The organism is Janthinobacterium sp. NFX145, from assembly GCF_049810325.1.
Classification (GTDB): Bacteria; Pseudomonadota; Gammaproteobacteria; order Burkholderiales; family Burkholderiaceae_D; genus Janthinobacterium; species Janthinobacterium rivuli.
On the sequence record NZ_CP187360.1, the window covers coordinates 3,187,927 to 3,418,612 of the forward strand.

At 63.7% G+C, this 230,686-nt stretch carries 190 protein-coding genes, 3 tRNA genes and 2 pseudogenes (2 of these 195 running past the window's edge); 74 read left to right on the top strand and 121 right to left on the bottom strand.

Going from position 1 to position 230,686, the window contains the following annotated elements; translation table 11 throughout:
* Together ACPJXG_RS14335 and ACPJXG_RS14340 are read right to left on the bottom strand one after the other, a co-directional pair.
* Positions 1-726 carry the 5' portion of a pyridoxal-dependent decarboxylase, exosortase A system-associated gene (locus ACPJXG_RS14335; protein ID WP_425254676.1) on the bottom strand. It extends 534 nt beyond the left edge of the window, so 726 of the gene's 1,260 nt are visible here — the first part of the coding sequence; it begins with the start codon at positions 724-726; its stop codon lies off the left edge, out of view.
* A complete protein-coding gene (locus tag ACPJXG_RS14340; protein WP_425254677.1) occupies positions 723-2,321 on the bottom strand; it encodes an acyl-CoA ligase (AMP-forming), exosortase A system-associated in 1,599 nt (532 codons plus the stop codon). Before ACPJXG_RS14340 ends, ACPJXG_RS14335 begins: the two co-directional genes overlap by 4 nt.
* Before the next feature lie 144 nt (positions 2,322-2,465).
* Between ACPJXG_RS14340 and ACPJXG_RS14345 the strand changes: the two genes are divergently transcribed.
* From ACPJXG_RS14345 to ACPJXG_RS14370, 6 genes are read left to right on the top strand one after another with little or no spacing between them, the layout of a single operon-like run.
* Positions 2,466-3,278, top strand: coding sequence for an N-acetyltransferase family protein (locus tag ACPJXG_RS14345; RefSeq protein ID WP_425254678.1), 813 nt, complete (start codon positions 2,466-2,468; stop codon positions 3,276-3,278).
* A complete protein-coding gene (locus ACPJXG_RS14350; protein ID WP_425254679.1) occupies positions 3,257-3,502 on the top strand; it encodes an acyl carrier protein in 246 nt (81 codons plus the stop codon). Before ACPJXG_RS14345 ends, ACPJXG_RS14350 begins: the two co-directional genes overlap by 22 nt.
* Positions 3,499-4,365, top strand: a complete 867-nt coding sequence (locus ACPJXG_RS14355; RefSeq protein WP_425254680.1) for a hydrolase 2, exosortase A system-associated — start codon at positions 3,499-3,501, stop codon at positions 4,363-4,365. The genes ACPJXG_RS14350 and ACPJXG_RS14355 overlap by 4 nt, the downstream gene beginning before the upstream one ends.
* Positions 4,362-5,249, top strand: a complete 888-nt coding sequence (locus tag ACPJXG_RS14360) for a hydrolase 1, exosortase A system-associated (protein ID WP_425254681.1) — start codon at positions 4,362-4,364, stop codon at positions 5,247-5,249. The genes ACPJXG_RS14355 and ACPJXG_RS14360 overlap by 4 nt, the downstream gene beginning before the upstream one ends.
* Positions 5,243-6,514, top strand: coding sequence for a glycosyltransferase (locus tag ACPJXG_RS14365; RefSeq protein WP_425254682.1), 1,272 nt, complete (start codon positions 5,243-5,245; stop codon positions 6,512-6,514). Before ACPJXG_RS14360 ends, ACPJXG_RS14365 begins: the two co-directional genes overlap by 7 nt.
* Positions 6,511-7,203, top strand: coding sequence for an ABC transporter permease (locus tag ACPJXG_RS14370; RefSeq protein ID WP_425254683.1), 693 nt, complete (start codon positions 6,511-6,513; stop codon positions 7,201-7,203). The genes ACPJXG_RS14365 and ACPJXG_RS14370 overlap by 4 nt, the downstream gene beginning before the upstream one ends.
* Here ACPJXG_RS14370 and ACPJXG_RS14375 read toward each other — a convergent pair.
* The 8 genes from ACPJXG_RS14375 to ACPJXG_RS14410 all read right to left on the bottom strand — a co-directional run bounded on the left by ACPJXG_RS14375 (position 7,190) and on the right by ACPJXG_RS14410 (position 18,306).
* On the bottom strand, positions 7,190-7,927 hold the full coding sequence (locus ACPJXG_RS14375) for a hypothetical protein (RefSeq protein WP_425254684.1): 738 nt from the start codon (positions 7,925-7,927) through the stop codon (positions 7,190-7,192). The genes ACPJXG_RS14370 and ACPJXG_RS14375 overlap by 14 nt on opposite strands.
* Before the next feature lie 9 nt (positions 7,928-7,936).
* Entirely contained in the window at positions 7,937-8,374 is a 438-nt protein-coding gene (locus ACPJXG_RS14380) for a DUF6678 family protein (RefSeq protein ID WP_425254685.1), read from the bottom strand.
* Positions 8,374-9,603 (bottom strand): formate-dependent phosphoribosylglycinamide formyltransferase, encoded by a 1,230-nt coding sequence (gene purT / locus ACPJXG_RS14385; RefSeq protein WP_425254686.1) that lies wholly within the window; start codon positions 9,601-9,603, stop codon positions 8,374-8,376. Before purT ends, ACPJXG_RS14380 begins: the two co-directional genes overlap by 1 nt.
* Positions 9,604-9,703: 100 nt before the next feature.
* On the bottom strand, positions 9,704-10,201 hold the full coding sequence (locus ACPJXG_RS14390; protein WP_099401867.1) for a VOC family protein: 498 nt from the start codon (positions 10,199-10,201) through the stop codon (positions 9,704-9,706).
* A 92-nt stretch (positions 10,202-10,293) separates the two neighbouring features.
* Positions 10,294-11,655, bottom strand: a complete 1,362-nt coding sequence (locus ACPJXG_RS14395; RefSeq protein WP_425254687.1) for a TolC family protein — start codon at positions 11,653-11,655, stop codon at positions 10,294-10,296.
* A complete protein-coding gene (locus tag ACPJXG_RS14400) occupies positions 11,645-12,988 on the bottom strand; it encodes an HlyD family type I secretion periplasmic adaptor subunit (protein WP_425254688.1) in 1,344 nt (447 codons plus the stop codon). Before ACPJXG_RS14400 ends, ACPJXG_RS14395 begins: the two co-directional genes overlap by 11 nt.
* Positions 12,985-15,171 carry a type I secretion system permease/ATPase gene (locus ACPJXG_RS14405; RefSeq protein WP_425254689.1) on the bottom strand — a complete coding sequence of 729 codons (2,187 nt, stop codon included), beginning with the start codon at positions 15,169-15,171 and terminating at the stop codon, positions 12,985-12,987. The genes ACPJXG_RS14400 and ACPJXG_RS14405 overlap by 4 nt, the downstream gene beginning before the upstream one ends.
* Before the next feature lie 90 nt (positions 15,172-15,261).
* Positions 15,262-18,306: a calcium-binding protein gene (locus ACPJXG_RS14410; RefSeq protein ID WP_425254690.1), complete on the bottom strand. Its 3,045-nt coding sequence runs from the start codon at positions 18,304-18,306 to the stop codon at positions 15,262-15,264.
* A 320-nt stretch (positions 18,307-18,626) separates the two neighbouring features.
* Between ACPJXG_RS14410 and ACPJXG_RS14415 the strand changes: the two genes are divergently transcribed.
* Positions 18,627-19,769: a serine hydrolase domain-containing protein gene (locus ACPJXG_RS14415; RefSeq protein WP_425254691.1), complete on the top strand. Its 1,143-nt coding sequence runs from the start codon at positions 18,627-18,629 to the stop codon at positions 19,767-19,769.
* Positions 19,770-19,886: 117 nt separating this feature from the next.
* On the opposite strand, the gene ACPJXG_RS14420 is transcribed toward ACPJXG_RS14415, so the two are convergent.
* A complete protein-coding gene (locus ACPJXG_RS14420; RefSeq protein ID WP_425254692.1) occupies positions 19,887-20,780 on the bottom strand; it encodes a LysR substrate-binding domain-containing protein in 894 nt (297 codons plus the stop codon).
* Between the two features lie 109 nt (positions 20,781-20,889).
* On the opposite strand from ACPJXG_RS14420, the gene ACPJXG_RS14425 reads away from it, so the two are divergent.
* Positions 20,890-22,389, top strand: coding sequence for an MFS transporter (locus ACPJXG_RS14425; protein ID WP_425254693.1), 1,500 nt, complete (start codon positions 20,890-20,892; stop codon positions 22,387-22,389).
* Positions 22,390-22,489: 100 nt separating this feature from the next.
* Here the strand turns inward: ACPJXG_RS14425 and ACPJXG_RS14430 are convergent, their stop codons facing one another.
* The 3 genes from ACPJXG_RS14430 to ACPJXG_RS14440 all read right to left on the bottom strand — a co-directional run bounded on the left by ACPJXG_RS14430 (position 22,490) and on the right by ACPJXG_RS14440 (position 25,391).
* Positions 22,490-23,026 (bottom strand): hypothetical protein, encoded by a 537-nt coding sequence (locus tag ACPJXG_RS14430; protein WP_425254694.1) that lies wholly within the window; start codon positions 23,024-23,026, stop codon positions 22,490-22,492.
* A gap of 82 nt (positions 23,027-23,108) precedes the next feature.
* Positions 23,109-24,689 carry a methyl-accepting chemotaxis protein gene (locus ACPJXG_RS14435; RefSeq protein WP_035818665.1) on the bottom strand — a complete coding sequence of 527 codons (1,581 nt, stop codon included), beginning with the start codon at positions 24,687-24,689 and terminating at the stop codon, positions 23,109-23,111.
* Between the two features lie 267 nt (positions 24,690-24,956).
* Positions 24,957-25,391, bottom strand: coding sequence for a hotdog fold thioesterase (locus ACPJXG_RS14440; RefSeq protein ID WP_035818662.1), 435 nt, complete (start codon positions 25,389-25,391; stop codon positions 24,957-24,959).
* A gap of 144 nt (positions 25,392-25,535) precedes the next feature.
* On the opposite strand from ACPJXG_RS14440, the gene lpxO reads away from it, so the two are divergent.
* The 6 genes and pseudogenes from lpxO to fdx all read left to right on the top strand — a co-directional run bounded on the left by lpxO (position 25,536) and on the right by fdx (position 29,070).
* Positions 25,536-26,435 carry a lipid A hydroxylase LpxO gene (gene lpxO / locus ACPJXG_RS14445; RefSeq protein ID WP_035818659.1) on the top strand — a complete coding sequence of 300 codons (900 nt, stop codon included), beginning with the start codon at positions 25,536-25,538 and terminating at the stop codon, positions 26,433-26,435.
* Positions 26,436-26,516: 81 nt separating this feature from the next.
* On the top strand, positions 26,517-26,930 hold the full coding sequence (locus ACPJXG_RS14450) for a DUF6331 family protein (protein WP_051958501.1): 414 nt from the start codon (positions 26,517-26,519) through the stop codon (positions 26,928-26,930).
* 43 nt (positions 26,931-26,973) lie between these two features.
* Entirely contained in the window at positions 26,974-27,606 is a 633-nt protein-coding gene (locus ACPJXG_RS14455; RefSeq protein WP_035818657.1) for a carbonic anhydrase, read from the top strand.
* A 47-nt stretch (positions 27,607-27,653) separates the two neighbouring features.
* Positions 27,654-27,821: pseudogene (locus ACPJXG_RS14460) on the top strand (transposase); the annotation flags it as partial.
* Between the two features lie 151 nt (positions 27,822-27,972).
* Complete coding sequence (locus ACPJXG_RS14465) at positions 27,973-28,476, top strand: hypothetical protein (protein ID WP_425251460.1); 504 nt, start codon at positions 27,973-27,975, stop codon at positions 28,474-28,476.
* Positions 28,477-28,737: 261 nt separating this feature from the next.
* The gene (gene fdx / locus ACPJXG_RS14470; RefSeq protein WP_099401856.1) at positions 28,738-29,070 is read left to right on the top strand and encodes an ISC system 2Fe-2S type ferredoxin; all 333 of its coding nucleotides are present in this window, start codon (positions 28,738-28,740) and stop codon (positions 29,068-29,070) included.
* 31 nt (positions 29,071-29,101) lie between these two features.
* On the opposite strand, the gene ACPJXG_RS14475 is transcribed toward fdx, so the two are convergent.
* The 8 genes from ACPJXG_RS14475 to ACPJXG_RS14510 form a co-directional block, all read right to left on the bottom strand.
* Positions 29,102-31,147, bottom strand: a complete 2,046-nt coding sequence (locus ACPJXG_RS14475) for a M13 family metallopeptidase (protein ID WP_425251461.1) — start codon at positions 31,145-31,147, stop codon at positions 29,102-29,104.
* Between the two features lie 118 nt (positions 31,148-31,265).
* The gene (locus ACPJXG_RS14480) at positions 31,266-32,036 is read right to left on the bottom strand and encodes a hypothetical protein (RefSeq protein WP_425251462.1); all 771 of its coding nucleotides are present in this window, start codon (positions 32,034-32,036) and stop codon (positions 31,266-31,268) included.
* A gap of 108 nt (positions 32,037-32,144) precedes the next feature.
* The gene (locus ACPJXG_RS14485; protein WP_035818645.1) at positions 32,145-32,714 is read right to left on the bottom strand and encodes a DUF1439 domain-containing protein; all 570 of its coding nucleotides are present in this window, start codon (positions 32,712-32,714) and stop codon (positions 32,145-32,147) included.
* A 206-nt stretch (positions 32,715-32,920) separates the two neighbouring features.
* Positions 32,921-33,832 (bottom strand): hypothetical protein, encoded by a 912-nt coding sequence (locus ACPJXG_RS14490; RefSeq protein WP_425251463.1) that lies wholly within the window; start codon positions 33,830-33,832, stop codon positions 32,921-32,923.
* A 36-nt stretch (positions 33,833-33,868) separates the two neighbouring features.
* A complete protein-coding gene (locus ACPJXG_RS14495) occupies positions 33,869-34,312 on the bottom strand; it encodes a hemerythrin domain-containing protein (RefSeq protein ID WP_402718165.1) in 444 nt (147 codons plus the stop codon).
* 90 nt (positions 34,313-34,402) lie between these two features.
* The gene (gene prsR, locus ACPJXG_RS14500) at positions 34,403-35,773 is read right to left on the bottom strand and encodes a PEP-CTERM-box response regulator transcription factor (RefSeq protein ID WP_425251464.1); all 1,371 of its coding nucleotides are present in this window, start codon (positions 35,771-35,773) and stop codon (positions 34,403-34,405) included.
* Between the two features lie 14 nt (positions 35,774-35,787).
* The gene (gene prsK / locus ACPJXG_RS14505) at positions 35,788-37,887 is read right to left on the bottom strand and encodes an XrtA/PEP-CTERM system histidine kinase PrsK (protein WP_425251465.1); all 2,100 of its coding nucleotides are present in this window, start codon (positions 37,885-37,887) and stop codon (positions 35,788-35,790) included.
* Complete coding sequence (locus tag ACPJXG_RS14510) at positions 37,887-39,275, bottom strand: TIGR03013 family XrtA/PEP-CTERM system glycosyltransferase (RefSeq protein ID WP_425251466.1); 1,389 nt, start codon at positions 39,273-39,275, stop codon at positions 37,887-37,889. Before ACPJXG_RS14510 ends, prsK begins: the two co-directional genes overlap by 1 nt.
* A 205-nt stretch (positions 39,276-39,480) precedes the next feature.
* Between ACPJXG_RS14510 and nadB the strand changes: the two genes are divergently transcribed.
* The 3 genes from nadB (at position 39,481) to ACPJXG_RS14525 (ending at position 42,474) form a co-directional block, all read left to right on the top strand.
* The gene (gene nadB / locus ACPJXG_RS14515; RefSeq protein ID WP_034787348.1) at positions 39,481-41,094 is read left to right on the top strand and encodes an L-aspartate oxidase; all 1,614 of its coding nucleotides are present in this window, start codon (positions 39,481-39,483) and stop codon (positions 41,092-41,094) included.
* A gap of 26 nt (positions 41,095-41,120) precedes the next feature.
* Positions 41,121-41,675, top strand: coding sequence for a hypothetical protein (locus ACPJXG_RS14520; RefSeq protein ID WP_425251467.1), 555 nt, complete (start codon positions 41,121-41,123; stop codon positions 41,673-41,675).
* A 349-nt stretch (positions 41,676-42,024) separates the two neighbouring features.
* Positions 42,025-42,474 carry a hypothetical protein gene (locus ACPJXG_RS14525; protein ID WP_425251468.1) on the top strand — a complete coding sequence of 150 codons (450 nt, stop codon included), beginning with the start codon at positions 42,025-42,027 and terminating at the stop codon, positions 42,472-42,474.
* Between the two features lie 102 nt (positions 42,475-42,576).
* On the opposite strand, the gene ACPJXG_RS14530 is transcribed toward ACPJXG_RS14525, so the two are convergent.
* The 5 genes from ACPJXG_RS14530 to ACPJXG_RS14550 are packed head-to-tail and all read right to left on the bottom strand — an operon-like array spanning position 42,577 to position 49,075.
* The gene (locus ACPJXG_RS14530; RefSeq protein WP_425251469.1) at positions 42,577-43,938 is read right to left on the bottom strand and encodes a toxin-antitoxin system YwqK family antitoxin; all 1,362 of its coding nucleotides are present in this window, start codon (positions 43,936-43,938) and stop codon (positions 42,577-42,579) included.
* Entirely contained in the window at positions 43,923-45,269 is a 1,347-nt protein-coding gene (locus ACPJXG_RS14535) for a toxin-antitoxin system YwqK family antitoxin (protein WP_425251470.1), read from the bottom strand. The genes ACPJXG_RS14530 and ACPJXG_RS14535 overlap by 16 nt, the downstream gene beginning before the upstream one ends.
* Before the next feature lie 9 nt (positions 45,270-45,278).
* A complete protein-coding gene (locus ACPJXG_RS14540) occupies positions 45,279-47,633 on the bottom strand; it encodes a hypothetical protein (protein WP_425251471.1) in 2,355 nt (784 codons plus the stop codon).
* The gene (locus tag ACPJXG_RS14545; RefSeq protein ID WP_425251472.1) at positions 47,630-48,388 is read right to left on the bottom strand and encodes a PP2C family serine/threonine-protein phosphatase; all 759 of its coding nucleotides are present in this window, start codon (positions 48,386-48,388) and stop codon (positions 47,630-47,632) included. Before ACPJXG_RS14545 ends, ACPJXG_RS14540 begins: the two co-directional genes overlap by 4 nt.
* Positions 48,389-48,391: 3 nt before the next feature.
* Positions 48,392-49,075 (bottom strand): vWA domain-containing protein, encoded by a 684-nt coding sequence (locus ACPJXG_RS14550; protein ID WP_035818608.1) that lies wholly within the window; start codon positions 49,073-49,075, stop codon positions 48,392-48,394.
* Between the two features lie 210 nt (positions 49,076-49,285).
* Here ACPJXG_RS14550 and ACPJXG_RS14555 point away from each other — a divergent pair, with 210 nt between their 5' ends.
* Positions 49,286-49,744 (top strand): RDD family protein, encoded by a 459-nt coding sequence (locus tag ACPJXG_RS14555; protein WP_425251473.1) that lies wholly within the window; start codon positions 49,286-49,288, stop codon positions 49,742-49,744.
* 9 nt (positions 49,745-49,753) lie between these two features.
* Positions 49,754-50,236 carry a hypothetical protein gene (locus tag ACPJXG_RS14560; RefSeq protein ID WP_425251474.1) on the top strand — a complete coding sequence of 161 codons (483 nt, stop codon included), beginning with the start codon at positions 49,754-49,756 and terminating at the stop codon, positions 50,234-50,236.
* A 5-nt stretch (positions 50,237-50,241) separates the two neighbouring features.
* On the opposite strand, the gene ACPJXG_RS14565 is transcribed toward ACPJXG_RS14560, so the two are convergent.
* From ACPJXG_RS14565 to ACPJXG_RS14575, 3 genes are all read right to left on the bottom strand, one after another.
* Positions 50,242-50,739 (bottom strand): DUF3304 domain-containing protein, encoded by a 498-nt coding sequence (locus ACPJXG_RS14565; RefSeq protein ID WP_425251475.1) that lies wholly within the window; start codon positions 50,737-50,739, stop codon positions 50,242-50,244.
* 52 nt (positions 50,740-50,791) lie between these two features.
* Positions 50,792-51,274 carry a DUF3304 domain-containing protein gene (locus ACPJXG_RS14570; RefSeq protein WP_425251476.1) on the bottom strand — a complete coding sequence of 161 codons (483 nt, stop codon included), beginning with the start codon at positions 51,272-51,274 and terminating at the stop codon, positions 50,792-50,794.
* Between the two features lie 90 nt (positions 51,275-51,364).
* Positions 51,365-51,835, bottom strand: a complete 471-nt coding sequence (locus ACPJXG_RS14575) for a hypothetical protein (RefSeq protein ID WP_425251477.1) — start codon at positions 51,833-51,835, stop codon at positions 51,365-51,367.
* A gap of 292 nt (positions 51,836-52,127) precedes the next feature.
* Here ACPJXG_RS14575 and ACPJXG_RS14580 point away from each other — a divergent pair, with 292 nt between their 5' ends.
* The 4 genes from ACPJXG_RS14580 to ACPJXG_RS14595 all read left to right on the top strand — a co-directional run bounded on the left by ACPJXG_RS14580 (position 52,128) and on the right by ACPJXG_RS14595 (position 54,305).
* Positions 52,128-52,862: a helix-turn-helix transcriptional regulator gene (locus ACPJXG_RS14580; RefSeq protein ID WP_425251478.1), complete on the top strand. Its 735-nt coding sequence runs from the start codon at positions 52,128-52,130 to the stop codon at positions 52,860-52,862.
* A 185-nt stretch (positions 52,863-53,047) separates the two neighbouring features.
* Positions 53,048-53,497 carry a hypothetical protein gene (locus ACPJXG_RS14585; RefSeq protein WP_425251479.1) on the top strand — a complete coding sequence of 150 codons (450 nt, stop codon included), beginning with the start codon at positions 53,048-53,050 and terminating at the stop codon, positions 53,495-53,497.
* Between the two features lie 34 nt (positions 53,498-53,531).
* A complete protein-coding gene (locus ACPJXG_RS14590; RefSeq protein WP_425251480.1) occupies positions 53,532-53,741 on the top strand; it encodes a hypothetical protein in 210 nt (69 codons plus the stop codon).
* Positions 53,742-53,777: 36 nt separating this feature from the next.
* Complete coding sequence (locus ACPJXG_RS14595) at positions 53,778-54,305, top strand: hypothetical protein (protein WP_425251481.1); 528 nt, start codon at positions 53,778-53,780, stop codon at positions 54,303-54,305.
* A 32-nt stretch (positions 54,306-54,337) separates the two neighbouring features.
* Here the strand turns inward: ACPJXG_RS14595 and ACPJXG_RS14600 are convergent, their stop codons facing one another.
* Positions 54,338-54,793, bottom strand: coding sequence for a tellurite resistance TerB family protein (locus ACPJXG_RS14600; protein WP_099664126.1), 456 nt, complete (start codon positions 54,791-54,793; stop codon positions 54,338-54,340).
* A 290-nt stretch (positions 54,794-55,083) separates the two neighbouring features.
* Between ACPJXG_RS14600 and ACPJXG_RS14605 the strand changes: the two are divergent.
* The 5 genes and pseudogenes from ACPJXG_RS14605 to ACPJXG_RS14625 all read left to right on the top strand — a co-directional run.
* A pseudogene (locus ACPJXG_RS14605) lies at positions 55,084-55,251 on the top strand (lipid II flippase family protein); the annotation flags it as partial.
* 294 nt (positions 55,252-55,545) lie between these two features.
* Positions 55,546-56,358 (top strand): pentapeptide repeat-containing protein, encoded by an 813-nt coding sequence (locus ACPJXG_RS14610; RefSeq protein ID WP_425251482.1) that lies wholly within the window; start codon positions 55,546-55,548, stop codon positions 56,356-56,358.
* The gene (locus ACPJXG_RS14615) at positions 56,348-57,040 is read left to right on the top strand and encodes a nucleotidyltransferase family protein (protein ID WP_425251483.1); all 693 of its coding nucleotides are present in this window, start codon (positions 56,348-56,350) and stop codon (positions 57,038-57,040) included. Before ACPJXG_RS14610 ends, ACPJXG_RS14615 begins: the two co-directional genes overlap by 11 nt.
* The gene (locus ACPJXG_RS14620) at positions 57,007-57,324 is read left to right on the top strand and encodes a hypothetical protein (RefSeq protein WP_425251484.1); all 318 of its coding nucleotides are present in this window, start codon (positions 57,007-57,009) and stop codon (positions 57,322-57,324) included. The genes ACPJXG_RS14615 and ACPJXG_RS14620 overlap by 34 nt, the downstream gene beginning before the upstream one ends.
* Positions 57,311-57,874 (top strand): phospholipase D-like domain-containing protein, encoded by a 564-nt coding sequence (locus tag ACPJXG_RS14625; protein ID WP_425251485.1) that lies wholly within the window; start codon positions 57,311-57,313, stop codon positions 57,872-57,874. The genes ACPJXG_RS14620 and ACPJXG_RS14625 overlap by 14 nt, the downstream gene beginning before the upstream one ends.
* 134 nt (positions 57,875-58,008) lie before the next feature.
* Here the strand turns inward: ACPJXG_RS14625 and purL are convergent, their stop codons facing one another.
* Both purL and ACPJXG_RS14635 read right to left on the bottom strand, forming a co-directional pair.
* Complete coding sequence (purL, locus tag ACPJXG_RS14630) at positions 58,009-62,046, bottom strand: phosphoribosylformylglycinamidine synthase (RefSeq protein ID WP_425251486.1); 4,038 nt, start codon at positions 62,044-62,046, stop codon at positions 58,009-58,011.
* 215 nt (positions 62,047-62,261) lie between these two features.
* On the bottom strand, positions 62,262-63,326 hold the full coding sequence (locus ACPJXG_RS14635) for a GGDEF domain-containing protein (RefSeq protein WP_402718148.1): 1,065 nt from the start codon (positions 63,324-63,326) through the stop codon (positions 62,262-62,264).
* A gap of 350 nt (positions 63,327-63,676) precedes the next feature.
* On the opposite strand from ACPJXG_RS14635, the gene ACPJXG_RS14640 reads away from it, so the two are divergent.
* Positions 63,677-65,302 (top strand): response regulator, encoded by a 1,626-nt coding sequence (locus ACPJXG_RS14640; RefSeq protein ID WP_402718147.1) that lies wholly within the window; start codon positions 63,677-63,679, stop codon positions 65,300-65,302.
* Positions 65,303-65,651: 349 nt separating this feature from the next.
* Here ACPJXG_RS14640 and ACPJXG_RS14645 read toward each other — a convergent pair whose 3' ends face one another.
* The 21 genes from ACPJXG_RS14645 to ACPJXG_RS14745 form a co-directional block, all read right to left on the bottom strand.
* Positions 65,652-66,746, bottom strand: a complete 1,095-nt coding sequence (locus ACPJXG_RS14645) for a S41 family peptidase (protein ID WP_425251487.1) — start codon at positions 66,744-66,746, stop codon at positions 65,652-65,654.
* Between the two features lie 69 nt (positions 66,747-66,815).
* Entirely contained in the window at positions 66,816-67,565 is a 750-nt protein-coding gene (locus ACPJXG_RS14650) for a LytR/AlgR family response regulator transcription factor (protein WP_035818583.1), read from the bottom strand.
* Positions 67,562-68,596, bottom strand: a complete 1,035-nt coding sequence (locus ACPJXG_RS14655; protein ID WP_235211660.1) for a sensor histidine kinase — start codon at positions 68,594-68,596, stop codon at positions 67,562-67,564. The genes ACPJXG_RS14650 and ACPJXG_RS14655 overlap by 4 nt, the downstream gene beginning before the upstream one ends.
* A gap of 290 nt (positions 68,597-68,886) precedes the next feature.
* Positions 68,887-69,624: an SDR family NAD(P)-dependent oxidoreductase gene (locus ACPJXG_RS14660; protein WP_225241181.1), complete on the bottom strand. Its 738-nt coding sequence runs from the start codon at positions 69,622-69,624 to the stop codon at positions 68,887-68,889.
* 9 nt (positions 69,625-69,633) lie between these two features.
* Complete coding sequence (locus ACPJXG_RS14665; RefSeq protein ID WP_099403549.1) at positions 69,634-70,383, bottom strand: aspartyl/asparaginyl beta-hydroxylase domain-containing protein; 750 nt, start codon at positions 70,381-70,383, stop codon at positions 69,634-69,636.
* A complete protein-coding gene (locus ACPJXG_RS14670) occupies positions 70,380-71,639 on the bottom strand; it encodes a beta-ketoacyl-[acyl-carrier-protein] synthase family protein (protein WP_425251488.1) in 1,260 nt (419 codons plus the stop codon). Before ACPJXG_RS14670 ends, ACPJXG_RS14665 begins: the two co-directional genes overlap by 4 nt.
* Positions 71,636-72,865, bottom strand: coding sequence for a beta-ketoacyl-[acyl-carrier-protein] synthase family protein (locus tag ACPJXG_RS14675; RefSeq protein WP_035818577.1), 1,230 nt, complete (start codon positions 72,863-72,865; stop codon positions 71,636-71,638). The genes ACPJXG_RS14670 and ACPJXG_RS14675 overlap by 4 nt, the downstream gene beginning before the upstream one ends.
* Positions 72,858-73,130 carry a phosphopantetheine-binding protein gene (locus tag ACPJXG_RS14680; RefSeq protein WP_035818574.1) on the bottom strand — a complete coding sequence of 91 codons (273 nt, stop codon included), beginning with the start codon at positions 73,128-73,130 and terminating at the stop codon, positions 72,858-72,860. Before ACPJXG_RS14680 ends, ACPJXG_RS14675 begins: the two co-directional genes overlap by 8 nt.
* A 30-nt stretch (positions 73,131-73,160) precedes the next feature.
* Complete coding sequence (locus ACPJXG_RS14685; RefSeq protein ID WP_425251489.1) at positions 73,161-74,513, bottom strand: hypothetical protein; 1,353 nt, start codon at positions 74,511-74,513, stop codon at positions 73,161-73,163.
* 32 nt (positions 74,514-74,545) lie between these two features.
* Positions 74,546-78,337, bottom strand: coding sequence for a hypothetical protein (locus tag ACPJXG_RS14690; RefSeq protein WP_425251490.1), 3,792 nt, complete (start codon positions 78,335-78,337; stop codon positions 74,546-74,548).
* A complete protein-coding gene (locus ACPJXG_RS14695) occupies positions 78,334-79,272 on the bottom strand; it encodes a hypothetical protein (RefSeq protein WP_425251491.1) in 939 nt (312 codons plus the stop codon). The genes ACPJXG_RS14690 and ACPJXG_RS14695 overlap by 4 nt, the downstream gene beginning before the upstream one ends.
* Positions 79,273-79,286: 14 nt before the next feature.
* A complete protein-coding gene (locus tag ACPJXG_RS14700; protein ID WP_278315775.1) occupies positions 79,287-80,768 on the bottom strand; it encodes a hypothetical protein in 1,482 nt (493 codons plus the stop codon).
* A gap of 10 nt (positions 80,769-80,778) precedes the next feature.
* Positions 80,779-90,195, bottom strand: a complete 9,417-nt coding sequence (locus ACPJXG_RS14705; protein ID WP_425251492.1) for a DUF6603 domain-containing protein — start codon at positions 90,193-90,195, stop codon at positions 80,779-80,781.
* A gap of 73 nt (positions 90,196-90,268) precedes the next feature.
* Positions 90,269-91,189: a hypothetical protein gene (locus tag ACPJXG_RS14710; RefSeq protein ID WP_425251493.1), complete on the bottom strand. Its 921-nt coding sequence runs from the start codon at positions 91,187-91,189 to the stop codon at positions 90,269-90,271.
* Positions 91,190-91,192: 3 nt separating this feature from the next.
* Entirely contained in the window at positions 91,193-92,704 is a 1,512-nt protein-coding gene (locus ACPJXG_RS14715; RefSeq protein ID WP_425251494.1) for a lipase family protein, read from the bottom strand.
* On the bottom strand, positions 92,701-93,453 hold the full coding sequence (locus ACPJXG_RS14720; protein WP_425251495.1) for a hypothetical protein: 753 nt from the start codon (positions 93,451-93,453) through the stop codon (positions 92,701-92,703). Before ACPJXG_RS14720 ends, ACPJXG_RS14715 begins: the two co-directional genes overlap by 4 nt.
* Positions 93,454-93,520: 67 nt before the next feature.
* Complete coding sequence (locus ACPJXG_RS14725) at positions 93,521-94,837, bottom strand: hypothetical protein (protein ID WP_425251496.1); 1,317 nt, start codon at positions 94,835-94,837, stop codon at positions 93,521-93,523.
* Positions 94,838-94,994: 157 nt separating this feature from the next.
* Positions 94,995-95,684, bottom strand: a complete 690-nt coding sequence (locus tag ACPJXG_RS14730) for a hypothetical protein (RefSeq protein WP_425251497.1) — start codon at positions 95,682-95,684, stop codon at positions 94,995-94,997.
* Between the two features lie 257 nt (positions 95,685-95,941).
* A complete protein-coding gene (locus tag ACPJXG_RS14735; protein WP_425251498.1) occupies positions 95,942-96,592 on the bottom strand; it encodes a TetR/AcrR family transcriptional regulator in 651 nt (216 codons plus the stop codon).
* A gap of 11 nt (positions 96,593-96,603) precedes the next feature.
* Entirely contained in the window at positions 96,604-98,964 is a 2,361-nt protein-coding gene (locus ACPJXG_RS14740) for a membrane-bound PQQ-dependent dehydrogenase, glucose/quinate/shikimate family (RefSeq protein WP_425251499.1), read from the bottom strand.
* Between the two features lie 480 nt (positions 98,965-99,444).
* Positions 99,445-100,491 (bottom strand): NAD(P)-dependent alcohol dehydrogenase, encoded by a 1,047-nt coding sequence (locus ACPJXG_RS14745; protein ID WP_092716513.1) that lies wholly within the window; start codon positions 100,489-100,491, stop codon positions 99,445-99,447.
* A 178-nt stretch (positions 100,492-100,669) separates the two neighbouring features.
* Here ACPJXG_RS14745 and ACPJXG_RS14750 point away from each other — a divergent pair, with 178 nt between their 5' ends.
* Complete coding sequence (locus ACPJXG_RS14750) at positions 100,670-101,608, top strand: AraC family transcriptional regulator N-terminal domain-containing protein (protein WP_425251500.1); 939 nt, start codon at positions 100,670-100,672, stop codon at positions 101,606-101,608.
* Here ACPJXG_RS14750 and ACPJXG_RS14755 read toward each other — a convergent pair.
* Complete coding sequence (locus ACPJXG_RS14755) at positions 101,590-105,174, bottom strand: hydantoinase B/oxoprolinase family protein (RefSeq protein WP_425251501.1); 3,585 nt, start codon at positions 105,172-105,174, stop codon at positions 101,590-101,592. The two genes, ACPJXG_RS14750 and ACPJXG_RS14755, sit on opposite strands and share 19 nt — an antisense overlap.
* A gap of 132 nt (positions 105,175-105,306) precedes the next feature.
* Here ACPJXG_RS14755 and ACPJXG_RS14760 point away from each other — a divergent pair, with 132 nt between their 5' ends.
* Positions 105,307-106,851 carry an NAD(P)H-hydrate dehydratase gene (locus ACPJXG_RS14760; protein WP_425251502.1) on the top strand — a complete coding sequence of 515 codons (1,545 nt, stop codon included), beginning with the start codon at positions 105,307-105,309 and terminating at the stop codon, positions 106,849-106,851.
* 119 nt (positions 106,852-106,970) lie between these two features.
* On the opposite strand, the gene ACPJXG_RS14765 is transcribed toward ACPJXG_RS14760, so the two are convergent.
* The gene (locus ACPJXG_RS14765) at positions 106,971-107,723 is read right to left on the bottom strand and encodes an ABC transporter ATP-binding protein (RefSeq protein ID WP_051958473.1); all 753 of its coding nucleotides are present in this window, start codon (positions 107,721-107,723) and stop codon (positions 106,971-106,973) included.
* Between ACPJXG_RS14765 and ACPJXG_RS14770 the strand changes: the two genes are divergently transcribed.
* A complete protein-coding gene (locus ACPJXG_RS14770) occupies positions 107,722-108,411 on the top strand; it encodes an arylesterase (protein WP_425251503.1) in 690 nt (229 codons plus the stop codon). The genes ACPJXG_RS14765 and ACPJXG_RS14770 overlap by 2 nt on opposite strands.
* A gap of 166 nt (positions 108,412-108,577) precedes the next feature.
* Here the strand turns inward: ACPJXG_RS14770 and ACPJXG_RS14775 are convergent, their stop codons facing one another.
* From ACPJXG_RS14775 to ACPJXG_RS14825, 11 genes are all read right to left on the bottom strand, one after another.
* Entirely contained in the window at positions 108,578-110,503 is a 1,926-nt protein-coding gene (locus ACPJXG_RS14775) for a SurA N-terminal domain-containing protein (RefSeq protein ID WP_425251504.1), read from the bottom strand.
* 410 nt (positions 110,504-110,913) lie between these two features.
* Positions 110,914-110,990, bottom strand: a tRNA-Asp gene (locus tag ACPJXG_RS14780).
* Positions 110,991-111,007: 17 nt separating this feature from the next.
* Positions 111,008-111,084, bottom strand: a tRNA-Asp gene (locus ACPJXG_RS14785).
* 125 nt (positions 111,085-111,209) lie between these two features.
* Entirely contained in the window at positions 111,210-111,482 is a 273-nt protein-coding gene (locus tag ACPJXG_RS14790) for an HU family DNA-binding protein (protein WP_010398442.1), read from the bottom strand.
* Positions 111,483-111,686: 204 nt separating this feature from the next.
* Positions 111,687-114,098: an endopeptidase La gene (gene lon / locus ACPJXG_RS14795; RefSeq protein WP_034751007.1), complete on the bottom strand. Its 2,412-nt coding sequence runs from the start codon at positions 114,096-114,098 to the stop codon at positions 111,687-111,689.
* 276 nt (positions 114,099-114,374) lie between these two features.
* The gene (gene clpX, locus ACPJXG_RS14800; RefSeq protein ID WP_010398446.1) at positions 114,375-115,643 is read right to left on the bottom strand and encodes an ATP-dependent Clp protease ATP-binding subunit ClpX; all 1,269 of its coding nucleotides are present in this window, start codon (positions 115,641-115,643) and stop codon (positions 114,375-114,377) included.
* 200 nt (positions 115,644-115,843) lie between these two features.
* A complete protein-coding gene (gene clpP, locus ACPJXG_RS14805; RefSeq protein ID WP_374106380.1) occupies positions 115,844-116,461 on the bottom strand; it encodes an ATP-dependent Clp endopeptidase proteolytic subunit ClpP in 618 nt (205 codons plus the stop codon).
* An 85-nt stretch (positions 116,462-116,546) separates the two neighbouring features.
* Positions 116,547-117,887, bottom strand: a complete 1,341-nt coding sequence (tig, locus tag ACPJXG_RS14810; RefSeq protein WP_176390426.1) for a trigger factor — start codon at positions 117,885-117,887, stop codon at positions 116,547-116,549.
* 725 nt (positions 117,888-118,612) lie between these two features.
* Positions 118,613-118,695 (bottom strand) — tRNA-Leu (locus ACPJXG_RS14815).
* Between the two features lie 185 nt (positions 118,696-118,880).
* The gene (locus ACPJXG_RS14820) at positions 118,881-121,979 is read right to left on the bottom strand and encodes an efflux RND transporter permease subunit (protein ID WP_425251505.1); all 3,099 of its coding nucleotides are present in this window, start codon (positions 121,977-121,979) and stop codon (positions 118,881-118,883) included.
* A complete protein-coding gene (locus tag ACPJXG_RS14825; RefSeq protein WP_176390407.1) occupies positions 121,976-123,127 on the bottom strand; it encodes an efflux RND transporter periplasmic adaptor subunit in 1,152 nt (383 codons plus the stop codon). Before ACPJXG_RS14825 ends, ACPJXG_RS14820 begins: the two co-directional genes overlap by 4 nt.
* 289 nt (positions 123,128-123,416) lie before the next feature.
* Between ACPJXG_RS14825 and hpnC the strand changes: the two genes are divergently transcribed.
* From hpnC to ACPJXG_RS14855, 6 genes are all read left to right on the top strand, one after another.
* On the top strand, positions 123,417-124,298 hold the full coding sequence (hpnC, locus tag ACPJXG_RS14830; RefSeq protein ID WP_425251506.1) for a squalene synthase HpnC: 882 nt from the start codon (positions 123,417-123,419) through the stop codon (positions 124,296-124,298).
* 46 nt (positions 124,299-124,344) lie between these two features.
* Positions 124,345-125,178 carry a presqualene diphosphate synthase HpnD gene (gene hpnD / locus ACPJXG_RS14835; protein ID WP_425254752.1) on the top strand — a complete coding sequence of 278 codons (834 nt, stop codon included), beginning with the start codon at positions 124,345-124,347 and terminating at the stop codon, positions 125,176-125,178.
* Positions 125,179-125,185: 7 nt separating this feature from the next.
* Complete coding sequence (gene hpnE, locus ACPJXG_RS14840) at positions 125,186-126,544, top strand: hydroxysqualene dehydroxylase HpnE (RefSeq protein ID WP_425251507.1); 1,359 nt, start codon at positions 125,186-125,188, stop codon at positions 126,542-126,544.
* 124 nt (positions 126,545-126,668) lie between these two features.
* Positions 126,669-126,824 carry a hypothetical protein gene (locus ACPJXG_RS14845; protein ID WP_158300243.1) on the top strand — a complete coding sequence of 52 codons (156 nt, stop codon included), beginning with the start codon at positions 126,669-126,671 and terminating at the stop codon, positions 126,822-126,824.
* Positions 126,825-126,852: 28 nt separating this feature from the next.
* Positions 126,853-127,650 (top strand): DUF1700 domain-containing protein, encoded by a 798-nt coding sequence (locus tag ACPJXG_RS14850; protein ID WP_425251508.1) that lies wholly within the window; start codon positions 126,853-126,855, stop codon positions 127,648-127,650.
* A 10-nt stretch (positions 127,651-127,660) separates the two neighbouring features.
* Complete coding sequence (locus tag ACPJXG_RS14855; RefSeq protein ID WP_035818532.1) at positions 127,661-128,467, top strand: head GIN domain-containing protein; 807 nt, start codon at positions 127,661-127,663, stop codon at positions 128,465-128,467.
* Here the strand turns inward: ACPJXG_RS14855 and ACPJXG_RS14860 are convergent.
* A complete protein-coding gene (locus ACPJXG_RS14860) occupies positions 128,464-129,717 on the bottom strand; it encodes a TIGR03862 family flavoprotein (RefSeq protein WP_425251509.1) in 1,254 nt (417 codons plus the stop codon). The genes ACPJXG_RS14855 and ACPJXG_RS14860 overlap by 4 nt on opposite strands.
* 155 nt (positions 129,718-129,872) lie before the next feature.
* Here ACPJXG_RS14860 and ACPJXG_RS14865 point away from each other — a divergent pair, with 155 nt between their 5' ends.
* The gene (locus ACPJXG_RS14865; protein ID WP_035818526.1) at positions 129,873-130,106 is read left to right on the top strand and encodes a hypothetical protein; all 234 of its coding nucleotides are present in this window, start codon (positions 129,873-129,875) and stop codon (positions 130,104-130,106) included.
* A 46-nt stretch (positions 130,107-130,152) separates the two neighbouring features.
* Here the strand turns inward: ACPJXG_RS14865 and moaD are convergent, their stop codons facing one another.
* Genes moaD through thrC form a run of 3 tightly spaced genes read right to left on the bottom strand, consistent with a single transcriptional unit; the run spans position 130,153 to position 133,137 of the window.
* Entirely contained in the window at positions 130,153-130,419 is a 267-nt protein-coding gene (gene moaD / locus ACPJXG_RS14870; protein ID WP_176390414.1) for a molybdopterin converting factor subunit 1, read from the bottom strand.
* Between the two features lie 10 nt (positions 130,420-130,429).
* Positions 130,430-131,656: a gephyrin-like molybdotransferase Glp gene (gene glp / locus ACPJXG_RS14875; protein ID WP_425251510.1), complete on the bottom strand. Its 1,227-nt coding sequence runs from the start codon at positions 131,654-131,656 to the stop codon at positions 130,430-130,432.
* Positions 131,656-133,137, bottom strand: coding sequence for a threonine synthase (gene thrC, locus ACPJXG_RS14880; protein WP_425251511.1), 1,482 nt, complete (start codon positions 133,135-133,137; stop codon positions 131,656-131,658). The genes glp and thrC overlap by 1 nt, the downstream gene beginning before the upstream one ends.
* 237 nt (positions 133,138-133,374) lie before the next feature.
* Between thrC and ACPJXG_RS14885 the strand changes: the two genes are divergently transcribed.
* Both ACPJXG_RS14885 and ACPJXG_RS14890 read left to right on the top strand, forming a co-directional pair.
* Positions 133,375-134,841, top strand: a complete 1,467-nt coding sequence (locus ACPJXG_RS14885; RefSeq protein ID WP_425251512.1) for a hypothetical protein — start codon at positions 133,375-133,377, stop codon at positions 134,839-134,841.
* Between the two features lie 94 nt (positions 134,842-134,935).
* The gene (locus ACPJXG_RS14890; protein WP_035818518.1) at positions 134,936-135,676 is read left to right on the top strand and encodes an AAA family ATPase; all 741 of its coding nucleotides are present in this window, start codon (positions 134,936-134,938) and stop codon (positions 135,674-135,676) included.
* 117 nt (positions 135,677-135,793) lie between these two features.
* Here the strand turns inward: ACPJXG_RS14890 and ACPJXG_RS14895 are convergent, their stop codons facing one another.
* The 3 genes from ACPJXG_RS14895 to kbl are packed head-to-tail and all read right to left on the bottom strand — an operon-like array spanning position 135,794 to position 139,465.
* The gene (locus ACPJXG_RS14895; protein ID WP_099403521.1) at positions 135,794-137,206 is read right to left on the bottom strand and encodes an L-serine ammonia-lyase; all 1,413 of its coding nucleotides are present in this window, start codon (positions 137,204-137,206) and stop codon (positions 135,794-135,796) included.
* Positions 137,207-137,252: 46 nt separating this feature from the next.
* Positions 137,253-138,218, bottom strand: a complete 966-nt coding sequence (locus tag ACPJXG_RS14900) for an NAD-dependent epimerase/dehydratase family protein (RefSeq protein ID WP_099403520.1) — start codon at positions 138,216-138,218, stop codon at positions 137,253-137,255.
* A 20-nt stretch (positions 138,219-138,238) separates the two neighbouring features.
* Positions 138,239-139,465, bottom strand: a complete 1,227-nt coding sequence (kbl, locus tag ACPJXG_RS14905) for a glycine C-acetyltransferase (RefSeq protein WP_035818512.1) — start codon at positions 139,463-139,465, stop codon at positions 138,239-138,241.
* A 218-nt stretch (positions 139,466-139,683) separates the two neighbouring features.
* Here kbl and ACPJXG_RS14910 point away from each other — a divergent pair, with 218 nt between their 5' ends.
* The 6 genes from ACPJXG_RS14910 to ACPJXG_RS14935 all read left to right on the top strand — a co-directional run bounded on the left by ACPJXG_RS14910 (position 139,684) and on the right by ACPJXG_RS14935 (position 145,461).
* Positions 139,684-140,259, top strand: coding sequence for a helix-turn-helix domain-containing protein (locus tag ACPJXG_RS14910; protein WP_034751403.1), 576 nt, complete (start codon positions 139,684-139,686; stop codon positions 140,257-140,259).
* 91 nt (positions 140,260-140,350) lie between these two features.
* Positions 140,351-141,277 carry an STM4015 family protein gene (locus tag ACPJXG_RS14915; RefSeq protein WP_425251513.1) on the top strand — a complete coding sequence of 309 codons (927 nt, stop codon included), beginning with the start codon at positions 140,351-140,353 and terminating at the stop codon, positions 141,275-141,277.
* A gap of 6 nt (positions 141,278-141,283) precedes the next feature.
* Entirely contained in the window at positions 141,284-142,369 is a 1,086-nt protein-coding gene (locus tag ACPJXG_RS14920; RefSeq protein ID WP_425251514.1) for an STM4014 family protein, read from the top strand.
* A complete protein-coding gene (locus tag ACPJXG_RS14925) occupies positions 142,362-143,204 on the top strand; it encodes an STM4013/SEN3800 family hydrolase (RefSeq protein WP_425251515.1) in 843 nt (280 codons plus the stop codon). Before ACPJXG_RS14920 ends, ACPJXG_RS14925 begins: the two co-directional genes overlap by 8 nt.
* Positions 143,201-144,580 carry an STM4012 family radical SAM protein gene (locus tag ACPJXG_RS14930; protein WP_425251516.1) on the top strand — a complete coding sequence of 460 codons (1,380 nt, stop codon included), beginning with the start codon at positions 143,201-143,203 and terminating at the stop codon, positions 144,578-144,580. The genes ACPJXG_RS14925 and ACPJXG_RS14930 overlap by 4 nt, the downstream gene beginning before the upstream one ends.
* Positions 144,574-145,461, top strand: a complete 888-nt coding sequence (locus ACPJXG_RS14935) for an STM4011 family radical SAM protein (RefSeq protein WP_425251517.1) — start codon at positions 144,574-144,576, stop codon at positions 145,459-145,461. The genes ACPJXG_RS14930 and ACPJXG_RS14935 overlap by 7 nt, the downstream gene beginning before the upstream one ends.
* Positions 145,462-145,551: 90 nt before the next feature.
* Here the strand turns inward: ACPJXG_RS14935 and ACPJXG_RS14940 are convergent, their stop codons facing one another.
* The gene (locus ACPJXG_RS14940) at positions 145,552-147,747 is read right to left on the bottom strand and encodes a prolyl oligopeptidase family serine peptidase (RefSeq protein ID WP_425251518.1); all 2,196 of its coding nucleotides are present in this window, start codon (positions 147,745-147,747) and stop codon (positions 145,552-145,554) included.
* An 11-nt stretch (positions 147,748-147,758) separates the two neighbouring features.
* Positions 147,759-147,965 (bottom strand): hypothetical protein, encoded by a 207-nt coding sequence (locus ACPJXG_RS14945; RefSeq protein ID WP_425251519.1) that lies wholly within the window; start codon positions 147,963-147,965, stop codon positions 147,759-147,761.
* A 190-nt stretch (positions 147,966-148,155) separates the two neighbouring features.
* Between ACPJXG_RS14945 and ACPJXG_RS14950 the strand changes: the two genes are divergently transcribed.
* A complete protein-coding gene (locus tag ACPJXG_RS14950) occupies positions 148,156-149,943 on the top strand; it encodes a GGDEF domain-containing protein (RefSeq protein WP_425254753.1) in 1,788 nt (595 codons plus the stop codon).
* A 30-nt stretch (positions 149,944-149,973) separates the two neighbouring features.
* Here the strand turns inward: ACPJXG_RS14950 and ACPJXG_RS14955 are convergent, their stop codons facing one another.
* From ACPJXG_RS14955 to ACPJXG_RS14975, 5 genes are all read right to left on the bottom strand, one after another.
* Entirely contained in the window at positions 149,974-150,402 is a 429-nt protein-coding gene (locus ACPJXG_RS14955) for a DUF6386 family protein (RefSeq protein WP_425251520.1), read from the bottom strand.
* On the bottom strand, positions 150,399-150,875 hold the full coding sequence (locus ACPJXG_RS14960) for a DUF4262 domain-containing protein (RefSeq protein ID WP_425251521.1): 477 nt from the start codon (positions 150,873-150,875) through the stop codon (positions 150,399-150,401). The genes ACPJXG_RS14955 and ACPJXG_RS14960 overlap by 4 nt, the downstream gene beginning before the upstream one ends.
* Before the next feature lie 97 nt (positions 150,876-150,972).
* A complete protein-coding gene (locus ACPJXG_RS14965; protein WP_425251522.1) occupies positions 150,973-152,361 on the bottom strand; it encodes a tetratricopeptide repeat protein in 1,389 nt (462 codons plus the stop codon).
* Between the two features lie 176 nt (positions 152,362-152,537).
* Positions 152,538-153,167, bottom strand: coding sequence for a 3'-5' exonuclease (locus tag ACPJXG_RS14970; RefSeq protein ID WP_170846245.1), 630 nt, complete (start codon positions 153,165-153,167; stop codon positions 152,538-152,540).
* Between the two features lie 38 nt (positions 153,168-153,205).
* Complete coding sequence (locus ACPJXG_RS14975; RefSeq protein WP_035818497.1) at positions 153,206-154,456, bottom strand: Hsp70 family protein; 1,251 nt, start codon at positions 154,454-154,456, stop codon at positions 153,206-153,208.
* 179 nt (positions 154,457-154,635) lie between these two features.
* Between ACPJXG_RS14975 and ACPJXG_RS14980 the strand changes: the two genes are divergently transcribed.
* Both ACPJXG_RS14980 and ACPJXG_RS14985 read left to right on the top strand, forming a co-directional pair.
* Entirely contained in the window at positions 154,636-156,696 is a 2,061-nt protein-coding gene (locus ACPJXG_RS14980; RefSeq protein WP_425251523.1) for an Ig-like domain-containing protein, read from the top strand.
* 167 nt (positions 156,697-156,863) lie between these two features.
* Positions 156,864-157,961, top strand: coding sequence for a LacI family DNA-binding transcriptional regulator (locus ACPJXG_RS14985; RefSeq protein WP_176390687.1), 1,098 nt, complete (start codon positions 156,864-156,866; stop codon positions 157,959-157,961).
* Between the two features lie 183 nt (positions 157,962-158,144).
* On the opposite strand, the gene ACPJXG_RS14990 is transcribed toward ACPJXG_RS14985, so the two are convergent.
* Positions 158,145-158,648, bottom strand: coding sequence for a YidB family protein (locus tag ACPJXG_RS14990; RefSeq protein ID WP_425251525.1), 504 nt, complete (start codon positions 158,646-158,648; stop codon positions 158,145-158,147).
* A 175-nt stretch (positions 158,649-158,823) separates the two neighbouring features.
* On the opposite strand from ACPJXG_RS14990, the gene ACPJXG_RS14995 reads away from it, so the two are divergent.
* The 3 genes from ACPJXG_RS14995 (at position 158,824) to ACPJXG_RS15005 (ending at position 160,400) form a co-directional block, all read left to right on the top strand.
* On the top strand, positions 158,824-159,036 hold the full coding sequence (locus ACPJXG_RS14995; protein WP_034751103.1) for a hypothetical protein: 213 nt from the start codon (positions 158,824-158,826) through the stop codon (positions 159,034-159,036).
* A 109-nt stretch (positions 159,037-159,145) separates the two neighbouring features.
* Positions 159,146-159,853 carry a hypothetical protein gene (locus ACPJXG_RS15000; protein ID WP_425251526.1) on the top strand — a complete coding sequence of 236 codons (708 nt, stop codon included), beginning with the start codon at positions 159,146-159,148 and terminating at the stop codon, positions 159,851-159,853.
* Between the two features lie 73 nt (positions 159,854-159,926).
* Positions 159,927-160,400, top strand: a complete 474-nt coding sequence (locus ACPJXG_RS15005) for a DUF6328 family protein (RefSeq protein WP_425251527.1) — start codon at positions 159,927-159,929, stop codon at positions 160,398-160,400.
* 9 nt (positions 160,401-160,409) lie between these two features.
* On the opposite strand, the gene ACPJXG_RS15010 is transcribed toward ACPJXG_RS15005, so the two are convergent.
* Both ACPJXG_RS15010 and ACPJXG_RS15015 read right to left on the bottom strand, forming a co-directional pair.
* Entirely contained in the window at positions 160,410-160,868 is a 459-nt protein-coding gene (locus ACPJXG_RS15010; RefSeq protein WP_425251528.1) for a DUF421 domain-containing protein, read from the bottom strand.
* Positions 160,869-160,910: 42 nt separating this feature from the next.
* Positions 160,911-161,822: a LysR family transcriptional regulator gene (locus ACPJXG_RS15015; RefSeq protein ID WP_425251529.1), complete on the bottom strand. Its 912-nt coding sequence runs from the start codon at positions 161,820-161,822 to the stop codon at positions 160,911-160,913.
* Positions 161,823-161,924: 102 nt separating this feature from the next.
* On the opposite strand from ACPJXG_RS15015, the gene ACPJXG_RS15020 reads away from it, so the two are divergent.
* The 3 genes from ACPJXG_RS15020 to ACPJXG_RS15030 all read left to right on the top strand — a co-directional run bounded on the left by ACPJXG_RS15020 (position 161,925) and on the right by ACPJXG_RS15030 (position 164,889).
* Positions 161,925-162,941: an aldo/keto reductase gene (locus tag ACPJXG_RS15020; RefSeq protein WP_425251530.1), complete on the top strand. Its 1,017-nt coding sequence runs from the start codon at positions 161,925-161,927 to the stop codon at positions 162,939-162,941.
* Positions 162,942-162,960: 19 nt separating this feature from the next.
* The gene (locus ACPJXG_RS15025) at positions 162,961-163,377 is read left to right on the top strand and encodes an SRPBCC family protein (RefSeq protein WP_425251531.1); all 417 of its coding nucleotides are present in this window, start codon (positions 162,961-162,963) and stop codon (positions 163,375-163,377) included.
* 294 nt (positions 163,378-163,671) lie between these two features.
* Complete coding sequence (locus ACPJXG_RS15030; protein ID WP_035818476.1) at positions 163,672-164,889, top strand: MFS transporter; 1,218 nt, start codon at positions 163,672-163,674, stop codon at positions 164,887-164,889.
* 43 nt (positions 164,890-164,932) lie between these two features.
* Here ACPJXG_RS15030 and ACPJXG_RS15035 read toward each other — a convergent pair whose 3' ends face one another.
* The 5 genes from ACPJXG_RS15035 to ACPJXG_RS15055 all read right to left on the bottom strand — a co-directional run bounded on the left by ACPJXG_RS15035 (position 164,933) and on the right by ACPJXG_RS15055 (position 169,483).
* Complete coding sequence (locus tag ACPJXG_RS15035) at positions 164,933-165,337, bottom strand: hypothetical protein (RefSeq protein ID WP_425251532.1); 405 nt, start codon at positions 165,335-165,337, stop codon at positions 164,933-164,935.
* 63 nt (positions 165,338-165,400) lie between these two features.
* The gene (locus ACPJXG_RS15040) at positions 165,401-165,919 is read right to left on the bottom strand and encodes a hypothetical protein (RefSeq protein WP_425251533.1); all 519 of its coding nucleotides are present in this window, start codon (positions 165,917-165,919) and stop codon (positions 165,401-165,403) included.
* A gap of 311 nt (positions 165,920-166,230) precedes the next feature.
* Positions 166,231-166,629 (bottom strand): hypothetical protein, encoded by a 399-nt coding sequence (locus ACPJXG_RS15045; protein WP_099403501.1) that lies wholly within the window; start codon positions 166,627-166,629, stop codon positions 166,231-166,233.
* Positions 166,630-167,105: 476 nt separating this feature from the next.
* Positions 167,106-168,641 (bottom strand): ATP-binding protein, encoded by a 1,536-nt coding sequence (locus ACPJXG_RS15050; RefSeq protein WP_425251534.1) that lies wholly within the window; start codon positions 168,639-168,641, stop codon positions 167,106-167,108.
* 11 nt (positions 168,642-168,652) lie between these two features.
* Entirely contained in the window at positions 168,653-169,483 is an 831-nt protein-coding gene (locus ACPJXG_RS15055) for an alpha/beta fold hydrolase (RefSeq protein ID WP_425251535.1), read from the bottom strand.
* Between the two features lie 233 nt (positions 169,484-169,716).
* Between ACPJXG_RS15055 and ACPJXG_RS15060 the strand changes: the two genes are divergently transcribed.
* Positions 169,717-170,964 (top strand): PepSY-associated TM helix domain-containing protein, encoded by a 1,248-nt coding sequence (locus ACPJXG_RS15060; protein WP_425251536.1) that lies wholly within the window; start codon positions 169,717-169,719, stop codon positions 170,962-170,964.
* Positions 170,965-171,274: 310 nt separating this feature from the next.
* Complete coding sequence (locus tag ACPJXG_RS15065) at positions 171,275-173,578, top strand: TonB-dependent receptor (protein WP_425251537.1); 2,304 nt, start codon at positions 171,275-171,277, stop codon at positions 173,576-173,578.
* On the opposite strand, the gene mdcH is transcribed toward ACPJXG_RS15065, so the two are convergent.
* From mdcH to mdcA, 9 genes are read right to left on the bottom strand one after another with little or no spacing between them, the layout of a single operon-like run.
* Positions 173,575-174,513 carry a malonate decarboxylase subunit epsilon gene (gene mdcH, locus ACPJXG_RS15070; RefSeq protein ID WP_425251538.1) on the bottom strand — a complete coding sequence of 313 codons (939 nt, stop codon included), beginning with the start codon at positions 174,511-174,513 and terminating at the stop codon, positions 173,575-173,577. The two genes, ACPJXG_RS15065 and mdcH, sit on opposite strands and share 4 nt — an antisense overlap.
* Positions 174,510-175,118: a malonate decarboxylase holo-ACP synthase gene (locus ACPJXG_RS15075; protein WP_425251539.1), complete on the bottom strand. Its 609-nt coding sequence runs from the start codon at positions 175,116-175,118 to the stop codon at positions 174,510-174,512. Before ACPJXG_RS15075 ends, mdcH begins: the two co-directional genes overlap by 4 nt.
* Complete coding sequence (gene madM, locus ACPJXG_RS15080) at positions 175,118-175,882, bottom strand: malonate transporter subunit MadM (RefSeq protein ID WP_035818466.1); 765 nt, start codon at positions 175,880-175,882, stop codon at positions 175,118-175,120. Before madM ends, ACPJXG_RS15075 begins: the two co-directional genes overlap by 1 nt.
* On the bottom strand, positions 175,875-176,276 hold the full coding sequence (gene madL / locus ACPJXG_RS15085; protein WP_425251540.1) for a malonate transporter subunit MadL: 402 nt from the start codon (positions 176,274-176,276) through the stop codon (positions 175,875-175,877). Before madL ends, madM begins: the two co-directional genes overlap by 8 nt.
* Before the next feature lie 55 nt (positions 176,277-176,331).
* Complete coding sequence (gene mdcE, locus ACPJXG_RS15090) at positions 176,332-177,144, bottom strand: biotin-independent malonate decarboxylase subunit gamma (protein ID WP_425251541.1); 813 nt, start codon at positions 177,142-177,144, stop codon at positions 176,332-176,334.
* Positions 177,141-177,995, bottom strand: a complete 855-nt coding sequence (locus ACPJXG_RS15095) for a biotin-independent malonate decarboxylase subunit beta (RefSeq protein WP_425251542.1) — start codon at positions 177,993-177,995, stop codon at positions 177,141-177,143. The genes mdcE and ACPJXG_RS15095 overlap by 4 nt, the downstream gene beginning before the upstream one ends.
* Positions 177,992-178,300, bottom strand: a complete 309-nt coding sequence (locus ACPJXG_RS15100; protein ID WP_176390669.1) for a malonate decarboxylase subunit delta — start codon at positions 178,298-178,300, stop codon at positions 177,992-177,994. Before ACPJXG_RS15100 ends, ACPJXG_RS15095 begins: the two co-directional genes overlap by 4 nt.
* Positions 178,287-179,171: a triphosphoribosyl-dephospho-CoA synthase gene (locus ACPJXG_RS15105; protein WP_425251543.1), complete on the bottom strand. Its 885-nt coding sequence runs from the start codon at positions 179,169-179,171 to the stop codon at positions 178,287-178,289. Before ACPJXG_RS15105 ends, ACPJXG_RS15100 begins: the two co-directional genes overlap by 14 nt.
* Positions 179,171-180,844, bottom strand: a complete 1,674-nt coding sequence (gene mdcA / locus ACPJXG_RS15110; protein ID WP_035818452.1) for a malonate decarboxylase subunit alpha — start codon at positions 180,842-180,844, stop codon at positions 179,171-179,173. The genes ACPJXG_RS15105 and mdcA overlap by 1 nt, the downstream gene beginning before the upstream one ends.
* Before the next feature lie 119 nt (positions 180,845-180,963).
* Here mdcA and ACPJXG_RS15115 point away from each other — a divergent pair, with 119 nt between their 5' ends.
* The gene (locus ACPJXG_RS15115) at positions 180,964-181,887 is read left to right on the top strand and encodes a LysR family transcriptional regulator (RefSeq protein WP_035818450.1); all 924 of its coding nucleotides are present in this window, start codon (positions 180,964-180,966) and stop codon (positions 181,885-181,887) included.
* 40 nt (positions 181,888-181,927) lie between these two features.
* Here ACPJXG_RS15115 and ACPJXG_RS15120 read toward each other — a convergent pair whose 3' ends face one another.
* The 4 genes from ACPJXG_RS15120 to ACPJXG_RS15135 all read right to left on the bottom strand — a co-directional run bounded on the left by ACPJXG_RS15120 (position 181,928) and on the right by ACPJXG_RS15135 (position 187,244).
* Entirely contained in the window at positions 181,928-182,287 is a 360-nt protein-coding gene (locus ACPJXG_RS15120; RefSeq protein WP_035818448.1) for a hypothetical protein, read from the bottom strand.
* 98 nt (positions 182,288-182,385) lie between these two features.
* Entirely contained in the window at positions 182,386-184,215 is a 1,830-nt protein-coding gene (locus tag ACPJXG_RS15125; RefSeq protein WP_425251544.1) for a glycoside hydrolase family 15 protein, read from the bottom strand.
* A 3-nt stretch (positions 184,216-184,218) separates the two neighbouring features.
* Positions 184,219-184,980 carry a trehalose-phosphatase gene (gene otsB / locus ACPJXG_RS15130; protein WP_425251545.1) on the bottom strand — a complete coding sequence of 254 codons (762 nt, stop codon included), beginning with the start codon at positions 184,978-184,980 and terminating at the stop codon, positions 184,219-184,221.
* Positions 184,980-187,244: an alpha,alpha-trehalose-phosphate synthase (UDP-forming) gene (locus ACPJXG_RS15135; RefSeq protein ID WP_425251546.1), complete on the bottom strand. Its 2,265-nt coding sequence runs from the start codon at positions 187,242-187,244 to the stop codon at positions 184,980-184,982. Before ACPJXG_RS15135 ends, otsB begins: the two co-directional genes overlap by 1 nt.
* Positions 187,245-187,504: 260 nt before the next feature.
* Here ACPJXG_RS15135 and ACPJXG_RS15140 point away from each other — a divergent pair, with 260 nt between their 5' ends.
* The 4 genes from ACPJXG_RS15140 (at position 187,505) to ACPJXG_RS15155 (ending at position 191,540) form a co-directional block, all read left to right on the top strand.
* The gene (locus ACPJXG_RS15140) at positions 187,505-188,620 is read left to right on the top strand and encodes a mechanosensitive ion channel family protein (RefSeq protein WP_425251547.1); all 1,116 of its coding nucleotides are present in this window, start codon (positions 187,505-187,507) and stop codon (positions 188,618-188,620) included.
* A 49-nt stretch (positions 188,621-188,669) separates the two neighbouring features.
* Positions 188,670-189,965, top strand: a complete 1,296-nt coding sequence (locus tag ACPJXG_RS15145) for a cation:proton antiporter (protein ID WP_425251548.1) — start codon at positions 188,670-188,672, stop codon at positions 189,963-189,965.
* Between the two features lie 122 nt (positions 189,966-190,087).
* Positions 190,088-191,269 (top strand): serine hydrolase domain-containing protein, encoded by a 1,182-nt coding sequence (locus ACPJXG_RS15150; RefSeq protein ID WP_425251549.1) that lies wholly within the window; start codon positions 190,088-190,090, stop codon positions 191,267-191,269.
* Between the two features lie 91 nt (positions 191,270-191,360).
* Positions 191,361-191,540, top strand: coding sequence for a hypothetical protein (locus tag ACPJXG_RS15155; RefSeq protein WP_176390636.1), 180 nt, complete (start codon positions 191,361-191,363; stop codon positions 191,538-191,540).
* Here the strand turns inward: ACPJXG_RS15155 and ACPJXG_RS15160 are convergent.
* The gene (locus tag ACPJXG_RS15160) at positions 191,537-191,920 is read right to left on the bottom strand and encodes a YkvA family protein (RefSeq protein ID WP_051958457.1); all 384 of its coding nucleotides are present in this window, start codon (positions 191,918-191,920) and stop codon (positions 191,537-191,539) included. The genes ACPJXG_RS15155 and ACPJXG_RS15160 overlap by 4 nt on opposite strands.
* A 94-nt stretch (positions 191,921-192,014) precedes the next feature.
* On the opposite strand from ACPJXG_RS15160, the gene ACPJXG_RS15165 reads away from it, so the two are divergent.
* Positions 192,015-193,112: a DNA topoisomerase IB gene (locus tag ACPJXG_RS15165; protein ID WP_402718083.1), complete on the top strand. Its 1,098-nt coding sequence runs from the start codon at positions 192,015-192,017 to the stop codon at positions 193,110-193,112.
* On the opposite strand, the gene ACPJXG_RS15170 is transcribed toward ACPJXG_RS15165, so the two are convergent.
* On the bottom strand, positions 193,066-193,332 hold the full coding sequence (locus tag ACPJXG_RS15170; protein WP_176390634.1) for a hypothetical protein: 267 nt from the start codon (positions 193,330-193,332) through the stop codon (positions 193,066-193,068). The two genes, ACPJXG_RS15165 and ACPJXG_RS15170, sit on opposite strands and share 47 nt — an antisense overlap.
* A 228-nt stretch (positions 193,333-193,560) precedes the next feature.
* Here ACPJXG_RS15170 and ACPJXG_RS15175 point away from each other — a divergent pair, with 228 nt between their 5' ends.
* Entirely contained in the window at positions 193,561-196,941 is a 3,381-nt protein-coding gene (locus tag ACPJXG_RS15175) for a hypothetical protein (RefSeq protein WP_425251550.1), read from the top strand.
* 6 nt (positions 196,942-196,947) lie between these two features.
* On the opposite strand, the gene ACPJXG_RS15180 is transcribed toward ACPJXG_RS15175, so the two are convergent.
* From ACPJXG_RS15180 to ACPJXG_RS15210, 7 genes are all read right to left on the bottom strand, one after another.
* Positions 196,948-197,763, bottom strand: a complete 816-nt coding sequence (locus ACPJXG_RS15180) for a ferritin-like domain-containing protein (RefSeq protein ID WP_425251551.1) — start codon at positions 197,761-197,763, stop codon at positions 196,948-196,950.
* Between the two features lie 43 nt (positions 197,764-197,806).
* On the bottom strand, positions 197,807-198,730 hold the full coding sequence (gene dsdC / locus ACPJXG_RS15185; protein ID WP_425251552.1) for a DNA-binding transcriptional regulator DsdC: 924 nt from the start codon (positions 198,728-198,730) through the stop codon (positions 197,807-197,809).
* Positions 198,730-200,061 carry a D-serine ammonia-lyase gene (locus tag ACPJXG_RS15190; RefSeq protein WP_425251553.1) on the bottom strand — a complete coding sequence of 444 codons (1,332 nt, stop codon included), beginning with the start codon at positions 200,059-200,061 and terminating at the stop codon, positions 198,730-198,732. The genes dsdC and ACPJXG_RS15190 overlap by 1 nt, the downstream gene beginning before the upstream one ends.
* 122 nt (positions 200,062-200,183) lie before the next feature.
* A complete protein-coding gene (locus tag ACPJXG_RS15195) occupies positions 200,184-200,573 on the bottom strand; it encodes a hypothetical protein (RefSeq protein WP_425251554.1) in 390 nt (129 codons plus the stop codon).
* Between the two features lie 267 nt (positions 200,574-200,840).
* Entirely contained in the window at positions 200,841-202,919 is a 2,079-nt protein-coding gene (locus ACPJXG_RS15200; protein ID WP_425251555.1) for a TonB-dependent receptor, read from the bottom strand.
* Positions 202,920-203,012: 93 nt separating this feature from the next.
* A complete protein-coding gene (locus tag ACPJXG_RS15205; RefSeq protein WP_425251556.1) occupies positions 203,013-203,408 on the bottom strand; it encodes a DUF2946 domain-containing protein in 396 nt (131 codons plus the stop codon).
* 55 nt (positions 203,409-203,463) lie between these two features.
* Positions 203,464-205,608, bottom strand: a complete 2,145-nt coding sequence (locus tag ACPJXG_RS15210) for a TonB-dependent siderophore receptor (RefSeq protein WP_425251557.1) — start codon at positions 205,606-205,608, stop codon at positions 203,464-203,466.
* Between the two features lie 244 nt (positions 205,609-205,852).
* On the opposite strand from ACPJXG_RS15210, the gene ACPJXG_RS15215 reads away from it, so the two are divergent.
* Positions 205,853-209,314 carry a DUF748 domain-containing protein gene (locus ACPJXG_RS15215; protein ID WP_425251558.1) on the top strand — a complete coding sequence of 1,154 codons (3,462 nt, stop codon included), beginning with the start codon at positions 205,853-205,855 and terminating at the stop codon, positions 209,312-209,314.
* A gap of 84 nt (positions 209,315-209,398) precedes the next feature.
* Here ACPJXG_RS15215 and ACPJXG_RS15220 read toward each other — a convergent pair whose 3' ends face one another.
* A complete protein-coding gene (locus ACPJXG_RS15220) occupies positions 209,399-211,840 on the bottom strand; it encodes a membrane-bound PQQ-dependent dehydrogenase, glucose/quinate/shikimate family (protein ID WP_425251559.1) in 2,442 nt (813 codons plus the stop codon).
* A 311-nt stretch (positions 211,841-212,151) separates the two neighbouring features.
* Between ACPJXG_RS15220 and ACPJXG_RS15225 the strand changes: the two genes are divergently transcribed.
* From ACPJXG_RS15225 to ACPJXG_RS15260, 8 genes are all read left to right on the top strand, one after another.
* Positions 212,152-213,831 carry a methyl-accepting chemotaxis protein gene (locus tag ACPJXG_RS15225; protein ID WP_425251560.1) on the top strand — a complete coding sequence of 560 codons (1,680 nt, stop codon included), beginning with the start codon at positions 212,152-212,154 and terminating at the stop codon, positions 213,829-213,831.
* Positions 213,832-213,880: 49 nt separating this feature from the next.
* Positions 213,881-214,519 carry a hypothetical protein gene (locus ACPJXG_RS15230; RefSeq protein ID WP_425251561.1) on the top strand — a complete coding sequence of 213 codons (639 nt, stop codon included), beginning with the start codon at positions 213,881-213,883 and terminating at the stop codon, positions 214,517-214,519.
* Between the two features lie 128 nt (positions 214,520-214,647).
* Positions 214,648-215,274: a response regulator gene (locus ACPJXG_RS15235; protein WP_035818414.1), complete on the top strand. Its 627-nt coding sequence runs from the start codon at positions 214,648-214,650 to the stop codon at positions 215,272-215,274.
* Between the two features lie 35 nt (positions 215,275-215,309).
* On the top strand, positions 215,310-215,672 hold the full coding sequence (locus ACPJXG_RS15240) for an Hpt domain-containing protein (protein WP_425251562.1): 363 nt from the start codon (positions 215,310-215,312) through the stop codon (positions 215,670-215,672).
* Positions 215,669-216,169: a response regulator gene (locus ACPJXG_RS15245; protein ID WP_425251563.1), complete on the top strand. Its 501-nt coding sequence runs from the start codon at positions 215,669-215,671 to the stop codon at positions 216,167-216,169. Before ACPJXG_RS15240 ends, ACPJXG_RS15245 begins: the two co-directional genes overlap by 4 nt.
* 109 nt (positions 216,170-216,278) lie before the next feature.
* Positions 216,279-217,961 (top strand): sensor histidine kinase, encoded by a 1,683-nt coding sequence (locus ACPJXG_RS15250; protein ID WP_425251564.1) that lies wholly within the window; start codon positions 216,279-216,281, stop codon positions 217,959-217,961.
* A gap of 47 nt (positions 217,962-218,008) precedes the next feature.
* Complete coding sequence (locus ACPJXG_RS15255; protein ID WP_425251565.1) at positions 218,009-221,458, top strand: response regulator; 3,450 nt, start codon at positions 218,009-218,011, stop codon at positions 221,456-221,458.
* A gap of 30 nt (positions 221,459-221,488) precedes the next feature.
* Entirely contained in the window at positions 221,489-221,614 is a 126-nt protein-coding gene (locus ACPJXG_RS15260; protein ID WP_278315704.1) for a hypothetical protein, read from the top strand.
* Between the two features lie 7 nt (positions 221,615-221,621).
* Here ACPJXG_RS15260 and ACPJXG_RS15265 read toward each other — a convergent pair whose 3' ends face one another.
* From ACPJXG_RS15265 to ACPJXG_RS15305, 9 genes are all read right to left on the bottom strand, one after another.
* Positions 221,622-222,833, bottom strand: a complete 1,212-nt coding sequence (locus tag ACPJXG_RS15265; protein ID WP_425251566.1) for an NnrS family protein — start codon at positions 222,831-222,833, stop codon at positions 221,622-221,624.
* 128 nt (positions 222,834-222,961) lie between these two features.
* The gene (locus ACPJXG_RS15270) at positions 222,962-223,624 is read right to left on the bottom strand and encodes a response regulator (RefSeq protein ID WP_034781594.1); all 663 of its coding nucleotides are present in this window, start codon (positions 223,622-223,624) and stop codon (positions 222,962-222,964) included.
* Positions 223,625-223,647: 23 nt separating this feature from the next.
* Entirely contained in the window at positions 223,648-225,549 is a 1,902-nt protein-coding gene (locus tag ACPJXG_RS15275; protein WP_176390334.1) for a type IV pili methyl-accepting chemotaxis transducer N-terminal domain-containing protein, read from the bottom strand.
* 26 nt (positions 225,550-225,575) lie between these two features.
* Positions 225,576-226,562, bottom strand: a complete 987-nt coding sequence (gene moaA, locus ACPJXG_RS15280) for a GTP 3',8-cyclase MoaA (RefSeq protein WP_425251567.1) — start codon at positions 226,560-226,562, stop codon at positions 225,576-225,578.
* Between the two features lie 102 nt (positions 226,563-226,664).
* Positions 226,665-227,411: a peptidylprolyl isomerase gene (locus tag ACPJXG_RS15285; protein WP_425251568.1), complete on the bottom strand. Its 747-nt coding sequence runs from the start codon at positions 227,409-227,411 to the stop codon at positions 226,665-226,667.
* 15 nt (positions 227,412-227,426) lie between these two features.
* The gene (narI, locus tag ACPJXG_RS15290) at positions 227,427-228,113 is read right to left on the bottom strand and encodes a respiratory nitrate reductase subunit gamma (RefSeq protein WP_035818397.1); all 687 of its coding nucleotides are present in this window, start codon (positions 228,111-228,113) and stop codon (positions 227,427-227,429) included.
* A gap of 34 nt (positions 228,114-228,147) precedes the next feature.
* Positions 228,148-228,816: a nitrate reductase molybdenum cofactor assembly chaperone gene (gene narJ, locus ACPJXG_RS15295; RefSeq protein ID WP_235211653.1), complete on the bottom strand. Its 669-nt coding sequence runs from the start codon at positions 228,814-228,816 to the stop codon at positions 228,148-228,150.
* Positions 228,817-228,825: 9 nt separating this feature from the next.
* Positions 228,826-230,376: a nitrate reductase subunit beta gene (narH, locus tag ACPJXG_RS15300; RefSeq protein WP_034751243.1), complete on the bottom strand. Its 1,551-nt coding sequence runs from the start codon at positions 230,374-230,376 to the stop codon at positions 228,826-228,828.
* Between the two features lies 1 nt (position 230,377).
* A protein-coding gene (locus tag ACPJXG_RS15305) for a nitrate reductase subunit alpha (protein WP_425251569.1) crosses the window boundary here: on the bottom strand, positions 230,378-230,686 show its 3' end. The gene runs 3,390 nt beyond the window's last position; 309 of the gene's 3,699 nt are visible here — the last part of the coding sequence; its start codon lies off the right edge, out of view; it ends in the stop codon at positions 230,378-230,380.

The window sequence follows — 230,686 nt, forward strand, 5'->3', positions numbered from 1 at the left end:
GCTATCGGCCAGTTGCAGGGCCAGTTGCACGCTCAGCGCCTGCGCTTCGGCCAGGGCTGTCGCCGACAGGCTTTGCGAACCCGCATACAGATGAAAGCCGTGAAAATCCAGGCCCAGCTGGCCGATGCGGCCCAGCAGCGCCGGCACGAGGGCCACATCGACGCCGAACGGCTGCGCGCCGCCGCCCATGCGCATGCCCGTGCGGCGCAAGGCGAAATCAGGATTCACGCGCACGGCCACCCTGGCCGCCACGCCCAGCCGTTCACTGGCCAGCGCCACCTTTTCCAGTTGGGCGCCGGACTCCACGTTGATCAAGACGCCAGCGGCCACGGCCCGCGCCAGCTCCCCATCGCGCTTGCCCGGCCCCGCAAAACTGATGCGCTGCGGCGCCATCGGCGTATCGAGCGCGGTGGCAAGTTCGCCGCCCGAGGCCACGTCGATGCCATCGACCAGGCCCGCCAGCCACTGCACCACGGCCGGCATGGGGTTGGCCTTCATGGCGTAATGCAGGTGCACGCCGGCCGGCAAGGCGGCGCGCAGTTCGGCCACGCGGCGCGTGATGTGCGCGCGTTCATAGGCGTAGAACGGCGTGCTGCCCACCCTCTGGGCCAGCTGGCGCAGGGCCACGCCGCCGATCTGCAGCATGTCACCATCCACGGCAAACTGCTGGCCCAAGTGCGAGTGCGTGGGCAATTCCGTATTGTTCGAGCGGATCAAGTCCTTCATGCCGCACCTCCTGTTTGGACCGCATACGCGCGCGCCAGTTCCCTGGCCAGCAAGGGGCGATCGATCTTGCCGTTCGGATTACGCGGCAGCACGCCATCGCGGATCTCCACCCACAGCGGCACCATATAGCTGGGCAGGCGGGCGCGGCAGGCGGCCAGCACGCTGTCGCGCTGCAATTCCACGCCGGGTGCGGGCGTGACGAGCAAGGCGATGGCCTGGCCCAGCACGGCGTGGGGCAAGCCCAGCGCGGCGGCCTCGCCCACCAGTCCGCTCGCATACGCGACTTCCTCGATCTCGGCCGGGCTGACCCGGTAGCCCGACGTCTTGATCATGTCATCGCTGCGGCCCACGAAATACAGATAGCCGTCCGCATCGCGGCGCACCGTGTCGCCCGACCAGACGGCCAGCTCCGGCAGCACCAGGCCGCTGGCCTGCGGCGGCAGCGGCTTGAAACGCTCGGCCGTGCGCGCCGCGTCGTTCCAGTAGCCCAGCGCCACCAGCGCGCCGCGGTGCACCAGTTCGCCTGGCTCGTCGGCGTCGCACACGCTGCCGTCCGGACGCAGCACCAGCACTTCCGCATTCGGAATTGCTTGCCCGATGGAATCGGGGCGCCGCTCCAGCTGTTCCGGCGCCAAATAGGTCGAGCGGAACGCTTCCGTCAGGCCATACATCAGGTAGACCTGCGTGCGCGGCAGCGACTGGCGCAGCCGGTCGAGCGTGGATCGCTGCATCACGCCGCCCGAATTGGTGATGTAGCGCAGGGGCGTGGACAGGGGCCAGCTCAGCTGCGACAGCTGCACCCACAGCGGCGGCACGGCGGCCAGGCCCGTGATGGCTTCCTGCTCGACGGCTTCGACGATATCGCGCAGCAGCAGATAATTCATCAGCACGGCGCAGGCGCCGCTGGCAAACGCCGTCGTCAGCTGGCTCAAGCCATAATCAAAACTGAGCGGCAGGACGCACAAAATGCGGTCTTCCGGCGTGTTGCGCAGATAGCCCGACACGCTGAGCGCGCCCGCCAGCATGTTGCGGTGCGACAGCACCACGCCTTTCGGCCGCCCCGTGCTGCCCGAGGTATATAAAATGGCGGCCATGTCGATGTCGATGGCCCCGTGCGGCTGGGCCGAGGGCACGCCAGCGACAGGCACGGCGTTCCACGGCAGCAGCCGTATCTTGCCCAGACTCGATTGCGCCTCGCCTTCGCCAGTCAGCAGCACCGTGCGCAAGTCCGGGCAGGCGGCCAGCGCCGGGCCCAGCTGCGCCAGGCGTTCGCGCGAAGTGACGAGGATGTCCACGTTGCAGTCGGCCAGGATATACGCCACCTGCTCCGGCTTGAGCAGCGGATTGACGGGCACGAACACGCCGCCGGCGGCCGCCGCGCCAAACATGGCGCTGACGTTTTCCGGGCGTTTTTCCAGGTAAACGGCCACGCGCGCGCCGCGCTGCAAGCCCAGGGTCAGCAAGGTAGCGGCCGCCTCGCGCACGGACTGCGCCAGCGCGGCATAGCTCAACTCCGCACCCTGCCACGACAGGGCCGGCGCATGGGGGCTGCGCTGCGCCGTTTCGAAGATCAGATCGTGTATCAGTGTCGCCATCGTGTCATCCCCAGGTTGCCATGATTGCCATGCATTCCCCTATGATTCAGACAAACGGCCACAGCGGTCTTGATTTTGATCAATTAACAGTTTCAGCAACACAGCTTGAGCCGGCGCAAGACCGCCGCTGGCCGCTGCGCTCTAATGGACAGCGTTGGCTGCATAGCCGCCCCATCCGTTACCGCCATGGCCCTGTCCTCGCAATTTCCCCTGCTGCAACGGCTGGCTGCCAGCGTCGCCCTGCTGGGCTGGCGCGACAGCGCCTGGCTGGCCCTGGCGCGGCTGCTGGCGATGGTGCCCGGCGGGCGCTGCGCGCTGTACCGTTATCAATTTGTGGCGCAGGCCGTGGCGCCCGGTTCGCTGTGCCGCGGGCGCGGCCAGTCGGTCAGCGTCACGCCCTGCCTGGCCGAAGCGGACTTGCCGCCCGGTCCCGAGCGCCGGGCCGGCGCGCTGCGCGAACGCTACCGGCAAGGCGCGCAATGCCTGGTGGCGCGCAGTTCGCAAGAAGCTGGCAAGGACAGCATGGCCGGCTGGATCTGGCTGCTGCGCCACGGCTGCCAGGAAGACGAGGTGCGCGCCCGCTACGCGCTGGCCTCACACCAGTCGTCGTGGGACCTGGACGTGTGGGTGCATCCCGAGCAGCGCGGCGGCCTGGTCTTCGCGCGCCTGTGGGAAGAAGCCAACGCCGTGCTGTACGCGCAGGGCGTGCGCTGGACATGCAGCCGCATCTCGCGCTTCAACCGCGCCTCGCTGGGCGCCCATGCGCGCCTGGGCACGCATGCGCTGGGCACCGCCACCTTCATGCGCTGCGGGCGCTGGCAATGGATGGCCGCCAGCCTGCCGCCGTATCTGCACCTGTCGCGCCGCCCCGACGATATCCCCTGCCTGGCCTTCGATACGTCGTCCCTGCCGCACTACCCTTCCCTGGAGCTGACATGCCGCATCTTGAAGCAGTAAAGCACATCCTCGACACCACGCTGGGCTTGAACGGGCGCCTGCTGGAATCGCACACGCCGCTGCTGGGCAGCGTGCCGGAACTCGACTCGATGGCCGTGATCGGCGTGATCGCCGCGCTGGAAGACCATTTCGGCATCATCGTCGACGACGACGACATCCACGCGCGCCACTTTGCCACCGTCGGCACCCTGCACGATTTCGTGTTTGCAAAGCTGCGACCATGAACCGCGCCGCCCTCGACGCGCTGCCGCTGCTGCCCTTCTTCCTGCCCGCCAGCGGCGGCCAGCGCTACTGCCTGCTGCATCTGCCGCCGCCGGGCCAGGCCGCGCGCGGCGGCATTATCTACGTCCATCCCTTCGCCGAAGAACTCAATAAGAGCCGCCACGTGGCCGCCGCGCAGGCGCGCGCCTTTGCCGCCTCCGGTTACAGCGTGCTGCAGATCGACCTGTTTGGCTGCGGCGACAGCAGCGGCGATTTTAACGAAGCGCGCTGGGACATCTGGCACAACGACCTGCACCTGGCTTGCGCCTGGCTGGCACAGAGGGTCGACGGCCCCTTGACCTTGTGGGGCCTGCGCCTGGGCGCCCTGCTGGCCCTCGATTTCGCCAGCCGCGCGCCGCTGCCGCTGGCGCGTTTGCTGCTGTGGCAACCGGAACTCGATGGACGGCGCAGCATCGACCGTTTCCTGCGCCTGCGCCTGGCGACCGGCATGCTGGCCGGCGGCACGCAGGAAGCGCCCGGCCAGGCGCGCGCCACGCTGGCGAAAGGCGAGCCTGTGGAAGTGGCTGGCTACCTGCTGGCGCCCGAACTGGCGCACGCCATCGACGGCGTCAGCGCCTCCGCGCTGCAGCCGGCCGTTCCTGAGCTGCCCGTCTACTGGCTCGATTACCAGGCGACGGAACAGACTTGCGCGCCTGTGCCGCCACTGGCGCGGCAATGGCGCGAACAGGGCGCCGCCGTGCATGTGGCCAGCTTCGGCGACGGCCCGTTCTGGCAAAGCGGCGAACTGCTCGCGTGTCCACAACTGCTGGACGCCACGCGCGTGCTGTGCCGCGACTGGCTCGACGAGGAAAGGACGCCGTCATGAAGCGCGACAGCGGTCAGCAGCAGCTGGCAGGGCACGCCGTGCGCGAACTGGCCCTGCGCTTTCGCAGCACATGTGACGACGACGAGGCGCAGGCGCGCCTGGCCGGCATCCTCAGCCTGCCCGAAGTGCCGGGCCCGCGCGGCGTCTTGATCGTCACGGGCGGGCCGCAGTACCGAATCGGCAGCCACCGCCAGTTCGTCTTGCAGGCCCGCGCCCTGGCCGCGCAAGGCTGGCCCGTGCTGCGTTTCGACTTGCGCGGCATGGGCGACAGCGAGGGCAGCGCGCGCGACTACCGCGCCGCCGGTCCCGACATCGCCGGCGCGCTGGCGCAACTCTTCGACGCCGTGCCGTCCTTGCGCGAAGTGGCGCTGTGGGGCTTGTGCGATGGCGCCACGGCCGCCGCCTGCCATGCGCCGCGCGACGCGCGCGTCACAGCCCTGATCCTGCTCAACCCGTGGGTGCGCAGCAGCGCCGGCCTGGCGCGCGCCACTTTGCGCCATTATTATCTGCCACGCTTGCTGCAAGGCGGTTTCTGGCGCAAGCTGGCCAGCGGCGGATTGCAACTGGGCGCCAGCCTGGCCTCGCTGCGGCAGGTGGCGGCCGCCACGCAAGCACCGACAACGCAGGCAGACGACGCGCCCGCGCCGGCCCTGCTGCGGGCGCTGACGCAATTCCAGGGCAAGGTGCTGCTGATCCTCAGCGGCGACGACCTGGGCGCCCGCGAGTGGCAAGCCCTGCTCGATGGCGATGCGGCCTGGCGCGGCGTCGCCGCCCGCGCGCAGTGGACGCAGGCGCAGATCGACGGCGCCAACCACACGTTTGCCAGCGCCGCCTGGCGCGGCGAAGTGGAACAGCGGTGCGCGCGGTGGCTGCGGTCATGGTAAAAACCTCGCCAAAACGCGTGCTGATGGTCGCCTACCATTTCCCGCCGTTCGCTGGCGGCAGCGGCATCCTGCGCACCCTGGGCTTTGCGCGCCATTTGCCCGACTGCGGCTGGCAGCCGCTGGTGCTCAGTCCCGGCGCCACCGCGTATCCGCATCAGGGCGATTCCCAGCTGGCGCAGACAGTTGCGCAAGCCACCGTGCGGCGCACCCTGGCGCTGGATGCGGCGCGCCATTTGTCCATCGGCGGGCGCTATCCGCGCTGCCTGGCGCTGCCCGACCGCTGGAGTTCCTGGTGGCTGAGCGCCGTGCCGGCCGGCCTGCGCATGATCCGGCAGTACCGCCCCGACGCCATCTGGTCGACGTATCCGATCGCCACGGCGCACCTGATCGCGATGACCTTGCAAAAACTCAGCGGCCTGCCGTGGATCGCCGACCAGCGCGACCCCATGCTCGACGACAGCGACCCGCTGGCGCCGTATCCGCCCGAGCCGCGCCTGCACCGCATGCATGCGTGGATAGAACAGCGCATCGCGGCGCGCAGCGCGGCCATCGTCTGCACCACGCCGGGCGCCGTCGCGGCGCACCAGCGGCGCCTGGCACAACTGCCGCGCGAACGATTCCAGCTGATAGAGAACGGTTACGATGAAGACGGCTATGCAGACAGCCCTGAACGCACGGGCCACCGCGGCCGTTTTCTGCTGCTGCACAGCGGCGTAATCTATCCGTCCGAGCGCGATCCGCAAGCGCTGTTCGAAGCCCTGGCCCGGCTGCGCCATGACGGCGTGCTCCACGCCCGCAATTTCCAGCTGGTGCTGCGCGCCACGGGCCACGATGCGTGGCTGGCGGGCCTGCTGGCAAAATATGCCATCGAAGACCTGGTCAGCCTGGCACCCTTGCAGCCGCACGGCGCGGCGCTGCGCGAAATGCTGGCCGCCGACGGCTTGCTGCTGCTGCAGGCGGCCAACTGCAACGGGCAGATTCCGGCCAAGCTGTATGAATACCTGCGCTGTCGCCGCCCCATCCTCGCGCTGACCGACCTGGCGGGCGACAGCGCGGCCAAGCTGCGCCACTGCGGCATCGACACCATCGGCCAGCTGGCGTCCAGCGGCGACTGCGCGCGTGCGCTGCTGCGCTTCCTGGAACTGGCGCGCCAGGGGCGCGCGCCCCTGGCCAGCCCCACGGCCATCGCCCTGCAATCGCGGCAAGCCCGCAGCAACGCCCTGGCCGATTTGCTGGACCAGGTCAGTCACAGGAGTCCACCATGAAGCATTGCTTGTTTGCCTGCGCCCTCGCCGCCTGCTGCGCCAGCGCCGGTGCCGCCGATTGTCCACCCTACGTCAAGCACACGCCGGGCGGCGACTACACGAGCGCGGAAGACCGTTCCGGCTTGACCGTGGTCGAGAAATTCCATTTTTCGCGCGCCGTGGAAACGCTCACGCAAGGCATGACGGGCAGCCTGGGCGCCGACATCAGCTACACGCTCGAACACTTCCCCAACCACCACCGGGCGCTGGCGTCGATGGCCAAGCTGGGACTGCGTCTGAAAAGCGCGCAGCCGCCCGGCGCCCGCTACACGGTCAGCTGCTACTTCGAACGGGCGATCGCCTTCGCGCCCCACGACGTGACGGCGCGCATGGTGTATGGCAGCTATTTGCTGTCCACGGGCCAGGATGCGATGGCACTGGAACAGCTGGACGCAGCCAGCCGCCTGGCGCCCGAGCAGGCCACCATCCAGTACAACCTGGGCCTGATGTATGTGAAAAAGAAGGAATACGACAAGGCCAGCGCGCACGCGCAAAAAGCCTATGCGCTGGGTTTTCCTCTGCCAGGGCTGAAGAACAAGCTGAAGGCGGCGGGCAAGTGGAAAGAACCGCCACCCGCCGTCATCGAAGCAAAGGAAGCGCCAAAAACGGAAGAACCGGCCGTGGCGCCGGTCGAACCTAGCGGCGAATGACGGCAGGCCGCCGGGCCACGCTCAAGTGGCCCGTTGGTGACGCGGCAAGCGCGGCGGCCAGGTCTCGCCGCGACTGCGCCTTGTCTTCCGCTTCGCTGATGTACGCCAGTTCGGCCGGCTGCAGCACGGTAAGAGCCAGCAGCATCACTTCGCCATACGGCGTGTCGAACGATGGGGGAATGGTGCTTGCGCCCTGGGCCAGCAGCACGCCCACCTGTTCGTTTTCGTCTTCCAGCCCGTTTGGTGCATCGTGCAAGTCGAGCGCCATCGACACGCTGCCGTGGCGCTGCACCAGCAAATCGATGGAGCCGTGATCGGCCACGTTCTGGCTGACCTGGTAAACGAGGTCGAAGAGCCACGATGCCTGCACGGGATTGCCGTCAAGGGCGGACAGCGGCGCCTCGATGCACACTTCCAGCAAATGGCCGCGCGGCACGAACACGTCGTCGTCATCCTCGAACGGATCGCTCAAGCCATCGCTGGCGATGAGGATGGCATCAGGCCGGCGGATCACCCGCCACGCCTGGCGCAACGAGGGCCAGCGCTGGCCTCCCATGAAGGCGGGATTGACCAGCGGCGCCAGCACGTCGGCGTCCATGGCGCCCAGGGTGGCATAGAAGGCGTCGCGCGCGGCGCAGGCCGTGGCCAGCATGTGCGCGCCCGCTTCCTTGCCGACGACGGCGTCGTCCGGTTGCGGCACCTGGGGAATAAGGTTTTCAGGCATACGATTACTCTAGTCGGTGGGTGGAAAATCGTGATACGAACGGGGCAGATAAGCCCAGATGCGCGCCACCCGGCCCCGCACTTCAAAATCAAAGCCGATGCGTTCCAGTTCGGGCACGATCCACACGCCGTGATCGATGATTTTCTTCGGCAGCAGCATGGCCACGTGCTCTTCCGAGTACAGGCTGATATCGAACCATTCCACGCCCAGGAACGGGAACGGCGGATGGTAATCCCATTCCGTATCCCAGCGCGAGACATAGCCGGAGACGGAGCCGTAGCGGTATGACGGCGCCCAGTCCGTGCGTCCGCGCATGAAGGCCAGCAGCTCGTTCCACTTGCAGTCGTTGGCGGCGCCGGCCAGGTTGCGCCGCGCGATGTGGCCGCGCAGCTTGCGCTTGATGTCCTCGCCGCCGGCGTCGGCCTGCGGCAGGCTGGCCTCTGCCATCAGCGCGCCACCGGCTTGACCTTGGACGCGGCCAGCACGGCGCGCGCGCGTGCCGTGTCGATATCGTCGGCCGTGGCCAGCGCCACGCCCATGCGGCGGCGGGCGAACGATTCCGGCTTGCCGAACAGGCGCAAGTCCGCGCCCGGCACGCTCAAGGCGTCGGCCACGCCTTCGAAGGCGATGCCTTTCGCTTCCAGCTGGCCGTAGATGACGGCCGAGGCGCCGGGTGAACGCAGGGCCACGTTGACGGGCAAACCCAGGATGGCTTTCGCGTGCAGCTCGAATTCGCTCTGCACCTGGCTGGCCATGGTGACCATGCCCGTGTCGTGCGGACGGGGGCTCACTTCCGAGAACCACACCATGTCGTCCTTGACGAACAGCTCCACGCCGAACAGGCCCAGGCCGCCCAAGTTGTCCGTCACCTTGCGGGCGATGTCGCGCGAACGCTCCAGAGCCAGCGGCGCCATGCGGGCCGGCTGCCACGATTCCACGTAGTCGCCATGCACTTGCAAGTGGCCGATCGGTTCGCAGAACTGCGTCTCGATCTGGCCCGAGGCGCCCACGGCACGCACCGTCAGCAAGGTGATTTCGTAGTCGAAGTCGATGAAGCCTTCGACGATGACTCGGCCCGTATCGACCCGGCTGCCGCTGGCCGCATACGCCCACGCCGCGTCCACGTCAGCGGCGCTATCCAATTTGGACTGGCCCTTGCCCGACGACGACATCACGGGTTTCACCACGCACGGGAAGCCGATCTCCTCGCAAGCGGCCTGCAAGTCCTGCAGGCTGCTGGCGAAGCGGTATGGCGACGTCGCCACGCCCAGGGTTTCCGCAGCCAGGGTGCGGATGCCTTCGCGGTTCATCGTCAGCACGGCCGCGCGCGCGTTCGGGATGCACGTGATTTGCCCGGCCGCCTCCAGCGCCGCCAGGGTGTCGGTGGCGATGGCTTCGATTTCCGGCACGATCAGATCGGGCTTTTCCAGGGCTATCAGGGCGGCCAGCGCCACGCCGTCGCTCATGTCGATCACGTGCGAACGGTGCGCCACCGGGTGGCCCGGCGCGTTCGGATAGCGGTCGACGGCGATCACTTCCACGCCCAGGCGCTGCAGCGAGATGATCACTTCCTTGCCCAGCTCACCGGAACCGAGCAGCATGACCTTGATGGCGGTGGAAGACAGGGGCGTGCCGAAGGTGCGGGGCGCGATGGTGCTGCTGGTGCTAGTGGTCATGGCAGGATCTGTAAGCGGATGGAAAGATGGCTGGGACTATAGCAAATGCCGGCCATCTTGGACAGGGCGCGCCGCTGGCGTGCGGCGACCGCCCGCCCCGCTACCCCGCGTACGCCCGCTTGATCTCGTCAATGTTGATTTTTTTCATGCCCATCATGGCTTTCATCACGCGCTGGGCCTTGACGGGATCGGGGTCGGTCAGCAGCTTGATCATGAGCGTGGGCACGATTTGCCAGGACACGCCGAACTTGTCCTTGAGCCAGCTGCATTGCTGCGCTTCCGGCGGCCCGCCTTCGGACAGTAGGTTCCAATAGTGATCGACCTCGTCCTGGGTGTCGCAATTGACCTGGAACGAGATCGCCTCGGAAAACTGGAACAGGGGACCGCCGTTCAGCCCCGTAAACGTCTGGCCGTCCAGTTCGAAGGCCACCGTCAGCACGCTGCCCGGCTCCTGGCCGTGGATTTCCTTGCCCTCCTCGCCGTAGCGCAGGATCTGGCCGATCTTCGAATTGGGAAATATTTCCGTATAAAACCGGGCCGCCGCCTCGGCGTTGCCGTTGAACCATAAACATGGGGTAATCTTTTGTACGCTGTGCATGATGTCTCCCTGGTCCGGTGTGTGGATTAGCGTCTCTAATATAGTCGCAATCGCGCCGGCATGGCGCGCGGAACGCGCCTGTTTTGAGTGCATTACCGTCCAGGAATAGCCTCGCGCCCCAGCACACCGGCGCTGGCAAGCAGCCGCAGCCGGGCCGAGCGCCATTCCGCCTGGCAACGGATCCGCTCCTGCTGCGCCTCGAGCAGCGCCGACTGCGTGTTCAGCATTTCCAGGATATCGGCCGCGCCCAGGCCGAACTTGCGCTGCACGCTGGCCTGGGCATCGCGCGCCGCGTCCAGCCACGTTTGCGAGGCGGCCAGGTTGGCCAAGGCCGTGCTCGCCTCCGCATGCGTTTTCACCAGCTCCATCAGGGTCTGCTGCTGCACTTCCTCGGCTTCCGCTTCCCTTTGCCCGGCTTGCGCCAGCGCGCCGCGCACCTTGTAATGGCGCGCAAAACCGTCGAACAGGGGAATGTTCAATCCGATGCCCACCAGGGTTTCGCGCGTGGAGGCGGCGGACAAGCCCTGGTTGGGACGGCCGTTCTGGTAGATATTGGCCGTCAGGTCGATGCTGGGGCGGCCTTCCGACTCGGTCACGGCCACCCGTTCGCGCGCGGCCGCCAGCTGCGCCCGCGCGGCCACAATGGCCGGGTGCCGCGCCTGGGCCAGCGCCAGCCAGGTGTGCAAATCTTCGCTCAAGCCCGCCACCGGGGCATCCGCATCGTCGTCGAGCACCACGCCCGCCTCCGCCGGCAAGCCCAGGATGTACACGAGCACGGCGCGCGCCTTCTGGAACTCGCCATCGGCGCGGCTGGCGCCCAGGGCCGCCTTGGCCAGCGCGCTGGTCGCCTGCAGGGTGTCGCTGTGCGAGCCGAGGCCCCGCTGGGCGCGGCGCTGCGTGGCGAGCACCGTTTCATTCACCAGGGCCGCGTAGTCCTGGCGCATGCGCACATTTGCCCGCGCCGTCTGCGCCTCGAAATACGCGCTGACGGTGGCCGCCAGCGTCTTTTGCAGCACCGCGTCGCGGTTGGCCAGCGCCGCGTCCAGCAAGGCTTGCGCCGAACGCTGGCCCGCCGCGCGCCCGCCAAAGTCGAACAAACGCCAGGACAGATTCAGCGAACCCGTATTGCTGTTCAAGCTGCCGGAAGGCGTGCTGGCGCCCGGATAGGCCGTGCGGTCGTGCACCCGGCTCAGGCCCGCATTCAGGGTCGGCAAAAAGGCGGCCCGCGCCTCGCCCAGGCCGGCCGCCTGCAAGCGGATGCCGGCCCAGGCGCCATGCACTTGCGCGTTGCGGCACAGGGCCAGGTCGACGGCCGCCGGCAGGGTCAATGGCACAGTCAACAGCACACCAGCCTCATACGCGGACGGGCAAGGCGCGGCTTCGAGTTCGTCCGCCCGCGCCACAGCACTGGCCAGCAGCAAGCTGGCGGCGATGGCGCGGCCTCTAGCGTTCATGCAGCGCCTCCTTCTGGTGCTGCACCAGCGGCGAGAGCACGTATTCGATCACCCTGCGCGTCCCCGTGCGGATTTCCGCGCGCACGGCCATGCCGGCCGACAGCGGCACCAATCTGCCATCGATGACGATGGATGGCTGCTGCAGCGTGATCCTGACGGCATACACGGGACCCTTCTTTTCATCCTCGACGGCGTCGCGCGAGACGCTGCTGACGACGGCGGGCACGGTGCCATACTTGGTGTAGTCGAAGGCGTCGACCTTGATGGCCACCATCTGCCCTTCCTGCACGAAGCCGACGTCGCGGTTTTCCAGCACGGCGTCGATTTCCAGCCTGCCCTGGCGCGGCACGATCTGCATCAGCGCCTGCGCGGCCGGCACGACGCCGCCCACCGTATGCAGCTTCAGCTGCTGCACCGTGCCCTCGACGGGCGCCGTCAGGCGCAGCAAGCTGCCGCGGGCGCCGGCGCGGCGCGCATCCTGGCCGCTGGCCGCCGCCACCCTGGCCCCTTCCGTCAGCGCGTCGTAGGCGTCCTTGCGCGTCTGCGCCACCAGGGCCGCGCGCTCGCTGCGGGCCGACGCCAGCTGGCCGGCCAGGTCGATGCGCGCCTGTTCCTTTTCCAGCCACGCGTGTTCGGCCACGTCGCGCGTCGCCAGCAGCGCCTGGTAGTCGCCGGCCCTCTGCGCCGCCAGCGGCAGCGCCTGGGCGTAGCGGGCGATTTCACCATCGAGATGCGCCAGCCTGGCGCGGAAACTCGCGTACTGGCCGTCGAGGTGGCCCTGCGCTTCTTCGCGCTGGGCGGCGGAGGCGCCATCGGGCGCCGCCAGCTTGGGCAGCGTCAGGCTGTCGATGGCGGCGATCAGCGCGCGCGAACGGGCCATCTGCAGCGCGGCCGCCACGGCATCACCGGCGGCCTTGTCGCGCTCGGCGTCCGGGCCGCGGCTGTCGAGTTCCACCAGCAGCTGGCCCGCCTGCACGGCTTGCCCCTCGCGCACATGCAGGGCGCGCACGGCCGCCACATCGACGGAAGCGATGGTCTTGCTGTTACCGGACGGAATAATCTTGCCGGCCGCGTTGACGATAATGTCGACCTGGCCGAAGACCGCCCACAGCACCACGCAGCCGACCAGCAGCATCAGCACCTGGGCCGTCAGGCGCAAGGACGGCGACACGGGCCGCTCCTGCAGCGCCAGCGCGGCCGGCAAAAAGGCCGCCTCGTCTTCGCTCAGCACGGGGCCGCTCAAGGCCGCGCGGTTACGCCAGCTGTGCCGCAGCACCTGGGCGTAACGTTGCAACAGCTCGCCATACGCGGCCAGGCGGTGGCCGGCGCTCATGTTGCGTCCCCTGTTGCGCTCCCGTGCGTGCCCTGCTGCAGGCTGTACAGATGGGCGTAGATGCCGCCCGGGTTCGCCAGCAGCGCGTCATGCGTGCCCAGTTCGGCCACCTGCCCCCGCTCCATGACGACGATGCGGTGTGCCTCGCGCACGGCCGACAGGCGGTGGGCGATGATCAGCACGGTGCGTCCCGCACAGATGCCGCGCATATTGTCCTGGATGATTTTTTCCGATTCATAGTCGAGCGCGCTCGTCGCTTCGTCGAAAATCAGGATGCGCGGATTGCCGATCAGGGCGCGGGCGATGGCGATGCGCTGGCGCTGGCCGCCCGACAGGCCCGTGCCGTGCTCGCCCACCATGGTGTCGTAGCCTTCCGGTAATTCGCAAATGAAATCGTGGGCGCCCGCCAGTTTCGCCACGGCGATGACGGCATCGATGGGCAACGCCGGGTCGCTCAGTGCGATGTTGTCGCGCACGGAGCGGTTGAACAGGATGTTTTCCTGCAGCACCACGCCGATCTGGCGCCGCAGCGAGGCCGTATCGATGACGGCAATATCCTGCCCGTCGATCAGCACCTTGCCCCGTTCGGGAATGTACAGGCGCTGCGCCAGCCGCGTCAGCGTGCTCTTGCCGGAACCGGAACGCCCGACGATGCCGATCACTTCGCCTGGTGCGATGGCGATCGACACATTGCGCAGCACTTCGGCCGCATCGGGCCGGTAGCGGAAACCCACTTGCTGGAACTCGATGGCGCCGGCGATGCGCGGCAGGCGCGCCTTCTGGCTACCCGCTTCCACCCTAGCGTTGAGAATGTCGCCGAGCCGGCTCATCGAGATGCCCACCTGCTGGAAATCGTTCCACAGCTGCGCCAGGCGCAGGATGGGCGAGGCCACCTGCCCGGCCAGCATATTGAAGGCGACCAGTTCGCCCACCGTCATCTTGCCGTCGATGACGAGGGTGGCGCCCCACCACATGATGGCCGCCGTCACCAGCTTGCTGACGAGGGTGACGCCGCCGCTGGCCAGCATGCCGATGTTATTCGCCGACAAGCCCGCCGACACATAGCCGGCCAGCTGCTTTTCCCACTGCTGCTGCCAGCGCGGCTCGACGGCCATGGCCTTGAGCGTGTCGACGCCGCTGATGGTTTCGACCAGGAAGGACTGGTTTTCCGCGCTGCGGTTGAATTTATCGTTCAGGCGGCCCCGCAGCACGGGCGTGAGCAGCATCGACAGGGCCGCGTAGACGGGAATCGAGGCCAGCACGACGACGCTGAGCGCGGCGCTGTACCACAGCATGGCGGCAATGAAAATGAAGGAAAACAGCAAATCGAGCACCAGGGTCATCGCGTTGCCGGTGAGAAAAGAGCGGATGTTTTCCAGTTCATGGATGCGCGCCACGGAATCGCCCACGCGGCGCGCCTGGAAATACGCGATCGGCAAGGCCAGCAAATGGCGGAACAGGCGCGCGCCCAGTTCCACGTCGATCTTGCTGCTGGTGCGCGCGAAAACATAGGTGCGGATGAGGCCCAGCACGGCCTCGAAGACGATGGCGCAGATCAGGCCGATGGCCACCACGTGCAGGGTTTTCATGGCGTGGTTGACCAGCACCTTGTCCATCACCACCTGGAAAAACAGGGGCGTGGCCAGGCCGATCAGTTGCAGCACGAAGGAAATGAGCAACACTTCGCCCAGCAGCCTGCGGTATTTGACGATGGCGGGGATGAACCAGCTGAAATCGAAACGGGCCGTCTCGCCCGCATAACTGACCTTGCTGGTGAAAAAGATCAGTTCGCCCGTCCAGGCGGCAAGGAAGGCTGCACGGCCGAGAATTTGCGGCGGCTGGCCCGGATGCTGGACCAGCACCTTGCTCACGCCGTCGTCGTCCGGCTCGACCTTGCCGAGGATAAAGAAACGGCCGGCGGTATCGATCGCGATGGCGGGCAGCGGCGCTTGCCCTAGCCGTTCGGGCGCCTGGCGCACCAGTTTGGCCGTCAAGCCAAGTTGCCGCGCGGCCAGCAGCACGGTTTGCCGCGTGAACACGGCCTGGCCGAAGGCGTGCTTGAGCTGGGCGCCATCGGCGGCGATGCCGTGCAGGCTGGCCATCAGCAGCAGTGACAGCAAGCCCGTGTCGGGCGAGGTTTTTTCAATCGGTGGCGGATCGTTGCGGTAGGAGAGGACTGTCATCGGGCAATATCAGAATTTCAATGGCGCAGCCAGGCCGTGGCGGGTCACCCCGGCCCGGCTGCGTGATGGTGGATCTAGTTGCTCAACGGTTTAATGCGCCGCCGCCAGCTGGAGTTGCGTCGACGGATTGCCGTGGCCTGACCATGGCGCCGATGCGGCCGCCGGCACGGCAAAGCCGGCCATCGCTTGCACCAGCTGCGCGGAATCGGCTTGCCAGCCGCTGAAGCCGCCCTGGCTGGCGCCAGCCGCTTGTGGAGCGGCGCGCCAGTTCTGCGCCAGCACCGGCGCCAGGATGGCGGCCGTGCCGGCAGGTAAAGTGAGCTGGCCGGCTGGCGGCGGCGTCAGGCCAGCCATCGCCTGCACCAGGTTTTGCACCTGGCTGCCCAGCAAGACCCGGCCATCGGCCATGCGGAATTCCTCGATGCGCCGCTCCGCGCTCTCGTACCAGCCGGTGACGGTGATCTTGTCGCTGGTGCCGATGGTGCTCACTTCCAGAGCCGTGCCCACCTGGCGGAACCACAGCTGCTCGGCGCTGACGCCGGCCAGGAAGGACACGACATCGCGGCTGCCCGCCTCGTTGGCCTCGTTGATCAAGTCGGCGCCGTCGCCGCGGGCGAAGATATAGGTGTCGTTGCCCAGCACTCCAGCCAGGATGTCGTCGCCCTTGCCGCCTTGCAAGATATCGTTGCCCAGGACGCCCAGCAGGGTGTTCTTCAGTTCATTGCCGATCAACACGTCATCGAACTTGCTGCCGACAACCGCGATGAAATTGGCCGCCACATCCACGCCCGGACGCGCCGCCAGGGCCGTGCCTGCGGCTGCGAAGGCAACCGTCGCGCCAGCGCTAGCATTGACGTAATTGAGCGTGTTGCCCGCACCGCCGCCGTCGAGCACATTGCCGCCGGGGGTAGTGACGAAAAAGACGTTGTTGGTGAAGGCGCTGCCCGTCACCGTCAGGCCAGGGGCGCCGAGGCGCACATTCTCGACGTTGTCGGCCACCGTGTAGTTGACCGTGGTAAACGCGGTGTCGCTGCCGCCATTGCCCCGTTCGACGATGAAGTCGCCACTGTGGTTGACGTGATAGGTGTCGTCACCGCCCAGGCCTTCCATCAGGTCGGCGCCGGCCGTGCCCTTGATGAGGTCGGCATTTTCCGTGCCGACAAAGGTTTGCTCCGTCAACTGCGTGGGGCCGTTGAAGTGCCAGGCCTGGGACAGCACGGGCGCCAGGGCGGCGGCGGTGCCCGCCGGCAGGGTCAGCTGGCCCAATGGCGGCGGCGTCAGGGTCGCCATTGCCTGCACCAGCAGTTGCACGTCGGCGCCGCGCAGGACGTGGCCGGCGGCCGTGCGGAATTCCTCGATGTTCGGCGCAGCCTTGTTCCAGGCGCGGATGGTGATCTTGTCCGTCGTGCCGATGGTGCTCACTTCCAGGTCATTGCCCACCTGGCGAAACCACAGTTGGTCGATGTAGACGCCGGCCAGGAAGGCGATGGCGTCGTAATTGGCATCGGCGGACGCTTCGATGATGACGTCGGCGCCGTCGCCGCGCGCAAAGACATAGGTATCGTCGCCCAGGCCGCCGGTCAGCACATCGTCGCCCTTGCCGCCTTGCAAGGTATCCTTGCCGAGCCCGCCAGACAGGGTGTTGGCCAGTTCGTTGCCGATCAGCACGTCGTCATAGGCACTGCCTGTCACGCTGGAAATATTGACCAGCACATCGCTGCCAGGCAAGAGCGCGCTACCGCCGACGACGGGAACGATGGTCGCCGTGGCGCCCGCCTTGGAACCCGCGTAAGTAGCCGAATTATTGCTGCCGATGCCATACAACAAGTTGCCGCCAGCAACGTCGACGTGAAAGACGTTGCCGCTGCCGTTCCCTGTCACACCCACGCCCGCGGCGGCCAGGTGCACCTCTTCGATGTTGGCGCCCATGGTGTAGCTGACCGTCGTGTAGACAGTGTCGCGGCCGCCGCCAGGCTGTTCGGTCACCACGTCGTAGCCATGGTTGACGTAATAAATGTCGTCGCCGGCCAGGCCCGCCATTACATCGGCGCCCGCCGTGCCCTTGATGATGTCCGGATTCGCCGTGCCGGTAAAGACGCCATTGCCGGGCTGATTCGGTCCTTCCGTGCGCCAGTTCTGCGCCAGCACGGGAGCCAGGACGGTGGCTGCGTAGATTGGCAAAGTCAGCTGGCCAGCCGGTGGCGGCTGCAGTGCGGCCATCGCCTGCACCAGGTTTTGCACGTCGCTGCCCAGCAGCACGCGGCCGTCGGCCGTGCGGAATTCCTGGATGCGGGGCGCGCTGCCTGCGCTGAACCAGCCGTTGATGCTGATCTTGTCGCTCGTGCCGATGGTGCTCACTTCCAGGTTCGCGCCCACCTGGCGGAACCACAACTGGTCGGCGCTGACGCCGGCCAGGAAGGAAACGACATTGTGGCCGCCGCCCTCGACCACCTCGGAGATGATATCGGCGCCGTCACCGCGGGCAAAAATATAGGTATCGTCGCCCGCTACGCCGAACAGCGTATCGTCGCCCTTGCCGCCCCGCAAGGTGTCGTTGCCGATGCCGCCAATCAGGAGGTTCTTGAGTTCATTGCCGGTCAGGACGTCGTCGAACTTGCTGCCCACGATGCTGGCGAAATTGACCAGCACATCGCTGCCCGGAGCTGCCGCCACCGGACCACTGGCCCCGGACAGGGTGGCCGTCACGCCTGTGCTGGAGCCAAGGTAATTGACCGAGTTGCCCGTGCCGCCACCGTCGAGCACATTGCCGCCGGCCACGCTCACATGAAAGATATTGTTGGTGTTGGCGCTGCCCGTCACCGTCAGGCCGCTGGCGGCGAGGCGCACGTTCTCAACGTTGTCGGCCACCGTGTAGTTAACGCTGGTATAAACGGTATCGGTGCCGCCATTGGCCAGCTCGACAATCACGTCGCCGCTGTCGTTGACGTAATACGTATCGTCGCCGGCCAGGCCTTCGAGCAAGTCGGCGCCTGCGGTGCCGCTGAGCACATCGGCATCCGGCGTGCCGGTGAAGCGCTGCAGCGCCGCGGCGGCGGCACTGTCCAGGTATGCCTCGATGGCGGCAATGCCATCGCCTGCGGAGGCGGAAGTGTGCGATGCAAATTTTTCAGTCATGTTGCAGTTTCCTGTCGTTAAACGTCAAAACCAAGATGGAATATGTCGGCGCAAGCCGGCATGCAAGGCAAAAGTCCCGGCCGCATCCACCTGCCATTCAGCGTGCACCTTCAACGGTCCGGCACTTTCGGCGCATGGACGGCGAGCGCTTGAGCGTCGCCTCGCATGCACGCCTTAATGACGGTCAAACGGGACAGCCACTGTTATTTGTCATGCAAATGTCACACTACATGGAGGAAAGAATAGGAACTTTTGCCAGGTTTTTTCTGTCGCCGCTGCATCCATTGTGCGAGAATGCCCCTCCCCCCTGGATGGTGCGCATGATGACCAAACTCGCCGCAAGCATCACTGTAATGACACTCGCGCTGGCAGCTTGCAAGCCCGCAGCCACGGCTCCTGCGCATGACATTCCCGCGGCCATGCGCCAGACCGCGACCACCCTGCTGCAGTCAACATTGCTGCACGCGACCTCGATTGCCGTCGTGTATCGCGGCAAGGAATTCATGCTGCATCAAGGCGAGCTGGAGACCGGCAAAGCCAATCCGCCGAACGATACAACGCTGTATGAAATCGGCTCGGTCAGCAAAACTTTTGCCGGCCTGCTGCTGGCGAACGCTGTGCTCGATGGGAAGGCGGCGCTCGACGATCCCATCCAAAAGTACCTGCCGGCCGCCTACCCGAACCTGCAGTGGCAGGGGCAGCCAGTGCGCTTGCGCCATTTGATCACGCACACCAGCACCATGCCGGGCATGCTGCCATTGCAGGTGAACAGCATATTGAAGGATTTCACCGCACACGCCACGCCGGCAAAGCTCAATGCGGCCTACGCCAGCTACGGACAGCAGCAGTTCTGGCAAGACTTGCACACAGTCAGCATCTCAGGTCCGCTAGGCAAGGACTACGCCTATTCCAGCGCCGGCACCGAACTCATTGCGCACACGCTGGAAAAAATCTACGGCATGCCCTATGAAGTCCTGCTCGCGCAATTCCTCGCGCGCGAAGCGGGCATGCACGCTACCAGACTGAGAATCGCCGCCACGGATGCCGGCCGGCTGGCGCCCGGCTACCACAGCGACAATCCCGTCGTGACAACACCGATGCCGCAACTGCCCTGGGGAGCGGCCGGCAACCTGAAGTCGACCTTGCCGGACATGGCAAAATACCTGCGCCTGCAATTGAGCGCCCATCCCGCAGTCATCGAATCGCACCAGCCGCTGGTGCGCTTTCAGGACGACTTCAGCATTGGCTACTTCTGGAACATCGGCAGCAATAGCCAGTTGGGCACGCATTATGTACACCATGGCGGCGTGCCGCGTGCGCAAAGCTACGCCTGGGTCGTTCCCAAATATCAGCTGGGGGTCTTCATCATCACCAACCAGAGCGGCGACGCGACCGCCGGCGCCATGGAAAGCGCGCTGGCGCATATTTTCGACACGGTGGCATCGATGGAAAGCGTGGAGTAGGCCGCCAGAAATACGCAGGCTTCAAAGTTTGGCGAGATGGCGCTTATCTGCCGGGCGCCGCGCGCACGGTAGCGCCGGCCACATGCAACTGCAAGGCCGTCAGGGAAGCATCCGCCGTCATGGCAAGGCGCCAAAAGTCTGATCCTGCAACTGCTGCACCAGGAAATCGATGAACACGCGCAGGCGCGGCGGCAGGTGGCGGCTGGCTGGCCACAGCAGCCAGAAGGCCGTGCGCGCCTGCGTATGCTCGTCCAGCAACGAGACCAGTTGCCCAGCCGCCAGCTCGCGCTGCACGGCAAACGCGGGCAGGTAGGCGATGCCCTGCCCCTGCACGGCCAGGTAGACGCGCATTTCCACGCTGTTGCAGACCATGCCGGGCGCCGGCTGGGCAGTCTCGTCCATCAGCGGCCATTGCTCCAGGCGGCCCGTGGCGGGAAAGCGGTAGTCGAGGCGCGCATGCCGCAGCAGCGCGGCGCCATCGGCGGGCCGGCCATGGCGCGCCAGGTAGGCAGGCGACGCCAGCAGCAGGCGGCGGAAGGTGCACAGTTTGCGCCGCATCAAGCTTGAGTCGGCCAGCTCGCCCGTGCGCACGGCCGCGTCAAAGCCGTCGCTGACGATGTTGACCATGGCGTCGGAAAAATCAAGGTCGAGTTCGATGGCGGGATAGGCTTGCATGAACGCGCCGATGGCCGGCTCGAACAGGCCGCTGTAGCGTGGCAGGCTGATGCGCAGGCGGCCGCTGGGCGCGCCGCCCGATTCACCGAGCTCGCGCTCTGCCGCTTCCACCTCGGCCAGGATGCGCTTGCAGCGCTGCAGGAATTTTTCCCCTTCCGCCGTCAATGCCAGGTGCCGCGTGCTGCGCTGGAACAGGCGCGCGCCCAGCCGCGCCTCCATGCGCGCCACGCTCTTGCCGACGGCCGACGATGACAGTCCCAGCAGCCGGCCCGTAGCCGAAAAACTGCCGCTGTCAGCCACCTGCACGAACATGGCGATGCCACCCAAGCTATCCATTTGCGCTCCATTCACGACATTTTTGTCCGATATGTTGATCAGTTTAGCCTATTTTTCTTCAATGACGGGCGCGCCATACTCGCCCCTCTTTCTTTCATATCCCACACCCATGTCCTCTTCCTTACGTCTTTCACTCCCCCTGCAAGTGCTGGCCGCTTGCCTGACGGGCTTGCTGATTCCCCTGTGCTTCACGGGCCCGGCCGTGGCCCTGCCCGCCCTCGGCGCCGAATTGCACGGCAGCGCCGCCGCCCTGAACTGGGTCATCAATGCGTATATCCTCAGCTATGGCAGCGCCATGATGGTGGCCGGCAGCCTGACGGACGTGCTGGGACGGCGCCGCGTCTGGCTGGCGGGCCTGGCGCTGTTTTGCGTAGCGACACTGGCCATCGCCCACGCGCCATCGGTGGCTTGGATCGCCGTGCTGCGCTTCGTGCAGGGCCTGGGCGGCGCGGCCGCGTTCGCCGCCGCCATGTCCTCGCTGGCGCCCTTGTTCCACGGCGCGGCGCGCAGCCGCGTGATGAGCGTGCTGGGCACGACGTTCGGCCTGGGCCTGGCCTTCGGTCCGCTGGCGGCCGGCGCCATGCTGGCGCTGGCCCGCTGGCCCGCCATCTTTTATGCCACGGCCGTGCTGGGCGCCATCGGCATGCTGCTGGTATGGGTCAGCGTGCCGGCCGATCCGGCGCGCGGCCAGGGCCGGCTGGACTGGCCCGGCGCCATCAGCTTCAGCGCCGCGCTGGGCCTGCTGACCCTGGGCATGCTGCTGGCGCCCGAACACGGCTGGCGCCACGGCGCCGTGCTGGTGTCCGTCGCCGCATCCGTACTGCTGTTCCTCGCCTTTGTCGCCATCGAGCGCAGGACGGCGCGCCCCATGCTGGATTTGTCGCTGTTCCGCCAGCGCCGCTTTGTCGCCGTGCAAGTGCTGGCCGCCTCGCCCGCCTTCCTGTTCATCGTGCTCATCGTCATGCTGCCGGGGCGCTTCATCGGCATCGATGATATGTCCGCGCTGGCGGCGGGCCGTTTGATGATCGCCCTGGCAGCGCCGCTGCTGCTCGTGCCCATGCTGGCGGCGCTGCTGTCGCGCTGGGTCGAGACGGGCGCCCTGTGCGCGGCGGGACTGCTGCTGGCCGCGGCGGGCCTGGCCTGGCTGGCGCAGGTGCTGGGCCATGGCGGCACCGCGGCGCTGGCCGGCCCCCTGCTGCTGATCGGCGTGGGCATAGGCTTGCCGTGGGGCTTGATGGATGGCATGGCCCTGAGCGTGGTGGAAACGGAGCGGGCCGGCATGGCGACGGGCATCTTCAATACCGTGCGCGTCAGCGCCGACGGGGTGGCGCTGGCGCTGGCGGGTTCCTTGTTGGCCGGCCTGATCGGCGCGGGCCTGGCGCATCAACTGCCAGCCGAGCTACCCGTGCTGGCCGCCGCCAGCCGCGCCGCGCTCGGCGATATCGAGCAGGCGACACAGCTGCTGGGCGGCCAGGAAGCGCTGCTGCGCGCCAGCTATGACGCCGCCTTCCGCCAGCTGCTGCTCGGCCTGGCGTTGCTGGCCGTGGCGCTGGCGGCGCTGGTGCCGTATCTGCTCAGGAAGAAAGAAAAGCGCCTGACAAAACCGTAGCGAGCGGAAGGTAGAGGTGGTCGAGAAGCGCAACCGTACTAGAGTACGGTGAGCATCGCAGGCCGCCTATACCGACGCGCAGTAGGTTTTGGACGGTGCTTTAGGCGTCCAGGCCGTAGAACACCGCCACCAGGATGGCGATATTGTTGCAGGCGCGCGCGAACGCCGTTGTCGCGTAGGCAACGGCCACGCTGGGGCCGCGGTAGCGCAGGTAGACAAAGCTGAACATGGCGCCCGACCCCAGCGCGACGATGGCGTGCAGCAAGCCGCCGCTGATGAAATGCACGACGGCCCACAGGATGGCGCCGATAAAAACGCTCAGTTGCCGGCTGGAGCCCAGGCGGCGGAGGATTTCCAGCGGCAGCAACTGGCCGAGGAAGGTTTCCAGGATGGGGGAATAGATGACGACCCAGAACACCAGCAGCGGCAGCGACATTTCGCGCTTGAACTTGGACAAGCCCGTGTGCGCGCCCCAGTATTCGGGCGGCAACAGCCATTTGGTGATAAACAGGATGGCAAAGCACAGCATGCAGGTGAGCAGACCCCAGCCGAGACCGGCAAGGGCCAGCTGCAGCACGGGCGGCGCCGGTTTGTCGTCGTCCGGGCTGGATAGATCATGGCTGCTGCGCACTTGCATGAGAAGTCCTGGCGGTGATCCAGCGCTCATTGTAGCGCGGAATATGCCTGGTGGCGCACGCCGCGCTAAAGTGCCATCCGCCTCAAGCGGCGAGGCGCAGCGGTCCGTTGGCCGGCTTGGCGAGTTTGAAAATGCCCACTTCCTGTTCCAGCTGCGCCGCCTGCTGCTGCAATTCGTGCGCGGCGGCGGCCGCCTGCTCGACCAGGGCCGCATTCTGCTGGGTCACGCGATCCATGTCGACGATGGCGCGGTTGACTTGCTCGATGCCGGCGCCCTGCTCCTGCGTGGCGTGGCTGATCTCGGCCATGATGCCCGTTACCCTGCCGATGCCGGCCACCACGTCGTGCATGGTGACGCCAGCTTGCTCGACGAGCAAGGTTCCCGTGCCCACCTTGCTGACGGAATCGTCGATCAGCAGCTTGATTTCGCGCGCGGCGGCGCTTGAGCGTTGCGCCAGGTTGCGCACTTCCGTGGCGACGACGGCAAAACCGCGTCCCTGTTCACCGGCGCGCGCCGCTTCCACGGCCGCGTTCAAGGCCAGGATATTCGTCTGGAAGGCAATGCTGTCGATCACGCCGATGATGTCGACGATCTTGTTCGATGAAGCATTGATCAGGCCCATGGTGTGCACCACTTCGGCCACCGCCTTGCCGCCCTGCTCCGAGACCTTGGACGCTTCGCGCGCCAGGTGGTTCGCCTGCTGGGCGTTGTCCGCATTCTGGCGCACGGTGGAAATCAGTTCTTCCATCGATGACGCCACCTCTTCGAGTGAGCCGGCCTGCTGCTCCGTGCGCTGCGACAAATCGCGGTTGCCCGAGGCGATCTCGGTCGATGCCGTGGCGATACTTTCCGTACCGTGGCGCACCTTGCCGACGATGGCGGCCAGGTTGTCGCGCATGGTCTTGATCGCAAACAATAAACTGCTGTCGTCGCCGTGGCGCGTGTGCACGTCGATGGCCAGTTCACCGAGCGCGATGCGCCCCGCAATCGCGGCCGCATACGCCGGTTCACCGCCCAGCTGGCGCAGCAGGCCGCGCGTGATGACGGTAGCCACGGCTATGCAAATGAGCACGCTGAGCGCGGCCAGCACGCCGATCCAGCGCAGCGACTGGCCGTAGATGGCGCGCGCGGCCACGCTGGCCTGCTCCGATTCGCGCTGCACGGATTTCAGCACCGTGTCGATGTCGGCGACGATCTGGCGCCGCAAAGGGCTGCACTCCTCGACGAGGAAGGTGCCGTACTGCTCCATCTGTCCCGTGGCGCGGAACTGGCGCGGACGCTGCAATTCCTGCGCCATGGCTTTCAAGCCCGTGCTGACTTTCTCGAATTGCGCATCGCCAACGAACTGCGGCGCCAGGCGCGCCAGCGCTTCCAGGTACAGCGCTTTCTGGCTGTCGAGGATGGCCAGCTCTTTCTCGGCGGCAGCCTGGTCATGGAAGATATACGCGTTGCGGGCGGCCAGGCCCGTCTGGTCGAGCGCTTCGCGCGCCACGTACAGCGGTTCGAGTTTTTCCAGTTGGACTTTTTCTTGCGCGTCCATGGCGCCGGAAATGGCGCCGATGCGCAGCAGCGCGAAGGCGGCCAGTACCAGCATCAGTAGCACCAGCAGCCCGAAGCCTGCGCTCAGGCGCGCGCCTATCGTCAAACGATTGAATGACATCATTGTTGTTATTGCCCTGTAATAAAGTTGATTGTTGCTGGTTACTTGGAAACCAGCGATCTGCTCGCCGTCGTCTTGCCTTTCCCGCATGGCGCGGGATGGGTCTCTAACTGGCGTTTTTTGGGCAGTCAGCTTCTAATTTCGGGCAATGTCGGCGCGTAGGGTACTCCCCCTGCGCCAAACAACAGCACACTGAATTATAAGCGAACAGCGTTATGGATGATTCCACGTGTCCACTTTTAGTGCCTTGACGCATATCAAAAAAGACAATCAACTCTGCTCTGGGGCGTCGATGACGGCCATGGTGATGCGCGAAATGCAGCACAGTTTGCCGTCGTCGCCAGTGATGCGGATTTCCCAGACCTGGCTCGTGCGGCCCCGGTGGATCGGCGTGGCGCGCCCCGTCACCAGGCCGCCGCGCACGCCGCGCAAATGGTTGGCGTTGATTTCCTGGCCCACGCTCACGTACCGGCGCGAATCGAGGCAGGCATTCGCGGCCATGCTGCCCAGGGTTTCGGCCAGCAGCACGGAAGCGCCGCCATGCAGCAGTTTAAAAGGCTGCATGGTGCGGTGGTCGACGGGCATGGTCGCCTCGATCCAGTCGGGGCCGAAAGCCGTGAATACGATGCCCAGGTGGCGCATGGCCGTGCCCTCGCTGGCGGCGTTGAGGATAGCCAGGTCGAGCGGTGCGTGCCAGATTTCCATTGTTGCCTCGGATAAGTAAGGAGAAAAGGCCATTGTAGGACAGCGCGCCCATATGCGCCGCTTCATCTTTCCTTCACCGTGGCCCGGGGTGGCGATGGCATTAACTGGTTATAATTGCCCCATTCTTAAAAAACGAGGTTGTGTATGAAGTGGGCCTTGCTGGGCATTTTTGTGTTTTCTGTTTTACATATTCATTTTCGGGGCAAGGTGCGCCTGCCGTTCCGCCGCCAGATCTTCGATCATTCCTCGTTCATGGCGCCGCTGAACCTGTTCATGCACACCTTTTCCAAGGTGCCGGCCACGCCATATTTAGCCGTCGAGCAATTCCCGGAACTGGCGCCGCTGCAGCAGAACTGGCAAATCATCCGCGATGAAGCGCTGCGCATGCAGGAAATGAAAAAGATCAAGGCCGCTGAAAAGAACAATGACGTGGGTTTCAATTCCTTCTTTAAATATGGCTGGAAGCGTTTCTACCTGAAATGGTATGACGCGAACCACCCGTCGGCACAGCAGATGTGCCCGCAGACCTATGCGCTGCTGCAATCGATTCCCTCGATTAAAGCGGCCATGTTCGCGGAGCTGCCGCAAGGCGGCAAGCTCAACCCGCACCGCGATCCGTTCGCCGGCTCCCTGCGCTACCACCTGGGCTTGCAGACGCCGAACGATGACCGCTGCTTCATCGACGTCGATGGCGAGCGCCACAGCTGGCGCGACGGCCAGGCCGTGATGTTCGATGAAACGTATATCCACTGGGCCCGCAACGATGCCGACAGCGACCGCATCATCCTGTTCTGCGACATCGAACGCCCGATGCGCTACCGCTGGGCGCAAGGCTTGAACCGCTGGCTGGGCCGCACCCTGATGACGGCAGCCGCCTCGCCAAACGAACTGGGCGACCAGGTCGGCGGCGTGAGCAAGCTGTTCCAGATTTCCTGGACCATGGGCCAGTACCGCCGCCGCTTCAAGGCGTGGAACAAGACGGCGTACCAGGTTACCCGCGTGGCGCTGGTGGTGGGCATCATCGCGCTGATCTACTTTATCTAGGCGTTACATTGCCTCTTTGACAAAACCGCCTTCGGGCGGTTTTTTTTATAATGCGATGTCCCCGCCAGGAGAATCTACAAAATGACCGAACGCGACCGCAAGCACGATATCCAGATCGGCGATGAGACATGGATCGAGTTCATCAGCCTTGACGGCCGCTACGAGCAGTCGCTCGACATCGACGCCCTGCTGGCCGGATTATGGCCGCTGATCTGCCGCCTGGAAACGCATTGCGACGCCGGCTGCTGCGGCATCGACGCCTTCGATTTCACGTGCGAAAGTATCGATACGGCCCTGCTTGAGCTTGACCGCGCGCAACTGCACGCGGCCTGCTTGCAAGCCCGCGCTGCCGTGGCCGCGGCCGGCAGCGACGTATTGACGAGCAAAACGATGAATCATATTGCGGATAGACGCGTGTTCCTGCAGTTGCTCGGGCATCTCGAGCGCTGCCTTGCCGGCCCTCAAAACGGCCCGCCGGCAAGCCAGCCGCGCTGACATCGGCGATAATACGGGCTCACACCACTCTTTTCTTTTATTTATGCGCGACATCATTGCCGGATTTCTACGTTTCCAGAAGGAAGTCTTTCCTGAACGCCGAGAGCTGTTCAAGAGCCTGGCCACGGGACAGACACCCAAGGCCCTGTTCATTTCCTGCTCCGACAGCAGGATGGTGCCGGAACTGGTGACGCAGCGCGAACCTGGCGAACTGTTCGTCATCCGCAACGCGGGCAACATCGTGCCTTCGTTTGGCCCGGAACCGGGCGGCGTGAGCGCGTCCGTCGAATTTGCCGTCGCCGCCCTGAATGTGACGGACATCGTCATTTGCGGCCATTCCGATTGCGGCGCGATGAAAGCCATCGCCACCTGCACCTGCCTCGAACACATGCCGGCGGTCAAGAACTGGCTGCGGCACGCGGATGCGGCGCGCATGATCAATGAGTCGATCGAACATGCCACGGAACAGGAGCGCATCGACGGCATGGTGCGGGCCAACGTGGTGGCGCAACTCAACAACATCCGCACCCACCCTTCGGTGGCGCTGGGCATCACGCAAAAACGCCTGACCCTGCATGGCTGGGTGTATGACATCGAAAATGGCTCGCTCGACGCGCTCGACGAGGCTACCGGCCAGTTTGTCCCGCTGGCGGAACATCCGGCGTCGAAGATGTAAGGCAAGGGTCGGCCTACCACCGTCTTCCCCCGTATCGCCAGCACAGCGATGAATTCAAGCGTGCCGCTGTGGCGCGTACTCAGGTTGACAGGGCATCCGTTTCGCTGCTTGCCCGCGATCTGAAGATCAACACCAATCAGCTGTTCAGTTGGCGCAAGCGCTGCGGCGACGAGACGCTTGCTGCGCGCCAAGTCAACTGGCCACTGCTGGTATGAACGGTCTGGCGGCGAAGGCGCAGACGGCGCTCGCCGAAGGTCCGACAACGTATGAACTTGCAGCTCAAAGCAGTTGGGTTGACTTATGGCGTTAAAAAATACATTGGCGGAAATGCCGATAAACCGCACTGGTCAACTACGGGACATTCATATGAAATTTTTCGCCGCCTTTCTGATCGCCGCAGGTCTCCTGCCGACGGCGCACGCTGTAGTGTCCGTGCCGGCGCGCTTGATTGGCTACTACTCGAATATGCGGACCGAAGGCGCTGACGATCCACATTTTGTCTCCGGATACGACATCGTGCTTTACCAACGCGTAGCGGAAACGATAGGCCATGTCGCTGTCGCCATCGGCACCTCCGAACCGGTCAGAGCCACCATCAAAGAGATGACATACGATACGAAGAAGAAATTGCTGACCTTCACCGCCGAGTACTACAGCGGACTGGCCACCAATCCTGTGAAAGGAGCGCCCGACCGCGAAGCTGTGCAAGTGCTCATCTTCAGCGGCGTCGTGCGTCCGCAGTCGATCTCGGGGAAAGTGGGCATCAAAGATTTCTACTGCGGTCAATGCAAGCCGGTGTTCAAGCGCGTGACACTCAAACGTATCGTTGAAATGGGGCGCACGGGCGAATTACGGGCCATCCCGTTATAGTCGCCTGAGCACTTGGGCCGACTGGAAATACATCAATCTGAAAAGAGATTACGTCTGGGCTTCAGAACAGCTTGGCTTAGCGCCCGATTTTTTCCGTTTTCCCTCTACTCCACATCGCGCTTCAGAATCCTGGCATGAGCGCAGTTGGGGCCGGCACGTTGGCCATCGCCACGCAGAATTCAGGCGCAAGTTGCGCTTGACCTTGTCAAGGCGGGAAGGTTCAAGGTAGCGGTATTCAAGCGACATCAAGGAGAATCCCGCATGCCAAAAATCACCGTCCTGCCCCATCCCGAGCTGGCGCCGGAAGGCGCCGTGTTCGACGCGCCCGAGAACATGAGCATTTGCGATGCATTGCAGCGCAACAAAATAGATATAGAACACGCCTGCGGCCAGGTGGGTGCCTGTTCCACCTGCCACGTGGTCGTGGTGCAGGGTTTCGACTCGCTCAACGAACTGGGCGACAATGAGGAAGACATGCTCGACCAGGCCTGGGGCTTGCAGCCCCACTCGCGCCTGTCGTGCCAGGCCCGCGTGTCAAACGCAGACCTGACGCTCGAACTGCCCAGGTACACGCTCAACCACGCCAAGGAATAGTCCCCGGCGCGGTGAGCTGCTTAAACCATCCTTACCACATGATCACGCGCTGCTCGGGCGGCAGATACATCGGGTCGCCCGGCTTGATGCCGAACGCTTCGTAGAAGCCGGGCTGGTTCTTGACCGTGCCCTTGGCGCGGAATTCGCCCGGCGAATGCGGATCGCTCTTGATCTGCGCGATGGCCGCTTCGGGACGCAGTTTCGCGCGCCATTTCTGCGCAAAGCCGATGTACAGGCGCTGTTCGCCCGTCAAGCCATCGATGACCGGCGACGGCTTGCCGTTCAACGAGCGCTGGTAGGCCTTGTAGGTGATCGACAGGCCGGAATTGTCGCCGATGTTTTCACCCAGGGTCAGCTCGCCATTGATGTGGTAGCCCGGCACGGGGCTATAGGCGCCGTATTGCTTGACGAGGCCGGCGGCCAGCGCCTTGAAGGCCGTGCGGTCTTCTGCCGTCCACCAGTTGCGCAAGCGGCCCTTGGCGTCATATTGACTGCCCGAATCGTCGAAGGCATGGCTGATTTCATGGCCGAAGGTGATGCCCAGCAAGCCGTAATTGACGGCATCTTCCGCCTTCACGTTGAAAAATGGCGGCTGCAAAATGGCGGCCGGGATCGTGATGGCGTTGAGGGCCGGGCTGTAGCTGGCGTTGACGGTTTGCGGCGTCATCGACCATTCATCGCGGTCGACGGGCTTGCCCAGCTTGGCCAGGTTTTGCTGACGGCTCCACGCGCGCGCGGCGCGCACGTTGGCGATCAGGTCGTTTGGCTGCGTCTTCATGCTGCTGTAGTCGCGCCAGGTATCGGGATAGGCGATCTTCGGCTTCAACGCTGCCAGCTTGAGCTGGGCTTCTTTCTTGGTTTCCGGGCCCATCCAGTCGAGCTGCTCGATGCCATCCTTGAACGAGGCGACGAAATTGTCGAACATGGCCATCACGCGGGGCCGGGTTTCCGGCGGCAAATACATTTCCACGTAGCGCTTGCCGACGGCGTCGCTGATGGCGTTATCCGTGAAGCGCAGCGCCAGCTGCCACTGCGGTTCGCTTTGCGGCACGCCGCGCAGCACCGTGCCGTCGAAGGCGAAGCGTTCCTTGACGGTGGCGCTGTCCAGGAACGAGGCATAGCTTTCGATGATGCGCCAGTTCAGATAGCTCTTCCACGATTCCAGCGGCACGGCGGCCACGGTCTCGGCAAAGCCTGTCATGAAGCTGGGCTGGCGCACGACGGCAGAAGTAGCCTTTGGCGCGAGGCCGGCGGCGGTGAAATACGCGTTCCAGTCGAAGGCCGGCGCCAGTGCCGTAAATTTGTCGAAGTCGACCCGGTTGTACGATTTGACGGGGTCGCGCATCTGCACGCGCGTCCACTGCACGGCCGCCAGGCGCGTTTCAATGTCGAGTATCTGCGCCGCGTGGGCGGCAGCGGCCTTGTCGCCGCTCATGGCCAGCATGGTCTCGATATGCTTGAGGTACTTGGCGCGCACGGCTTGCAGCTTGGCGTCGTCATCCTTCAGGTAGTAATCGCGGTCAGGCAAGCCCAGGCCGGACTGGCTGATGTTGACCGTGTAGCGCTCGGGGTCTTGCGCATCGGGCGCCACATAGGCGGAAAACGGCGTGGCAACGCCATTGCCTTGCAGATAGGCCAGCAGCGCCGGCAAGTCTTTCTTGTCTTTCACGGCGGCGACGCGGGCCAGCTCGGCGCGCAGTGGCTTGAAGCCGGCCGCGTTGCGCGCCTTGTCGTTCATGAAGCTCGTGTACAGGTCGGCGATCTTGTGCGCTTCGCTGCCGGGCTTGCCGGGATTTTTCAGGGTGGCGTCGATCAGGCCGCGCAACTGGCCCTGGGCGATTTCGCGCAATTCGATGTAGGTGCCCCAGACGGATTTGTCGGCCGGGATGTCCGTATTGCGGGTCCAGACGCCGTTGACGTAGCCGTAGAAGTCATCCCGGGGGCTGACGGCCGGGTCCAGGGTTTTCAGGTCGATGCCGGAGACGGGCGCGCCGGCATCGGAGGCTTGGGCGTACAGCGATGGCGAAGATAAGGCGAGCAAGGCGCAGCAGGCGGCGCTGATCAGCGAACGTTTCACGAAGATTCCTTTAATTGTTTTCACTTCATGTTGGGGAACATGCTTGTCCAGGCATGAGAGGCTGGATTATAGTCCGCGTGCTTGCCGCGCAACAATGACAGTTGAATAACTACGGGAATCAGCGGCTCAGGAGATCGAACAGGTCCACCGTCTTTTTACCCTGATTTTTCAGCAGATCCGCAAGCGAACCCGGCGTTGGCCCGCCATTGCCGGCCGCATGATTGAAATAATTAAAATCGAGCTTGATCTTGTCTTCCAGGTCGCTCGCATAATTGGCAGGATACTGCGATTGCTCCAGACGCGGCAATGTATTGAAATGCGCCAGCACCGACTTGAAGAAATTGGTCGTCTTGCCGGTAGTATTGTATTCATGCATGGCTTGCGCCACGACTTGGGTGCGCCAGGCCTCTTCTTCCTGATACGCCTGCATAAAGGCGGCGCGCCGCTCGTTGACGGTAAAGGTCCCGCTGTCATCGTTCGAAATGGCGGACAATTGCTCGCGCGACAAGCCGGCAAACGGATTCGGGCCCTTCCGGTCGACATAAGCGGTGGCAGCGGCGGCCGACTTTGCCGATGCCGCGTCATTCGGTTGCGGCAGCTGTTTGGCGGCCGCCGCCTTGTGTTCGGCGTCCAGCGGATACAGGATGTCGTCGGTATTGCGATTCACCCACGCACCCAGCGCCGCATGATCGAAGCCCCGGATGGTGGCGCTGGTGGCCTCCGAAGCTTTCGCCAGGCGCCCGGCCAGGGTCGAAATGACGACATCGCCCGCCACGGCGCCAGCGCCGGCCGGCGCCTGTGCGGCCTGAGCCTTGTCCGAGGATGGCTTGCTGCCTTCCGCGGCAGACAGCGCCCCGCGTTGAATTCCTGCCGTGCTGATATGCATCATTGCTCGCCCCGAGATCAGTAAAAGTTACTATTTAAGTAAATGTTACTATAGCACAATATATGTGTACGCCGGGCCAGGCGCATGCACGGGGGCGGTTCGGCTCCGGCTTTACTTCACCGGCTCGAACGTCACCGTCAAGCCGTTGCCCGTGGTCCTGATCTGCGTCGGCACGAACTGCACGCCCGCGTAGCGCAATTCGTCGGGTTTGAAGGTGTAGATCGGCGTTTCATGCATGAGCTGGTCCGCCACCAGGCTGGCCACCTTGGCGAACTGGCGCTGCTGCGACTCGTCCATGCCGTCGATGGTCACCTTGTCCACGCTCGCCTCGCTCAGATAGACGGCATTGCGCTGGGCGTCGAGCACGAGGCGGCCCGACATGGCCAGGCTGCCGCGCCAGCTCTGGCGTATGAATGGCGGCAAAACGCTGGCGTCCACGCTGAGGGCGACTCTTTCGCGCTCGGGCTGCAAGGATAGTTGCGGGCGGGTCAGCTTGACGTCCAGCACGGACAGCACACGCTTGTCGATGGGAAAGCGGCGCTCCAGGCCTTGCTGCATCTTGCTCAGCGACACATTCACGTCGCGCGGGCCGATCAGGGTGGAACACGCGGCCAGCACGGTACAAGCGAAGGCAGCGATGGCGGCGGTTTTCAGCAAGGGGCGGATGGCGGTCAAGGTCATGGATAGTCTCGGTGGAAAGATGGCGCCATCTTACACATGCGCCCGCTTTCACGCAAAAACCGGCGCCCACCTTGCAGCGGGCGCCGGTTCTGGTGTTGGCCTTGTCAGCGTACGAACAGGGCGATCAGTATGACGATGGGCAATGGAATACCCAGCAGCAGCAAGAGGATGGAACGCATGGCAGACTCCTTGATTGTATGGGTGGCTTAAATGGTCACGTGGCGCAGCACTCGTTCATGGTCGCGCTGGCGGCCGCCAAACGTTGCCGCCAGGCTGGCCACGAAAGCGCCCAGCAGCAAGGCGACGAACATCCACAACGCCGTATGCGCGCCAGCCTTGCGGGCCGTGTCAGCCGCTTGCTGGGCACGCGCCTTGGCATCGGCGGCGGCCTTGGCGGCGCGGGCGTAGACGGCGTCGACCCGCGCTTCCGCTTCCGCCTGCGTCAGGCCCGTACGGCTGGCCACGACCTGGCCCAGATAGGCGCGGTCATCGGCGGCCAGGCTGCCCGTGGACAGGCTGGTGGCGAAGATCCTGCCGGTTTCCAAGCGCTGCTCGGCGACCGTGCCGCCCGCCTCACCCGTACCAGCCGCCGGCGCCGCACGCAGCAGCATGTCGGAGAAATAGTCGAGCGGATTGACGTCGCCGCCCTCGCCCGCCTTGGCACCTGCCGCCCCGGCACCGGCCGCCGCGGCCGGGGACACCGCCGCCGCCACGCCGCTGCCCGCATCGATGGCGCCGCTCAGTACGGCGCGCGTGCCGCCGGCCAGCACGGCCACGGTGATCAGGGTGGCCACGGCCCAGGCCAGCAAGCCATGGGCCGTATCGCGGAAATGCACCTCATCCGTGTGGATGGAGCTCCATTTCACGCGCAGGCGGCCCGCCATGTAGCCGCCGATGCCGGAGGCGGCCAGTTGCATGAAGGCCAGCCAGGCGATGGTCGACACGCCGATGGCCGTCGCATTGAACGACCATGGCGACACGGACGACAGGCCCAGGCCCACGCCGAGGATCAGCAGGATGAAGGACAAGGCGGCCGCAGCGGCAGCGCCCGCCAGCACGGCGCCCCAGGATACGCCCGGATTGTTCAGGTCCGACACGGACAATGGTGTAGCTTGCATGGAATACTCCCTTGGTTGTTGATTTTTTTAAGCCGTTCAGGCGGCCACGCCCGTCAGTTGCTCCTTGCGCGCGGCCATTTCCTGGCCCAGCGCGTCGAGGTCGACGGCCGTCTCGCGCACCTTGGGAAACATGTCGCCCTCTTCTTCCTTGACGTGGTGCTCGATCTGCTCGGACAGCACCTTGACCTTGGCGTCGTACAGGTCGTCGGCCGGGTCCATGGCGGCAATCTGCGCGATGAGCTCCTTGGCGCTGGCGTGCTCGACGACGGCTTCATCCATCAGGTCGCCGTCGTGGATCGGGCGGCGCACGGCCGGATAGAAGATTTCTTCTTCCAGCTGCGTGTGCACGGTGAGTTCCTGACAGATCTGGTCGGCCAGCTTTTTCTTGGTGGCAAATGAGCGGTCGCTCAAGCCTTCATACTGGGCAAACAGGGCTTTGACGGCCTTGTGGTCCTGCATCAATAATGTGATCGCGTTCATGGCGCCTCCTTGTTGTGGATGAGGCAAGGATGCGCCACGGCGGCGCCAGCGTATGTGCGACGCCTTACACAATCTTGATTTTTAATACACTCAGCTATTAAGCTGCGACTTGATGCCGTGATGGCCCATCAGGTCGTACAGGGTGGGCCGGCTCACGCCCAGCAGTTCGGCCGCCCTGGCGATATTGCCGTCGGCCCGCGCCAGCGCGCGCACCATCACCTTGTATTCGGCCCCTTCGCGGGCCTGGCGCAGGTTCAGCGGCTCATCCGGGGCCGCCGCCTGGGCGCTGGCGGGCAAACCCAGGTCGTCTGTCGCGATCTGCGGGCCGTCACTCATGATGACGGCCCGCTTGATGCAGTTTTCCACTTCGCGCACATTGCCGGGCCAGCCATAGCTTTCGATCAGCTGCAGCGCGCCCGCGCTGAAATGCAGGTTGCTGCGCCCTTCGCTGGCGCAGAACTTGTTCTTGAAATGGTGGGCCAGCAAGGCCGCATCGCCAGCCCGTTCGCGCAGCGGCGGAATGCGCAGGACGATTTCGCTGAGGCGGTAAAACAGGTCTTCGCGGAAACGCCCCTGCTCCGCCAGCACCTTTAAATCCTGGTGCGTGGCGCAGACGATGCGTACGTCGACGGCGATCTCGGCGCGCCCGCCCACGCGCTCGATGACCCGTTCCTGCAGGAAGCGCAGCAGTTTCGCCTGCAGCCCCATCGGCATGTCGCCGATCTCGTCGAGAAAGAACGTGCCGCCATGGGCCAGCTCGATCTTGCCCAGGGTTTGCCGCGCCGCGCCCGTAAATGCCCCCCGCTCGTAGCCGAACAGCTCGCTTTCCAGCAGGTTTTCGGGAATCGCCGCGCAATTGATGGCAACAAAGCGTTGCGCATGGCGGCTCGACAGCGCGTGCAGGCCACGCGCAATCAGTTCCTTGCCGCTGCCCGAATCGCCGAGCAGCATCACGCTGGCCGACGAGGGCGCCACTTTTTCCACGTTGCGGCACAGTTTCAGCATGCCCGGATCGCGGCTGACGATGCCGGCCAGAGGGGAATCGGCCTGCGTTTGCAGCATGCGGCGGTTTTCCTGCTGCATCGCGTGCAGATAAAACGCGCGGGCGATGACCAGGCCCAGCATGTCGGCCTCGAACGGTTTCTGGTGGAAATCGTAGGCGCCCAGCGCGATGGCTTTCAAGGCATGCGCGCGCTCCTGGTTGCCCGACAGGATGATGACTTTCGTGTCCGGCGCCAGCGCGAGGATTTGCTGCAGGGTGGCCAGGCCTTCCGTGGCACCGTCCGGGTCGGGCGGCAAGCCCAGGTCCATCGTCACGACGGCCGGCTGGTGGCGCCGCACCAGCGCCAGCGCCGCCTCGCGCTCGCCCGCCAGCAGCACCTCGTAACCGTCAAAGCTCCAGTGCAACTGCTTTTGCAGGCCGGGATCGTCTTCGATGACCAGCAGTTTTTGTTTCGCCATTCGATCACCTAATGTCAGTGGATAGGGCAACGGAAGTCTGGGGTCAGACCCGACGGGTCTGACCCCAAAGGCGCATGCAGCGGCAGGATCACGCGAAACGTCGTGCCCACTTGCGGCTCGCTGCGCACTTCCAGGCTGCCGCCCACTTCACGCAGGTACTCTCGGCTTTCGAAGACGCCGATGCCCATGCCCGCCGTCTTGGTCGTGTCGAACGGTGTAAATAGACGTTCGCGGATGAATTGCTCGCTCATGCCCTGCCCCGTATCATCGAGCTCGACGACGGCCGTGTGCTGTACGCGCCGCAGCCGCACGGCCACCTTGCCATCGCTGGCCGTCGCCTCGATGGCGTTCTGGATCAAGTGCCCCAGCACCCGTTCCAGGCGCGCGCGGTTGGCCAGCACCGTCAGCTCGCCATCGACGATTTCCAGCCGGGGCGCCGGCGCCAGGCTGGCCTTGGCGGCAACGGCCTGGCGCAGCAAGCCGTCCAGCTGCAGCGGCGCGGGCGCTTCCGGCGCTTCGCCGCGCGCCAGTTTCTGCAGCAAGGTCTTCATTTTTTGCACGGAATGGTCCAGGGTGCCCAGCATGTCTTCCTGGAAAGCGGGATTGGCGCGGTGTTTTTCCGCATTGCTTAACAACAATGACAGCTGAAATACGAGGTTTTTGAGGTCGTGCACGATGAAAGTGGACATGCGGTTGAACGAGTCGAACTGGCGCGCCACCGTCAGGGTATCGAGCGATTCGCGGTGCGCCAGGTAGCTGGCGGCCTGGCTGCCGGCAATTTTCAGCACGTCGCGGATTTCCCAGTTCAGGCCGATGCGCGTGCGGGGCCGCGCCAGCGCGACAAAGGCGAACAGCTGGCCATGCAGCATCAGGGGCACCAGCAGCCACACGTCGGGCAGCGCCAGCAGCGCGGGAGGCAAGCGCAAGCCGCCGTACTGGCGCGGGTTTTGCTGGCAATCGGGCACGTCAATCACCCACTGCCGTGCCTCGAGGAACTGGCACAGGGGGCCAAGCGCCGGTTCGCTCCACGTGCCAGGCGGCCAGTTCCAGCTGGCGGCCGGGGCGAACTGCCCCTGTTCGCGCAAGATCCACAGCGCGCCGGCGCGGCTTTCCACCAGCTGCGCCATGGCCTGTATCGTGCGTTCGCCCAAGGCCGGGCCATCTTCGGACAGCGCGCGCGTAAATCTCAGCCATTCCTCGCGGTAATCGAAGATGGCATTGTAAAAATGTTTATTGATGTACACCTTGAGCTTGGCGCGCAAGCTGCCGGAAAACAGCACACCAGCCAATAGCAGCGCCGCGCCGCCCAGGTAAGCCATCTGCATGAAGGAACCCCAGGTGCCGCCGAAATAGCGCAAGTAATAGGCGCTGGCCGCCATGGCCAGCAAATAGATGGCCGAGCCCAGCAAGGCGGCCGAGCGGTACAGCATCTGGCGCGAGACGGACAAGCCTAACGCCCAGCCAGGATTGCGCGCGGCCGAGACGGCCAGCAGCGGCGCGCACAGGGCGTCGACGATGCCGCGCGCGGCCCAGATGTCATCGTTGACCGTACGGAACAGCAAGGCGTCGCTGTACAGATAAAAATCGTAGGCGAACAAGCCGCCCACGCCCAGGCACGCAAACTTGATGCCCCAGCGTTTCAAGGGCGGCGTGTTGCGGTACCACTGTTCCACCAGCAACATGCCCAGCACGGCCAGCAGCAAACGGCAGACACTGGCGATGATGCGCGCCGGCAAAGGCAGCGCCAGCCACGATGAGGCCATGGAGAGCAGCCACGGCGCCAGCGCCGTAAGGACGATGCCGGCCAGCAGCAGGCGCAAACGGGGCCGCGACGGTTCGATCAGCAGCAGCAAAAACACCAGCCAGGCCAGGGTACGCAGCAATTCGAGCGCATCGCCGGCCAGCGCGGTGCGCTGTCCCAGCAGCACCAGCACCACCGTGCCCGTCGCCCAGCCGCCCGTCGCCAGGCAGGCGACCAGCAAGGCGCGCACGTTTTGCCGCGCGCGCCAGTTGCTGATGAGCAGCAGCGCCAGCACAAAGAAAGCCAGCGACGCCAGGCCATGGCTGAGGGCCGCCGCGTCGGCCGCCGCCAGCCAGTCCGACTGCTGCCGCATCACCGGCTGCCCTTGCCAAACAACACCACCTGCACCGTGTCGAGCAGGATCAGCAAGTCGAGGAACAGGCTATTGTTTTTCACGTAATACAAATCGTATTGCAGTTTCTTGACGGCATCGTCGACGGAAGCGCCATACTGGTAGCGCACTTGGGCCAGGCCTGTGATGCCCGGCTTGATATTGTGACGAATGTTGTAGTACGGCACCTGCTCCTTCAGTTGCTCGACAAAATAGGCGCGCTCGGGACGGGGACCGACGAAACTCATCTCGCCGCGAAACACATTGAGCATCTGCGGCAATTCATCGATGCGCAGCTTGCGGATCAGCTTGCCCACGCGCGTGATGCGCGCATCGTTGTCCAACGCCCAGATCGGCTTGCCATCGCGCTCGGCATCGCAGCGCATGCTGCGAAATTTCAGCACGTTGAAGGGCAAGCCGTCGCGCCCCACCCGCTCTTGCTGGTAAAACACGGGGCCGCCGTCTTCCATGCGGATGCACAGGGCCGTCACGAGCATCACGGGCAGCGCGGCCAGACAGATGACGCCGCTGGCGGCAAGGTCGAACAAACGCTTCGATGTGGCGCGGAAAAAACTCTGGTCAAAACCGCCGCCATAGATCAGATAGCTCGGTTGCAAGGAATCGATGCGGATCTGGCACGCTTCGCGCTCGAAAAACGTGGCCGCATCGATCACCTTGACGCCGCCCAGCGCGCATTCCAGCAATTGCTTGACGGGAAACGCGCCATTGCGCCGGTCGCTGAGGGAAACGACGATCTCATGCGCGGCATGGCGCTGGGCCATGGCCAGCAGCGATGCTTCGGCCGGCAGCAAGGCCGAGGCCGGCACACAGCGTTGTTCGCCAGCCACATCGATGCAGCCCACCACCGTGAACTGATGAAAACCGATCTTGCTCGCCGCCAGCTCCATGCATTCGCGCGCCAGCGCCCCGCCGCCCACGAGGATCAGCCGGCCTTCCATCAGCGCCGATTGCGAGGATTTGAACACCACCAGGCGCGCCAGCAGCACGCCGATGGCGCCCAGGCCGAAGATCAGCACGCTGCCGCGCCCGAAATGCAAGGAAGGGATAAAACGGATCAGGACGCTGAGCACGGCAAAACCCAGCGCGAACGACGGCAGGATGCGTAATAGCGTGTTGCGGATGTCTTCGCGCGAGCGGTGCTGGTACATGCCCAGCGCGCTCATGCTGAAAACGATGACCAGGGCGAAGATTGAGGACGACAGGTAGACCTCGCTCACCCGCAGCACGCGGCTGCCGTCAGCCAGCCACATCAGGGATGTCAGGACGGCCGACAGCAGCAGGATCATAATTTCGAGCAACAGCAAGATAAACGCTGTTTTCGAGACGTAATGGCTGAAGATGCGGATCATGGGGGCCTCCTGCGGCAAAGGCGGCACGCCGCGCACAAGGCGGCTTGCTGCCGGTCTTGCCATCATGGCGAACTGTTCCAGCAAGACATTGATACGCCACAAGCTACGGCCCCAGCTATCTTTCACTGGCAGAATTTATCTCAACACATTACCGATTGATGTGAAATGGACTATAGTATGCTTCCCCTGAAAAAAGATAAATGTCATGAAATTTGATGTAGCGATTGTCGGCAGTGGCCTGGCGGGTTTATCGGTTGCACTGCATTTAGCTGAGACGCGCACCGTCGCGATCATTTCCAAACGCGCGCTGCTCGATGGCGCCAGCAACTGGGCGCAAGGCGGGATCGCGGCCGTGCTGGACTCGGGCGACAGCCACCAGCAGCACATCGAAGACACCCTGATCGCCGGCGGCGGCCTGTGCGACGAGAGCGCCACGCGCTACATCGTCGAGCACGGCCGCGAAGCCATCGAATGGCTGATCGAGCAAGGCGTGCCGTTTACACGCGACGCCACGGCCGAACTGGGTTTCCACCTGACCCGCGAAGGCGGACACAGCCAACGCCGCATCATCCACGCGGCCGACGCCACCGGGCACGCCGTACAAGTGACCCTGGAAGAAAAAGTCCGTGCCCACCCGAACATCAGCCTGTTCGAACACCATTGCGCGATCGACCTGATCACTTCCGACAAGCTGGGCATGAAGCCGACCCAGCGCAATGCGCAGCCGCATTGCCACGGCCTGTACGTGCAGGATGAGCAAACCGGCAAGGTACTCACGTTTGCCGCCGAGCACACCGTGCTGGCCACGGGCGGCGCCGGCAAGGTGTATTTATATACCACCAACCCGGACACGGCCAGCGGCGACGGCATCGCCATGGCCTGGCGCGCCGGCTGCCGCGTGTCGAACATGGAATTCATCCAGTTTCACCCGACCTGTTTGTACCATCCGTACGCGAAATCGTTTTTGATCACCGAAGCCATCCGTGGCGAAGGCGGCTTGCTGAAACTGCCGCCCGAAGCGGGCGCGGCGGCCGGTCAGCGCTTCATGCTGGCGCACGACGAGCGGGCCGAACTGGCACCGCGCGACGTGGTGGCGCGCGCCATCGACTTCGAGATCAAGAAACGCGGCCTCGACTACGTGCACCTGGACATCAGCCACAAGCCGGCCGAATTTCTCATCGAACACTTCCCCACCATCTACGCTCGCTGCCTGGAACTGGGCATCGACATCACCAAGCAGCCTATCCCCATCGTGCCCGCCGCCCATTACACCTGCGGCGGCGTCGTGACGGACCTGGCGGGCCGGGCCGACTTGCCGGGCCTGTATGCGGTCGGCGAAACGGCCTGCACGGGTTTACATGGCGCGAACCGCCTGGCGTCGAATTCCTTGCTGGAGTGCATCGTCATCGGCCGCGCCTGCGCACAGGACATCGAAAGCAAGGAAAAGCTGGGCACGCCGTATCTGCCCGACTGGGATGAAAGCCGGGTCACGGATGCGGACGAAGAAGTGGTAATTTCGCACAACTGGGACGAGCTGCGCCGCTTCATGTGGAATTACGTGGGCATCGTGCGCACGACCAAGCGCCTGGAGCGGGCCCAGCACCGCATCGCCCTGTTGAAGGAAGAAATCGACGAGTACTACCGCAACTTCCGCATCACGCACGACTTATTGGAACTGCGCAATCTCGTCGACGTAGCCTCGATGATCGTCAACAGCGCCCTGTCGCGCCGCGAAAGCCGCGGCCTGCACTTCAGCCGCGATTATCCGGAAACCTTGCCGAAGGCGATCGCCAGCGTGCTGACGCCGCCGCACCGGTAAATAACCAACAGCCTTCTCATTCCAGCATGACGATTTCCGAATTCCTCACCGCCGTTCGTACGCCATACATCGACACCCTCGCACGGGTCGCCACGCAGCTTGAATCGCATGTGGAGCCGGCATACCGGCAAAGCGATGGATCATTGGCCGTCGAAGGCGCACTCGGCCTTCCTTGCAGAGCCGACGTCATCCAAATGGAAGGGATCACTGCGGGCCAGACGATTCAAGTCGACTCCGAGACCCGGTTGGAGTTTGAGGCAGTCACTTTTGCGTCGGGTGCAGGTGAAGTGGTTCTTTCACCGTTCGTTTGGGACTGGACGCCACTCGAAGTGCTTGGTCTGAGCCAAGAGGCCGTTTCAAACGTCTGTCAGGCGTGGTTCCTGACGTGGTTCGACGCCGACGACGAAAATGTCGCTACCGAGGAAGGCCTGTTCGGCGTCGTACACTTCATGTCCGAGCTGGAACCGACACAGGAGGGGTGGAAAGTGACGGTTGATCTTGGCTCGTCACCGGTGAGCGCAGTTGAAGATTTCTTGTTCCGCATATTGGATGCCGGTGCACCTCAAGTTCGTATCGGCTGACCCCGCCGTCTATCGAACGTCCTGGCGAATCGCAAGCCCGTCACTTTTGACAACAGACATTGAAAACGTTAACGTTTTGTGCGGTTCAATGCACCTGGAGAAAATCATGGCAGGAAAATTTTTGAGTCGAGGCGCGCTAGTCCACCTTATCAAGAGTCAGGAACGAACTAACGCGATTCAAAAGCGCGATGGATTAACCCAGCACCCGGTGCGAACAACGGTGTGTGGTTGCACTGACCCCGATTGCGGTGGCTGGCATACCATACTGACTGACAGAAACGTGCCTACCGCAGACGAGTGCAAATCGATTTTGCAACACGAAAAGGCCAAAAGAAAGAGCTAGCTGCGTATGGAATCAATGACAGTGATGGCAACAAAGTGGAAGAACCAGGAGGTGCGAAGCCACAATGGCCTTCTGTGCAGCAACGGTGATCTGTACGACGTGCACGAAACCAGAATGGCCAGAGTACGTGAAAAACAGGAACTTGGCGGTTGGCTCAATGTCGCGATTCTGGCGCAAGAAGAGCTGTATGGTGGACAGTACATGGTTAAGTGCGGCGAGGCTGCGGAACACGGCTCAATCGGCGTAGTCGTTTTGGAATCACTGCAAAATCATGAACCTGTCTGGACGTTTGTTTCGGATCAATCCAATCCATTTGATCAAATAGCAATAAAGGGCGGCTTGGTTTTGGTGCTGTCAACGTCAGGCGCCGTGTTACGGTTTGCTGCGCCGATGAGGGAGGCAAGGCTTCTGCTTCCGAGTGGTTCGATCCATGGTGCTAACGACGGGCGCTTGTAAACCCGGGAGTTTTTCAACACAATAGGGCGAAAGCTGCCGACCACAAAAGGTCCTGCCCGGCACAAGCAGCCATGCGCCATGGTCCATTACGGCCTCACCGGCTCACGATTCCGGCATCTCAAACTCAATCCCATCGTCCGTGTACGACATCTTCGCGGCCGCGCCCGTACAACTACCCTGCGCCTCGTCCGCCACATAGCGGCACTCGCTTTCCAACCCGCCATCCTCGCGCCAGTGCCGGGTCCAGCCGTGGCGTTCGCCATCGACATATTCGATCAATTGACGCGGCTTGCCATTCGCATGCCAGGAACGCAACGCGCCCTCCTCGCGCCCGCTCGCGTTCCACAGCTTGTGTACGAGCAATACGCCGGCCCGGCTGAAACGCTGTTCGCTGCGCAAGACGAAGTGGCCGCTGTGGCTGCGCTTGCTGGCCACTGTGCCATCCGGGTAATATTCGACGCTGTCGCCGGCCGGCTTGTCGTCCACGTACTGCGTTGTACGCTGCACCTTGCCATCCGGGAAGTAGCCAGTGCTCGGTCCTGACTGGATGCCGTTGTCATACCGGCTGCGGCTTTCCACCGTGCCATCCGGATAGAACAGCAGAAGCTCGCCCTCCGTCTGGCCCTTGATCTGATTCATGCGCGTGCGCAACTTGCCGTCTATATCAAAAGACTCCACCACGCCATCGGCGCGGGCGCCGTTCACGTACTGGCTGGCCTCGTTCAGCTTGCCCGTATCGTGATAGATCCGCTGTTCGCCTTCCTGCAAGCCATTGCGCCACGTGTTGCGCATGGAAATCTGGCCCTCAGGACGATACAGGGTCTGCACACCTTCCTGCACGCCGCGGCCATCCTGCTCCACCTGCATCTCGACCTGGCCATGCGGGTAGTACATGCTGTAGTTGCCCACCAGCTTGCCGCGCAGGTAATCGGGATCGTTGACCTCGCCAATCAGCCGCTTCGGCTCGCCTTCGCGCGCGTGCACCACCTCGACTTGCCAGGTGCCGCGCGTCTTGCCTGGCGGCAGCGGCACGACCAGCGCATAGCGCGCATGTTCCTTGACTTCGCCGCGCGTCAGATTGTGATTCAGGTACAGGCGCGCCTTGCCATCGGCACAGGCTTGCGGCTCACAGCCGCCCAGTTTACCGACATCGGGCATGCCAAGCGCCCCCACATTACCTGGCGCAGGGCAGAATTTGATACGCATCAACAAGGGCGTTTTGTCACGTATCAGCTTGGCCAATTGCTGCTTCATGGCGGCGTATTGCTGCGCGTCCAGGCCCACGGACACGGCATCCATGCGCACCTGCCGCCCGCTGCAGCCGCTGTCGCTGGCGAGGGTCAGCACATCGCCGTCGGGCGTCGCCTTGATGGCGGTGACCACTTGCCGCTGTTCGATCTCGGCGTGGGCCAGCACCGGCCACAGCAGCGTTGCAAGCAGCACATGCTTCACAAGGCGCGCCATGCCTGCTCCTTGCGCTGCAGTTCCGGCGCTGGCGGCGCCTCGCCGCAGCCGCCCTGGGCCTTGCCGGCCACGTACTGGCATTCGCTTTTCAGGCTGCCATCCGCGTGCCAGCTGCGGCTCCAGCCGTCGCGCCGGTCGTTCACGTAGTCGATGGCTTGTTCCGGCTTGCCGTTCTCGTACCACGAGCGCGACGTGCCCTGTTCGCGCAGTTGTGCATCCCATTTCCGTTCCAGCACCAGCACGCCCTGAGGGCTGTAGCGCTGGATACTGAGCAGCCCGCCCTTGTCTCCATATTGCTGGCGGCTTTTCACCTTGCCGTCCGCATAGAATTCCATTGCCTCGCCCGTGGGCAAGTCGTTAACCTGCGTCATCCTGGCTTGCACGGCGCCATTTGGGTAGTAATTCGTGCTCACGCCATTGAACTTGCCGTGTTGCATTTCCGCGCGGCTGGAGATTTTTCCATCAGGGAAGTATGTGAGCATCTCGCCTTCCATCTTGCCGCCGCGCAAAGTGTAGCTGCTACTCAGCTTGCCATTTTCATCAAACGTCTGCACTGGCCCGTCGAGCTGCTTGCCGTCGCGGTAGATGCTCGTTTCACTCAACTTGCCGGTAGCGTGATAGCGTTGATGCTCGCCTTCTGGCAAGCCATGGCGCCAGTCACCGCGCAGCTCCAGCGTGCCATCGGGAAAATACTTGCTGCCGATGCCATGCTGACGGCCCTGCCCATCCTGCGCCACCTGTTTCTCGATCTTGCCATTCGGGTAATACGTGACATAGCCACCCACCAGCTCGCCCTGCGCATAATCGGCGCGGTTGACCTGGCCCGACAGGCGCAGCTTGTGGCCGGCCACGCTGTAAATGTCCACCTTCCACGTACCCGGTAGCTTGCCTTTCGGCAAAGGCAACAGCAACACGTTTGGCGCCTTTTCCTGCTCGATGGGGTAGAAACGCTCGTGCAGGTACAACCGCGCCCGGCCGTCGGTGCAGGCCGCTGGCGTGCAGGCGGCGATCTGGCGCACGATGGGCACGCTCGCATCGTCCGGGCATTTTTTCAAGGTGACAAGCATGGACGTCTTGCTGAGGATCTGCCTGGCCAGCCGGGCTTTCATCGCTTCGTATGGCCCATCGTCCAGCCCGACCGAGCGCGCATCCATGCGCACTTGGCGGCCGCCGCAAGCCGTGTTCGCGGCCACGGTCAGCACGTCGGCGCCTTCGCTATCCTGCTCGCCGGCGATGGCTGTCACCACCTGGCGTTGAACGATCTCCGCCTGCGACAACGCGGGCCACAATAAGGACGCGCCCAGCACGGCGCATAAGGTCTTGATTTCCATGGTATTCCTTTAATTTTCCGCCGTGACGGCCACGCCGCCCGGCACAAAGCTGACCCGGCCATCGCGGTAGCGCACCAGCACCACCACCTTGGCATCCTGCAATTGACCGTGCTGCACGGCCGGAAAATAGGTCCAGCGCTTCACGCTGTCGAGCAGCACCTTGTTGAGCATCGGCTCCATCGGCAACTCGGCCGCCGCATAGGTCAGGGTGCCGTCGGCCGCGATGGTCAGGGTCAGGCGGTTTTCACCCGTTGCGTGCTTTTCGTCCAGCACGCCATACGCAACCGTCGTCATCGTGTCGCGCTGTACGCCGCCGACCTGGTCGCGCAAGGGCGGCATGGCCTTGAGTTTGGCCGCCAACAGCGCGCCCTCGGCCAGCACCTTGTCCCAGCGTTTCTGGTAATCCCACCCCTGAGCCAGGCGCAACACCTTGGCGTTCAGGTCCATGCGCTGCATCGTGCGAGCGACGCCGTTGTCGGCCGGTTCGCCCGGTTCCGCCGGCAAGGCGTTCTGCACGGCATAACGGTAAGCCGTCAGCTGCGCCAGCGCTACCAGATTCACGGCATCGCGCTCATCGCCGCCGCGCAGCAGGGCCGTGGCCGCGATGCCCAGCCAGGCTACGCCATCGGTGGGGCGTGCCCACACGGCTTGCTCGAAATACTGGCGCGCCGCCTGCGGTTCGTCCAGGCTCAGGTACATGCGGCCCATGGCCGCCGCCGCCAGATAGTCGCGCGGGTCGGCTTGCAAGTTGTCGAGATACGTATCCGACAATTCGGGGGCGTAGCCCGGCATCGACCCCAGGCCTTCCATCAAGGTGGTGCGCAGCCGGACGCGCATCGGGTCGCCAGTGTAGGTGGACGGCTTTCCTTCGCCGGCCCGGTACAACAGCTGCAAGCCGCGCGTAACGGCGTCGTCGTCGCCCTTGCTGACCGCTTGCGACATGCTGCGCACGGCCTTGCGCGCATCGGACGGCTGGAAACCGGCAGTCTTGCGCGTGCGCCAGCGAAATACTTCCAGGCCAGCCGCCTGGTCCGCTTGCGCCTGCAGGCTGGCCTTGGCCTTGGCTTCATCGGGCGACGAGGTCCAGGCCGTAAAGCCAATCAGGAACAGCACGATCAGCAGCACCACCACGGCCCAGCCCTTGCCGGAAATGCCGACCGCATTGGCCTGCCCACCGCCTGCAGGCAGCCGGACGGGCATCTGCCCCGGCGCCGTATGATGCGCGCCGCGCTTACTGCGCTGCGGCGGCAACGATTGCTGTTGCAGCTGCATCTGCTGCGCCTGCACCGAGGCTTGCGCGGCCGCGCCGATGACCTTGTCCCGTGCGCACGCCGCGCAACCCTGGCCCGCGAAATGCTGGTGTTCGGGATTCACGGCGCAAATGACCAACTTGCCGCCGCTGCGCTGCGCATAGCCGCGCAGCAGCTGCGCCCAGTCGGCCGCCGATGGCCGTTGCGGTTTGGGGGATGGCGAAAACGCACGGTCGAACATGGCGCGCAGCTCGGGTGGCATCAGCGCGTGGCCGCTGGTGGCGTTCGGCGCCAGCTGCTTGTGGCGTTTGACGCCATACGCATAGCAGCCGTCGCGGATGCGCCCGGGAATATCGGTCGCCACTTGCGCATTGCCGGGCCGCCCGCTGTACGGGTGGATGCCAAAGTTGAGCAGCTGGAAGATGACGACGGCCAGCGCAAAACGGTCTTGCGCCATTTCCGTGCCCGCCGGCATGCCCTTGCGCTGGAATTCCGGCGCCAGGTAGTCGGCCGTGAATTGCTCCGCAGGAAAGCGCTCCGCATGGCCCTGGATGCTGAAACCGTCGCAATCGAGCATGGCGATGTACAGCGAATCGCGGTAAAAGCGCAGATTCACGGGTTTCAGATCGACCACATAATGCTGCTGCTGGTGCAGCGCATCGATCACGGCGGCCAGGTTGGCGGCCAGGGTCAGCTTGGGGCCGAGTCCCGTGGGCAAGCCTGCCGCGCGCGCTTGCCGCTCCTGCATGATCTGTTCCAGCTCGGCCGTCTGCGCCATGTCCAGCAAGGGCATGACGAAACCAGCGAAGCCGCCCTGGCCGTCGAACACGGCCGCTTGCGGCCAGGCGATCTGCACGTAGCGCTTGCCGTTTTCCAACTGGTCCGGCAGCTCGGGCGACAGTTCCAGCATCGCTTCGAGCTTGCGCCGGTTGGCCGCCCGGTCCAGGTGCGGGTGGTACAGCTTGGCCACCTGCGCAGGCGCGCCCGGCAGCAGATACACGCTGCCCGCGCCGCCGCTTTTAATCAGTTTGCCCAGCACCAGCGTACGGACTTTGTCGAGCCAGATTTTTCCACCTGGACTCAGCCCCGGTGTCACACCTTGCTTCCGGCTCATGCGCGCAAGGCCAGCAACAGGGTCTTGTCGTCGCCCGTGATCTGGTGCGTGCGCGGGTCGGCCAGAGTGGATGCCAGTGCTTCGTTGCCCAGCTCGACGCTGTCGACCGTGCGCAGATAGCCTTGCACGGCATCCATGAAGGGTGCGTACAGGGCCGCATTGTTCTTGCTCATGGCAAAGGGCATGCAGCCATCGGACATCAGCACCACGCCGCGCACAGACTGGGGAACCGGCAACAGGCGCAGCTGTTCGCGCCAGCGCTCGCCGCTGATAAAGTAGGTTTCGTTGGCGTATTCGCCGTTGGCGGGCAGCGAGATCAGTTCGCCGCCGTCAATCAGCTGCGCCACGCCCAGGCCATCGCCCAGGTGGAAGAAGAAGCCGGTATCTTGCCCCATGACCACACCGACCACCGTGGCGGCGTAGTCGTCGAGGGTAGCGTCGGCGGCGCGGGCAATGTCTTCCAGCGCGGCGCGGATCTGCGCCAGGGTGCCCGCCAGCGCGCCGTCATGCAAATCCCGCACGGTGGCGCCCTGCTCCAGCCGGCCGGCCAGCGCCTGCACGGTGTGCGCGGCAACAAACTGCGCGCCCTGCTCGCTGAGCCTGGCCGAACCGGCGCCATCGCAGACGATGGCCACCAGCACGTCGCCCACGACGGCGTGCGCGTGCGCATCCTGGCAAGGGATGGCTTTATCCAGGTGGGCCTTGCCCGTGACGGAGGCGCCAAACACGCGCCAACTATTCTGTACTGCGGCCATGGATCAGGTGCTTACGACGGACCAGCCGTCCGTCGAGGCCAGCTGCGCCTGCGCACCGGGACGCGATTGCGACACCACCTGCATGCTGGCGCTCAGCCACAGGAACAGTTCGCGGAACTGCAAGCCTTTCAGCTGCTTGACGCCCCGCTCGCCCCGGCTGGAAAACTGCCCCAGGGAATCGATATTCGCGTTGTCGCCCACGGCGATGGGGAAGATCGCCACCTTATTGGCTTGCTCGGCCGCGCGCGCCTGTTCGGCGCCGTGCTGCCAGCGGTCCGTCGGCTCGCCGTCCGACATCAAGAACAGCCACGGCCGCGTGTACGCCACGCCTGCCTGGCGGAAACGCTGTTTTTCCTGCTCGATCTCGGCCAGCGCCAGTTCGACGGCCGCGCCGGTCGGCGTGGTGCCGTTCGCTTCCAACTGGGGCGCCGTGAAATCCATGGCGTCGCACCAGTTGCTGGCCACCACGGCTTCATCGTGCGCGCCATATTGAATCACGAGGATGCGCACGCGCTTGGCGGCGATCACGTCGGACTTGAGTTCCTGTTCCAGCAAGGCCAGGCCTTCGTTGAGCAGCGAGACGGGTTCACCAGCCATGCTGCCGGAGCAGTCCAGCACGAGCACCAGCGGGGTGCGTTGTTCTGTATTGTCGACCAGGGCGACGTCGGGGATCATTATGGAAGTCATGTATTTTTAATAGAGTTGCGAAATAGCTTAGGGCCGAAGCTTACCCTATGGATATGTTTTCCATGCGTCCGATTGCATCGGATTTCACCATGCGGTATCAAACACCTGACAAAACATCTAGCTTGCAATGAAAATAACAAGCTCGTACACTGCGCCATTCTGCCCCGACTCTGGCGGCCATCCATCTACTGACGTTTTGGAAAGAAAGTAATGCAACCGCACCCTGAAATGGACTATGTCGGCTTTTGGCCGCGCGTTGGCGCGACGTTGATCGACACCTTGCTCTTGCTGATTTTCATCATACCGATGTTGATAGCCATCTATGGCGAAAGCTACTTTTTGACCGATTCCTTTTTCCGTGGCCCGGCCCACTTCATGATTTCATGTGTCATGCCGCCACTGATTCAACTGGCGTTTTGGATTGCCCTGTCTACAACGCCTGGCAAGATGGCCATCGGCGCGATCATTGTCGATGCGAAGACGGGCGGCAAACCGTCTGCCAGCCAGTGTGTCAAACGCTGCCTCAGTGCTTACCTGTCGGCGCTACCGTTTTACCTGGGATTTCTTTGGGTCGCCAGGGACCCGCGCAAGCAGGGATGGCACGACAAGATCGCTGGTACGGCTGTGATACGGCGCAAGACCACGGCAGTGCCGGCCGCCCTGCAATAAGCAATCTGGATGATGATACCGATCGCCAGCCTGGAAGAACTTGAAGAATTCCTTGGAGAAAAGCTGGACCAGTTCGCTTCTGGGGCGCCAATCGCGCATCCCGGGCTGCGCCTGTCGCAGGTGTGCAAGCAGGTGGTGCTGGATATCCGCAACGGCAACGCCACTGCCGTGCGCGTCGCCTGTCGGGTAATCACAGAAGACCCTGGCATGCCATTCGGGAAGCTGATCAAGAGTGCTTTCGCCAGGGCGTTAAGGCAAAGTGCCGATCTCCTGTCCGAGGTGCAACGGCGTGGCTTGACAGCGAAAACCGTTGCGTTGCTGGAACTCGAATTCTGTCCGCGAGAAACAGAAGATTATTGCAAGTTAATCAAAAAATTTGACCCGGCAGAGCTGCTCGCCCGGATCGAGGACGTGCGCGCCACGGATGCGAAATCGCGCATGCTCCTGCAAAGCCTGATGGCCGACGGAGCGCGACGGACAGCCGCAAGCTAGCGGCACTATTCCCAGATGATTTCCAAGGGCACGCCCGGCTCCATCTCCGCCTCCTTGCCGGAAAGCGGATATTTTCGATGCCCCAGCGAGTATTTGGTCACGAAGACCTTGTAGCCGCCATCGTGAAGAAAATGCACGACGAAGCGGCCAGCATCGGCGGGAGCATACGGAGGAACCGCCACCGTTTGCTCCACGCGGACATCCTCGCCGTTTTTTACCGTATGCATGGCGACGGCCGCCGTCATCCCCGGCTTCCATCGCGCCGGTATCGAAAGACAGCAAGTCTCTCCCCCTCCGCCCTCGCCGGGAGCAAGATATCCGGCCTCCGCCGACGAGCCATCGGCCAGTGTCACGGTATAACTGCCGACGCCGTACTCGCCATGGTTGTAGGCCGTCAGGCTCACGGCGATTTGTCGTTCACTCCTCGCACAGCCGACATTCAAAAGCGACAAGACCATGCACACGAAACAGGCGGCATAGCTATTTTTCGAGAAAAATATCATTTGGTCCTCACAGGGAAGCGCATGTGCATGACCATTCTGCCGCGCAGCGTCTTCAGCCCCAGATAATTTCAATCGGAACGCCCCGCTCCAGTTGCGCCTCTTTCCCTGACAGCGGGTATTTTCGATGGCCGAGCAGGTATCGGGTGACGAACACCTTGTATTTGCCATTGCTCAGAAAATGCACGATGAACATTCCCGCATCGTCAGCCGTGTACTTGGGCACTGGCACGGTTTGTTCCACGCGGATGTCCTTGCCATTCTTGATGGTGTGCATGACGATAGTCGCAGTCATTCCCGCTTGCCACACGCGGGGAAGGGAAAGGCAGCAAGTATGTCCGCCGCCACCCTGGCCAGCATCCAGATAGCCCGCCCCCGCGCTGGCGCCATTCTGCAAGGTCACCTCATAACTTCCCACCCCGTGATCGGTATGGTTGTAGGCGCTTATATTTACGATCAACTCCTTGCTTTCCTTACCCGTTGCCGCATGTGAAACCGACATGCAAAGCCACAGGAAACCGATCAGCGCCGGCTTCATCGACCTAAGATTTTTTAGCATAAGATACCCTCAGCAATCACGAATGATGACACCGTCAATTCTGCAATGTTGTCACGGCTCGACGAATTATTATTTTGCCGCATACGCCTCCCACAACGGCGGCCCCGCCTCCCAGACGGTATTCGGCAAGGCGTGCAAGGCATCGTAAAAGGCGTCCACCGAGGCGGGCGGATTTTTCATCAGGGCCACGAACTGCGGCTGCTCCATCGCCTTGCCCGACGTGTACAGCGCCAGCACCACGTATTGCGACTGCCGGTCGAGGTCGTCAATTCCCGCATCGAGCGCGCGCTGCTGGTATTTGGCGACGAAAGCATTGAGTATGCGCGGCGGCGTGTCATTCGTTTCATCGGTGATCACGCGCCGCAGATGACTGACCAGGTTGGCCGTATCGGCAGGCTTGACCTTGCCCTGCCGCGCTTCGCTGGACGCTGACGGCGCCTTGTCGGCAGCCTGCGCCACGGAGCTGCCGCCCATAAACGCCAGCGTCAGGCATAGTGCCAGCGCCGGGAGCGTCGTCAGGTAATGCTTGCTTGGTTGCATAAAAACTTTCGCTAAGTGAATGGCATGCGACTCCCGCCCATGCCCCATGGTTTATATTTTTAACAATTTTTTTATTGTATCGAGGAATTTTTAATCCGGGAGCACGATTGCATCGGCAGCGCCGCATTGCGGTGGTGCAGCGTTTGTACTATCTTGATAGTTGCCCAGGACAGATGGCAACAACCAGCCCCTCCTCACGAAGGCGGGGCGGATCGCCGCGCAAGACCGCCCTTACCCAGTTCCGCACCTGCACGCCTGCGGCACACTGATGTCATCAGGATTGGGGACTAGCATGGACACAGGGACAGTCACGGCGGATGTGGGCAAGCTGATCGGCGCCATGTATGACTCAGCCTGCGGCACAGGCGACTGGCCGCAGCTAGACAGCGCTGGCCTGAACGGCCAGCAATGGCAGGAACTCCTGCCGCATCTGCAACGCGCGCTGTGCCTGCAGCAGCACCTGCGCGAGGCGCGGCTGGCCAGCCACTGCGCGCAGGCGGCGCTCGACGCCATGGGCGCCGCCGTGCTGGTGCTCGACGCCAGCCTCGCGCTGCGCTTCGCCACCCCCGCCGGACACGCGCTGCATGCGGCGCAGCTGGAACACGCCGCGCCGCCCACCCTGGTGCGCGCCGTGCGCCTGGTGATCGCCAGCGCCGGTGGCGCGGCGCAATGCCAGTCGCTGCGCCTGGCGCGCAAGCAGCAAGCGCCGCTGGCCGTGACCATCAGCCCGCTTGCTGATTGCCAGCCCAGCTGCGCACTGCTGATCGCGCGCGACCCCACAAAAACGTGCACGTCCGTTCCTGCCTTGCGCCAGCTGTTTGACTTGACGCAAGCCGAGGCGCAAGTGGGCAAGGCGCTGGCGCAAGGGGCCACCATCGAGGAAATCGCCGCGCAGGGCGGCATCAGCGTCAACACCGTCAAGACGCATCTGCACCACACCTATTTGAAGACGGATACGCGGCGCCAGGGCGAGCTGATCGCGTTGATCCACGGCGCGACGGCGCACCTGGCCATCGTCTATGCATGAGGCCGTGTCATCCGATCGGATGATGCGCGGTGCATCTTGCCTGCCTACACTGGCAACACCGGTCGCCCGCGCCTTGCCAGAGTGACAGCAAGGCACGCGGACCAGCCGGTGTGGTTCCCTGTCACCTATAACAACATCGCCGCGCCGGCAGCGGCCGGCACCAAAGTTCAAGGATGGGTAAAAAAATGAAAACATGGATACTGGCCGGCACCCTGGGCGTCTGCGCCCTGCTGGCAAATGCGCAAACGCTCCCCGACAGCCAGACCGTCGTCATTCCAGGCGGGCGCCTGCAGACGATCGAACTGCCGGCACACAAGCATTTCATGAGTGCGGAAAGGTTTGCTCCGTTTCGCGGCGGCTATGAGCTGTCGAACGGGCAAGTGCTGTATCTGCGCAATGCGGGCAACATCGGCGCCATGATGTATGCACGCATCGACGACCAGGAAGAACACCGCATCATCGCCAGCGGCAGCAACAGCTTCGTGGCACTCGACCAGCAACTGGCCGTGCGCATCGACTTGCGCGACGACGGCAGCGTGGGCGGCGAAGTGCTGATGCAGGTACCGGCCGAAAAACTGGCCAGCGGCGCCATCGTGCCCGCCCACGTGCAAAGCATGAGCCTGGCATTGCGCTAAGCCGGCAAGCGGCATTCCACATGGGGTGGCAGCCATGAGCAAACAGTATTCTGTCCAACAGCAAAACGCGCAGTCCCAGGCCGCCATCAAGCAGACGGCGGCCTGGGACGACATCAGCGCCGGCTACGACCTGGCCGCACACAAGCGCGGCGCGGGTGTGGGCTATGGGGTGTTGTGCAAGAAAGTGCTGCAGGAATTGAATCGCGGCGCGTCCTGGCGGAACGGCTGCCTTCGCATGCTATGATCGCCGTCCAGTTCATGAGACAAATGGCAACGGCACATGCGGCAATCACCCGGCAACAACCCGATCTCGACGCTGCTGCGCGGCATCCTGCGCCTGCTGGCCTGGCCCTTGCTGGCCCTCGTCAGCGCCGCCTGCACCAGCACCACGCGCCATCCCGCCAGCGAGCCCACGCAAGTCATCCTGCGCTTTACCTATGACGACGGCAAGCCGATGCGGCATGACGATTACCTGGCCCAGGCGCGCCAGCAAACGTATATCAAGTACTGCAGCAAGATCGGCAGCACCACTGTCTGCGACGTCGGCTCGGATCCACTCTTCATGGGTGGCGACGCCCCGCTGGACGCCAACGGCGAAGTGCGCGTCACCCTGCACTCGACCGGCCCCATCGGCAACAATCCGAGCAGCCTTTGCATCAAGGGCAAAGGCTACGTCTTTGATTCCGGCGACTGGCGACGCGGTCCGTTTCACCATGGCCAGGTGATCGAGATCCGCTACAGGATCAGCGAAGTGCAAATGACGTGCCCCTGGTCGTCGGGCACGCCGCCGTGGTGGGACAAGAGTTAAGTCTGGCCAGCCGGGGCCGGCTGGCTTAACAGTTACTGCAGCTCGAACTCCGCAGGAGTCAAGCCCAGCTCGCGCGCGATCTTGCTGGCCACGCGCTGCTCGTTGGCGTCGAAATTGCCGTCCGACGAAGCGACGGCGATAATCATGCGCACCAGCAGGCGCGACGCCTCCACATTCGACTTCATCTTGCCCAGCGCCTGATACGCCTTGGCTTCGCCGATATCCTTGTCGAACTCCAGCTGACCGACATATTCCTGGAACGCCTTGATCACGTCCGTGGTGGTAAACACCGACAGCGCATCATTGCTTTCAATGAATTTGACCATCTTCTGCTTCTCTTCCGCACTGACGCTGCCGTCCGCCATGGCGATCAAGGCCGAACCGGCCATCGCGGCGTTCAGGAAATCCTTGTTCTTGTACTTCAGTGCCTCGGTTTTCAGTTCGCTGGCTTTGGTCTTCAGTTTGGACAGAAAGGAATCGAAACTCATGGGGTTCTCCTGGTTGGTTCGAATGAGGCAGCGCTACAGGCTACCATTGCAACCCAGATGAGGGCGCGGGGGTGGAATGCAAGCACTGGGAGCGCGCTATGCCCCGATACTGGCATGGCCAAACCCAAGCGCAAAGGCCGGGGGCTGACCCCAGTTTCTCAGCGAACGCCACACTAACGCGCATAAAACACCACAAAAGCTAGATCACGTGATAATTATCTTATTTGCAGTTGAAAAATAAGTAACTCCATGGCAGCATGGAATGACTTTTTCTTTACTGCAAGGTTGTGATGGACAAGCAATTGCTGTTGATTTGCGCACTGACGTTCATCATCCACATTATCGGCACCCTCGCCTACTCCGTGCGCATCGCCGGCATCCGCACGCGGCGCATCGCTGTCTCGCTGGCCCTGTTCAGCATCCTGATGCTGCTGTCGCGCACTTCGAACTTGTTCCAAGTTTCGATTTTCAGTCTGCCATTGGGCAAAAGAGTTATCACTGTTATTGACTACCGCTTCTCAACAGCGCTCCCCTCATCGTTTTTTACTGACTACCAATGTCTTAATATGACTTGCTTCATCCAGCAGTGTATAGGTGTGGATCAGTGCAATATGAGATCTACAATATAAATATGCATTAATTATTTTACTCCAAAAAACATCTAAATGAGTCAACATTGCACACGCGGATAATTAGATATTTCAAAATTACTGAATTCCTCATTTATAATTTCAACTTAAAAAAAGAGTTCCATGAACAATCAAAAAGACTACTTCTCAACTAATGGTTTTTCAGCAAAAGATTATTCAAATCAACACATTGAAGATGCTGGAGGAAAAGGTTTATCTTTCATTGGCTGCAATTTCAGTTACTGCTTTTTGGAGAGATGTTATTTTCACAATGCGAAATTTGAGCGATGCAGTTTCATCGGAACAAGAATTTCTTATTGCAATTTTCGCTCATCAACATTTTCAAATTGTGACTTTTCATATGCAACATTTGAAACAACAATAATATCAGAAAATGAAATTATACAAAACTTACCTTACGAACCGAATAAGAGACGCGACCTTATTAGAAGTTTAAGAATGAATTCATCAGCAATGGGAAATCAAGCCGCGACGAATGGTTTATTATCTTTAGAGCTCAAGGCCAGCGCTCAACATCATTACAACGTATATCGAAGTTCGTCCTCCTATTACAACAAATACTCCTTTAGAGATAAAGTATCCTCTTTCTTCAGCTACATAGGACTACAACTAGAAGATAAAATATGGGGCTATGGAATATCACCTATTAGACTATTCAAATGGATATTATTAATTATAACAATATCTGGGATAATCATAGGAATCGGAGAGTCAGGCGATTTAATAGTAAAATCAAACCTACCAAAAAACATATTCGATGGATTATCAAATTCGACATTGGCAATTTTAGATCTAGGGTTGGTAAATAGTACTATTATTGAAAGGCATAGAACGGTATTTGGAATATTAGTTGCAGCAAGAACCACTATTTTAGGTTTATTCATCACCGTTATATATCGCAGATATGCAAGATGATAAAATATTAAGTATTAGGGTATTTGGATCAGTGGCACGAAAAGAAAATAATGAAGGGAGTGACCTTGACATATTAATAGTTTCCGAAAAAAATGAATTCATCCCAGAAATCATTAAGGAAAGTTTTCAACAGCATAAAAATGTTGAATTTTCCACATATTCACGAAGCCGGCTGGAGGAAATGTTTAACGAGGGCCACCTATTTGCTTGGCATTTATATTTAGAGTCAATTCCAGCTGAGAATGACCCAGGGAATAACTGGTTTTCCGAACTTGGCGCCCCAAACCCATATAAAGAAGCAAATATAGATTTGACACAATTTTTACTTATACTGGATGAATCAACTGACGCAATTAATACAGACTCCGATTACATCTTCGAGGCTGGAATGATTTATTTATGTTTAAGAAATATAGGAATGATACTTAGCTATCTGGATGCAGGATTGCCAAACTTCTCAAAATATTCCGCATTGGAACTCCCATTAAAAATACGCCCGTCTATTTCTAAAGAAAGCTATGATTTTCTAATTCTATGCCGAAGAATTTCAGCACGGGGAAATACTAGTGACGCACCAACAAAAAATATTATATTTTCAATATTTGCAGAAATTAAAAATTGGTCAATTACAATAAAGGAACAATTTCCATGTCGAGATCTGAAAGATTCAGGAATAGAGTAAAAATAGAAAGGGAAACCCTTTCACTGATAAATTTAAAATTTCAAAAAAACAAATTACACGGCCTTGGCATTGACTCCATCAACCAATGGAGAGATGGATTTTCCAGCGTAAGCCTTGAAAAATCAATCATTGACTCCATTGCAGAACAACTTAAAAAAATATCAGTCAAATTGAAAATTATTGCTACTTCGAGCAGGATTTCATTTGATGTCGACTCCTTAGATTTCATCATTAATGAAGAGCAGGAAGAAATTATTATCCTAATGAAAAATGTTAATCCATAAAAACTCAAAGATACAAGACTATCTTAAAATTAATGAAGAAGGAGCATTTTCATGCGAAGAAATATTTACATCACTTCCCTATGGAATGAATGGCATCGCCAGTGATGATTTTTATGATATTGTTTTAAAATCAAAGAAAAAAACCACCAACTACTTCAGAATAGATTGGAGCATACCTTTTGACACAAGAATATTGGAAAAATATAAAGATGAAAACATCACATTCCTTGGAGTGCAAGATTACTTACACGCAAAAGTAATTTGGTGGAAGGGATGGGGCGTTTACATCGGATCATGCAATTTAACTGATAGAGCATGCTTTGAGAATTTTGAGGCCGGTATATTCTTAAATAACAACGAAATAGTTAGAATGAGCATGGGAGAAAGTCTTCTTTCCTTTTTTAAGGAACTAGAAAGCTCAGCAACACCATGTGATGAGAAATTAGTAGGAATACTAAAGCTACAAAATGAAAATATTGCAGAATTTAGAAAAATGCGAGTCAATTTAGACTTGAACTTCCGAAAACTACTTCTTGGCGCCAAGTCTTAGTGGATAATAATGTGTAACTCAACCTAAAATTCATCTAAGAATTGTAAAAAAGCCGCTGTCTCTCGACAGCGGCGTCTGTATTCCTCCCCCTGCAGCAGCGCCTTAACCAAGACGCCGCGCTGAAAGCGAGCTAATTACCCCACAAACTTCCGCGCATTCCTGAACATGCGCATCCACGGCGAATCCTCGCCCCACGCTTCAGGGTGGTAGGACTGCTGCACGCTGCGGAACACGCGCTCCGCGTGCGGCATCAGCACGGTGAAGCGTCCGTCTGGCGTGGTGACAGAGGTGATGCCTTCCGGCGAGCCGTTCGGGTTGTATGGGTACGCTTCGGTAGCAAAGCCCTTGTTGTCGACGAAGCGCATGGCTTTGTTGACCTGGGTGATGTCGCCCGTTTGCGAGAAGTCGGCGTAGCCTTCGCCGTGGGCGATGGCGATGCCGGCTTGCGTGCCGGCCATGCCGTTGAAGAAGATCGATGGGGAGTCCATCACTTCGACCATGGCAAAGCGGCCTTCGAATTTCTCCGACTTGTTGCGCGTGAATTTAGGCCAGGCGTGGGCGCCGGGGATGATGGATTTCAAATTGCTCATCATCTGGCAACCGTTGCAGATACCCAGACCAAAACTGTCCGTGCGGTTGAAGAAGCGCGCGAACTGTTCCGCCAGGCTGGCGTTGAACAGAATCGTTTTCGCCCAGCCTTCGCCCGCGCCCAGCACGTCGCCGTACGAGAAGCCGCCCACGGCGATAACGCCCTGGAAGTCGTCCAGTTTCACGCGGCCGGCAATCAGGTCGCTCATGTGCACGTCGACAGCCGTGAAACCTGCCTGGTGCATCACGTACGCCGTCTCGATATGCGAGTTGACGCCCTGCTCGCGCAGGATGGCGACACGTGGACGCACGCCGGTGGCGATGAATGGCGCGGCGATGTTCTCGTTCTGGTCGAAGGTGACGATCGGCGACATGCCCGGATCTTGCGCGTCCAGCAGGCGGTCGTATTCAGCGTCCGCGCAGGCCGGATTGTCACGCAGGCGGGCGATGCGCCAGCTCGTTTCGCTCCACAGGCGGTGCAGTTCAGCGCGTGGCTGGGTGTAAATCAGCTTGGCGTCGCGCGTGAATTCGATCACGTCGCGGTCATTCAATTTGCCGATGATATGGCTGCAGGCGCCCAAGTTAAACGTGCGCAGCACGTCCATGACGAGCGACTTTTCTTCCGCGCGCACCTGGATCACCGCGCCCAGCTCTTCGCTGAACAAGGCGCGCAAGGTCAGTTCGTTGCGGCGTTCCGCTACCTGGCCGGTCCAGTTCTTGGCGTCGCCCCAGTCGCTCGAATGCTCGCCTTCCATGGTCAGCATGTCCAGGTTGACGGACATGCCCGTGTGGCCGGCGAAGGCCATTTCCGTCAGGGTGGCGTACAGGCCGCCGTCCGAACGGTCATGGTAGGCCAGCAGCTTGTCGTCGCTGTTCAGCTTTTGGATGGCGGCGAAGAAGCCTTTCAGGTCTTCCGCGCTGTCGACGTCCGGCGTCTCATTGCCCAATTGGCCCATGACTTGCGCCAGCGCGGAAGCGCCCAGGCGGTTCTTGCCGCGGCCCAGGTCGATCAGGATCAATGACGTGTCGCCCTTGTCCGTTTTCAGCTGCGGCGTGAGCGACTTGCGCACATCCGTTACTGGCGCGAACGAAGACACGATCAGCGACACCGGCGACGTGACGGATTTCGCCGCGCCCGTGCTCTCGTCTTTCCACGTCGTGCGCATCGACAGCGAATCCTTGCCGACGGGGATGCTGATGCCCAGCGCCGGGCACAGGTCCATGCCGACGGCTTTGACCGTGTCGTACAGGGCCGCGTCCTGGCCAGGCTGGCCGCAAGCGGCCATCCAATTGGCGGACAATTTGATGTCGCTGATATCGCTGATTGCTGCGGCGGCGATGTTGGTGACGGCTTCGCCCACGGCCATGCGGCCGGAAGCTGCGGCGTCGATAACGGCCAGCGGCGTGCGTTCGCCCATGGCCATCGCTTCGCCCAAGTAGCCTTCGAAGCTCATGGTGGTGACGGCGCAATCGGCCACCGGCACTTGCCATGGTCCCACCATCTGGTCGCGCACGGTCATGCCGCCCACGCTGCGGTCGCCGATGGTGATCAGGAAGGATTTGTCGGCCACGGTCGGCAGCAGCAGCACTTTTTGCGCCACGTCCTTCAAGTCCATGCCCGTCAGGTCGATCGCCGGGAAATCGTTGGCCACGTGGACCACGTCGCGCTGCATCTTCGGCGGCTTGCCCAGCAAGACGTCCATCGGCATGTCGACCGGCTCGTTACCGAGTTCCGGGTCGATCAGTTTCAGTTGACGCTCTTCGGTGGCCACGCCCACGGCGGCGAACAAACAGCGTTCGCGTTCGCACATGGCTTTGAACAGTGGCAGGCTTTCCGGCGCGATGGCCAGAACGTAGCGTTCCTGCGATTCATTGCTCCAGATTTCCTTCGGCGCCATGCCCGATTCTTCCAGCGGCACTTTGCGCAGGTCGAAAATTGCGCCGCGCTTGGCGTCGTTGGTGATTTCAGGGAACGCGTTCGACAAGCCGCCCGCACCCACGTCGTGGATCGAGATGATCGGATTGTCCGCGCCCATTTGCCAGCAGGCGTTGATGACTTCCTGGGCACGGCGTTCCATTTCCGGATTGCCGCGCTGGACGGAATCGAAGTCCAGGTCGGCCGTGTTGCTGCCGGTGGTCATCGACGAAGCGGCGCTGCCGCCCATGCCGATGCGCATGCCCGGGCCACCGAGCTGCACCAGCAGGCTGCCGACGGGGATGTCGTTCTTGTGCGTGTGCTGCGCCGAGATATTGCCGATGCCGCCAGCGATCATGATCGGCTTGTGGTAGCCGAACACGGCGTCTTTGTCGACGCCGACGTTCTGCTCATACGTGCGGAAGTAGCCGCCCAATACGGGACGACCGAATTCGTTCGAGAACGCGGCGCCGCCCAGCGGGCCTTCGATCATGATTTGCAGCGGCGACGCGATGCGTTCCGGTTTGCCGTACTGGTCCGCATCCGCGCGGCCTGCCAGTGGCGCCGTCACGGAAGCGGCCGTTTCCCAGCTGCGCACGGCGTCCGGCAGCGACAAATTCGATACGGTGAAACCCGTCAGGCCAGCTTTTGGCTTGGCGCCGCGGCCCGTCGCGCCTTCGTCGCGGATCTCGCCGCCCGCGCCCGTGGAGGCGCCAGGGAATGGAGAAATGGCCGTCGGGTGGTTATGCGTTTCCACCTTCATCAGGGTGTGCGTCAGCTCCGTCGACGCCGCGTATTCGTGGCTGGCGCCGCGCGGGTAGAAGCGCGAGACCGTCGCGCCTTCCATGATCGAGGAATTGTCGCTGTAGGCGACGACGGTGCCCTTCGGCTGCAGTTCGTGCGTGTTCTTGATCATGCCGAACAGCGACTTGGGCTGCGCCACGCCGTCGATGGTCCAGTCGGCGTTGAATATCTTGTGGCGGCAATGCTCGCTGTTCGCCTGCGCGAACATCATCAGTTCCACGTCCGTCGGGTTGCGGCCGGCCTTGGTGAAGGCGGCGTCCAGGTAGTCGATTTCGTCTTCCGACATCGCCAGGCCCAGTTCCGTGTTCGCCGTTTCCAAAGCAAGCTTGCCCTGCCCCAGCAAGTCGATCGATTCGAGCGGACGCGCTTCCAGGGTGCGGAACAGGTCCTTGGCGTCGTCCGCGCTGCGCAGCACGGATTCGGTCATGCGGTCGTGCAGCAGGTCGGCAACGGCCTGTACCTGCTCGTCCGTCAATTTGCCGGCGCCGATGGCGCTGCCCAGGATGCCCGATTTCAGGTTGATGCGGAAAGCGACGCCGCGTTCGACGCGTTTGATGTGCGCCATGCCGCAGTTGTGCGCGATGTCGGTGGCTTTCGAGGCCCACGGCGAAATCGTGCCGAAACGGGGGATGACGAAGAATTCTTCGGCAGCGCCTTCCGTATTGTCAGCGTGGGCTGGCTCGCCGTACGTCAGCATGGCGCCAAGGCGCGTGCTGTCGTCGCTGGTGAGAGGCGCGCTGGCATCGATGAAATGGACATAGCGTGCTTGTACGGCAACAATCGCAGGCGAGACGGCTTGCAGTTGGCTTAACAGACGGTGGCTACGGAAATGGGACAGGGCATTGGAACCCGGCAGTATCAACATGATTGGAAGGTGGTTGATGCAGCGTGGCTGCGGGTTAAAGGTAGGTATGACAATATCTTTCGTACGGCAAATTTCCTTTGCGCGCATTATACCCGTTTTACCCCTGCCTTATGACCGGAACTTGGGGTTTTACCCCCCTTTTGCCCCCCTTTTGCCCCGCTTTTGCCCCAAAGGGCGGCAGTTTTTGACACGGCAACAACACCGTCAGCCGGCCATCAGGCGATCACGTAGCGGTTCTTGCCTTGCCGCTTGGCCAGGTACAGGGCCTCGTCGGCCAGCCGGTAGCTGTGGCCGAGGTCCTTGCTCCGGTCCAGCTCGGCCACGCCCACGCTGATCGACACGAACTGCGCTGCCAGGAAAGCCTGGCTGACGGCGTCGACCAGGGCGCCGGCAAAGGCGCGCGCGTCTTCCCGCCCGCCCGCGTAGACGATGCCGAATTCCTCGCCGCCCAGGCGCCCGCACAGATGGCCCTGCGCCTTGTCGGCGATGACGGCGGCCGTGCGCACGAGCACTTCGTCGCCCGCATCGTGTCCCTGCTGGTCGTTGATGATCTTGAAATCGTCGATATCGATCATCAGGAAATGCAGCATGCCGCCCTGCGGCGCACCATGCATCTGCTGGGCGCGCTGCGTGAACATGCGGCGGTTGTTCAGGCCCGTCAGGCTGTCCTGGAAGGCCAGCCGCGTCAATTCCACCTTGGAGTGATAGTTGCGCAAGCGCAATAAACTGAAACTGACGTTCAGCGCCAGCCCGAACAGCACGCTGACGGCGATCATCAGCGGCGCCCAGGACTGGTCGGGCAAGCCCGCGTTGACGGGATACAGGCCGTGGCCCACGTTCCACCACACGCCGGCCACCACGGCCAGGTAGCTGAGGCCGCCATTGAAGATGGAAGCGATGGCCAGGGTCATGAAGACGCCGACTGGCAAGACCCAGAAGCTGGCGTGCTGCACGGCGTCGGCCATGGTGCGCAGGCCAAAAGTCAGGGTCAGCACGGCGCAGGCGCCCGTAATGGTCAGCACGGGCAAGGTGGTGCAACGGTAGCGCACGACCAGGCTCGTCAACATGCCCAGCAAGGCCAGCACGGCATGCGTCTGGTTTGGATGATAGGAATCGGGCATCATCAGCCACGTCAGGCTGAAGGCGATAATGCCCAGCACTTGCGTGACCATGCCGACCCGGTGCAGCTCCGCAAAATACGTATGCTGCTGTTCGCTGTTGCCGCCAAACGCAAGGGGAACGGCAATGCGCCGCAGGGAAGAAAGGTCAGGAACACGCATACGGGTATCGACACCAGAGAGAAGAAAAGCGCCCGGTACAGCCTTGCGCATGCCTGGCCGCAAGATTGTGCGGCATCCAACACTAGTTGTAATTAGGATACTATCATGCTAGTCAACTATCTGCTGGAATTTGCGGCGCCGGCACTGGCGCGCAGGGCGGCGGCGCCATGAAATACAACGCTGCGCGCCACCGGAAGCACCCGGCGCCCTGCCCCGCGCCCGATTGCATGCATTTTGCTGGCAGTGTCGGCCGGCTTTGCAGTATGCTGATAAAAAGTAATACTGCCAGGCAGATACATATATAAGAAGAGTTCCCGCAAATGACCGAACAGATGAACGAGAGCTGAACCATGCCAGAAACTAGCGACTTATCTGTCCTGATCGTCGACCCGAACCCCAGCATGCGGGGCAATCTGCACAATATGCTGAACCAGGCGGCCATCACCAAGGTGGAATATGCCGTCAATGCCGGCACGGCCATCCGCTTGCTGACGAAGAAACCGTTCGACATCATCCTGTGCGAATACGATCTTGGTAGCGGCACGGACGGCCAGGATGGCCAGCAATTGCTGGAAGACTTGCGCCACCACAAGCTGATCGGCCTGTGGACGATCTTCATCATGCTGACCTCCGAAGCCATCCACAGCAAGGTCATCAGCGCGGCCGAACTGACCCCGTCCGACTACATATTAAAACCGTTCACCGTCGACGTGCTGAGCGGACGCATCGCGCGCGCCATCGAGCGGCGCGCCGTGTTCCTGCCCACGTATCAGCTGATCGACAAGGGCGACTTGCGCGAAGCCGTGAAAAGCTGCCGCGCGGCCGAACTGCAGCACCCGCGTCTGGCGGCCGATTTCACCCGCCTGCGCGCCGAGCTGCACATCGCCCTCGACGAATGGAAGGAAGCGGAACAGCTGTACGCCGACATGCTGGCCACGCGCCCCATGGCCTGGGCCCACCTGGGACTGGCGCGCACCCTGTTCGAGCAGCAGCGCCACGAGGAAGCGCAGGACGCGCTGCTGGAACTGGTGGAGGTCTATCCCCGCTTCATGGCCGCCTATGACCTTCTTGCGAAGAACCATGAAGCCATGGGCCAGCAGCTGCAGGCAAAGAAAATCCTCGAGGACGCGGTGGCCATCTCGCCGCACATGGTGCGCCGGCTGCGCCACCTGGGCGGCATCGCCTATGACACGGGCGACATCGGCGCGGCCGAACGGGCGTATAAACAGGTCGTGACGAAAGCGAAGTACTCGGAATTTCGCGACCCGGAAGACCACGTCAACCTGGTCAAGACACTGGTCAAGAAAGGCGACGCGCCGCAAGCGAGCGGCGTGCTGCGCGACATGGAGCGTTCCTTGCGCGGCGGCGCCAACGTGGAAGCGTGCCGCGCCATCTCGGCCGCCATGCTGCATGAACTGTCGGGCAACGACATCGCCGCCGCCAGCGAACTGCAGCTGGCCGCCGCCGCCCTGGACACGGCGCGGGGCCTGTCGACGCAGCTGAAGGTGGGCCTCGTGCAAAGCTGCCTGAAAAACAATCTGGAGCAGGCCGCGTCCGACGTCATGATGAAACTCGTCAACGAAGCCGACAGCGACGTGACGATGGAGGCGGCCGTCGACGTATTTGAGAAGGCGGGCCGCCACGACCTGGCGCAAGGCATGGGCCAGCAGATCACGCACCAGGTGCAGGAACTGATGCAGGATGCGGCCAGCAAGTCGGAAAGCGGAGAGCTCAAGGGGGCGGTATTCGTGCTGCGCCAGGCCCTGCGCAAAACCCCAGGCAACCTGCCCGTGCTGTTCGCCTCCGTCGACGCCATCCTGCGCCAGCTCAACATGCTGGGCTGGGAAGCCCCGCTGGCCGAACAGGCGCAGCACCAGATGCAGGTGATCAGCAAGATCGACCCCAAGCATCCGAAGCTGGAGTCGCTCAAGCAGCAGTATGCGGCCACGCAGCACAAGTACGGTATTGCTACCTGATGTGAGGGACGCACTGCAAACCTGCTCGCTACGGTTTTCAGAAGCGTCGTGACGTGCGTTGACGTCAAAAACGCACAGCCCATTCTTGATGGCGTAGGTCGGATTAGCGTAGCGTAATCCGACACCATTGCTGGCTCCGCAGTGTCGGATTACGCGGCGTGCCGCCGCTAATCCGACCTACGCCTACGGTTTGCAGAAGCGTCGTGAGGTGCGTTGACGTCAAAAACGCACAGCCAATTCTTGACGGCGTAGGTCGGATTAGCGTAGCGTAATCCGACACCATTGCTGGCTCCGCAGTGTCGGATTACGCGCCACACGTGCCAACACCAGCACAATCAACGCCGCGATATTAACGCTCGCCCCTGAGCGTGTAGACCGGCTTCTCGGACTCCCCTTTCTCCGCCATCGCCAGCACGCGCTGCAGTTCCTTGCGCTCGTTGCCCTCCTTGGCCGATGACACCAGCTTGCGCAGGATGGCGACGTGCGCCGTCTGCAGCGCCTGTGCCGCCGGCACGGCGATGTCCGGTTTCACGCCGACGTGCTCCCAGTTGGTTTTGGTGACGACATTGATCGTGCGTGCGGTCGGGATCGCGACTATGATGTCCTGCCCCAGGTTGTACCAGCTCACGGGATTGGAGCCGCCGCCGGTGGTCTCTCCGACCACCGTGCCGCGCTTCTGCGCCTGGATGCCATAGGAGAAATCCTCGCCGCCGGAAAACGTGCGGGCCGAGGTCAGCACGTACACGGGCTTGTCGTAACGCTGTGTGACCGTCTTCACGGTCCAGAACTGCCGCGTCGTGCCGGTCGGACGATCGTACATGTCGATCAGATGACGCTCGTCGCCGAACGGGAAGAAATGACTCATCAGGTAGGCCACGCTGGCCGGACTGCCGCCGCCGTTGCGGCGCAAGTCGAGGATCAGCGCATCCGTCCCCGCCATGAGCGACATCGCCGCCGTGTACGCCGCGCCGACGAATTCCGGACCGCCGAAGCCGCGCAGTTCGATATAGCCGACGTTGCCGGGAAGGCGTTCGATCTTCTCGATGTCATAGCCGCGCCGCACGGTCTGGTCGCGCCATTCGTCAATCTTGGCGCGGCCAGGCAGTTCGTCGGCACCGCTGCGCTCACGAAGACCTTCGTAAAACGCGGCGCTGAAATGCAAGTCACCGCTCAACTCCCGCAAGTCCTTCGCCAGCACCTCGCTGAACGCCTTCACGCTGGCGGCGCTCGCATAACCTCCTGCCGCATTTTTCCTGGTGATCGCACTGCCGACCCGTTCAGCCACCGCTGGTTCGATGTAATTCGCGTTCATTTTCGTGACCAGTGTCTGCACGATCGCGGCGCGGGCGGACGCGCTCAGGACAGTGTCCTCCGCCGCGTAGGCGGAAAACGACAACAACGCACCCAATACGACTGCTGCGACAAACTTCTTTCTACCTGCCATACATTCCTCCAAGTTGGACTACGAAGCCTTTGATTGTTGCGTGAAAAAATGCGCGTGTTGCGCCCTGCCTCATTCGGCTTTCTTGTCGCGGCGTTGCAGTGCTTCCGTCAGAGCGGGCATATAGGAGCGGCTGGCGCGCAGCACACTGCCGTCGCGCAGGCGCAGCATGGCGTCCCGGTTGGTGAGCGAGCGCAGCTCGGCGATCATGTCCAGCCGCACGATGGACGAGCGGTGCACGCGATGAAACTGGCGCGGATCGAGCTGCATGGCCAGGTTGTGCAGGCGCTCACGCATCAGCCAGGTCTTGCCGTTCGCATGCAGGGAGGCGTAATCGCCGTCGGCCTCGATGCGTTCGACCTCCGCAACCGGCACCAGCACCGTGCGCGATCCGACACGCACGCTGAAAGTGCGCGCTGCCGGCGTCGCCGACGCTGCGGCACGACCATGGCCGCGATAGGGAAAAGCCTGCTCAGCACGGTCAAGGGCTTCGTCGAAGCGTTCGTCATCGACGGGCTTGAGCAGGTAATCGAGGGCGGCCAGTTCGAAGGCTTGCAGGGCGAAGCCGTCGTAGGCGGTGAGCAGGATCGCCATCGGCCGCTGCGCCGGCGCCAGTGCGGCCAGCATTTCGAGGCCGGACTTGCCCGGCATTTCGACGTCGACGAACACCAGGTCGGGCTTCAGCGCCAGAATACCTTCGCCAGCGCTGGCGCCGTCGCCGAATTGGCCAACCAGCGTGAAGGCATCGCGCCGGGCCAGCCTGACTTTGACCGCCAGCCTGGCCAGCGGCTCGTCGTCGATGATAACGACCCGGATGCTCATGCCGCCGCCCCCATACCGCGCAGCGGCATGGCGATGCGCACGTGGAAGCGACCGTCCGTACGCCAGCCTGCGTCCACTTCTTGAGCCTCGCCGTACAGGTGGCGCAGCCGTTCCCTGACGTTGCTCAGGCCGATCCCGCTTTCCGCGTGCGCCCGCTGCTGGCCGTCGTTCCGCACGTCGATGAGCAGGCGCGCCCCGGCGCGCTCGACCAGAATATCGAGCCGGCCGGGAGCGGCCAGCGGCGCGATGCCGTGGCGGATCGCATTCTCCACCAGCGGCTGCAGCATCAGATAGGGCACGACGCTGTCGAGCAGGTCAGGGCCGGCCTTCATCGTCAGGCGCAGGCGCTCGCCGAGCCGCGCCTTTTCGATGGCGAGGTAGGCGTCGAGCAGGGCCAATTCATCGGCAAGCGTATGCTCGTGGCGGCCGTCGTGTGCGAGGGTGGCGCGCAGGAAATCGGACACGCACGCGAGCATGCGGTTGGCTTCACGGTTGGACTGCGCCGACACCAGCGCGGAAATCGCGTTCAGGGAGTTGAACAGGAAATGCGGATTGACCTGCAGGCGCAGCGCGCGCAGCTCGGCGTCGCGCGCAGCGCTTTGCGCCTGGACGAGATGCAGGCGGACCTGTTGCAGCGACAGGTAATACACCCCCACCGCATGCACCGCGCAGAACGCGATCAGCGCCAGCCAGCAGCTATCCAGACCCCGTGCGAGAGAGGCCCAGTGGTAGCCCTTCTCCATTCCGAGCGAAATCCCAAGGCGCTGCCCCAGCAAGGCGTTCACAATGGCCATTGCGTAGGTGACCGCCAACAGTATCATCCCCATCCGCAGCCACGACCATTCGCGGCGCCACATGGCCCGCTGCAGCAGCGTCAGCGGAATCAGCCACACCAGGCAGGCGACGAAGAAAAGCGTACGAAAGGCAACTATATAGCCATTACTGTAGGCCGGCAGACCGAGGATGGCCATGCAGGCGCACACCGGCAGCGCGGCCAGCACGGGAACGAGCAAGGGCGTTTCGACCTTCACGCCGGGCTTCCAAAAATGCAACTCCGCAATTCTGTTGTGTCAGTCAGCCATCGAATGGAAGGTAAAACGCGCATGGAAAGTCCCGAGCTACGAAAGCCACCACCTTAAGCGATAGCCGGACGGCGGTCCAGTCAAATGCGCCGACCCGTGCATGCCCTGCGACCAGCCGGTTCGGGCTCCGGTAATGTGCTCGCGGGCGTCGAGTTCATGCGTATGCGCCGCGAGGGCCAGGCCACGCCGACGGCCCCTGCCAGACAGCGCTGCCGTAGACCTCCCTGGCGCGTTGGCACTTAACAGGTAAAGCCGCCGTCGACGGTAATGCTTTGTCCTGTGATGAAGGCCGAATCGTCGGACAGCAGGAAACGCACGACGCCGACCACGTCGGCGACGGTGCCGAAACGGCCCATCGGCGTGAGACCGATGATCTTCTGTTTCTCCACTTCCGAGGTCGCGTCCGCCATCTCGGTGGCGATCAAGCCTGGCGCGACCACGTTTACGCGCACCATGCGTTCGCCCAGCTCGCGCGCGAGGCAGCGGCTGAAGCCGTCGAGCGCGCTCTTGGTCGCGCCGTAGATCGACATGCCGGAAAAGCCGCGCTTGCCGGAAATCGAACCGATGTTGATGATGCTGCCGGCCCCCTCCCTGAGCAGATAAGGCGCCACGAAATGCGTGATGCGGATCAAGGCCTCGAGGTTGGTGCTCAGCAGCTTTTGCAGCAGTTCCTCGTTCATCATCGTCAGCAACTGGCCATCGCTGTAGCCGGCATTGTTGACCAGCCCCGAAATGGCGCCGTAGCGGCGTGCCACTTCCTTGACGAATTTCTTGCTCTCGGCGCCGTTGGTGATGTCGAGCGCGCGCCAGCAGAAGCGGTTCTCGTCCGGGTCGGCCGCGCGCAGTTCGCGGATGAAGGCCGTCTCGTTGCGGCTGCAGGTAGCCACGATGTGGCCGCATGCCAGCGCGTCGCGCACGAAGGCCTGGCCCAGGCCGCGGCTGCCGCCAGTGATGATGATCGCACCAATTTTTCGCATGGGGACTCCTTAATCTGTTTTCCAGGTGTAGTTGCTGGCACGCCGGTGGGTGCCGATGGCGTAGACGCGGCGCGCCATCAGCATGATCAGGCGGCCCAGCATGTGCGCCGGCTGCGGCATCGGGCGCAGCACGTCCACGATCAGCACGACCCGCACTTCCTGGGCGTCGTTGATGATTTCATGGTCCCAGCTGTCGTCGAACAGCACTGCCTCGCCTTCCTTCCAGGTGTACTTGGTGTCGTGCAGCAGCAGCGACGGCGGATTGTGCTTCGGCACTTTCAGGCCGAGGTGGTAGCGCAGGTAGTAGCGCGAGGGGCTGGTGTGGCGCGGGATCGACTTGCCGGGATCGAGGATCGAGAAGAATCCCTGGCACAGGTGCGGAATCGCGTCGAGCAGTTCGCAGGTCTTCGGGCACTGCTTGCGGTTGAATTCCGGCTTCTCGCCGTAGCAGTACAGCATGAACACGTTCCAGCGCTTCTCGCGGTTGTAGCGGCCCGAGGCATACAACAGGTCGATATCGATGTCGTGGTAGCGCGGCATTTCGTGCTGGTGCGGCAGCACGGCGTCAAGCTCGGCCCGGATCGCGTCATAGTTCTGCTCGAACAGGCGCAAGGCGGGACAGGTCTCGTCGATGTCGAAGTACAGCGGCCGCTTGTCGCCCCCGATCACCCGGTTGAAGATGGGGTTGAACACGCTGACGATCTTGTAGTTGAGCAGGCGCGTCCTGGCGATGAAGTAGAGTTTTTTCAGCAGCATCATGGTTCCCCGTCGTGGCGCCCGACTGCCAGCACGCCGTTGAGTCCGCCAAAGGCGAACGAATTGCACAGTGCATGGCGCTTGCCATGCCCGATGGCCGTCCCATGGACGATGTTGAGCCTGCTGGCGGGGTCGGGAATGTGCGGCGCGCCGATCGGCGGAACCACCCCGTGCTCGAGCGCCAGCAGCGCACTGATGCATTCCAGCGCGCCGGTGGCGCCCAAAGCGTGCCCGTGAATCGCCTTGCCGCCCGAAACAGGCACGCTGGCGCCGTGGCGGCCGAACACTGCGTGGATGGCCTCGCTCTCGGCCGCGTCGTTGAGCAAGGTGCCGGTGCCGTGCGCGATCACGAAGCCCACCTGCTCGACGTCGAGCCCGGCACTCTTGACGGCCCGCGCGATGCAGCGCGCCATGCTGGCGCTGTCGGGACGGGTCCAGTCGGCGGCCGAGGCGTTCATCGCAAAGCCGCAGATTTCGCCAAGGATGGTGGCGCCGCGCGCGCGCGCCGAGGCCAGCGTTTCGAGCACCAGCACGCCGGCGCCCTCGCCCAGCACCATGCCGTTGCGGTCGGCCCCGAAGGGCCGGCAGGCGTCCGGCGAAAGCACGCGCATCTGGCGCCACGCGCTGTACAGGCTGTACGACGGCAACTGTTCGCTGCCGCCGGCCAGCATCACGTCGGCCAGGCCGGCCCGTATCATCTGGTAAGCCTGTCCGATGGCGTGCGTGGCCGAGGCGCAGGCGCTCACCACCGAGTGGCTCGGCCCTTGCAGGCCGAAGGCCATCGAGACGGTGCTCGCGCCGGCGTTGGCCATGGCGCGGATCAGGGTTTGTGGCGCCGGCGGACGCCGCTTGACATACACCCGGAAGCCGGCCAGGTTGCGCGCATCCTCGCCGCCCATCGCCGTGCCCAGCACCACGCCGACCTCTTCCCTGTTCTCCATCAGGTAGTCGAAGCCGGCCTGGCGCATCGCCTGTTCGGCCGCGTGCAGGGCGAAGCGCGCGAAATCGTCGATGCTTTCGGGCGATATATTGGCCGCCACCGCGCGCGCGGCCGGCAGGCTGACCTGGGCGCCGATCAGGCGTACCGGTTCCTGCGCCGTCGCGCACCACTGCTCGCCCTCGCGGCTGAGCGCGGCCACGCCGCTGCGCCCGCTGCGCAAACTGTCCCAATAGCTGGCCAGGTCGTTGCCGGCGGCCGAGACCACGCCCATTCCCGTGACCACCACGCGCCGTTGGGCGGCCATGTGCGAGCCCGTCATGCCGGGCAACGCTTGATGGCGAGCACCGAATTCATGCCGCCCAGGCCGAAGGAATTGGACAAGGCGGCATCGATCCGCTTTTCGCGCAGTTCATTGGGCACCATGTCGATGTCGCACAGCGGATCGCGCTCGAGGAAATTGGCGGTCGGCGGGATCAGGCCGTGCTTGAGCGCGAGGGTGGCGGCGATCAACTCGAAGCCGCCGGTCGCGCCCAGCGCGTGCCCGTGCACCGCCTTGGTCGACGACACGGCCACCGCGTCGCGCGCGCCGAACACGCTGCGGATCGCCGCGCTTTCCACCAGGTCGTTCGATTCGGTGCCGCTGCCGTGGGCGTTGATGTAGCCGATCTGATCGGGGCGCAGGCCGGCCGAGCGCATCGCTTTGTTCATGGCCGCGGCCGAGCCCTGCGCGAGCGGGTTGACCGGGTCGCCCGCGTCCGAGGTGATGCCGACGCCCGCCAGTTCGGCGTACACGACGGCGCCGCGCGCGCGCGCCGAGGCCAGCGTTTCGAGCGCCACCACGCCGGCGCCCTCGCCCAGCGCCAGGCCGCTGCGGCCGCTCGAAAACGGGCGGCAGGTGTCGCTGGCCAGCACGCCCATGGCCTGGAAGGCGAGCAAGGTCGAATAGATGACGCTGGCCTCGCTGCCGCCGCTGATGGCGTAGCCGGCGTGGCCGTGGCGCAGCATCAAAAAGGCCTGCGCGATCGCGTGCGTGCCCGAGGCGCAGCCGCTATGGACCACGAAGGCCGGGCCCGTGAAGCCAAATTCCATCGAAATGCAGCTGACCGACGCCTGATGGTTGGTGCGCACCACCAGCGCCGGATTGCAGCTCTTTTTGCCGAGGTGGAACAGGCGGATCGCCTCGGCCTCGCGCGAGGCCTCGCCACCGCTGGTGGTGCCCAGGATCACGGCCACCTGGTCGCCCGGAACCTGCTCGCGGTTCCAGCCGGCGTCGGCGATCGCCTCCTGGGCCGCCACCAGCGCGTACTGCGAGAACGGGTCGAGCAGCGGTTGCTGGCTGGTGCGTATGTGCTGCTGCAACTGGAAGCCTTCGACTACGGCGGCCGGCGCCGTGATCGTATGCCCCACCTGGGTCCGGGTGACGGGACGGATCGCCGATTTGGCATGGATCAGCGCATCCCAGAACGGGGCCACCCCGATCCCGCTCGCCGACACGCAGCCCATGCCGGTGATGACCACCCTTTGCTCGTCGCTCAGCTCATGCATCGGCGACCACCGTCCCGACCGCTCCGTTCTTGCGGCGCTCCTGGTCGACGTGGACGCAGGCGTCCTCGATGGTATCCAGGGTCATCAAGGTGTAGAGTTCGATCTCGATGTCGAAGGCGTCGTTGATCTCGAACACGATCATCGCCATTTCCAGCGACGCAATGTCGAACTTGTCGAAGCGGGTCGCGGGGGTGAGCTCGGTTTCGATCAGCGAGGGTTTGACCTTGCGGATGGCTTCGTAAATGACACGTTCAGATTCTCGCATAAGATTGCTCCATTTGGCAGGGTTGATTGATTACGACGGGCTGACGACGACACTGAGGGAACTGGTCACGATGTTGCCGTTGGCGTCGCTGACGCTGAGCACATAGTCGGTCGTGACGGCCGGGTTGACGACGACGCTGCCCTTGGCCACCTGGTCGCTGGCGATGGCGCGGCTCACGCCGTTCGCGCCAAGGTTGGCCGACAGCGCCAGGCTGGTTTGCCATTGCAGCGTCACCGCCGTGCCGGCGGCCACGCTATAGGCGCTGGCGAGGAACACCTGCACCTGCAACGAAGGATAATCGCCCAGGTATTGAACCACCGGCCCGTAGGCGCCGCTGGCCGTGAGCCGGAAATAGCCGGTGAACTGGTCAACCTGCCAAATGCCGTTGCTCACGCCGACCTGGTAGGTGTTGGTCACGCCGAAGGCCGGATAACGGAAGTAATCGACCGTCACAGGCTTGAACGGGATGTCGATCTGCGCCAGCACCGGCTGGCCAAGCCCGGTCGCGCGCAACGTGTAGGTGGCCGAATTGCCTTGCAACCTGTTGTAGGGCTGCACGGGCAAGCTGCCGGAACTGCCCACCTGCACCACGCCCGTGTCCGTCGTCAGTTGCACCGTTTGGGCGTAGTCGACATTCCAGCTCAAGGTGACGGTATCGAAATAATTGATGGCCGGGCTGTTTTTGGGTTCGAAACTCTCGACCACCGGCACGCTGATCGTCACCACCACGATGTCGCGCGCGAATTCCTGCGAAGGCGTCCACGCGTAGAAAGTGTAGGCGACCTGCACCGCGCCGGGGGCCACGTCCTTCGACGGCGTCGTGACCAGCTGGTCGATGGTCTTGTACTGGTTCGGCAGCGGCGAAATCGTCACGTAGGCGGCCTTGGCCGCCGTCCATTTCAGCGTCGTACTCTGGCCCAGGCCGACAATCTGCGGGACCGCCTGCGCCACGATGCTGAGCACGGCCACGCTTTTTGATACCGGGAAGCTGGTCTTGGCCTGGCCGGCGCCGATGAACTCATCGAGCAGCACGGATACGTTGCCCTGCTCCAGATTGATGACCACCGCATTGAATTCGAAGGCCAGGAAGGCGCCCGCGGCGAGCGTGACGTTCTGGCTCGGCGAAATCAGGAAATTGTACGGGGCGGCCGAGGCGTTCTTGCTGCAGCGCCAGCTGGCAGGCGCCCCGGTGTTGACCGTGCTCAAGTCCGCCGTCAAGTCGGTGGCGCCGCTGCCCACCGGCAGGCAGATGTAGATTTCATCGTTCGGCGTCAGCTGCAAGGGCTTGGCGCCGCCGTTGCTGGCCACGAGGGTGAAATTGACGCGGCTGTTGGCCACGGCCGTGGCCGGGGAGAGTACATAAGTGAGGACTGTCGCGCTCATCGCATCTTTCTTCTATCGGGGTAAGTGAAAAATCAAGGCTGATCGCCGCCCAGGGCGCCGCTCAGCTTGAGCCAGCCTTCGCTCAGGATCGGCCGCGTGGCCGGCAGCGCCGCCACGGCGGCGGCGCTGGTGAGCGCGTCGCTCTCGCTCCAGGTGGTCACGCCGGAGCGCTCGACCCAGGTCCATACGCCTTTCACGCTGGCCGGCAGCGGCAACTGGATCTGCGGCGTTTCAAGCAATACCGGACCGGTGCGGAAGGTCGTGGACATGTTGTTGAGCGCGCTGTTGACCGGGCCGGCCGGCAACGACAGCCATTGCACCGGCAGGTAGCCGGAGATGGCCGGCATCCAGCCACGCGGGTCGACCAGCATCGTCACGCTGTGGGTGGTCACGCCGTCGGCCACGGTGGTGAAGCCGGGGTCGCCCACCAGGTAGGAGTTCGGCCCGGGCGCGCCAGGCGCGCCGCTGGCGGCCAGGTCGCTGGCCATGCGCGCGAGTTTGTCGCGCGGCGCCAGGGTGCGATCGGCCATCACCCGGCGCGGGATGGCGAGCCGGTCGTCATAGCCGTAGTAGGGATAAAAGCAACTGTAGTCGTCGTCGAGGAAGTAACCCATCACGCCGTTGTTGCTCAAGCCGATGTCGCCGATGCGCAGCGGCAGCGCCACCGACGTGAAGTCCTCAGTGACGTTCATGCCGGTGTCGGCCCATGACTGGTCGTTGGCGTCCGAGCCGCTCACGCCGAGCGTGACGAGGGCGCGCACCATCGCGATCGGGCGGCCCAGCAGGATCGCCAGGTTGCCCTGGATCGGCTGGCCCAGGGGGTCGACTTTCCACAGGCTTGAATCTATCACGTCGAGCAACTCCTGCAGGGCCGGACATCCCTCGGAGCCGCGCAGCAGGATGCCGTCGACGAAATCGTTGAGGTGCCGCAAAGCTGGGCCGAATTCGGGCGGACTGCCCAGCACCGCATTGCTGCCGGGGACGGCGTCCCAGCGCAAGCCGGAGCCGACATCGACGGCGTCGTTGCCGTAGTCGATGAGCATCACCTCGCCCAGGTTGTTGCCGGCCGGGTCGAACACCACCAGGCTATGGTCGATATGGTTCGGGATCACCCAGCCGCAGATGGCGCTGGTGAGGTCCGACGAATTGCTGCGCACGCTGTCATCGTCCGCCTTCACCATGCGGAAGTCCAGCCGCAGCGGCTGCGTCACGCGCGGCGTCAGCTGCATGTATTTGCTGTTGCCCTCGCCCAAGGTCACCAGGCTGGCGCTACGGATCGGTTCGAGGTTGTCGCTCAGTTGCGAGCCGCGCAGGATCTGGCCGTAGGCATCGACCACCTGCAGCTTGGGGATGCGGAAATGGCCGGCGTGGATAGGAAAGAACAGGTCGGCGCCGGCATCGGGCAAGTAGCTGGCCACGTCGGCGAGCAGTTCGGCGATCTCGGTCTTCTGGACGGAGCTGAGCTTGCTCATTTTCAGCTGTTGCATGATCAGTTGCTGGATGATGCCGGACATCGATTGGGCCAGCACGTCGAACTGGCCGATGGTGGCGGCCATGTCGCGCAATTCGTCGATCTGGTATTGCGGCAACAGCGCCGTGTTCGGATCGCTGTTGAGGAAGTCGTTGAGCTTGTCCTGCAGGCCGAGCGCGCTTTGCCCGTTCAGGATGCTGCGTCCGGTGTAGGTGGCGGCGGCGGCGGTCACGGTGGTGCCGGTCCATTCGAAATCGAGTTCGTCGAGCTGCCAGTCCGCCAGCATCGCTTGCGGGGTGGCGGCGCTCGGATGCCATTCGATTTCCCAGTCGAGGTAAATCGGCGCCCACGGCGGGGTCCAGGCGGCAACCGACAGCTTGGCCGGCGGCACGCCATACAGGCCGGCGGTCCCGGCGATCGTGCGCACGTCGACCACCTCGGCGGCCGGCCCGTTCCAGGCCAGCGTTTGCTGGCGCGCGATTTGCGCGCTCAGGTCGGCCAGCTGAGCCGCGCTCGGGACGATGTTCGCCTTTTCGAACGCGCGCGCGGCGATCAATTGGGCGTTGTTGGTGTCGAGCAGGAAGGTCTCGAACCAATAGTCATGCATTTCCTTCGGGATCATGACGCCGGCCGGCCACTCGATGGCCGGGAAATCGCCCACCGCCAGCGTCACGTCAAACGGCACCGGTGTGTAGACGACGTCGATCGCGTAAATGGTCTGGCCGGTGAAGCGGGTGAACAGCTGGCCGTCGCCGGCGCTGTAGCCCAGGGCGCCGAACTTGGTGTCCTGGCTGGCGCCAGCGAGCAGAATCACCGGATCCTGGCGGTAGTTGAAGCGCGCCTGGTTGATCGTGTTCATCGTCAGGTTCAGCGGCGCGACCAGGGTCTGCAGCGCCGCCCTGTCCTGCTCCAGGGTCAGCGCGAGCGCGGCGATCTGGTCTTGCAGCGCGCCGACCTGCGGGCTCAAGGCATCGATCTGCGCCTGCGCCTTGGCGCCGTAGCCGGGATTGGTGCGCGGATAGTTTTCCAGTTTCCAGTAAGCCGCGTACAACTGCCACTTCAAGGTGGCCAGCAAGGCGGTGTCGGCGTCGAGCCGGTACTGGTCGCTGTTGAGCTTGATCAAGGCCGCGGTTGCGGCCGGATCGAGCGGCACCGAATAGGCGCCCGTCGGGATGTCGGTCGGCGACGAGGTTTGCCCGTCCTGGAAAACGACCCATTGCTTGCCGCCGCCCTGGGTGGCGAAACGCGCCGCTTGCGACTGGACCAGGAACACGCTGCGGTTGTCGACGTAGTCGTACACCATGTCCTGCTGGAACGCGAGCAGCAAAGCTTCGGCCTCGACACTGCCGACTTCCTTGGCCAGCCAGGCCGACAGCGCCTCCTCGGCGTTGGCGCCGATCGCCACCGTGGGCGGATTGGTGCCGTCCAGAATCTTGTTGATCGGGTAAAACTCGTCGCTCCCCTTCCATTGCAAGCCATACACGAAGCCGTGGCACAGGTTCTGCGCCGGCCACTGATTCTGGGCGGCGGTCAGGGGCGGGCCGCCGCTGACCGGGTTGGCCGCCAGCCAGGCCTGCCAGTCCAGCTCGGCGTCGGCCAGGTCGGCGTCATTCCCGACGGTCCACTGCATGGTGTCCATGATGGCCCGCCACTGCTCTTCGGTGGTGAAACCGGACGGCATGTCGACCGTCTTGCCATAGAGCGGATCGTCGTCCGGCGTGGCATACCAGCCGCAGCTGCTGTAGCTGTATACGCCGGCGGCCGCGCCCGCCATGTCGTCGTGGAAGGCGAGCACGTTGGTCATGTTGTCGTACACCGCGACATAGGTCGGGTCGCCCGGCCCCATCGCCTGCAGGAAGGCCTTGCCGTAGGTCGAGGTGGTGCCGTCCCAGGCGCTCAGGTCGAAGCGCCGGCCGATGTAGCGCAAGGTGCTGCCGCCGTCGGGATCGGGAAACACGTGCGTGCCTTCGGGCGCGGGGCCGAGGTAATCGCTCTCGAGCACCCAGGCCGTCAGTTGCGGCACGTCGCCGGGCTGGGCGATGAAGCTGCGTGTGACGATCCAGCGGTTCGGCAGCGAGGGGAAGCTGACGCCGCCCAGCGCGTCCACCTGGCCATGGCGCAGCGCGCTGGGCACGGTCCAGATCAGGTGGATGCCGAGCGCGGGCGGGTTCGACGCAATTTCGAACGCGCTCGGCTGCGGCTGCCCGAGGCGCAGGCCGAGCTGGTCGTACTGCACCGCGACGGCGGCCCAGTCGCCGGTCTGGTTCGGGGCACCCACCATCAGCGCGTCGAGGTAGATCGGGGTCAGCAGGACCGGGCCGGCCCAGGTTGGATTGACGATAGGCGTGCTCATGCTTTCACCAGATTTCCGTTGCAAATTTTTCCAGTCGCGGGTTCGAATTGCTGCAAGCCCGCCCCCTTGACCATCTCGACCGCGAATTGCGAGGAAGTAAACGCAGCGCCGGCCTGCCAGGCGCCCAGGCCGACCAGCTTGTCCACCATGGCGTCCTTGCATTTGACGATGTCGAGCACGCCGCTGGCGCGGTCGCCGTCGCGAAACGTGATCGGCGAGGTGCAGGCATCGCCGTGGCTATCGTTGATCTGCTTGCCGGCCGGGAAGGCGCCGCCCAGGCCGCGCAGGGCGATCTGGTATGCGCCCGGCTCGGCCGGCACGCCGATGACGCCGAAATGCAAGCCTTCCGGCGGTTCCGAGAAGTTGACCAGCTGCGGCACGCCGTTGAACAGGGCCAGCAGCACGTTGTCGGACAGCCGGTCCAGGCGCAGCAGGGGCACCGGCCTGGTGCCCAGGACGTCGAAGAAGGCGTTCACCTCCATACCCGGCCAGCCCGTGACGGCGGCCGAGCGCAGCAGCACGCCGGTCACCGTGCCGCCCACCTCCAGCGTGGGCGCGAGCGCCTTGCGGCGCAGCTTGGGGCGCACGTTGCCGACGGCGAGCGCGGCCTGCTGGGCCAGGCGCTCGAAGGTGCGCAGCACTTGCGCGTAATCCTGCGACGAGCCGAGCGCGATATTGACGGCGCCGTTGACGGCGCAATCGGTCCAGTTCTGGTCCATGTAAAAGAAGCGGATCGATTCAGGCGGCAGCATGGCCGCGTCCGGCACCAGATATTCGAACGGCACGCCGTACAGCAGGCACAGCTCGGCCAGCCAGGCGACGATGTCGTCGGGAATGTCGAGCAGGCCATTTTCCTTGTCGCCATCGGTCCTGGCCAGCGCCTGCTGGTACATCTTGAGCAACTCGGTCGCGCCGCTATGGCTGCTTGTGGTCATGTGAACTTCCTCGTTTAGTTTGGCTTGCGCACGTGCTGGTGCAACAGGTGCAGCGCGTCCTCGCCGGCGGCGATGCGCTCCTCCCAGTCAGGCACCACGCCGGGCAACAGGTCCTCGTCGCGCCGCTCGTGCGCCTTGAGCGGCGCAATCGAGACGGCCTGCCCGGCCACCCTCGAGAGCACCGCCAGCAATACCGGCGTGACGCCGGCGCGCGGCTGCTGGAACTGGTCGGCCAGGCCGTGCAGGTGGTCCGAGGCGACGGCCGACAGGGCCGCCTGGTAACTGTTGATGCGCCACTGGAACAGCGAACTGGCGAAGGCCGCGTCAGACAAGCCGAGCAACTGGCCTATTTGCCAGGCGCTGGCGTAAGACATGTTGAACAAGCCGTTGGCCGGGTCGTAGCGGATCGCGCGGTCGCTGAAGAAATACGGGCCCAGCGGGTCGGCCTTGGTGGGCACCGGCGACAGGGGGCCGCGGTACCAGGACGTCGTCACTTCGCCGCTGCGGGTCACGTTTTGCAGGGGAATGTAGCCGATCTGGAGTGCCTCCACGGCCGTTTTCTCGGCTCCGCTCAAGTCGGCGGGGAATGGTCGGTGGGTCGGCTGCATCAGGTCGACCCCGCCCTGCCCGCACAGGTTCTGCATGTAGTCGAGGAAGCTGCCGCGCGGGCCGGCGGCGGTGAACTTCCAGGTCGCCAGGCAAACCAGGCGGATCGTCTTGTATTGGGCCGCGATGGCGGGGCCGCCGTGCAGATGCGCCTGCTGGCCTTCGAGCGAGACCAGGAAACAGCTGTTGTCGCAGCCGCTCCTGGGCAGCCGGTTGCCGACGGCGACCGAGAACCAGCCGTCCTCGACCATGCCCAGCACCTCTTTCTGGTCCGTGTTGACTTCGCGCACGTGGGCCAGCAGCGGCAGTTCGGCCAGCGACGGCGCGAGCGCGAGGAAGGCGGCCAGGTCGAGGTCGATGGCCAGCAGTTGCGAGGCCAGTTCATCGGCACTGAGGGTGTCCGCGTCGATCAGGGTCGGCCCCAGGATGGACGGGTCGCCCGGGTCGATCAGCTGCGCCACCGTGATCACCTGCGGGGTGGCGCCTTTGAGCTCGTCCGGATACAGCGTCAGCAGGCCGATCCAGGGCGGCGTGGTGCCGTCGTTGTCGCCCGCGTTGTTGGTGTTGCCGTCGATCGACCTGACCCACGGCAAGGTGCGGGTGCGCAACACCACGTGCGGCAGCGATTCCTCGTAGTTGCCGACCATATTGGCCGGCGGATAGACCAGCTGCAAGTCCTGGGACGGCAGCTGGAAGCGCGGGCCGCTCACCAGGAACGGGGTTTGCACGCCGAAGCTGTTGCCCTTCACATCGGCCTTGAGCCCGTCGACCGTCTGCTGCGCCTGCAACCAGTAGGAACCTGCCTGGAGCGGGGGCTCGGCGGCGCAATAGAAGCGGATCTGTCCCGCTGCGAGCGGCACATCCTCGTCGGCGATGGCGATATCGTTCATGGACTTGTCCTTATGCTATTTGAAGTTGGCAAGACGGCGGCGCGGTATCGGCCGGCGCCCCCGCGGCGCACTGCATGAGGCCGCTCAAGCCGCCCGATTTCAGGGTCGCCGCATCGGCGCAAAAGCCGAACACGCCCTGCACGCTGGCCGACGCCGGCGAGCGGTAACAGGCGGTGTCGCGCCCGTGCACCAGCAGCGCCAGGCCGAGCTTGCCGTCTAGGCAATCGGGCACCTGGTACACATACACCTGCAGCGCGCCGGCCTGGAGCACGAATTGCGGATCGAGGTCGTCCTCCCCGGCATACGCCGGGTTGGCCGGATCGTCGGTCCAGCGCGCCTGCACGCGTGGCCGGACCGAGCCGCCGACCAGCACCGCCACCGTCGACACCTGCTCGAAGAACAGGGTTTCGAGCCAGCCCTGCCCCAGGCTGCCGTCGGCCTGGCGCACCTGGTTGCCCTTGAGGACGTCGCTGGCCAGGATCTGGCCGCGCTGCAGTTTTTTCAGCACCGGCGCCGCTTCCGGACGCAGCAGGCAGCCGTCGGCCTGGAAGTAATAGTGGTTCAGGCGCGTCCAGTCGCTGTCGTGGTACCAGCCGGCAACGCCCTCCGGGCTGGCGTCGCCGGCGATCACCACCAGTTCGCTGGTGGCGGCTGGCAGCTCGTGGTATGCGCCGCACGCCGGATCGGCGAGGCGCAGCTGCAGCGGCTCCTCGTAGCGGTTGAAGGCGAGCAGGCGCAGCGCCAGGTTGCCGCGCAGCTCCACGCTGCGCGCGGCGTCGTCGCCGAGGCGCACGATGCTGGTCGCGCCCGGCGCCAGGGTCAGGTACAGCTTGCCGGCCACGTTGGCAGCGAACTGGCCGAGGCCGGCCACCCATTTGGCGCGGCTGCGGTAGCGCATCAGTGGCAAGGCGGTGTCGCCCTTGCCCAGCGCGTGCCGGGTGGCGCCGGCCCGGTAGCGCCGGCTGTGGCCAATCACCCGGCTGGCGTTCACGGCGGCGGGCGCTTCCGCGGGGACCCGCGGCGCCGCCTGCGCCATCGTGGTCGAGGCAGTGATCACCGGCGCGAGGTCCATGCCGAGCGGCGCGATGCTGGGCGGCGACTGGAAGATGTTGCCGACGTTGTGTTGCAGCACCGACAGGTTGGGCGCCTCCAGCGCCGGCTGGCCAAACAGGCGCAGCGCGGCCAGGATGTCGTTGCGCAGCAGCACGACCAGCGGGTCCATGATGGTCGAAGCGATCACCTCGGCGCGGTCGGTTTGGAGCGGCTCCGCCTGGGCCGGGTAGTTCGGCGTCCAGGCGAACGGCAGCGGCAGCGGACCCAACGTGACGAAGGCCAGCGTGGCCATGTCCATCGGACCGACCGGCGCATACAGCAACACCTGCGAGCCCTGCAGGGTGGCGCCCAGGATGGTGCCGGGAATCGACTTCGCCTGCGGGATGCCATTCGGATCGAAGGAGTTCTTCGACCACAGGGCATCGGGCGAGCTGCTTTGCTGCATGCCCACGTCGATCAGGCGCGCATCCAGGCCGATCGCTTCCCAGGCCTGGTCCTTGACGGACCAGCCCAGCACGCTCAAGGTCAACGGCGTCGTCACGGTGACTTGCGCCATCGGCTGGATGCCGATGGCCGGACCGCTGAAGCTGGCGGCGGCGCCGGCGAAGCGCAAGGTGGTCGCCGGAACGACGGTGCCGACGGTGAGCGCGAACGGACTCTGGATCACCCAGCCGACATCCGGGTAGTCGCCGATCAGGCCGCGCGTCACTTGCGGCTTGAGCACGGCGTAGGCCTGGGTCAGCGCCGGGGTCGGCGCCTGCTGCGCCAGCGCCATCAGCGCGGCCGGGGCTGTTCTAGCGCCCGCCGGCGCCGTGTCGATGCTCAGCGCGGGCAGGAAGCTGAGCTGGAAGGCGTCCCAGTCGAGCGGATTGGTGCCGGGCTGGGCCTGCTTGCTGTCGCCGAACGGGATCGAAAACGAAATCACGTACCAGTCGACCCCGACCTCGCCGGCGATCGGCGGGCCCCACAGGACCAGGCGAGCGCCGATCTGGGCCGTCAGCGACAGCTTGACGCCGGCCACTTCGGTCTCGAATCCGGCGCCGACGGTGATGTAGGCCTCGAGCTTGAAATAGAACGGCTGCCACTGGATCAGGAAATCGACGCCGGCGGCGAACCAGGCGCGCAGCGGGCCGCTTTCGAACAACACTTTCAGGTAGCCGCCGGCCATGATGGCCGACGGGGTCAACGCGAAATAAGCGCCGCCGTTGATGTTGAGCGAACCGATCGGCATGACCATCGGCCAGTTGAAGCCCAGGCGCGGCACGACCGGATAGTTCTCGGGCACGCTGAAGGCCGGGTTGTAGCCGCCCAGGGTGATGACGAAGTCGCCCGCGTAGAGGCCGTCGTACCAGACGATGGCCGCAAAGCCGCCCGTCAACTGGCAATCCTTGGACAGCACGAAGGAGTTCGGCGTCAGTTGCGCGCGCACCGACACCACGCCGTCGCTGGGACGGAACGAGACCAGCAAGCCCAGCTCCACGTAGGCGAGCGCGTTGGCCGGCTTGGCCTTGGGCGGGAACGAGGCCGAGCTGATGCCGATCAGGTCGATCGAGAACTCGCGCCCGAACTTGACGATCAGCAGCGCGAACGAGTTGAGCATCTGGAAGCTGGTGAACTGGATGCCGCCTGCGGCCCAGTATTGCCCGATCTCAGGATAGACCACCTTGGAGAGCACGCTCAGGGCCGAATCCGGCGTCGCGCCCGAGCCGAACACGCTGCTGTCGATGGCGCCCTGCACCAGCGGGAATTCGGCGATGTCGCCCACGTCCGGGATGCGCAGGTTGCGGTTGTAGCCGAAACCGGCGGCCAGGCCGTTGATGAAGAAGGCCGGGGTGGGCCCGAGCGGGATGTTCAGGTTGACAAAGATGAACAGCGAGGCGGCCGTCGGGCCGTCCGGCCTGGCCGGATCGAGCGGCACCAGCGCGTACGAGCCGAGCGCCAGCAGGCCGAAGGAGCCGGCCTTGACGGTGGCGTAGCCGTCGTAGCTGAGCGGGTTGTCCTGCTTGAGGAAGCCGCCGGCGATTTCCACGCCACCGCCGCTGAACTGGATGTCGATGCCGGCCAGGTCCATGCTGTAGGCGCTCGGGTCGAGCGGGGTCTTGACGGGCACGCCGACGGACAGCGAATCGAGGCCGATGAACAGGCCCGCCATGGTGACGTTGCCGTCGAACAGCATGTCGAGCAGATACTTGTCCTGCTCCCAGCCAACCCCGATCTGGCTGGCGTACAGGGGTCCGAAGCTGCGCTGCACCGGGAACCACACCTGGGTGCCCTCGCTGCCGTCGCCGCTGAACAGCTCGACGTACAAATCGTTGACATAGGAGGTGCGCACCGAGAAACCGGGATTGGCGACCGGGTTGGCCGACTGCGGCGAGGCGTCGCTGCCGGAGCCGAGCAGGTTTTCCGCCACCGGATTGGCCTTCCCGCCCGGCACGGCCACGTTGGGCGCGAGCGAAATGCCTATATCGCTGAGCATCACGCCCCCGCCGAACGACGTGACCTGGCTGGGTTTGGCGAAGTCGAAGGTGATCAGGCCGCGCGGCGCGACCGCGCCCAGGCTGAAGCGGCTCATCTGGACCAGGTTCTGGCCTTCCTTGCCATGGAAATCCATGCCGATGTTGACCAGTTCAAGCAGCAATTTCCTGAATTCCGGAGAGTCCGTGCTGATCGGCACGTACAGCGAGACGCCGCCCTTCAGGTCGGGGTCGCCGCCGGCCTTGGCGATCCATTCGGTGTCTTCGTCGCCCAGCTGCAAGGTCACGTAGGGTACGGCGGCCAGTTCCAGGCCGGGCACCATCACGCGCAGGCCGAAATAGTCGCTGCCGTCGCTGCGCGGACCGAGCCAGATGCCGCCGGTCTTGCCGATGCTGACCAGCTGGAACTGCTGGGCCAACATGGCGCGCAGGAAACGGGCGAGGAATTGCTCGATGGTCAGGCTTTCCAGCGCGGACAGGCTGTTGAGCATGTACAGCTTGTCTTCCTGGATCATCAGTTGCGAGGCCAGCAAAATGGTGGCGGCGCTCGGCCCCTTGTCCGACGAGAACAGCGGTTGCTCCATCCACTTGCTGACGGCGGCCTGATTCAGCACCAGGATCGACAGGTAGCGCGGCACGATGTTGAGCAGGATCGATTCGAGCCAGTCAACGACATCCTGGCTCCATTGGGTCGTATCGGGTTGACCGAAGAAGGTCGGCAGCAATTCGCGGTAGTAGCTGCTGGCGGCCAGCGCCGTGCCGGCCGGGTCGACGCCGAGCAGGAACTTGCTGCTGAGCATGTCGAACTGCATCGACAGTTTCGGTCCGCAGCCGTCCTGCAGCGGCGCCAGGATGGCCAGCTGGAAGTTCAGCTGCGGCTTGACCGGGCTGACCGGGGTGCCGTCGGCCAGCACCGGAATGCCGATCCCGGTGGGCGCGATCTCGAGCACGATGCTGTCGCCGGTGGGCAGGTTCAGTTCGACCCACAGGCCGACCTGCAAGATGTCCGACAGGGTTTGCACCCCCGTCACCAGGGTGACCGGCAGGCTGGCCGATGGCTTGTAGCGCAACAGGCCGGCATCGGTCTCGATGCTGGCGAAATACGGCTTGAGCAGGCCGGCCACGGCTTGCACGGTGGCCGGCGCGTTGGCGCTCGACAGGCGTGCGGACAGCCACGCGAGCGCCGCGCTGCCGACCGCGTCCGCGCCCTCCTCGCTGACCGCGATCAGCTGCTGGACCAGCTGCGGCACCTGCAATTCGTCCGAGGCGCTGCGCAGGCTGGCCACGAAGGCGGCCGCGCCGCCGGCGGCCAGTTCGTCCAGCAGCACGGCGGTCAGTTGCTTGAGCAAGGCTTGCGCGGCTTGCTGCGCGGCCTCGACCACCAGCGTTTGCCATCCGGGGAACGGCAGTATCTGGAAATTCTGCCCGCTCTCGAGCTGCCTGGCCGACAGGTGGAACACCTTGTCGTAGGCGGCCTGGAGCACCAGCGTGGTGTCGCCCGCGACCTTGCCGCTGAGCGAGACCTTGCCGGCCAGGCCGGGCTGGAAGTTCGGCCCCAGCGAGAGCGAGAACGCCAGCGTCAGCAACTCGACGCCGTCGGCCAGCGCCAGCGTCTTGCCGGCTGCGAGGCCGGGCGTGATGCTGAATGTCTGCGCGGCAACGTCAGCCACCAGCTCGATTTGCTGGCTGTACGGCAAACCGAAAATGCACAGGCCGCCCGTGATCGGCTTGATGCCGACGCCGCTGGAGGCCTGCGAGGCGACCGTGATGGTGGAGAACACGCGCGCCAGGGCGGCGATGTTGAGCTGGCCATTGGCGCCGAGCACGGCGTCACCCAGCAGCCAGCCGAGCGGATCGCCGAACAGGCCGAGCGGCGACTTGGTGAACCACAGGCCGGTGGCGCTGTCCTGGAATGCCAGCCCGAGCGCCGACATGGCGGTGCGCGCGACCGGGTAGGCGTTGAGCAGCTGGGCGTCGACCACTTGCCCGAAAAAGGTCGAGAGCGCGAAATTGGGCGCCAGCGCGATGGTTTGCTCAAGGAACAGCGCGGCATCGAAGGGATACAGGGTCAGCGGCAGCGGCATTGGCTGGGTGCCGTCGCCCCAGCACAGTTCGACCGCGAACGCGGCCTTGGGCGCCGCGGCGACCGTGACGGCCAGCCTGGAGCGCACTTCGAGCTGCACTTGCGCGCAATACAGGCCCAGTTCGGCGCTCAATTCGCTGCTGCGCAGGTCGAACCCCATTGCCCCGCTGATCTGCAGGAAGTTGCCCCACATCGGCAGCGCGTCGGCCAGCAGGCTGACCTGGATCAGCGCGCCCTCCGACACCGACAATTGCACCGGCCCCACGATCACCGGTTCGATCTGCGAGCACAGTTCGGCGCTCAGCTGGGCCACGCGCGCCGGGTCGTCCATCAGGGCGGTAAAACGGCTTTCCAGCTGCGCCGCCGGATTGGCGGCCAGCGCCACCCAGTCGTACAGGCAGGGGGCGAAGCCGCTGTCCTGGTCCTGCACCAGCTGCAGCGCGTGCAACAGTTGCAGCATCGGCAGCGGCAGCGCCGGCAGCGTGATGCCGATGATGGATTCGAGCAGCGCCACCGCCTGGGCCCGGCTGTCGGCATCCTGGAACAGGGCGATGCCGCGTTCGATGAAGTAATTGAGCGGATCGGCCAGCATCGCGGTCCAGCCGGCCGAATCGACGCCGGCCAGCGCATCGGCCCTGGACAGCGGGACGACCAGGTTCATCAGGCCCAGCACCTGGTAGGCGTTGCCGATGGCGGCGTTGCCCAGCAACGGCGTGACGAACTGGCCCACGCCCACGTTCAGCAGGCCGTAGAACACGGCCACCCATTCGCTGCTCTCTTGCGTCAACTGGTCCAGGTCGTAGACCAGCGTGTCGTCCCCGCTATGCATGGTCAGCAGCACCTGCGGCTGCAGCACGAGGCTGCCCTGGTCGAGCGCCATGTCGATCCCGAGCCGCATCGACACGAGCGTCTTGACGGTGCCGTCGGTGCTCGGCACCACGACGGGCGTCTGCGGCGTGAGCAGGGTCTGCAGGCGCAAGCCTGGCAGGTAGTTGCTCTGCGGCGCGGCGCCCGTCAGGGGCACTTCGACGAAGCGCAGCAGCAGGTCGGTGCTGGTGTCGATACCGAGGGCGCTGAAGCTGAAGCTGCGCTGCAAGCCCAGGCCGAGGGTCTGGCCAAGGGCCGACGTCCACACGGCCAGGTCCAGGTCGCCCGGCAGGTCGACCGCCACCGCGAACGGCGCCGCGTAGCTGCCGCTGCCCGACACCGCCGGGATTGGCGCGCCGTCGCTGACGGCCCAGCCCAGCAAGGACATGGCCGCTTTCGTGTAGTCCGCCTGCGCCAGCAGCGCCGAGATCTGGCGCTTGACGTCGCCGACCGGGTCGGTGAAGCCGTCCGGCTTCATCACCGGCATCGTGGCCGGCCAGCTCAGGCCGGCGGGCACGAAGGCGCCCAGGTTCGGCAGCAGACCGAGCAAGGCGTTGAGCGCGAGGCCGGGACGGTTGCTGGTGCGGTACACGGCCACGCCGGACAGGGCGGTGACGATGGGCGCGAAGGTCTGTCCCTGCTTCGTGACGAGTTCATCGAGCGAATCGGCGTCCGAGAACACCATGTCCTGCCCGACCGGCATCGAGGTGCCGTCGACGATGATGGCCGGCTGGCCGACGGCGACATTCCAGTGCCAACTGTCGTAGGGCGACCAGCTGCCGCTGAAGGAGGCGCCGTCGACGCTGACGGCGGCGCCGGCGACGGCCGGCGTGACGAGGGTTTGCGGCAGCGCGATGTGCGCGGCGATGCCCGGGAATATGCACGCCTGCACCGGCGCGCCGTTACCGAACTGCATGCTCAGCGCGTACACGTCGATGCCGATGTCCAGCGTTTGCAGGCTGGCGTAACTGATGTCCGGGCTCAGTTGCAGGCCCAAGGTGAGGCGGTTGGCGCCACCGGCCTGGCTTTCCACATACGCCAGCAGGGACGCCGGCAGGCTGGCCTCCGTAAGCGAAAACAGCCACGGGTCGGCCGCCTGTCCCTTGCCGGTCACGCTGCTCGTGACGCCGGTCTGGTCGAACAAGGCGCCGGCCGCCTGCAGCAGCCAGTACACGGGCAACTGCCCGTCGACCAGGGTGCCGCCTTGCAGCAGCGCGCTGTAATACGTGCTGAACGCGGCCACCGGGTTCTGGAACGAGGTGACCATTTGCGCGGCGCTGAACGGCGGCGCCAGCGTGGCCGGCCAGCTCACGCCCGCCTCCAGGTCCGGCGCGATCACGCCGAGAAGGATGGCGGCCTGGCGCCCATAGGAGGAGCCGCCGGCCAGGCCGAACACGCCCTGCAGAGCAGCGTCGACCAGGGTGTACAACTCCGTGATCGCCTGCTCGACCAGGGTGCCCGGCTGGGTCAGGTCGATCTGCGCGTATTGCCCATTTGGCGTCGATACATCGACCAGCTGGAACGCGGGCACCACCTTCATCGCCGCGGTACTGCTTTGCAAGACCGAAACTCCGCCGCTCAAGCTGCCAAAGCTGTACTGTTCGCCGCCCACGCTGCCGGCGAACAGCGGCTTGCCGGCGTCGGTGCTGGTCAGCGCGATGCCGACATTGAGGTTGAGGAAACTGGTGCTCACGCCAAGCTGGCCGGTGGTGGCCAGCGAAAACTGGGCCAGGTCGAGCTGGGCCTGGATCAGGATGTGCGCCGGGGCCGTGCCCAGTTGCTGGCCCTTGCCGCGGAAATTGAGGCCCGGCAGCAGGTAGCGGGTGCCGAGGGCGTCGACCTGGGTGACCATGGTCAGCGCCAGCGCGCCGTAGGCCGGCTCACTCAGCAGCGGCACCATGAACGGCGCGGCCACGCTGCCGTCGCCGGCCACCTCGGGCGCGGCCACGCCGAGCAAGGCGCCGATCGCGCCCATCCAGGCCGGGAATGCGGCCTCGTCAGCCAGCAGGCTGTTGAACCAGGCGACGAAGGGCGCGCTCAGCGAGGCTTCCGCCTTCGCTTGCGACAGCAGCGTGTCCCAGCGCAGCAGCGGCAGGCGCACCGCCGAATCGGGGACGATGGGCGACAGGCCCAGGATCGGCAACAGGTTGCTGGCGCGATTGTCCTGGCTCAGCACTTGCTGCAAGGCCGAGACGAACAGGGTCGACACCGTGCTCAGCCATTCTTGCGGCGTGATCTGGGCGATCTGGCTCAGGTTGCGGTCGGCCGGGACCAGTTCGGTCGGCAATTGCAGTTGCATCACCACCACCGACAGGTCGACCGATGGCGCACCCAGGTCGAGCTGGGCGCTGAACTTGACGCCGTTGAACGACAGGCCGTTGCTGTTGATGATATTTTGCCCACCTGCGGCGGCGAACTGCACGCCCATGTTGAGCGGGAAGTCGCTGTTCCCCAGCACCATGTGCATGCCGCCCTGCCCGATTTTCAAGACCGGCAGCAAGCCCCAGGCGCTGACCTCGATGTCGCTGACGCCGTCGGCCACGCCCTGGGCCGCGAAATCCCACTGGTGCAGCACGCCGATGCCAAATACCTGGTCGCTGTTGACGAGGTCCGGATTGACGGCGTAATTGACGAGGTAAAAACCAGTCGCCGTCAGGCTGCCCGGATACGGGATCGGATTCCACACGCCCATGCTGCCCAGGTCCTGGGCCGGCAAGCCGAGCGCGCTGGCCGACACTTCGCCGAGCAGCTCGGCGAACAGTTCGGCGATCGTCGCGCCGTTGGTCGACAGATTGTCCCCGGTCAGATTCATGGGGTTCTGGAACCAGTCCGGATTGAGCTCGTAGCTGTTGGCCTGGCCCTGGACCGCGCGCAGAATGCCGATCGCGATGCCCAGCTTGAGCAGCGTGGGCGCCAGTTGCGACGCGTCGAAGGTGGCCGCGCTACCCACGACGGGCCTCACAAGAGAACGTGTTGATGAACATCATTTACTCCCGTTGCATGAGCTTCAAGGACTGTTTCCGTCAAACCAACTTTACTTCGACCACTCCGGGCGTGCCGGCCGAACCGGGATTGCCCGGCAGACCGGGCTGGCCGAATGCGCCATCCGGATGGCCCATACCGGGAATGCCGGGCGCGCCGCCGGCGCCGGCCGTGCCGCCCGGTATCTGGTCGGCCCGGGTGGTGAAGCTGGCGCCCGGATCGATCGCCTCGATCCACACCCGCAGGCGCCCGCCGTTGCCGCCGGAACCGCCATGGCCGCCGGGTCCGCCAGCCGCGCCGGCGCCGCCCGCCGCCATCTTCCTGGTGGCCGGATCGATCCCGCCCATGCCGCCCTGGCCGCCCTTGCCGCCGGCGCCGCCATCGCCGCCCTTGCCCGCGCTGACTTCGAACAGCGTGTCGCCGCCCAGGCGCGCGATGGTGATGAGCGCGTCGGGACTGTCGAGGCCGCGACTGCCGTTCCCGCCGGCGCCGCCAAAGGTGCCGGGGCCGCCCGGGGTATGACTGTCAACGCCGTTCACGCCCGTTGCGCCCCGCGATCCGGCCGGGCCGGCCTGGCCGTCGGGGGCGGTCAGCAAGACTACCCTGGTTCCGCCCGGCGCCGCGCCGGGGCACCATTGATCAACCACAAGGTCGGTGTTGGCCGTCAGGACGAGGCGCGCGTCGTCCGCCATCGACAGCGATGCGAGCACCAGGACCACGCGCTGCCCGGCCCTGCCACTCACCAGCAAGCGTTGCCCCGGCCCGAGGGTCAGTTCGCTCAACGCGAACACGGCCGCCTGCCTCGCTCCGACCGAATGGGGCGCCAGGTCGGACTGCGCCGGATCCCCGCTCAGGGCCAGGCCGGCATGCACCGGCCCGGCCAGCGCGGCCGGATCGACCCCGTAGTACTCCAGCTGGCGCAGAAAATACGGCGACATCGCGCGTCGCGTCACAGCGTCCATCGTTCAGCTCCCTGGATTGAGAAGGTCGATATAGTTGTACAAGCCGTGGAAAGTGCTGCCGTTGTAGCTGTCGAAATCACCTCCCGACAACGGCACGGGCGTGCCCAGGGTTTGCGGTGCGCCCAGCAGTTGCAAGGCGGGCATGATGTCGAGCGTCCTGGCCACCTGGAAATTGCAACTTCCCAGGCGGCTCAAGCCATAGTTGCGCGCGAACGTGAGATCGGCCGCCGGTCCCGTGCCGAAGGTGTAGACCGAAGCGACCGTGCGATTGCCGGCCAGCGGATTGGTCAGGATGTCGACCGCCATCAGGTTGGCCAGCGCGCCGCCGCAGTCGTGCCCGGTCAGGATCACCGGCTTGTTGCCCAGCACGTTGAGCGCGGCGCGCAGGCTGTCGCGGCCGCTGGCATACAGGTCGACCAGGGGCTGGGCATATTTCCCGTAATTGCCGCCGAGCCAGGCTGGCGAGGACGGGGCGGCATTGCTCACGAGGGTGATCAGTTCGATCCACGTGAACGTGCCGCGCAGCGCAATGACGAGCGTGTCGGGGCCCTCGAACAGGCTGGCCCAGACCGTCGCGCCCACGCTCAGGTTTTGCTGCAGCACGTAGGGGCTGTAAGTGAAAGCCAGGGTGCTGCCCGGATGCTGGGCCATCTGGTAGGGGATGGCCGACAGCTTGGCCATCGCAAAGGCCAGCAGCGGATCGAATCCGGGCACCGCGGCCGTTGTGCCCGCGCCGTCATTGACGGGGGCCACCCCCGTCAGCAATTGCTGGTAGTACGGACCGTCGCGCTCGACCCAGGGCGAATCGTAGGTCGGGATCGCCATGGCCAGGTTTTGCTGCGCGCCGGCCTGGACGTAGCCGCTGGCCGGCAGCGGCTGCGACGGAAACAGGTCGGCCGGCGCCTGCACCCGGTAGGCCGCCGGCACCATGCTGGCGAACGAGGCGGCGAAGGCGGCGTCGGCGAAGGGCGGGCAGGAATACACGTAGGACTGCAAGCTGGTCACCGGCGACGGCGACAGGGTCTTGTTCGGCCGCAGGTCGAGCGACGCCAATTGCGCCACCGGCGCGCCCGGCCCGAGGCCGACCACCACCAGCGGCAACGTGGTGGCGAAGGCGGGAATGGTCCGCTGGATCTTGGCCAGGTCTACCCACAGCGACCTGCGGATGGACTGGTACATGGTTTCGAAGCCGCCGTCGGCCGAGATCGCCGCGGCGGTGCCGACGACGCTGCTCGGCACCAGGAACAAGGAATGGTTGTCGGGCGTGTAGAAGGCGATGAAATCGCTCCACAGCGCGCCGAGCACCAGCACGCACATGGTCGGCGAGGAAGCTGGGCTGACCGCCAGGAAGTACTGGCAGCCGCCCATCGAAGCGGCGCCGGTGTAGCTGTATGCCAGGCCCCAGTCGGACGGCAGGTACAGGTTCGCCAGCGACGCGTTGGCCAAGGTGGCCAGCGGCACCAGTTCGGCTGCCAGCGCGGCGTCGTAGGACTCGAGGGCGGCGTCGGCCATCATGCCGCCACCGCTGTTTGACTCTGCAGTATCAGCACCGCGCCGACGGCGCCGGCCACGCCGGGGTTGCCGCTCGCGCCGGCCACTCCGACGCTGCCGCTGGCCGCGTTGCTCGGATCGCTGGTGCCCGAGGCGACTTCGTTGGCGCCGCCCAGGCCGCCGGCGCCGCCCAGGCCGCCCAGTCCGCCGGGACCGGCCAGCCCGCCGGTCGAGATCGCCACGATCGGTTCGCTCATGGTGGTGTAGGTGATGGTGACGCCGCCACCGCTGCCGCCAGACCCGGCATTGCCGCCGATGCCGCCATTGCCGCCATTGCCGCCGACGCCGCCGACCGCCGTGCTGCACTCGGGCGATTTGCCGCCGGACGCCTCCAGGCAACTCGTTTCGACCGAAGCCGGCATTTGCCCGGCCGCGCCGCCGAGCCCGCCGAGTCCGCCCACGCCGCCCGCGCCGCCTGCGGCGCCCGCGCCACCGGTCGAGGAGATCGTCAGCAAGCCCTCGACGCTGCCGACGACCATCGTGAAGGTGGGTGCCGGCCAGCCCGGCCCGCCGGGCGAACCATTATTGCCAAAGCCGCCAGGTCCGCCGGCGCTCCCGTTGCTGGAACAGTTGCAGCACTTTCCAGACGTCAAGCTGCCCGCCGTACCGGCGGCCCCCGCCGTGCCAGCGGCGCCGGCGGCGGCGTCCGGGACCGGAATCGCGTCCTGGCCAAGCAGACGTATCACTGCAGTGCTGCCATCAAAAGTAGTCATCTCTTCTCCCTTTCAAGACCCCGCGCTGGCTTGCGCGGGGAGGTCACCCACAGTCGTGAAGCTGCCCTTACGCCGGTTGCAGACGCGCCGAGAGGGTACCTGGAGAACCGGTGATGCCGGGCACGCCTGCCGTGCCGGGGTTCCCGGCCGTGCCGCCGCCGGTGCCGCCGCTGCCGGCCGCGCCGCCGGCGCCCGCCGCGCCGCCCGAGCCGGCGGCGATCGACGAGGTGTCGATCGAAAACGTGGTGTCCGATGTGATCGAGGAGTAATAGATCGTCACGTTCGGCCCGTTGGCGCCATTCCCGCCATTGCCGCCGTTGCCGCCATTGGCGCCATTACCGGACGGGGTGCCGGCGTAGGAGTTATTGCAGGGCGCAGCCGCCGCCCCGGCCGCGTTGCCGCCATTGCCGCCGGCGCCGCCAGCCTTGCCGGCGCCGCCATTGCCCCCCACGCCGCCGATGTAGGTCACCTGGATCGGACCGGAGATCGCGCCCAGCGAAAACACCGAGGTGCCGGAAATGGAACCGTCCGCGCCCCGGGTGCCGGCACTGCCCGCAGTGCCGTTGCCGCTGGCCGTGGCGGCCACCGGCGAAGGATTGTTGCAATCGCAGTTATTGCCGCTCGGCGAACCTTGCACGGCATTGCCGCCGTTGCTGCCGTTGGTGCCGGCCGTGCCGTCGGTGCCGTTGCTGCCGTTGGCACCCCGGAAGTTAATGGTCGGAACGGTGCCGCCGGCACCGCCCAACGCTGTCTGGCCGTTGAATACCTGCGAATCCATCTGGGCGGCGGTGACGACCTGGATACTGCCGCCCGGCTCCACCGTCACGACGCCGAAATTGTACAAACCGATCTGGTCGGAATCGAGCACCAGCGGATTGGCGGCGGTGATCGTGATGTCCTGGGCTGCGTAGACCGCCAGCGACATCGGAAAATGGATCGCGTTGATGATCGCCTCGTAATCCTTGACCTTGTTCGAGTTGCCCACCAGGAAAGCGTGCAAGGCCTGCACCACCGCCGCCTTCTGGGTCTCGGTCATGAAGTTCTCGATCAAAGCCACGTCGCGCCCGTGGGAGGACAGCGGCGGCAGCGCCAGCTCCGAGAGCGGTTGCGGATACCTGACCTGGGCATCGCTTTCCAGCCCGCGCACATAATCCTCGTCCTTGCAGGCGCACAGGGCCTTCAATTGCGCCACATTGGCGACCTTGAGGATGTTCGCGGGAGGAAAAGTCGAATTGGCGGCGGGATGCCCGCAGTGCAGGCCGTCCTCGGCGCCGGCGGTCGTCACGCTGGTCTGAATCTTGCTGGGGTCCACGCCAAGCTGGGCGCAGCGCGCATTGAATTTCGCCACTTGCTCGTCGCTCAGATCTTTAAAGTGTTTAACCATCATCTCGCTCCTTCAGATTGGATAAAAATCCGTCAAGTCATCAGCCATATTATGGGAATGAAGCCATTCGTTAATATTCGCGATCTCGACACGAAACATCAACTGCATGTGATGTTGAAAATAAAACGTGACAATTACGACATTCTCGGTGACGAGATCAGGAAACGATGGTCATGGTTTGCACATTCATCTGCAATGTGGACCGCGCCTCGATATAGCCGCCCGGCTGCACCGTGACCGTGCCGAATATCAGGCTGGTGGGCGCGTTCGAATTGTCGACCAGCAATGGATTGGCAGCCGTGATTTCCAGGTCGGTCACCGCGTAGACGGCCATTTGCAGCGGAAAGTGCAGCGTGTTGATGTAGTCTTCATAGTCCGCGACGCGGCTTGAATCACCGAGCAGGTAGGCGTTCATGGCGTCGGAAACGGCTTGGAATTGCGGGCGCGAGAGGCTGTTGCGCAGCTTGACGGCCTTCCCGCCAAATGCGGCCAGGTCCGGCATCGCCATCTCGGCCAGCGGCCTGGGGTAGCTGACCTCGGCCGCACCGGTGGCGCCGAGAACATCGTCCACGCCCTCACCGCGGCCCAGGGCTTTCAGCTGTTTTATGCTGTCGACCTGGACGATATTATCGGGCGGGAAAGCGGAACTGGCCGCCGGATGGCCGCACAAGACGCCCTTGCCCATATTTTCGGTTGATAGTGTCGCCCGAACTGCGGTTGGATCGATGCCATGACGCCGGCATGTGGTCTTGAATTGCTCTTGTTGATTCCAGGACAAGTCATTAAACAGTATTGTCATCATCGCACCCTTCAAGAATGAATCGGGAAATGAACTGGGAAAAGCCATGCTGGAAGTGCGTGAAACTGTCGAATGGCCGTAAATCAAGCACATCGCTCATTTCCGTCATGCCAGTGAATAATATAATCATAAAAAAATGCTAAAAACACTCGCATTGTCACAATTACAAATTTATTTTTAAATCATCCAGACGCGGCCCCGGAGGCTAGTCTCCGGCCGCTAAGACAGGCGGAATCAGACCGGCAACGCGGGTCGGATGCCCTTGCAAATCCGTGGAAAAAAAGGGGGGTAATTTTCAGTGCAGCTTAACGCGGCGGCAGACGGCCACATCCCACCCGCGCCAGCACCAGCTCGATCAGCTCCGCGATCAAGGGCCGGAACGTGGCCGCATCGCCGCCCTGCCCCAGCATGACGGTGCGCGTGGTCAGGTGCGAAAAAACAGCGTCGAAGAGGATCTGCGGCAGGTTGGAAAACGAGGTGTCGGGCGCGATGCGGCCCTGGGTGCGCTGCTGTTCCAGCAGGCGCAGGATCAATGCATGCCACACTTGCGGGCCGTGTTCGTACCAGGTGAGGCCCACGGCCGGCACTGCGGCCGCGCCCGTGACGACGAGGCGGTAGAAATCCACGTGGCGGGGGCTGGTGACGACGGCCACCAGTTCATCGAGGATCAGCTGCAAGCCCTGCTCCAGGCCGACTTGCGAGGTATCGAGCTGGCGTAGCGCGATGATGAAATCGGCGCACAGGTATTCGACCACGGCCACCAGCAGGTCCTGCTTGCTGCCGAAATAGCGGTAGGCGGTGGCTTTCGAGCCGCCCGCCTCGGCCACGATGGCGTCCATGCTGACGCCGTCGTAGCCGGAGTCAAGAAAGAGCCTGGATGCCGCCACCAGCAGCTTGCGCCGCCGCTCCTCGCTTCGGGTACTCGGGGAAGCGGGAACGGTGCGCAACTGGGGCATGAAGCAAACTCTTACTGTGTCTTGGGAAGCGCGTATGCTATCACGTAATCCCCCCGGTCCGGACTCTGGCGGGCGCCGCCTGCGACCACCACGACGTACTGGCGGCCCGACTTGGGCGACACGTACGTCATCGGCGTGCCTTGCGAACCGACCGGCATGCGCGCCTTCCACACTTCACGGCCGGTGGCGATATCCATGGCGCGCAGATAGTAATCCTGCGTGCCCGCATAAAACACGAGGCCGGACGCCGTGCTCATGCCGCCGCCCAGGGTCGGCATGCCCAGCGGGATGGGCAGCCTGGCGCGCACGCCGTTGATGACGGCATCCTGCACCGTGCCGGCAGGACGCTCCCACACTTTTTTCTTCGTCTTGAGGTCGATGGCGGCAAACACGCCCCATGGCGGGCTTTGGCACGGTATGCCCAGCGGCGAATTGAAGGCCTTGTGGTCGATGACGAACGGCGTGCCATCCATCGGATAGGTGCTGCCCACGCCGTGGCCAGCCGTCAGCTTCGCCACGTCCACCGTTTCGCGCGGCACCAGCCTGACCACTTGCGGCATGCGGATATCGTTGACGAACATATAGCCATTGCTTTCATCGACGGCCGCGCCGCCCCAGTTGAAGCCGCCGTAATAGCCCGGATAGATCAAGGTCTCTTTCGTGCTCGGCGCCGTGAACTCGCCCTGGTAATTGAGCTTGCGGAAGCTGATGCGGCACGCCAGCTGGTCGAAGAAGGTGGCGCCCCACATGTCGCGCTCCGTCAGCGTGTCCGCACCGAGGGCCGGCATGCCGGTGGAGTATGGCTGCGTTTTGGATACCCAGTCGCCGGCCGCGTGCTCTTGCGGCACGGGTTTTTCCACCACGTCCGCAATCGGTTTGCCCGTGCGGCGGTCCAGCATGAAGATCTGGCCACGCTTGGTCAGCTGCACCAGCGCGGGAATTTTGCCGCCCTTGCCGTCCGGGACGTCGTACAGGGCTGGCTGCGCGGCCACGTCGTAATCCCAGATATCGTGGTGGACGGTCTGATACGTCCAGCGCTCGCGGCCCGTGGCCATGTCGAGGGCGACGATGGCCGACGCGTATTTTTCCGTCAGCGGCGGACGCTTGCCGCCCCAGAAGTCGGGCTGCTCGTTCCCCGTCGGCAGGTAGACCAGGCCCAATTCGTCGTCGAAGGCGGGCGCCGACCACATGTTCGGCGTGCTGCGCGTGTAGGTCTGCCCTTCCGGCGGCAGCTTGGTGATGGCTGGATTGCCCAGGTCCCAGGCCCACACCAGTTCCCCCGTGTCGGCGCTGTAGGCGCGCACGACGCCCGACGGTTCGTCGGTGGAGCGGCCATCGAAGACCCAGCCACCGAGGATGATCAGGTTGCGCGCCACCGTGGGCGCGGACGTGTAGGCGTAGTACGGCACGTTCATCTTGACCTTGCCCAGGCCGACGGTCAGGTCGACGGAACCCTTGTCGCCGAAGCCCTCGCACTGTTTGCCCGTCTGCGCGTCGATCTGAATCAGGCGCGCATCCATGGTCACTTGCACGATGCGTTTGGCGCACGCGCCCGCCACCGGCGCGCTGGCCGCGGCCATGCCGTCAAACTGAAATGGCTTTATCACTTTGGCCGGCTCGTAGTAAGCCACGCCGCGGCAGCGGTTCCACGTTTTGATGTTGGCCGGCTTCGGATCGAAGGTCCAGCGCTCCTTGCCCGTGTCCGCGTCAAGCGCGATGACCTTGCTCGTCGGCGTGCACGTGTAGATGGTGTCGCCGATCTGCAGCGGCGTGTTTTGCGATTCGGACGCGCCTTCGGCCAGCTCGCCCGAGCGGTAGGTCCACGCCACTTGCAGCTGGCCGGCATTCCGCTTGTCGATCTGCGTGTACGGCGCGAAGCGCGTGCCCTTCGGCCCATAGCCGTAATGCGCCCAGTTGGCACTGCCGCCATTCACCGCCGCGATCGCATCCTGCTGCGGCTGCACGGTGGCATCGAGCACGCCGTGCGGCTGGAACATGGCAGCGAAACCGGCCACCAGCACGACGGCGAACAAGGCCGCGAAGCCGCGCGACTGGCCAGTGTGCTTGCGCCCCGCCAGCCACGGATGCAGCAAGGCGGCCACCAGGCCGATAACGAGGAACGGCGCCAAACGCGGCACCATGGGCCAGAAGGCAAAGCCGATTTCCCACACGGCCCAGGCCAGGGTGGCGATGACCAGCACGGCGACAACGCCGCTGGCGATGGGTTTGCGGCGCAGATACAGCACGCCGGCGAGGAGCAGGCCGAGACCGGCCAGCAGGTAGTACCAGGAACCGCCGAGGGTAATGAGTTCGATGCCGCCCGCCGCCAGGGCCAGGCCGGAGAATCCGAGAAAAACGCCAAAAACCGTCAAGGCAAGCCGCTTGCCCCTGAAGACCGCCGGGATCACCGGCGCTCCTTTATTTACTGAAGTGTCCATTTTTTATCCATGACGCCTCCCCTGCCCGGGCAAACACGCCGGGGATGGCTGATTTTTTTAAATCCACGTAGTGAAACTGTACTGTACGGTTTCATTTTATGCCGATTTTTGACGCAAGGAAAGAAAAATTGACGCGGGAGCTTGATTTTTGGCGGGGATGGGGGCGTTCAGGGGGATTGTCGGATTACGCTCTACGAGCTAATCCGACCTACCGGACTGCTGGATATGCGTAGGTTGGATTAGCGCAAAGCGCGTAATCCAACAAACACAGGTCAACCAGATAGTAGCCGGTTTTGCTTTTAAAGCATACCGGTTGGAACGCCCGAAAAATGCCCAGGGCTAGGCGCCGCGTCGAAGACAGTACGAATAGTACGGCGAGACGCGGCAACAACGCCCTGGGCTTTTTCTCGAGCGTTACAGCGATGCCATGTCGATCACGAAGCGGTAGCGTACATCGCTTTTGACCACGCGCTCAAACGCTTCATTGATATCCTGAATGCGGATGATCTCGATGTCCGACACAATATTGTGCTTGCCACAGAAATCCAGCATTTCCTGGGTTTCCTTGATCGAGCCGATCATGGAGCCGGACAGGCTGCGGCGCGCGCCCACCAGGCCGAAGGCGTTCACGGGCGGCACGGCGCCGTCCGGGATGCCGACGATGACCATGTTGCCGTCGACTTTCAGCAGGTTGATGTACTGGTTCCAGTCGATGGACGCGCCCACGGTGCAGATGATCAGGTCGAACGTGCCGGCCAGTTTGCTGAACGTTTCCGCATCGTTGGTGGCGTAGTAATGGTCGGCTCCCAGGCGCAGGCCGTCTTCGCGCTTCGACAGGGTCTGGCTCAGTACCGTCACTTCGGCGCCCATGGCGTGGGCGATTTTCACGCCCATGTGGCCCAGGCCGCCCATGCCCAGGATGGCGACCTGCTTGCCAGGACCGGCCTTCCAGTGGTTCAGCGGCGAATACAGGGTGATGCCGGCGCACAGCAGCGGCGCGGCCGCGTCCAGCGGCAGGTTGTCGGGAATCGACAGCACATAGCCTTCCTTGACGACGATGCTGTCCGAGTAGCCGCCCTGCGTGGCCGTCTTGCCGTCCGCTTCCAGGCCGTTGTAGGTCTGGATCAGGCCTGGCATGTACTGTTCCAGGTCCACGTTGCGCGTCTTGCAGGTGGTGCAGGAATCGACGAAGCAGCCCACGCCCACGTGGTCGCCCACCTTGAACTTGCTGACGTTGGCGCCAACGGCCGTGACGACGCCGGCGATTTCATGGCCGGGCACCATCGGGAAGGCGGCGCCGCCCCATTCGTCGCGCGCCTGGTGGATGTCGGAGTGGCACACGCCACAGTATTTGATCGAGATGGCCACGTCGTCTTCGCGCGGGGCGCGGCGCTCGAACGTGAACGGTTGCAGTGCGGAAGTCGGGCCCAGTGCGGCGTAGCCTTTGGCGATGGTGGTCATGAAAACTCCTGTATCTAGATGTGTGTGACGAGGGGAACGCGTGCCATGCAGGCGATTGCACAAGTGTGCCCGAGAAGCCGGCCCGGCGTTACCGTGATCCTGCAAGACCTTTGCACGATCCTCCAAATCTGCGTAAGATCAGCCCCTGCCCTACTTCGCCTCATGCATACTGAACGCCATGTCCACGCCACTTACTCCACAAGATGAAATCGCCGCCCTGATCAGCCGCCACGCGCCGCGCACGGGCGACTACGCGACGGCCATCGGCAACCTCAGTTTCCACCGCCAGTCCTCGGTCACGGAATCGCTGTTCCACGCGGCGCGCCCCAGCGTGGCCATCATCGCGCAGGGCGCGAAAGACGTCACCCTGGGCAGCGAAACCTTCCATTACAGCCGCATGCAGTATCTGCTGACGTCCGTCGACTTGCCGGTGCAGGTGCGCGTGGTGGAAGCGAGCGAAGACAAGCCGCACCTGTGCGTGGTGCTTGGCATCGACATCGCCGACGTGGCCGCGCTGCTCGATAGCGAAAGCAGCAGTAACAGCGCGGCGCAGCAGAAAATCCTGCCCGCCACGCGCGGCATTTCCGTCAGCGACGTGTCGGCCGAGCTGCTCGACGCCATGCTGCGCCTCGTGCGCCTGCTCGACAAACCGGGCGAGATCGCCGCGCTGGCGCCATTGATCCGCCGCGAGCTGACGTACCGCCTGCTCAATGGCCCCGTCGGCGCGCGCCTGCGGCACATGGCGCTGGCCAGCAGCCAGTCGCACCAGGTGGGGCAAGCCATCGACTGGATCAAGCACAATTATTGCGAGCCGCTGCGCATCGAGCACCTGGCCGGCATGGCGAACATGAGCATGTCGTCGCTGCACCACCACTTCAAGGCGATTACCGCCATGACGCCGATGCAGTACCAGAAGCTGCTGCGATTGCAGGAAGCACGGCGCCTCATGCTGGTCGAGCAGATCGACGCGGGCACGGCCGGCTACCGGGTCGGCTACGCCAGCGAATCGCAGTTCAGCCGCGAATACAGCCGCCAGTTCGGACGCGCGCCCATGCGCGACGTGGGCCAGGTGCGCGCGCAGCTCAGCGGAGCCACAGCCTATTCCGGCTTGCCGTAAGCGCCGCCGCCCGGCGTCTCGATCACGAACACGTCGCCCGCCTGCATATCGGTCTTGCCGATATGCGCCAGGTGCTCCACCGTGCCGTCCGCCCGCTCCACGTAATTGCGTCCCAGCGCACCCGCCGCGCCGCCATCCATGCCGAAAGGCGGATGGATGCGGTTGTTCGACAGGATCGCCGCCGTCATGGGTTCCAGGAAGCGCACCCGGCGCACGCCGCCATTGCCGCCGTGCCAGCGCCCCGCCCCGCCCGACCCTGCGCGGATGCTGTAGCTGTCCAGCCGCACAGGAAAGCGCCACTCGAGGATTTCCGGGTCCGTCAGGCGCGAATTGGTCATGTTCGTCTGCACCACGTCCGTGCCGTCAAAACCGGGGCCGGCGCCCGAGCCGCCCGATATCGTCTCGTAATACTGGTACTTTTCGCTGCCGAACGTGAAATTGTTCATCGTCCCCTGCGAGGCGGCCATCGCCCCCAGCGCGCCATACAGGGCATTCGTGATGCAGGTCGAGGTTTCCACATTGCCCGACACGACGGAGGCCGGATACTGCGGATTGAGCATGGAGCCGGACGGGATGATCACGGTCAAAGGCTTCAGGCAGCCCGCGTTCAAGGGAATCTCGTCGTCGACGAGGGTGCGGAACACGTACAGCACGGCCGCCATGCAGACGGCGGACGGCGCATTGAAGTTGTTCGGCAGCTGGCTGGACGTGCCCGTGAAATCGATGACGGCGCTGCGCCGCGCCACATCGACCCTGATCGCCACTTTGATCTGCGCGCCGTTGTCCAGGTCCAGCGCATAGCTGCCATTCTTCAGGGTCGTGATGACCCTGCGCACGGCTTCCTCGGCATTGTCCTGCACGTGGCCCATGTAGGCCTGCACGACAGTCAAACCGAAATGCGCGACCATCTTGTGCAGTTCTTCGGCGCCCTTCTGGTTGGCCGCCACCTGGGCGCGCAGGTCAGCCACATTCTGCTGCGGATTGCGGGCCGGCCAGCTGGCGCCCGCCAGCAGGGCCAGGGTTGCGTCTTCGCGCAGCAAACCCGTGGCGCCGTCGACCAGCTTGAAGTTGTCGATCAACACGCCCTCTTCCTCGATGCGCGTGGAGTCGGGCGGCATGGAACCGGGTGTCGTGCCGCCGATGTCCGCATGGTGGCCGCGCGAGCCGACGTAGAACAGGATGGCGCCGCCCGCCTCATCGAACACCGGCGAGATCACCGTCACGTCGGGCAGATGCGTGCCGCCGTGATAAGGATCATTGAGCATGAAGACGTCGGCCGGCCGCATGGCGCCCGCATTGCGCGTCATGACGGTGCGGATGCTCTCGCCCATGGAACCGAGGTGCACGGGCATGTGCGGCGCGTTGGCGATCAAATGGCCTTGCGCGTCGAAGATGGCGCAGCTGAAATCGAGCCGCTCCTTGATGTTGACGGAATGGGCCGTATTTTGCAGGCGCAGGCCCATCTGCTCGGCGATCGACATGAACAGGTTGTTGAAAATTTCCAGCATCACGGGATCGGCCTGCGTCGCTGTTTGCAACCCCTTGGCGCGCCGCTCCGGCAAGGCGGCGACCCTGCGCAAGATCAAATGGCCGTGCGCCGTGACATCCGCGCGCCAACCTGGTTCGATCACGGTGGTGGCGTTGGCGTCGCTGACAATGGCCGGGCCATCGATGCTATCGCCGGGGCGCAGGCTGTCTGCCCCATACAGGCCGCTGTCGCGCCACGCGCCGGCGCAGTACATGTCCACCGTTTGCACGGGCGCCAGCACGCCTGCGCGCGGTGCATGGACCGGCGCGGCCACTTGCGGCGCATCGGACGCGCCGATGGCTTCCACGGAGATCGCCTCGACGATCAGCGCACGCGCCGGCATCAAAAAGGAAAAGCGTTTTTTGTAGGCCGCTTCGAACTGCGCCTGCATGCTGGCAGCCGTTTCGAACAGCACGACGAGGGCCGAATCCGTGCCTTCGTAGCGCAGGTGCACGCGCGACACCAGCGCGATGCGCTTCCCTTCCACGCCCTGGCGCAGCAAGTCGCCACGCGCCAGTTCGCCCAATTGCGCAAATTCCCCAGCCAGGTCCGCGCCCAGGGCCGCCTCGATGGCGCACTCGCGCATGGCGCTCTGGTCGGCCAGGCCCATGCCGTAGGCCGACATCACGCCCGCCAGGCTGTGGATGAACACCGTGCGCATGCCCAGCGCATCGGCCACCAGGCAGGCATGCTGGCCGCCTGCGCCGCCAAAGCTGGTGAGCGTGTATTCGGTGACGTCGTGGCCGCGCTGCACGGAAATCTGCTTGATGGCGTTGGCCATGTTCCCCACGGCGATGGCGATGTAACCTTGCGCCACCTCTTCCGGCGTGCTATCTACCGTACGGGCCAGCGCTTCGAACTGGGCGCGCACCGTGGCCGCGTCCAGCGCTTCATTCGCGTCGGGACCGAAGACGCGGGGGAAGAAGGCGGGCTGCAGCTTGCCCAGCATGACGTTGCAGTCGGTGACGGCCAGCGGGCCGCCGCGCCGGTAGCTGGCGGGGCCGGGATTGGCGCCCGCGCTGTCCGGCCCCACCTTGTAGCGGGCGCCATCGAAATGCAGGATGGAGCCGCCGCCCGCGGCCACCGTGTGGATGCTCATCATGGGCGCGCGCATGCGCACGCCGGCGATCTGCGTCTCGAACACGCGTTCGAACTCGCCCGCGTAATGCGACACGTCGGTGGAGGTGCCGCCCATGTCGAAGCCGATGACTTTATCGAAGCCGGCCAGCGCGCTGGCGCGCACCATGCCGACGATGCCGCCTGCGGGGCCGGACAAAATGCTGTCCTTGCCCTGGAAGGCCCGCGCATCCGTCAAGCCGCCGTTCGACTGCATGAATTGCAGGTGCACGCCGGGCAGCTCCATCACCAGCTGGTCGACGTAGCGGCGCAAAATCGGCGACAGATAGGCGTCGACCACGGTCGTGTCACCGCGCGCCACCAGTTTCATCATGGGGCTGACCTCGTGCGACACGGACACCTGCGTAAAACCGGCCTCGCGCGCCAGCTGCGCCACCCGTGCCTCGTGCGCGTGATGGCGGTAGCCGTGCATCAGCACGACCGCGATGGCGCGCACGCCGCGCGCATAGGCCTGTTCCAGCGCCGTGCGCGCGGCCGCCTCGTCGAGCGGCGTCACGACGTCGCCGTGGGCGCCCACGCGCTCATCGATCTCGATCACGTCGCCGTACAGCAGTTCCGGCAGGATGATCTGGCGGGCGAACAACTGCGGGCGGTTCTGGTAGGCGATCCGCAAGGCGTCGCGAAAACCGCGCGTGATGGCCAGCACGGTCGGCTCGCCCTTGCGTTCAAGCAGCGCATTGGTCGCCACCGTGGTGCCCATCTTGATGGCGCCCACCCGTTCGACGGGCAGCGGCGCGTCAGGCGCCAGGTCCATCAGCTGGCGCATGCCGGCCAGCGCCGCGTCGCGGTACTGGCCCGGGTTCTCCGACAGCAGTTTATGCGTGGCCAGGCTGCCGTCAGGACGGCGCGCCACGATGTCCGTAAAGGTGCCGCCCCGGTCGATCCAGAATTGCCAGTCCATCGCCTTGCCCCCGCACTTATGTGAGATGGCTATTGTAGCCGCCAAACAGGGGCGCGTTTCAGGCGTGCGCGCCTTGCCTTTCGCCCGCTTCGGCCTTATGTTGAAGGCATGCTGACTAATGGAACACGCTCCATGCCCCTGATCGACTCTTCCACACCGCTGTACTCCATCGCCGAACTGCGCGCCATCGAACAAGCGGCCATGCAAGACCTGCCGCAAGGGCTGCTGATGCAGCGCGCGGGCCAGGCTGCCGCCAGCGCCGCCCTGAAGCTGCTGCACGCCCAGGAAGATGGCGACGATGCGGGCCACCGCCGCGTCCTGGTGCTGGCCGGCCCTGGCGACAACGGCGGCGATGCGCTGGAAGCGGCCGCGCACCTGGCCGGCAGCGGCACCGAGGTGCTCGTCTGGCTGGCGCCCGAGGCGCAAGCCACGTCGCCCGAACGCGAACAGGCGCTGAGCCGCGCACGCAACAGCGCCGCGCGCCTGATGGAAGCGGCAACGTCCATGGCCTCGGCGGCAGTGGGCGCGGCGCCATGGCACCTCGTCATCGACGGCCTGTTCGGCATCGGCGCGTCGCGTCCCCTCGACGGCGAATGCCGAGACATGGCGCAGCTGGTCAACAATCTCGATTGCCCCGTGCTGGCCCTCGACGTGCCCAGCGGCCTGCACGCGGACACGGGAGCCATCGACGGCGTCGCCATCCGCGCCACGCATACGCTCACCTTCATCGGCGACAAACCGGGCCTGCACACGGCGCATGGCCGCGACCATGCGGGGGAAGTGGAAGTGGCCGCGCTGGCCATAGCTCCTTCCCTGCTGCCTGCGGCGAAGGCGCAGCTGGGCGGCCTGCACCTGTTCGCGCGCCAGCTGCAGCCGCGCCGGCAAAACACGCACAAGGGCAGCTACGGCAGCGTGGCCATCGTCGGCGGCGCGCAAGGCATGGCCGGCGCGCCCATCCTGGCGGCCCGCACGGCCCTGCATGCGGGCGCGGGAAGAGTCTACATCGCGTTTCCGGACGCTCCGCCCGCCTTCGACAGCGGCCAGCCGGAGCTGATGTGCCGGCACGCCAGGGACGTGGACTTCTCGGGCCTGCACTTCGCCGCGCTGGTGGCCGGCCCCGGTCTCGGCGACAAGGCCGGCACGGTGGAACTGCTGCAGCGTGCCATTGACAGCGACAGCCCGCTGCTGCTGGACGCGGATGCGCTGAACCTGATGGCGGCCGAGCCGGAGCTGCAATCGGCGCTGGCCGTGCGCACGGGCGCGGGAGCGACGATACTGACGCCGCACCCGCTGGAAGCGGCGCGCCTGCTCGACATGACGGTGGCCGAGGTGCAGGCCGACCGCCTGGGCGCGGCGCGCCAGCTGGCAACGCAGCTGGGCGCCATCGTGGTATTGAAAGGCTCGGGCACGGTGATCGCCGCGCCCGACGGCCAGGTCGTCGTCAACAACACGGGCGGCCCCGCGCTGGCGACGGCCGGCACGGGCGACGTCTTGTCCGGCCTGTGCGGCAGCCTGCTGGCGCAAGGCTGGTCCGAATGGGAAGCGGCAATTGGCGCCGTGTGGCTGCATGGCGCGGCGGCCGATGCGCTGGTGGCGGCAGGCAGCGGCCCCATTGGCTTGACGGCCGGGGAATTGATCCCGGCGATACGCAGGTTGATCAATGCCTTGTCGGCATAAGCTATGGCGCGGGTGTGTTGGATTACGCTGCGCTAATCCAAGCTACACCTCGGAGGGCGGGTAGGTCGGGTAGGTCGGATTAGCGCGCAAGCGCGTAATCCGACAAACTCGCGCAACAATCACACCAATCGACCAGCAGCAATCGTGATCGTCCGCCCGCAACGGGCCGCGATCGAGCTGTCATGCGTGACGAGCACCAGGGTCGATCCGCGTTCACGGTTCAACTCGAACATCAGCTGGATCACGGCCTCGCCGGTGGCCGCATCGAGGCTGCCCGTCGGTTCATCGGCGAACAGCAGCGGCGGCTCCGTGACGAACGCACGCGCCAGGGCCACGCGCTGCTGCTCGCCGCCGGACAGGTATTTCGGATAGTGTTTCAGGCGGCTGCCCAGGTTCACTCTGCCCAGCATGGCTTGCGCCTTTTCCTTTGCGTCCGGGTCGCCGCGCAATTCCAGCGGCAGCATGACGTTTTCCAGCGCCGTCAGGTGGGCCAGCAGCTGGAAGGACTGGAACACGAAACCGAGCTTTTCCTTGCGGAAACCGGCGCGGCCGTCTTCGTCGAGGGCGAAGATATCGGTGCCATCGAGGATGACCTTGCCCTCGCTGGGCGTGTCGAGTCCGGCCAGCAAGCCCAGCAAGGTGGACTTGCCGGAACCGGAAGCGCCGACGATGGCCAGCGTCTCCGCCGTTTGCACGGTAAAATCGACTTGATGCAGGATGGTCAGCTCACCATCGGCATCGGGTACGCGCTTGGCCAGCTGGACCACTTCGATGGCCGGCCGGGCCTTTTGGCTGTTGGGTGCGGCGGGCCGCTGGGCCGCTGCGTCTGATGGGAGAAAACTGGTGGAAGTCGCTTTAGGGAATTCGGGCATGCTGATCTATCTTAAAAAATTTCGTGAACAAATAAGTGTCGAGGGCAGCAGCCGCATGCGGCGGCGCACGCTGTCCCTGCTTCCTGCGGCAGCCCTGCTGCTGGTATCGAGCATGACGAACGCCTATTCTGCACCAAAAACGCTGCTGGTGCTCGGCGACAGTCTCTCGGCCGAGTATGGGCTGGCACGGGGCACGGGCTGGGTGGCGCTGCTGGAACAGCGGCTGCAAGCGCAAAAGAACGATACGCGCATCGTCAATGCCAGCATCAGCGGCGAGACGACCAGCGGCGGCCGCGCGCGCCTGCCTGCGCTGCTGGCCAAGCATCAGCCCGACGTCGTGCTGATCGAACTGGGCGCCAACGACGGCTTGCGCGGCTTGCCCGTGGCGGCCGCCGAAGCGAATCTGCGCGCCATGGGCGAAGCGGCCAAAAAATCGGGCGCGCAGGTGGTGCTGGTGGGCATGCGCATGCCGCCCAACTATGGCCGCGCCTATGGCGAGCAGTTTTATGGCGTGTACGGCAAGCTGGCCAAGGAATGGAAGGCGCCACTCGTGCCCTTCATGTTCGAAGGCATCGCCGACCAGCCGCAGCTGTTCCAGGCCGACCGCATGCACCCGAATGCGCAGGCGCATCCGACGATTTTAAAGAATATCTGGCCGCGGCTGGCGCCGTTGCTGGACGCGAAGTAAGCCGGTTGTTGACGTTAGCTCTAGCCCGAGGCAAAAATCCGGGGTCAGACTCGGCGGGTCTGACCCCAGCTTTACGCTGGTGGTCATGGTAAATTCATTGACACGCACATTCCACAGACAAAAAAATAGCCGCTCGAAAGCGGCTATTTTTATGGGCTAAAACTGATTACGGCGCTTCCGGCGCTGCGGCAACCGGCGCGGTCACCGGCTTGACGATCTTCACCTTGGCCTTGGCTTTCAGGTATTCGACGTAATCGAACATTTCCTGTTGTGCCAGGATGCCGCTGATCTGGTCTTTCTCTTGCTGGCGGCGCGCTGCGTCCACTTGCGTCGGCTGCTGCACCTTGGCAATGCGGTAGATGCCGTAGCCCAGGGCTGGCAGATCCACGCCCACGTAGGCTGGCAACTTGCTCGTGTCCGCTTTCATGACTTGCGCGATGGCGGCACGGTTGATGCCATCCAGCTTGCTGCGCGATACCCATTGCGCCGCGCCGAAACCGGTCGCGTCGCCCGAAGCCTTCAAGGCGGCCAGCTTGGTCTCGCCCGCTTTCTTGGCCAGCTTTTCCGCTTCTTCCAGGGTCACGCGCTGACGGATCATCGCTTCGACTTCGGCCAGCGGACGCTTGCTGGCAGGCTTGAATTCCACCACGCGACCGGCGATCAGCACGTTAGGAGCGACGGTCACGGCTTCCGTGTTGCGCTTGTCTTTGAGCGAATCGTTCGAGAAGATGGCGGTCAGGAACTTGGCGTTGTTGAACGGCGCCTTGCCCAGTGCTGGCGACGGCGTGCGCGACAGGTTGGCGACGCTTTCCACTTTCAGTTTCAGCTTGTCGGCCACCGGCTTCAGGCTGTCCGATTGCTCGTAGACCGTGTTGGTGAACGTTTCCGCCATTTCCGAGTATTTCTTGGCGGCGAATTGCTTGCGCAAGTCCGCCGTGATTTCGCCGCGTACTTCATCGAGCGCACGCACGTGCTGTGGCTTGAGCGAGGTCACGGTCAGGATGTGGAAGCCGAAATCGGAAGCGACGACGTCGCTGATCTCGCCTTGCTTGAGTTTCGAAACCGCGCTCAGCAGCGGTGCCGGCAAACCATCCTTGCCAATCACGCCCAGGTCGCCGCCCTGTTCCGCGGACGCCGGATCTTCCGACTTGGCTTTCGCCACGGCGGCAAAGCTGGCTGGCGTCTTGCGCACTTCCGCCAGGATGGCTTCGGCCTTGGCCTTGGCGGCTGCCTTGTCGGCGGCCGATGCGTCTTTCTTGACGGCGACGAGGATATGGCTGGCCTGACGCGCTTCTTCCGTCGTGTAGGCTTTCTGGTTCTTCGCGTAGTAGCCCGTCACGTCGGCGTCGGTGACGTCGACTTGCTCGCCGGCGGCGCTGTCGTCAAGCACAACGTACTCGATCTTGGCTTGTTCCGGGATCTCGAAGAACTTGCTGTTCTTGTCATAGAAAGCCTTGATCATGGCGTCCGTCACTTTGACTTCCGGCACGTACTGGGCAATCGGCAGCAGCAGTTCCTGCACTTCACGCTCTTCCGAGGTGATGTCGGACAGGCGCTTGGAGACGGTGCTCGGCGCGAAGGCCGTGCCTTGCACGGCGCCGGCCAGTTGCTGCAGGGCCATGTCGCTGCGGCGGCGCGCATCGTACATCTGCGGCGTCATGCCTTGGGCGGCCAGCATGGCCTTGTAGCGTTCCAGGTCGAATTTACCGTCCGGCAAGGTCAAGCCTGGGATTTCCAGCACTTCCTTTTGCAGCACGGCATCGCTGATGACCAGGTGGCTACGGCCCACTTCGGCGGCCACGGCGCGCTCGGCGATCAGGTTGTCGAGGATGCTCTGGCGCGCTTCCGGCGTGTCAAACATTTTCTGGTCGAACTGCTCGCCCATCATCTGGCGGTAGCGGTCGATCTGCTGGCGTTGCGCTTCTTCATATTGCTGCTGCGTAACGACCTGGTCGCCGACCTTGGCGATGGTGTTCGCGCCATCGCCGAAGCTTTGGTAGCCGCTGATACCGACCAGTGCAAAAGACGGGACGATGACCAGCATCAGGAGAAACTGCATCAAGCGTCGATGGGTACGAATAAATTCAAACATGGTCAGCCAATTCGGGATGAGTGGATCACTATAAAAAAAGGCGAACATGCGTTCGCCTTGATTTCTTCGGCGGAATGGACGGGACAGATGTCCACTTCCCCTTTAGATTCAACAACTTGGCGCTGGAACTAAAGCAGGATTCTGACGCCCAAGCCATTATCTCCTGATTCTACAATGCCCATAGCGCTATAGCAAGAGTAAATCAGGGCGCGCGCCCTGCCCTGGCGCCGCCTGGACGGCAAGGCGCCGGACTCGGGCATTTAACCGGACGCAGCTTAAAGCGGATTTAAATGCGGGTGTTTTTATTCAAAACGGCAGGACGGGATTTTAAAAGCAGGCGCGCCGAGATAATCTGGCGCTGAAAAAGAAAAACCCGCGCTACTTATTCAGCAGCGCGGGCTTCTATATTCTGGCGGAGCGGACGGGACTCGAACCCGCGACCCCCGACGTGACAGGCCGGTATTCTAACCAACTGAACTACCACTCCTTAAGAGCGTATTTTTTTGGCGGAGCGGACGGGACTCGAACCCGCGACCTCCGACGTGACAGGCCGGCATTCTAACCAACTGAACTACCACTCCGAAAAATACACAGTACTACTTGCATTTGTATCCAGGGTTGTTATTCGAAGAACTTCAACCCTGAAATCGCGGCACCCGTAGGCGCCGCCAAATGTTTCCGGTGATTGTCACCTCACCGAAGTCCGTTAGTTTACAGCATCCTTCAAAGCTTTACCAGCTTTAAATTTTGGAACTTTTGCAGCTTCGATCGTGATCGCTTCTTTCGTACGCGGATTGCGGCCGGTACGCTCAGCGCGTTCGCTGACCGAGAAAGTGCCAAAACCAACCAGCGTCACGCTGTCGTTGTTTTTCAAAGTTTCCGTCACGCCGCCGATAACAGCGTCGAGTGCGCGCGCAGCGGCGGCTTTGGAAATGTCAGCTTTTTCAGCAATGTGGTCGATCAATTCAGTCTTGTTCACTAGCATCCCCAATTACAAAGGTATAAAACGTTTACCGTATCGTTGCGGCACTTTTGGCACCACAGCTGTCCGGCGAAAAAAATGTGCAGGCGTATTAAACAAGCCACACTGTATATGTGTCAAGCGCTTTGGGGGCGCAATTCACGTTTCAATATAAAACAAGCGCTCTAAAAGCGCTTGTTTGGGGAAAACAGGGGTAAAACGTTAGTGTTTTACTACCTCGCCGGCCGCGTCAGGCTTGGCCGCGGCGGCCGTGACAGCCTCCACCGCAGCGACATCCGCCAACGCTTCAGGCATGCGTTCGAGGGCGATTTCCAGCACTTTGTCGATCCAGCGCACCGGTACGATCTCCAGTTTGTTCTTGACGTTGTCCGGAATGTCGGCCAGGTCTTTCACATTCTGCTCTGGAATTAGGACCGTCTTGATGCCGCCGCGATGGGCCGCCAGCAGCTTTTCTTTCAGGCCGCCGATCGGCAATACTTCGCCGCGCAAGGTGATCTCGCCCGTCATCGCCACGTCGGCACGCACGGGAATGCCCGTGAAGACCGACACCATCGCCACCGTCATGGCCGCGCCAGCCGAAGGACCGTCCTTCGGCGTCGCGCCTTCCGGCACGTGGATGTGGATGTCGCTCTTCTCGAACACGTCCGCCTTGATGCCCAGGCGCTGTGCCCGGCTGCGCACCACCGTGCGGGCCGCCTCGATCGACTCTTTCATGACGTCGCCCAGGGTACCCGTGCGGATGATGCCGCCCTTGCCCGGCATCGACACGGCTTCGATGGTCAGCAGATCGCCGCCCACTTCCGTCCATGCCAGACCGACCACCTGGCCCACCTGGTTTTCTTTCTCTGCGACACCGAAATCATAGCGGCGCACACCGAGGAATTTATCCAGGTTCTTCGAGTTGACGATGACTTTTTTGTCGGATTTCTTCAGCAGCAGCATCTTGACCACCTTGCGGCAGATCTTCGATACTTCACGCTCGAGCGAACGCACACCGGCTTCCCGCGTGTAGTAGCGGATGATGTCGCGCAGCGCCGACTCGGCCACCGAAATTTCCTCTTCCTTCAAGCCATTGTTCTTGATCTGCTTCGGCAGCAGGTAACGCTGCGCGATGCTGGTCTTTTCATCTTCCGTGTAACCGGACAGACGGATCACTTCCATGCGGTCAAGCAAGGCTGGCGGAATGTTGTACGAGTTCGACGTGGCCACGAACATCACGTCGGAGAGGTCGAAATCGACTTCGATGTAATGGTCGGAGAACGTGTGATTCTGTTCCGGGTCTAACACTTCCAGCAGGGCCGACGAAGGATCGCCACGGAAATCGGCGCCCATCTTGTCGACTTCATCGAGCAGGAACAGAGGATTGCGCACGCCGACTTTCGACAGCGATTGCAATATCTTGCCCGGCATCGAGCCGATGTAGGTGCGGCGGTGGCCGCGGATCTCGGCCTCGTCGCGCACGCCGCCCAGGGCCATGCGCACGAACTTGCGGTTCGTCGCGCGGGCGATGGACTGGCCCAGCGAGGTTTTACCGACGCCAGGAGGACCGACGAAGCACAGGATAGGGGCTTTGAGCTTGTCGACGCGCTGTTGCACCGCGAGGTATTCCAGGATGCGTTCCTTGACCTTGTCGAGGCCGTAGTGGTCGCCCTCGAGCACTTTTTCCGCATTCGACAGGTCGTTATTGACCTTCGATTTCTTTTTCCAAGGCAAATTGACCAGGGTGTCGATGTAGTTGCGCACGACGGTGGCTTCGGCCGACATCGGCGACATCAGTTTCAGCTTTTTCAGCTCGTTGGTAGCCTTGTCGAGCGCTTCCTTCGGCATCTTGGCCGAAGCGACTTTTTTCTCCAGCTCGTCGAGGTCGGCGCCATCTTCGCCCTCGCCCAGTTCTTTCTGGATCGCCTTGACTTGCTCGTTCAGGTAGTACTCGCGCTGCGACTTTTCCATCTGGCGCTTCACGCGGCCGCGGATGCGCTTTTCCACCTGCAGAATGTCGAGTTCGCCTTCGAGCTGGCCCAGCAGGTGCTCGAGGCGCTTGGCCACGCTGAAAATTTCCAGGATGACTTGTTTTTGCTCCAGCTTCAGCGGCAGATGCGCGGCCACCGTGTCGGCCAGGCGGCCGGCATCGTCGATGCCCGACAGCGAAGCGAGGATTTCCGGTGGAATCTTTTTGTTCAGTTTGACGTACTGGTCGAACTGCTGCACGATCGCGCGGCGCATGGCTTCGACTTCCGACTCGTCGCCCGGCTCGGACTCGAGCGGCGTCAGGTCGGCGATGAAGTGCGTCGGCGCATCGCTGATGTGGTTGATACGGGCACGCTGCGCGCCTTCGACCAGCACCTTGACGGTGCCATCGGGCAGCTTCAGCATTTGCAGAATATTGGCAACGCAGCCAATTTCATAGATATCCGAAGGAGACGGCTCGTCCTTCGCGGCTGCTTTTTGAGCGGCAAGCATGATGCTCTTGCCCTGCTCCATCGCAGCTTCCAGCGCCTTGATCGACTTTGGACGGCCAACGAACAGCGGTATCACCATATGCGGGAAAACGACGACATCCCGCAGCGGCAATAACGGCAGTTGAGTTTGCTCAGTTAATTTGGAAGTTGTCATGGCGTACCTTATAGAAAGCGTGTTTACGATGTTGGCGCTCGCTGCCAAAACACAAGACCGGCGAGAATAAATAATTCTGTGAAACAAACATTTTTCTGTTTATTTCGCAAAACACACCCGCATGACGTTAATAAATGCAGTTTTCACAGTAAAAAAGCCACGCGCAGCTAAGCGCCGCGAGTGGCTTTCCGATTGAAGCCTGCACTCATTGATTTAAATTGTACTGCCATGCATTAAGGAATCAAAATCCTTTTTATGCATTTGTCTCAGCAGTAATCAATTTTCTCCGGAGGCCTTGGCAGTCTCTTGATAAATCAACAAAGGTTTGGCGCCGCTGGTGATGGTATTTTCGTCGATGACGACCTTCACCACGTTTTGTTCGCTCGGCAGTTCGTACATGACGTCCAGCAAAGCATGTTCCAGAATGGAACGCAAGCCACGGGCGCCGGTCTTGCGCGCCAGCGCTTTCTTGGCGATCGCATGCAGGGCGGCCGGACGAATCTCCAGTTCCGCGCCTTCCATCTCGAGCAGCTTCGAATACTGCTTGATCAGCGCATTTTTCGGCTCGACGAGGATCTGGATCAGCGCCTCTTCCGTCAATTCCGCCAGGGTGGCGATGACGGGCAGACGGCCGACCAGTTCCGGGATCAGGCCGAACTTGACCAGATCTTCCGGTTCCGCTTGCAGCATCAGTTCGCTGGCCGAGCTTTGCGACTTGCTGCGCACCGTGGCCGAGAAGCCGATGCCGCTCTTTTCGGAACGGTTGGCGATCACTTTGGACAGGCCGTCAAAGGCGCCGCCGCAGATGAACATGATGTTGGTCGTGTCGATCTGCACGAAATCCTGGTTCGGATGCTTGCGGCCGCCTTGTGGCGGCACGGAAGCCATCGTGCCTTCGATCAATTTCAACAAGGCTTGCTGCACGCCCTCGCCCGACACGTCGCGCGTGATGGACGGATTGTCGGACTTGCGCGAAATCTTGTCGATCTCATCGATGTAGACGATGCCGCGCTGGGCTTTCTCGACGTCGTAGTTGCAGCTTTGCAGCAGCTTCTGGATGATGTTTTCCACGTCTTCACCCACGTAACCGGCTTCGGTCAGGGTGGTGGCGTCGGCGATCACGAACGGCACGTTGAGCATGCGCGCCAGGGTCTGTGCCAGCAGGGTCTTGCCCGAGCCGGTAGGACCGACCAGCAAGATGTTGCTCTTGGCCAGTTCGATGTCGTCTTTCTTGCCCAGGTGCTTGAGACGCTTGTAATGGTTGTACACCGCCACCGACAGGATGCGCTTGGCAGTCTGCTGGCCGATCACGTACTGATCGAGCAAGGCGGCAATTTCTTGCGGCGTCGGGAGGTCGGATTTGGTACCGGTCACCGTCTCGATGCTCGACGTTTCATCACGGATGATGTCGTTGCACAGGTCGATGCACTCGTCGCAAATGAACACGGACGGGCCGGCGATGAGTTTCTTCACCTCGTGCTGGCTTTTGCCGCAGAACGAGCAATACAGTAATTTTTCGCCGCTAGAGGATTTTTTGTCTGACATAAGGCATTTTGGTTGGAACTGCATTAACAATATTGCAAAATCGCAAGCCGGATGATGATTGCCGCCCGTAAAGGCGGCTAGCCATGGCGCAAGTCAACAACGCGCACAAGCTCCATGCTACCCGAAATAAAAGCGAAACGCCCGAACGTTTGATCGCCCGGGCGTTTACTTACGTACTTAGCAATACCGGTAGGGGCTCATCAAGCGCGGCTGGTCAACACTTTGTCGATCAAACCATACTCAACGGCCTCGTCGGCGGACATGAAACGGTCGCGGTCGGTGTCCTTGGCGATCTGTTCGATCGACTGGCCCGTGCGCTCGGCCATGATGCCGTTCAAGCGGGTGCGCAGGTAAAGGATTTCCTTCGCCTGGATCTCGATATCGGACGCCATGCCTTGCGAACCACCGGACGGCTGGTGAATCATGATGCGCGAGTTCGGCAGCGAGAAACGCTTGCCCTTGGCGCCAGCGGCCAGCAGGAAAGCACCCATCGAAGCAGCCATGCCCGTGCACAGGGTCGAGACGTCCGGCTTGATGAACTGCATGGTGTCGTAGATGGCCATGCCGGCCGAGACCGAACCACCTGGCGAGTTGATGTAGAGCGAGATTTCCTTTTCGGGATTTTCGCTTTCCAGGAACAGCAGCTGGGCGACAACCAGGTTGGCCATCTGGTCATTGACCGGGCCGACCATGAAAATCAAACGTTCCTTCAGCAGGCGCGAGTAAATATCATACGAGCGCTCGCCGCGACCGCTTTGTTCCACCACCATCGGCACCAGGCCGAGCATCTGTGTGTCCAGCGCCGGATTACGGTTCATACCTGTCATTTCATTTCCTTGTGAAGCAGTTAGGGGAAGCCGCCCTCACCTTTCGGCAGGAGCAGGCATCCCAATACCAACTGGTTTACGCTTGTGCGTTGCTTCCCATCAGTTCGTCAAAAGCAACTGCTTTCGACGTGACTTTCGACAGGCCCAACACGTAGGTGACGACGTTTTCTTCCAATACAAGGGCTTCGATCTCACCCAGACGACGACGGTCGCTGTAGTAGTACTTCAGCACTTCGCGTGGGTCTTCGTAGCTTTGGGCGAAATCTTCGATCTGCGCCTTGACTTGCTCAGGCGTAGCCTGCAGCTTGTTGTCGCCCACCAGTTGCGACAGGATCAGGCCCAGGCGTACGCGACGCTCGGCTTTTTCCGCGAACAGTTCTGCTGGGAAAGGCACGTCCTTGACGTTCATGCCGCGCTGCGCCATGTCCTGGCGGGTCATTTCGGCCAGGCGCTCGGAATCCTGAGCGATCAGCGTTTTTGGCACTTCCAGCTCAGCAACTTTGATCAGCGCGTCCATGACGGCTTCCTTGTTGCGCGCTTTCACGCGGCCAGCGACTTCGCGTTGCAGATTGACTTTGATGTCTTCGCGCATTTTGGCCAGGTCGCCATCGGCAACGCCCAGGGACTTGGCGAATTCGGCATCGACTTCCGGCAGGTGCGCCCATTCCAGCTTTTGCAGGGTGATGGTAAACGATGCGGTTTTGCCGGCAACGTCCTTGCCATGGTAGTCCTCAGGGAACGACAATGGGAACGTCTTCGACTCGCCCACTTTCAGGCCCAGGGTTGCTGCTTCGAATTCTGGCAGCATGCGGCCTTCGCCCAGCACGAAAGCGTAGCCTTCAGCTTTGCCGCCTGGGAATTCAACGCCGTCGATCGAGCCGACGAAGTCAACGGTCACGCGGTCGCCATTGGCAGCGATAGCCTCACCGCCGTCGCCGTGTTCGCCAGCTTCGCCCTTGGTGTGGAAGTGCACGCGCTGCTTGCGCAGGATGTCGATGGTCTTGTCGATTTCGGCTTCCGATACGTCGGCTTGCACGGTTTCGATTTCAACGGCCGTCAGGTCGCCGATGGCAACTTCCGGATACACTTCGAACGTTGCGTCGAAAGCCAGCTGGCCTTCGGCTGCTTCTTCTTTCGGCACGATGTTCGGGAAACCGGCCACGCGCAGATTGTTTTCGTTGGCGGCGTCGTTGAACGCGCGGCCGACTTTGTCATTCAGCACTTCGGATTCAATTTGGTAGCCGTATTGTGCTGCGACCATTTTCAACGGCACTTTGCCCGGACGGAAGCCCGGTGCCTTAGCCGTACGGGCTTGCACTTTCAGGCGCTTCTCAACTTCCGTGCGGACGTCCGTCAGCGGGAAGGAGATCGTGATACGACGTTCGAGTTTGCCCAAGGTTTCGACTGCAGTTGCCATGTAAAAAATCGTCCAAAAAATAAACACTGTTGGTGCGAGAAAAGAAGACCCGACCCCTTGCGCCATCACTGGCGGCAAGACATGGGTCCAGCTTCACTCGCTCGCATATTCATCTGTAAAAGTACTAAAAACAGGACGATGGACCTGGTCTACCCGGCTGAGGGAAAAACCCGCACCAGGCACCAAACAATCCGCCGCTTCCAGTACTGCGACAGGGCTCCGAGCGTCCAGCCTTGCTTCTAAGTAAATGCAGGGCCGGCCATCATTCGGTAAAGCGTGGCATTATAACAAAGGACTTCGGGAAAGTGGCTGGCTTTGCAGCCCGGCCACAGAGGATACCAGCGGCGGCGAACGAGTCGCCACAGCCTGGGGGTGCCCTGCCTTTACTCTTGCCCCGGCATTCTTTGTTTCGCCAGAGACAGGCTTTCCAGCCTGCTTCGTTCATTAGTATATGCGAACTGGCGCCCCGTCCGAAACAAAGAAATGCGCTCACGACGAAGATTTCGGGCAAAAAACCTTTGATTTACCTCAATTTGGCCATTTTTCAGGCAAATCTCCGCCTGAGCCCCGCCCCGCGGCCCGGTCGCTGACGAAAAATGGCGCAAACAAAGACATCCCGAATGACGGAAATACAGGCTAGACAACAGGAAAACGGGAAAGACGCCTGCAAGGAGGCTGAAGAACAACTTGATGGTGCTGCACCTCCGGGCTGGAACAACCCGGATTGGTGCGGATGGGGAGACTCGAACTCCCAAGCCGAAGCACTGGCTTCTAAGACCAGCGTGTCTACCAATTCCACCACATCCGCATTTGTACTACTGTGTGCTACTTGCTACAAACTGCTTCCCTGATTTTAACAACTCGGGAGCGATCTGGCTACCGTGGACTTAGAGGGCAAGCCCGGAGCAAGCGCTCGGTAAAGCAAAGGCGGCATTCTACTGGATTTCCCAGAGGAATGCCGCCTTTTTTATGCCTGCGCCCTGGCGCTGGCTGCTAGCCTTCTTTTGCGCTCACCGGCTCCGGCTTCCTGACCCGGAACCAGGCCGCATACAGGGCGGGCAGGAACAATAAAGTCAAGGCCGTCGCCAGGATCAGCCCGCCCATGATGGCCACCGCCATCGGGCCCCAGAACACGGAACGCGACAAGGGGATCATGGCCAGCGCCGCGGCGGCGGCCGTCAGCACGATGGGGCGGCAGCGGCGCACGGCCGAGTCAATGATGGCATCCCACGGGGCCGAGCCGTCCTTGATGTCTTGCTCGATCTGGTCGACGAGGATCACCGAGTTGCGGATGATCATGCCGAACAGCGCGATGATGCCGAGATTGGCCACGAAACCAAGTGGCCGGCCCAGCGCCAGCAAGGCAAACGCGGCGCCCGCCACACCCAGCGGCCCCGTCAGGAAGACCAGCAGGGAACGCGAGAAACTGTGCAGCTGCAACATCAGCAAGGTGAAGATGATGAAGATGGCCAGCGGCAGGTTCGCCGAGATCGACGCTTCCGCCTCGCCGCTGTCGGCCGCCACGCCTTTCACCACGATGCGGTAGCCGGACGGCAACTTGGCCCGCAAGGCGTCCAGCTGCGGCGCCAGTTGCGTCGACACGGTGGCGCCCTGGATGCCGTCGATCACGTCCGACTGCACGGTGATGGCCCATGCGCGCTTGTCGCGCCAGACGACACCCGGTTCCCACACGAAATGCGCGCGGGCCAGTTGCGAGATCGGCACGGACTTGCCCGTCGCCGTCGGGATATTTGTGTCATTCAACACGGAAATCGTGGCCCGCTCTTCCAGAGGCTGGCGCACCTGAATATCGATCAGCTTGTTATCTTCACGGAACTGGCCGATGACCGTGCCCGACAGGATCGTATTGGCCGCCTGCATCACCGTTTTCGAGGTGACGCCCAGCGCGCGCATCTTGTCCTGGTCCAGGTCCAGGCGCAGCACTTTCACCGATTCATTCCAGTTGTCATTGACGCCCAGGGTGTTCGGATTGGCGCGCATGATGTCCTTGACCTGGTCGGCGATGGCCCGCACACCGGCCACTTCCGGCCCCAAGACGCGGAACTGCACCGGATACGGCACCGGCGGCCCATTCGGCAACAGCTTGACGCGGCCCCGCACTTCCGGGAAATCCTTCTTGAAGACATCGACGATTTGCTGGCGCAAGCGTTCGCGGTCAGCCAGGCTTTTCGGCAGGACCACCACTTGCGACACGTTGGTCTGCGGGAAGATCTGGTCCAGCGGCAAGTAGAAACGGGGGCTGCCCGTGCCGACATAGCTGGTCACGCTTTCCACGCCGTCGAGCTTGCCCACAAACGCTTCGAACTTCTTGACCTGCTTTTCATTCGCGGCGAACGTCGTGCCTTCGGGCGACCACAGTTCCACCATCAGTTCGGGACGGCTGGAATCGGGGAAAAATTGCTTTTCGATAAAATTGAAACCATAGATGCCCAGCGCAAAGATAGCCAGGGTGGCGGCAATGGTGGTCTTGCGCCATTCCACGCACCAGGTGACGGCGCGGCGGAAGCGGCGGAAGTTCGGCGTGTCGAACAATTCATGGTCGTTGTGCGCGTGCGGCTTCACCTTCAGCAAGACGTAGCCGATATACGGCGTGAAGACGACGGCCACCACCCACGAAATGATCAGGGCTAGCGCATTGACGGAGAACAAGGAAAACGTGTATTCGCCGGCGGCCGACTTGGCCAGGCCGATGGGCAAGAAGCCCGCCACCGTGATCAGGGTGCCCGTCAGCATAGGCATGGCCGTCGACGTGTAGGCAAACGTGGCCGCGTCGAAACGCGACATGCCCTCTTCCATCTTGCGCACCATCATCTCGACGGCAATGATGGCGTCATCGACCAGCAAGCCCAGCGCGATGATCAGGGCGCCCAGGGAAATCTTGTGCAAGTCGATGTCGAGCAGGCGCATGAACAGGAAGGTGACGGCCAGCACCAGGGGAATGGTCAGCGCCACCACCAGGCCCGGCCGCACGTCGATGCGCAGCGGCTTGGTGTGCAAGCCCAGCGCCACGAAGCTGACGGCCAGCACGATCAGGATGGCTTCGATCAGGGTATGCACGAACTCGCCCACGGAGGCGGACACGGCTTCCGGCTGGTTCGACACGCGCTGCAGTTCTATGCCGACTGGCAATTCGCTCTTCATGCGCGCGACCGTTGCCTGCAAGGCCTTGCCCATGTCGATGATGTTGCCGCCCTTTTCCATCGACACGCCCAGGCCGATCACTTCCTTGCCGTTGAAACGCATCTTGTCCTTGGGCGGATCGACGAGTTCACGTTTTACGGTGGCAAAATCACCGAGGCGGAAGGTGGTGCCGTTGGCGCGCAGTTCCAGGTTTTCCAGGTCCTTGACGGTCACCATGGCGCCCGTCACGCGCACTTGCAGATTGTCCGTCGGCGTCACCAGCACGCCGGTGGCGTTGATGCTGTTTTGCGCCGACAATTGCTGCACGATGGCATCGAAAGGAATGCCCAGCTGGGCAAATTTCTTGTGCGAAAAGATGATATTGATCTTTTCATCCTGCACGCCGAACAGTTCCACCTTCGATACCAGCCCCACGGCCAGCAGTTCCTGGCGTACCTTGTCCGCGTAATCTTTCATTTCCGCGTAGGTAAAACCGTCGCCGGACAGGGCAAAGATGGAGCCGTACGTGTCGCCGAACTCATCATTGAAGAACGGACCCACGACGCCGGCAGGCAAGGTGCCCTGGATGTCGCCGATCTTCTTGCGCACCTGGTACCAGGCGGCCGCCGTTTCCTTGGGCGGCGCCGATTCGCGCAGCTCGAGCAAAATCAAGGTTTCGCCCGGCTTCGAATAGCTGGTGATTTCGTCGATGTACGGCGTTTCCTGCAGTTTCTTTTCCAGCTTGTCCGTCACCTGCTCGGCCATCTGCAAGGCCGTGGCGCCGGGCCAGTACGCTTGCAGCACCATGGCGCGGAAGGTGAACGGGGGATCTTCATCCTGGCCCAGGCTGGCGTAGCTGAGCATGCCGCCGATCAGCAGCACGGCCATCAGGTAGCGCGTCAGCGGGATGTGTTCGAGCGCCCAGCGCGACAGATTGAAGCCGCCCTTCATTTGATGGCCTCGGCAGCAACGACGGCAGGCTTGCTGGCCAGCTCGGCGCCTAGGATGGTGACTTTCTGGCCCGGCTTGAGCAGGTTGACGCCGGCCGTGACCACCGTCTGACCCGCTTTCACGCCCGAGGTCAGCAGCAACTCATTGCCCGCCACCCCACCCACCGTCACGGGCACGAGCTTCACGGCGCCGTTTTCCACTACCCACACGGAGCTTTGCGATTTTTCATTGAACAGGGCCGTCAACGGCACCTTGATTTGCGGCGTGGCCGTTTGCGAGGCGAACTGCACCACGGCCGTCATGCCCAGACGCACTTGCGGCGCGTCCGGAATGCTGACCTTGGCTGTGTAGGTGCGCGTGGCGGCATCGGCCACGGGCGACACTTCGCGTATCTTGCCCGGCAAGCCCTGCTTCGGATCGGCCCACAGGCGCACGACCACATCATTGACGCCGCGCAAGGTTTCCACCTTGTCTTCAGGAATGCCGATCACGACTTCCTTCTCGCCGCTCTTCGCCACTTGCACGACGGGCGCGCCGGGCGCCACCACCTGCCCCACTTCAGCCTCGATGCGCGTGACGACGCCATCGACGTCCGCCAGCAAGCTGGCATAGCCGGACTGGTTCGCCTGGCCACGGTACAGGGCCTGGGCCGCTTCCACGTTTGCCTGCGCCGCCTTGTAGGTGGCGTCCTTGCCGTCGAGCACGGCCTGGCTGACGAAGTTCTTCTCGCGCAAATCCTGGTAGCGCTTGAGTTCCGCGCGCGCCAGGTCGCGGCTCGTTTCCGAACTCACCAGCGAAGCCTTGGCTTGCGCCTGCGACAGTTGCAAATCGACGGGATCGAGCTGCATCAGCACTTGCCCCTTCTTCACGCTGGCGCCCACGTCGACCTTGCGCGCGACGATCTTGCCCCCCACGCGGAACCCCAGCTGCGACACGACGCGGGGTACGACCTCGCCCGACAGCTCGGCACTGACGTCAACATTGCTGCTAGACAACACGATGGCGCGCACGGGGCGCACGTCTTCCACTTTGACGGCAGGCTTGGAACAGGCCGCCAGGGTCAGCGCCAGAGCGGCGGCGGCAATCAGCCGCAGGGCAGGAAGTGCGGAAGCGCCGGTCTCGCGGCGCAGGGTTTTCAGGGCAAACAAGGTATTTTCCTTTACTATGCGGGCTGCAATATTTTTATGCGGAGAAACTTTTTGCTTGTCCTTTGGGCCAAGCCAAACTTTTTCGCACGCGATATCCTTAAATTTGTGACAATATCAGCTTGGTCATGGCGGGGACTGCTCTTCGCCTAATGACTTTCTGGTTATTAATTATAATCGTGCGTAAAAGTTTTTAGTGACTTATGCGTCATTAATCTTGAGACGTACAACGCCCGGCCGCAATCCAGCGTTTGTGGGGGCCGGACAAACGCAAGACTAGAAAAGTGTGTTCATGCCTGTAGACCATTACGAAAATTTTCCTGTTGCATCATTTTTACTGCCGCGCCGCCTGGTGCCCGCCGTCGAAGCCATCTATGCCTTCGCCCGCAGCGCCGACGACCTGGCCGATGAAGGCGACGCCAGGCCGGCCGAGCGCCTGGCCGCCCTGCACGCCTATGAAGCGGCGCTGGGCCGCATCGCCCGCCACGAAGGACATGGGGGCGAGAACGCCGCCATGTTCGAACGCCTGGCCGCCGTCATCGGCAAACACCAACTGCCGCTGCAGCCGTTTTACGATCTGCTGTCGGCCTTCAAGCAGGATGTGGAAACGACGCGCTACGCCAGCTACGACGACGTGCTCGATTACTGCGCCCGCTCGGCCAACCCCGTGGGGCTGCTGATGCTGCACCTGTATGGCGCGGCCGATGAACAGAATGTACGCGATTCCGATGCGATATGTTCAGCTTTGCAACTAATTAATTTCCTGCAAGACGTCGCCATCGACCAGCAAAAAGAGCGCATCTACCTGCCGATGGAAGACCTAACCCGCTTTGCCGTCTCCGCCGCCGCCTTCGAGCGGCCCGAGGCGCACGGCAAGTGGAGCGCCCTGATGCGCTTCGAAGTGGCACGCACGCGCGCCCTGATGCTGTCCGGCGCGCCGCTGGCCCTGCGCCTGCGCGGGCGCATCGGCTGGGAGCTGCGTCTGGTGGTGCAAGGGGGTTTGCGCATCCTCGAATGCATCGAAGCCGTCAATTACGACGTGTTCCGGCGCCGCCCCAAGCTGGAGAAACGCGACTGGCTGATCATTTTCTGGCGCGCGCTGCGCATGTCGCGCAAAAGCTTGCATCAAGAGACACAAGTAAAAACGGCTTTTCCCCCGTCGCCCACTCTGTAAGACGATAGAATAGCGGCTTCGATCTGCAACCCTTGCTCTTTTGACTATGTCTCCCGACGAATACTGCCAACAAAAGGCCGCCCAGAGCGGCTCCAGCTTCTACTACAGCTTCCTGTTCCTGCCGGCCGAGCGCCGCAAGGCCATCACGGCCCTGTACGCGTTCTGCCGCGAAGTCGATGACACGGTTGACGAATGCACGGACGAAGCCGTGGCACGCACCAAGCTGGTCTGGTGGCGCAAGGAAGTCAAGGCCATGTACGAGGGCAACCCCACGCATCCCGTGATGCGCGCGCTGCAGCCGCACCTGGACATCTATAAATTGGAAGAAAAGCATTTGCAGGCCATCATCGACGGCATGGAAATGGACTTGAACCAGACCCGCTACCTCGACTACCAGGCCATGAGCCGCTATTGCTGGCATGTGGCCAGCGTGGTGGGCATCTTGTCGGCCAGCATCTTCGGCGCGACCCGCCCGGAAACCCTGCTGTACGCGGAAAAACTGGGCCATGCCTTCCAGCTGACCAACATCATCCGCGACGTGGGCGAGGATGCGCGCAAGGGGCGCATCTATTTGCCGATCAGCGAATTGCAGCAATTCAATGTGACGGCGGCCGACCTGCTGAACGCGCGCCACAGCGAAAACTTTGAAAACCTCATGCGTTTCCAGGTGGCGCGCGCGCAAAAGTCCTACGACGAAGCATTCGCGCTCTTGCCAGCCGAGGACCGCCGCGCCCAGCGCCCGGGCCTGATCATGGCCGCCATCTACCGCACCGTGCTCAACGAAGTCGAGCGCGACGGCTACCACGTGCTGAAACAGCGCATCTCGCTCACGCCGATCCGCAAACTGTGGCTGGCCTGGAAGACCTGGGTTCGTGGCTAAGAGTCGCGTGAAGCAACGCTACGCCGTCATCGGCGCCGGCTGGGCTGGCTGCGCGGCGGCCATGGAACTGGCGCGCGCCGGTCACGCGGTGAGCGTATTCGAGGCGGCGCGCACCTTGGGCGGGCGCGCGCGCCGCGTCGAAAGAGAAAATACGGTGCTCGACAACGGCCAGCACATCTTGCTGGGCGCGTACACGGAAACCTTGCGCCTGATCAAGCTGGCGGGGCAAGACCCTGCCGAGCTGATCCTCACGCTGCCCCTGCAGATGCGCTATCCGGCGAACTCCGGCGGCATGGATTTTCTCGCGCCGCGCCTGCCCGCACCGCTGCACCTGGCCTGGGCTCTGCTGCGCGCCAAGGGATTAGTGCGCGCCGACAAGCTGGCCCTGATGCGCTTTTCCACCGCCATGCGGACGATGGGCTGGCAGCTGTACAACGATTGCACGGTCAGCGAATTGCTGCAGCGCTTCGACCAGACGGACCGCCTGAACCGGCTGATGTGGCACCCGCTGTGTCTGGCCGCACTGAATACCCCGCCCGAACGCGCCTCGGCCCGCGTCTTCCTCAACGTGCTGCGCGACAGCCTGGGTGCAAGCCGCCGCCGCGCCTCCGACATGCTGATCCCGAAAGCGGACCTCTCTACCCTGTTGCCAGACGCGGCCGCCCGCTATGTGGCACGGCATGGCGGTACAGTGCGCACGGGAGCCAAGGTCGATGCATTGCAAGCGCTACCCGATGGCCGCTGGCAACTCGATGATGGCGAGAATTATGATGGCGTCATCGTCGCCACCTCGTCCGTACAGGCAGCCAGCCTGCTGCAAGGCTTGCAGGATCCGCGGCTGGCCGACGCTATTGACCGCATGCAAGCCTTCACGCCGGAAGCCATCAGCACCTGCTACCTGCAATACGATGCCTCGCTGCGCCTGGACTTGCCGTTTTACGCTCTCGTCGATACGCCGCAGCTGCAGCACTGGGGCCAGTTCGTCTTCGACCGGGGCCAGCTCGACGCCAGCCAGGCCGGCTTGCTGGCCGTCGTCATCAGCGCCTCCGGCAATGCCGCAGAGCAAGGCCACGGACCATTGGCGCACGCGATCGCGGCGCAGCTGGCGCAGGTGTTGCAACGCCCGGAACTGGCGCAGCCCGTGTGGACCCAGCTGATCACGGAAAAGCGCGCCACCTTTGCCTGCACGCCGGACCTGGCCCGCCCCGGCAACGCCAGCGGCATGCCGGGCTTGCTGCTGGCAGGCGACTACACGGCCAATGAAGACCGGACGCAGGACTATCCGGCCACCATCGAGGCAGCCGTGCGCAGCGGCGTGGCGGCGGCCAGGATGATGAACACGGGCAAGGCAGCAAAACAGCCTTGACGGTGCATCCTCCCCTGGTGTCGCTCGCCCCCGCGAAATTGCATTCTGTCGCACCGCACTGGTGCGCTCGCGTACGCTTGGGTACAGTCTGATCATCGACAACGGCCATGCCACGGGGAATACCATGCACACCACCTTGCACTTGAAAAATAGCTTGAAAGCCCTGGCGCTGCTGGCTGGCGTGGTGCTGGCCACCTTGATCGTCATTCAGGTACAGCAAGCGCCACAAACGCCATTACTGCTGAGCCAGGCAAGCATGCTGCTGCCGGCCATGGGCTGAAGCGGCGAAGCGGAATGACAGGAAGAATATGATGAACAAGCAAGATTATCTCGACGCACTGCGGCGCGCGCTGGCAGGCTTGCCACCGGACCTGGTGGCCAAGACCCTCGACTATTACGAACAGACCTTCATCGAAGGCGCGGCGGCCGGCCGCAGCGAGCACGAAATCGCCGAGGACCTGGGCGACCCGAAAAAAATCGCCCTCACCTTGCGCAGCAGCACGCACCGCCAGGCCTTCGAGCAAAAGAAAACCCCCGTCAACCTGCTGCGCCTGCTCGTCTCGCTCGTGGGCCTGGCCATCTTCAACCTGTTCATGGTCGTGCCTGCCGCCGTCTACGCGGCCCTGCTGGCCACCCTGTACGCCGTCAGCCTGAGCTTTTACCTGGCCGGCATCGCCATCACGGCCAGCGGCTTGTCCGGCGCCAACGAACTGGTGCTCGATGGTCCGCTGCGCCACGTCTTCATCCATGACGATGACGGCGGCGAAGGCGGCGAACGGCGCGAAACGCGCATCACCATCGGCGACAAGGGCATCGAAGTCGACCACCTGCCCGGCCCTTTGCAGCCTGAACCGGCCGAGTCCGAAACCAAGACGCCAGGCGCCTCGTCGCGCGTGATGGAGCGGGCTGAAGCGCTTGCCGGCGGCGGCATCCGCATCTCCACCGACATGGACCGCGATGCGCGCACCACGCAAACCGTCTTCGGCGTGGGCATGCTGCTCGGCGGCATCGCCATCTTCCTGCTCAGTCTGGTTGTCACGCGCTATACCTTGATCGGCATCAAGCGCTACGTCGCCATGAATGTCTCCCTGCTCAAAGGTCACTAGAAAGGCTGCCATGAAACGCTTGCTCAAAGTTGGCCTGTCCATGCTCTTGCTGGCCATGGTCCTGATCGCCATGTCGTATGCGGCGCTGCGCGCCAAGGGAATCAGCAATCCCAGCAGCGCCGCCGGCCGCGCCGTGCGCAGCGAAACGCGCCCGGTTGCCGCCAATATCACCAGCATCGACCTGGCCGGCCCCATCGACCTGGTGCTGCGCCGCGGCGCCACGCCCTCGCTGAAGGTGAGCGGCGAGCAGCGCCTGCTGTCGAACGTCGACACGACGGCCGATGGCACGACCCTGCATATCGGCCCGAAAGGCATGCTGTTCCACCATCGCCAGCCTTTGCAGGTGGAACTGGTGCTGCCGGCCCTTGTGCGCGTGGAAGTGCACGGCAATGGCGACAGCAAGATCACGGGGTTTTCGGGAGACAGTTTTATTCTGGAACTGACGGGATCGGGCGACGTCAGCTTTACTGGACGCTACAAGCAGGTTGCCGCCACCGTCAACGGCAGTGGCGACCTCGACATCAATGCAGGCAACAGCGACAGCGTGGTGCTGGAAATGGTGGGCTCCGGGCGCATCGCCGCCAGCGGCAACACGAAATTCCTGCGCGCCGACCTGAGCGGTTCAGGCGACATCGACGCCGAGCACCTGGCCGCCGACAAGGCCAGCGTCAGCCTGCAAGGCTCCGGCACGAGCACCGTCTTTGTGCGCGACGCCAGCAACCTGACCCTGCGCGGCAGCGGCGACATCCACGTCCACGGCAACCCGCGCCAGCGCGAGACGCAAAAGAGCGGCTCAGGCGAAATCACCTGGCATTAACTTTCGGCATTAACTTTCTCTTCCAACCAGCCGACCGCCTGCTCGCCAGCCGCCTTGCCTTGCGCCAGGCAGGCCGTCAGCAGGTAGCCGCCCGTCGGCGCTTCCCAGTCCAGCATTTCCCCCGCCAGGAAGACGCCCGGCATGGCGCGCAGCATGCTGCCGTCGATGCCGTCGAATTCCACGCCGCCGGCGCTGCTGATGGCTTCATCGATGGGACGCGGGCGTACGAGTGTCACGGGCAGCAGCTTGATGGCGTCCGCCAGCCTGGCTTCATCGGCAAAGTCGGCCGCGCTCAGGCATTCGCGCAGCAAGCCCGATTTCACGCCCTTGATGCCCAAACGGCTATTCAGGTGGCTGGACATGGAGCGCGAACCGCGCGGGCGCGTCACTTCTTCGAACACGCGTTCATGCGTGTGGTCGGGCGCCAGGTCGAGCCAGATGGTAGTGCTGCCCTCGGCGGCGATCTGCTCGCGCAGCGCGGCCGATAAGGCATAAATCAGGCTGCCTTCCACGCCGCCCGCCGTGATGACGAACTGGCCCTGGCGCTTGATCATGCAGTCATGGATGTTGCGCGCCGAGATGGCCACCGTCGTCAGCGGTTCGCCCGCATGACGGCCGCTGAAATGCTCGCTCCAGTCCACGTCGAAGCCGCAATTGGCCGGCACCAAAGGCGTCACGGCCACGCCCTGCTCTTGCAGCAGCGGCACCCAGGCGCCATCGGAACCGAGTCGCGCCCAGCTGCCGCCACCGAGCGCCAGGATCACGGCGTCGAAGGCGCGCAGGCGTTCGCCGTCCGGCGTGGCGAATACCAGCTGGCCGTCGCGCCAGCCCGTCCAGCGGTGGCGCATGTGAAATTGCACGCCCGCTTCGCGCAGGCGGTGCAGCCAGGCGCGCAGCAGCGGCGCCGCTTTCATATCCGTCGGGAAGACGCGGTTCGAGGAACCGACGAAGGTCTCCACGCCCAGGCCGTGTACCCAGTCGCGCACTTTTTGCGGACCGAACTGGTCCAGCGCCGGCTTGATCCAGCGTGCCGGCCTGCCGTAGCGCGAGATGAAGGAACAGTAGTCTTCCGCATGGGTGATATTCATGCCGCCCCGCCCCGCCAGCAGGAATTTTCGGCCGACGGACGGCATGGCGTCAAACAGTTCCACCCTGGCGCCCTGGCTGGACGCTTCCTGGGCGGCCATCAGGCCGGCGGGGCCGCCGCCGATGACGGCGATGTGAAACGGAGGGGGACTGGAATGGGTCATGGGAAACTGGAAAGACGGTGAAAACCCCGGCATTTTAGTCGAGATAAGGCGCGGGGATGGCAAGAATGCCGAAAAATGATGCATACTGCGCGGAGATGCCGCAGCGATCAGCGGCGGGACTTCACGAGACAACGAGACGACAAGAGGAGAAACACATGGGCGCAGGATTCTGGATTTCCCGCTATTTGCTGGCCAGTTCGATCTTATTCATCATCCTGACGGTGGTCGAGTACAGCAAGGGCACCACCAGCCAGGCCGACATCCTCAGCGCGCTGGCCTGGTCGCTGGTGGCGTCGGCCATCTTCATCGGCTCGAAATACTGGCGCTACAAGAAAGCCGTTGCTTGCGCCACGTGCAGCGGTGATAAACCAAAAGCCAAGTCGTCATGAAAAAACGGCCACTTCGATGAAGTGGCCGTCTCACTGGCAAGCGGGATCAACCGCCCGTCACGGGCGGGAAGAACGCCACCTCGTCGCCTTCGCCGATCACGGTATCGGCATCGCACATCACCTGATTGTGGGCCATGCGCAGGGCGCGGCCCTGCGCCAGCGCGTATTCCCAGTTGCCGCCGCGGGCGATCAGCAGGGTTCTCACCTCGCCCACCGTCAGCTGTGACACGCCCCCCGCGTCCACTTCCAGCACTTCCTGGCCCGTGCCCACCAGCTCGCGCACGCTGGCAAAAAATCGCAGATTGATCTTCATCGATACTTCCTCAGTACAGCAATTCGTTAAACGGGATAAAACGCAGCATGTCGCCGCGCGCAATCGACAGCCCCGGCGGACAATCGATCAAGCCATCGCCCCACACGGTGGAGGTCAGCACGCCCGAACTCTGGTTGGCGAATAGTTCCAGCTCGCCCTCGTCATTGACCTTGGCGCGCAAGAACTCGTTGCGCTTGTCCGCCTTCAGGCGCTCGAACGCGGCCGGCAGCTTGTAGCTGCGCGGCGCCAGGCTCCCCGCCACGCCTTGCAGGCGCAGGATGAACGGGCGCACGAACAGCAAAAACGTGACAAAGCTCGAGACGGGATTGCCGGGCAAGCCGACAAAGAACGCGTCCCGCACTTCGCCAAACGCCAGCGGTTTGCCCGGCTTGACGGCGATCTGCCACATGTTCAGGCGCCCTTCCGCCTCCACGGCCGGCTTGATATGGTCTTCCTCGCCGACGGACACGCCACCCGAAGTGATGATCAGATCATTGCCCTGGGCCGCCTGGCGCAGCACGGCTTTTGTCGCTTCCAGGCTGTCGGGCACGATGCCCAGGTCCGTGATCTCGCAGCCGAGGTTTTCCAGCAGGCCGCGCAAGGTAAAGCGGTTCGAGTTGTAGACGGCGCCCGGCGCCAGGCGTTCGCCCGGCATGGCCAGCTCGTCGCCCGTGAAAAATACGGCCACGCGCAGCTTGCGCAGCACGGGCACTTGCGCCAGGCCCACCGAGGCGGCCAGGCCCATTTCCTGGCTGCGCAGGCGCCGGCCCGCGCCAAGGATTTCGCCGCCGGCGCGGATATCCTCGCCCTGGCGGCGCACCCATTCGCCCGCGTGCGGCACGTGATTGACCGTCACCACGCCGTCAAGCACAGTGCACTGCTCCTGCATCACGACGCAATCGGCGCCGTCCGGGATCAGCGCACCCGTGAAGATGCGCGCCGCCGTACCCGGCTGCAAGGGCTGGCCCACGTGGCCTGCCGCGATGCGCTGCGACACGGGCAAGCTGGCCGCGCCGCTGGCGCAATCCTGTGCGCGCACGGCATAGCCATCCATCTGCGTGTTGTCGCGCTCGGGCACGTTCAGGGTCGACGTCTGCGCGGCCGCCAGCACGCGGCCGTTGGCGCGCATGGTGTCGACCAGTTCCACCTCGGCCACCGGGCGCGCCGCGCCCAGCATGAAGGCTTGCGCCTCGGCCACCGACAGCATCGGTTTGCGTACAGTGCTGGCGTCTGTCATCACAAGCCCGTATTGGCGGCGATATACGCCTTCATTTTTTCCACGTCCGCATCCATCACGACGAACTTTTGCGGCAAGTCCTCGATGTTCTCGAAGCCCTTTGGCCGTTCCGCGTCCACGCCCAGCGCTTCGAGGATGGTTTCGTTGAACTTGGCCGCCAGCGCCGTTTCCAGCACGATCATCGGCACATTCGGTTCCAGGTGCTCGCGCGCCACCTTGATGCCGTCGGCCGTGTGCGTGTCGATGGTGATGCCGTAGTCGTCGGCCACGTCGCGGATGGTGTCGAGGCGGTCCTGGTGCGTGGACTTGCCCGACTTGAAGCCGTATTTGGCCACCAGCTTGAATTCGTCGCCATCGCTGCCAGGTTTACCGGACAAGTCGAAGCCGCCATGCGTTTCCACTTTCGTGAACAGAGCGCGCACGCGGTCGCTGTCGCGGCCCACGAGGTCGTAGACGAAGCGCTCGAAGTTCGACGCTTTCGAGATATCCATCGACGGGCTGCTCGTGTGATACGTTTCGGCCGACTTGCGCACGCGGTAGACGCCCGTGCGGAAGAATTCGTCGAGCACGTCGTTTTCATTCGTCGCGGCCACCAGTTTCGAGATGGGCAGGCCCATCATGCGGGCGATATGGCCGGCGCAGATATTGCCGAAGTTGCCCGATGGCACCGTGAACGACACTTTTTGCTCGTTGCTGGTGGTGGCCGCCAGGTAGCCGCGGAAGTAGTACACGACTTGCGCCACGACACGCGCCCAGTTGATGGAATTGACGGTGCCGATCTTCTGTTTCGCCTTGAACGGCAAGTCGTTCGACACGGCCTTCACCATATCCTGGCAGTCGTCGAACACGCCTTCGACGGCGATGTTGACAATGTTCGGGTCTTGCAGGCTGAACATCTGCGCCGTCTGGAAGGCGCTCATTTTCTTGTGCGGCGACAGCATGAAGACGCGGATGCCCTTCTTGCCGCGCATCGCGTATTCGGCCGCGCTGCCCGTGTCGCCCGAGGTGGCGCCAAAGATATTGAGTTCGGCGCCCGTCTTGGCCAGGGTGTATTCAAACAGATTGCCCAGCAGCTGCATGGCCATGTCCTTGAAGGCCAGGGTCGGGCCGTTCGACAACGCCTGCAGCATCAGGGTGGTCGATCCGCCCTTGACGACGTTTTCTTCGAGCACGCGCAGCGGCGTGATGTCGGCCGCGTTTTCGCCGGCGCGGGCGTTCTTGTAGACTGCCTTGGTATAGGTTTTCGCCGTCAGTGCCTTCAGGTCCGCGGCCGGGATATCGGTGGCGAACTTCTTCAGGATTTCGAATGCCAGGTCGGCATACGACAATGTGCGCCAGGCGTTAAGCTCGGCACCAGTGACTTGCGGGTAGTATTCTGGGAGATACAGTCCGCCATCGGGGGCCAGGCCGCCCAGGAGGATGTCGGAGAATTGCTGCAGATTCGATGGCGCTTTATCAGCGCGGGTAGACACGTAATGCATAAATTTGAAGAGTCCAGTTGAGCTGAGTGCGGTTGATCATGAATGGCAGCGGATATTATAGTGCCAGCCGCCGCCCAAGGCGAATCCGTCGCGTTTGCCCGGGCGCCAGCGTCGTCGCGCGGGCAGCGTCTGTTGTCAAACGACACACCTTGTCGCATGGCAACTGTATCATGGCCGCTTTCCTGACCAGGCGGGCGCCCCAGCCAGCCCACGACGACCATGCCACAGCCAAGCCACATGAAACGAGACGATTTTCTCAAGCAGGACGATGTACGCGGTTTTATCGACTGGCTGGCGGCCGAACTGCCAGCCAGGTCCTTTCACCTGAAGATGGCGCGCAGCCGCTTCGTGCCGGGTGGCCTGGACGTGCAGGCAACGGGCCTCGAAGCGGTGCTGGGTCACTATGTGTGGAGCACGCGCTGGACCGATGCGCAAGGCAAGGCGGTCGTCTCGGGCAACTGGCATGAGACACGCGCCTCGCTGGGCCAGCTGCGCGGCTGGCTGAAGGACGCCATCGCGCGGCAGGATGAAGACCAGACGCTAGCCGCCTGCCTGGCCATCCTCGAATGGGGCGGCGTGCGCGGCGCCATCGTCTTCCTCAAGCGCCTGCACGCGCAAGGCCGCCCGGTCGCCTATTTCACGCGCCTGGCGCCCTTGATGGCGCTTGACTCGGACGCCTCGCTGGACGCCCTCGATACGGATACCGTGGAGCGCTTCGACGCAGGCCTGACCAAGATCCACGCCCTGTTTGACGGCAGCGGCTCGCCCATCTACGACAGCCGCGTCGGCGCGGCCATGGCCATGCTGTATGCGCAGTACCGCAGCCAGGCAGGCAGCAAACGGGCAAAGAAACACTGGCTGGCATTCCCCTCGGGCGCCGCGCGCGGCAAGCAAATCCGCAATCCCAAGGGAATCGACGGCGGCTTTGCCGGCGCCCCGCAATTCTTCGGCAAGGCCGTATCGTGCCAGGACTGGGCGCAATGGCAAGTCAAGCTGGGCTGGATCCTGCGCGCCGTGCTGGAACAGTGCGACTGGTTCAAGGCGGGCAGCGCCGACATGGCCGCCCGCTGCCATGCCTTCGAGGCGTGTTTGTTCATGCTGGGGTATGACTTGCGGTGTTTTGGAGAGGCGACTGCGGAAGCCACTATGGCAAAAGAAAGAGTTGCAAAAGACGACGTGCCACAAAGCGGCTGGGTGCCGACTGGCTGCTCATTCAAGAACGTCCTTCCTGTGTACGCACAATTCCGGCAGAGACACGAAAAAGATGATCTTGCCACCTTCGCCAAGTGGTACGCCAGAACTCAGGGTGCAGCAGAGAAGACAGCCAATGCCTACTGTTTCCCATATTCCGAAAGCGAATTCGATATGTTTGACAGCAGTGAAGAACGGCTGGACACCATAGTCAAGGGTGGAAAAGAAGGACTGTATGCGGCAGTGGAGAGCACGGAACCATATGCGGAAGGCGCCGAGCGCGAGCGAATCTGCCTGGTCGACGCTTTGCTGGCCGGACGTACGGCGGATATGTCGGTTCCGGTGCGCACCGCCTGGCTGCTACAAAAAGGCTATGCCGGAACGAAAAGTGCAGCCAACACCCTGATGACTGTCGGACGCCAGGTCGGCCGTCATTTCGGCCTGCTCGACAAGAAAAATCGCCCTACCGCCTTCTTCCACGAGTACTTCGGCGATTGCATGCGCGAGCCTTAAGTCAAAAAATCCGGCGCCCGTGCTGGCGCGTGCGCCGGATTTGCGCCACACTGGTGCTTGTCGTCCCGTCTGCGGGTCATTCATGGAATCGGCCATGTCGCTGAGTAAAAAACCGTATTTGCAAAGCGCCGCGCTGCGCCCCGACGCCGTCGTCGACCTGGAGCACTATCCGTTCACCATTCCCGCCATCCGCGACTTCGTGCACATGGACTTCCACCGCGATGTGACGTTTTTCGTGGGCGAGAATGGCAGCGGCAAGTCGACCATGCTCGAAGCGCTGGCCGTGGCGCTGGGTTTCGGCAAGGATGGCGGCACGCGCAACGTACGCATCGCCCTGCCCTCGGACGAGGAATCGGGCTTGCACGCGCATCTGCGCCTGAGCAAGAGCTACAAGAAGCCGGAGGACAGCTATTTCCTGCGCGCCGAAAGCTTTTTCAACGTCGCCACCTATATGGACGACATGCCCGAATACCTGGCCAGCTATGGCGGCAAGTCGCTGCACGCGCAATCGCACGGCGAGGCGTTCATGGCGACCCTGATCAACAAGCTGCGTGGCAAGGGCCTGTACCTGCTGGACGAGCCGGAGGCGGCCCTGTCACCGAGCCGCCAGATGGCGGCATTGTCCGTCATCCACCAGCTGGTGCAGGACGACTCGCAGCTGATCATCGCCACCCACTCGCCGATTTTACTGGCCTACCCGAACGCAAAGATTTTGATGTTTACAGGCGGCGGCATCCACGAAGTGGCGTATGAAGACACGGAACACTTCGCCGTGACGCGCGATTTTTTGAATAACTATCCACGAAGGCTGGAGCAGTTGTTTGAGGAGGAGTGAGTTATTGGATGGTGTTGTCGGCTTACGCGCGTTGCGCTAAGCCGACCTACGCCATACCGGATCCGCTGCAGTTGTAGGTCGGCTTAGCCCGCAGGGCGTAAGCCGACAATACCGCCATCAGCAAGCCGCGTGATTGACCGTAATAACGTGGACTGCCAGCCCACCCAACGACGTTTCCTTGTACTTGTCCTGCATGTCCGCGCCCGTCTGGCGCATGGTTTCGATGACTTCGTCGAGGCTGACGAAGTGGGTGCCGTCGCCCTTCAGCGCCAGCGAGGCGGCCGTAATCGCTTTCACGGCGCCCATGCCATTGCGCTCGATGCACGGGATCTGCACCAGGCCGCCGATCGGGTCGCAGGTCATGCCCAGGTGGTGCTCGATGCCGATTTCGGCCGCGTTTTCGATCTGTTCATTCGTGCCGCCCAGGGCCGCTACCAGGCCGGCCGCCGCCATGGCGCAGGCCACGCCCACTTCGCCCTGGCAACCCACTTCGGCGCCCGAGATCGATGCATTGCGTTTGCATAGCATGCCGATGGCGGCCGCCGTCAGCATGAAACGGCGCACGCCGCCGACCGGGTCGCTGGGGCGGCAATCCTGCGCGTAGTAGCGCAGCACGGCCGGGATAATGCCGGCGGCGCCGTTGGTCGGCGCCGTGACGACCCTGCCGCCAGCCGCGTTTTCCTCGTTGACGGCCATCGCATACAGGCTGACCAGGTGCACGGCGTCGTGCGGCAAGTCGTTGGCGCGGTTGTCGGACGCCTTCGCCTCCTGCGCCAATCGCCACAATTTCGCGGCGCGGCGTTTGACGTTCAAGCCGCCCGGCAGGTTGCCCGTCGTTTCCAGGCCGTGCGCGATGCAGTCGCGCATGACGTGCCAGATGCGATCCAGGCCTTCATCGAGTTCCGTTTCGCTGCGCTTGACGCACTCGTTCGCGCGCAGCATTTCAGGGATCGACAAACCGCTTTCCACGCCGTGCGCCAGCAACTGCTCCATGGTGTCGAAGGGGAAGACGACTCTAGCGCTGGCGGCCGACTCCACGGCCGCTTCGGCCTGCGCCGCAGTTTGAACTTCCTCGGCCTCACGGATAAAACCGCCGCCGATCGAGTAATACACCTTGTCGGCACGGCTGCCGTCCGCCAGTTTCAGGGTAAAGCGCATGCCGTTCGGGTGTTCGGGCAAGGATACGCTCTTGTGCCAGACCAGGCCCGTGGCGGCCGTGAATGGCACCACGTGCGTGCCCAGCAAGGCGATCTCGCCGGCCGCCTCGATGGCGGCCAGCTTGCTGTCAACTTCATCGGGCGCCACGTCCTGCGGCGTTTCGCCCATCAGGCCAAGAATGACGGCCTTGTCCGTGGCATGGCCCACGCCCGTCAGCGCCAGCGAGCCATACAAGGCCGCCTCGACGCCCACCACCTGGTCCAGCGGACCGTATTCGACCAGAAAACGCCGCGCCGCCACCATCGGTCCCACCGTGTGGGAACTCGACGGCCCGATGCCGATTTTAAAAAGGTCAAATACGCTCATGTCCATGTAGTGTCTCTTTATTTAGTATGTTTTTTTAGTACTGCTGCAAAACTCAGGCTGCCTTGGCGGCATGCCCGACGTCGACATTGGCCAGCATGTCGGTGACCATCTGCTCGACGCCGATCTGCGCCTTCCAGCCCCAGTCGGCGCTGGCCTTGCTGTCGTCCAGGCTTTGCGGCCAGCTGTCGGCGATGGCCTGGCGGCTGTCCGGCTTGTAGCTGATCTTGAAGTCCGGCACCATGCGCACGATGGCCTTGGCCAGCTGCTCGGGGTTGAACGACACGCCGGCCACGTTGTACGAGGAGCGGATCTTGATCGATGCCGCTGGCGCGTCCATCAGTTCGATGGTGGCGCGGATGGCGTCGGGCATGTAAATCATCGGCAAGGTGGTGTTCGCGTCGAGGAAGCAGTCATAGCGCTCGCCGCGCAAGGCCGCGTGGAAGATGGCGATGGCGTAATCGGTGGTGCCGCCGCCCGGAGGCGATTTGTAGCTGATGATGCCCGGGTAGCGGATGCTGCGCACGTCCACGCCATACTTGTTGAAGTAATACTCGCACAGGCGCTCGCCGGCCAGCTTGCTGATGCCGTACATCGAGGTCGGGTCCATCACCGTCATTTGCGGCGTGTTTACTTGCGGCGTATTCGGGCCGAAGGCGGCGATCGACGATGGCCAGAAGATGCGCAGCGGTTTGCCCGCTTCGCCGCGCTCGCGCGCCAGTTCCAGGATATTGAGCAAGCCATCCATGTTCAGGCTCCACGCCTTCAGCGGCGCCGCCTCGCCCGTGGCCGACAGCATGGCCGCCAGCTGGTACACCTGGGTGATGTTCTCGTCGGCGATGATCTTCGCCAGGCCGTCCTTGTCCAGCACATTCAATTGCGCGTAGCGCTTGGCCTGGTACAGGTTGTTCGTGCCGATGTCGCTGGCGATGACGTTGTCCGCGCCGTGCTGCTGCGCCAGCGCGCCCACCAGCTCACTACCGATTTGGCCGTTTGCGCCAATGACTAAGATGCGTTCCATGCTATTTTCCTGAATTCGTATTAATTAGTAGTGGTAGTGGTGGTCAGCAAACCGAGTTCCTTGCCAGCCTGCTCGAAGGCGGCCAGCACTTGCACCAGCTGTTCGCGGGTGTGGGCGGCGGACAGCTGCACGCGGACACGGGCCTGGCCCATCGGCACGACCGGGTAGAAGAAGCCCGTCACCAGCACGCCCAGTTCATACAGGCGGGCGGCGAACTTCTGCGCCACGGGAGCGTCGAACAGCATCACGGGAACCACCGGATGGGTGCCCGGCTTGATGGTAAAGCCGATGCGTTCGATCTCGCTGCGGAAGAAAGCCGTGTTCTCATGCAGGCGGTCGCGCAGTTCCGTCGACTTGGCCAGCCGTTCCAGTACCGACAGCGAGGCGCCGGCAATCGATGGCGCCAGGGTGTTCGAGAACAGATAAGGACGCGATTTCTGGCGCAGGGTGTCGATGACCTCCTTGCGCGCGGAGGTAAAACCGCCCATGGCGCCGCCCAGGGCCTTGCCCAGTGTGCCCGTGATGATGTCGATGCGGCCCATCACATTGTGGTGTTCGTGCGTGCCGCGGCCCGTCGCGCCCATGAAGCCGGATGCGTGGCATTCGTCGATCATCACCAGCGCGCCGTACTGGTCGGCCAGGTCGCAGATCTTGTCGAGTTGCGCGATCGTGCCGTCCATCGAGAACACGCCGTCCGTGACGATGACCTTATGGCGCTTGCCCGCGGCAATGGCCGCTTTCAGCTGCACTTCCAGGTCGGCCATGTCGTTGTGCGCGTAGCGGTAGCGGCCAGCCTTGCACAGGCGGATGCCGTCGATGATGGAAGCGTGGTTCAGCGCGTCGGAGATGATGGCGTCGTTCTCATCGAACAGGGGCTCGAATACGCCGCCGTTGGCGTCAAAGGCGGCCGCGTACAAAATCGTGTCTTCGGTACCCAGAAAAGCGGAGATCGCCTGTTCCAGTTCTTTATGCACGGTTTGCGTGCCGCAGATGAAACGCACGGACGACAGGCCATAGCCATACTTTTGCGTCGCGGCAATGGATGCTTCCTGCGTCTGCAGGTCGCCGGACAGGCCCAGGTAGTTGTTCGCACACATATTGATCAGGGTACGGCCATCGTCGCACACCACTTCGGCGCCCTGGCGCGAGGCGATCACGCGCTCGGGCTTGTACAAGCCCTGCTGGCGCAGTTGATCGAGATTCTGTTGCAGACCGCTGAAAAAGGTGTTCTTCGCTTGCTCGCTCATGATGATCCTTGTGTGTCCCTGCGTTTGTGGTATCCGTGTGACCTCAGCCGCCATAGGGAAAAGCGGCCGCTTGACCGGTGCGCGCACAATGCTGTACCGTGAAGCGCTGTTTGAAGTCTACACGTTTCCGTGTTTTTCCTCAAAATCCACTATTTCGAACTGAAATTCAATATAGTGGATATTACCCAAGCCTTTTGAACTTTGCAAGCCACCTGCCGATGAAAACCAGCGTTTCGACCAATTCTCCGCCCGAAGTGGGCGCCACCCTGCAACGGCTGCGCCTGGCGCGCGGCCTGACACTGGAGGATTTGTCGCGCATCGCCGGCGTCTCGAAGTCCATGCTGTCGCAAATCGAGCGCGAAAAAGCCAATCCCACCATCGCCATCACGTGGCGCCTGGCCAACGCCCTGGGCGTGCAGATCGGCGAATTGCTGTCGAGCGCGGAAAAAGCCGTGGAAACCATCCGCATCACGGACGCCCACGAAACCCCCACCCTGCCCGGCGACCACGCTGGCTACGTGCTGCGCATCCTGGGGCCGATGGAACTGGCCGGCAAATACGAATGGTATGAAGTGACCCTGGCGCCGGGCGGTGAGCTGGCGTCGCAACCGCATGATCCGGGCACCACCGAGCATTTGACGGTGATTCACGGCAACCTGGAGCTGGAAGTGGGCACGGCGAAGAAAAAGGTCAAGAATGGCGGCACGGCGCGCTATCCGGCGGACCAGCCACATACGATACGCAACCTGGGCAAGACGGAAGGCAAGGCATTATTGGTGGTCATCCATAGATAGTTGCTTTTCAGCAGTGTGCAATAAGCTCTTTCGCCCATGCTAAGATTTTGGATTAGACAAGATTTTCACTGTCTTTCATGGAGCCTTAGCAATGACGATTTCCGAAAGCACCACCCTCTTCCACAAGAAAAAAGTCGTCGAGTACGATCCTGATATTGCGCTGCAATCCGGGCAGGATATCGTCTACCGCCTCTCGCTCGAGTATGACGACAAGCGCAAGATGCCGGACCTGATCGCCGGCTTCCTGGAAAAAACCGACAAGAATGCGCTTGAAGCGCTGATCATCGGCATGTGGGGCGACCCGTACGAAGCGGGCGCCGACGAGGTGATCGCCGCGCTGGCCAGCCACGCGCCGCAGTTGCCGAACTTGCGCGCCCTGTTCATCGGCGACATGACGTACGAGGAATGCGAAATCTCGTGGATCGTGCAAGGCAGCTACAAGCCCCTGCTGGACGCTTTCCCGCAGCTGGAAGAGCTGCGCATCCGTGGCGGCAATGAACTCGTCATCGAACCGTTCGCGCACCAGAACCTGCGCCGCTTCACCATCGAAGCGGGCGGCATCGATCAAAAGATCGCCGAAGCGCTGGCGCAATCGAGCATGCCGCAGCTGGAACACCTGGAGCTGTGGCTGGGCACGGACGACTATGGCTTTTCGGGCGACGCCGACCTGTACCGCAAGGTGCTGGCGCAGCTGACCGTGCCAACCCTGCGCTACCTGGGCTTGCGCGACGCGGAAATCGCCGACGACCTGGCCGTCTGGCTGGCGGAAGAACCATTGGTGGCGCAGCTCGACACCCTCGACCTGTCGCTGGGCACCATCGGCGACCTGGGCGCCGTAGCCGTGCTCAATCATACGCAGCTGGGCAAGTTGAAGCGCCTGGACCTGTCGCACCATTACATCTCGGAAGAAAACCAGGCCAAGCTGAAGGCGCTGCCCTTCGAGGTGGTGCTGGACGATCCGCAGAAAGCCGATGAAGACGATGGTGAAAGCTATCGTTATGTCGCCGTCGGCGAATAAAACCTGATGCTTTTGCTGGCCACCAGCGGCAGCAAGCGCGTGCGCCTGATGCAGGCGGCGCGCGCGCAATTGCGCCTCCCGCCCGCGCAAGTGCTGGAATGGCGCGACTGGCTGGCGCAGCCTGCCCTGCTCGAGGACGCTTTGCGCCGGCCCTGCCGGTTCAAGATCGAGCCGCCCGGCGACGACCCGGCGGCGCACCTGCGGCTGCTGCATGACGGTTGTCGACAGCTTGATCGCGCGCCCGTGCATGCACCGGAACATGGCGAGCTGCTGGCCATGGATGCGTGGTTCGCAGGATTTGCCTCCGCCATGGCCTCCCTGGCCGCGCAGCTGGCTGGCCTGCCGCAGGCGCGCGTCGTCAATGCGCCAGCCGAAATCTGTCTCATGACGGACAAGCTGGCGTGCCAGCGCCACCTGGCTGCGCACGGCGTCGCCATTCCCAGCCTGCTCGGCCCCGTGCACGGCTATGAGCACCTGCAGGCACTGCTGCACGAACACCAGCTTGACCGCGTTTACCTGAAACCGCGCTACGGCTCGTCCGCCTCCGGCGTCGTCGCCTACCGCAGCAACAAGGCCGGGCGCCAGCAAGCCACCACCTCGGCAACCCTGTCGCGGAAGGACGGAAAAACACGTTTATTCAACGTCAAGCGCATGGCCCGCTACGAGACGCAGCATGACATCGCCGCCCTCGTCGACGCGCTGGCCGCCCAGGAACTGTATGCGGAGGCATGGCTGAACAAGCCGCGCTGCGGCGACGGCCACTACGACTTGCGCGTCGTGACCCTGGCCGGCCAGCCGGCGCACCGGGTGGCGCGCATCGGCAACCAGATGATGACGAATCTGCACCTCGACAACCGGCGCGGCGACGCATCCGGCCTCTTGAACGCAGCCGACCTGGCGGCGCTGGAAGCGGCCAGCGCCCAGGCCGCGCGCGCCTTCCCACACAGCCATGTGACGGGCTACGACCTCGTGGTGCGCCAGGGCCAGGCCCATGTGCTGGAGGCGAACGCCTTCGGCGACCTGCTGCCAGGCCTGCTGTGGCAAGGCGCGGACACTTACGCAGCGCAACTGACGCAACTGCCCCATGTTTAAAGACCCACCTGCCATCCCCGACATGCGCGCCATCGTCGGCAGCCACGACATCGTCTTCATCACGCTCGACACCCTGCGCCATGACGTGGCGCAAGCCTTGTATGCGGCGGGTGAATTGCCCGTGCTGGGACGTTTTCTGCCGCCGGGCGGCTGGGACAAGCGCCACTCGCCCGCCACGTTCACGTATGCCGCGCACCAGGCTTTTTTTGCCGGTTTTTTGCCCACGCCGGCCGCGCCTGGCCGCCATCCGCGCCTGTTCGCCAGCGCTTTTGCGGGCAGCGAAACCACCTCGCCGCACACGTTTGCGTTCGAAGAAGCGGACCTCCCCGCCGCGCTGGCCGCGCGCGGCTACCGCACCATCTGCATCGGCGGCGTGGGCTTCTTCAATAAACAGACGGCGCTGGGCACGGTGCTGCCGTCGCTGTTCCAGGAAAGCCACTGGAGCGCCGGCATGGGCGTGGCCAGCCGCCATTCGACGCAAAAGCAGGTGGCGCTGGCGACCCGGCTGCTGGCGCAAAACGATCAGCGCACCTTCTTGTTCATCAACGTGGCCGCCCTGCACACGCCGAACCGCGCCTACCTGCCCGGCTGCCGCGCCGACAATCTTGACAGCCATGCGGCGGCCCTGCGCTATGTCGACAGCGCGCTGGCGCCCCTGTTTACGGCATGCGCCGCGCGCGCCCCCACGTTTGCCATCGTCTGCTCGGATCACGGCAGCGCGTATGGCGAAGACGGCTACCGTGGCCACCGCATCGCCCACGACAGCGTGTGGCAGGTGCCGTACGCGCACTTCTTCCTCACGCCAGATACCATTTCTCAGGAGTCCCCACCGTGAACCCATCCGAACAACCGGGCACCCTGGCGCAGCGCATGCGCCACACGCCCTACCAGGCGTATTCATACTCGTATCCGCACAAGGCCGCCTACCGCGCCTTGCCGCAGGCCGCGCCGCTGGCGCCCCTGTGGGCGCAGCAGGACCGCTCCGCCCTCTTCGCCTACATCCACATCCCGTTTTGCGAAATGCGCTGCGGCTTTTGCAACCTGTTCGCCATGGCGCGCCCGAGTGCCGACATGGTCGAGCGCTACGTCCAGCAAGTGCTGGTGCAGATGCGCGCGCTCAACGGCGCGCTGGGCGAACGGCGCTTTGCCCGCTTCGCGCTGGGCGGCGGCACGCCTACTTACCTGTCACCGGCGCAGCTTGACACCCTGCTGTGTGGCGCGCGCGACATCCTCGGCATCGACCTGCAGCACACGCCGGCCGGCATCGAGGCGTCGCCTGAAACCATCACGGCCGAGCGGCTTGCCGTCTGCCGCGCGCATGGCATCGACCGGGTCAGCCTGGGCATCCAGAGCTTTGCCGCCGGCGAGATGCGCGCGCTGGCGCGTCCCCAGCAAAACGCCACCGTGCATCACGCCATCGGCCTGATACGCGCGGCCGGCTTTCCCACCCTGAACCTGGACCTGATCTACGGCATCGCCGGGCAAACCGTGGCCAGCCTGCTCGCGTCCCTCGACAGCGCGCTGGCCTTTCAGCCGGAAGAAATCTACCTGTACCCGCTCTACGTGCGCGAACAAACAGGTCTCGGCAAGGTGGCGCGCCGCCAAGGCGCGGAGTCGCTCAACCCCATCATGCTGGCGCGCGACGGCGACAGCCGCCTGGCCCTGTACGCGGCCGCGCGCGACCATCTGTGCGCGCAAGGCTATGAGCAGGTCTCCATGCGCATGTTCCGCGCGCCGCATGCGCCGGAGCAGAACGGGCCCTCGTACTGCTGCCAGAACGATGGCATGGTGGGCCTGGGCGCGGGCGCCCGCTCTTACACTTCGCGCCTGCATTATTCGAGCGAGTACGCGGTGGCGAGAACGGAGACCATCGGCATCATCGACAACTACCTGGCGCTGGACGAGGAACGCTTCGCGCAGGCCGAACACGGCTATGTGCTCGATGATGCGGAACAGCGCCGCCGCTACGTGATTCAGTCGCTGCTGACGGAACCGGGCCTGGACCGCAACGCCTACACGGCGCGCTTCGGCACGCGCTGCGAGCTTGATCTTCCGCAGCTGGCCGAACTGCACGCCTTGGAACTGGTGGAGGAAAACGGCCCGCTGCTGCGCCTGAATGACCGTGGCTACAGCTACGCCGACACCATCGGCCCGTGGCTGGCCTCCGAGACGGTGCGCACGCTGATGGCCGAAGGCGGCCAGGCGTGCTGACAGCACCAAAAGAAACGCTGTCCCTGCTATACCGCGGCACCTTGGCAAGCTGCAATTACGCCTGCGGCTACTGCCCGTTCGCCAAGAAGCGCGACAGCCGCGCCACCCTGGCCCGCGATGCGCGCGAAGTGGCGCGTTTTACCAGCTGGGTGGCGGCACAAAATCGGGAAATCAGCGTCCTGTTTACGCCCTGGGGCGAAGCGCTGGTGCGGCGCCACTACCGCGCGGCCATGCAAACGCTGGCAGCTTTGCCCCATGTGCGCCAGGTGGCGCTGCAAACGAATCTGTCCGGCCCATTGAACTGGCTGCAAGCGATGGACGGGCTGGAAAAAATCGGCCTGTGGTGCACCTATCACCCTGACCAGACGACCCTTGCCCGCTTTCTCGAACGCTGCGCGCGCCTGGACACGATGGGCGTGCGCTATTCCGTCGGCGTCGTCGCCATGAACGAACACCTGGACGCCATCCGCGCCCTGCGCGCGGCCCTGCCGGCCCACGTCTACCTGTGGCTGAACGCGTATGACCGGCGTGGCCCCGGCTATTACAGCGGGGAAGACCTGACCTGGTTTGATACCATCGACCCGTGGTTCGCGCAAAACCGCCGCCCGTCTCCCTCGCGCGGCAAACCGTGTCTGGCGGGCGAAGCGTCGCTGTCCGTCGATGGCGATGGCGAACTGGCGCGTTGCCATTTCGTGCCGGAGCGCCTGGGGAATCTGTACGTTGATGACCTGGCCGACATGCTGCAAGAACGCAGCTGCCCGCGCTTCAAGTGCGATTGCTATATCGGCTATGCGCAGCGCAAGGATTTGCCGTTTCAAACGGTGTTTGGGGAGGGGGTGCTGGCGAGGATCGTGCACGCAGAGCAACGTAGGCCGGATTAGCGGCGGCACGCCGCGTAATCCGACACATTGTTGGCTCCGGTGGTGTCGGATTACGCACGGCGATGCCGCGCTAATCCGACCTACCGCGTTTTACTGCGCCGCCACCTTGGCCGGCTCCGCCACTACCGGCGTCATCTTCAGCGAACGGCTGAGGAAGCCCCAGCGGTCCGCCACTTCTTCGATCTGCTTGGTCGTCGGCTTGCCGGCGCCATGGCCAGCCTTGCTGTCGATGCGGATCAGCACGGGTGCCGCGCCGCCTTGCGCTGCCTGGGCGGCGGCGGCGAACTTGAAGCTGTGGGCTGGCACGACGCGGTCGTCGTGGTCGGCCGTCGTGATCATGGTGGCTGGATAGCAGCCGCCCGCTTTCAGATTGTGCAGCGGCGAGTATTTCACCAGCGCCTTGAACTGCTCGGCGTCGTCCGACGAACCATAGTCAGGCACCCAGCCCCAGCCCACGGTGAACTTGTGGAAGCGCAACATGTCGAGCACGCCCACTTGCGGAATCGCTGCGGCGAACAGGTCGGGACGCTGCGTCATGGCCGCACCGACCAGCAGGCCGCCATTGCTGCCGCCGCCGATCGCCAGTTTCGATGGCGAGGTGACTTTATTGTCCACCAGCCATTGCGCCGCGCCGATGAAATCGTCGAACACGTTTTGCTTGTTCAGCTTGGTGCCAGCCTGATGCCAGGCTTCGCCGTATTCTCCGCCGCCGCGCAGGTTGGCCATCACGTAGACGCCGCCCATTTCTACCCAGGCAAGATTCGCCACGGAGAAGCTCGGCGTGAGCGAAATATTGAAGCCGCCATAGCCGTACAGATAGGTCGGATTCGTGCCGTCCAGCTTCATGCCTTTTTTCGAGACGATGAACATCGGCACCTTGGTGCCGTCGCGGCTGGTGAAGAATTGCTGGCGTGTTTCAAAGGCGTTCGGGTCGAAATCGACTTTCGGCTGGCGGTACACGCTGCTCTTGCCCGATTTCATGTCGTAGCGGTAAATGGTCGCTGGCGTCGTGAAGCTGGTAAACGAGTAGAACGTTTCCGTGTCGCCACGCTTGCCCGCAAAACCGCCGGCCGAACCGATGCCCGGCAAGGCCACTTCGCGCACCAGCTTGCCTTTCAGGTCGACGATCTTGATTTGCGTTTGCGCATCTTTCAAGTAGTCGAGCACCAGCTGGTTGTTGATCAGGTTGACGGCGACCAGGGTTTCCGCGCTTTGCGGCACGATTTCTTTCCAGTCGGCAGGCGCAGGTTTGCGCGTATCAATGGCGATCACGCGCGATTTTGGCGCCTTGTTGTCCGTCTTGAAGAAGAACACGGGACCGTCATTGTCGATGAACGAGTACGACGCGTCGAATTCTTCCAGCAAGCCGACGACCTTGGCATTCTTCTGGCGCAAGTCCTTGTAGAAGACGCGGTTCTTGCGTTCCGTGCCCTGCGTGGCCGTGATGATCAAATAGTTGCCGTCGTCGCTGACGGTGCTGCCGCCAAACGCCCATTCCTTCTGGTCGGGACGGTCGAAGACCAGCACGTCGTCGCTTTGCGGCGTGCCGATCTTGTGGAAATACAATTTCTGGAAGTAATTGATATCGGCCAGCTTGGTGGCTTCATTCGGCGCGTCATAGCGGCTGTAGAAGAAACCGGTATTGTCCTTGGTCCACGAGGCGCCGGAGAACTTGGCCCACTTGATGTGATCCGTCAAATCCTTGCCCGATTCGATGTCGCGCACTTTCCACTCGTTCCAGTCGGAACCGGAGGCGGACGTGGCATACGCCAGGTACTTGCCGTTCGGGCTGATCGAGGTGCCGGCCAGCGCCACCGTGCCATCCGTCGACAGGGTGTTCGGATCCAGCAGCAGACGCGGCTCGTCCGTCAGTTTTTTCACCGTGTACAGCACGGCCTGGTTCTGCAAACCGTCATTGCGGCTGTAGAAGTAGCGGCCACCCTGCTTCGTTGGCGTAGAGAAACGCTCATAGTTCCACAGCTTGGTCAGGCGCTGCTTGATCGCGGCGCGCTCGGGGATGGTGCCCAGGTACGACTGCGTCAGCTTGTTTTGCGCCGTGACCCATTCGCCCGTTTCCGCGCTGTTGGCGTCTTCCAGCCAGCGGTACGGATCGGCAATGGTGGTGCCGAAATAGCTGTCTTGCTGGTCGACTTTTTTGCTGACCGGATACGTCACGGCAGCGCCGTCGCCAGCCGGGCACGATGGCATCGCGGCGCTTTGCGCCAGGGCATTGCCGCCGAAAGCGGTCATCAAGCTGAATATGAGGGTTGCACTACGTAATTGCATGGGTTGTCGTCTCATTGTTGGATGTCGGGGAAAGCATGCCGCTCAAGCAAACTCTGCGGCTGCCTATGTTGACTTTCGCCAAGAGAAATCATAGCGCGGATTGCCACTTTTAAAGCACAGTTATCCGGTGGATTTGCCGTCTTTTGTTTGGCAAATTTACGTGGATCACCATGATAAATCTCGCTTTCGACGGAATCGGCAGACTGACGTTCATGCAAGAAACATTATCAAAAGCAAAGTCGTTTCATCAAGCCGTCATAAATCTTCTTTACTATCGGCAACATGTTCATGGCCCGTCCAGAGGCCGTGCCGCCACGTCCGCCTATGCACACTCTCGCCCTCCCCACCGCCGCGCCGCCCGGCGCGATGCCATCGAATGTGGCTTACCTGACGCCGCCATCGATATCCATGAGCATCGAAGGGACGGATGCCTTGCACGAGATCCTCGCGGGCCGCAAGCTCAGTGCGCTGTTCCAGCCCATCATCCACATGCACAGCGGCGACATCATCGGCTACGAAGGCTTGATACGGGGGCCGTCCGACAGCCCCCTGCACGCGCCGATGAATCTGTTCAAGGTGGCGCGCGCGCATGACCTGACCCTGGAAGTGGAGCACCTGTGCCGGCAAGTGGTGCTCGAACGCTTTGCCGAACTGCAACTACCCGGCAAATTGTTCCTCAACGTCAGCCCCGAATGCCTGTTGCTGCGCAATGCGCGCCATGGCGAAACCCTGGAATACATCGAGCATATCGGCATCAATCCGGACCGCGTCATTATCGAGCTGACGGAAAATCAGCCCACGTATGACTACGAACTGATGCGCGAAGCGGTGCTGCATTACCGCAACATGGGTTTCCAGATCGCCATCGACGACCTCGGCGAAGGTTTTTCCAGCCTGCGCCTGTGGTCGGAGCTGCGCCCGGAATACGTGAAAATCGACATGCATTTCATCCAGGGCATCAATAATGACCCCGTGAAACTGCAGTTCGTGCGCTCGATCCAGGAAATCGCGGAAAAATCGGGCACCCTGGTGATCGCCGAAGGCATCGAGGCGCAGACGGAATTGCTGGTCTTGCGCGACCTGGGCGTGGCCTTCGGGCAAGGCTATCACCTGGGCCGGCCCAACGCGGTGCCGGCGCGCGCGCTGCCGGCCGAAGTAGTGCAGGCGCTGGGACGCAATGGCGTGGCCGTGTATCCGCAGCGCAGCAGCCTGGAAAAGAATGGCGCCAGCATCCGCAAGCTGCTGCACCGGGTGGCGGCCGTGTCGCCCGAGAAAAACAATAACGAGGTGTACGATATTTTCCTGAAAGACCCGAAGCTGATGATCATCCCCGTCGTCGACGACGGCATGCCGCTGGGCCTGATCAGCCGCTTCGAAATGATCGACCACTTCGCCCGCCCCTATCAGCGCGAACTGTATGGCAAGAAATCCTGCAGCCTGTTCATGGATGCCACGCCCCTGATCGCCGACCATGAGACGAGCTTGCAGGAACTCAGCTACACCATGGTGCAATCGGATGCCCACCACCTGTTCAACGGTTTCATCATCACCGAGCACGGCCGCTACCTGGGCATGGGCACGGGACACGACCTGATGCGCGAAATCACGCAAATGCAGATCAATGCGGCCCGCTACGCCAATCCGCTGACGCAACTGCCCGGCAACGTGCCCATCAACGAGCATATCGACCGCTTATTGCACAGCGGCAGCCGCTTCTGGGTCTGCTATTGCGACCTCGACCACTTCAAGCCATTCAACGATGTGTACGGCTACCGCAAGGGCGACGACGTGATCCAGCTGACGGGAGAAATCCTCAGCGGCCACTGCGACCCGAACCGCGACTTCATCGGCCACATCGGCGGAGACGATTTCATGATACTGTTCCAGAGCGAAGACTGGGAAACGCGCTGCCAGGCCATGCTGGACGACTTCGCGGCCGCCATCCTCGCCTATTACAGCTCGGGCGACTGCGAACGGGGCGGCTACATCAGCGAAGACCGGCAAGGCAAGAAAGTGTTTTACTCCTTGATCAGCCTGTCGCTGGGCGTCATCAAGGTCGAGGCGCACCAGTACTACACGCACCATCAGATCGCCACGCAGGCGGCCGAAGCGAAGAAACAGGCCAAGAAAATCCACGGCAACAGCCTGTTTCTGGATCGCCGGCAAAGTGCGGGCGTGGCGCGCATGGATGCGTAGCCAGCGACAATAGCAAGAAGCTCAACGGAATCAGATGCGCACGAGGTCGCCAAACGCATTGCTGCCGCGGGCATCGGGCACGAATGCCAGGCTGATGTGCGCGCCATCGCGGCGCGCCTGCAGGCGGTAGTTGCCTGCGGGAACGTCCACGAACAGGCCGCCATATGCCGTGTCCGGTTCCAGGCCGCCGCCCGTCACGTCCTCCCCTGCGCCGATGAAGACGCGGCCCGAGACGACAGCCAGATGCACGACCACCTGCGGTTCGGTAAGTTCGGCATGCAAGACAAGTTCATACGCGCCGTCGCCGCCCACATTGAAAAACGCCACCTGCCCCGCATTCACGGCAGCCAGTTCCGCGCTGGGGAGGCTCCACCAGTCGCAGTCATCGTCCAGCCTGTGGCGCACCAGCGCCGGGTCGAACACGCACACGGTGGCCGTGCCGGTGACAATGCTCGTCATGCCACCAGCGGCGCCGGTCCCAGCAGAGGCTGGCTTTTCACATACTGCGCACTGGCTTGCGTTTGCCACGGAAAATGGCCATCGCGCGAGGGCCAGACGATCTGGTACAAGATAAAATCATCGCCCTGGTAATACCAGCGCGCATAGCCGACATAGTTGCGGTATTGCTCGACGGGCACGCGCACGAAGGCGCACTGATGGCCTTCCAGCAAGACGTCCGTGGTGGCCGTGAAATCCGTGATGGCGCCGCTGCGCGCGGCGTCCAGCGCCACGTCGAGTATCTGGTGGGCCATGGCACGTGGCAAGCCCATGATCAGGAATTCAGGCTGGCCGAAGCTGTGGCAAGCGCCTATGCTAAAAGCATAGCCGGGACCTTCTTCATCCGCGCTGATATGCACGCCATGCCAGCCATGCGTGGCGATGTCGTCGATGACTTTTTGCTCGGATGCATCCTCGCCTGCCTGCCTTACCATGTTCCACCTTTCACTGTGCCGAAAACCGCGCCGCTTGCGCGACATGCCTGCCGGCAATTATCGCATGCAGCACGCGTCCACGTGCACAGCCGACGCTTCAGTCGCGCGGCGTCCGCGGCGGAAAGCGCACCTGGTGCCATTGCCGCATGCGCTGCTGCGCCTCTTGCAGCTGCGCCGGCTCCAGCCTGGCGGCAGCCGCTTCCCGCGCCTTCGCCGCCCCGCTATCGCCACCCTCGGCCGCCAGCGCCAGCCACATGTAGCCGCAGACGGGATCTTTCTCCACGCCGCGCCCGCTGTTGTACATGCCGCCCAGGTTGTATTGCGCCAGCGCATGACCCTGGCCAGCCGCGCGCGCATACCATTGCACGGCCAGGCCATCGTCTTGATGCACGCCATGACCGTTCGCATACATGACGCCCAGGTTGTTTTGCGCACTGGCATCGCCCTGCTCGGCGGCCGTGCGGTACCAGCGCACGGCGCACACCTCGTCGCGTTCGACGCCCTGGCCATTGGCATACATCACGCCCAGGTTGAACTGCGCATTCGAGGCGCCCTGGGCCGCCGCCCTGGCGTACCAATCCAGCGCCTGGCGCAGGTCGCGGACGACGCCGCGCCCGCCCGCAAACATGCCGCCCAGATTGTATTGCGCCATGCAATGGCCTTGCAGGGCGGCACGCCGGTACCAGACGACGGCGCGTGCCTCGTCCTTGTCCACGCCCTGGCCCCGTGCCAGCATCAGGCCCAGGTTGAACTGGGCGTCGGCGTCATCCTGCTCGGCCGCCCGCTGCAGCCAGGCGTAGGCGCGCAGCTGGTCAGGCGCCACGCCCAGGCCTTCCGCATACGCCACGCCAAGTTGCCGCTGCGCCACGGCCAGGCCTTGGGCGGCGGCCTGACGGAACCAGGCCAGCGCCTGCGCATCGCTTTGCGCCACGCCCTGGCCCCGCTTGTAGACGAGCCCCAGGTTCAGCTGCGCCTGCGCATCGCCCTGCAAGGCGGCCTTGCGGAACCAGGCCAGGGCCAACGCATCGTTCTTTTTCGCGCCCAGCCCTTGCGCATAGGCTTCGCCCAGCAACGATTGCGCACTGGCCACGCCCTGCTCGGAAGCGCGGTAAAACCACGCCAGGGCCAGCTCGTCGCTCTGCAGCACGCCGCGTCCCTTGCGGTACATCTGTCCCAGGTTTTGCTGGGCCGAGGCGTCGCCCTGAGCGGCCGCGCGGCGAAACCACAGCACGGCGTCCTCGTCGCTCTGCGCCACGCCGCGGCCATGGTAATACAGGGCGCCCAGGTGATTCTGCGCGAAGGCCAGCCCTTGCAGCGCGGCCAGGCGCAGCCAGACAAAGGCGCGCGCATCGTCCTGCGCCACGCCTTCACCCTTCTTGTACATCAGGCCCAGGTTGAACTGGGCATAGGCATTGCCCTGCTCGGCAGCCGTGCGGAACCAGATATACGCTTCGTGGCTATCTCTGGCAGTATGGTGCTTGTCCATGTACGCCCCCATCCACATTGCGCTTGCCGGCAGCACGCGCAAAACGGCGGCCCAGGGCGGCGAAATCGTGTGTTGCTTAAATTTTAAATTCGATGCGGGGGAAGGACTTGAGCAGGCTCAAACGAAATAACAAAATTATATCGTTTTGATGAGCCCGCTTAGAGGGGAAACGGCGGTCAGCGGCGTGATGGGTGTTTTTGCAGGAATTGCGGCACCTTGGCGGCGGCCAGCTTGTTCAGCGACACGAGCAAATCCGCATCGACATCGGCGATGCCATAGCTGCTGCGCAAATGGCGGCCGATATGGATCAGCACTTGCGCCGCCACTTCCGCATCGGACTCGGCCCTGTGGGCGGCGCTCTTGAAGGCGATGCCCAGCTGGCTCGACAGCAAGCCCAGCTTGTAGCTGGCCATGCCGGGAAACACGCGGCGCGACAGTTTCAAGGAACACACGAGCGACTGGTGCGCCGGTGTCAGGTTCAGCCTGGCGCTTTCCGCGCGCAGGAATTTTTCATCGAAGCTGGCATTGTGCGCCGACAAGGCATCGCTGCCAATAAAATCCAGCAACTGCGGCACCACCTCGGCCACGGGCGGCGCCTTGTCCACCATGGCCTGCGTGATGCCCGTCAAGCCCGTGATGAACGAGGGGATGCGCGCATTGCAGTTGATCAGGGTCACATAGCGGTCCGTGATCCGCCCGCCCTCGATGCGCAGCGCCGCCACTTCCGTGATGCGGTCGCCCATGTCGGGCGACAATCCGGTCGTCTCGAAGTCGATCATGACGATCGGTTTGTCAAACACATTCATGAAGTCAGGCTCTTTCTGCGATGCTGCGGTGGGCCAGCTTAGCCGAACTTGCGCACGGCGTCCAGCGCGAGTCCCGCGCCAATGCTGCCGAACAGGTCACCCTCGACCTTGCGCGCGGCCGGCACCAGGGCTGCGATCTTTTCGCGCAGCAAGCGCACGCCGCTCGAACCGCCCGTGAAGAACACGGTATCGACGGCGTCCGGCGCCACGCCCGCATCGCGCAGCAAACGCAACACGGTTTCTTCCACGGAACCGCACAGGTGGCCGATGGCTTCGTCGAACTGCGTACGTTTGAGCAACAGGCTTTGCGCGGGCGACAGGCGATCCAGCTCCAGCTGCACTTCGGCCGCGTCGGACAGGGCGATCTTGCCCTCTTCCACTTTCATGGCCAGCCAGTGGCCGGCGCGCTCGTCGATCAGCTTTTGCAAGCGTCCCATCTTGTCTTGCTCACGCGCATCGCGGCACACGTCGGCCAGCTGCACCCAGATCTTCTTCGTGTACGCCAGGTTGATCGTGTGCCAGGTGGCCAGGTTGAAATAATAGCTGGACGGCACTTCGCTATTGTTATGCAGGCGGCTGCCATAGCCGAGCAGAGGCATGACGGAAGACAGGCTCAGGTATTTATCGAAATCCGTGCCACCGATGTGCACGCCGCCGGTGGCGAGGATGTCCTCACGCCGTTCGGTCTTTTTTGCCCGCTCGGGCGACAAACGCACCAGCGAAAAGTCGGAGGTCCCGCCGCCGATGTCGGCGATCAGCACCAGTTCTTCCTTGTCGATTTGCGACTCGTAGTCGAAGGCGGCGGCAATCGGCTCGAACTGGAAGGCGACGTCCTTGAAGCCGACGGAACGGGCAACTTCGGCCAGGGTGTCTTGCGCCAGCTGGTCGGCTTGCGCGTTGTCATCGATAAAGAAGACGGGACGGCCGAACACGGCAGACGAGAATTCGCGGCCGGCGGACTGCTCGGCGCGGCGCTTCACTTCACCAATGAATTGGGCCAGCAACATGCGGAAGGGCAAGGCGCGGCCACCCACTTCCGTCTGGCCATCGATGAGACTCGTGCCCAGCAAGCTTTTCAGCGAGCGCATCAAACGCCCCTCGTAACCGGCCAGATAGCCGGCCAACGCCGCGCGGCCAAAACTGACTTCCTCGTCTTCCGCATTGAAGAAGACGACGGACGGTAAGGTCGTCTTGCCATCTTCCAGGCCGAGCATGGTGCTCTGCCCGGGACGTGCCCAGCCTACCGTGGAATTTGACGTGCCGAAATCGACGCCGCAAGCATTGGCCATGTCGACCCTTCCCTGAATAAAGGGGCGTTATGTTATCAGAAGGAAGGACATTGCACCAGCAAAACCCGTTCAGCTCCGTCAACAGCATAAGCTTGCTTTGCATCAAGTAGTTGCCGCGCGCAAAAGCTACTCTTGAAAAATTGAAGCCGAGCAACTCGGCCAGCTCCCGGAGACCCATCGTGCCCCTCGCCCCTCTGCGCCGCCCACGCCACCTGCCCGCTACTTTGCTGGCCGCCTTCCTCGTTTCCCTGGCCGGCTGCGGCGGTGGTTCGGCCGATAGCCAGGCTGGCGCCGGCTGCGCGCTGCACAGCACGGCAGGCTGCGGCGGCAGCCCGCCGCCGGTCGTCAATCCGCCCATCACCCCGCCCGTGATTCCGCCCGTCACGCCGCCCGAGCCGGCCAGCCTGGCCAGCGCCGTCAACCTGGTGTTTTCCAGCACGGAACTGGCTTCGGCTGGCCAGCCTGGCGGCGAAGTGGCGGTCACGGCCCTCGTCAAGGATGGCGCCAACCTGGCCTTGCCCAACGCAAAGATTTCCTTTGCCGCGGATTCCGGCATCCTCGGCAGCGTCGATGCCGTGACGGACAAGAACGGCCAGGCGCGCGCCCTGCTGGGCACTGGCGGCGCCAACAGCAACCGCAGCATCACCGTCACGGCAAATGTGGGCACGCGCAGCGGCAAGGGTACGGTGGCGGTCACGGGCAGTAGCGTGGAATTACTGGGGCCGGCCTCCCTGATGCTGGGCCAGGGCGCCGACCTCACCGTCACCGTGCGCGACTCGGCGCGCAAGCCTGTGGCCGGCGCCGCCATCGCCTACAGCACGGGCGCCGGCAACGGCGTGCGTACCAAGGATGGCGGCGCAGCGCTCAGCAATGCACAAGGCCAGCTGGTGCTGCGCCTGACGGCAGGCAGCCTGGGCAAGGATGCCGTTTCCGTCAATGCGCTGGGCGCCGCCGCCACGCAAGCGTATGCCGTGGCCGGCAGCGACCTGCGCCTGAGCCCGGCCGTAAGCCAGGACGCCAGCGGCGCCGACGTGCTGCCGGAAGTGGCCACCCTGGCGTGCCAGCCCATCGATGCGCGCTACGACAAGGCGGGCGTGGCGCAAACGGGCAGCGCCAGCCTGTCGACCTCGCGCGGCAGCCTGTTTGCGGACAGCGATTGCAGCCAGGCCTTGCCCGCCAGCTTGATTTTCAGCAATGGCAACTTGCCGCGCAGCTATGTGCAATCGGCCAACGCGGGCGTGACCACCATCACGGCCGCCGTGGCGGGCGGGCCCTCGGCGCAGACGCGGCTGGAATTCGTCGCGCCATTGAGCCCTGCCAGCAAGCTGGCCGTGCAGGCGGATCCTGCCGTGCTGCGCGCCAATACGAGCACTGCGGCCGCAGCGGCCGACAACGCCAGTATCAGCACAATCAGCGCCGTGGTGCGCGATGGCGCGGCCAACAACCTGGTCAAGAACGCGCCCTTGCTGTTCAGCATCTTGAGCGACCCCAGCGGCGGCTACCTGCGGCAGGCGGGCCGGGTGCTGACGGGCAGCGACGGCCTGGCGCGCGCCGTGTACGTGGCGGGGCCGGCCGATAGCGGCCGCGACGGCGTGCTGATCCAGGCCCGCATCGAGGGCGCGCCGCAAGCGGCGGCCACGGCCCTCGTGCGCCTGACGGTGGCGCGGCAAGCGCTGTCGATCAAGCTGGGCACGGGCAGCCTGCTGCGCGAGCATTCGGCCAACGTGCTGCAGAAGGACTTTGCCGTGTTCGTCTCCGACAGCGCCGGCAATGCCGTGCATGGCGTTGCCATCACGGCGGCAGCGTGGCCCAGCCGCTACGCCAAGGGATCTTATGTGTGGCAGGCGGACAAGCCCGAGTTTCCCGACACGGGCATCTGGCGCCTGGCCCTGCCCCGTTACAGCTGCGCCAATGAAGACGTCTTGCGTAACGGCATCTTTGACGCCGCCTACGACCGCAACGGCAATGGCGTGCTCGACCCGGGCATCCCCCTGACCGTCAGCGCCAGCGGCCTGAGCGACGCGCTGGGCATGGCCACCGTCACCGTCAGCTATCCGCGCAACTATGCTTCCTGGGTGGAAGTCACCCTGACGGTAAGGGGTACGGTCAGCGGCACGGAGGCGAGCGCGACGGCAGATTTCCCCTTACCCACCCTGGCCAGCGATTTCAGCGCGCGCCGCGTGGACCCGCCGGGACGCCTCAGCCCCTATGGCAGCGGCCCCTGTGACACCCCCGATTAAGGGGGGCGCTCGACACTTGCCATTCAGTCATATTTTTTGCAACATAATCAAGAAGGCAGTCTTGCCATGCGGCAATCTTTTGCGCTATGCTCATTCTGCCCGCCCAGGCCGCCACAAGCGGCCGGGCCTGCAGGAATATTTTGAGACAGGTTGCTTGCCAGACCAATATGCGAAAAAAGAATACTGTAGCCCGGACACCCAGCACCACCAGCCGCGCCATACCCGGCGCGGGACGGCGCGTGACCTCGTATGACGTGGCCCTGCTGGCAGGCGTATCGCAATCGGCCGTGTCGCGCTGCTTCAAGCCGGGGGCCAGCATCTCACAAGCCACCCATGCCAAGGTCATGCAGGCGGCCATCAGCCTCGACTACATCCCCAACGCGGCCGCGCGCAGCCTGATCACGCGCCGCTCGAACCTGGTGGCCGTCATCATTTCCAACCTGGCCAATCTGTACTATCCGCAAGTGCTGTCCGACCTGAGCCAGCAAATCGCCCGCCAGGGCAAGCGCCTGTTACTGTTTACCCTGGAGCGCGAAGCCGATATCGGCAAGGTCTTGTGCGATGTGTGGCAATACCAGGTCGATGGCGCCGTCGTGGCCGCCTGCCTGTCGGACGAGCAAATGGCCGAATTCGGCCGGCGCGACGTGCCGCTGGTGCTGTTCAACCGCAGTCCGCGCGAGCACGCCGTGCACGCCGTGCTGTGCGACCAGGCCGAAGCGGCGCGCCTGCTCGTCTCGCGTCTGGCCGAGGCGGGCCACCGCCAGTTCGCCATCATCGACGGCCCCGGCGACTCGGCCGTCGCGCAGGAACGCAAGGCCGGCATGCTGGACCGTTTGCTGAGCCTGGGCTTGCCCGCCCCCATCGTCGTCAGCGGCAACTACGATTACGCCAGCGGCGGACGGGGCTTGCGCAAGGTCATCGACCGCCTGGGCCGCGTGCCGGACGCCGTCATTTGCGGCAACGACATCATGGCCATCGGCTGCCTGGACACGGCACGCCACCAAATGGGCATCCAGGTGCCGCTGCAAATGTCGGTGGCCGGTTTCGACGCGCTGGATGCGTCGGGCTGGCTCAGCTACGACATCACCACCCTGCGCCAGCCCGTGCAAAAGATGGCCACTGACGCCGTCGCCATGCTGGGCGAACTGATGGAGCGGCGCGGCGGCAGCGCCGAACGGCGCCGCTATTGCTCGTATCTGGTGGAAGGCAGTACGGCCAGGCTGACTGTCGAGCAGCCATATTTCGGCATGATGGCCGCCGCTTAGAACGCCTGAGAAAACGCCCATGGCGTTGTTGCCTGCCCCTCGCCGTACTATTCGTACTGTCTTCGGGGCGGCGCCTAGCCCTAGGCGTTTTTCAGACGTTCCTTCCTCTCATACAAAATACAAAATCCCGCGCAACAAAAAACCTCGCATCGCTGCGAGGTTTTTCATTTCAAGGCCAGGGAATCAACCGAAGATCTTGCCCTTGAGCATATTCAAACCCTGGCTGACGAGGTCATTGCCTTCCGGTACCTGACCGTCGGGGGTCAGCTTGTCGATCAACTGGGGCAGCAAGGCTGCCAGGCCGCCCGAGGCGGCGTCCGGCGCGACGCCCGCTTTTTCAGCGATTTGGGTGATCGTGTCGCTACCGAGCGCATCCTTGATCTGGTCGCCGGACACGGGCGCATTGGCGCCGGTGCCGATCCAGCTGGCCACCTGGTCGCCCAGGCCGCTTTCCTGGAATTTCTGCAGCAGACCGGGCAAGCCGCCATGCTGGTTGACCAGGTCCATCACACTGGCCATCAATCCCGATGGGGCTTCCCCGTCAGCACTTTTATTACCCAAAGCGCTCATCGCCTGTCCTGCAAGTTGGTCTAGCAAACTCATCATATTCTCCTGAACGCTATCGATTCGTGCCGCGTGACTGCGGCGTCCGGCATGGCGCAGACCTTTCTCCGCCATGGAAATCATTATACTATGAATAATAAAATGCCATAATTGCAATCTCGAAGCGAACGCACGGACGGCCTCGCTGCCGAGGCATCCACCTCCATCATATTTAGTTCGGCACAACTTGCAAGCGTAAATTGACACTTTGCAAAAACGTGTAGAATTAATTTCCCCACTTACTGAGGAGTATCAACACATGAACATCAATAAAGCGGTAGACAAGGCTTACGAAAAAAAGACGTTCAAGGAAATCGCTGATGCCCCCGTCGATGCGCTGCAAGGCGTGAGCGAGAAGGATGCGGAGCTGCTCAAGCAAGCCTTCAATATCAAGACCGTGCGCGACCTGGCGAACCTGAAATACTCGAAGTGGGCGCGCGCCATCGTCACCCTGGCCGATACGGAAGAATAAGCCGGGCCATGCCTTTGGCATTCCCGTCAGCACAGCCCGCCCGAGACGGCGGGCTTTTTCATGTCGATCCACTATCGGCTCGCAAGCCGATAGCTGCGCGGAGGTCCCATTGCTCACGCCGCTGACCCTGCCCGGCATCTGCTGGCCCCTGCAAGCGAGCACGGGCAACCTTGCCGTCACCACGTCCCACATCACGGGCCACTTTCGCGCCGGTGCGGGCCTGGACGCCATCGTTCTGTGCGATCTGCTGCCTGCTGGAAAATTTCGCAACGGCGTGGCGCGCCACTGGTGCCGTACGCACCAGTGCTACTGGGGCACGCAAGCCGACCTTGCCGACCGGCAAGCAACGCAGCCCATGCGTTGCCGCCAACACGCCAGTCCCATGGGCTATGTGCTGTATCCGGAACTGTTCGACCCCATGCAATTTCACGCCACCACCTTGCGCCTGGGCACGGATGGCTTGCTGCAACTGCGCGCCCGGGCCGATGACGGCGGCACCCTGCTGGCGCGCGACTTGGCCGCGCTGGCCATCGACTGCCGCGCCCTGCCTGGCCTGTTTCCTCCCGACATAGTGCATTTGAATATCACGCCGCCCGCCGCGCTGGCCTTCGCCGCCGCCTTGCAGGCCGGCGCGCCGCTCGCTTGCAGCGACTGCGCCCGCTGCGGCCACCCGCACCTGGACCTGGGCAGCTTCGCGCTGGCGCCGCACCGGCGCCACAGTTGCGGCCATTGCGGCCACGACGCCTCGCACAGCGCCACGGCCATCGTCTCGACGCCGCTGTGGCGCTTGCGCCAACGCTACACGCAATGGTTCTGAAGGTGCGCCCGCCCACAGTCGGCCTGGTCGCTTGTGCGTAGACTGGTGCCATCACCACCACGAGGATAGCCCCATGCCGCAAGCGCAAGATCAGGATGAAAACGGCCAGCCAGGCGACGAAGGCGACTTGTCCGACCTGCTCAGCGAATTGCGCATCCTCTTGCCGGGCGCGCAGATGCTGACGGCCTTCCTCATCATCCTGCCCTTCAACGGCGGCTTCGCGAAGATCGTGCAGGCGGAAAAAGTCGTCTTCCTGCTGACTTTTTTTCTGTCCATGACCAGCCTGGTGCTGCTCAGCGCGCCCGCCATCCAGCACCGCGTGATGCGCCCCCTGCAAGACCGCGAACGTTTTAAAAGAGTGGCCGACCGCATCATGATGTGCGGCGCCTTTACCCTGGCGCTGGCGTTTATCCTGGGCACCAACCTGGTGATGTCGGAAGTGTTTGGCCACATCGCCGGCATCATCGCCGGCGTGCTGATGGGGTCGCTCATCATTTGCATGTGGTGGTGGCTGCCCCTGCATTTAAAGCGCAGCAAGAAAATGTGATCCGGGCGCTTACTTTTGCAGGATGGTGATCTTGCCATCGGCCTCCAGGAAGGCGCATTTCATGTCCTGCAAGGAACAATCCGCCTCGCGCAGCGCCTGCTCCACATCGCCGCCAGCCACCCTGCATTTCTTGACGACATCGTCAAAAATCTGGCCATCGCGTCCCAGCAGCACGGGCTTGCCATCGACCAGGTCGGCGAACTTGCGGCTGCGCGAACTCAGCCAGGCGATCAGCATGTTGAGACAGATCAATGTCAAGGCCAGCACCAGGCCGCCGGGAATCGAATCGTCGCCGCCCGACAGCGAATTCGAGACGGCTTCGCTCAGCAGCATGACGACCAGCAAGTCGAAGGGCGTGAATTGTCCCACCGTCCGCTTGCCCGTCATGCGCACCATCAACAGCAAGGCAAGGTAGACGACAACGGCGCGCGCCACCAGTTCCCACACCGGCACATCCAGATCGAACATGGCAATCCTCCTGACGAATGATTGCCTTATTTATACGTCTTTTCACGCCGCCATGGCCACACCGCTGGCCTGTTCCAGCAGTGTCTCGCGGAAAATCCCCACCAGCGGACGCAGGTTGACCTTGTGCCAGGCCAGCCACAAGGGCGTGCGATAGCTGAACCACGGCAGTTCTCTCACGACGACGCCGGCCGGCGCGTGCTGGCGCAGGCTGTGCTGGATCATGGCCATGCCCAGCCCGGCCGCCACCAGGCCCAACGCCGTCAGCGGTTCCGTTGCCTCCAGCCGGATATCGGGCGTAAAACCGGCGCGCGCGCAGGCGGCGATGAAGTTATCGTGTTTCAGCACGCTTTCTTTGTGCAGCACGGCAATCCACTCCTCGCCTGCCAGATCCTCCGGGGTCAGCTCGGCCTTGGCCGCCAGCGCGTGCGTTTCCGGCAAGGCCAGCAGCATGGGGTCGCTCAGCACTTGCGCGCAATCGAGGTCCGGATCGTTCGGCAGCGGCGGTTCGCACAGCAGTGCGATATCGAGGCTGCGCTGGCGCAAGCCTTCGATCTGCTCGGCCGAATGCAGGTTATACAGGGCGATGTGCACTTGCGGGCGCGTGGCGCGCAAGGCGCGCAAGCCGTCCGGCAACACCCCCGCATGCATGGCGTTTTCGATATAGCCGATGCACAAGCCACCTTCGTCGCCGCGCCCCAGGCGTTTCGCCAATGCTTCCAGACGATTCCCGTGCGTAATAAAAGCGCGCGCTTCGGCCAGGAAAGTATGGCCATCGCGCGTCAGGCGGATGCGCTGCGCGCTGCGCTCGAACAGGGTCAGGCCCAGCCTGTCTTCGAGCTGGGCGATTTGCCGGCTCAGCGGTGATTGGGAAATGTGCAGGCGCTCGGCGGCGCGCCCCACGTGTTCTTCCTCGGCGACGGCGATGAAGTATTGCAATTGGCGGATGTCCAGCATATCAGACCTTTCAGGACTCAAGTTGCGCCAATTATGTCTTGGACAGGCTTAACTTGTCCAGCTATTCTGTCTTCACTGATCCACACATTGAAGGAAAACATCATGAGTATCAAACACTTACTGACAGGCAAACTGGGTTTCGGCACGGCGCCGCTGGGCAATATGTTCCGCAACATTCCCGAAGAGGAAGCGCGGGCAACGGTCGACGCGGCCTGGGAATCGGGCATCCGCTACTTCGATACGGCTCCGTTCTACGGCGCCGGCCTGGCCGAGCTGCGCCTGGGCGCCGCCCTGAAGCAGCGCCGCCGCGACGATTACGTGCTCAGCACCAAGGTCGGCCGCCTCATCCTTGATGAACTGGAAGACCCGGCCGCCCGCGAACTGGGCGAAAAAGGCGGCTTGTTCGAATTTGGCCGCAAGAACAGAATCGTCGATGACTATTCGGCCGACGCCACCCTGCGCTCAATCGAAGACAGCCTCAAACGCCTGGATACGGACCGCCTCGACATCGTCTGGGTACACGACATCGCCCAGGATTTCCACGGCGACAACTGGCTGGCGCAGTTCGAGATCGCCCGCACGGGCGCCTTCCGCGTACTGACCCGCTTGCGCGAAGAAGGCGTGATCAAGGCATGGGGCGTGGGCGTCAACAAGGTGGAACCGCTGGAACTGACCCTGGACCTGGCCGAAGCCCAGCCGGACGCCTTCCTGCTGGCCGGCCGCTACACCCTGCTCGACCATGAGCGTGCGCTGCAGCGATTGATGCCAGCCGCGGCAAGACAAAACGTCGACATCGTCGTGGGCGGCCCCTACAGCTCGGGCATCCTGGCCGGTGGCGCGCATTTCGAATACCAGAAGGCGTCGCCCGAGATCATTGCCAAGGTGGAACGCATCAAGGCGATTGCCGCGCGCCACGGCGTCAGCGTGAAGGCGGCCGCCCTGCAATTCTCGCTGGCCAATCCGGCCGTGGCTGCCGTGATCCCCGGCGCCAGCCGTCCAGAACGCCTGGCCGAAGACCAGCAAGCATTGAACAGCGTCATCCCCGCCGCCTTCTGGCAAGACATGCGCGCCGAACAACTGGTGTCGGCATTCGCGCCGCTGCCAACTGGCACCAACTAATATATAAAGGAATACCATCATGGCACATACCACGACTTCCATCGACATCGCCGCCACGCCGGCGCAAGTGTGGCAACTGATCGGCGGCTTCAATTCGCTGCCCGACTGGCTGCCGTATATTCCCAGCAGCACGCTCAGCGACGGGGGCCGCATCCGCCACCTGGCCACCCCGGCCGGCGACGTCATCGTCGAGCAGCTGGAAGCGTACGACAACGCGGCGCGCAGTTACAGCTATTCCATTCTGCAGGCGCCGTTTCCTGCCAGCGACTACCTGTCGACCCTGCAAGTCGAGCCGCTGGCGGATAGCGCTGGCGCGCGGGTCACCTGGTCCGGCCGCTTTACGCCTGTCGGGGTCAGCGAACAGGATGTGACGGAGCTGTTCCACGGCATTTATGTGGCGGGACTGGAAGCGTTGCAGCAATCATTAGCGAAGTAAAGCGCTGCGAAGACCATTTCCGCCACAGCCAGCTTTTCTTCGTCTGCCCTGTGGCGGAATCGCGCAGATTCCGTGTTATCGTTAACAACAAGCGCAAGTGCGGTTGTGTGCGGTGCAGCAGATTTTAGCCATCGCCCAGCAGAGCTTGCCCGAATCTTTTACAATGTTGTCCTTGGGCAGTTCCTATCGCCCGAAAATACCGGCCAGCCGTCGACTCTGGTGGCGCATTGCCACTTCCGGCCGGGCCACAACGCACCACTCCACCCTGTCATTCTTTACCCAACCAACAAGAACATGCACGCCTCCGTAGATCCCCTGATTCCGCGCGTCACCGCGCCTTTTGGCGCCGGCTATGCCGACCTGGCCCTGGCCATCGGCGGCCTCGCCATCGGCACGGGCGAATTCGCCTCCATGAGCATCCTGCCCGTGGTGGCCGACGACCTGGGCACGACCTTGCCGCAGATGAGCCACATGATCAGCGCCTATGCGCTGGGCGTGGTCGTCGGCGCGCCCCTGATCACGATCTTCCTGGCCCGCATGCCGCGCCGGCTGATGCTGATCTGTCTGATGCTGATGTTCGCTGGCGGCAACTTGCTCAGCGCTATCGCCCCTAATTATGGCTTGCTGGTCGTGGCGCGTTTCGTGGCTGGCATCCCGCATGGCGCCTATTTCGGCGTGGCGGCGCTGGTGGCGGCCGCGCTGGCCGAACCGGACAAGCGGGGCCAGGCTGTCGCCCGTGTCCTGATGGGCTTGACCGTGGCGAATATCTTTGGCGTGCCGCTGGCCACGTATATCGGCCAGACCCTCGGCTGGCGCTCGGCCTTTTTGCTGGTCGCCGCGCTGGGCTTGCTGACCATGCTGATGGTGCGCATCTTCGTGCCGATGGTCGCTGCCGGCGATTCCAGCCCGCGCCGCGAACTGGGCGTGTTCCGCCGCCTGCAAGTGTGGCTGACCCTGCTGATGGTGGCGATCGGCTTCGGCGGCATGTTCGCCGTCTACACGTTCATCACGCCAACCTTGCTGGAAATCACGAAAGTGTCGCCCCTGGTCATTTCCATCTTGCTGGCCATTATTGGCGTCGGCATGACGGTGGGTAATCTGATCGGCGGCTGGCTGGCCGACCGCTCGCGCCTGTGGACGATCTTTGGCGTGCTGCTGTGGAACGTGGCCGCCCTGGCCGCATTTACCTACACCAGCAGCAATGTCTGGCTGACGGCCATCAATCTGTTCGCCATCGGCGCCGGCATCGCCGTTGCTCCCGCCGTACAGACGCGCTTGATGGACGTGGCCGGCGACGCGCAAACCGTGGCCGCCGCCCTCAACCATTCCGCCTTCAACATCGCCAACGCGCTGGGCGCCTGGGCCGGCGGCATCGCCATCGCCATGGGCATGGGCTTGCGTTCGACGGGCTGGGTCGGCGCCATGCTGGCCTGCGGCGGCATCGTCGTGCTCGGCATTTCCGTGCTGGTGGAAAACCGCAGCCGCAATGTGGGCGGCGCGCAGCCGGCTTGATGGCATAAGCAGGCGGCCCCTGGCGCGTCAGCGCCCTGCGGCCTTAAGCGTCCACCCACGCAAACAGCGCCTTGTCCGGCGTGGCGGACCGATGCCAGTTTGATTTCAATTCCATCAACAATCCGGCCAGGTCGCATGGCTGGGCATCCAGATCCGCCCATGGCGCCGTTCTGGACCATGCCACGGCAAGCGCCAGCAAGTCGTCATCCGCCATCCGGCCTATCGCTTGCGCAATCGCATCATTGAATACGTGAATGTCGCGCCCCTCGATCCGCAGGGGCCGCAGCACCGGCTCTGCCGACTGGGTCAGCAATTGACCCAGCGATGCAAAATCGAGTTCCCCTGGCAAGGTGATGCCGGTGACGGGAAACGCATCGAAGGCATCTTCCCAGCTGGCACAGGCGCGCATCCCGGCGTCGGAACAGACAAAAATATCGATTTTCTTCATGTAATCAAGTCATGCATCAGGCATGTATCAGTAGGGCTGAATATTGATGAGCTCAAGCTTCGTTCAGCAAGGCACGCCCTGCCGGTCCGACCTCTCGCGGTCATACAGCCGTTCAAAGGCGCCGACATCGCCCGCTTCTGCCCACAAGCTTGCGATGTAGTCGAATTCCAGCTCAAACGGCTGCTGAAAATCGGGCACGTCGAGCGCGTATTCGCAATTGCGGCTCAGCATGACCAGCCAGTCGGGATAATCGAGCGCAAGATACAGGCGTGTCAGTTTGGCGTCGAGCGACTGCACGCTTTCCCGGCCTGCCAGATAGGCGGCGCGCAGTTCGACGATGTATTTGCCAGCGAGGAATTGTTCCTCCAGGCGCGTGTCGCCGCGGTAGCGTCCGATGATGGCCTCGGTCAAGGGTAGCACCTCGTCAACGCCCCGGGCGCTGGCCAGCAGCACGATATTCAGGTCGTCGCCCTCCTGATCCAGGCGCAAGCGCTCCACGGCCCAGTCCACGCAGCGGTCCGCCCGGCCATCGCCATGGCGCAGCCGGAAGCATTCCAGCTCAAGTTCCGTCAATTGTTCCATTATTTATTCTTCGCAAGCGCGTCGTTGCCATAAACGGTGTCCGGCACCAAGAAGGATGGTTGCCGCGGCCACATTATACGACGGGCAGAAAAAAACACGCGCAGGGAATAACGATTGAAAAGACCGGGGACTCGTTTCGATAAGCGAGAGAGGAAACAATTAATTATACTGCCGCGCAGCGGAGCATTTAATCAGAGCAAGGAAACCAATGAATCAATTAACAATCCAGGGAATCAGGAAAATATTCTTTTAAAGAAACATCAAAACAAAATGGCCATGCGCGCAAGGTGCGAACATGGCCATCACATCGCTTATTGCGGATTCGACGCCACGATGAACGGATCGAAGGTCAGCAGCGTATTACCCGCCAGCAACAAGGTCATCGTATATTGCACATTGCTGCCTTTGGCATTCACGCGGCCGCCCCATACGGTGTTGCTGTATTGCGGATAAGGCGCCGGATTAATCATGCCATTGCTGATGGCGGTGCCACCGAAGCTGTGAATGGAAACCTGCTCGGCCGGGTCCAGCGATTCGACGTTCCAGACGATGGTGTCGCCGTTCTGGCAGGTGGTCACCAGTTCATTGCCGCCTTCGTTGCCGTTGCCCGAGTAGCCCGTCGTGTCGACCATGAAGACATACTTGCTCAGATTTTTTTGCGCCACTGCCTGACCGACATTGACCGCCACCAGTACGTTAATTGTTGCCATGGATTTACCCCTATTTGGAATGGAATTAAACATTACAACTATCCTTTGTGCGATGAAATAACGAAGATCCAGTCAAATTACCGGCAGCGCTTCGCACGCAATCGGAATTCATCACTGGCGCATAAAAATACGCGAAATGTATCAATTAAAATACACAGAATATATCAATAAATCACCAAATCTATCAATAATATCGTGCGCTTGATGATCAATAATATTTTTTGACCCGCATTATCGCAACCACGATGAGAGGATATTTTAATTATTTTTTCAAGTCAAATTATTTTTAATAATAATCAGAATCTATCCATTAATAACATTTAATTTTTAAATGAAATTTTTTATGAATTGAGTATTGGTATTCCGTGTTTGATTTACCGCAAACAAGTGAGGTATTCCAACGGAAATAGATGATGGGGAGGCGAACAGGCGCAGGCAATGGCTGCCGCATGCGGACCGGACGGCCCTGCGGCAACTCAGCTCGTTTGCAGCATCTTTTGCAGCACTGCATCGAGCTCGTAAAAATCCACGGGCTTGGTCAGGTGCAAATCGAAGCCCGCATCGGATGCCATCTGGCGATCCTTGTCCTGGCCCCAGCCCGTGACGGCCACGAGGATGGCGTCCTTGCCGCAGGGTTCACTACGCAACAGCCGCGCCACGTCGTAGCCATTCATGTGCGGCAAGCCGATATCGAGCAGGATCACTTGCGGCATGAAAACTTGCGCCGCCGCCATGCCGGCCGGACCATCGTAGGCCGTGCGCACGTCATAGCCGAGGATGTCGAGCGCCAGCGCCAGGCTTTCGGCCGCGTCGGCGCTGTCGTCGATGACCAGCACCTTGCCCTCGCGCGTGCCGGCCAGCAAGCGGCGGTTGGATTCGGGCGGCGCCAGCAAAGGCACGGCCGGCAGCGGCAGACGCAATGTAAAGGTGCTGCCCTGCCCGACGCCGTCGCTGTGCGCGCTGATGCTGCCGCCATGCAATTCGGCTAGGCCGCGCACCAGCGACAGGCCGATGCCCAGCCCGCCCTGGGCCCGCGACAGGGCCGGCTCCAGCTGCGAAAACAGGTCAAATACCTTGTCCAGATGCTCGGGCGCGATGCCGATGCCCGAATCGCGCACGGTAATGTGTACGTCGTTTTCCGTGCATGCCACGTCCAGCCCGATGATGCCGTTGGCGGGCGTGTACTTGACGGCGTTGGTCAGCAGGTTGCCGATCATCTGCCCCAGGCGCGTGGCGTCGGCGTCGAGCCAGACAGCTTGCGGCCATTGCTCCACGAGCACCTTGTGGCCCGATTGCGCCGCCAGCTCCGCCACGCTGTGCAGGGCGGCCTCCACTACGGGCGCCAGTTCCACGCTGGCGCGGCGCAGTTCCAGACGGCCTTGCGTGATGCGCGACACTTCCATCAAATCGTCGACCAGGTGCGTCATGTGGCCCACCTGCCGGCCCAGCACGTCGCGCGCCCAGCACAGCTGCGGGTCATCCAGCTGCGCCAGGCGCAACACTTCCAGCACATTGCGCATGGGCGCCAGCGGATTGCGCAGTTCGTGCGCCAGGGTGGCCAGGAATTCGTCCTTGCGCCGGTCGGCGGCCGCCAGCTGCTCGTTGAGTTCGCCCGCCTCCTTGCGCGCCAGTTGCAGCTGCTGTTCGTACTTGCGCCGGTCGCTGGCGACAAAGGCGGCGATCTCGTCATAGCGAACGCCGTCATGCACGCGGCGCACGGCGTTGAACAGCATGGGGATGGATTGCCCTTGGCGCTGGCGCATGTCGAGCAATATTTCCGATACGCTGCCCTGCACCTGCATCAACGGCAGCCAGTGCGTCTGGTGAAACACGCGCCCGCCGATGGTCAGCAAGTCCTGCAACTTCTTTTTCCCGATCAATTCTTCGGCGCCATAGCCGAGCCAGCCGCAAAACGTGGCGTTCGCCTGCACGATGGTACCGTCGGCCGTGCACAGCAGCAAGCCGCAAGCCGCGTGCTGGAACAAGGTAGTGGTATCAGGCAAGGAAGGCATCGTGTCGCGCATTACAGGTGCAGGCCGTCGAGAAAGTGGCGGACGGCGCGGTAGCTGGCATCGGGCGCGCTCATGTGCGGGCAATGGCCGACATTGTCGACTACGTGCAGGCGGCTGTGCGGCAGCATCTCGCGCAGGTAGTCGCCCACAAACGGCGGCGCGATGAAGTCGTCACTGCATTGCACGATCAGGGCCGGCGTGCTGTTGTGCGGCAAGACGGCGCGGTGGTCGGACAAAAAAGTGGCTTGCGCGAAATGCCGGGCGATGACGGGATCCGTGCGGCAAAAGCTGCTCACCAGGTCTTGCCCCAGCGCCGGCTGGCCGGGCGCGCCCATGATGGCAGGCGCCATGCCGGCGGACCAGCCCAGGTAATTGCTGTCCATGGCATCGAGCAAGTCGTCGATATCGGCACGGCTGAAGCCGCCACGGTAGCCGGCCGCCGCATCGTCGACATAGCACGGCGACGGCGCCAGCATGACTTGCGCGGCAAACAGCTCCGGCTCGGCAATGGTCGCCAGCAAGGCGCTCATGGCGCTGACGGAATGGCCCACGCAAATCACGGGGCCGCCGCCAACGGCATGGATGACCCGGCGCAAATCGGCGCCATGCGCGTCGAGCCGCGCGTAGCTTTCGAAATCATAGGCGTCCAGGTCCGAAGCGCCGCTGCCGACCAGGTCGAACAGCACGGTGCGGTAGTGGGGGCGAAACAGCGGCTCCAGGTAGCGCCACATGGTTTGATCGCAGCCAAAGCCATGCATGAACACCATGGTGGCTGCCGCGTGCCTTGGCGGCACGGCGCTGCATTCGCGAATGCGGACATTGTTCCGGTCTTCTATGCGCATACCGCTTCAGCCTTGAATATTTCCATGTGGAATGTATATTAACTTCTTGCTAGCATCTTAGCATGCGCTATTTAACATTGGGCAACACCATTGGCGCTGGACAAACGCCACATCACGGCGGATAATGAGAACGATTCCCATTATCAAAATGCCAGGCTTGTGCCTGGCCCTGTGCGCCCCGGTGGCGCCTGCTGGCGGCAACAAGCCGGTTTCATGTTGAAGGTTTGTACCGCATGCGCGCTTTCTGGACTGTCATACACCGCTGGGCCGGTCTCACCATCGCCCTCTTCCTCATCGTTGCTGGCCTCACGGGCGCCGTCACGTCGTGGGACCACGAACTGGACGAGTGGCTCAACGCCGACATCATGGACACGCCGGGCCGCGGTCCCCTGCAGCCGCCGTTCGTGCTGGCGCAAAAAGTCGCCGCCGCCGACACGCGCGTGGAAGTCAATTACATGACCCTGGGCCTGGAAGAAGGCCATGCGGGCGCCTTCATGGTGCGGCCATTGACCGACCCGGCCACGAACAAGCCGTTCGTGCTCGACTACAACACCGTCTACATCGACCCCGTCACGGCGCAGATCACGGGCACGCGCGATTCGACGGCCATTTCCCTGTCGCGCCGCAGCCTGATGCCGTTCTTGCGCCACTTGCACTACAGCCTGCACGTGCCCGCCTTCTGGGGTACGGACCGCTGGGGTTACTGGCTGATGGGGACGGTTGCCCTAATCTGGCTGCTCGACAGCATGGTGGCGTTTTACCTGACCACGCCGCGCCGTTTGCGCCCGCGCGCGCAAGACGAAACGCCGCGCCACCGCGACGCCGCCAGCTGGTGGCAGCGGTGGAAACCGTCGTGGGTGGTGCGCTGGGCGGCCGGCGGCTACAAGCTCAATTTCGATCTGCACCGCGCGGGCGGCCTGTGGGTGTGGGCCGTCATTATTGTTGTCGCGTTTACCTCGTTCTCGCTGAACCTGTACCGCGAAGTGTTTTATCCCGTCATGTCGCTCGTCTCCACCACCACGCCGGGACCGTACGAAACGCAAACGCCGGCACCGTACGGCACCTACATCACGCCCGTGATCGGTTTCGAGCAAGCGGTGGACATCGCCAAAAAGCAGGCCGTGCAGCGTGGCATCACGGCGCCCATCGGCGGCATTTATTATGGCGGCAATTACTCGTTCTACAACGTCTCCTTCTTCGACCCGGCCGACGAATTCGGCGCGGCCGGCATGGGCCTGTCGAACCTGTACGTCGACGGCATGGACGGCAGCATCATCGGCCAGCACAAGCCATGGGAAGGCACGGCGGCCGACGTCTTCGTGCAACTGCAATTCCCCCTGCACTCGGGCCGCATCCTCGGCCTGCCAGGCCGCATCATGATGTCCTTCATGGGCGTGATGGTGGCCATGCTGTCGGTGACGGGCATCGTCATCTGGGAACGCAAACGGCGCGCGCGCCGGCTGCAGACGAGAAGCCATTGAAGCTTACCTGAAGCAGCCCCCCCATCACGGCGCAGGCGGACGCATTCAGCCTTCGCCGCACACGCGCACCGCGCAACTAATAATAGCGGCCACCCCACCTCCGCACTTTGCTAGACGGTAGCCGGCTCATGCCGGCTGTCCGCGCTGCGCTTTCCTCCTATCAAATGCAGTTTACTTGCAATAGCGTTAGGCGCAAGATATTATTGCAACTCAATTGCATCTATACCTTCGCGCTGCGCCTGCGTCCAGCGCCAGCACCCATTCCGTCTTTTTAGAGAGTCTTATGCGCCATCACGTATTCGCAGCCGCCATGCTGTCCACTGCCCCGCTCGCTTACGCGGCCGACGACGTCACCTTGCAGACCATCAAGGTCCGGGCAGACAAGCCTGCAAGCATCGACAGCGTCGTTCTGGTCGAGAATACGCAAGCCCAGAACAGGACCTTGGGCAACATGCTCGAGCATGTCTCTGGCGTACAAAGCAGCGCCTTCGGGCCGAATGCGGGCGCACCGGTGATACGCAGCCTGAGCGGCAGCCGCGTGCAGATACTCGAAGATGGCCAGTCCATCCTCGGCATGAATGCGCTCAGCGGCGACATCAACATCCCGTTCGATCCCCTGTTTGCGCGCAGCGTGACCGTCAACAAATCGTCCGATAGCGTGCGTTTTGGCGGCAATGCGATTGGCGGCAGCGTCGATGTCGATTCCGGCCTCATTTCCAGGAAGATGGAGAGCAAGGAGAAAGACCTGGAATTCGTCTTGCGCAAGGGCTTCAACGATGCCGACGCCCAGGGCTTGCGCATGAACTTCAACGATGGGAAGCGCTTCTCGACCAACCTGCAGATGTCCTTCCAGAAGATCGGACACTACGATATTCCGGGCAACAGCAAGGCCGGCGTGTGCAACAGCCAGCTATTCCCTTCGAGCGGCGGCGTGAATACCTTTCTGGCCGACAGTTGCCAGAAAGAAGCGAGGGTCCAGCAAGTCTACAACAAGGCGTCGCAACCGTTTATCGACCAGTTCATGAAGGAAAATCCGGACTGGGCCGATGGTGATTTTTCCTTCTATACGAATCAGCCGACCTCCGTCTGGCAGCGCAAGACCTACGTCAATCCGGCCAACCCCGCTTACGTGCCCGGTACGCCCAAGACAGTGCAGAACAAGATCAACAAGGACGTGACTCCCGACTACCACGGCACCCTGGGCAACAGCCATGCCAGCAATTCCCACTTTGCCGTCGGCAGCACCTACTTTTTCGATCGCGGCTACGTGGCCGTCAGCCTCGACACCAAGAATAGCGAGTATGGCGTGCCGGGCTTTTCCATGGAAAACAAGTCGTTCGGCGCGAACTATGACGAGGGACTGCCCGTCGGCGTCGTGATCAGCCAGGATAAATATGCGCTGGAAGCGAAGCTGCTCGACCCCGTCGCGTATATGGAAAGCGCGCAGCTGCGCGTATCCCGCCTGAACAATACGTCGGGAGAACGTCTCGGTGCGGCCAAGGCGAACGATTACCAGTTCGACACCAATCAGGCCGAACTGCTGCTGGCGCACCGGCGCGCGGGCCCATTGAGCGGCTTGCTTGGCTTGAGCCATCAATCCCGGGAAATCGCCGGTAGCGGACCTCAACTGTACCTGCCCGATGCGAGCACGGCCAGCCGCGCACTGTTCCTGAAGGAAAGGCTGGACTTCGACTGGGCCACCTTCGATGCCGGTTTTCGCCATGAAAAAGTCGATCACGAGATCCGCAAGAGCGGCTTCAAGACGTCGAGGAATGCCAGCAATTCCAAACTCGAGGACAAGTCGTTCAGCCTGAACAGCTATAGCCTGGGGGCCTCGGCCAAGCTGGGCCAGCTGTTCGGTGCAAAGCTGCGCTATGCCGCCTCGGAAAGAGCACCCGACGTCAATGAGTTGTATGCGAGCAACCGTCACTATTCGATCATGACGCAGGAAGAAGGCAACCAGGACCTGAAGGCCGAGCGCGCGCGGAATACCGAGCTTACGGGCTTATTCGCCAATCGCGGCTTCCAGCTGTCCGCAACGGGCTACGTCATGAAGTACGAAAACTATCTCTACCTTGGCCATTCGGGAGCGCAGATGGCCAATCGCTTGCCCTTGAAATATTGGAAGCAGACCGATACGACGGTCAGGGGATTCGAGATCGATGCCTCCCAGGTCATCCAGCTCGGCAGCTACGGCAAGCTGAACCTCTCCGCATTTGCCGACCTGGTCAAGAGCAAGGCGGACAATCCCGACAAGCTGCGCGCGCACAACGACGGCGCCTATCTGCCCAACATGCCCACCAACCGCTATGGCGCCAACGTGCTGTGGGAAAACAAGGGCTGGAAGACCCGGCTGTCCAGCACCTGGTACGACAAGCAGAAGTATCTGGGCAAAAGCGTCAGCGAGGAAGTGCCACTCGACGGCTACACCATGGTGAACTTCCAGGTGAGCCGCGCACTGCAGGTGCCGAATTCGCCGTTCGCAGGCATCGAAGTGTTCATCAGCGGCACCAACCTGCTCGATGACGATGCCCGGCCGCACAATTCTCCACTGAAATACATCGCGCCCTTGCCGGGCAGGGGTTTCCAGATTGGGTTGAGCGCCAAGCTTTAAAGCACGGTACCACCGCGCTCCCTGCCCACCAGCGCCAGCAGGCTGTCGCCCCGGTTGCCATCGCAGCAGATGGCCACGCCGTCCGTGAAGTCGGGCGCCGTCAGCCGCGTCAGGACGCTGCCGGGCGGCATTTCCACTGCCAGCCGTGCGCCCCGCTCCCACGCCAGGCGCACGGTAGCGCTCCACTGCACGCGCTGCGCCATGTTGGCGGTCAGGCTGTCGCGGATGCGGGCCGGGTCGAACAGCGCGCGCGCCGCGCTGCTGCTCAGGTAGACGAGCGATGGCCGGCGCACGACCACACCATCGAAGGCGGCAGCCATGTCGCCCGCGGCAGCCGCCATCAACGGGCAATGCGACGGCACGCTGACGGCCAGGCGCCTGGTCTTGCTGGCGCCATGCGCCAGGGCCAGCGCCATCACAGCGTGCAAGGCGGCTTCGCTGCCGGCAATGGCGATCTGGCGCGGCGCGTTCAGGTTGGCGACATACACGGGCGTGGCCGCGCCATGCACTTGCGCCAGCAAGGGTTCCAGCTGCGCAAGATCAAGCCCGATGATGGCCGCCATGCCGTAACCGGCGGGATACGCCTGCTCCATCAACTCGCCGCGCCGCGCCACCAGGCGCACGGCATCGGTGAAATCGAGCGCGCCGGCGACGACGGCCGCCGCATACTCTCCGATGGAAAAGCCGGCCACCATGGCCGGCAGCGCGCCGCGCGCCCCCAAGGAGCGCGCCATGGCCACGCCCGCGATCAGCAAACACAGTTGCACGGCCCGCGTCGACGCCAGCGCGGCAGCCGTGTCCAACGCCAAGGGATCGTGACCCAGCACGTCCGCCGCTTCGGCCAGAACCGCCGCCACGGCCGCATCGCCGGGCAGCGCATGCAGCATGCCCGGAGTCTGGGCGCCCTGGCCGGGAAATGTAAACAAGACGCTCATGTCAGCTCCCATGGCGTGGCCGTCAGCACGGGACCACGATCCGTTTTCAGCAAGACCTTGGCCCGCCCCGCCGCCCACTCGGCATACGCAAAGCCGCCCATGCCCGTGTCGATCTGCAGATCCAGCCGGCATGCCGTGACGGTCGCCGCGATGGCGCGCAGGGCCTCGGCCTGGTCGGCGTCCGGCGGCGCGGCGATGCGCAGCAAGAGATCGAGGTCGCTGTCGGCGCGCAGCACGGGCAAGCTGCTGGCCAGCGCAAATCCCACGCCGCCCGTTGGACCCCAGGCCCAGCCTGTGGCGTCGAGCAGCGGCGCGACTTGCCGCAACGCGTCCAGCGCGGCGCAGGAAAAATCCGCCACTGGCGCATGCGCCAGCATTTCCGGTGTCACGCGGCGCACGACGGCGGCGGCATCCACTTCGCACGCATGCCGCTCGCTGCGCAGCATGCCGCGCAAGCCCACGGGGATGCGCCCGGGCGAGCAGCTGGCGCGCCGCAGCACCACCGGTGCGGTCTGCAGCCAGGCGACGTCGGCCCAGGCGGGCAAGGATGCGTCGTCCGGCAAGCCGTCCAGCCACAGCAAATCATGCGCGCGCCAGGCGTCCATCAGGCCACCACCGCCTTGACGGCAAAGAACAGCAACGATGGACCCAGCAAGCAGCCCAGGCCCGTATGAAACGTGGCCACCAGCGCGCCATACGGCACCAATTTGCGGTCGGTGGCGGCAAGGCCCGCCGAGACGCCGCTGACAGTGCCGGCCAGGCCGCCGAAGACCATGGCCGAACGCGGCGTTTTCAGGCGCAGGAAACGCGCTGCGGCCGGCGTGCCGACCATCACCAGGATGGCCTTGATGAGGCCCGCCGCGATGCTCAGGGCCATGACGTCGGAACTGGCGCCGATGGCCGCACCCGTGACGGGGCCGACGATGTACGTGACGGCGCCGGCCCCGATGGTGGTCATGCTGACGGCGTCCGAATAGCCAAACGCGTACGCGACGCCGGCGCCGACGAGAAATGGCAGCACCACGCCCAGCATCAGCGCCACGACACCGATCAGGCCCGCCTTGCGCGCCTCAGTCGCCTGCACTTCGAAGGCCGTGGCGACGATGGCAAAATCGCGCAGCATGGCGCCGCCCATCAGGCCGATGCCGCCGAACAGCGACAAATCGGCCAGTCCCTTGTGGCCGCCGCTATGCACGCCGCCCCAGTAAGCGAGGCCCAGGCCGATCACGATGGCAATCGCCGAACCGTGCACGCGGCCCAGGGTCAGATACTTCGACAGCGCCACCGACAGCAGCATGATCAGGCCGACAAAGGCGAATGCCGTCACCAGGCCGTTGTGGATGGCGGCTTTTTCAAAGAGTTCAAGCATGACGGTGCTCCTTGATCAACATCGGGTCGGCTTCGGCGGCGGGGTTTTCCATCCTGTTCATCAGAGAAATCACGGCGCCGCAAACGAGCACGGAACCGATGGCGGCCAGCACGGCCACCGGGCCGCCGCGCAAGGCCGCCACCACGTCCTGCTGCGCCGCCATCGCCACCACCACGGGAATATACATGGCGCCCCAGTATTCGACGCCCCGCTCCGTCATCTGCGGCAGCCCTGCGCGGCGCTGCATGTAGAGCCGGGCGCAGATCAATAGCAGCATGGCGATGCCCACGCCGCCCACGTTGGTCTTGACGCCCATCAGCTGCCCGAGCAGGTCGCCCAGGAAGATGCCGAGCAAATGGCACAGGGCCAGCAGTGCGGTTCCGTAAATGATCATGATTTGTCTCCGTTATAGGAATAGGAATGACTTGAAGTCTTCTCTGTTGTTTCACTTACCACTGCTGCCCCAGCACCTCCCTGACTTTTGCCGACGCCTGGCGGTGCAGCGCGCCCAGGCGGCTGGACAGGTCGCGCTGCGGATCGGCGCGGATGTCGGCCAGCGCCGCCTGCAGGCTGCCCTGCACCTGTGCCAGATCAAGCTGGGACGGATCGTCCGGCTGCGCCACTTGCAAGGTTTGCCACAGCAAGCCCAGGGTGGCGTAGTTGCCAATGTCGTAGGCCATCGGCGCGATGCTTGCGGCCAGCGCTTCCAGTGCTGCCACAGTGCGCAGGGTGATGCGGGCGGCCGAGGCCTTGCCCATCGCATGCACCATCACGTGCGGATCGTCGAGCGCGATCAGGCGGTTGGCCTGGTAGCCGTGCGCGAGGAAGGCGCCCGACATGGCCTTGCCGACGATCAGGCCAATCACGGGATGGCCGGCCAGGCGCGCCTCGGCATACGCCCCCGCCGCGCCGGCCAGCGCCTGGTGGATGCCGTACGCTTCCTCGCGCCGGCCATACGCCTGGCTGGCCACGTCGATGACGGCGACGATGGGCCGCTTCACGGCCAACTCGCGGTCTTCAAGCACCACCTGCCGCACGGCGCGCGCCAGCTGCCACGCCTCGACCAGGCCGATTTCACCGGTGCGGGCGCGCGAAAAACGGTTGTCCGGGTCGGGCAGCACGGCGAGGTAGCGCGCAGTTTCTACGGCCAGCGGCGCGTCGACCACGCGCACGGAAGGCGGATAACCGTCCAGCGGCGCAGCGTTATTCGTGAGTGCCGCCAGCCAGACGGCGCCCCGGCTCGTTTCGGTGATGGCGTTCATGCTGCGGTTCCTTTGCTGTAGATGCTGCGCACGGCTTGCGGCGTGGCTTGCGGCCCGGCGTCCACTTGCGCCAGGCGGGCGAGAAAATCATCTGCCTGACTGCTGCGGTGCTGTGCCGGCACGCCGCGTGCGAACAATGCGGCCACTGTGGCGCGCATCTGCGCCGTATCGTCCTCGACATAGGCGTCGGCCAGGCCGCTGTGGAAACGCTGCTCGCCGCCCGTGAGGCTCCAGATGAACGGTTTGTTGCGCGAGTCGAATTCGTCCACGCCCGCTTCCTGCTCGATCACGGCGGGACCATTGAGCCCCAGGCGCGCCTCGCGCGTGACGATCAAGTAACTGCACAGACCTGCCGCGATCGACATGCCGCCGTAGCAGCCGACGGTGCCGGCCGTGATCCCGATCACGGGCTGGTAGCGGCGCAGATCGACAATCGCCGCATGGATGTCGGCGATGGCAGCGAGGCCCAGGTTGGCTTCCTGCAGGCGCACGCCGCCCGTCTCGAACAGGATCACGGCGCGTGTCGGTATGCCGTTGCGGTTGTCGCGCGCCGCCAGTTCCAGCGCGCCGGCGATTTTCGCGCCGCCCACTTCGCCCATGCTGCCGCCCTGGTAGGCGCCTTCGATGGCCAGCACCACGGCCGGCTGGCCGTCGAACAGGCCCTTGGCCACCACCACGCCGTCATCCGCCTGGGCCGTCACGCCTTGTTGCGGCAGCCAGGGCGAGGCGATGCCGCAGAACGGATCGAGCAGTTCGCGCATGCTGCCAGCGTCCAGCAAGGCCCTGGCCCGGCTGCGCGCCCCGCGTTCGATGAAGCTGTCGCGCTCCAGCAATTCCTTCAAGGTGCTCATGCCGTCCTCCCCGCTTGCAATTCTTCGTAGGCTTGCTCGATGCGCATGCGCACCACGCCCGGCGTGGCGCCGCAATCGTTGATGACGATGCGCGCCGCCGGCAGCGGCTCGCCGCCGAATACGCGCTGCAGGAGCGCATCCCACACGGCGCCCTTGCCATCGACGGAGGTGTTGACGACGATGCGGGTCACGCCATCGTCGCCTGGCTGCAGCAGCACTTCCAGATCGCCCGAGCCGACGACGCCGGCCAGGGCGCGGCTAGACGCCGGCTGCCCGGCCGGGAATGTATAGTCACGCGTTTCCATGCGCTTCTCCCTGTGTCAATCGGTCGAGGAACAGGGTCGCCGCCAACAGATCGGCCGCGCCGCCAGGCGACACGCCGCGCGCCAGCGCCACCGCTTCCAGCGCCAGCAGCGCTTGTGAACCGTCGGCCGTGGCCGCGCCGCCGGCCGCCAGCACCCGCGCCGCCCCTGCCTGCAATGCCAGCAAAGCCGCCTCGCCGCCGCGCGACAGCACGCAGGTGTCATCGAGCTGGCTCACTATCGCCAGCAAGGCGTTCAGGCGCGCCGTCGTTTCGTTATCGCCGCGCGCCCGCGAGGCGTGCAAGGCCGGCAATCCGGCGCCCGTCACCAGGGGAAAGCCTGCCCGGGCCTGGCCGCGCGCACCATCGACCTGGTACTGGCGGCACGCCAGCTCGCCCTTGTTGCCGGTGGCGCCAGGCGCGCCGCGGTCGTGCAAACGGGCCAGCGCACCGGCCCGCGCCGCCACGGCTGTTGGCGCCAGCGATGCGCCGCGCGCGCCCTGCTGCGCCGCCGCCGTCACCAGGAGACCCAGCGCCCAGATGGCGCCCCGGTGCGTGTTCACGCCGCCCGTCGCCGCCAGCATCAGCGCCTCGCCATCGCGGCCGATGGCGCCGATGCGCTGGCGCAGCTGGTCGTCGTCTTCACTCTGCGCGCCAGCGTCGGCCATGGCGGCAAACACGGGCTCCAGCACGCAGGCCGAATGGCACATCAGGGCCCAGTTCAAGTCCGTGTGTGCGCCACGGCTGCGCAAATCGACCAGGCCCGGTTTCGGCGTCAAGGTCACTTCATCGAGCAGCGCCTGCCGCACTTGCCGTCCCAGCGCGGCAGAACGTCTCTGCACTGGCCTTATCATCATTGTGCTCATTGCAATCATTACCAGCTCCTGAATTTGGCGGGGGGTTGATACAGGCCGTCCGACCATTCGACCAGGTCGGCGATGCTTTTCGCCGCCAGCAGCGAGCGGTTCGCCGCGCCGCGCTGCACACCGATATCCTCGGGCAGCGCGATCAGGCCGTCGGCGCGCAACTTGGCCGTCGTCTTCGGGTCGTGGCGCAGGCCGATGGGCGTGACGCCGGCGACCGCCGCCAGCATGGCCTTGCGCTCGTCGAGCGAACGGGCCTTGTACAGGTAGGCGATGCCCTCTTCCGTCAGCACGTGGGTGACATCGTCACCGTAGATCATCACGGGCGCCAGCGGCATGCCGCTGGCCTGGCCCACTGCGACGGCGTCGAGCGATTCGACGATCGTCGGCTGGCCGCCATCCTGGAACGTTTCGACCATCTGCACCACCAGCTTCTTGCCGCGCGCGAGCGGGTCGTCCGTCTCGATCAGGTCCAGCCAGGCCGGTGTCGGGTGGCGCCGGCCATGCGGATCGTGGCCCATGTTGGGCGCGCCGCCGAAGCCGGCCAGGCGGCCATTCGTCACCGTCGACGAATTGCCCAGGCCATCCATCTGCAAGGTGGCGCCGATGAACAGGTCGACCGCGTACTGGCCCGCCAGCTGGCACAGGGCGCGGTTCGAGCGCATCGAACCGTCGCGGCCCGTGAAGAACACGTCGGGCCGGGCCGCCGCATAACCTTCCATGCCCAGTTCCGCGCCGAAGCAGTGCACGCTCTCGACCCAGCCCGTCTCAATGGCGGGGATCAGGGTCGGATGGGGGTTGAGCACCCAGTTGCGGCAAATCTTGCCTTTCAAGCCCAACTGCTCTCCATACGTGGGCAAAATCAGCTCGATGGCGGCCGTATTGAAGCCGATGCCGTGATTCAGCGACTGCACCTGGTGTTTTTCGTACACGCCGCGAATCGCCATCATGGCCATCAGCACGTGCACGGGCTTGATCACGCGCGGGTCGCGGGTAAACAGCGGTTCGATGAAGAACGGTTTATCGGACTGCACGACGAAATCGATCCACGAGCCAGGCACGTCGACCCTGGGTAAATCGCTGACGTCGTCGACGATCTGGTTGACCTGGGCGATGACGATGCCGTCGCGGAAGGCCGCCGATTCCACCAAAGTCGGCGTGTCCTCGGTGCTGGGGCCCGTATACAGATTGCCCTGGCGGTCGGCCATGTAGCCGGCCACCATGACGACGTTGGGCGTGAGGTCGACGAACAGGCGCGCATACAGTTCGATGTAGGTGTGGATGGCGCCCACCTCGAGCAAGCCATCCTGCAGGAACTGGGCGATGCGCAGGCTTTGCGTGCCGGCAAACGAGAAATCGAGCTTGCGGGCGATGCCCCGCTCGAACAGGTCCAGGTGCTCGGGCAGGCTGACGCTGGGCATGATCAGGTGCAGATGGTGGATCTTGTCGGGGTTGACCTGGGTCAACATGCGGGCGAGGAAATCGGCCTGCTTCTGGTTATTGCCTTCGAGGACGACGCGGTCGCCCGGCGCAAGCAGGGCTTCCAGCACGGCGACCATGTCGCCCTGTTGCAGCACGGGGCCGCTCGCGTACTGGCGCACGGCTTCCAGGCGGCGGCGCTTCTCGGTGCGCCGCGTGTCCCATTGTTTTTGCCGCTGCCCTGGCGCTGCTGTGGCGGTTGACATCTTGCCTCCGAATTGAGCTATCGAAGCCTGACGATAGAGCGAAAACGGAACCGCGACAATCAACCTGCTACCATGTTCATTACTCTGAAGTTAATGAACTCACGATAATCACGGTGATCATGGCCATCAACGAAGAAATCACGCTGAAAAAGCTCGAGGTTTTTCTCAGCTTTATGGAATTGAACAACCTGGCAAGGGTGGCCGATGCGCTGGGCCAAAGCACGGTCAGCGTGCACCGCGCCCTGCACTCGCTGGAAGACGGCTTGCGCTGCCCCCTGTTCAAGCGCGAGGGGCGCAGCCTGATCCCCCTGCATGCGGCCTACACCTTTGCCGAGTCGGCGCGGCGCGCGCTGGCCGAGTGCGAGGAAGGCGTGCGCAAGGTGCGCGAAATGTCGGGCATCAACCCCGTGCGCCTGAAGATCGGTTCGCTGTATTCACTGACCCTGCACTGCATCCCGCAACTGGTGATCGCCCTGAAACTGCGCCGGCCCGGCCTCGACATCGACCTGACGCTGGGCTCGAACCGCGAACTGCTGCAAAGCCTGGCCGATGGACGTTTGGACGCCATCATCGTCGGCGTGCAGGAAGACGAACAGCATGCGGGCCTGGTGGCCGTGCCCCTGTTCCAGGACGACATCTACCTGGCCGCACCGCTAGCCTCGCCGTATGCGGGAGCCGCATCGGTGGACTTGCAGCAGCTGCGCAACGATAAATTCGTCACCCTGAACGAAGGTTTCGTCACCTCGCAAAGCTTCAACCACGCGTTCGACCTGGCGGGATTCGTGCCCGACACGGCCATGCGCGTGGGCGACATCTTCTCGCTGATCAACCTGGTCAGCGGCGGCATCGGCTACAGCCTGCTGCCGGGCCGCGTGCGCGCCTTCAGCTCGCGCATCGAACTGCTGCCGCTGGACGCGCGCTACGGCTCGCACCAGCAGATTACCCTGCTGATGCTGAGCAGCCGCGAGCGCGACCCGAATTTGCTGGCCCTGGCGGCGGAGTGCCGATTGTATGGACGTGGCGAGCGCGCAACTGGCAACTGAAATAGCGTCGCAGGAGCGCCGCGAGCATGCCTGTATCAACTCAAGTTGGAAACTCTCCGCGCATATAGGTTTTCCAGAGATTGTCGATAAAGTCGATCTCGACTTTATTCTGGCATGCCTGCGCAATCAAGCCCATATCGTCCGACACGTAGCCAGCAAGGTCGGAATTTTCAGTGACTTGATACACTTTCTTGAATGCGATCTCCCTGATCTCCTTCACTTGGGCGCCTTCAGATGGACAAGATGAGCTCACTTTTTCGTAGCTGGCACACCATGCGCCATCAAACTCAGCAGATTCCCTGTCGTCCAATGCAGCATCCCAATCAGTCTCTTTCTGGAAAATAGTCTCAAGAAAAGTGCTGTCATTTATTGTCGCTAAAATGTCGTTTTCGGTCGTCATCTCGATATTTCATATTGATCAGTGTAGATGCCATTCGGCATTTCGTGTTCTGGCGCACCAAGGCGGGTGATGACCTGGCGCGGAATGACACGGTACGATTAAACCGCGCTATCCCAAGGCGCTGACAAGCGCACGGCGCAGTTGATGAGGCCCACCATCGAATACGTCTGCGGGAAATTGCCCCACATCTCGCCCGTCACGGGATGCGTATCTTCCGACAACAAGCCCAGGTGGTTGCGCGCCAGCAGCATGGTCTCGAAGATTTTGCGCGCTTCGTCTTTCCTGCCGATGCGCGCCAGCGCGTCGATGCGCCAGAAGGTGCAGATGTTGAAGGCCGTTTCAGGTTTGCCGAAGTCGTCGGGCGCTTCGTAGCGGCGCATGTAGGGGCCGTCGCACAGCGATGCTTCCAGCGCGTCGACTGTCGCGATGAAACGCGGATCCATGGGGTCGATGAAGTTGACTTCCGCCATCAGCAGCACGGAGGCGTCGAGGTCGCGCCCGCCCAGGCTTTCCGCGAAGGCCTGGCGCTCCTCGCTCCACGCTTCGCGCAGTAATCTCTCGCGTATCAGCACGGCGCGGCTGTTCCAGTGGTCGGCGCGGTCCGGCAAGCCCAGTTTATGCGCGACCTTGGCCAGGCGGTCGCAGGCGGCCCAGCTCATCAGCATGGACGAGGTATGGACCCTGGCGCGCGTGCGCAGCTCCCACATGCCCGCGTCCGGTTCCGCGTGCAGTTTGAAGGCCTGGTCGCCCACGGCTTCCAGCGCGGCGAACTCGGCTTTTCCCGCCCGGTGGAACAAGCGATGGTCAAGAAACGCCTGCGCCGCGCCCAGGACGATATTGCCGTAGACATCGTGCTGGAAGTGTTCCTGCGCCTGGTTGCCGACGCGCACGGGGCCATTGCCGCGGTAGCCGGGCAAGTGGTCGAGCATGGATTCGGGCAACTGCTCTTCCAGGCCGATGCCGTACAGGGGCTGGATGTGCCCGCCTTTCGAGCGGGCGACGATATTCGTCAGCCAGCGCAAATACTCTTCCATGGTGCCCACTTCCGACAGGCTGTTCAGCGCGCGCACGACAAAGAAGGCGTCGCGCAGCCAGCAGTAGCGGTAATCCCAGTTGCGGCTGCTGCCGGGCGCTTCCGGGATGCTGGTGGTCATGGCGGCGATGATGGCGCCCGTGTCTTCATATAAAGACAGTTTCAGGGTGATGGCCGCGCGGATGACCACGTCCTGCCATTCCAGCGGCACGGCCAGGCGGCGCGTGTAGGTGCGCCAATAGTTGATGGTTTCCTTTTCGAAGATGCGCGCCGTCTCGTCGATGCCGCCGGCCAGGGTTTCATCGGGACCCAGCAGGAAGTTGGCCGTGCCGCCCAGCACGAAGTACGTTTCGCTCAGTACATAGTTGAGCGATACATCGGTGTTCAGGCGCAAGGTCTGTTCCGGCCCCACGTAGCGGATGTGGTGGCTGCCCTGCGTGATCTGCGGCGCCAGCTTGCCCCAGTCGTAGCGGGGGCGCAGGCGAACACGGATGCGCACGGCGTGGTCGAGCGGCCGGACGCGGCGGATCAGCATCAGCGGGCGGAACATGCGGTCGCGGCTGAGGAATCGGGGCGCGAAGTCCGTGATTTCCACGCCGCGCCCTTGCGTGTCGTACAGCCGCGTGCGCAGCACGGCCGTGTTCGGCTCGTAGAATTGCTCGCTGCGGGCAAAGTTTTCAATGTCGATGGCCCACACGCTGCCGTTTTCCGTGGCGTCCAGCAAGCCGTTGAAGACCGGGTCGCCATCGAAACGGGGCAGGCACGACCAGACGACTTGCCCCGCCTGGTCGATCAGCGCGCTGAAGGCGCAATTGCCCACCACGCCGCAGTTGAGGGACGCTTGCGCGGGCACGCCGCCGGGGGCGTCATAAGCTTGTTCTGGGGATATGGTCATCGGCTACTCCTTGAAGGGGGATACGGACGCGGCCAGCAGCGCCGTGCGCAAGGCGCCCGGGCTGGCCAGGCGCAGGGTGGCGGCGCTGGGGCCCTTGCCCACTTTCACGCCCTGCCCGCCTGCTTGTTGTACAAAGGCAAAGCCTGCCTCGTCGGTGGTGTCATCGCCCGCGAACACGGGACGGCGGCCGGCGAATGGCGCCTCCACCATGAAGGCGGCGATGGCGCCACCCTTGTCCGTGGCGGCCGGCTTGGCTTCCAGGACCATTTTGCCATGCAACAGCAATACCCCCGGGCACGCTTGCACGGCCGCCGTCATTTCGTGTACGCACAATTGCTCGAGTTCCGGCGCCAGCCGGTAATGCAGGGCCACGGCGCCGCGCTTGTGTTCCACCAGCAAGCCGGGATATATCGCCGCCAGCGCCCGGGCGCGGGCCAGCACGGGCGAGACGTCGGGCGTGGCCGCCACATGCAGCGCGCCATCGGCGTCGCGCCGCTCCACGCCGTGCACGCCGGCAACCGGCAAGGTCAAGGGCGCCAGCATGGCGTCGATCTGGGCGATGGGACGGCCGGAAATGAGGGCCAGCGCGCCGCCGTGGCGCTCGGCCAGCAGCGCCAGCGCTTCGACCACGCCCCCTTCCAGGCGCACGCCGTCGGGCGTGGGCGCCAGGTCGACCAGGGTGCCGTCAAAGTCGAGGAAAACGGCACTGCCAGGCGCACCCAGCAGCTGCAGCAAAGCCGCACTATCGTCAGGTGTATCGTCCATCAGATCCCCTTGCGCCGCTTGATGCGGCTGTGGGCGTCGATCTTGGTCATGACCTTGTCGCGCTGGCGCAAACGGGCCGCGTCCAGCAGCATGCGCCCCGCCCAGCGGTAGACATTGAAATGCTTGACTCGCGCCCGCATGCTTTTCATGCGTTCGCGCTGCTCCACGGGCGGCATCACGAGGGCGCGGTACAGGGCTTCGGCGCCCTGCTCGATGTGGTAGGGGTTGATGATCAGCGCTTCGTGCAGCTCGCGCGCGGCGCCAGTGAACTGGCTCAGCACCAGCACGCCCAGCTCGTCGTCGCGCGCGGCGATGAATTCCTTGGCCACCAGGTTCATGCCGTCATGCAAGCTCGTCACCATACACACTTCGGAAGCGCGGAAATAGCGCTGCAAATCGTCCTGGCCATGGTGCTCCGCTTTCAGCAGGATGGGCACATAGTTGCCGCTGCCGAAGCGGCGGTTGATGCGCTCGACCATCTTGCGCACCCGGGCGTCGAAACTTTGATATTCATCGAGCGAAGCGCGGCTGGGGGCGGCAATTTGCACGAAGGTAAAATTGCCCACCATGCCAGGCTGCTGTTCCAGCATGCGCTCGACCGCCTGGAAGCGCTCGACGATGCCTTTGGTGTAGTCGAGGCGATCCACGCCGATGCCCAGCAAGTGGTCGGGCGCCACGCCCAGTTCGCTGCGGATTTGCGCGCGGCACGTGGCCACGTCGGGCTGCGCCGGATTGTCTTCCGGCCAGGCGATGGAAATCGGATAATCCTCGACCTGCGTCATCTCGCCGCCGTAGGAAATCGTCGACGCTTCGGGTTCGATGCGGGTTTCCAGGTAGCGGTCCACCGTTTCCAGGAAATTCTTGCGGTGGAATGGCGTGTGGAAACCGAGGATGGTGCTGCCCAGCAAGCCGTCGAGGATTTCTTCACGCCAAGGGCAAATGCCGAACGATTCCGAGTTCGGCCAGGGGATATGCCAGAAGGTGATAATCGTCGCCTTCGGCAAGGCTTCGCGCACCATGCGCGGCAGCAAGGCAAAATGGTAATCCTGCACCAGCACGACGGGGTTGTCCGTCTTCGCTTCGGCGATCACGGCGTCGGCGAAGCGGCGGTTGACTTTCACGTACTGCTCCCAGTCGGACGAGCGGAACACGGGGCGCACGTGGGCGATATGGCACAGCGGCCACATGCCTTCATTGGCGAAGCCATAATAATAGCCCTGCTCTTCCTCGTCCGTCAGCCACACGCGGCGCAAGGTATAGCTGGGATTGTCGGGCGGCACGGGCACGTGGTCGAGTTTATCGACCGTCTCGCGGTCGGCGGAACCGGCGCCATGCGCGATCCACGTGCCGGAACAGGCGCGCATCACGGCTTCCACGGCCGTCACCAGGCCGCTGGCGGGACGCTGCACCGCAACACCGGTCTCCGTTTTGGTGTGGATGTACGGCTCGCGGTTCGACACGACGAGCACCTGGTCGCCCGACAAGTCCGCTTCCAGCAAGGCGCGCAGCTTGTCCGGCGTCCAGTCGGACGACCAGCCGTTATCGCCCTGGCGTTCCAAATGGTATTCCTGCAGCAATTCGCGCAAGTCGCCGATCAGCGGCTGCATTTCCGGCGGTGGCGCGGGCGCGGCGGCGGGTGCGGCAGCGGCCACTGCGCCATTACTCTTCGGCAGCAACTCGCCCCGTAAAATATCCTTGACGGCCGCCAGCCAGCCGCGCCAGCTCAGGTGCGCGACGAACACGGTCATCAGGGAAATCAGCACGGCCAGCACGGCCAGGAAAGCAAATATAAAACGTTTGGTATCCGTATTGCGGCGCTCGACAAAGCTCATGTCCTGCACCAGCACCAGGCGGCCCAGCTGGGACGCATCCTGCATCACGGGCGTTTCGCTGAGGTGGACCTGGCCTTGGGGCAATTGCGCCAGGGATTTGTACAGGCCGCCGGTGGGAGGCGTGCTCCAGCAACCGATGGAAGCGGGGTATTGCGCGGATTGGTACAGCAAGTGGCCCGCGTTGTCGCAAAAGCCGATGGCGATCAGGCGTTCGTCGCGCGTGGCGCCCTGGAACAGTTCGCTGATGCGGCTGGCGTCTTGCGCGGGCAGGTATTCGGTGAGCGAGGGCCGGAGGGTTCCAGCGAGCAATTCCGCCCGGCTGTCGAGATCGCGCACATACCAGCGCAGGGTGATGTTGTCGAGCAGGGGTACTACGATATAAGCAAACAGTCCCAGCACCAGGGCCAGTGGCAGGATGAAGCGCAAGGACATTCGGAGTGATCGTACTATCATCGTTTTCCTTTGCAAAAACAAAAAGCATGGCAAGTATGACTATGTTTCCGCTGCGGCGACGCCCGTTTGCTTTCCATATTGAAACGTCAACGTGACATGGCGCAGCGCAGCAATTTCGTCCAGTATCCACCTTGACGCAAGTCTTATCCGTACGGCAACGCACGCCCCCGTTACGCCATCTGCCCGTAAAATACCCGCTTCCGACATCCATTTCACCAATACACAAGGAGTTTTCGCCTATGGATCTCAGCACGTTCCACTCGCTGATGGGAGGCCCGCTTCGCTCGGCGCTGACCGTGCTCGTTTCCGCCCTGCTCGTCACCGTGGTCGCCATCGGCGTGCACCGGGCCGGCATCGGCTTGCTGAAAAGACTGGCCAATGGCCGACCGTTCACCACCAACGCCACGCGCGTGGCCTTCCGCGCCAGCCAGCTGTGCGTGATCGTCTTCGGCCTGCGCATGGTGCTGGCCGGCGCGCCCGACGACACGCCGGGCCTCGTTGCCATGTCGCACATGGCCAGCGTGGCGCTGATCATCGCGCTGACCTGGCTGGCCATGCAATGCATCCAGGCCCTCTCCATCACGATTTCCGAAGTCAATCCCGTCGATGTGGCCGACAACCTGCGCGCGCGCCGCCTGATCACCCAGGCCCGCGTGCTCACGCGCAGTGCGCACGCCATCGTGGTCATCCTGGGCCTGGCCTTCGTGCTGCTGACCCTGCCCGGCGCGCGGCAGATCGGCGCCAGCCTGCTGGCCTCGGCCGGTGTGGCGGGCCTGGTGGCCGGTATCGCCGCCCGCCCCGTGCTCGGCAATTTCATTGCTGGGCTGCAAATTGCGTTTTCGCAACCGATCCGCATCGATGACGTGCTGATCGTCAATGGCGAATGGGGCAAGGTCGAGGAAATCAAGGGCACGTATGTGGTCGTGCGCGTGTGGGACGAGCGGCGCCTGATCGTGCCGCTGCAATGGTTCATTGAAAATCCGTTCGAGAACTGGACGCACAGCTCGTCCACACTGCTGGGCACGGTGTTCCTGTGGCTCGATTTCAGCATCCCGCTCGAACCGCTGCGCGCGGAACTGGCGCGCATCTGCGAATCCGCCACGCAATGGGATGGCCGCGTCTGCACGGTGCAGGCGACGGATTCGAACGAGCGGGCCGTACGCGTGCGTTTCCTGATCAGCGCTGTAGATTCGGGCACGGCGTTTGAATTGCGCTGCCTCGTGCGCGAGCAGATGCTGGCCTTTATCACGACCCATTATCCGCACAGCCTGCCCCGCTTGCGCTCCACGCACGACCCGATCGAAGTGCATGGCATGCAGGCGCAGAACGACAGCGTGTCGCTGCACAAAGCATAAAAAACCTGCGGCGCGCTGCCCTGGCCCGCGCGCCGCTAGAATAAGGCGCATGAGCACCACCGCCTGGTTCATCCTGATCGGCTGCCTGATGCTGGCGCGCGGCCTGGGCGCCGACAGCATCGCGCGCCTGCCATTGACTTCGGCCATGGCTTACCTGGGCGTGGGCCTGCTGCTGGGCCCCATGTTCCTTGGCCTGTTTTCCTTCGACCTGGTGCGGCAGGCGCCGCTGCTGGAAACCCTGACGGAAATCGCCGTCCTCGTCTCCCTGTTTTCCGCCGGCGTCAAGATGCCCGTGCCGTTCAGCCTGGCCCGCTGGCTGCCCTCGCTGCGCCTGGCGTGGCTGTCGATGGCCATTTCCGTGGCCCTGGTGGCCGCGTTCGCCTACTGGGTGCTGGGCCTGCCCCTGGGCGCGGGCGTGCTGCTGGGCGCCATCCTCGCGCCCACCGACCCCGTGCTGGCCACCGACGTGCAGCTGCGCCATGCGGGCGACAGCGAGCAATTGCGCTTCATCCTGACCAGCGAGGCGGGCATGAACGATGGCAGCGGCTTTCCCTTCGTCATGCTGGGCCTGGGCTTGCTGGGCCTGCATGAACTGGGGCCGCACGGCGCCACCTGGCTGTGGCGCGACTTGCTCTGGGCCAGCGCGGGCGCCATCGCCCTGGGCGCGGCCGGCGGCGCGCTGCTGGCCTGGCTGGGCTGGCAGGTGCGCGCCAAGGAACCGAAGCACGCCATGCTGGACGACCTGGCGGCGCTGGGCTTGATCGCCCTCGTGTATGGCCTGGCCACGTGGCTGCACGCGTGGGGCTTCTTGGCCGTGTTCTTTGCCGGCGTGGCCTTGCGCCAGACGGAACTGCGGCTGGCCGGCGCGCCAAAAGACCGGCAAGGCTTGCTGCAGGCCGAGGACACCCACGCCGTATCCGCCGCCAAACCGCACGACAGCGACGTGCCGCTGACCGTCAGCGGCGAATCGCTCGTCTTCAAGGAACACCTGGAACGCCTGTCCGAACTGACCCTGGTGCTGCTGCTGGGCGGCGCCGTCACGGCCGCCGCCTGGAGCTGGCAGGCGTGGAGCGTGGCCCTGTTCCTGCTGCTGGTGGCGCGCCCGGCCAGCGTGATGCTCGGCTTGCTGGCCTCGGGCACCAGCGTGCGCCTGCGGGGCCTGGCTGCCTGGTTCGGCGTGCGCGGCATCGGTTCGCTGTACTACCTCAGCTATGCCATCGCGCATGGCTTGCCGCGCCCCCTGGCGCGCGAGCTGGCCGACGTCACCCTGGTCGTCGTCATCCTGTCCATCGTCGCGCACGGCCTGACGGTCAAACCGCTGCTGGTGCGCTACTGGCGCAAATAACGGGTGCAAACAAGCGCTGGCGATCCCCCTTTGTCATTGCTACACAGCAATGTTTTGTCAATTGCCCCTATGGCGGGCAGAAATATTGTTAAGATCATTAAAAATGGCAAAAGAGAGAAGCGATGAAACGACGAAGTGTGCTGGGACTGGGCGTCTCACTGGCCCTGCTGCAAACGGGCTGCGCCACCGATCCGGCCAGGCTGGCGTGGGAAACGGAATTTGACGGCTTCATGCGCGACGGCCTGGCCCGCACGGAAACGCCGGGAATGAGCGTGGCCGTGGTGCGCGGCGAACAGACCATTTTCGCGCGCGGCTATGGCTGGGCCGACATCCAGGGCGGCAAAAAGGCCGATGCCAACACGGTGTTCCATGTCGCCTCCGTCAGCAAGCTCGTCACGGCCACGGCCGTCATGATGCTGCTGGAACAGGGGGCCTTCCAGCTCGACGACAAGGTGGCGGCCTATCTGGACTTCCCGCTCATGCATCCGAAGTTTCCCGACGTGCCCATCACCTTTCGGCACTTGCTCAGCCACACCTCGGGCATTTCCGACGCCGTGTACGAAAAGACGACGGCCTTTGCCGTGCAGGGCGACCCGCGATTGCCCCTGCGCGACTTCGTCAAGGGCTATCTGTCGCGCGGCGGCGCCTGGTATGACGCGGACGTGTCGTTTGCCGCCCGGCCCGGCACGGAATGGCGCTACAGCAATGTCGGCATCGCCCTGCTCGGCTATCTGGTGGGCCGCTTGAACCCCGACGGCCTCGACGCCTTTGCGCACGAGCACCTGTTCGAACCGCTGGGCATGGACAGCACGGCGTGGAATTTGGCCGGCTTGCCGCGGCGCGCCGTCGTGGCCCAGCCGTATGCGCACAAGGAACCGGGCCTGCAAGTGCTGCCGCCCGTCGGCTATCCGGACTGGCCGGCCGGCCTGCTGCGCAGCTCGGCGCATGACTTCGCCCGTTTCCTGGCCATCTTCAGCAATAACGGCCGGGTCGATGGCCACCGCTACCTGCAGGACGCCACCTTGCAATTGTTTTTCGCGCCGCAAGCGGCCGCCGTCTCGCCCGCCGATGCATCCGTGCGGCAAGCCCTGGTGTGGCTGCTGCGCGACGTCGATGGCAGGCCGCTGGCCACGCACAGCGGCGGCGACCCGGGCGCCGCGTCCGTCGTCTGCGTGGACCGCGCCAGCAAGACGGCCGTGCTGGCCTTCGCCAACGTCAGCGCCGACAAGGAGTTTCGTTCATTCCAGAAAGAAGTCGTGCTGCGCCTGCTGGCCCATGGCGGCAGCGGCGTGCTGGCGCGGTAGGCATGCCGCTTGTGTGAGCGGGCGCACGGTAGCGTACAAGCAAGAAAGTATGCTGTGCTGGTCAGACTTGACACTCAACGAGGAGACCAGCATGACGAACCGCATCGGCAACAAGGACGTGGCGCAACAGCGCAGCAAGAGTGAAAAAGCCCGCATCAAGGCACAGAACATCGCCAGCGAGGCGGTCAAGCGGGCCGAGGCCAGGGCCAAGTACCGCAACGCCGTCAAGGGACAAGCGGGCCAGCCGGGCCAGCCCGCTCCTGCTGGCTAGGCGCCGAACCAGCCGTGCAGTTTTTCGGCGGCCCGTTCCTTGACCTCGGCCGTGATGTAGGTGGCGACCGTGGCGACGGCCGCCGCCAGCACGGCCAGGTCATCCGCATAGCCGACCACGGGCGTGATGTCGGGAATCGCATCGATGGGCGAAATGAAATAGCCGAGCGCGCCATAGATGGCCGTCTTGGCCCACAGCGGCGTATTCGGCTGCTGCGCCGCGTAGTACAGCCACAGGGCTTTTTCGATGACTTCGCGTCCCGCCGTCTTGGCGAACTTGACGACCTTGTCCCAGAAGCTGTCATCCGTGTATTTCTTTTCATACTGCTTGTCGGCCTGGGGGGCGTGGTCTTCTTCCAGATTCTTTTTTCTGCCAAACATCTGCTGCTCCTGTCTGTGCCGCGCACGGCGTTACGAATGCGCACCTTAGCATAACGGCGCTGCAGGTGCGCGGTGTGCAAGGTACCTTATATCCATGGAAATATCCGCCACCACCACGGCCCGCGCGGCCGGCCTACGCTACACGGGCGACCATCAAAGCGGCATCGCCCGATTGGGCAAGCCCGGCAAGTTCCGCTACCGCGACGGGGACGGCCATATCCTGCGCGATGCCGCCACCCTGGCGCGCATCAAGGCGCTGGCCATACCGCCGGCCTGGACGGACGTGTGGATCTGCCCGCACGCCAACGGCCACCTGCAGGCGACGGGACGCGATGCGCGCGGCCGAAAACAGTACCGCTACCATGCGCGCTGGCGCCAGGTGCGCGACGAAGTGAAATACGAGCGCATGCTCAGCTTTGGCCGCGCCCTGCCAGCCATCCGCGCCGCCGTCGCGCGCGGCATGCAGCTGCCGGGCTTGCCCCGTGAAAAAGTGCTGGCCACCATCGTCCACCTGCTGGAATTGACGATGATGCGCATCGGCAATGAAGAATACGCGCGCACAAACAAATCGTTCGGCCTGACCACCCTGCGCACGCGCCATGTGCAGGTCGACGGCAGCGCCGTGGCCTTTCACTTCAAGGGCAAGAGCGGCGTGCGCCACGATATCCGCCTGAGCGACCGGCGCCTGGCCAGGGTGCTGCAGCGCATGCGCGAACTGCCGGGACAGGAACTGTTTCAATATGTCGATGAGGACGGTGCGCGCCATGGCGTCGATTCGGGCGACGTCAACGACTACCTGCGCGAGGTGACGGGCGAAGACTACACGGCCAAGGATTTCCGCACCTGGTCCGGCACCCTGCTGGCCGCACTGGCCCTGCAGGCGTTCGAACAGGTCGATTCCGATGCGCAAGCGAAGAAAAACATCGTGCAGGCGATCGAGTCCGTGGCGAAAAAGCTGGGCAACACGCCGACGATCTGCCGCAAGTGCTATGTGCACCCGGCCGTGCTGGAATCGTATCTGGATGGCAGTTTATTGGAAGGCATGCGCGCGCGGGCGCGGCAGCAGATGCAGGACGATTTACAGGCGCTGGCGCCGGAAGAAGCGGCCGTGCTGGCCTTGCTGCAGCAGCGGCTGCAGGGTGCGCTCAAGCCTGGCGCGCGGGCTGCGGCTGGCAGCGTACCGACAGTGTGAGGGCGTCGCTGCTGCAGATGGGCAAGGCGCCATGGCCAGCATCGCGCGCCACGGGCGCCGGCGCGGCGTCGCTGGCCGGCGCCTCGACCGTCGTCATCCAGGTGGCCGCCAGGGTCGAGAAGGTAAACAGGCAGATCAGCAGGAAAGGCTTGTTCACGTGGAGGGACTGGCCTGGCTTTTGCATCGCATACTCCGTCGGACTGGTTGGCTGTTTCAGCATGGACACGATCATCGCGTGTTTCCGCAAGGCATACAATCAGACAGTTTAGACAAGACGGGTAGGACAGCGCTGACAGGCTCAGCCATAAAGACCTGTGTCGGCAGATTTGACACCTGCTCCCGCCCGTATCAGCCAAGCCCTTGTTTTTACAGCATAATTGATACAGGAACGCTTCCTGCTTGACCTCCTGCCTGGGCACGCTTGGCGCCAGTCAACGGGGGAACGATCATGAGCTTTATCAAACAGGCGCTGCTGGCGCTGCTGCTATGTGTGATGTCTGCCGCGCACGCCACCAGCATCGGCTACACGGCAACATCGCTGGGCGGCACCCAGTGGCGCTACGACTATACGGTCAGCAATACCACGCTTGCCATTCCCATCGAGGAATTCACCTTGTTCTTCAGCGTGGGCCAGTACGCCAACCTGCACAGCGTCTCCACGCTGCCAGGCTGGGACGTGCTGCTGGTGCAGCCCGACCCAGCCATTCCAGGCGACGGCTACCTCGACGCGCTGGCGCTGGCCGGCGGCATCGCGCCCGGCGGCACGGCCACGGGCTTTTCCGTCACCTTCGATTACCTGGGCGCGGGCAGCCCAGGCGCCCAGCCGTTTTCCATCCTCGACCCTGTCTCCTTCGTCGAGCTCGAGCCGGGCATCACGCAGCCGGCCGCCGTCGCCCTGCCCTCCACCCCATGGCTGTTGCTGGCGGGCGTACTGGCCATGGCCTGCCTGCGGCGCCGGCAACTGGCGTGCGCCGCGCTGGCCACAGGGCTGGCAATGGGCCTGTGCGCCTGCGGCGGGCCGAACGATCCCACGCAAGCACCCGCGCCAAAGGTCATGCTGGCCGCCGCCGCGACCAGCACCACCGTCCAGGCCGCCGGAGACCTGGAAGTGACCTTGCTGGAAAAAGTGGCCGAGCAGCGCGTCAGCCGCACGGCGTGGGACTACACCTATCGCGTGCACATCCGCAACAATGGCGGCGAGACGGCCAGCAATGTGCAAGCCGTGCTGGCCAGCGCCCCGGCGGGCAGCACCATCATCGATGGCGAGGTGCTGGCCGGCAACATCGGCGCGGGCGCCACCGTCACGCCCACCGACACCATCACCCTGCGCATCGAGCGCAACATCCCCTTCCAGAGCGCCGGTCTGACGTGGACCTTCAGCACCGGCGCCGGCCTCGTCCTCGCCCCCGTGCGGCCCGCGCAAGTGGTCGTGCTGCCGCTGGCCGGGCTGGGCTTTCCCGACGGCGCCGACAGCGTCAAGACCAGCGGCGCCGTCACGGACGTGCTGCTGCAGGACGGCAGCCTGCGCTTTTCCACGCCTGGCGACACGGGCGTGGATCAGCACGCGCAATTTACCCTCAGCAAGGGCGGCAAGACCACCACCCTGGACTTGCTGATCCAGACGGCACTGCCCACGGCCGTGGAAACCTATGTGGAGCCGGACGACGATGGCAACCTGCCTTCCGCGGCGCCCGTGCTGGCCATCACGGGACTGGGGCCGAACAACCGCCTGCAGCCGGGCGCCCTGGGATTGCGCCTGATGGGCGCGGCCCCGATGGCGCTGCAGGATGACAGCGACGGCCTGCTGTCGACCCCGAATGGCCTGGCCATCAGCCTCAAAGCCTACTGGACGTTCGATGCGTCCAGCGGCACCTTCAGCATCAGCGCCACGGCCATGCAGCAGTTGCTGGCATCTTTGCCCAACGGCAGTTATGACCTGAACCTCAATTTCGTCTCGCAGGATGGTGAATTCACGGCCAGCTATGTCTTGATCGTCATCAAGTCCGGCATCGTGCTGCAAGGACAATTGCGCACGCCGGCAGGCGGCAATGCCACGGGGCTGGCCGGCAAGAAAATGTTATTGGCCGGCTATAACAACCACCAGCGCCAGGTGGCCATGGTCGACGCCACGGGCGCCTTCCACTTCGATGGCGTGCTGCCCGATACCTACCAGCTGACCTTGAACGACCTCGTCCACCCAAACGTGGTCAGCGTCAGCGCCGTCGTGTTTGAGAACAGCAGCAGCGTCAACGTCGGCATCGTCTACCCGTACGGGGCCGGCCTGGCCCTGCGCGCCGAGGCGAAGACCTATGTGGCGGGCAGCGTCACGCAGGATGGCGCCGGGCCGCGCGCGCGCGAAGTGCCCGCCGGCCCGCGCGCCGCGGGCGACGCCACGCCGCAGGATGACGAGGGCAGCAAGACGTTCACGGCCACGGCGGCCGCGCAAAACCAGACCATCACGACGCCCGTCGCCTTCACGGTACCGAAAGGCACGAAAAACGTGGGCGTGAAAATCACCGTCAGCACGGCCGAGTATCCCACCTACACGACGGCGCAAAGCCAGTACAACGATACTTGGTCGTACGCCGTGACGGGGCTGCCCGGCGTCAACCTGGCCGCCGCGGGCGCCGTCAACCAGACGCACTTCACGCAAGGCACCATCGTCAGGGCGGAGTGCGTCGACGTCAGCAAGCAAACCGAGGCTGGAGCCTTGAGCCTGGGCGGCAACGTCAGCGCCACGAATATCGGCGACAGCGCCCTGGCCACCGTGACGACGGTGGAACTGAGCCTCGCCTGCAAGGGCTTGAAGGTGACGCTGGCGAAGTTCAGCTCGCCGAACCAGGCCGCCCACCCCGTGCTGCAGCCGATCAAGCTGACGGGCAATCTGGCGGGGCCGTATGTATCCGTGTCGCAAGGATCGGCCACGGCCACGCACACCTTGCCGCTGGAATTGCACTACACGCCGGCGGCGGCAACGATTACGGAAGTCAACATCGGCATCTCGTCGGGCGGCGGCGATCCCGCCTTCAGCACGGAGAATTTATTGTCCCAAACGAATACCAAGACTGCCGGCACAGTGAAATTCCCCGGCCTGGTGCTGCCCGCCTTTGCCGGCGCCAAGCTCGACAAGAAGGCCGTCGTCACCTTGCGACTGAAAGGCAGCATCGACAATGTCGATGCCAGTTCCGACCCGGCCGAAGGGGGGCAAGTGGAGTTCAAGGGCGACACGGCCTACACCCCCCTGTACCTGGCCAACGACGAGGCGGCGCTGGCGGCGCGGCGCTACGGCACGCGCGATGCGGGCGGCGATTCCTGGGCCACGCGCCTGGCCATCGCCTGGCTGGCGGGCAAGCCCTACCGCTTTGACGACATCAGTGGCCAGCATGTGACACAAACGGCGGCGGGCGATTCCATCCTGCGCCACCTCGGCCACAGTGACGGCCAGCAGATCGACTTGCGCTACGCGGATGGCGCGGGCGGCTACACGGACGCGCTGGGCGGCCATAAAGATGGCGTCGCCATCCACAAGCTGATCACCGATGCGAAGGCGGAAGTGGTGGCCAACCCCGCGCAAAAGCCGAAACTGGCCACCCTGCTGGCGTGGATCGCGGCGAACCGCGCCATGCTGGCCCAGGAAGCGGCGCCGGCCAGCACGCGCATCATCCACATCGGCCCCAGCTTCGTCAAGCTGGCCCTCGTCGACGGGCGTTTTTCCGCCGCGCCGGCCGACAAGATCCCCGGCGCGGGCGAGTGGAACAAGCCGATCAAAGTGCACATCGAGAAGGGACACCTGAGCCACTGGCACATCAGCCTGACGGCCCATCCTTGAGCAGGGTCAGGCGGGCAGATCGGACAGTTCCAGCTCCGAAAAGCCCGCCCGGCGCCGCGCTTCCAGGTTGAACGGGCCGCGCAGGGTGGGCGCTTCGTAACGCAGCGCCAGCTCGGCATAGGTAGCGCGCAGCTCCAGGCCCCTTTGATCGCACAGATAGCCGTACCAGCGGTTGCCGATCTCCACATGCCCCACTTCATCGCGCAGGATGATGTCGAGGATGGCGGCGGCGGCCATGTCGCCCGCCTGCGCCAGCTTGGCGCGCAGCGGTGGAATCGCGTCCAGACCCCGCGCTTCCAGGGTGCGCGGCACCAGCGCCATGCGCGCCAGCACGTCGCCGCGCGTCTTGTCGACCATTTCCCACAGGCTGTCGTGGCCGGGGAAGTCGCCATACATGTGGCCCAGTACCTGCAGGTGCGCCTGCAGCATGGCGAAGTGCGTGGCTTCTTCCTTCGCCACGCGCAGCCAGTCCGTATAGTAATCAAAGGGCAAGTCCGGGAAGCGCCACAGGGCGTCGAGCGCCAGATTCATGGCATTGAACTCGATGTGCGCCAGCGCGTGGACCAGCATGGCGCGCCCTTCCGGCGTGATCATCGAACGCCGCCCCACGAGGCGCGGCGGCACCAGCTCCGGACGCTCGGGACGGCCCGGCACGGGGCCGGTCGGCGCCAGCGGCGCCTGCGCATCGAGCGCAAGCGGCGCTTCGGCCATGGCCGCCACCATCGCCACCTTCGTTGCCGGATCCGGTTCCAGCAGGCAGGCGAGCGCATAGGTGCGCAATTCCTGCGGCGGCATGGGGGTCAGTGGAGATGATGCGTGCATGGTGCTTCCTTCGTGCGCGTTCTTGAACAAGGCGCGCAGTGTATCAAATTGCCTGCCCCAGAAGCCAGTCGAACAAGGCCTGCACTCTTGCAGGCAGCGCCGCGCGCCCGCTGTGCACGAGGTAATACGCCTGCGGACTGGCCAAGGAAAAATCGCCAAACGGCAGGATCAGCTGGCCGCTATCCAACCAAGGCTGCACCAGCTGGCGCCGGCCCATGGCCACGCCCGCGTGGTGGATGGCCGCCTGCGCGCACAGGTCGGCGCGGTCAAAGCGCAGGCTGCGCGCGGGCAAGCTCACCTCGGGCGCCTGCGCGTCCAGCCACAGCCGCCACTCGGCATCGGGCGCGCAGGCGGGCCAGGCCAGGGTGTCGTGCAACACCGTCGCATCGCGCAAGTTGTGTGGCGCATCCAGCAAGCCGTGGTGGCGCGCATAGTCGGGACTGCAGACGGGCGCCAGCCATTCCTCCATCAGCTTGTGCGAGGCCAGGCCGGGGAAATGGCCGTCGCCATAGTGCAAGGCCAGGTCGACCTGGCCGGCGCGAAAGTCCACGCTATCATTGCCCACGCGCAAGTCCATCGACAGGTCCGGATACTGCGCCGTAAAACCTGCCAGGCGCGGCACCAGCCAGCATTGGGCGATGGACGGGCGCGCATGCACGGTGAGGCTGCCCGTGAGCGTGTCGCCGCCGGCCAGGGCCGCGTGCAGGCTGTCCCAGCCACTTTGCAGGGCGGCAAAGATGCGTTCGCCGTCGGCCGTCAGCTTGACTTGCCGTGTCAGGCGCTGGAACAGCCGCAAGCCCAGGCTGCTTTCCAGCCGCGCGATGCGATGGCTGACGGCGCTGGGCGTGAGCGCCAGTTCCTGCGCCGCCAGCGCAAAGCTGGCATGGCGCGCCGCCACGAGAAAGGTGTGCAGGTTGGCGAACTGGCTGGCCGTCAGCGTTGTCGTGAGCGCCGCGCCGGCCGGCATCAGGCGGCTCCGGCCGCCAGCAGCGCGCGGCCACGCGCCACGTAGGCGTCCATTTCCGCCTGCGGCACCATGCTGCCGCCCGTGCCCCACACCAGATGCGTGGCCTGGGCCAGATTCAGTTGATATTGCGGCGCGGCCAGCACGTGCTGGATGCCGGCGAAACCGGCCACGGCGGACGGTTCCAGGCGCAGCTGCTCCGTTTGCTCAAGCAGCGCCAGCAAGCGGTACAGTTCTTCATCCGTGACGGTGGCGTAGCCGTCGATCAACCGCTGCATGGCGCGTCCGACGAAGCCGGACGGGCGTCCCACGGCCAGGCCATCGGCAGCCGTCAGGTTGTCGATGCCGATTTCCTGCACGCTGATGCCATCGTGCAAGCCCGTGTGCACGCCCAGCAGCATGCACGGCGAGTGGGTCGGCTCGACGAACACACAGTGAACATCGTCGCCAAAGGCCAGCTTCAAGCCGAAGGCAACGCCGCCGGGGCCGCCGCCCACGCCGCACGGCAGGTAGACGAACAGCGGGTGCTGCGCATCGACCGCGACGCCAGCCGCCGCAAATTGTGCTTTCAGCCGCTGGCCAGCCACCGCATAGCCGAGGAACAGATCGTGCGAGTTTTCATCGTCGACGAAGTGGCAGGTCGGATCGTTTTCCGCCTGTTTGCGTCCCGCTTCCACGGCCACGCTGTAGTCGGTCGCGTATTCGACGACGGTGACGCCGTGGCTGCGCAATTTATCTTTCTTCCACTGGCGCGCGTCGGCCGACATGTGCACCGTGGCGCGAAAGCCCAGGCGCGCGCTCATGATGCCGATCGACAAGCCCAGATTGCCAGTGGAGCCGACGGCGATCGCATACTGGCCAAAGAAGGCGCGCACGGCATCGCCGGCCAGCAAGCTGTAATCATCGCCCTCCTTCAGCAAGCCGGCGTCCAGCGCCAGCATTTCCGCATGTTTCAGCACTTCATAAATGCCGCCGCGCGCCTTGATGGAACCGGAAATGGGCAAATGGCTATCCTGCTTGAGCCACAGCTGACCGCTCGTCATGCTGGATGCCAAGCCTAGCGCCGCCTGCATGGCCGGCAGCGGCACGACGGGCGACTCGATGATGCCGCCGCTGGCCTGCGTTTCCGGAAACGCCCTGGCCAGATAGGCCGCGAAGCGCGCCAGGCGCGCGCTGGCGTCGGCCACGTCAGCCGCCGTCAAGCCCACGTCGTTCAAGGCCTCGGCCGCGGGCGCGATGGCGGGATTGAACCAGCTCAAGGGCTGCAAGGCCATCAGTTCTGTAATCAGGGGAAATTTTTCGCGCAGCGCGGCGATGGCGGAAGTGGGCAGCATGGCAAGCTCGTGAAGGAACAAGCCATGATTAGACCGCATCCTGGCAGCGCTGGCAAACGATGCTTGCTCAGGCGATGGATGACCACAGATCATCTGTGATGCTGCAACAGAAAAAAAACAGGCTAGTCGCCAGGAGCAAGAGCCCTGGATTTTCTGCTGCTCAAGAACGATGCGATGAACACGGCTGGAAAACAGGCCAGCCAAAGATAGCATCCGGCGCCGAATCCCAGCACGGCATAGGAACCACTATCACTGGGAATTGTCTTGATACCAAAGGCTGTCAGTGCCAGCGCAAAACCAAAAAAGGCGGCCAGCTTGGCGGCACTGGGCTTGTCTTTCGAGAAGTACATGGCAAAAATAAGCAGCGGATTGGCAAACCAGGCAAAACTGCCAGCCAACGGCCCTAACCAGCCGAGCAATAACACGCCCCCACCCAGCAAGACTTCGTGGGAGTCCACGATTGCCGTCAAGAACAGCGATACCACATACGCGACAACAGTCAGGGACAGCACGATGGCGGCGGCATCTTCGCCAAGCAGTTTGCGGGGAAAAATACTTATCTCCTTATGGTTTACACGGCACGGAGCCAACTTCCTACCCGCACAGGCCTCGCTATCGCACCTGGACGGCACATGCCGGCAACAGGACGCCATGCAGCATAACAAATTACCAAGAAGAAACATACGCACATTGTCACGATCACCTGGCTTTCGCCCATGCGGTGAATTCGGCAGGCGCCCTCCACCTGCCGCAGCGGCAGCTGGAAAGCGCCATTGCCGTTAGAACGTCAGTTGCAGCCCCACATCAATCGACCTGCCCTCGGCCGGCAAGGCTTGCAGCACGCCGCCGTTCGCCTTCAAACCCGACAGGTACACGCCACCGAGCGGGTCCGCATACGCGCGGTTGAACAGGTTGCTGACACCGGCGCTCAGGCTGGCCATCTTGTTCAATGCCACGCTGCTGCGCAGGTTGACGAGCGCATAGCCGCCCGTCTCCGGCTCGAAGCGGCGCGCATCGACCTTGTCCTTGCGGACCACGATCTTCGTTTCGATGCGGCTGCTCCAGGCGCCCAGCTTGTGCTCGACGGCCAGCAAGGCGTTGAACGGCATCATGCGGTACAGGTCGCCGCCATCCCTGCGCTTGCCCCGCGTGTAAGCGGCATTGCCCGTCGCCATGAAGCGGCCCCAGCGCGCGCTGCTGGCCAGCGGCAACTGCCACGCCAGATTGGCGCCATACAACTTGGCGTCGTGGTTGGCAAAGCGCAGCAAGTTGCCGTTGGCGCCCATTTTCATGTACGGGTGGAATGACGCCAGCACGTCGACGTCGATGTAATTGTCGACCTTGCTGTAGTAGGGATTGACGCGCAGGAACCAGCCCTCCTCGCCGCCGCCATGCCAGTCGGCCGTGAAAGCCGCCGTATAAGCCGTCTCGGGTTTCAGGTCGATATTGCCCACATAGCCGTTGCCATCGCCAAACCAGTTGGTCATGGTCATCGCCATCGAGCCGCGGCCCCAGGAATAGCGCTCGTACAGGTTGGGCGAGCGCACTTTGCGCGCCAGCGCGAATTCATAGCTGCTGGCAAGATCGGGCGTGAAGGTAGCTTGCGCCGAAGCATCGATATTCGTGTCGCGCTGGCTGCGGCTGCGCGCATTGAAGGCCTTGGCGGCCATCAGGTCCGGCATGTTCATCATATTGGTACCGTACGATTGCACGTCGCCCGCATCCATGCGCACGGATTCGCCGCGCAAGCCCAGCACGCTCGTCCAGCGCGCATCATGGCGCGTTTCCAGCTCGCCAAACAGCACGGTGCGGTCGCGCTTGCCATCGTTGATGTTCAGATAGGTGCGCGGCCCCATCATCATGGAACCGGGCACGGCCGGCCAGTAATCGTCGAGGCGGAAGCCATGCCACTCCTGGCCCAGGCGCAATTCGCCCGCGCTCATGGGCAGGCTGGCCATCAGCGCATAACCCGTATTGCGCCCGTGCGTGATCATCGGCATCGAACCCTTGCGCTCGGGCGAGAAAAAGCCCATTTCATGGTCCGTCTGCTGCCAGTAGGCGCGCGCGTCGAGCACGCCCCAGCCGAATTCACCTTTGTAGGCGAGATTGGCGAACTGGCCATGGTTGTCCGTCATGTCCATGTACTGGTTGGGGAAGCCCTGGTACGGAATGTGCTGCACGCCGGCGCGCAGGGTCAGCTGCTGGCCATCGCGCTTGGCCGCCAGCACGATGGACTGGTTGATGCTTTCATACATGCTGGCCAGCACTTTATTGCCGTGACCATCTTCATAGCTGTGGCCGCGCATGTAAGCGCCGCTGTAGCCGATGCTGAGCACGTCGCTGGCGGCCGAGGCGTTCACGCTGGTCGCCACGCTGTTGTTGACGCTGCGGCCCGACACGGCAAAGCTGCCTTGCGTCAACAGGCCCGCACCGGGCTGGGCGAACACGGGGGCGTTCGATTGCACCTCGATAGTGCCGGCGATGCTGTCGCCACCCGCGCTGACGGGTGTCACGCCCGCGATCAACTTGATGCGCTGCACCTGCTGCGGATCGATGTACGACAACGGCGCATTCATGTGATTGGCGCAGGCCGACGTCAGTTCCATGCCGTCGATGCGGATCTTGATGCGGTCATCGGCAAAGCCATTCACGACAGGCAAGCCGGATACGCCGCCACCGGCCGCCACGCTGTAGCCAGGCGTGCTGCTGAGCATCAGAGCCGTGTCGGCGGCGGGACGGTAGCCGTCGCCGATGGCCGTGACGATGACTTTCATTTCAGGCAGTACCTGTTCAGTGCGCGTTTGCGCCACGGCGGGCATGGCGATGGCGAGGGAAATCAATATTGGTAAATGTTTCATGGTGCTGCTTTCAGATTCTGAGTAGACAAGGCGAACGGCGGCGCGCGCACAATCGGCGCGGCAAAAAAGCCATTCACACGGGAAATGAAAAAATCAGAAAGCGGCGGGCGGGCCGCGGGGCTGGACGGGTGTCCAGGCGAACAAGGGCGTGGCGGATTGGTAGAACAGCTCGGGCAGCAAGCCCGTGAGGATTTCTCCGGAAGCGAGCACGAGAGTCTTTGGGGGAATATCCAGGGCTGCCGCATGCATGCTGCAGCACGGGCAATCACCCATGCGCAGGCTGCCCTTGGAGGTATCGGGCGCATCCGTGGACAATGTTGCGGGCAGCATATTCATGCCGCCTGCCACCGAGCAGATTTCCAGGCTGGGCACGGCCAGGCCGCTGGCGACCGTCAGCGCGCGCGACACCGTAGGGGCGAGCGTGGCCAGGAAGATGGCGATACACGCGATCCACAGGACGATGCTGGCCTTGCCTTTGCTGATGAACATGGCAACATTGTATCAGCGCAAGGCCCCTGCGCACAGGGCGCAAGTCAAACCTTGCTTACAAATCCACCTTCATGCTCAGCTTGATTGCGCGCGGCGCACCGGACGCCAAACGCGTGCCGGCGCCGGCCCAGTAGCGCTTGTCGGCCGCATTTTCCACGTTCAGCTGCCACACGACGGCCTTGTCCAGCACGCGGCTCGCATAGCGGGCGCCGGCGCTGAACAGGCTCACGCCACCTAAGAAGGCCTGGTTCAGGTCGTTGACGGGACGGGCGCTGTAGTAATACGCGCCGCCGTTGACGGACAGGCCCGGCACGGCGTCGAACGCGTAGGCGAGAAAGGCGCTGGCCGTGCGTTTCGACGCGTTTTCCGGCGCCTTGCCGTTGTAGTCGGCGTTGATGTGCGCAAAGCGAGGGTCGAGGAACTGGGCCGACGTCTGCCACGACAGCTGGCGCGTCAGCTTGCCCTGGGTCGACAGTTCCAGGCCGCGGTAGCGTTGTTCACCGTCCGACGTGAACACATTGCTGGCATTCGTATAGTAGCCGGGGCGCGTGATGTCGAACAAGGCGGCGGAGAGCAAGGTGCCGCTTGGCGTCAGCCAGCGCGCGCCCAGCTCCTTTTGTTTACTCACGCCAGGCGCCATCTTGACGCCCTGGTTGACGGTGCCCGTCGGGCCCGTTTCGCCCTCTTCCAGCCCCCGCGCCGTGGACGCATAGAACGACAGCTCGGGCGTGGCCTTGTAGATCAACGAGGCCATCGGCGTCGTCTTGCTGACGTCGTAGTGGCTGGCGCCCTGGTCGCTTTGATAGCTGCTGCGGCGCACGCCGATGACGCTTTGCCATTGCTGGCTGAAAACCATGCGGTCGAGCGCGTACAGTCCAGTGTCGCGCGTATCCAAGGCGGCCGTCGTGGGCGCCGTCGGCTTGGGACCGAACACGACATTCGTCACGGGGACGGGGTTGTACAGGTTTTGCGAGGCGATCGTGTAATTGCTCTGGAAAATCGGATCTTGCGACTTGTCCGTGCGCGACGCGCCCAGGGTCAGTTCGTGGGCGATGTAGCCCGTGTGGAAATTGCCGGCCAGTTCCGCGCGCAGCAAGTCCGACGCCGTCACGCTGTGCTGGATATTGCCCGTGATGCGGCCCGCGCCCGTGGCCAGCGCGGCAGCGTTGTTCAGGCGGAAGATGGCCAGGCGGCGGTCGCGCGCCGTTTCCGAGTGGCCCGCCTCCACCGTCAAGGCCCAGCCATCGGCGATGGCGTAGTCGGCGCGCAATTGCGCGTTTTTCGTTTGTGCTTCGAAATTCGACCAGTCGGGGCCGATCAACTGGCGTGGATCGACGGCGCGCGGCAAGCGGATCACGCCTTTGACGGCCGTGGGCAAGGCCACGCCCGCCTGCTCCGTCACTCTGCGGCGCTCGTATTCCAGGTCGGCCTTGAGCAGCAATTTGTTCGTTACTCTCCAGTCGAGCGCCGTCGAAATGAAGCGGCGGTTGCCGTTGCCGACATGGTCGAGGTAGGAACCGAGGGTGCCGCCGGCCGCATTCACGCGCACGCCGAATTCCTGTTGCGCGCCAAAGCGGCGCGCCACGTCGACGTTCGCCACGGCACTGCCACGGTCATCGAGGCTCAAGCCCATGCTCGTGACGGGCTGGCTGCCGGCCCGCTTGGTAACGAAATTGACGACGCCGGCTGGCGACGTAAAACCGTAGTACAGGGCCGAGGCGCCCTTCAGCACTTCCACCCGCTCCTTGTTTTCCATGGGTACTTGCGAGAAGTTCATGATGGGCAGGGAACCGTTGAGGCGGTAATTCGTGCGGTTTTCCACGGCGATGCCGCGTATCACCAGCTGATCCCACGTCTCTCCCCCGTTTTGCTGGCGCGTCACGCCGGCCGTGTTACGCACGGCGTCGTACAGGCCGGACACGGCTTGCTGCTCCAGCAATTCGCGCGTGATCACGTTGACGGTCGACGGCACGTCCATGATGCTGGCGCCACGGAAACTTCCCGCCTCCGTGGTCAGCGGCACCAGTCCTTGCGCGCGGGCGCCCGTCACTTGCACGGCTTGCATGACTTTCTCATCGCCAGCCGTCGGCTCGTCCTGGCCGCCGGCTGCATTGGCCGCCAGCACGGCGTGGGAAGCGAAGGCCAGCGACAGGGCTGCGGCGACTGGAAGTAAGCGGGTACGAGGAGTGACGACAGGCATGACATCAGGCTTTCAATGAGAAAATAGTGCGGATGAGAACTTACGGTTAGCGGACATGATACCGATAATGAGAATCATTATCAAGTAAGAGTGAGTTTGTGTGAGTTTTATAGAAGAAACTAGCTCCCTTAGGCGCCTGTTATCACTTAAACACGTTTGGATTTTGCAGACGAGGCCGCAAAGAGGCATACTGACAGTCACGGCGCGCAAGACGTGCCATCTAACAAGATCAAAAGGTAAGTTCGTGAACACAATCGACAACAAAAGCGTGCAGACGAAAACATTTCGCTGGAAACGCTGGCAGCGCTGGGCCGTCGGCACAGGCTGCGCCCTGGCCGCCTACAGCGCGGCCGGCTTCTGGCTGGTGCCCTACGTCATCAAAAACCAGCTGCCTAAATTTGCCGAGAAAGAACTCACGCGCCAGGCCAGCATAGGCGACGTGCGCTTCAACCCGTTTACCTTGCGCCTGGAAGCGGACCAGATCGCGTTCAAGGAAGCGGCTAGCGCAAACAATGCGCCGCTGCTGTCCATCGGCGCCCTGGCCGTGCAGCTGGAATGGAAATCCATCGTGCGCCGCGCCTGGAGCCTGGCGGAAATCCGTATCACGGCCCCGCAAGCCCAGCTGACGATCACGCCGGACGGCAAGTTCAACCTGGCCGAAGTGCTGGCCACCTGGCAACGCAAGCATCCGGAAAAAAGCGAAGGCGGCATGCCGCGCCTCGTCATCGCCCACTTCGCGCTGGAACAAGGCAAAGTGGACTGGCACGACGAGAAGGCGGGCTATGCGGACAACTTCACGCCCATCAACTTTACGCTCGACAATATTTCCACCCTGCCCGACGCCAACGGCAGCTATAGCCTCAGCGCCGATGCGGCGCGCGGCGGCAAGCTGCACTGGCGCGGCACGGCCTCGCTCAGCCCGATCCGTGGCGAAGGCGAACTGATACTGAACGACGCTTCCCTGCCCGGCCTGGCGGCCTATTTGAAAACGTACACGCGCGCGCTAGTGACCAGCGGCAAGTTGTCGGCGCGCCTGCCCTATGCCTTTTCGTATGCCGACGGCAAGCTGGAAGCGACCGTCAAAGGCGCGGGCCTGGCCTTGCGCGACCTGGCGCTGGTGCAAAGTGGCAAGAGCGCGCCATTTACGTCGCTGGCTACTTTGGGCATTGCCGGCGTGAACGTCGACCTGGCGCGCCAGAAGGTCACCGTGGATAAAGTCAATCTGGTCGGCGGCAAGGTGGCCGTGCGGCGCGACAGCAAGGGCGAGATCGACGTGGCGAACCTGATGCTGCCGGGTAATCCCGCACCAGCCGCATCGGCCATCGCCGCACCCGCCGCACCAGCCAAGCCAGGTCAATGGAAAGTGGACTTGAAACAGCTGGCGCTGGCCAATGTGGATGTGTCCGCCATCGATGAAACCGTCTCGCCGGCCCTGCAATTGAGCGCGAAGCAGTTGCAACTGCAGCTGCAGCTGGGCTTGCAGCAAGGGCAAGCAGGAAACAGCGTGCTGGTCGACAACGCCAGCTTTGCCTTGGCCGATCTGGCCATGCAACGGGGCGCGCAAACGCCGTTCAAGCTGGCGCAGTTGGGTTTTACGGAAGGCAAGATCGACCTGACCGCGCATACCGTGCACCTGGCCGCCGTGACGGCCAGCGGCGCGCAGATCGACCTGGCGCGCAACCGCCAGGGCGAATTTGCAATTGCGCAAAAGCTGCCCGTGTTTGCCTCCGGCAAAGCCGACACTGCCAAGGATGCGCCATCCGCGCCCTGGTCCACCAAGATAGACAAGGTAGAACTGAGCAAGTTCGGCGCCCGTTTCGATGATGCGGGCACTGGCATCAAGGGCACGCTGCAGGATGCCCGTTTGTCCCTACACAACGTCAGCAATGATATGAAACAGGCGCTGCCGTTCGAGCTGGGCGTGGGCCTGCGCGAAGGCGGCTTGCTCACGGCCAACGGCAAGTTCGTGCCAGGCACGAGCGCCGTCGATGCGCAGCTGAATTTGAAACAGCTGACCCTGGCCCCTGTGCAACCGTTGCTGGCGCAGCACATCAAACTGAAACTGGCGGGCGGCTCGCTTTCCGGCAGCGGCCGCCTGACGACGGGCGGCGGCGCGCCGAAAGCGCCGAAAGTGCGCTATGAGGGCGGCGTGGATATCGCCGGCCTCGTGCTCAATGAAACGGATGGCAAACGCTTCGCCTCGTGGAAAAGCGTGCGCGCCGACAAGCTGACGGCCAGCGTGGGTCCCGACTTTGTCGACATCCCCGAACTGCGCGTGGTGGAACCGAACGCCCAGCTGATCATCGAAAACGACCGCAGCCTGAACGCCCAGCGCCTGCTGGTCAAGGCGCCCGAGCCTGCCACGGCCACTGCACCTGCGCCGGCTCCCGTCGTCGCTGCCACGCCGGCGGCCGACGCCGCCTTCCCCGTGCGCGTGCGCCGCGTGCGCCTGCAAAACGCCAAGCTGGACTTTGCCGACCTCAGCTTGCGGCCCCAGTTCGCCGCCAAGATCTATGAGCTCAACGGCGTCGTCACGGGTCTGTCGACCAAGCGCGATGCGCGCAGCCAGATCGAACTCGATGGCCGCATCGACGAGTTCGGCCTGGCCCGCGTGCGCGGCCAGCTCAATCCCTTCGCCCCGACCGACAACACGGACTTGAACGTGGTCTTCAAGAACGTCGACATGGTCTCCGCCTCGCCGTACACGATGAAGTTCGCCGGCTACAAGGTGGCCGAAGGCAAGATTTCGCTGGACTTGCAATACAAGGTGCGCAACCGCCAGCTCGACGGCACCAACCAGATCGTGCTCGACAAGCTGACCCTGGGCGAGCGCATCGACAGCCCGGACGCCCTGAAGCTGCCGCTGGAACTGGCGCTGGCCATCCTCAAGGACTCGGACGGACGCATCGACCTGGGCTTGCCCGTGTCGGGCGACATGAATGACCCGCAATTCAGCTATGGCGCGCTGATCTGGAAAGCCGTGGGCAATGTGCTGACGAAAATCGTCACGGCGCCGTTCCGCGCGCTGGGCAACTTGCTCGGCATCAGCGCCGACAAGCTCGAATCCATCGACTTCGATGCGGGCAGCGCCGTATTGCTGCCGCCCGAGCGGGAAAAGCTCAAGCAGGTGGCGCAAATCCTCGCCAAGCGCGAACAGCTGAAGCTGGCCGTGCCAGGCCAGTACAGCGACACGGATGCGGCCGCCCTGCGCGCCCAGGCCGTGCGCCGCGCCGTCGCCGCCAAGGCCGGCATCAAGCTGGAAGCGGGCGAAGAACCGGGACCGTTGAACCTGGGCGAACGCAAGATACGTGGCGCCCTGCGCGACCTGTACGGCGAGCGCTTCGGCAAGGCCGAGCTGGACAAGCAGAAAAAGGCGGCGGAGTCGGCGGCGCCTGCGCCAACGGCGGCCTCCGCTCCGGTGGCAAAAATCCCCGTCCTGCAACGCTTGGGCAAGCTGATCGAGGGAGAGCCGCAAGTGGCCGACACGGGCGCCTTCTACAACGGCTTGCGCGAGCAGCTGGAAGCCAAGCAGCCCCTGCCTGCCGACGCCTTGAGCAAGCTGGGCACCCAGCGCAGCGCGGCCATCCTGGCCGCCCTGCAGCAGGACGGCACGCCTGCGGCCAGGGTCAGCGCCGGTGCGCCGGAAAAAACCGATGCCGCACCGGGCAAGCTGGTGGGACTGAAACTGGGATTGGCGGCGCAATAAAATCTGGGGTCAGACCCGTGGGGGTCTGACCCCAGCTCTTTGCCTGTGGGCTCCAAGCATCCCGCAGCATGCACATTAAGCCCTTTACTTTTTCTTCTCCACCGCCTCATCCGGCAAGGCAAACGCTACCAGGCTATCGCCCATCTTCGTCCCCAGCGACCCATGGCCGCCGGCCATGACGACGACATATTGCTTGCCCGTCTTGTCGGACACGTAACTCATCGGCGTGGCCTGGCCGCCGGCTGGCAGGCGGGCTTTCCACACGGTCTTGCCGTTGCGCACGTCGTAGCCGCGGATGTAGTAGTCGAGCGTGCTGCTCAGAAATGCCACGCCGCCGCCCGTGGTGCTGATGCCGCCCAGGCTGGGCACGCCCAGCGGCAAGGCGATGGGCACGGGGGCGCTGTCACGCGTGGTGCCGTTCTTGTGCATCCACACTTTTTTCATGGTGCGCAAGTCGACGGCGGCGATATAGCCCCACGGCGGCGCCTGGCATGGGAAGCCCAGCGGAGAAAGAAAAGGCTTGATTTCCACGGCAAACGGCACACCCGTCTGCGGCTGCAATCCCATTTCCGAGCCCGTGCCGCCCTTCGCATTGGCTTGCGCGCGCGGCACCAGGCGTTCCAGGAAGCCCATGTAGTCGGGGTTCACCAGCAACAATTGACGCACGGGATCGACAGCCGCCCCGCCCCACTCGAAGATACCGAGCGGGCCAGGCGAGATGATGGCGCCCTTGATCTTGCCTTCGGCCACCGTTTGCGGCGTGAACGGCCCTTCGTAGCGGTGCTGGCGGAAGATGATGCGGCAGGCCAGCTGATCGAACGGCGTCGTGCCCCACATATCCGTTTCGCTGATTTTTTTCTCGGGCAAGAAAGTGAGGGCCGAAAACGGCTGCGTGGGCGACAGGCGGTCGCCGGGAGCCGGGTTGTTCGTCGGCACGGGTTTTTCCGGCGCCGGCACGACCAGGCTGCCATCGCGGCGGTCGATCACATAGATGTCGCCGCGTTTCGTCGTGGCCACGACGGACGGCACTTTGCCTTTCGGCGTGTCGATGTCGACCAGAGTGGGCTGGCCGCCGATATCCATGTCCCAGATATCGTGGTGCACGGTCTGGTACACCCAGCGTACCTTGCCCGTCGCCAGATCCAGCGCGACGATGGCGCTATTGTATTTCTCGCCATGGGGATTGCGGTTGCCGCCCCACGTGTCCGGTGTTTCATTGCCCATCGGAATGTACACCATGCCCAGCTTTTCATCGACGCTGGACACGCCCCAGGAATTGGGCGAGTTGTTCGTGTACGTCTTGCCGTCGGCAATCGGCGCCGTGTCGTCGGGATTCGAGGCGTCCCAGTTCCACATCAGCTTGCCCGTGACGGGATCGTAGCCACGGATCACGCCGGAAGGTTCTTCCGTGGAAAAGTTATCGGTCACGCTGGCGGCCATCACCACCACGTTTTGCGCCACCGCCGGCGGCGACGTCGGCATCAAAAAGCCCCGCTTCTTCATGCCCATGCCGTGGTACAGGCCGATGACCCCGTTTTCGCCAAAACTTTTGCAGGCTACGCCCGTATCGGCGTTGACGGCGATCAGGGTGGCATCCATGGTGGGCGCGAGGATGCGGCGCGGGCACTCCATGCCGGCCGCCTCGGGTGCCGGGTCGCCCTTGGCGCGGCCCGCGTTGACGTCCCAGTAGGCGACGCCGCGGCAGATCATGTGCTGGTAGCTCGATGCATCGCGGTTGATCTTCGGATCATGGCGCCAGATTTCCTTGCCCGTGTCCGGATCGAGCGCGATGACGATGTTATGCGGCGTGCACAGGTACAGCATGCCGTTTACTTTCAGCGGCGTGACTTCGTTGGCAATCTCGCCCGGATCGTTCGGCCCCTTGAAGTCGCCCGTGTTATAGACCCACGCCTGTTTCAGCTGCGCCGCGTTGGTCGGCGTGATCTGCGCGGCCGGCGCGTAGCGGTCGCCATAGCCGGAGCGGCCATACGCGGCCCAGTCGTTGGGCGCCACGCCGGGCGCGAAATCGCCTTGCGGCGCGGCGGCCATGTTTTCGGCCGGCACTTCGCCATGCAGGGTGTAATAGTCCTGGAACAGGGAGAACACGCCCACGGCGGCGGTAACCAGCACGGCGGCCGTCAGCGCGCTCTTGCCCGCGTCGCGCGGTTTCGCCCCGGCCGTCAAGGGCGGATCGAGGCGGCGGTCGACGAACGGCAGCAGCAGCCAGACGGCGGCGGCGAACCAGATATCGAGGCGCGGCAGCAATTGCCACCAGTCGAACTTCACTTCGATCACGGACCAGATCAGGGTGGCGAACAGCAGCAGCGCGAGAAACAGCTGGGCGCTGCGCCGCCCCTTCCACACGAGCGCGCCCGCGATGAGCATGCCGATACCGGCCACGATGTAATACCAGGAACCGCCCAGGCTGACGAGCCAGGCGCCGCCGCCGGCAAGCGCCAGGCCCAGCAAGATGAAGATGACTGCGGTGATGACAAGCAAGGGTCCAGGCCGGGCAGAGGCAGTCATGATGCTCCTTTACAAGAGTCAGTCGGCGGCACGCGCCTGCGCACCGTATTTGATGGCGATCAAGGAAATTCCATTTTTTCACTAATCGGCAAAGCGTGCCACACGCCAGAGCATCGGTTGCCTGCCGTGTGGCTTTTTATACACGGCCTGACGGTCCAGCCCGTCACAAGCATGCGATTTTGATGAAAAACATCGATTAAAATAAATAAACAACAAATTTCTCGAATAAAACAAATTTATATCGTAAAATAAAAAAACAGACAGACCAAGCATTTCCGTGATTTTTCACTTTCCCTGGAGCGGCGCCCATCATGACCATCGCTAAACGCCTGTACGCATTGATCCTTTCCGTCGTCTTTGGACTGGCCGCCCTGGCGGGCTTTGGCATCTACCAGATGGACCGCGTGTACACGGCGGCCAGCTATGCCACCGTCAACACCGTTCCCAGCCTGCTGACCTTGAACCAGGCGTTCGTGCCGTTCGCGCAGATGCGCACGGCCGTCTGGCAGCACATGGCCAGCAAGGATGCCGCCGGGCGCGACAAGCTGGAAGCAGGCATCACGGAAGCACGCGCGGCGGTCGGCAAGGCGCTCGACCAGTATGAAAAAGAAGACATCACCGATGAACAGGACCGCGCGCTGCTGGCCGCCGAGCGTGCCGTGCTGCTGCGCTACGACACGCTGCGCGACAAGGTGCTGGCCCTGTCGCAGGCGGGCGAACCCGGCGCGGCACGCGACTTGCTGATGGCAAGCCAGCCCATCATCAAGGAACTGGTCGACGCCCTTGCCGCCCACCACCGCTACAACGAAACCCTGGCCGCCAGGGGTGCGGCCGACGGGGCCGCCGCCGCTGCCAGCGCGCGCTGGATTGCCATCGGCCTGGCCCTGGCCGTGACGGTCCTGGTGGCCGGCATGGGCCTGCTGCTGGCGCGGCGCATCGCCGCCTCGCTGGACGGCGCCATCGGCGTGGCCCGCACCATCGCCGGCGGCGACCTCAGCGTGCAGGTCCGCGCCGCCTCGAACGACGAGGTGGGCCAGCTGATGACGGCCCTGGCGGACATGAGCGGGAGCCTGGTGCGCATCGTGGCCGAAGTGCGCTCCGGCACGGACACCATCGGCACGGCGTCAAGCGAGATCGCGGCAGGCAACCTGGACCTGTCGGCGCGCACGGAGCAGCAAGCCGGTTCGCTGGAAGAAACCGCCTCGGCCATGGAAGAACTGACGGCCACCGTGCGGCAGAATGCGGACAACGCCCGCCAGGCCCAGCAAATGGCCGTCAGCGCCTCGGACAAGGCGCAGCGAGGCGGCCAGGTGATGGGCGACGTGATACGCACGATGGAAGCGATCGACAGCTCATCCAACAAGATCGCCGACATCATCGGCGTCATCGACGGCATCGCCTTCCAGACCAATATCCTGGCACTGAATGCGGCCGTGGAGGCGGCGCGCGCCGGGGAACAAGGACGCGGCTTTGCCGTCGTGGCCACCGAAGTGCGCAACCTGGCGCACCGTTCCGCGGCGGCCGCGAAGGAAATCAAGGTGCTCATCAGCGACTCCGTGCAACAGGTGCGGCAAGGCGGCAAGCTGGTCCGGCAGGCCGGCGCGAGCATGACGGAAGTGGTTGACACGGTACGCAGCGTGACCGACATCGTCAGCGAAATCTCGGCCGCCAGCGTGGAGCAAAGCACGGGTATCGAGGAAATCAACCGCGCCATCACGCAGATGGATGAAGTCACGCAGCAGAATGCGGCCCTGGTCGAGCAAGCGGCGGCGGCATCGCAATCGCTGCAGGAGCAGGCGGCCAGCCTGGCCGGCGTGGTGGCCACCTTCAAGCTGGCGCAGGGGCAAGCCGGCACAGCGCCCCAGGCGCCTTCAGCCCGGCGGCCCGCACAACACAAGGCCACGCTCAGGCTGGTCGCCACGCGCCCCGCAGGCCAGGCCAAAAACACGGCCCCGGCCGCCGCCGATGCGGGCGACTGGGAAGTATTTTAGGTCCGCCGTCACGCAGGATCACTAGCATAGCCCGTACTGGAGCACTGCCATGAACGCCTTTCTCTCGATCCACCCCTTCCTGCGCTGCGAAGACCTGTCGCTGATGCGCCCGGCGCTGGCGCTGGCAGGCTTGCTGTTGCTGCTGGCCGCCCTGCTGTGGCGCCGCAAGCGCTGGCGCCAGGCCGGCCGCGCGCCGGTCGCCAGCGGCACGCCGTCCGATCTGCATGCGCTGCTGCAAATGCGCAAGGCCTCCCCGCAGGCGAAGGCGGCTGACAGCGCACCGCCGCCAGCCCCCAGGGCACCGGACACGCCGCCGTTCGACGCACCCCGCCTGGACGCCATGTTCGGCTACGACCGGCGCCTGCAGGGCGAGATTCTGGCCCTGTTCGTGGCCGAGACGCGCGACCGCCTCGCCGGCATCGCCCACGCGCTGCGCTGCGAGCGGACCGCCCCGGCAAGAGTGCTGGCGCAGGAAATTCTCGACGGCAGCCAGTCCATGGGCCTGCTCCCCTTGCAGGCGCTGGCGCGCCAGGCCGTGCATGCGGGCTTTGCCAACGATATCGGCGCACTGCGCCGACTGCATGCGGAATTGCTGATGGCGCTCGATGCGCTGTCGCAAGCCGTCACGGCCCTGCAAACGGGCGCGGCGCTGGCTGACGACCGCAGCGGCGTCGGCAGCCGGCCATGAGCACGCGCCAGACCCCGGCTCGCCACATGCAAAGTTTTTAGTGAATTCATCTAATTCGTTGAAATTGATTTTTTATGCGCGATTGCGTATCATTCCCTTCAACTACATCCGCGACCATAAAGCCCATCATGCACACTGCAGACGTTTGCACTACCCAAAAGGCTGCCGAAATCCTCGGCATCTCGGTCACTTCGGTGCAGCAACTGGTCGAGGCAGGCGTCATCGAAGCCTGGAAGACCAAGGGCGGCCACCGGCGCATTCCCCTTGCGGCCGTCGAAGCGTACAAAGGCAATCCCGGCCAGCCGGGCCAGGACCAGCGCGCGGCACGCGCCAGCCGCCCTGCCCCATCAGGCCGCCCGCCCTCGATCCTGGTCATCGAAGACAATCCGATCGAGCGCGCGCTGTATGAAAAGCAGATCGGTTCATGGGGCTTGCAGGCAAGCTTGCGCTTTTGCGAAAACGGCTACCAGGCGCTGATGGAAATCGCCCGCGACCAGCCCGACATCCTGCTGGCCGACATCATCATGGAAGGCATCGACGGCTACGAGGTGATCCGCACCATCCTGGCCGACCCGCTGCTGGCGGAGATGCACATCGCCATGCTGTCGAGCCTGACGCCGGAGGAACTGGAAGAACGGGGCGGCGTGCCGCCCGGCGTGGTGTTCTTTGCCAAGCCCGTCAATTACGACGAGTTGCGCGGCTATCTGCGCGCCTGTTGCGCCGGCCATGCCCGGCGCAACAGCCTGGCCGCATAGGTCGCCACCGCCTCCCCCTTCGTCACGGAGCCGCCATGCCAGCCTATCGCCACATCGATCCTGCCGTGCTGTTCCACGCCACCGGCCACGACCTGGAGATGTTCCGCGCCCTGTCGCAGACCTACCTCGATACGTCGCCGGCCATGCTTGCGCGCGTCGAGCAGGCCGTGCGCGGCGGCGCGGCGCAAGCCATCGTGCACAGCTGCCATACCTTGCGCGGCACCGTGGCCCTGCTGGGCGCCAGCGCCCTGGTGGCGCGCCTGGCGCAACTCGAGCAGCTGGTGCGCCACCAGGGCGTGGCGGCACCGGGCTGGCTGGCCGAAACGGCGGCGCTGATCGGAGAAGTGGAGCGGGAGGTACGCCGCAGCATGCTTGACTACACGGGTGTACAAGCATGAACGGGGGCCAGGAGCGCGGCGCGGCCATGGCGCCGCAACCGGACGAAGAAGCGGCTTCCGTACCCGCACCCGCCCCGGAACCGGGCGCGCGCATCCTGCTGGTCGAGGACACGGCGCTGAACCGCCAGCTCGTGTGCCTGCAGCTGAGTGGCCGCGGCTACAGCATCGACACGGCGGAGAACGGCGCGCTGGGCCTGCAGGCGCTGGCCACGCAGCCATACGACTTGGTGCTGATGGATTGCATGATGCCCGTCATGGACGGCTACCAGGCGTGCCTGGCCCTGCGCGCGCGCGAAGCGGCCAGCGGCGCGACGCGCCTGCCCGTCATCGCCCTCACGGCCGGCGTCACCGGGGATGACCGGCAGCGCTGCGCGGCCGCCGGCATGGACGATTACCTGTCCAAACCCTTCACGGCCGCCCAGCTGCGCGACATGGTCGAGCACTGGCTGACACGCCAGCCGCCCAGGCCGGCGTCCGATACAACACTTCCCACATAAAAATCATTTTATTCGATAAAATCAATTATATTCGCTATAATTGATTCATATTGACGCGCGCCGGTGACGCCGGACATCCACGCGTAACGCTTTATCCTGCGGAGGCGGCATGCGGCAGCACACAGATGGCAAGGCCGTGGCCTGGGAGCGCTGGGATGCGCGCACCCTGCTGTCGCTCTTCATGGCCATCCTGCTGGCGGGGCTGTGGAACATCACCGTGCTGCAACTGCGGCACGCCTATGTCGCCGCCATCGCCGGCGCCGGGCGCGATGCGCGCAGCATGGCGCGCGTCTTCGACGAGCACGCAATCCGCACGATCGAGGCGGCGGACCAGGCGGCCACCTACCTGCGCAGCCGCTACCAAGCGCTGGGCAACCGCCTCGACATCGTGGCGGACCTGCGGCAAGGCCTCAATCCAGGTCCCTTGTACAACCTGTTCAGCATCATCGACGAACACGGCGACACGGTGCTGTCGAGCCGCCCCTTCCAGCCGACCAATCTGGCCGACCGCAAGCACATCCGGGTACACATGCAGCGCGACAGCGGCGAACTGTATATCAGCAAGCCGGTGCTGGGCCGCGTGTCGAAAAAATGGTCGCTCCAGATGACGCGCCGCATCAACCATGCCGACGGCCGCTTCAAGGGCGTCGTGGTGGTCTCGATGGACCCGTATTACTTTACGCGCCTGTACGATGAAGTCGACCTGGGCGAGAACAGCTCCATCGCGCTCGTCGGCAGCGACGGCGTGGTGCGCGCGCGCCGGGTCGGCGCCGTCAACACCATCGGCCAGGATGTCGGCGACAGCAAGGTATTTGCCCTGATGCGTGGCGGCGCGCGCGGCAGTTTCACGGAGCGCAGTCCCGTCGATGGCACGCTGCGCCTGTATGCGTTCGAAAAACTGGCCGGCTACCCGCTCTACGTGCTGGTCGGCCTGGACCGCGACACCGTACTGGCCGACTACGTTTCGCGCCGCGACCAGGCTTTGCTGATGGCGGCCATCACGAGCGTGCTGATCGTGCTGTCGTGGGCCGCGCTGGTGCTGCTGATCGGCCGCCTGGTCGACAGCCGCGCCAGGGCCATCGCCGCCAGCGAGGCCAAGTCGCGCTTCCTGTCGAACATGTCGCATGAATTGCGCACGCCCCTCAACGGCATCCTCGGTTTCTCCGAGCTGCTGCAGGAACAGTTGCGCGAGCCGGAGCAAGCCGCCTACGCGCAAACGATACACGACTGCGGCCGCCAGTTGCTGTCCATGGTCGAGGCGGCGATGGAATTGAGCGCGCTCGAGCACGACCAGGTGCGGCTGGCGCCGGGCGCCGCGTCCCTGGACCAGCTGCTGGAACTGGCGCTGGCGCCGCACCGGCCGCGCGCAGCGCACAAGGGCTTGCAGCTGGCCGCGCAAATCGCGCCCGCCACGCCGCCCAGCATCGATTGCGACCGCGTCCGCCTGGTGCGCGTGCTCGATATCCTGCTCGACAACGCCATCCGCTACACGGCCGCGGGACGGGTCGACGTGCACGTCATGCACAGCGGCGCCGACCTGCAAATCGAGGTGCGCGATACGGGCATCGGCATCGCGCTGGCGCGGCAGGACGACATCTTCGACAAATTCTCGCAGGCCGACGACTCGCCGAGCCGCGCCCATGGCGGCGCCGGCATGGGCCTGGCCATCGCGCGCCAGCTCGTCAACCTGATGGGCGGGCGCATCGGCGTGACCTCCGCGCCGGGCTGCGGCGCCGTCTTCCGCCTGCACCTGCCGCTGGGCGGCAAATTGACCACACTATCAACTGCATAGTCGTGGCAAAAGTTGTTCTTCGTGCATATCGGGTATAGCATCGCCACATGAACCTCCACACAGATGCGGCGGCAGTGCGCAGACGATTGATCGAATGGCTGTTTTTTCTCCTCGGGCTGCTGATCATGGCCGCCGCCCTCGCCTACGCCCACCTGTCTGAAGTTTCGCGGCATGACGCGGCCGAACGCGAGCGGCTCAGCGTGCTGACGGCGCTGCTGGCAAAAAATATCGAAGTCGACTTGGCGGCGACCAACCTGGTGCTTGACGGCGTGATCCGCGACTACCTTGGCGCCGGCGCCGCTCCCGACGCCGGGCAAGCGCTGCCCCGGCGCCTGGCCGCGCTGGTCGACGCCATGCCGGGCGTGCGCACCATGCTGGTCATCGACGCCAATGGCAAGCCGGTCGCCACCAACATCCCGGAACTGGCCGGCCAGGACTTTTCGCGCCGCGGCTACTTCCAGACGGCGCGCGATGCGCCCGATGCGCGCATGCTGTACATCTCGGCGCCTTTCCTGTCCTTCAAGCGCGACCTGGTCATCACGGCGGCGCGCATGGTGCAGGACCGGCAAGGCCGCTTTGCCGGCGTCGTGGTGGCCACCTTCGACCCCGAATACTTCACGGCCAAGTTCCGCACCGCCATGTATGCGGCCGATGTCTGGGCCGTCGTCGTGCATGGCGACGGCCGGCAATTCCTCAACTATCCGGCCAGAAGCGCGAACGGCGACAATGTGGACCTGCCCGGCAGCTTCCTGCGGCGCTTCCGCGACAGCGGCTTTCAGGCGGGCGTGCTGGGCGGCGTCGAGATTGCCGGCGCCGGCGCCGCCTCCCCCCGCGTCATGGCGATGGCGACCATCGCGCCCGCCGCGCTGCGCATGGACCGCGCCCTGATCATCGGCCTGAGCCGCGAAGAAGCGGCCATCGCCGCCCCGCTGCGGCGGCAGGCGCTGAGCTACATCCTCGGCTTTGCCATGCTGGCGCTGGCCGGCGCCAGCCTGCTGTTCTGGAGCCAGCGGCGGCGCCGGCAGCAAGCCGCCTGGCAGGTGGAACAGGAAAGGGAGCGCCAGGCCATGCAAGCCGTGTCCGACAGCGAAACGCGCTTTCGCACCCTGATCGAAGATGCGCCCGTGGCCATCGCCATCCTGCGCCATGGACGCTTCGTGTATTCCAATCCCCGCTACCGCCACCTGCATGGCTATGCCCCCGAGGATGACCTGAGCGGCCTGGCCTGGCGCAGCATGCTCACGGCCGCCTCGCAAGTGGCGCTGGCAAGCAACGAAGCGCTGATCGAGGCCGATTCGGCCAGTGAACAGATGTTTGAAGCCGTCGGCGTGGACAAGCAGGGCCGGCCCGTGCCCATCCTCAAGACCAGCACGCGCGTGATGCTCAAGGATGGACCGGCCACCCTGATCTTTGCCCAGGATATTTCCGCGCAAAAGCAGGCCGAGGCGGCCATGCTGCTGGCGCGCGACGGGGCCGAAGCGGCCAACCGCAGCAAGGCGGAATTCCTCGCCAACATGAGCCATGAAATCCGCTCGCCGCTGAACGCCATCCTTGGCATGGCCTGGCTGCTGGAAAGGGGCAGCCAGGACGAAGAAGGACTGCTGATGACGCGCAAGATCCGCGCCGCCGGCCAGTCCCTGCTGGGCATCATCAACGATGTGCTGGACGTGTCGAAAATCGAGGCGGGCCACATGACCATCGAACAGGCGCCGTTCCGCCTGGCCGAGGTGATCGAGAAGATCGCCGCCAGCATGGGCGTGGCCGCGCACGACAAACCGGTCGAGGTGCGCATCGGACCGCTGCCCGACGGCATCGACCACGTGCTCGGCGACGCGCTGCGGCTGGAGCAAGTGCTGGTCAACCTGGGCAGCAATGCCATCAAATTCACGCCGCAGGGCACGGTCGAGCTGCTGACGACGCTGGACAGTCGCGACGGCGACGCCGCCGTGCTGCGTTTTTGCGTGCGCGACACAGGCATCGGCATCGCCCCGGAAGTGCAGGAGGCGATCTTTTCCGCCTTCGCCCAGGCCGACACGTCCACCACGCGCCGTTTCGGCGGCACGGGCCTGGGCCTGACCATCTGCCGCCAGCTGGTGCGCCTGATGGGCGGCACCCTGCACCTGCAAAGCGCCCTGGGCCAGGGCAGCGCCTTCAGTTTTACGGTGCCGGTGCGGCTGATACCCGCCGGCACCCCGTCCTCGCCCGGCATGCAGGGCATGCAGGATCTGCGCGTCTTGCTGGCCGATGGCGACGCCGGCACGCGCGAGGCCGTGGCTGCCGTGACGCGCGGCCTGGGCTGGAACGTGCATGCCGTGTCCGGCGGCCAGGCGGCGCTCGATTATGCGCTGTCCTGCGCCGACGACGCGCGCCCCGGCGTGGTGTTGCTGGCCGCGCGCTTGCCCGACATGGAAGGGGAAGCCGCGGCGCGCGCGCTGCGTGAATACCTGCCGCCGCAGGAATGCCCCGTCGTCATCCTGGCCGCCAGCGGCGTGCCGGCGACGTCACCCGCGCGGCGCCGTACCGACCCGGCCAATGCCGCCGATGCCATCCTCAACGAACCTGTGACCGCTACGAGCCTGTACCACGCGGCGATGGAGGCGCGCCAGCAGCGCGCCATGGCCGCCGGCCTGGACGCCAGTCTGGTTCCGCTGGAAGAGCGCCAGCTGGCTGGCGTGCGGGTGCTGGTGGTCGACGACAGCGAGATCAACCGCGACGTGGTCAGGCACATCCTGTGCGACCAGGGCGCCTTGCCCTCGTTCGCCTGCGATGGCCAGCAGGCGCTGGACTGGCTGCTGGCCCACCCCGACGACGTCGACATCGTGCTGATGGACGTGCAGATGCCCATCATGGATGGCTTGCAGGCGACGCGCGCGCTGCGCCAGCTGCCGCAGTTTCAGGATTTGCCCGTGGTGGCGCTGACGGCCGGCGCCTTCCAGACGCAGCGCACGGCGGCACTGGAAGCGGGCGTCAACCATTTCATCAGCAAGCCGTTCGACGTGCCGCAGACCATCGCCCTGGTCGCGCGCGTGCACCGGCGCCATGCGCAAGGCTTGCCTGCCCTGCCGCCGGGCGTGGCCGAAGGCGTGATGCCCGTGCCGCCGGACGGCGCGGCGCCCGCGATCGACCTGGCGCAAGGTCTGGCGCAGTGGCTCGATGAAGCGCCCTACCGCCAGCACCTGTCGCGCTTTGGCGACACCTACAGCAACACGGTGGGCGCCATGCGCGCGCTGCTGGCGGCCGATGCACGCGACGACGCGGCCGCGCTGGCGCACCAGCTGGCCGGCGTGGCCGGCAGCCTGGCCCTGCCCGCCACCCTGCATGCGGCCCGGCATGCGGAACAGCTGCTGCACGCAGGCGACGATGCGGCCGCCGCGCTCGATGCACTGGAACAGGCGCTGGCGCACGCCATCGAGGCCGCCGCCGCCTTCACGGCACAGACGCCGGCCAGCCAGGCTGCCATGCCAGAAACTCAACATGGCCGTGCATGCCAATGGTAAACTTGTCAACATGAAAACTGGGGGGACACTATGATCTGGTGCAGGGATTTGCTGCTGAAGGCCATCATGCTGGCCCTGCTGCTCTTCGTCGTGGGCGATTCGCTGTCCTACTGGGCGCCGGAAATCAGGGAACTGATAAGCTGGCGCCCTTCCTGACCCTGGCCTAGCCTTCGCGGCCATCCACCCTCGCGCGCCACAGGTAGGGCGCATACACGCACGCATACAGGCCAAAGGCCAGCGACCAGCAGGCGCCAGCCGCCAGCAGCAGCGGCATGGCCAGCGTAGCGGGACCGACGGCGGCCAGCAGGCGCGCCAGCGCGCCCACTTGGATCAGCCAGTACATCGCCGCCTCCGCCCTGCCACCCTTGAGCGCACGTCCCGTGTGGCCCAGCGTGGTGCGCGTCATCATGCCGATGATCAGGCCCGCCATCGAGCCCACGGTCAGCGCGTGCAAGGCGGCGCTGACCGGCAGCAGGCCCAGGCTGGCGGCCGCCAGCAGCGCGAAGCCGATGCCGATCCACGCATACGACAGGTGCAATATCCACAGCAGCGGCACGCGCAGCGTGCGCTGCGGCTGCCAGGCCAGCAGGTTGGCCAGCGACACGCCGCTTGCCACGAGGGCCAGCGGCGCCGTCAGCCAGGCCGGCGCACCAGCCAGCCACGCGATCGCGGCAGCCGCCATGCAGGCCACGGCGACCAGCGCGCGCTTCGGGCTGGCCACGGGTGAGCTGCCAGGTGCCCCATTGCGGGTGAACATGGGGATCACGCGCGCGCCGATCACCGATTCGATCAGCACGATGATGAAGATGGCCGCCTGCACGGGCAGGAACAGCGACAGCGGCAACCAGCCCAGCACGGCCGCGTGGAACAGGCCATTGGCCAGCGCCAGCAGGGCCAGCAAACCGACAAGGAACAGGTTGCGCGTATTGCCCGAGCGGCGCAGCACCTGGTACAGAGGCCAGGCGGCCAGCGGCAGAAAGATCCAGTCCACCAGCGCCGGCAGCAGGCCGGGGCCGCACAGCATGGCGATGCGCCCCGCCAGCCACAACGCCACCAGCGCCATCAGCTGCGCGCCGTGCGGCGTGGGCAAGCCCGTCCAGTTGCGCCCTGCCGTGTACAAAAAGCCTACGACGACGGCCAGCGCGAAGCCGAACACCATTTCATGCATATGCCAGCCCAGGCCTACTTGCAAGCCGCCCGTCAGCCAGCCCGCATAGCTGGCCAGCCACAGGGGAATGCCGAGGGCCGCGAACACGGCCGCCAGCAGATAAAACGGGCGAAAACCCAGTTGCCAGACGGCGTGGCCGGCCTGCCAGGGCGCGGCGCCTGCCGTCGTGGAAGGTGGGGAAGGTTCGCTGATCGGGGTAATGGCCATGATGGGCTCGCTTTTAAAGATATATTCAATATACTACTTTAAAAGCGCAAGGACATCCATCGGCAAAAAGGACTAGAGAGAGATATTCGCCATGGGGTCCGGCCCGGCGGGTCAGACCCCGACTCGGGCTATTTGCCCTGGCGGTGCTCGACCGCGTACACGGCCGCCTGCACGCGGCTGGTGAGGTTGAGTTTTTTCAGCACGTTCTGCACGTGGATCTTGACCGTGCTTTCGGCCAGGTCCAGCGTGCGGGCGATGCCCTTGTTGCTCTCGCCGCGCGACAGGCAATCGATGATTTCCTTTTCGCGTGGCGTGAGCTTGTCCAGTTCCGACACGGGTTCCTCGCGCCGCGTGCCCGCCTGCAGCTGCGCCACCAGTTTGCCCGTCATCGCTTCGGCGATGACGACTTCACCTGCCGCCGCACGGCGGATGGCGCGCACCAGGTAGTCGGCGTCGATGTTCTTGATCAGATAGCCGCAGGCGCCCGCGCGCAGGGCCGTCGCCAGGTCTTCCGCGTCTTCCGACACGGTCAGCATGACGATGGCCGTATCGGGGCAGTCGTGCTGCATCAGCTGCAGCGCTTCCACGCCGGACATGCCGGCCATGTTCAGGTCCAGCAGCACCACGTCGGGCTGCAGCTGGATGGCGCGCTTGATGCCTTCCACGCCATCGGCCGCCTCGCCCACGACGGAAAAGTCCGTATGCCGCTGCAGCAGCGAGCGTATGCCGCTGCGGAACAGCGCGTGGTCGTCCACCAGCATGACGGTGATCGGTTTATCGGGTGTCTCCATTTTTTATACTTTCAGGTAGTTACTCAGGCGGCGCGGCGCTGCTCGCGCGACAGATGCAGTTCGACCGTGGTGCCGCCGCCCTGGCAGGCATGCACGTCGAACGTGGCCTCGATGCGCTGCGCGCGCTCGCGCATGATATGGATGCCGACATGGCTGTCGCCCTTTTCCAGCACGGCGGCGGCGTCGAAGCCAACGCCATTATCGCTGATCGTCAGCGTAAAATCTTGGTGATCGGCGAGGCGCACTTCGACGTGGCTGGCCTGGGCGTGCTTGCGGATGTTCGACAGCGCTTCCTGCACGATGAATAATAACTGCAATTGCTGCTCGCGGGGGAATGGCGCGCCGTCGACGTCGGCCAGCAGATCGGCCTCGATGCCCGTCTGGCGGCGGAATTTGTCCACCGCCGCGCGCAGGGAGCCGATCAAATCATCCTCCATCAGGCGGCTGCGGAAGTTGGCCAGCAGTTCGCGCACGTCCTCGTAGCTTTCCTTCACGCCCGCATGCAGGGCCGGCACGATGCCCGCCACCTCGTCGAAACGCGCGTTGCGCACGGAGTCGTCAAGCATCTGCACTTGCAGGTTGAGGAAATTGAGGCTTTGCGCGATGCTGTCGTGCAGGCCCTGCGCCACCAGGTTGCGCTCTTCGGAAATGGCCATCTCGCGCTCGCGCGCGGCCAGGCGCAGGTTTTCCAGCGCGATGCCCAGCAGCTGGCCCAGGGTTTCGAGCAAGGCCAGTTCGCGCGCGGAAAACACGCGCGCATGGCGGAAATGCAGGTTAAAGAAGCCCAGGTGCTGTTCGTGCGCATGGATATGGAAGACGGAGACGGTGGCAAAGCCCTCGCGGTGGCAGCGCAGCTCGTGCGCCTTGTCGATGCGGCGCATGTCGTGCACCTTCGCCACCTTCATTTCGACGGCCGTGCCGCACAGGCAGTCGCCCACCTTCAAGCAATGCTCGGACGCCACCAGTTCCTCGGACAGGCCCGTATGCACCACCATGTGCAGGTTGCCCCGCTCGGCGTCGAGCACGCGCACGGTGGAGCCGTCCGCCTCGAAATAGTCGACGATACGCTGCATGAAGCCGCCGCAAATGTCTTCCAGCGGCTGCGGGCGCTGCAAAAAGGCGGCGCTTTCGTACAGCAACGCCAGTTCGCGGTTGCGGTATTCGAGCGTGGCCGTCTTGCTGCGCACGCCCTCTTCCAGGTTGCCGTACAGCGCCTGCAGGCGGTCGGCCATCTGGTTGAATCCACTGGCCAACTGGCCGAATTCGTCATTGCTTTCGACGGCCAGGCGCACGCTGAAATCGCGCTCCTTCATGCGCTGCATGCCCAGGCGCAGCCGCGTGACGGGTTCGATGATGAGCATGAACATCAGGTAAATCATGCTGACCGTGCCGATGACGGCCATGCCGACGAGGATCAGTTGCGAGGCGCGCAGCCAGAAGGTGCGCTGTTCGCTATCGTGCTCGATCAGGCGCACCAGTTGATCGACCTGTCCCACAAAGGTATCGGCGTCATGCTCGAACTGGCGCGCCCGCGCGGTGGAATCGGCGGCCAGCGCGGCCGGGCGCAAGGCGCCGCGCCAGGCAGTGCCGATGCGTTCGAATTCGGACTTGATGGCCGTGCTGGGAGGCAGGAACAGGGGGCGCTGCGGGTCGCCGTGGCCGATCTTGGCCAGGGTCTCGTCGATCAGCAGCACTTGCTGGTGCGCCTGCTCGCGGGCGTCGCTGGCAAGCAGCAGGGTCAGGCGGTAGGTCTGCATGCGCAGCCGGCCCGTCTCGTTGATGGCGGCCGAACTGCCTTCGAGCTGCCACGACAAAAACAGGGTGCAGCCGATGGCGCTCAGGGCCAGCACCAGCATGAGCAGCAGAGCGCCGACGATCTTGGTCGACAGCTTCTGCCAGGAGGAAAACATCGCTTTAAATTTCATACACCCTTTACTTGGCACCGCCCCGTTCAGCCTCCGGTTTGGGCCATAAAACGGATAATCTTGTCTGGCTGCGTATTGAAATCATGCTGCTGCGGCTTGAGTTCGATGGCGGCGCGGATCGCCGCTTCGATCTCCGCATCCGTGGCCCCGCCGCGCAGCATGGGGCCGAGGGCGAATTTCTCTTCCTGGCCCAGGCACAAATACAGGGTACCATCGACGGACAGGCGCACGCGGTTGCAGGTGGCGCAAAAATGCTGCGACATGGGCGTAATAAAACCGATGCTCGAGCGTCCATCGGCTGTCGCCATGTAGCGCGCCGGCCCGCCGCCCAATTCCTGCGCCTGCGGCACCAGGCCAAAACGGGCCGCCAGGCGCTCACGCACGGGACCGAGCGGCATGTAGCTGGCATTGCGGCCCGTACTGCCCATCGGCATGGCTTCGATCAGGCGCAGGATGAACTGCTGCTCGATGCAGAACGCCGCCATGGCCTCGATCTGGCCGTCATTGATGCCGCGCATGGCCACCATATTGATCTTGATCGGGTCGAAACCGGCCGCCTTGCCCGCCATCAGGCCATCGAGAATCGGCTGCAGGCTGTCGCGCCCCGTGATCTGCTGCATGCAGGCGCGGTCGAGCGAGTCCAGGCTCACGTTGATGCGGTCCACGCCCGCCGCGCGCAAGGCCACGGCGTGCTTGCCCAGTTGCGTGGCGTTGGTCGACAGCGACAGGTCCTGCAGACCGGGCAACGCCGTCAGCTTGCGCGCCAGTTCCGGCAGATTGCGCCGCAACAGCGGTTCGCCACCCGTCAGGCGCACGCGGCGCGTGCCGAGGCGAACGAAGATGCCCATCAGGCGCTCGATCTCGTCGAACGTCAGCCAGTCCTTCGGCTCCTCGAAGCCGCGAAAGCCCTTGGGCATGCAGTAACTGCAGCGCAAGTCGCAGCGGTCGGTGACGGACAGCCGCACATAATCGATCGAACGGCCAAAACGGTCCTGCAACTTGACGCTACCCATGACGCTACTCCTGATTCTTTCGTGATTGTAAAGGCTGGGGCACGATCTGGCTGTGCCCCAGAAGGCCTAGCGGCCTACGCCTTTCGGCCTACGCACTTCTACCTACTGAACCAGCGGACTGGCCGTGCCTTCGAGCTCGATGCCCGCGATCTCGGCGCGCCCCACCAGCAAGTGCAGATACTGGTGCACGGCGCGCTGCCACGCGGCGCGCGACAGGCGGTCGGCGATCTGCGCCTGCACGGCCTCGTAGGCGATGGCCTGGCCTTCGACCCGGCGCAGCACTTGCACGATGTGGTAGCCGAAACGCGTTTCCAGCAAATGGCCGGCCAGCGCGCCCTCTTCCAGGCGGAACAGAAGCGCGTCGAATTCCGGCACGCTCTGGCCCGGCGACAGCTGGCCCAGGTTGCCCCCCAGGGCGCCCGACGGGCAATTCGAATACTGCGCCGCCAGCTCGCCGAAGCGCTCGGGCGCCAGTTTTAAGGCGTCGAGCACGGCCTGCGCCGTCGTGCGCAGCAGTTCCAAAGGCGCCTCGGGCGTCACCTGGAACAGGATGTGGCGCGCCTCGACCAGCGCCCCGCTGCTAAACAGCTGCGGGCGCTGCGCATAAAAGGTGCGGCAAGCCGCATCGTCGGCGGGCGGCACGCGCACTTCCTGCGCGAACAGCGCTTCGATGCGGTCATCAATACTGCCGCCCTGCACGCCGAGGCGGTCGGCTTCTTCCAGCAGCAGCCGGCGCAGCACCAGTTCATGCACGGCCTGTTTCAGCGGATTGCCGGCACCATCGTGATGCGGCAGTTCCTGCGCGATGTCGGCATCGTCGATATCGATGCCATTGACGGAGATTCCCATGATGTGACTCCTTTCTTAGCGGCGGCGAACCAACTGGTAAGCGCGGCCCAGATATCCGATGGCGCCGAAGCCGCTCCACACGTGCACCAGACGGGTGAACGGGAAGATGACGAACAGCGACATGCCCATGAACAGGTGCAGCTTGAACACCAGCGGCGCATCGACGATGAAGCTGGCGGCGTCACCGCGGAAGGTCACGATGTGCTGCGCCCAGTTCATCAGCAAGACCATCATGTGGCCATCCATGTGCGACGCCGAGACAAAGATCGACGACAGGCCCAACAGCAAGGTCAGCAAAATCCACAGCATCACCAGCTTGTCGCCGGCCGTGGTGACGGCGCGCAGCCGGTCGTTACTGAAGCGGCGCACCAGCAGGATCAGGATGCCGACCAGGCACAGGCCGCCCATCACGCCGCCGGCCGCCATGGCCACGCCCTGCTTCAGGCTGTGGGACACGCCCAGCGTGTCCCACACCCAGACGGGGGTGAGCAAGCCGGCCGCATGGCCGAACAGCAGGCCGATGATGCCGAGGTGGAACAGGATATTGCCCAGGCGCAGGCTGCCGCGGTGCAGCAGCTGGCTGGAATCGGACTTCCACGTATATTGCTCGCGGTCGAAACGGATCAGGCTACCCAGGAAAAAGATGGCCAGCGCGATGTATGGATAAATGCCATACACAAATTGATGCAAATAATTACTCATGATGTACTCTCCTCATGCGGGCGCAAGCGGCCAATTAAGCAGCGCGCCGCGGCTGCGGGTGAAAATGCACGGGATGGACGCCGCCCGGAACTTGGCCCGGACCTTGGCGCAGCAACGGCTCGACGCCGTCCGCACCGGGACCGAAGGTTTCCAGCGCTTCGTCCATGTCGCGCACCGGCGGTTCGGCCAGCATTTCCGCCGCCACGGGGCTCAGGCGTTCGAGCACGGTGAAGACGGGCGCATACGGACTGCCGTTGGCCGTCAGCTTGCGGCCGATGTGCGCCAGCACGTGGACGGCGTCGCCCAGCAGCGGCGCCGAAACTGCCTCGTCGAGCTGCGCCAGGAATTCCAGGAACAGCGGCACGAAGTCGGGCAAGTCGTCGCCCACCATTTGCAGGCCGTGGCGCTTGTATTCCTCCATCAGGTCGACCATGGCCTGGCCCCGGTCACGCGATTCGCCGTGGATATGCTCGAACAGATGCAGCGAGTGCGACGGATTGCGGTCGAACGTGGCCACGTACTGCTGCTGCAGGTCGATCAGGCTGCTGCTTTCCAGGTGCGCCAGCAAGGGCCGCAGCAGCGCGTGCTGTTCCGGCACGGCCGCCAGCGCGGCGTCCAGCTGCGGCAGGTGGGCGATCAGCTCGGGCTCCGGATACAGCAGCAGGCGCGAGAGGATTTGGTAGTGATGCATAGCGTGTTCCATATCAGCTCCTTAAGCGCCTGGCGCCGTTTTGCGCGACTTCGGCATCTGCATGAAGATGGCCGAACCGTGTTTTTTCTTGCCGAACAAGGTCGGTTCGCTGGTGCCGTCCGAGCAGCCGTTGCCGAAGCTGAAGCCGCACGAACCCTTCTCGTTGAAGCTGTCCTCGGCCATTTCCTTGTGGCTGCTGGGGATGACGAAGCGGTCTTCGTAATTGGCAATGGCCATGATGTGGTACATGTCCTCCACCTGCGCCTTGCTCAAACCCACTTGCTTGAGCACCGTGAGGTTCTCCACCTTTTCAACCGTCTTGCTGCGCATGTAGGCACGCATGGCCAGCATGCGGTCCAGCGCCGTGACGATGGGCGGCTGGTCGCCGGCCGTCAGCAAATTGGCCAGGTACTGCACCGGAATGCGCAGGCTTTGGGTGTCCGGCAGCATGCCGTTCACGCCCAGCTTGCCCGATTCGGCGGCCGCCTGGATCGGCGACAGCGGCGGCACGTACCACACCATCGGCAAGGTGCGGTATTCGGGATGCAGCGGGAACGCCACTTTCCACTCGACGGCCATCTTGTAGACGGGCGACTTGACGGCCGCTTCCAGCCACAGGTCGGGAATGCCCTGACGGCGCGCCTCGGCGATGATGGCCGGGTCGTGCGGATCGAGGAACAGGTCGAGCTGCGCCTGGTACAGGTCCTGCTCCTGCGGCACCGAGGCGGCAGCCTCGATCTTGTCGGCGTCGTACAGCAGCACGCCCAGGTAGCGGATGCGGCCCACGCACGTTTCCGAGCACACGGTAGGCTGGCCCGCTTCGATGCGGGGGAAGCAGAAGGTGCACTTCTCCGCCTTGCCGGACGACCAATTGTAGTAAATCTTCTTGTACGGGCAACCGGAGATGCACATGCGCCAGCCGCGGCACTTGTCCTGGTCGATCAGCACGATGCCGTCGTCTTCGCGCTTGTACACGGAGCCGGACGGGCAAGACGCCACGCACGTCGGATTGAGGCAATGCTCGCACAGGCGCGGCAAGTACATCATGAAGGTGTTTTCAAACGTGCCGTACATCTCCTTCTGCATGTTGTCGAACAGTTTATCCTTGCTGCGCTGGGCAAACTCGCCGCCCAGGTCATCTTCCCAGTTCGGACCCCACTCGATTTTTTCCATCTTTTTCCCCGTCAGCACGGAGATCGGACGGGCCGTCGGCGGCGTCTGCGACAGCGGCGCGCTTTGCAGGTGCTCGTAGTCGTAGGTGAACGGCTCGTAGTACTCGTCGATGGCGGGCAGGTTCGGGTTGGCGAAGATATTCGCCAGAATTTTCAGACGGCTGCCCTGGCGCGGCTCGATCTTGCCCGCATCCGTGCGGCGCCAGCCGCCGTTCCACTTGTCCTGGTTTTCCCACTGCTTCGGATAGCCGATGCCCGGCTTGGTTTCCACGTTGTTGAACCATGCGTACTCGACGCCGTCGCGGCTGGTCCATACGTTCTTGCAGGTGACGGAACAAGTGTGGCAGCCGATGCACTTGTCCAGGTTCAGCACCATGCCGATTTGCGCTCTGATTTTCATACTATGCTCCTTCTTCCTGCAACGGGCCTTCGAGCCAGTCAACCTTGTTCATCTTGCGCACCAATACGAATTCATCGCGGTTGGAGCCCACCGTGCCGTAGTAATTGAAGCCGTACGCCAGTTGGGCGTAGCCGCCGATCATGTGCGTCGGCTTGGGCACGGCGCGCGTCACCGAGTTATGGATGCCGCCCCGCTTGCCCGTCATCTCCGCGCCAGGCACGTTGATGATTTTTTCCTGGGCGTGGTACATCATCGTCATGCCGGCCGGGATGCGCTGGCTGACGATGGCGCGCGCCGTCAGGCTGCCGTT

What these genes read in the sequence shown, in the direction of transcription:
- ACPJXG_RS14340 (WP_425254677.1), bottom strand. Translation starts at nt 2,321, where the DNA reads ATGGCGACACTGATACACGATCTGATCTTCGAAACGGCGCAGCGCAGC.
- ACPJXG_RS14345 (WP_425254678.1), top strand. Translation starts at nt 2,466, where the DNA reads ATGGACAGCGTTGGCTGCATAGCCGCCCCATCCGTTACCGCCATGGCC.
- ACPJXG_RS14350 (WP_425254679.1), top strand. Translation starts at nt 3,257, where the DNA reads ATGCCGCATCTTGAAGCAGTAAAGCACATCCTCGACACCACGCTGGGC.
- ACPJXG_RS14355 (WP_425254680.1), top strand. Translation starts at nt 3,499, where the DNA reads ATGAACCGCGCCGCCCTCGACGCGCTGCCGCTGCTGCCCTTCTTCCTG.
- ACPJXG_RS14360 (WP_425254681.1), top strand. Translation starts at nt 4,362, where the DNA reads ATGAAGCGCGACAGCGGTCAGCAGCAGCTGGCAGGGCACGCCGTGCGC.
- ACPJXG_RS14365 (WP_425254682.1), top strand. Translation starts at nt 5,243, where the DNA reads ATGGTAAAAACCTCGCCAAAACGCGTGCTGATGGTCGCCTACCATTTC.
- ACPJXG_RS14370 (WP_425254683.1), top strand. Translation starts at nt 6,511, where the DNA reads ATGAAGCATTGCTTGTTTGCCTGCGCCCTCGCCGCCTGCTGCGCCAGC.
- ACPJXG_RS14375 (WP_425254684.1), bottom strand. Translation starts at nt 7,927, where the DNA reads ATGCCTGAAAACCTTATTCCCCAGGTGCCGCAACCGGACGACGCCGTC.
- ACPJXG_RS14380 (WP_425254685.1), bottom strand. Translation starts at nt 8,374, where the DNA reads ATGGCAGAGGCCAGCCTGCCGCAGGCCGACGCCGGCGGCGAGGACATC.
- purT (WP_425254686.1), bottom strand. Translation starts at nt 9,603, where the DNA reads ATGACCACTAGCACCAGCAGCACCATCGCGCCCCGCACCTTCGGCACG.
- ACPJXG_RS14390 (WP_099401867.1), bottom strand. Translation starts at nt 10,201, where the DNA reads ATGCACAGCGTACAAAAGATTACCCCATGTTTATGGTTCAACGGCAAC.
- ACPJXG_RS14395 (WP_425254687.1), bottom strand. Translation starts at nt 11,655, where the DNA reads ATGAACGCTAGAGGCCGCGCCATCGCCGCCAGCTTGCTGCTGGCCAGT.
- ACPJXG_RS14400 (WP_425254688.1), bottom strand. Translation starts at nt 12,988, where the DNA reads ATGAGCGCCGGCCACCGCCTGGCCGCGTATGGCGAGCTGTTGCAACGT.
- ACPJXG_RS14405 (WP_425254689.1), bottom strand. Translation starts at nt 15,171, where the DNA reads ATGACAGTCCTCTCCTACCGCAACGATCCGCCACCGATTGAAAAAACC.
- ACPJXG_RS14410 (WP_425254690.1), bottom strand. Translation starts at nt 18,306, where the DNA reads ATGACTGAAAAATTTGCATCGCACACTTCCGCCTCCGCAGGCGATGGC.
- ACPJXG_RS14415 (WP_425254691.1), top strand. Translation starts at nt 18,627, where the DNA reads ATGATGACCAAACTCGCCGCAAGCATCACTGTAATGACACTCGCGCTG.
- ACPJXG_RS14420 (WP_425254692.1), bottom strand. Translation starts at nt 20,780, where the DNA reads ATGGATAGCTTGGGTGGCATCGCCATGTTCGTGCAGGTGGCTGACAGC.
- ACPJXG_RS14425 (WP_425254693.1), top strand. Translation starts at nt 20,890, where the DNA reads ATGTCCTCTTCCTTACGTCTTTCACTCCCCCTGCAAGTGCTGGCCGCT.
- ACPJXG_RS14430 (WP_425254694.1), bottom strand. Translation starts at nt 23,026, where the DNA reads ATGCAAGTGCGCAGCAGCCATGATCTATCCAGCCCGGACGACGACAAA.
- ACPJXG_RS14435 (WP_035818665.1), bottom strand. Translation starts at nt 24,689, where the DNA reads ATGATGTCATTCAATCGTTTGACGATAGGCGCGCGCCTGAGCGCAGGC.
- ACPJXG_RS14440 (WP_035818662.1), bottom strand. Translation starts at nt 25,391, where the DNA reads ATGGAAATCTGGCACGCACCGCTCGACCTGGCTATCCTCAACGCCGCC.
- lpxO (WP_035818659.1), top strand. Translation starts at nt 25,536, where the DNA reads ATGAAGTGGGCCTTGCTGGGCATTTTTGTGTTTTCTGTTTTACATATT.
- ACPJXG_RS14450 (WP_051958501.1), top strand. Translation starts at nt 26,517, where the DNA reads ATGACCGAACGCGACCGCAAGCACGATATCCAGATCGGCGATGAGACA.
- ACPJXG_RS14455 (WP_035818657.1), top strand. Translation starts at nt 26,974, where the DNA reads ATGCGCGACATCATTGCCGGATTTCTACGTTTCCAGAAGGAAGTCTTT.
- ACPJXG_RS14465 (WP_425251460.1), top strand. Translation starts at nt 27,973, where the DNA reads ATGAAATTTTTCGCCGCCTTTCTGATCGCCGCAGGTCTCCTGCCGACG.
- fdx (WP_099401856.1), top strand. Translation starts at nt 28,738, where the DNA reads ATGCCAAAAATCACCGTCCTGCCCCATCCCGAGCTGGCGCCGGAAGGC.
- ACPJXG_RS14480 (WP_425251462.1), bottom strand. Translation starts at nt 32,036, where the DNA reads ATGATGCATATCAGCACGGCAGGAATTCAACGCGGGGCGCTGTCTGCC.
- ACPJXG_RS14485 (WP_035818645.1), bottom strand. Translation starts at nt 32,714, where the DNA reads ATGACCTTGACCGCCATCCGCCCCTTGCTGAAAACCGCCGCCATCGCT.
- ACPJXG_RS14490 (WP_425251463.1), bottom strand. Translation starts at nt 33,832, where the DNA reads ATGCAAGCTACACCATTGTCCGTGTCGGACCTGAACAATCCGGGCGTA.
- ACPJXG_RS14495 (WP_402718165.1), bottom strand. Translation starts at nt 34,312, where the DNA reads ATGAACGCGATCACATTATTGATGCAGGACCACAAGGCCGTCAAAGCC.
- prsR (WP_425251464.1), bottom strand. Translation starts at nt 35,773, where the DNA reads ATGGCGAAACAAAAACTGCTGGTCATCGAAGACGATCCCGGCCTGCAA.
- prsK (WP_425251465.1), bottom strand. Translation starts at nt 37,887, where the DNA reads ATGCGGCAGCAGTCGGACTGGCTGGCGGCGGCCGACGCGGCGGCCCTC.
- ACPJXG_RS14510 (WP_425251466.1), bottom strand. Translation starts at nt 39,275, where the DNA reads ATGATCCGCATCTTCAGCCATTACGTCTCGAAAACAGCGTTTATCTTG.
- nadB (WP_034787348.1), top strand. Translation starts at nt 39,481, where the DNA reads ATGAAATTTGATGTAGCGATTGTCGGCAGTGGCCTGGCGGGTTTATCG.
- ACPJXG_RS14520 (WP_425251467.1), top strand. Translation starts at nt 41,121, where the DNA reads ATGACGATTTCCGAATTCCTCACCGCCGTTCGTACGCCATACATCGAC.
- ACPJXG_RS14525 (WP_425251468.1), top strand. Translation starts at nt 42,025, where the DNA reads ATGGAATCAATGACAGTGATGGCAACAAAGTGGAAGAACCAGGAGGTG.
- ACPJXG_RS14530 (WP_425251469.1), bottom strand. Translation starts at nt 43,938, where the DNA reads ATGGCGCGCCTTGTGAAGCATGTGCTGCTTGCAACGCTGCTGTGGCCG.
- ACPJXG_RS14535 (WP_425251470.1), bottom strand. Translation starts at nt 45,269, where the DNA reads ATGGAAATCAAGACCTTATGCGCCGTGCTGGGCGCGTCCTTATTGTGG.
- ACPJXG_RS14540 (WP_425251471.1), bottom strand. Translation starts at nt 47,633, where the DNA reads ATGAGCCGGAAGCAAGGTGTGACACCGGGGCTGAGTCCAGGTGGAAAA.
- ACPJXG_RS14545 (WP_425251472.1), bottom strand. Translation starts at nt 48,388, where the DNA reads ATGGCCGCAGTACAGAATAGTTGGCGCGTGTTTGGCGCCTCCGTCACG.
- ACPJXG_RS14550 (WP_035818608.1), bottom strand. Translation starts at nt 49,075, where the DNA reads ATGACTTCCATAATGATCCCCGACGTCGCCCTGGTCGACAATACAGAA.
- ACPJXG_RS14555 (WP_425251473.1), top strand. Translation starts at nt 49,286, where the DNA reads ATGCAACCGCACCCTGAAATGGACTATGTCGGCTTTTGGCCGCGCGTT.
- ACPJXG_RS14560 (WP_425251474.1), top strand. Translation starts at nt 49,754, where the DNA reads ATGATGATACCGATCGCCAGCCTGGAAGAACTTGAAGAATTCCTTGGA.
- ACPJXG_RS14565 (WP_425251475.1), bottom strand. Translation starts at nt 50,739, where the DNA reads ATGATATTTTTCTCGAAAAATAGCTATGCCGCCTGTTTCGTGTGCATG.
- ACPJXG_RS14570 (WP_425251476.1), bottom strand. Translation starts at nt 51,274, where the DNA reads ATGAAGCCGGCGCTGATCGGTTTCCTGTGGCTTTGCATGTCGGTTTCA.
- ACPJXG_RS14575 (WP_425251477.1), bottom strand. Translation starts at nt 51,835, where the DNA reads ATGCAACCAAGCAAGCATTACCTGACGACGCTCCCGGCGCTGGCACTA.
- ACPJXG_RS14580 (WP_425251478.1), top strand. Translation starts at nt 52,128, where the DNA reads ATGGACACAGGGACAGTCACGGCGGATGTGGGCAAGCTGATCGGCGCC.
- ACPJXG_RS14585 (WP_425251479.1), top strand. Translation starts at nt 53,048, where the DNA reads ATGAAAACATGGATACTGGCCGGCACCCTGGGCGTCTGCGCCCTGCTG.
- ACPJXG_RS14590 (WP_425251480.1), top strand. Translation starts at nt 53,532, where the DNA reads ATGAGCAAACAGTATTCTGTCCAACAGCAAAACGCGCAGTCCCAGGCC.
- ACPJXG_RS14595 (WP_425251481.1), top strand. Translation starts at nt 53,778, where the DNA reads ATGCGGCAATCACCCGGCAACAACCCGATCTCGACGCTGCTGCGCGGC.
- ACPJXG_RS14600 (WP_099664126.1), bottom strand. Translation starts at nt 54,793, where the DNA reads ATGAGTTTCGATTCCTTTCTGTCCAAACTGAAGACCAAAGCCAGCGAA.
- ACPJXG_RS14610 (WP_425251482.1), top strand. Translation starts at nt 55,546, where the DNA reads ATGAACAATCAAAAAGACTACTTCTCAACTAATGGTTTTTCAGCAAAA.
- ACPJXG_RS14615 (WP_425251483.1), top strand. Translation starts at nt 56,348, where the DNA reads ATGCAAGATGATAAAATATTAAGTATTAGGGTATTTGGATCAGTGGCA.
- ACPJXG_RS14620 (WP_425251484.1), top strand. Translation starts at nt 57,007, where the DNA reads ATGTCGAGATCTGAAAGATTCAGGAATAGAGTAAAAATAGAAAGGGAA.
- ACPJXG_RS14625 (WP_425251485.1), top strand. Translation starts at nt 57,311, where the DNA reads ATGTTAATCCATAAAAACTCAAAGATACAAGACTATCTTAAAATTAAT.
- purL (WP_425251486.1), bottom strand. Translation starts at nt 62,046, where the DNA reads ATGTTGATACTGCCGGGTTCCAATGCCCTGTCCCATTTCCGTAGCCAC.
- ACPJXG_RS14635 (WP_402718148.1), bottom strand. Translation starts at nt 63,326, where the DNA reads ATGCGTGTTCCTGACCTTTCTTCCCTGCGGCGCATTGCCGTTCCCCTT.
- ACPJXG_RS14640 (WP_402718147.1), top strand. Translation starts at nt 63,677, where the DNA reads ATGCCAGAAACTAGCGACTTATCTGTCCTGATCGTCGACCCGAACCCC.
- ACPJXG_RS14645 (WP_425251487.1), bottom strand. Translation starts at nt 66,746, where the DNA reads ATGGCAGGTAGAAAGAAGTTTGTCGCAGCAGTCGTATTGGGTGCGTTG.
- ACPJXG_RS14650 (WP_035818583.1), bottom strand. Translation starts at nt 67,565, where the DNA reads ATGAGCATCCGGGTCGTTATCATCGACGACGAGCCGCTGGCCAGGCTG.
- ACPJXG_RS14660 (WP_225241181.1), bottom strand. Translation starts at nt 69,624, where the DNA reads ATGCGAAAAATTGGTGCGATCATCATCACTGGCGGCAGCCGCGGCCTG.
- ACPJXG_RS14665 (WP_099403549.1), bottom strand. Translation starts at nt 70,383, where the DNA reads ATGATGCTGCTGAAAAAACTCTACTTCATCGCCAGGACGCGCCTGCTC.
- ACPJXG_RS14670 (WP_425251488.1), bottom strand. Translation starts at nt 71,639, where the DNA reads ATGACGGGCTCGCACATGGCCGCCCAACGGCGCGTGGTGGTCACGGGA.
- ACPJXG_RS14675 (WP_035818577.1), bottom strand. Translation starts at nt 72,865, where the DNA reads ATGCATGAGCTGAGCGACGAGCAAAGGGTGGTCATCACCGGCATGGGC.
- ACPJXG_RS14680 (WP_035818574.1), bottom strand. Translation starts at nt 73,130, where the DNA reads ATGCGAGAATCTGAACGTGTCATTTACGAAGCCATCCGCAAGGTCAAA.
- ACPJXG_RS14685 (WP_425251489.1), bottom strand. Translation starts at nt 74,513, where the DNA reads ATGAGCGCGACAGTCCTCACTTATGTACTCTCCCCGGCCACGGCCGTG.
- ACPJXG_RS14690 (WP_425251490.1), bottom strand. Translation starts at nt 78,337, where the DNA reads ATGAGCACGCCTATCGTCAATCCAACCTGGGCCGGCCCGGTCCTGCTG.
- ACPJXG_RS14695 (WP_425251491.1), bottom strand. Translation starts at nt 79,272, where the DNA reads ATGACCACAAGCAGCCATAGCGGCGCGACCGAGTTGCTCAAGATGTAC.
- ACPJXG_RS14700 (WP_278315775.1), bottom strand. Translation starts at nt 80,768, where the DNA reads ATGAACGATATCGCCATCGCCGACGAGGATGTGCCGCTCGCAGCGGGA.
- ACPJXG_RS14710 (WP_425251493.1), bottom strand. Translation starts at nt 91,189, where the DNA reads ATGGACGCTGTGACGCGACGCGCGATGTCGCCGTATTTTCTGCGCCAG.
- ACPJXG_RS14715 (WP_425251494.1), bottom strand. Translation starts at nt 92,704, where the DNA reads ATGATGGCCGACGCCGCCCTCGAGTCCTACGACGCCGCGCTGGCAGCC.
- ACPJXG_RS14720 (WP_425251495.1), bottom strand. Translation starts at nt 93,453, where the DNA reads ATGACTACTTTTGATGGCAGCACTGCAGTGATACGTCTGCTTGGCCAG.
- ACPJXG_RS14725 (WP_425251496.1), bottom strand. Translation starts at nt 94,837, where the DNA reads ATGGTTAAACACTTTAAAGATCTGAGCGACGAGCAAGTGGCGAAATTC.
- ACPJXG_RS14730 (WP_425251497.1), bottom strand. Translation starts at nt 95,684, where the DNA reads ATGGCTTTTCCCAGTTCATTTCCCGATTCATTCTTGAAGGGTGCGATG.
- ACPJXG_RS14735 (WP_425251498.1), bottom strand. Translation starts at nt 96,592, where the DNA reads ATGCCCCAGTTGCGCACCGTTCCCGCTTCCCCGAGTACCCGAAGCGAG.
- ACPJXG_RS14745 (WP_092716513.1), bottom strand. Translation starts at nt 100,491, where the DNA reads ATGACCACCATCGCCAAAGGCTACGCCGCACTGGGCCCGACTTCCGCA.
- ACPJXG_RS14750 (WP_425251500.1), top strand. Translation starts at nt 100,670, where the DNA reads ATGTCCACGCCACTTACTCCACAAGATGAAATCGCCGCCCTGATCAGC.
- ACPJXG_RS14755 (WP_425251501.1), bottom strand. Translation starts at nt 105,174, where the DNA reads ATGGACTGGCAATTCTGGATCGACCGGGGCGGCACCTTTACGGACATC.
- ACPJXG_RS14760 (WP_425251502.1), top strand. Translation starts at nt 105,307, where the DNA reads ATGCCCCTGATCGACTCTTCCACACCGCTGTACTCCATCGCCGAACTG.
- ACPJXG_RS14770 (WP_425251503.1), top strand. Translation starts at nt 107,722, where the DNA reads ATGCTGATCTATCTTAAAAAATTTCGTGAACAAATAAGTGTCGAGGGC.
- ACPJXG_RS14765 (WP_051958473.1), bottom strand. Translation starts at nt 107,723, where the DNA reads ATGCCCGAATTCCCTAAAGCGACTTCCACCAGTTTTCTCCCATCAGAC.
- ACPJXG_RS14775 (WP_425251504.1), bottom strand. Translation starts at nt 110,503, where the DNA reads ATGTTTGAATTTATTCGTACCCATCGACGCTTGATGCAGTTTCTCCTG.
- lon (WP_034751007.1), bottom strand. Translation starts at nt 114,098, where the DNA reads ATGACAACTTCCAAATTAACTGAGCAAACTCAACTGCCGTTATTGCCG.
- clpX (WP_010398446.1), bottom strand. Translation starts at nt 115,643, where the DNA reads ATGTCAGACAAAAAATCCTCTAGCGGCGAAAAATTACTGTATTGCTCG.
- clpP (WP_374106380.1), bottom strand. Translation starts at nt 116,461, where the DNA reads ATGAACCGTAATCCGGCGCTGGACACACAGATGCTCGGCCTGGTGCCG.
- tig (WP_176390426.1), bottom strand. Translation starts at nt 117,887, where the DNA reads ATGGCAACTGCAGTCGAAACCTTGGGCAAACTCGAACGTCGTATCACG.
- ACPJXG_RS14820 (WP_425251505.1), bottom strand. Translation starts at nt 121,979, where the DNA reads ATGAAGGGCGGCTTCAATCTGTCGCGCTGGGCGCTCGAACACATCCCG.
- hpnC (WP_425251506.1), top strand. Translation starts at nt 123,417, where the DNA reads ATGCCTGTAGACCATTACGAAAATTTTCCTGTTGCATCATTTTTACTG.
- hpnD (WP_425254752.1), top strand. Translation starts at nt 124,345, where the DNA reads ATGTCTCCCGACGAATACTGCCAACAAAAGGCCGCCCAGAGCGGCTCC.
- ACPJXG_RS14845 (WP_158300243.1), top strand. Translation starts at nt 126,669, where the DNA reads ATGCACACCACCTTGCACTTGAAAAATAGCTTGAAAGCCCTGGCGCTG.
- ACPJXG_RS14850 (WP_425251508.1), top strand. Translation starts at nt 126,853, where the DNA reads ATGATGAACAAGCAAGATTATCTCGACGCACTGCGGCGCGCGCTGGCA.
- ACPJXG_RS14855 (WP_035818532.1), top strand. Translation starts at nt 127,661, where the DNA reads ATGAAACGCTTGCTCAAAGTTGGCCTGTCCATGCTCTTGCTGGCCATG.
- ACPJXG_RS14860 (WP_425251509.1), bottom strand. Translation starts at nt 129,717, where the DNA reads ATGACCCATTCCAGTCCCCCTCCGTTTCACATCGCCGTCATCGGCGGC.
- ACPJXG_RS14865 (WP_035818526.1), top strand. Translation starts at nt 129,873, where the DNA reads ATGGGCGCAGGATTCTGGATTTCCCGCTATTTGCTGGCCAGTTCGATC.
- moaD (WP_176390414.1), bottom strand. Translation starts at nt 130,419, where the DNA reads ATGAAGATCAATCTGCGATTTTTTGCCAGCGTGCGCGAGCTGGTGGGC.
- glp (WP_425251510.1), bottom strand. Translation starts at nt 131,656, where the DNA reads ATGACAGACGCCAGCACTGTACGCAAACCGATGCTGTCGGTGGCCGAG.
- thrC (WP_425251511.1), bottom strand. Translation starts at nt 133,137, where the DNA reads ATGCATTACGTGTCTACCCGCGCTGATAAAGCGCCATCGAATCTGCAG.
- ACPJXG_RS14885 (WP_425251512.1), top strand. Translation starts at nt 133,375, where the DNA reads ATGAAACGAGACGATTTTCTCAAGCAGGACGATGTACGCGGTTTTATC.
- ACPJXG_RS14890 (WP_035818518.1), top strand. Translation starts at nt 134,936, where the DNA reads ATGTCGCTGAGTAAAAAACCGTATTTGCAAAGCGCCGCGCTGCGCCCC.
- ACPJXG_RS14895 (WP_099403521.1), bottom strand. Translation starts at nt 137,206, where the DNA reads ATGGACATGAGCGTATTTGACCTTTTTAAAATCGGCATCGGGCCGTCG.
- ACPJXG_RS14900 (WP_099403520.1), bottom strand. Translation starts at nt 138,218, where the DNA reads ATGGAACGCATCTTAGTCATTGGCGCAAACGGCCAAATCGGTAGTGAG.
- kbl (WP_035818512.1), bottom strand. Translation starts at nt 139,465, where the DNA reads ATGAGCGAGCAAGCGAAGAACACCTTTTTCAGCGGTCTGCAACAGAAT.
- ACPJXG_RS14910 (WP_034751403.1), top strand. Translation starts at nt 139,684, where the DNA reads ATGAAAACCAGCGTTTCGACCAATTCTCCGCCCGAAGTGGGCGCCACC.
- ACPJXG_RS14915 (WP_425251513.1), top strand. Translation starts at nt 140,351, where the DNA reads ATGACGATTTCCGAAAGCACCACCCTCTTCCACAAGAAAAAAGTCGTC.
- ACPJXG_RS14920 (WP_425251514.1), top strand. Translation starts at nt 141,284, where the DNA reads ATGCTTTTGCTGGCCACCAGCGGCAGCAAGCGCGTGCGCCTGATGCAG.
- ACPJXG_RS14925 (WP_425251515.1), top strand. Translation starts at nt 142,362, where the DNA reads ATGTTTAAAGACCCACCTGCCATCCCCGACATGCGCGCCATCGTCGGC.
- ACPJXG_RS14940 (WP_425251518.1), bottom strand. Translation starts at nt 147,747, where the DNA reads ATGCAATTACGTAGTGCAACCCTCATATTCAGCTTGATGACCGCTTTC.
- ACPJXG_RS14950 (WP_425254753.1), top strand. Translation starts at nt 148,156, where the DNA reads ATGAGCATCGAAGGGACGGATGCCTTGCACGAGATCCTCGCGGGCCGC.
- ACPJXG_RS14955 (WP_425251520.1), bottom strand. Translation starts at nt 150,402, where the DNA reads ATGACGAGCATTGTCACCGGCACGGCCACCGTGTGCGTGTTCGACCCG.
- ACPJXG_RS14960 (WP_425251521.1), bottom strand. Translation starts at nt 150,875, where the DNA reads ATGGTAAGGCAGGCAGGCGAGGATGCATCCGAGCAAAAAGTCATCGAC.
- ACPJXG_RS14965 (WP_425251522.1), bottom strand. Translation starts at nt 152,361, where the DNA reads ATGGACAAGCACCATACTGCCAGAGATAGCCACGAAGCGTATATCTGG.
- ACPJXG_RS14970 (WP_170846245.1), bottom strand. Translation starts at nt 153,167, where the DNA reads ATGAATGTGTTTGACAAACCGATCGTCATGATCGACTTCGAGACGACC.
- ACPJXG_RS14975 (WP_035818497.1), bottom strand. Translation starts at nt 154,456, where the DNA reads ATGGCCAATGCTTGCGGCGTCGATTTCGGCACGTCAAATTCCACGGTA.
- ACPJXG_RS14985 (WP_176390687.1), top strand. Translation starts at nt 156,864, where the DNA reads ATGCGAAAAAAGAATACTGTAGCCCGGACACCCAGCACCACCAGCCGC.
- ACPJXG_RS14990 (WP_425251525.1), bottom strand. Translation starts at nt 158,648, where the DNA reads ATGATTTCCATGGCGGAGAAAGGTCTGCGCCATGCCGGACGCCGCAGT.
- ACPJXG_RS14995 (WP_034751103.1), top strand. Translation starts at nt 158,824, where the DNA reads ATGAACATCAATAAAGCGGTAGACAAGGCTTACGAAAAAAAGACGTTC.
- ACPJXG_RS15005 (WP_425251527.1), top strand. Translation starts at nt 159,927, where the DNA reads ATGCCGCAAGCGCAAGATCAGGATGAAAACGGCCAGCCAGGCGACGAA.
- ACPJXG_RS15010 (WP_425251528.1), bottom strand. Translation starts at nt 160,868, where the DNA reads ATGTTCGATCTGGATGTGCCGGTGTGGGAACTGGTGGCGCGCGCCGTT.
- ACPJXG_RS15015 (WP_425251529.1), bottom strand. Translation starts at nt 161,822, where the DNA reads ATGCTGGACATCCGCCAATTGCAATACTTCATCGCCGTCGCCGAGGAA.
- ACPJXG_RS15020 (WP_425251530.1), top strand. Translation starts at nt 161,925, where the DNA reads ATGAGTATCAAACACTTACTGACAGGCAAACTGGGTTTCGGCACGGCG.
- ACPJXG_RS15025 (WP_425251531.1), top strand. Translation starts at nt 162,961, where the DNA reads ATGGCACATACCACGACTTCCATCGACATCGCCGCCACGCCGGCGCAA.
- ACPJXG_RS15030 (WP_035818476.1), top strand. Translation starts at nt 163,672, where the DNA reads ATGCACGCCTCCGTAGATCCCCTGATTCCGCGCGTCACCGCGCCTTTT.
- ACPJXG_RS15035 (WP_425251532.1), bottom strand. Translation starts at nt 165,337, where the DNA reads ATGAAGAAAATCGATATTTTTGTCTGTTCCGACGCCGGGATGCGCGCC.
- ACPJXG_RS15040 (WP_425251533.1), bottom strand. Translation starts at nt 165,919, where the DNA reads ATGGAACAATTGACGGAACTTGAGCTGGAATGCTTCCGGCTGCGCCAT.
- ACPJXG_RS15045 (WP_099403501.1), bottom strand. Translation starts at nt 166,629, where the DNA reads ATGGCAACAATTAACGTACTGGTGGCGGTCAATGTCGGTCAGGCAGTG.
- ACPJXG_RS15050 (WP_425251534.1), bottom strand. Translation starts at nt 168,641, where the DNA reads ATGCCTTCCTTGCCTGATACCACTACCTTGTTCCAGCACGCGGCTTGC.
- ACPJXG_RS15055 (WP_425251535.1), bottom strand. Translation starts at nt 169,483, where the DNA reads ATGCGCATAGAAGACCGGAACAATGTCCGCATTCGCGAATGCAGCGCC.
- ACPJXG_RS15060 (WP_425251536.1), top strand. Translation starts at nt 169,717, where the DNA reads ATGCGCGCTTTCTGGACTGTCATACACCGCTGGGCCGGTCTCACCATC.
- ACPJXG_RS15065 (WP_425251537.1), top strand. Translation starts at nt 171,275, where the DNA reads ATGCTGTCCACTGCCCCGCTCGCTTACGCGGCCGACGACGTCACCTTG.
- mdcH (WP_425251538.1), bottom strand. Translation starts at nt 174,513, where the DNA reads ATGAGCGTCTTGTTTACATTTCCCGGCCAGGGCGCCCAGACTCCGGGC.
- ACPJXG_RS15075 (WP_425251539.1), bottom strand. Translation starts at nt 175,118, where the DNA reads ATGGACGCCTGGCGCGCGCATGATTTGCTGTGGCTGGACGGCTTGCCG.
- madM (WP_035818466.1), bottom strand. Translation starts at nt 175,882, where the DNA reads ATGCTTGAACTCTTTGAAAAAGCCGCCATCCACAACGGCCTGGTGACG.
- madL (WP_425251540.1), bottom strand. Translation starts at nt 176,276, where the DNA reads ATGATCATTTACGGAACCGCACTGCTGGCCCTGTGCCATTTGCTCGGC.
- mdcE (WP_425251541.1), bottom strand. Translation starts at nt 177,144, where the DNA reads ATGAACGCCATCACCGAAACGAGCCGGGGCGCCGTCTGGCTGGCGGCA.
- ACPJXG_RS15095 (WP_425251542.1), bottom strand. Translation starts at nt 177,995, where the DNA reads ATGAGCACCTTGAAGGAATTGCTGGAGCGCGACAGCTTCATCGAACGC.
- ACPJXG_RS15100 (WP_176390669.1), bottom strand. Translation starts at nt 178,300, where the DNA reads ATGGAAACGCGTGACTATACATTCCCGGCCGGGCAGCCGGCGTCTAGC.
- ACPJXG_RS15105 (WP_425251543.1), bottom strand. Translation starts at nt 179,171, where the DNA reads ATGATTGCAATGAGCACAATGATGATAAGGCCAGTGCAGAGACGTTCT.
- mdcA (WP_035818452.1), bottom strand. Translation starts at nt 180,844, where the DNA reads ATGTCAACCGCCACAGCAGCGCCAGGGCAGCGGCAAAAACAATGGGAC.
- ACPJXG_RS15115 (WP_035818450.1), top strand. Translation starts at nt 180,964, where the DNA reads ATGGCCATCAACGAAGAAATCACGCTGAAAAAGCTCGAGGTTTTTCTC.
- ACPJXG_RS15120 (WP_035818448.1), bottom strand. Translation starts at nt 182,287, where the DNA reads ATGACGACCGAAAACGACATTTTAGCGACAATAAATGACAGCACTTTT.
- ACPJXG_RS15125 (WP_425251544.1), bottom strand. Translation starts at nt 184,215, where the DNA reads ATGACCATATCCCCAGAACAAGCTTATGACGCCCCCGGCGGCGTGCCC.
- otsB (WP_425251545.1), bottom strand. Translation starts at nt 184,980, where the DNA reads ATGGACGATACACCTGACGATAGTGCGGCTTTGCTGCAGCTGCTGGGT.
- ACPJXG_RS15135 (WP_425251546.1), bottom strand. Translation starts at nt 187,244, where the DNA reads ATGTCCTTGCGCTTCATCCTGCCACTGGCCCTGGTGCTGGGACTGTTT.
- ACPJXG_RS15140 (WP_425251547.1), top strand. Translation starts at nt 187,505, where the DNA reads ATGGATCTCAGCACGTTCCACTCGCTGATGGGAGGCCCGCTTCGCTCG.
- ACPJXG_RS15145 (WP_425251548.1), top strand. Translation starts at nt 188,670, where the DNA reads ATGAGCACCACCGCCTGGTTCATCCTGATCGGCTGCCTGATGCTGGCG.
- ACPJXG_RS15150 (WP_425251549.1), top strand. Translation starts at nt 190,088, where the DNA reads ATGAAACGACGAAGTGTGCTGGGACTGGGCGTCTCACTGGCCCTGCTG.
- ACPJXG_RS15155 (WP_176390636.1), top strand. Translation starts at nt 191,361, where the DNA reads ATGACGAACCGCATCGGCAACAAGGACGTGGCGCAACAGCGCAGCAAG.
- ACPJXG_RS15160 (WP_051958457.1), bottom strand. Translation starts at nt 191,920, where the DNA reads ATGTTTGGCAGAAAAAAGAATCTGGAAGAAGACCACGCCCCCCAGGCC.
- ACPJXG_RS15165 (WP_402718083.1), top strand. Translation starts at nt 192,015, where the DNA reads ATGGAAATATCCGCCACCACCACGGCCCGCGCGGCCGGCCTACGCTAC.
- ACPJXG_RS15170 (WP_176390634.1), bottom strand. Translation starts at nt 193,332, where the DNA reads ATGCTGAAACAGCCAACCAGTCCGACGGAGTATGCGATGCAAAAGCCA.
- ACPJXG_RS15175 (WP_425251550.1), top strand. Translation starts at nt 193,561, where the DNA reads ATGAGCTTTATCAAACAGGCGCTGCTGGCGCTGCTGCTATGTGTGATG.
- ACPJXG_RS15180 (WP_425251551.1), bottom strand. Translation starts at nt 197,763, where the DNA reads ATGCACGCATCATCTCCACTGACCCCCATGCCGCCGCAGGAATTGCGC.
- dsdC (WP_425251552.1), bottom strand. Translation starts at nt 198,730, where the DNA reads ATGCCGGCCGGCGCGGCGCTCACGACAACGCTGACGGCCAGCCAGTTC.
- ACPJXG_RS15190 (WP_425251553.1), bottom strand. Translation starts at nt 200,061, where the DNA reads ATGCTGCCCACTTCCGCCATCGCCGCGCTGCGCGAAAAATTTCCCCTG.
- ACPJXG_RS15200 (WP_425251555.1), bottom strand. Translation starts at nt 202,919, where the DNA reads ATGAAACATTTACCAATATTGATTTCCCTCGCCATCGCCATGCCCGCC.
- ACPJXG_RS15205 (WP_425251556.1), bottom strand. Translation starts at nt 203,408, where the DNA reads ATGTTCATCAGCAAAGGCAAGGCCAGCATCGTCCTGTGGATCGCGTGT.
- ACPJXG_RS15210 (WP_425251557.1), bottom strand. Translation starts at nt 205,608, where the DNA reads ATGCCTGTCGTCACTCCTCGTACCCGCTTACTTCCAGTCGCCGCAGCC.
- ACPJXG_RS15220 (WP_425251559.1), bottom strand. Translation starts at nt 211,840, where the DNA reads ATGACTGCCTCTGCCCGGCCTGGACCCTTGCTTGTCATCACCGCAGTC.
- ACPJXG_RS15225 (WP_425251560.1), top strand. Translation starts at nt 212,152, where the DNA reads ATGACCATCGCTAAACGCCTGTACGCATTGATCCTTTCCGTCGTCTTT.
- ACPJXG_RS15230 (WP_425251561.1), top strand. Translation starts at nt 213,881, where the DNA reads ATGAACGCCTTTCTCTCGATCCACCCCTTCCTGCGCTGCGAAGACCTG.
- ACPJXG_RS15235 (WP_035818414.1), top strand. Translation starts at nt 214,648, where the DNA reads ATGCACACTGCAGACGTTTGCACTACCCAAAAGGCTGCCGAAATCCTC.
- ACPJXG_RS15240 (WP_425251562.1), top strand. Translation starts at nt 215,310, where the DNA reads ATGCCAGCCTATCGCCACATCGATCCTGCCGTGCTGTTCCACGCCACC.
- ACPJXG_RS15245 (WP_425251563.1), top strand. Translation starts at nt 215,669, where the DNA reads ATGAACGGGGGCCAGGAGCGCGGCGCGGCCATGGCGCCGCAACCGGAC.
- ACPJXG_RS15250 (WP_425251564.1), top strand. Translation starts at nt 216,279, where the DNA reads ATGCGGCAGCACACAGATGGCAAGGCCGTGGCCTGGGAGCGCTGGGAT.
- ACPJXG_RS15255 (WP_425251565.1), top strand. Translation starts at nt 218,009, where the DNA reads ATGAACCTCCACACAGATGCGGCGGCAGTGCGCAGACGATTGATCGAA.
- ACPJXG_RS15260 (WP_278315704.1), top strand. Translation starts at nt 221,489, where the DNA reads ATGATCTGGTGCAGGGATTTGCTGCTGAAGGCCATCATGCTGGCCCTG.
- ACPJXG_RS15265 (WP_425251566.1), bottom strand. Translation starts at nt 222,833, where the DNA reads ATGGCCATTACCCCGATCAGCGAACCTTCCCCACCTTCCACGACGGCA.
- ACPJXG_RS15270 (WP_034781594.1), bottom strand. Translation starts at nt 223,624, where the DNA reads ATGGAGACACCCGATAAACCGATCACCGTCATGCTGGTGGACGACCAC.
- ACPJXG_RS15275 (WP_176390334.1), bottom strand. Translation starts at nt 225,549, where the DNA reads ATGAAATTTAAAGCGATGTTTTCCTCCTGGCAGAAGCTGTCGACCAAG.
- moaA (WP_425251567.1), bottom strand. Translation starts at nt 226,562, where the DNA reads ATGGGTAGCGTCAAGTTGCAGGACCGTTTTGGCCGTTCGATCGATTAT.
- ACPJXG_RS15285 (WP_425251568.1), bottom strand. Translation starts at nt 227,411, where the DNA reads ATGGGAATCTCCGTCAATGGCATCGATATCGACGATGCCGACATCGCG.
- narI (WP_035818397.1), bottom strand. Translation starts at nt 228,113, where the DNA reads ATGAGTAATTATTTGCATCAATTTGTGTATGGCATTTATCCATACATC.
- narJ (WP_235211653.1), bottom strand. Translation starts at nt 228,816, where the DNA reads ATGGAACACGCTATGCATCACTACCAAATCCTCTCGCGCCTGCTGCTG.
- narH (WP_034751243.1), bottom strand. Translation starts at nt 230,376, where the DNA reads ATGAAAATCAGAGCGCAAATCGGCATGGTGCTGAACCTGGACAAGTGC.